Source organism: Burkholderia sp. SIMBA_062 (assembly GCF_046534765.1).
Lineage (GTDB): Bacteria > Pseudomonadota > Gammaproteobacteria > Burkholderiales > Burkholderiaceae > Burkholderia > Burkholderia ambifaria.
On sequence record NZ_JAWRYD010000016.1, the window covers coordinates 1 to 185,242 of the forward strand.

A 185,242-nucleotide genomic window follows, 5' to 3' on the forward strand; every position below is an offset into this window, starting at 1 on the left:
TAACGGAGCTTGTTTCGGAAGGACGACCAGGATGCGTCGTAGACGCTCTTCGCCATCCTGGTTCTGGCGAGCTTCGCGGCCGACACGTTGCCGACCGCGATGTAATCAAAACGCCGCACCAGATCGAGCGCGAGCTTGTGTTGGAAATCGGCACGGGCATTCGTGACCTTGGCGTGCAGCTTCGCGATATGCTGCTTGTGCTTTCGCGCCCGTTGCGCTTTCGCGAGCTTCTCGGCCGCGCATCGACCGAACCGATGGTTAGGCAGCTTTTCGCCGGTCGAAAGTGTGGCGAAGTCTTTCAGGCCGAGATCGATGCCGACACCGGATCGGACCGGGCGGGCCTGAACATCGGGCATCTCGATCACGATGTTGAGAAACCAGTTGCCGCGCGCATCCTGTGCAAAATTGGTCCCGTCCTTGATCTTGCCTTCAGGAAGCGGGCGGCTATTGAATACGCGAAAGGTATTGCCGGCGAAACGGAATGCGTCGCCGTCGCGCTTCAGATCACGACCTTTCAGCGGCACCCAGCCAAGAGATTTCCTGCCGCGATAGCGCAGGAAGGGCCGACGGCGTTGACTACGCGACTTCGCGTATTGCTCGCACGTCGCGTTGATCGTGCCGGAGTGGATGCCGAGTTCTTTGCTGCTACCGGTGGTCAGCACGTTCAGATCAAATCCCGTCGGCCATTTCTTGCTCCACTTGAGCGCGTGCTTCTGCGTGTCGTTGCAGAAGTTCCAGACGTAGTTCACCGCACGGCTCTGCTTGTTAAGCAGTCCGTTGAGCGACTTCACGCGGTAGCGGTAGACAAGAATCATGCAGGTGATCCTAACCCGCGGAAGAAGCTGCCTGTCAACAGCACTCATTTCCTTCCCGCCATCCGCCCCGAAGGAAGTCCCCTTGGGGGAAATAGCGGGGTTTCTCGGACCAAATTCTGATGACCGAATCCGTTACCGTCCGCCGCGTCGACGCGAGCGAAGCGCATGCCTGCATCGACGCGCTGGCCGACGTACTGATTGATTGCGTCGAAGGCGGCGCGTCCGTCAGCTTCATGCTGCCGATCGAGCGCTCGACGGCCGTCGCGTTCTGGACGCGCGTCGCCGAGGGCGTCGCGAACGGCGAGCGCATCCTGCTCGTCGCCGAGGACGCCGCCGGCCGGATCGTCGGCACCGTGCAGTTGGTGACCGCGCAGCCGGAGAACCAGCCGCATCGCGCTGACGTCGCGAAGATGCTGGTGTCCCGGCATGCACGCCGGCAGGGCGTCGCCGCGCGGTTGATGGCGGCCGCCGACGAAGCCGCGCGCGACGCCGGCAAGACCGTGCTGGTGCTCGACACCGTGACGGGCGGCGATGCCGAGCGCTTGTACGAGCGGGCCGGCTGGCATCGCGTCGGCGTCGTGCCGAACTATGCGCTGATGCCCGACGGTGGGTTGTGCGCGACGACGTATTTTTACAAGCAGCTCGTGTAACGGCGCGGGATGCGATCGCGGCGAGGTTCGCGATCGATGCGCGTGCGGCGGCGCGCGGCCGCGGGCCGGAAGCCGGGCGGAACGGAAAAGCCGGCCGGCGGCGTCGCGGCTCCGATATATTCGTGCCGGAAACACCCACCAGCACGCCCACGGAATCGTCGCCTCGATGAAACGCTCCCACGTCGCCTTCACCCTCACGGGCCTGCTCGTCGCGCTGCCGATCGCCGCGTACGCGCTCGTCAAGCCGCTGCGCGTCGTCGCGCCCGCGCTGCTTCCCGGCGTGTCATGTCCGCGCGCGGACATCTGCACGGACGATGCCGCGCAGCTCGGCGTCGCGCGGCAGCGCTATCGCGACGGCTACGCGCGCGCGGCGGCGGCCGTGGGCCCGTTTCGCGACGCACCGCGCGTCGTGTTCTGCTCGACGCGCGAGTGTGCGGACAAGTTCGGCCTCGGCGAACGCGCGGCACTCACTCTTGGAGATTTCGGCGTGGTCGTCGCGCCGCGCGGCTGGCAGACTTACTTTCTCGCGCACGAACTGATCCACCACCGTCAGGCCGAAGTGCTCGGCAACCTCGCGGTCGTGACCAAGCCGCGCTGGCTGATCGAAGGGATGGCGTATGCGCTCAGCGACGATCCGCGTCATCCGCTGCCGGAGCCGTTCGAGTCGTGGCGCACGCGCTTCGGCGCGTGGCATGCGGCGCTGGGCCGGCAGCCGCTGTGGGACGCCGCACGGGCGGTGGAATAGCGCTTCGCATGACTCGCGCCCGCCGTGCCGCCATGTCGTTACGCCGGCACGGCCGGATCGTCGGGCTGGCCGGCGAGCGTGCGCCGCCCCGCATCGAGGATTTCGTCGGCCAGCGCCGGATCGGTGCCGGAGACCGCACGCGACAGCACGAGCGCGCCGACCATCTGGCTGAACATCGCGATCGCGTCGCGGCGCGTGTCCGCCGCGGCCGGGCCTTCCGCTGCGACCATCCGTTCCAGCCGGTCGAGATACGCGGCGACGCCGTGCGCGTAGCACGCGCGTGCCGCGTCGGTCAGGCGTGGCGCGTCGCCCGCGAAGCCGGACAGCGGGCAGCCGGCTTCGACGTTGTCGCGATGCGCGGTCGACAGGTACGACGTCACCTGTTGCGCGACGCTGGCGGCGCTCGGCGAATCCGCGCGGTCCTGCATCGCCTTTTCCATCACCGCGGCGACCAGCGCGTCCTTCGATTTGAAGTGGTTGTAGAAACCGCCCTGCGTGAAACCGGCTTCCTTCATCAGTTCTGTCAAGCCGACCGCGTCGACACCGCGCGCCCGGAACAGCCGCTCGGCGGCCGCGACGATCGCGTTGCGGTTGTCGGCGGCCTGTTGTCTCGAGACGCCCATCGATCCCTCCCTCATTCCGGCAATTACATCGATTGAAAAACACAATGGTGACCACCATTGACGTGGTCAAGACGCGCTGACACAATGCATCGTAAAGACAAGGGTGATCGACATTGACATCCAGTGTAGCCGACTTCGCAAACGAAACGAAGCGACGCGCGGCGCACGGATGGAGGTCGGGCCGGGTCTGGGTGCAGCGGAGCGCGGGCAGCGGGACGAGCTTGCGATCCGGTACCGGCCGTGCAACGGCTCGGTACGCGATGGCGGCATGGTTTCATTCACACGAGGAAAGGAAGGGTCATGAAGATCGAAGGTGCAGTCGTTTTCGTCACGGGCGCGAACCGCGGGCTTGGGCTCGAATTCGCGAAGCAGGCGCTCGAACGCGGGGCGCGGAAGGTCTATGCGGGCGCGCGCGATCCGGCCAGCGTGACGCTGCCGGGCGTGGTGCCCGTGAAGCTCGACGTGACCGATCCGTCGGCGGTCGCCGCGGCCGCCGACGCCGCACGCGACGTCACGCTGCTGATCAACAACGCAGGCATCGCGCGGCTCGGCAGCCTGACCGACGACGGCGCGGTTGATGCGCTGCGCGATCACCTCGAAACCAACGTGTTCGGGATGCTGGCGATGTCGCGCGCATTCGCGGCAACGCTCGCCGGCCATGGCGGCGGCGCGATCCTGAACGTGCTGTCGGTCGCGAGCTGGGTGAACCGGCCGATCCTGTCGGGCTACGGCGTGTCGAAGTCGGCCGCATGGGCGCTGACCAACGGGCTGCGGCATTCGCTGCGCGAGCAGCGCACGCAGGTGGTCGGGCTGCATGCCGGCTTCATCGATACCGACCTGACGGCCGGCCTCGACGTGCCGAAAGCCACGCCGGCCGACGTCGTGCGCCAGGCGTACGACGCCATCGAGGCAGGGGCGGAGGAAGTGTCGACCGACGAATTCACGCGGCAGGTGAAGGCCACGCTGTCGTCGGGCGTCTATCTGGAAGAGCCGGCGCCGCGTTGACGCCGCCGGCAGGGCGAACCCGCCGCCCGCACCGTGAGCGCGGCGGCGGGTTGTGCCGTCAGACCGTGGTGTCGATGATGCCGGGGATCTTCACGTCCGGGTTCACGTCCGCGTCGTAGTCGACGCCGGCGATCTCGAAGCCGAACAGACGCAGGAATTCGGTCTTGTAGCCGGCGAAGTCGGTCATCTCGTACAGGTTCTCGTTCGTGACCTTGTCCCACATCGCGACGACCTTGCCCTGCACTTGCGGATCGAGCTCCTTGTAGTCGGCGCGCAGACGGCCTTCTTCGTCGACGTGCGGCGTCGCGCCGTACAGGCTGTCCTTCAGGAGCCCGTACACCTGCTCGATGCAGCCTTCGTGCGTGCCCTGTTCCTTCATCACCTTGAACAGCAGCGACAGGTAGAGCGGCATCATCGGAATCGCCGAACTCGCCTGCGTGACGACGGCCTTCAGCACCGACACGCGCGCATCGCCGCCGTGCGCGGCCAGCTTGTCGCGGATCGACAGCACCTTCTTGTCGAGATCCTTCTTCGCTTCGCCGATCGAGCCGTTCCAGTAGATGTCGTGCGTGATCTGTTCGCCGAGATACGTGAACGCCGTCGTCTTCGCGCCATCGGCCAGCACGCCGGCCTCATCGAGCGCGTCGATCCACATCTGCCAGTCCTCGCCGCCCATCACGGCGACGGTGCCGTCGATCTCTTCCTGCGTCGCCGGCTCGAGCGAGACTTCGCGAATCACTTCCTTGTCGGTGTCGAGGCCGCGGAACGTGACCGATTTGCCGACCGGCTTCAGCGTCGAGCTGATCGTTTCGCCCGTCTTCGGATGCGTGCGGCGCGGCGCCGCGAGGCTGTAGACGACCAGGTCGACCTTGCCGAGATCCTGCTTGATGGTGTCGATCGTGACCTGCTTCACCTTGTCGGAGAATGCGTCGCCGTTGATGCTGCGCGCGTAGAGCCCCTTTTCGGCGGCGAATTTCTCGAACGCGGCGCTGTTGTACCAGCCGGCGGTGCCCGGCTTCGTTTCGCTGCCGGCGCGCTCGAAGAACACGCCCAGCGTGTCCGCGCCCGAGCCGAATGCGGCCGAGATCCGGGCGGCGAGGCCGTAGCCGGTCGACGCGCCGATCACGAGCACCTTCTTCGGGCCGTTGGCGATCGGGCCATGCGAAGTCACGTAGTCGATCTGTTCCTTGACGTTGGCTTCGCAGCCGACCGGATGAGTCGTCACGCAGATGAAGCCGCGCACGCGCGGTTTGATGATCATGGGAACCTCTAGTCAGAAAGGCGCGAACGGCCTGAAATCGGAAAAATCCCGCGCATTGTAATGGAAGCGGGCCGGCACGGCGGGAAAGGCGGGCGGTGACGGGAGTCGCAATCGCCCGGGAGTCGAGCCACCGCCACGGCGGTTCTCGTCGCCGACAGTTATTTCTCTCTTGACAGAAATAACTCAAAAAAACTAAATTTCCCGACATGGAACTCACACCGATTGCCGAACGATTCATTCTCCACTGGGGCGAAATGGGCTCGCGATGGGGCGTCAACCGCACTGTCTCGCAGATTCACGCGCTGCTGTACCTGGCCGGGCGCCCGGTGGCCGCCGACGAGATCGCCGAGACGCTCAACGTCGCGCGCTCCAACGTCAGCACGAGCCTGAAGGAGCTACAGGCGTGGCGGCTCGCGAAGGTCGTGCACGTGCTGGGCGATCGCCGCGACCATTTCGAGACGTCGACCGACATCTGGGAACTGTTCAAGCTGATCGTCGAAGGGCGGCGGCAGCGCGAGATCGAACCGACGCTCACGGTGCTGCGCGATTGCCTGACGAGCCCCGAGATCGCCGACGAAAGCCGCGAGACCGAACAGCGCATCCGCGACACGCTGCAGTTCGTCGAGACGCTCACCACCTGGTCGGACGAAATGCTGCGGCTCAAGCCCGACACGCTGATGAAGGCGCTCGGGATCGGCGCGAAGATCAGCCAGACGGTCAGGCGCAAGTCGTCGAAGTAAGCAGGATCGGAAGTGCGGGCGCGCAGCCCGCTTTTTTCGAAGTCGTTGTTTCTGTCATTGCAGAAACAACAGTAAATAGAGGATGAAAAATGAACGAGGCCCTGCTGTCGATCCGCCGGCACGCCGCACCGCGGAGTGGGACATGAACATCCTCGTCTGCGGCGCGAACGGGTTCATCGGGCAGGCGTTGTGCGCGCGGCTGGAAGCCGGCGGCCATCGCGTGCTGCGCGGCGTGCGGCACGCGGTTGGCCCGCGCGATGTCGCGATCGATTTCGCGACGGATATCGATGCCGACGCGTGGCTGGCCCGGCTGGACGGCGTCGACGTCGTGATCAACGCGGTCGGGATCCTCACCGACCGGCGCGATGCGACGCTCGACACCGTGCATCGCGCGGCGCCCTGCGCGCTCTTCACGGCATGCAGCCGCGCCCGCGTGCGGCGCGTGATCCAGATCTCGGCATTGGGCGTCGAGCGCGGCGACACGCCGTATTTCGCCAGCAAGTACGCAGCCGACACCTTCCTGCAGACGCTGCCGCTCGATTACCGGATCGTGCGCCCCGCGCTCGTCTACGGCGCGGCCGGCACGTCGGCGCGGTTCTTCCGGATGCTCGCGAGCCTGCCCGTGCACGCATTGCCGGCGGGCGGCCATCAACGGCTGCGCCCCGTGCACGTCGACGATCTCGCCGAACTCGTCGCGCGGCTCGTCGTTTCGCCGGCGGCCGGCAATTCTGTGATCGACGCGGTCGGCGCTGATGAAGTCGAGTACCGCGAGATGCTGAGCGGCTATCGCGCCGCGCTGGGCTTCCCGCCGGCAGCCCGCATTGCGCTGCCGGGCCCGCTGGTCGGTGCGGCGGCCGCGCTGTTCGGCACGCTGCCGGGCGCGATGCTGACCCGTGACACGTGGACGATGCTGCGCGGCGGCAACACCGGCGATCCCGCGGCGTTGGCGGCCGTGCTCGGCCGGCCGCCGCGCGGCCTGCGCAGTTTCATCGGCGCCGACGCGCTCACGCTGCGCCGCGACGCGCTCGCGATGTGGCGGCGGCCGCTGCTGCTCGGCGCGCTTGCGATCGTCTGGATCTGGACGGCCATCGTGAGCGCGTTCGTTCACCCGCAGAGCGACAGCCTTGCGATGCTCGCCCGCGCGCACCTCACCGGGCTGCCCGCGCTGATCGCCCTCTACGCCGCCTCCGCGCTGGACTTCGCGTTCGGGGTGGCGACCGTCGCCGCGCCGTCGCGCCGTCTGTGGGCTGCGCAAGCCGCGTTGATCGTCGCGTATTCGGCCGTCATCGCGGTCACGATGCCCGGCCTGCTGGCCGAACCGTTCGGCCCCGTGATCAAGAACGTGCCGATTCTCGCGATCCTGTTGATCCTGTTTTCAGAAGAAGAACAGCCATGAATACCTATCTCGTCATCAAGGCGCTTCACATCCTGTCCTCCGTGCTGATGGTCGGCACGGGCTTCGGCACCGCGTTTTACCTGTTCTTCGCGAACCGCACGCGCTCGGTGCCCGCGATCGCCGCCGTATCGCGGCTCGTGGTGCGCGCGGACTGGTGGTTCACGACACCGGCCGTGATCTTCCAGCCGGCGTCCGGGCTGTGGCTCGCGCATACGGCCGGCTGGCCGTGGCATACGCCGTGGCTCGTCGCGTCGATCGTGCTGTATGCGATCGCGGGCGCGTGCTGGCTGCCGGTGGTGTGGCTGCAGATCGAGCTGGCCGCGTTGGCGAACCTCGCGCATGCGAACGGCGAGGCCACGCTGCCGGCGCGCTACTGGCGCTATGCGAAGCGCTGGGAGCTGCTCGGCTATCCGGCGTTCTTCGCGATGCTGACGGTCTATTTCCTGATGGTGCTCAAGCCGATGTAAGCGGGGCGGCGGGCCGCGAACGCCGATTTCGCGTGCAGCCCTGTCGATTTACGCGCGCTCGTGTATAAATTCGACGGGAGCGCGTTCGGGCCGTTTCGGGCATCCCGGACGCTTCGCATTCGACCTCACAAGGAGCCTGCATGCTGCACATCCTCGGCAAGATTCCGTCCATCAACGTGCGCAAGGTGCTGTGGCTGTGCACCGAACTCAATCTGCCGTTCGAGCAGGAAGACTGGGGCGCGGGCTTTCGCACGACCAACGACCCGACCTATCTCGCGCTGAATCCGAACGGCCTCGTGCCCGTCATCAAGGACGACGGCTTCGTGCTGTGGGAGTCGAACACGATCATCCGCTATCTCGCGAACCGCTACGGCGGCGACGCGCTCTATCCGGCCGAGCCGCAGGCGCGCGCGCGGGTCGATCAGTGGATCGACTGGCAAGGCTCGGACCTGAATCGTTCGTGGGTCGGCGCGTTCCTCGGCCTCGTGCGCAAGTCGCCCGATCACCAGGACCCGGCGACGATCGCGCAGTCGATCGCGGGCTGGACGAAGCATATGCAGGTGCTGAACGCGCAACTCGAAGCGACCGGCGCATTCGTGGCCGGCGACCACTTCACGCTCGCCGACATTCCGATCGGCCTGTCGGTGAACCGCTGGTTCGGCACGCCGTTCGAGCATCCGGACTTCCCGGCGGTGAAGCGCTACATCGAGCGTCTTGCGACGCGCGACGGCTTCAAACAGTACGCGGGCAGCGCGAACCCGTAACGCAGCGCAAGTCGCGCGCGGGGCGGGCGGGGTGGTGCGACTGCCGCCGCGCCACGGCATGTCACGTTACGTCACGGGCCGGATGCCGGTACGGCGTCGAGCACGCGCGCGAGAAAGGCCTCGTGGTTCCACGCGGATTCCGGCCGCGACAATCCGAGCCGCACGACCACCAGCTCGCGGCTCGGCACCACGCTCACGAACTGGCCTTCATGACCGACCGCATGAAACGCGTCGGCGGGCATCGCGCTCGCATGCGGATCGCGATCGTTGAACGGCTCCGGCACCTTCACCCACAAATGCGCGCCGAATTCCTGGTGCGTCGATTGCGGCGTCGCGCGCGTCAGGTAGCGCACCCAGCCTTCCGGCAGCAGCCGCTGCCCGTTCCACACCCCGTCCTGCAGCAGAAGCTGCCCGAAGCGCGCCCAGTCGTGCGCACTCGCATACAGGTACGACGAGCTGCCGAGCGTGCCGGCCGCATCGGGCTCGAACACGGCGCTGCGCATCCCGAGCGGCTCGAACAGCGCACGGCGCGGAAACGCGAGGTAGTCGGCCTCGGTGCCGCCCAGCGCTTCGCGCATCACGCGCGCGACGATCGCGCTCGTGCCGCTCGAGTAGTGCCACTGCGTGCCGGGCTGCGCGGCGAGCGGCTTGGCAGACGCGAAGCGCGCGGTGTCGGGCTGCGTGAACAGCATCACGGCGACGTCGGACAGCGGGTCGTCGTAGTCTTCGTTGAATTCCAGGCCGCTCGTCATCCGCAGCAGTTCGTCGAGCGTGATCGCCGCGCGTGCATCGCCGCTGGCGCGCCATTCGGGCAGCAGCGACGACGCATCCGGCGACAGCTTGTGCTGCGCGACCAGCACGCCGGCGAGCACGGCCGTCACGGTCTTTGTCATCGACCAGCCGGGCAGCGGCGTGTCGGCCGTGAAGCCGGGTGCATAGCGTTCGGCGATCACGTGGCCGCGCCACATCACGACGACCGCACGGGTGCGCCGCGGCCGCGCCGGATCGGGTTCGTCGAACGCGCGGTCGAGCGCGGCGTGCAGCTTGCGTAGGTCGATGCCGGCGGGCGGTGCGGCCGGCGCCGCATCGTTCGCTGGCGGTGGATCGGCGACGGGCGGCAGCGCGGCCGGCAGCATGCCGGGCGACGGCCCGAGCGCGAGCGTGCAGCCGAGCCCGGGTCGGAAATCCGCCTCGCGTCGCGCGAAACCGGCGAACGTCGCGACCGCGCGATGATGCTCGGGATCGAGCGACGGGTGCACCAGTTTCAGCAGCGGATGCACGCCGGCCATGATGTCGACGTCGATTACCGACGCGGCCGGACGGCCTGACACGAACACGCCGGAACACAACGCCTTCGCGGCATAGCCCGTCGCGATCGGGGCGAGCCGCGACAGCATGTAGCCGGTGTAGCCGAGCGCGGCGACGAGCGCGACTGCGACGCCGCGCAGGATCAGCGATTTGAAGGGGATCGTCATGCGCGAGCATCCTCGGTGGCGTGCCGGCCGGCAACGATCCGGCAGTGTCGCAGGTTCGGGCAAGCGGTGGCAATCGCGGGGGAGTGACGACGCCGGGCGGCGTCGCTCGGGCGACATGCTGCCCGGCGTGTGCGAATCGCATGTGTCGATCGTGCGGGTTCGTACCGACAAGTTGAAATCCGGCCGCCCGTCGGCCGATAATCGTCCGGCATCGTTCCCAGTCAAACCGCCCATCGGAAAAATCGGAAAACGCCATGTCCTACGACAACAACAACCCGTTCGCCCGGATCCTGCGCGGCGAACTGCCGTGCGTGAAGGTCGCCGAAGACGACGCAACCCTCGCGATCATGGATCTCATGCCGCAGGCCGACGGTCACGTGCTCGTGATCCCCAAGGAGCCGGCCGCGCAGATCTTCGAGCTGTCCGGCGATGCGGCCGCGGCCGGCATCCGCATGACGCAGCGCGTCGCGGCGGCCGTGCGCGCGGCGCTCGGGCCGGACGGCGTGTTCATCGGCCAGTTCAACGGCGCGGCGGCCGGCCAGACGGTCCCGCACGTGCATTTCCACGTGATCCCGCGCTGGGAAGGTGTCGAATTGCGGCTGCACGCGCGCGACATCGCCGACGCGGCCGCGCTCGAATCGGTCGCGCAGCGTATCCGTGAACGTTTCGTGTAACGCGTGCCCGGCTCGTCATGCGGGGCGGCGCCAGTGCCGGTGTGCTGTCGCGCCGCACGCACCTGTTTCAGCGGTCACGCGACGTAACACGTGTAACCGGTCACGAAACTCGTTGCGCCGGCCCCGGCGCTAGACTCCCGCGCATTACCGCATCGAGCGACAGGAAGGCCGGATCGCCCCGTCGTGCCGGCCGCCGCGAGATGCATTGTGTCCTCTTCGCCGGGAATCGAGCCATGTACAAAGTTCTCATCACGTTCGCGCTGATCGGCGGCCTGTCCGGGTGCTACGTCGCGCCGCCTTACGGCTACGCACCGGCGCCGGCCTATTACGGCTATGCGCCGGCGTATTACGCACCGCCCGTCAGTGTCGGGATCGGCGGCAACTTCCGCATTCGCTGACCAGCCGGCGGGCGCGGGCCTGCCCCGCGCGTCGATCGACCGTGTCGTTCGATGCCGCGCCGCCGCTTCCCGCAACAACGCTTCGCGCCGCTTGACGACGCGCGTGCGCATCGGCCGCCCGGGTTCCTATACTTCACAGGAAAACCCACTCCGGGCGAGGCACCCATGGCCGTTACGCGCAAGGTCGCAATCGTGTCGATCGTCTCCGCGCTCGTCTACCTCGGGCTCGCCGTGCTTGGCATCGGCGGGTTCGCCGCCTTCTTTTCGCATCCGCAACTGATCGTCATCGCCGTCGCGACGCTCGCGCTGGCCGCCGCCGCGTTGCTGACCGAAGCCAACCTGAGCGCCGGCGAACGCGAGGACCGCGACAACCGCTGGGTGCTTCCGGCCTTCGCGGCCAGTGGATTCCTGCTCGCCTATCTGCCCGCACTGACCGACCGGCTCGACGTGTGGACCTTCGGCGGCGACACGGTGCGCTGGCTCGGCGTCGTGCTGTATGTCGCCGGTGGCGTGCTGCGCATCTGGCCCGTGTTCGTGCTCGGCAAGCGCTTCAGCGGGCTCGTCGCGATCCAGCCGGGCCACACGCTGGTCACGGACGGCATCTATCGCAGGATCCGCAACCCGAGCTATCTCGGCCTGATCGTCAACGCGGCCGGCTGGGCATTCGCGTTCCGCTCGGGCGTCGGGCTGCTGCTCGTCGCGCTGACGATGGTGCCGCTCGTTGCGCGCATCCGTTCCGAGGAAGCGCTGCTGCGCGCGCAGTTCGGCGCTGAATACGACGCGTATTGCGCGCATACGTGGCGGCTACTTCCGGGCGTGTATTGACCCTCGTTCGCTGTCGGAGAGCCGGCCCGCGCCGCCCGGCGCGCGCCGATGTGTTGCCACCTGTGTCCGAACCTGCGACGCCGACGCTTCCCGCACCGGCCCCGCGGCCGGTCGATCCTTGGCGAAGCCTTTGCCGGCGGGCCTCGCCGGCGATTCCGGCAAGCCTTTCCGAGTCCTGTTTCGGTAAACAACTTGTTACCAGAATGTCGACTGCAACGGGGCACGAGCGGTGCTATTCTTCGCCGCAAGCTCATTGAAATGAATTGGTCCGGGATTCGGCACAATGCCGGTATCGACGTCGATCGATTCAGATCGGTCGTATCGAGCGGACCTTCAATAACCAGATTGCGAACAAGGAAGAATACGGGAATGTGGAAGAAAATTGCCCCCACTCTCGTCGTCGCCGTGCTGACCGGCGCGACCGCATTGCCGGCAATGGCCGGTGACCTGAACAATGCGCTTGGCGGCGCGCTCGGCGGGGTTGCCGGCGCAGCGGTCGGCGGCGCGGTCGGTGGCAGCACCGGCTCCGTCATCGGCGGCGCGATCGGCGGCGGCGCGGGCGGCGCGGTGACGTCGAACCGTCGCGAGCGCACCGGCGCAATCATCGGCGGCGCCCTCGGCGGCGGCGCGGGTACCGCGGCCGGCAACGCAATGGGCGGCCGCACGGGCGGCCTGCTGGGCGCGGCCGTCGGCGGCGGCGCGGGCGCGGCGCTGGGCGGCAACATGTCGCGCAGCTCGTACGAGCGCGATCACGGCGATCGCGGCTATCGTCACCGCAAGCATCGCCATCACCGCGACTGGGACTGATCGCCGCGGGCGCGGCACGGTGCGCGAATCGCGCACCGGCGTGCGCGACGCGTCGGCACCCGATCCGACAGCCGGCCCGGCGGCCTCAGCCGGGCCGCCGTCGCCGACAAGACCGGCGGCATTCATCCCCTTCCGCAGTTCATGCCCGGCCCCGCTCGACGGGTTGGCACATTCCCTCCCGCTGTACCTTTCCCGCTGATAGACGACATCGCCAATTGCATTGACATGCAACCGGCCAGGTGCGGCCAACGTCATTCGATATTGCTGATCGACGCGGCGCCGTCCGCCCTCAGGATTTCCCTGACGCACCGAACGTGCGCGACACGCAGGCACCGGCCATCCCGGGCGCTACCGGGTAGTGCGAAATCGAATGGATGTCATCGCAACATTTAATTGGTCGATCGGAATCGCCTTCGCTATCGTCAACGCTGCTCGCGTACGGAATCGAACCGTGCCGTCCCCCGTGCCTCGCCGCATGACCGCGAGTGTCCGCGGCCCGGCCGCCGGACCCACAAGCATGGGTCGTCCCGCCCGCTGAACCTGGCGGACCCGTCGCGAAGCCTGGCCGACCGAACGAAGGCGCTCGCGCTTTCAAGCCACCCCGGCAACGATGTCCCGCCGCTCATGCGTGCCCACGCGCGTGCCGCGCTTGGCCGTTGCGACCCGGGGCCGCACCAACCCATTGCCTGGATGCTTTATGTCTAAGACAACGTATTACGCGCCGCATGGCGGCCACCCGCCGCAGACCGATCTGCTGACCGATCGCGCGATGTTCACCGAGGCGTACGCGGTCATTCCGAAGGGAGTGATGCGCGACATCGTCACGAGCTGGCTGCCGTTCTGGACCAACACCCGCCTGTGGGTGATCGCGCGTCCGCTGTCGGGTTTCGCCGAAACCTTCTCGCAGTACATCGTCGAAGTGAACCCGGGCGGCGGCAGCGACAAGCCCGAGCAGGACAAGAACGCCGAGGCCGTGCTGTTCGTCGTCGAAGGCGAGGCCGAGCTGACGCTGCAGGGCAACAAGCACACGCTGAAGCCGGGCGGCTACGCGTTCATTCCGCCGGGCGCCGACTGGACGCTGCACAACGTCAGCGATGCCGCCGTGCGTTTCCACTGGGTGCGCAAGCACTACCAGGCCGTCGACGGCATTGCGCTGCCCGAAGCGTTCGTGACCAACGAGCAGGACGTCGAGCCGATCCCGATGCCGGGCACCAACGGCGCATGGGTGACGACGCGCTTCGTCGACATGAGCGACATGCGTCACGACATGCACGTGAACATCGTGACGTTCGAGCCGGGCGGCGTGATTCCGTTCGCCGAGACGCACGTGATGGAGCACGGGCTGTACGTGCTCGAAGGCAAGGCCGTCTATCGCCTGAACCAGGACTGGGTCGAGGTGGAAGCGGGCGACTTCATGTGGCTGCGCGCGTTCTGCCCGCAGGCGTGCTATTCGGGGGGGCCTGGGCGGTTCCGATATCTGCTGTACAAGGATGTGAACCGTCACATGAACCTGACGCTGAATCCGGGGCGCTGAGCGGTGCGGAAGTCGGATAGGAAAGCCCGCCGGTGGAAGCTGGCGGGTTTTTTTGTTTCAGGTATTTGTGGATTTTCGGGGAGGTTGCTTGTCGAGCCGTTGCCGACATCGGCAGTACTGGTTTGGGCGCCCGGAAGCGGACGCTCGTACAGTCGAGCAACAAAGGCGATGTCGCCGCAGGTCCGTGCTCTCGATGGAGGTTGGCTGCCCCTTAGAGATCCGACAGTTGCCCTGGTAACCACTGCATTGCAGGCGACCGCTGTCTACACCTAGGGCTTGGCTTCAACTCCGCCCTTGGCCAAAAGCGCCGGAACTTTGCTCTCTGCGAACAATGTTCGCAACAACCGTCCGAAACGGTTCTCTTTCTCGGCTCTGGCGATGCGCCGGCATGCTTCCAAGAAATTCATCCCAGCCTGGCCGAAGTGCTTCTCGTACATTTCGTTCTGCTCGAGAATGTCCAAACTTTTAAGTACGAAAAGCTTGAAGTCAAGACCTTTCAACGTCCGCATCGCAGTCTCGAAATCGTCGATCGTAGCGGCTCTCATCGCCGCTTCTTCCCGATGGCCCCAACCGCTGCTCTCAACAAGGTGCTTGATGGCGTCGACGACAGTCGCACTGTGAATTCGAGCATCGCGCGCATCGTCGATTGCTGCCTTAAGTTTTGGGTGTAGTGGCGGATGGAACGGTAATTCCCCGAATTCGGTCTTGTCTGCGATGGTCGCGAAGTGAGCCAACCAATCATCAATCAAAGCTTCTTCAAGTTTGGCACCGCCAGGTAGATCGGCCACCTGTTTCCCGAGCGCCGTGACAGTGTGGGCGTCAAGGTCGCCGACTCTTGCGATGAGCTTGACCGCATCAGCTACGAGATCGTTTTCGCAGTCTGTGACGTCCCAATTGAAACGTTCAAAGAATGCGTGCGCGAGATTTCTAGATTCGTTGCGATTCTCATTGTGTTGGTAGCCTTGGACGATGGCCTCAATCGCCTCTGCGTCGTGCCTTCCGTCACAAACGAAGGCGACAACCAGTTCCTCAAATTCGTCAGACGAATTGATCCCTAGCTTTGACAGCAGGACTTTCCATGCGGCTGGTGTTGGGTCCTCGGCTTTCTCCTGAAACGCATCGCCTTTCTGCTCGAGGTAGCGCCTCACAAAGTCGCTAGAACCTCGGTTGTAGCCTGCGACATACTCCAGAGTCGGCCCATCCTTGATGGCTTTGTTTGCAAGAGCAGAAATAAGCACAATCGAGGGAACAGTTCGTGCCTGTATCGCGAGAGACATGTCCCCAGTCGCGCCGAGGAGTCGTACCACAAGACGGTAAGCCTGACGGATGACCCGGATATTGGTGATCCCGCACGCGTCCACCGCAGTCTTGGTCGCCGCGCGGTAAGGGCTTTTCACGTCCGGAACCGCGATGTCAAACGCCTCCCCAGGTGTCGGCGTGAAACGAAGTTCTTCTTCGATCACCTTCTCCCGGAACGCCGCCCAGAGCGCGCTATCGGTCGGCGCGGAGAACTGGTCCGAGTTGAGAATCAAGAGGAATCGCGTACCAAAATTCTGAGAGTATTCGTCGACGAAGCCCAGGACCTCGTCAACTGACAACGAGGCGTGCTTGCGCTCGATGTCGTCGACGACTACGAATCGGTTGCGCAAGGCGACAGGAACCGCTACCAGCGCAAGCTCGTCGAGCGCCGAAAATCCCTCGTGGACCTTCTTCAAGGCGTCGACGCTGACTTTCCAAGTCTTCATCAGACCTTCTGTCAACGAACTGCTCTCACCGCCTACAGGGAGCGCGCTTTGGACCACCTTGAGCTTGAGCTGATTGATATCTTTCAAGCCGAAGAGGGACACGTAGCGCGCGCCTTCGACAATCGGGTCCTGCGAGTCTTTGCGAATCTCGTTCCAGAGGTGGGTTTTGCCGGTGCCCCATGCGCCTGTCAGCGCGATGACTTTTAGGTCGGCGTTGTCGATGAGCGAAATCAACTGCGTTTTAGATTGTTCGATCGTCATTTGCTTTATTCGGTGTTGAATCCAGCCGGCGCTCCCGCCCGTACGACGTTTGGGTTGCATCACTGGGGCACTCTACCAGCCAGCTCCTGCGAAGATTTTTCGAGATTCGAGGAAAACGCGTTGTCACATCTCAATTCTAAGCCAGCACCGGGCCACGGCGAGTTTATGGGCCGCTCCAAAGCTGCCGTTCTTGACCGGCGACAAATGGCCGAGCGCCGCCAGTCTTGGCCGCGTTCGCCAGAATTCACGATGACCCTGTTCCCATGGGCGATCCGTATTTCTATCCGTCGAGCACGCCCGCCGCCAGCCTCGCAACCTCCACCCGCGTATCCGCCGGCAGCGCATCTTCCATCATCCAGACTGCCGACAAGCCGGCCCATGCGAGGATCCATTCCAGCAGCCGGCGGCGGTCGAGCCGCGCCGCCTCGGCGACCAGCATGACGCGACGCGCGAAGCGCGCGGGATCCACCGCGATGTCGTGCGTGGGATTGCAGAACAGGTTCGCGTAGTCGAACGCGCGGTCGCCACGCAAACCCTTCGGGTCGATCGCGAGCCAGCCGCGATCGCCGAAGTGCAGCACGTTGCCGTGATGGATGTCGCCGTGCAGCACGACTTCGTCGGTGGATTGCACGGCCAGCAGCCGATGCGCCGTCGCGGCCGAATGGCGCAGCACGTCGTCGTCCGTGTCGTGCGACAGCAGCGCGTAGAACCAGTCGTGCAGCGGCACGACCGCGGGCGGCGCCGGGGCGCGATGCGCATGCAGCCGCGCGACGGCAGCGCACGCGATCCGGATCGCATCGTCGTCGTGGCCCGCGGCGGACAGGCCGGCGAGCGTCGGCGCCGGCTGCGCGCGCTCGAGCAGCACCGCGTCGCTGTCGTGCAGCCACACGCGTGCGGCGCCGTCCCCGTTCCACCAGGTCATCAGCGCATTGCCGCGGCGCTCTTCGTCGCAGGTGGCGACTTTCAGCATCGCTGGCCGCGCGCGCCAGACGACAGGCAGCACGCCGCCGCTCGCGGTCAGGATCGGGCCGCCGTCGGGAACGAGATCCCACAGGCGCAGGTACGTGTCGAACATGCGGACGATGGTACAGGCGAACCGGCTCATCCGCAGCGGGGTTCGACGGCCCCGCCGCCGGCCATGCGCATCCTTTCCTGAATAAAATTTAGCCAGCCAAACTTTGGCTAAAGAATGTTCCGGTATTCCGGCATCCCTTCGACAATGCGCGCCTTCCGTGACCGATGGGCGCCACTCGAGCGCCCGCGGTCGCCGCATCGAAGAAGGAGCCCGCATGACCGACCACACCGCCAACCCTCCGCCGCCACCGGCGCCGCCTCCCGCATCGCAGCGCCGCCGTGCATGGCGCATCCTCGCCGGCGCGTTGCTCGGCCTGACGCTCGCGTGCGCGGGCATCGGCGCATGGACGATCCACCGCATCTGGACGCAATTGCCGTCCGTCGAACATCTGGCCGCTTACCGTCCCGCGCTGCCGCTGCGGATTTTCTCGCGTGACGGCGAGCTGCTGGCCGAATACGGCGTCGAGCGCCGCGAGTTCGTGCCGCTCGAACGCATTCCGCCGCTGATGCGGCACGCGCTGCTCGCGGCCGAGGACGCGAAGTTCTATCAGCACGGCGCGATCGATGTCGGCGGCCTCGCGCGCGCGACGTTCGCGAACCTCGTGACGGGGCAGCCGGGGCAGGGCGGCAGCACGATCACGATGCAGGTCGCGCGCAACTTCTACCTGACGCGCGACAAGGTGCTGAGCCGCAAGCTCGCCGAGATCCTGATGGCAATCAAGCTCGAGCGCGAATACGGCAAGGACAAGCTGCTCGAGCTGTACATGAACCAGATCTATCTCGGCGAGCGCGCGTACGGTTTCGCGGCGGCCGCGAACGTCTATTTCGGCAAGCCGCTCGACGCGCTGAGCGCCGGCGAGGCGGCCGTGCTCGCCGGGCTGCCGAAGGCGCCGTCCGCGTTCAACCCGGTTGTCAATCCGGCACGCGCGACCGCGCGGCGCAACTACGTGCTCGGCCGCATGCACGCGCTCGGCGAGCTCGACGATGCGGCGTATCGCGCGGCCGTCGACGCGCCGATCGCGCTCGCGACCACGCCGCCGCCCGGCATCATCGCGGCGCCGTACGTCGCGGAGCGCGCGCGCCGGATGATGGTCGAGCGATTCCATGACGACGCCTACACGCTGGGCCTCGACGTGACGACGACGATTTCGATGCGCGATCAGCGCGCGGCCGAAGCTGCGCTCGATCGCACGCTGAGCCGGCAGTCACGCGCGAAGCGCGATGCGCGCAACGGGCTCGAAGGCGCGCTCGTATCGCTGGATGCGGCGACGGGCGACATGCTGGCCCTCGTCGGCGGCGCGGATTTCAACGGCAACGTGTTCGACCACGCATTGCAGGCGTATCGGCAGCCGGGGTCGAGCTTCAAGCCGTTCGTCTATTCGGCCGCGCTGGAGAAGGGCTATTTCCCGGGCGTGCTGGTCGACGATACGCAGCGCACGCTCACGCATGCGGAAACCGGCGCGCGGCCGTGGCGTCCGCGCAATTACGGCAACCGCTACGAGGGCTTCATCCCGGTGCGGCGCGGGCTCGTGCGCTCGAAGAACCTCGTCGCGGTCAGCCTGATGCAGGCCGCCGACGCACGCTACGTGCAGCAGCACGCGGTGGGCTTCGGTTTCGACGCGCAGCGCAATCCGGCGTCGCTGCCGCTCGCGCTTGGCGCGGGTGCCGTGACGCCGCTCGAACTCGCGAGCGCGTACGGCGTGTTCGCGAACGGCGGGAGGCGGATGGTGCCGCGGCTGATCCTGTCGGTGAAGCAGCGTCACGGCGGCGCGCTGTACGACGCGCCGGCGCCGGACGGCACGCGCGTCGTGTCGGCGCGCAATGCGTTCGTGATGGACAGCATGCTACGCGACGTCGTGCGGGCTGGCACCGCGCGCGGCGCGCTCGCGCTGCGCCGCGACGACGCGGCCGGCAAGACCGGCACGTCGAACGGCTCGAAGGACGTGTGGTTCGCGGGCTACTCGTCGGGCATCGTCGCGGTCGCGTGGCTCGGATACGACACGCCGCGATCGATGGGGCGCGCGACCGGCGCGACGCTCGCGCTGCCGGTCTGGCTCGACTACATGAAGACGGCGGTTGCGGGACGCACACCGGTCGACGCAACGCCGCCGCAGGACCTCGCGCTCGTCGACGGCGATTTCGTGTACGCCGAATACACGCGCGGCACCTGCACCGCCGACGTGCCGCCGTACATCCGTAGCCGCTTCGCGTGCGGCGGCGCGCCGGCATCCGATGCGCCGGACGCGCCGGACGCGCACGGCAAGCGCGGCGAGCCGATGCCCGCGGCCGTCGATGCGGCCGAGCGCGAACGCGTGCTTGACCTGTTCCGTACCGAGGACTGAGGCGCGCGATGCATACGCTTTATCTGATTGCGATCGTCGCGGAAGCGATGTCGGGCGCGCTGATGGGAATGCGGCGCGGGATGGACCGCTTCGGGCTCGCGCTCGTCGGCGCGGTGACCGCGCTCGGCGGCGGCACCGTGCGCGATGTGCTGCTCGGCCACTATCCGCTCGGCTGGATCGCGCGTCCCGAGTACCTGGTGATCACGCTCGCCGCGGCGACCGTCGCGTCGTGGGCCGCGCGGCACGTCGCGCGCATGAAGGCGCTGTTCGTCACCGTCGATGCGATCGGCCTCGCGGCGTTTACGATCATCGGTTGCGACATCGGCGCGTCGACGGGCACCTCGCCGATCATCGTCGTGCTGGCCGGCGTGATCACCGGCGTGTGCGGCGGGATGCTGCGAGATTTGCTGTGCAACGAGATGCCGCTGATTTTGCGCGAGGAGCTGTATGCGAGCGTCGCGTTGGTCACGGGTGCGCTGTATGTCGGGATGCAGTATCTCGACATCGATGCAGGGTTCGCGACGGTGGTTGCGCTGGCAACGGGTTTCACGATGCGGATGCTTGCCGTGCGGCTCGGATGGAAGATGCGGTCCTTCGGGGCGGCGGACGTCGGGCATTGAGTGATAGTGCGGCCAGCGATCGCCCGGCACGCAGCGGCTTCATGCCGGCACCATCACCGGTGGCGCACCGTCGCCGGTTTCCACCATCTTCACCGCGAATCCGTAGCACCGCGCGATATGGGCGGGTGTCATCACATCGCGCGGCGTGCCGTGCGCGACGATAGTGCCGTCCGCGAGCATCGCGATTGTATCCGCGTGCCGCGCGGCGAGATTCGGATCGTGGACGATCGCGAGCACGCCGAGCCGCCATTCGCGCGCAACGGCGCGCACGGTATCGAGCAGGCGGTGCTGATGCGCGAGATCGAGCGCGGCGGTCGGTTCATCAAGCAGCAGGTACCGCGGCCCGGCTTCCATCGCATCGTCGTCCGGCCACAGCTGCGCGAGCACGCGCGCGAACTGCACGCGGGCAAGTTCGCCTCCGGACAAGGTCGTCACGTCGCGACCAACGAGCGCATCGGCGCCCGCGCGTTCGAGCGCCTGCCACGCGATGTCGCGATCGCGGTGTGCGATCACATGCCGCGCGCCGCCGCGCCGCGCATGCGGATAGCGGCCGAGCAGCACGATTTCGTCGACGCTGAACGGAAACGCCGGCTGCGCGGCCTGCGGCAGCACCGCGCGCAGGCACGCGAGACGCCGCGCATCGATGCGCGCGAGCGGTTCGCCGTTCAGCGTGACGTCGCCCGTCACGCGCACGCCGTTCGGCGCGACACTGCCGGTCAGTTCGCCGGCGAAGGTCTTCAGCAGCGTGCTCTTGCCCGCGCCATTGCGGCCGAGCAGCGCGGTCACGCGGCCGGGTTCGATCGACAGCGACAGGTCGCGCAGAATGACGTTGTGTCGGCGGGCGACGTCGAGGTGGTGGGCAGTCAGCATGATCGTCGTGAAGAAAGGATTATCCGCCGAGCGCACCGCGGTTCTTCCACAGCAGCACGAGGAAGAACGGCGCGCCGAGCAGCGCGGTCAGCACGCCGAGCGGAATGTCGGCAGGCGCGGCAATCGTGCGCGCGGCAAGATCGGCGGCGACCGTCAGCAGCGCGCCGAGCAACGCGGCGCCGGGCAGCACGACGCGCTGGTCGGGGCCGCACGCGAGGCGCACGCAATGCGGCGCGACGAGCCCGATGAAGCCGATGATGCCCGCGCACGACACGAGCGCGCCGACCGCGAGCGCGACCGCAACGAGCACGCGCCGCTTCAGCCGTTGCACGGGCACGCCGAGATGCAACGCCTCGGTTTCGCCGAGCTGCAGCGCGTTCAGTGCATCGCGTTCGCGCGCGAGCAGCACGCAGCCGATCGCGACGCACGGCGCGACGGCCGCCAGCGCGGACCATTGCGCACCGCCGAGGCTGCCGAGGCTCCAGAAGGTCAGCGAACGCAGTTGTGCGTCGTCGGCGACGAACGTGAGCAGCCCGATCGCCGCGCCGACCAGCGCGTTGATCGCGATGCCGGCGAGCAGCAGCAGCGGCAGCGCAAGCCGGCCGCGCGACGCGGCGAGCCGGTAGACGAGCGCTGCGACGCCAAGCGCGCCGGCGAACGCGGCGACGGGCAGCACGGCGGTGCTCGCGTGCGCGGTAAACAGCGCGGGGCCGAGGACGATCATCGTCGTCGCGCCGAGCGCCGCGCCGCTCGACACGCCGACGAGGCCCGGATCGGCGAGCGGATTGCGGAACAGCGCCTGCATCGCGGCGCCGGCTGCACCGAAGCCGCCGCCGACCAGCAGCGCGAGCACGACACGCGGTGCGCGGATGTCGAACAGCACCGCGCGCGCCTGCTGCGCGGCCGCATCGCCGGTCAGCGCGGCCCATGCTTCCGCGAGCGGAATGCGATAGGCGCCGACGCACAGCGCGACGACGGACATCGCGCACACGAGACAAGCGAGCGCCGCCAGCACAAACGGGGCGAAGCGGCGCGACGTGCCGACGCGCGCGGCGCCGGAGCGCGAGGTGGGCGATGTGCGCGACGGTGCGGGGAAAGGCGAAGCATGAACGGGCATCGGGACGATCCGGAATCAGGCGAGCGCATCCGACAGGCGTCGGTGCAGGGTCGTGACGGCGAGCGGCAGGCGCGGGCCGAAGCCGAGCAGGAACAGCGCATCGAGCGACACGACGCGCTGCGCGCGGCCGGCCGGCGTCGCGCCGAAGCCGGGCGTGGCAAGCAGCGCGGCGCGGCCGCCGACGGCCGCGAGCCCTTCGTCGGAGATCAGCACGATGTCGGGTGCGGCGGCGGCGAGCGCTTCGCTCGTCAGCGGCTTGTAGTGATCGAAGCCCTGCATTGCATTGCGCGCGCCCGCGTAGCGGATCATCGCGTCGGCGGCCGTGCGCTGGCCGGCGGCGAGCGCCTGGTTGCCGGTGTGGTTGAGCACGAACAGCACGCGCGGCGGCTGCGCGCCGCCGGGCACGCGCGCGGCGACTGCATTGCGCGCGGCCTGCCAGTCGCGATCGAAGCGTTGCAGCAGCGCGCTGCCCGCATCGCGCACGTCGAGCGCCTGCGCGACGCCGGTGATCTTCGCGCGTACCGAGCCGACGTCGTGGCGTTCGTCGAACGTCGTCACCGCGACGCCCGCGCTTTTCACCTGCGCGATCGCGGTGGGCGGCCCGGCTTCCGCCGACGCGAGCACGAGATCGGGGCGCAGCGACAGTAGCCCCTCGGCCGACAGCGCGCGCTGGTAGCCGACCTTCGGCAGGCGCTTGGCGGCGTCCGGGTACGTGCAGGTCGTGTCGGCGCCGACGAGCCGGTAGCCGCGCGCGTCGCCGCCGCCGAGCGCGAAGGCGGTTTCCGCGAGCGCGCCGCCGATCACGACGACGCGCTTCTGCACAGCCTGCGGCAGCGCGCGGCCGGGCAGCGCGCCCGCGAGCGCGCCGGCAGCCGCGCTCGCGAGCACGACGCGACGTCGCGGCGAGAACGCTCGCGCGCTCACCGCGCGTCCCCGCGCGCCGCCGCCGGCAGCGTCGCGACCAGCGCGCGCCAGTCGTCGCGTTCGACCTTGCCCGGCTTGCGCTCGCCGAACAGCAGCGCGACGTGGTCGCCCTGCCGGTCGAACAGTTCGAGCGACGTGACGATGCCGTCGCTCGTCGGCTTCTTCACGACCCATGCGGCGGCGATCAGATCCTCGCGCACGTGCAGGTTGAAGCCCGGGTCGAGCACGTTGATCCACGCGCCGACCTCGCGCACGTTCGCGACGGAGCCCGTATGGATCTGGATCATTCCCGCATTGCCGACGAACACCATGATCGGCTGACCGCTCAGCGCGGCCCGTTCGAGCACATGACGCAGCGCGCGCGCCGTTTCGACCGGATACGCGTAGTGCGGATCGGCGAGACGCAGCGCCTGCATGCGGCTCACGCCGAAGCGCTGCGTGATGCCGAAGAACTGGTGCGTGTCGGTCATCGCGTCCCACGCCGCGCGAAAACCCGCGACGTCGATCTCGGTGTCGGCGCGCTCGGGCGTTTTCGGCGCGGCGGGCACGACGTCGAGCCCCGGCTGCTGCGTCGCCGCGCGCCAGCGTTCGACGAACGCGTCGTATGCAGCGTGATCGCTGTGCGCGCGCAGGTAGACCTTGTGGATCGCATGACCCTGCGCGTCGAAGAACTGCAGGCTCTTCAGCGGACCGTGCGCGGTCTGGTCGCGCACCGCGAACGCCGACGCCCACTGACGGTAGAAGATGCGCAGGTCGATGTCGCCGAGCGCGAGGCCGACCGGGCCGTCGTGGCTCATCTGCGCATATTCGCCGTCCTTCTCGTGGACGGCCGTGTCGTTGCGCGTGAGCGCCATCACGCGGCCGAGGCGCGGCATTTCCTCGAACATCGCCGGAAAACGCGCGTCGAGCCGCACGACGTGCTCGCCGACGAACGCGGCGAGCGCCTCGCCTTCGCTGACGCCGAGCGCCTGTGCGACGTCGCGGTTGCGCAACTGGCGCTCGGTCTTGAGCTTGACGAACGCGTCGCGCAATGCGGCGACCGCGCGGGCCGGCGTGGCCGGCTGACGGGGAAGGGCGGAATGCATCATGTCGGACTCCTTCAAGTAACGGTTGGGTAGGAACGCGCGGCGGCGCGCTTCAGAAATCCACCTTCATGCTGACGGCGACGGTACGTCCGGACGACGTGTACGCGTCGAGCACCTGCGAATCGGCCGCGATGCCGCGCACGTCCGACCAGTTCCAGTATTTGCGGTCGAACAGGTTGCGGATGCCGATCGTCGCGCTCACGTGCTTGTTGAAGCGGTAGCCGCCGCGCAGGTCGACGACGAACGACGACGGCGGCGCGAAGCACGCCTTGTTCGAGCAGTCGGACTTGTCGATGTCGTTGTCGCGTTTCGCGGCCTGGAACAGCAGGTCGGTCTGCACGAACCAGCGTTCGCCGGGCTCGTAGCGCACGCCGAACACCGCCGAGAACGGATTGATCGTGTTCAGCGGCTGGCTCGCCGCGCCGTCGTTCCGTGTCGAACCCCGGGTGAACGCCATCGCCGTCTTCAGCGTGATGCCGTTGGGCATCACCCATTCGGCGCGGCCTTCGAAGCCGTGGATGCGCGCGTCGGCGAAGTTCACGTACTGGAACACGAACGGGTCGACCGGCCGGCCGCTGCCCGCGATCGTCGTGCGCGAGATGAAGTCGCGGTAGCGGCCGGTGAACGCGGCCGCGCTGTAGCGCACGATGCCGTAGCCGGTGCCGGCCTTGCCGCGCAGGCCGGCTTCGAACGTGTCGCTGGTCTCCGGCTTCAGGTTCGGATTGCCGATCGACGTGTAGCCGTACACCGGGTTCGAGAAGCTGCTGTTCACCTGGTCGGGTGTCGGCGCGCGGAAGCCGTGCGCGTATTGCGCATACGGAATCAGCGCGGGCGTGATCTCGTAGAGCACCGCGACGCGCGGCGACACTTCGTTCGCGCTCGTCGACACCGCGGTGCCGGTGAACAGCGGATCGTTCTGCGACGGGCTCAGCCGGTACGTATCGAAGCGCAGCCCCGGCGTGACGAGCAGGCGGCCGTAGCCGATCTGGTCCTGCATGAACGCGCCGAACAACGTGTAGTCGGTATCGGGAAACGCCTTGTTCGGGAACGCCTCGCCGACGCCCGGCACCGTGCCGTCGCGCAGGTTCGTCACGCGCGACACGCTGCCGTCGACGCCGTAGAGCAGCTTGTGCGCGAGCGGGCCGGTCGAGAAGCCGCTTTCGGCGAACGCGGCGCCGCCGAACGTGCGCTCCTGGTACTGGTTATCGCGGGAGCGCGATTTCAGCGGCGCGCCGCGCGTCTCGAACGCGTATTGATCCTGCTTCGCGTCCTGGTAGTAGAACTGCACGTGTGCGGTCTGGAACCAGCGGAACGCATCGTCGCGGAAGTCATAGTCGACGCTGAAGCGGTTGCGCTCGAGCCGGTCGTGGGTCGAGAGGCCGAGCGTGGCCGGTGCATTGATCGCGGACAGCACGTCGGTGCTCACGCGGCGCTGCACGGTTTCGGCGGTGAACTTGATCGTGTCGCGCGCGGTGGGCGTCAGCACGAGCTTGCCGAGCAGCGATTCCGAATAGACGTCCTGCGGGTTCGACGTCGTGCGCAGCGTGCTCGCCGAATTGTTGCTGCCGCGCGTGTCGACTTCGTGGCCGCGCCGGCCGTCGGCGATGATCATTCCCTGCACGCGGTCGTTGCCGCCCGCGGCCGACACCGTCGCGCCGACGCTGCGATCGGCCGAGTCGTAGCTTGGCCGGAACGAGAAGTAGGTGGGCTTGCCGTAGATCGACAGCAGATCGCGCGGATCCTTCGTGATGAAGTTCACCGCGCCGGTCAGCCCGTCGCTGCCGTACAGCGCCGACGCCGGCCCGCGCAGGATCTCGATGCGCTTGAGCGTGTCGAGATCCGCGTAGTCGCCGCGCCCGGCTTCGAGCGGCCCGAACGAGAATGCATTCGGCAGGCGGATGCCGTCTTCCATCAGCAGCACGCGATTGCCTTCGAGGCCGCGGATGTTGATGCTCGAATCGCCGTCGCGGCCGCCGCCGAGCGCGGCGCTGCCGGGGCGATACGCGGTGCGGCGCACCGTGACGCCCGGCTCGTAGCGCAGCGCGTCCTTGATGTTGGTGGCCTGCTGTTCCTCGAGATCGTCGTCGGTGATTACCGACACGGACGCGGCCGTGCGGCTCGCGGCGGTGGCGGTACGAGTGGCCGTGACGGTGACGGGGTCGAGCGGCGCCGCATCGCCGCGCGTGGATGCGGCGACGAGGGCGGCAGGTGGCGGGTGGGCGCCTTTCGACGACGAATCGACGTAAGTGGCGGAATCGGCGGAATCGGCGTAAGCGGGGGCGGCGGACAGGCCGAACACGCCGAACAGCGCGGCACAGATCGGCCGCCGCGCCAGCGGATAGCAATGCACAGGTGGTCTCCCATTGACGATAACGAGCCCGAAGGCTGGCTGGGTGACGTGTTCACCTGGCTGGCCCGTTCCCGCGCGACAGGCGGCGAACGGCGAATTGAACGGAACGAATGATTCTGCCAGTGTAAATGAGAATCATTATCAATACAAGAACGGAAAACAGCAGGTGCGGACACGCGCCGTCGGCGCGGGTCGGGCGAGCCGCGCGGGGATAAATTCGGGAAAGACGGACGCTAGGCCAGCGCTTCGATGCGAATCAGCAGGTTGCGCGCATGCGCAATGAACGCATCGTGCGTCGCGCGATCGCCGTGACCTTCGAAGCCGGTTTGCTCGGCGAATGCGAGCTGTTCGGCGTAGAGGTCGACGAGTGCGCGGCGTGTGTCGGGCGGCAGCGTGCGAATCATCGAGACGAGCAGCAACTCCTGCGCGCGCAGCATGCCGGACAGCGATTGGGGGTTCATGCCCACCTCCTCGAACGATGCGGCGGCGTGCCGCTCAATTCATAGTAGGTGGTGGGCGCGCGCAGCGGAAATCAGCCGGCGGCCGTCGCGGCGCGTGCATCGCGCACGATCTGCGCGACGCGCTCGACGAATTCGGCGTCGACGCTCGACAGCGCTTCGCGCTTGCCGTCGGGCATCTCGACCATCAGCCGGTACGTGATGTCCTGCGTGGTCCATGCGAGATAGCCGACGACGGCGAGCATCACGCCGACCACCAGCGCGCCGCTCGATCCGCCGATGCCGCCGGCGATGGCGGCGGCCACGCCGATCAGCGAGATCAGCCACGGCACGAGGCGGTTCTTCGGGATCTTGACGACGTCGACGTTGCGGATGTCACGCAGCGGAAAGACTTGGCCCGCCGCCGACAGGCCATTGCGCGTGATCGTCACGCCGCGTTCGTTGAATGCGTTTTCCATCGTGTGTTGCGTGGACGAAAACGCGCAGCGTAGCAGACTTCGTTGCCGCGTCAAACGAGACCGAGTGCCGCACGATGCGTGCGGGCCGGTTGCGACGCGGGCAGCGACGCGCGGGGAGAGGGAATCAGAACTGCAGCCGGCCGTCGCCGTACAGGCGGCCCGGCACGTGCGACGCGACGACCTCGGCGATCTCTTCGTCGGTCGATTCGGCCGGCACGATCTGGCGCCGCGCGGGCGCGTCGAGATGCATCGTCCATTCGACGAGCCGGTACGGGCGGCCCCACGGGCGCTGCATTTCCACCGACACGCGGCAGCTCTGGACCGGTAGCGAATGCTGGCGCGTCAGAATCGCGTGCAGATGGCTGTAAACGGTATCTTCGATCATCTTGGCCTCCGATCCTGTCTTGTGGGCAGTTGATGGCGGTGCCGTAGCGGGTCTCAAAAAAAAAGCCGCCGATGCTCAGGCGGCCAACAGGGGGGGTGGAAGCATCCTCTCAGCCCAGAATTAAGCGAAACTTAAAAGCCCATAAAAAAGCGCCCCGCCGGAGCGGGGCGCTTCTTGCCGTCGTGATCCGCGAGTTAAGCGGATGCTTTAGAACTTGTGACGGATACCGACGCGAGCGGCCAGCTGGTTCGACGCGCCCGTGCCCGACGTGTTGAAGTAGCTCGTGCTCGAGCCGATCTGCGCTTGCACGTTGTTGCCCGACGCCTTCTGGTAGACGACCAGGCCGTACACGTCCGTACGCTTGCTGAGCGCGTAGTCCAGCGCCAGGTTGCCCTGGTTCCAGTGCGCCGAGCCGCCGTTTTGCGTGGCGTTCGTGTACGTATAGCCCGCTGCTGCCGACAGGGCCGGCGTGAACGCGTACTTCAGGCCGGCTTCGTATGCGTTGTAGAACGTGCCCGATGCGCCGGCCGCGACCGGGGTGAACTGCGTGCGCGTCCACAGCGCCCATGCCGTTGCCGGGCCGAAGATGTAGCGGCCACCGACGCCGTACGTGCGCAGGTCGCGGATGTTACCCGTGCTGATGTTCGCGATCGTCGTCGAGAATGCCGGCGACGACTGGCTCGGGAAGCGGATGTCCGTGTAGGCCGCGCCGAGTGCAAACGGGCCGTTCGCATAGTTCACGCCGAAGCTGTATGCACGCGACGAGCCGCCCGTGTTCGTGGTGCCCGTGCCCGATGTGCCGGCGAAGTCGGTCGAGTTCGAGAAGCCGTACAACGCGCCGAACGTGAAGCCGGCGTAGTTCGCGCTCTGGAACTTCACCGCGTTGTTGATGCGGCTCGACGTGAGCTGGTCGACGTCGTTCACGTGGTACGCGTAGTTGCCCGCGACCGTGTTGCCGCCCGTCGAGTAGTTCGAACCGAGGACGTCGGTCGAGAACGAGTACTGACGACCGAGCGTGACCGTGCCGAATTGCGACTGGCTCAGGCCGACGTAAGCCTGGCGGCCGAAGATCGCGCCACCCTGGCCGATCGTGCCGTTGCCGCTGTTGAAGCCGTTTTCGAGCACGAAGATCGCCTTCAGGCCGCCACCGAGGTCTTCGGTGCCGCGCAGGCCCCAACGGCTGCCCTGGGCCACGCCGTCGTCGTACTTGAACAACTTGCCGCTGCCGCCGTTGGCGGTCTTGCTGTGGTTCACGTAGCTGATACCGGCGTCGATCACGCCGTACAGGGTCACGCTGCTTTGCGCGTGTGCGGTGCCGGCCGTTGCTGCGAGGATGGCGATGGTCAACAGTTTCTTGTTCAAAGGATTCTCCGAGCGAATGAATGGCGTGTCCAGTTGCGGTTCCGGCGCTCTCTACGGGCGCTCTCACGGACCGGCGGCAACTTTATCGGCGGGCCACGTAATGAATATGACAGCGACTGTCATATGACCAATGTGTGGTGCCGATGCGACACTGGATTCTGCCCGGTTGTACAGCGGGGAGTTATACCGATTCCGCCTGAGATTCGATCAAGATCAGGAATATGCACATGAAATAAGCTTGGTTGGTGCTGTTCCGGCCCCGTGCCACGATGCGCGCTTCGACAACCCCACGGGACAAGAGGACACCATGCGACGTTCGATCCTGACCGGCCTCGGCGCGCTTGCCGCGGCGCTGGCCTTTGCCGCGCCCGGCGCGCACGCCGATCCGCAGACGCTGAAGATCGGCACGATGAGCGGCCCCGACGCGCAGATCTGGACCGAGGTGACGAAAGTCGCCGCACGCGAAGGCCTCGCGATCAAGGTCATCGAATTCAACGATTACGTGCAGCCGAACGCGGCGCTCGACGCGGGCGACCTCGATGCGAACGGCTTCCAGCACCAGCCGTTTCTCGACAGCCAGATCAAGCAACGCGGCTACAAGATCGTCAACGTCGGGCTGACCTACACCGCGCCGATGGGCTTCTATTCGAAGAAGCTCAAGTCGCTGAAGGATTTGCCGGCCGGCGCGAAGGTCGGGATCCAGAACGATCCGTCGAACGGCAACCGCGCGCTGTTGCTGCTGCAAAAGTACGGCGTGATCAAGCTGAAGGCGGGTGTCGGCACGAACGGCGTGAACGCGACACCGCTCGACGTCGCCGAGAATCCGAAGAAGATCAAGATCGTCGAGCTTGATTCCGCGCAACTGCCGCGCGCACTGCCGGACCTCGACGCCGCGTCGATCAACACCGACTACGCGGTGAAGGCCGGGCTCACGCCGGTGAAGGATGCGATCGCGATCGAGGATCTGCGCGGGCCGTACGCGAACCTGATCGCGGTGCGCGCGCAGGACAAGGACAAGCCGTGGGTGAAGAAGCTCGTCGCGGCCTATGAGTCGGACGACGTGCGCAAGTTCATCGACCGGCAGTTCGGCGGCGCGATCGTGCCGGCGTTCTGAGCGGCGACGCAAGCAAGCCGCCGCCCGGCTGCCGCGCCGGGCCTCCCGCGGGGCCTCCCGCTGGGCCGAAAAGCACATCGCCCGCGCAAGCGGGCGATGTCGTTGGCGCGCGCCGCGACGCGACGCGGCGCGCGGGCTCGCGGCCCAAGCCGCTGAGGCCGCTCAGGCCGACAGCAGCGACCCGGTGCGGATCGGCGTCGCGCCGGCGATGCGCGCGACTTCCATCCCGGCCGTCGCGAAGCGCACGATCTGGCGCGCGTACAGCACGCCCGACACGCTGCTCTTCAGCGTGATCACGCGATCGGTCAGCGGATCGACGATGTCGGCCACTTCCTGGCCGGCCTCGATCCACGCGCCCACCGGCGTGCGGAACACGATCACGCCCGACACCGGTGCCACGAGCGGATCGGTGCCCGCGAGCGGCGTGGCCGGATGCGAGAGCGGCGGCAGCGGCGCGGGCGTGCCGTCGATGACGCCGCGTTCCGTCAGGTATTCGACGATCGCCTGCGCGTCCTTCTCGGCAAACTCGTACGACACGTCGCGCTCGCTGCGCAGTTCGACCGTGACGGAAATCGCGCCGTTCGGGATCGGGAAACGATCGCCGAAGCGGTTGCGCAGATCCGACCAGCAGAAGCTGTGGATCTCGTCGAACGGATTGCCGACCGAATTCAGCGCGAGCAGCGACGCCTGCGCATCCAGGTAGCGCGCGAGCGGCTCGACGTCTTCCCACAGATCGGGGTTCGTGTAGAGGTGCAGCACCGCGTCGCTGTCGCAATGCAGGTCGAGCACGATGTCGGCGTCGAACGACAGCTTCTGCAGCGCGAGGCGCTGTGAGTCCAGCTCGGTGCGCGGCTTCTGCTCGTCGAGCGCCTCGCGCATCGCGGCGCGTACCGCGGCGAGGTTGCGCTGCGCGTCGTGCGTCAGGCGGCCTTCCATGCGCGGCAGCACGAGCGCCGCGAGATCGTAGAAATTGCGGTTGAAGTTCTGCATCGAGCCGAGCTCGAAGCGGCCGAGGTGATCGCCGAACACGTGCTGCGACAGGCCGATCGGGTTCGGCACCGGGACGATGACCACTTCGCCGCGCAGCTTGCCGGCCGTCTCGAGCGCGGCGATCTTGCGGCGCAGCAGCGCGGCGACCAGCATGCCGGGCAGTTCGTCCGCGTGCAGCGACGACTGGATGTAGACCTTCTTGCCGCCGCGCGGGCCGTAGTGGAAGCTTGTGATCTGGCGTTCGGTGCCGACGGCGGGGGAAATCAGCGGATGGGTCTGCGTTTGCATGATGAGGGGAGGGCGGCGCAGCCGCGAGTGATCCGTATGCGTGGAAGATCGATTGTACGTTGCCTTCCGCGAACCTATCAAACCACGCGCCGGGCCCATCGTTTCCCTTTGCGAATCATCGGGTTGGCGCGTAAAAAATAACGGCTCGGCAACCCAGCGCGCACGCGTTGTACGCACCGTTCGATCGCACGCGCGCAAAAAAACGGGCTCCTTGCGGAGCCCGTCTGCGCGGATGAGAAGCGCGCTTTTACGCGGTATTACTTGCCGTACACGTCGAAATCGAAGTACTTCTTCGCGATCTTCTGGTACGTGCCGTCCTTGCGCATGCCGGTGATCGCGCTGTCGATCTTCGCCTTCAGGTCGGTGTCTTCCTTGCGCAGGCCGATGCCCGCGCCGTTGCCGAGCGTCTTCGGATCGTCGATGTCCTTGCCGGCGAAATCGAAGTTGGCGCCGCGCGGCGTCTTCAGGAAGCCGATCTCGGCCTGCACCGCGTCCTGCAGCGCGCCGTCCAGACGGCCCGCGATCAGGTCGGCATAGACCTGGTCTTGGTTCTGGTAAGGCACGACCTTCACGCCCTTCGCGGCCCAGTACGTCTTCGCATAGGTTTCCTGGATCGTGCCCTGCTCGACACCGATCGACTTGCCCTTCAGCGATTCGGCGGTCGGCATCAGGCCCGAGCCCTTCTTCGCGACGAGGCGCGTCGGCGTGTTGAACAGCTTCTCGGAGAACGCGATCTGTTCCTGGCGCGCCGGCGTCATCGACATCGACGACAGGACGCCGTCGAACTTACGTGCCTTCAGTGCCGGGATCATTCCGTCGAAGTCGTTTTCGATCCACACGCACTTCGCGTTCATGCGGCGGCAGATCTCGTTGCCGAGATCGACGTCGAAGCCGACCACCTTGCCGTCAGCTCCTTTCGACTCGAAAGGCGGGTAGCTTGCGTCGACGCCGAAGCGCACGGTCGTCCAGTCCTTCGCGTATGCGGTGCCGGCCGAAACGGCGAGCACGGCCACGGTCACAGCCGCAAGAATCTTCTTCACTCGGTCACTCCTCGTTTTGTTCGATGGGTGCGCGGTTGTGCCGCGCCGTAAGCCTTCATCCGGCGCGGTTTCGCGTCGGACTGTCCGTTTCGCCTGCCCGATGCGGGCGCGCGACGTGCGCAAGATTATCAAGACAAAATACCGGGAGGGCGCCTAGGACAAGCCCCGATACCGGAACCGACGCCCGCGCATGCGCCGCGCGACCGTTTCAGACCAAGGAACGGTTCAACCGAGCGTTTCGTTGACCGCGCGCTGCAGGCAACTGACGAATTCCGATACGGCGGGCGTCGGAAGCAGGTCGCGGCGCGCGATGATCGACAGGTCGAAGCGCGGCATGCTTTCGTCGAGCTCGGCCGTGCGGATGCCGAGCGGCGCCACCATTGCGGCCAGCGGGCGCGTGAAACAGCCGATCACGTCGGAGCGCGCGACGAGCCCCAGCGTCACCGCGAACGACATCGGCGAGCGCAGCAGGCGCTTCGGCAGCGGCAGCCCGCGCGCGTCGAACATCGCGCTCATCACGCTGTGCGGGAACTGCTCGGCGCCGACCGTGACGATCCACTCGGCGTCGAGTAATTCCTCTAACCGGCGCGCGCGGGCAAGCGGGTGGCCTTCGCGCATCACGACGGTGAATTCGGTCGACAGTAGCGGCACCTGCGTGAAATCGCGATCGAGCGCGGGCACATGGTGCATCGCAGCGATGTCGAGCGTGCCGTTGCGCAGTTGCGCGAGCGCGTCGGGCACCGTCACTTCCTCGAGATGCAGGCTGACGTTCGGCATCGACCGGCGGAACGCGGTGACCGCGTGCGGCAGCGCGGTCAGCGCGATCGACGGCATCGTGCCGACCGCGACGCGCCCGGACATTTCCCCTTTCACCTGCTCGACGGCCTCGACGGTGCGGCGCATGTCGCCGAGCAGTTGCTCGGCACGCGGCAGCAGCGCATGGCCGCACGCGGTCAATTCGACGCCGCGCACGCTGCGCACGAGCAGTTCCGCGTTCAGCGCCGTTTCGAGTTCGCGGATCGTATGCGTGATCGCGGGCTGGGTGACGCCGAGCTCGCGCGCGGCGGCGCGCAGGCTCTTGTGATGCGCGGCGGAGACGAACGCCTGGAGCTGCGCGATGTTCAGGTGGTTTCGGATGCGGGTCATCGATCGGTCCGGTTGGCGCGAAAGGGGGCGGCGTCAGGTCGCGTTCCTGATGAACGTCACGCGCCGGCGCGCGCGCGGAACGCCTGGCGATAGCGCTGCGGCGACGTGCCGACGATGCGGGCGAAGCGCTCGCGAAACGCGGTGACCGAACCGAACCCGGCTTCCGTCGCCACGTGCTCGATCGACAGCTCCGTCATCTCCAGCAACTGCTGCGCATGCCTGACGCGTGCGGTCTGCAGCCATTGCCGCGGCGACGTGCCCGTGTGCGCCTGAAAGCGCCGCGTCAGCGTGCGCACGCTCGTCGATGCGTGGCGGGCCATCGCGTCGAGCGTCAGCGGCTTGCGCAGGTTCGCCTGCAGCCAGTCCATCAGGCCCTGCAGCCCGTCGCTGCCGGCCGGCCATTCGGGCGCGATGAACTGCGCCTGCCCGCCTTCGCGCACGCGCGGCGCCACCGCGCAGCGCGCGGCATCGACGGCGACCGCCGCGCCGTAGTCGGCCTGGATCATGTGCAGGCACAGATCGAGGCCGGCCGCGGCGCCTGCCGACGTCAGGATCTGCCCGTTGTCGACGAACAGCACGTTCGGGTCGACCTCGACGTTCGGGTAGCGGCGCGCGAGTTCGGCGGCCGCGAGCCAGTGCGTCGTCGCGCGCAGGCCGTCGAGCAGCCCGGCTTCCGCGAGCACGAACGCGCCGCTGCAGATCGACGCGATCCGGCAACCGCGCGCGGCGGCCGCGCGCAGTGCCGCGATCGCGCGGCGCGACGTGGGCGCGAGCGGCACGGACGTGCCGGGGACGACGATCGTGTCGGCATCGGCAAGTGCATCGAGACGAAACGGTGGGCGCAGTTCGAACAGCTCGCCCGCGACGCGCGGATGCTCGCTGCACACGCGCACGCGGTATGCCTGCGCGACGTCGGGCGAGCGCACGCGCGCGAACGTGTCGCACGCCACGCCCAGATCGAACGGGACGACATCGGGCAAAGCGAGCACGGCGAGCGTATGCATGGCGTTCGCGGCCCGTGGCCAGAATCCGTTGAAAGATGTCATTCTAGCCAATGGCTCGCACCCGCGCCACGCGCGACAATCGCGGCGGACCCACCTGGAGGCCTGTCGATGAAACAAGACGATCGCAACGCGTTGCGCCACCTGCAATACCTGTCGTTGCTGGAAGCGACCACGCTTGTCGTGCTGGTATGCGTGGCCGTGCCGCTCAAGCATCTGGCCGGGTATCCGGTCGCGGTATCGGTCATGGGCCCGGTTCACGGCATCGCGTTCGCGATGTACGTGTGGGCGGTCGTCGGCACCGCGTCGAGCGGGCTGTGGAGCAAGGGCGAGGTCGCGCGGCTCGTGCTGTCGGCCGTCGTGCCGTTCGCGGGGCTGGCGAGCGCCGGATGGATCGCGCGCAGGCGGCATGCGCAATGATCTACCTGGTGCTGAAGGCCGTGCATGTGGCCGCCGTCGTCACGTTCGTCGGCGGGCTGTTGATGCTGTCCGTCGGCGTTCGTATCGCCAACCTGGCCGTGCATCGTGCGGTGCGGGGCTGGGATCGTACGGTGACGGCGCCCGCGCTCGCGCTCGTCTGGATCACGGGGGTCGCGATCGCGCTGAACGGTCACTGGTTCGGCGCCGCGTGGCTGTCGGTGAAACTGGTCGTCGTCACCGCGCTGTCGGCGCTGCACGGGATGCTGGCCGGCTCGCTGCGGCGCATGGCGCGCGACGATCTCGTCGTCGTGCCCGCGCCGTGGCTCGGGCAGGCGGCGGGCGCGGTCGTGGTCGCCGCGGCGATCGTCGTCGGGCTGGTCGTGATCAAGCCGTTCTGACGCGGTGGGTCTACGCGAGCGCCGTCTCGACCGCTGCCAGCGTGCGCCGCCGGATCCAGCCGCTTCCCAGCCGGATCGCGAGCCAGTACGGCAGGAACAGCAGCCGCGTGCGCGCGCTCGGACAATGCACGAAGGTTTCGGTGCGCAGCAGGCGCGCGCCGGAGCGCAGTCCGATCACCTCGAAGCGCAGCACCAGCTTCGCGTCGTGCGGATCGTCGTGCCGCATGAAGGCCGCTGCGTCGGCGATCGTCCGCACGTCGGGCGTCGGGTGCCAGAAGCGCCCGACGAGGCCGAGCGACAGCGACGTGTCGTCGCGATGCAGCAGCGTGAAGGAGTCGAAGCCGAAGCGCTCGCGCGCGGCTTGGGGCGCACGATTGCGCAGCACGCGGGCGACGGCCGCCGGCGTTTCGCGCACGGCCAGCAGCGCGTCGATGACCGGATCGGCCCGCATGTCGAGCGTGGCGACGGCGTCGATGATGCGCGACGGCGGCGCGTCGATCGGCCGCGATTCATGAACCTCGACGAAGCCGAACGACGGGATGAACGGCGGCTTGTGCGCCGCGGTCCGCGTGTCTGATTCGGAGACGATGCCGAACGGATTCATCAGTTGCTCCGAGAAACCCCGCCATTTCCCCCAAGGGGACTTCCTTCGGGGCGGATGGCGGGAAGGAAAGGATTGCTGTTGACAGGCAGCTTCTTCCACGGGTTAGGATCACCGGCATGATTCTTGTCTACCGCTACCGCGTGAAGTCGCTCAACGGACTGCTCAACAAGCAGAGCCGTGCGGTGAACTACGTCTGGAACTTCTGCAATGACACGCAGAAGCACGCGCTCAAGTGGAGCAAGAAATGGCCGACGGGATTCGATCTGAACGTGCTGACGACGGGGAGTAGCAAGGAACTCGGCATCCACTCCGGCACGATCAACGCGACGTGCGAGCAATATGCGAAGTCGCGCAGTCAGCACCGTCGGCCCTACCTGCGCTATCGCGGCAGGAAATCTCTTGGCTGGGTGCCGCTGAAGGGGCGTGACCTGAAGCGCGAGGGTGACGCGTTCCGCTTCGCCGGCAATACTTTCCGTGTGTTCAATAGCCGACCGCTTCCCGAAGGCAAGATCAAGGACGGAACCAACTTTGCGCAGGATGCGCGGGGCAACTGGTTTCTCAACATCGCGATCGAGATGCCCGATGTTCAGGCCCGCCCGATCCGTTCGGGTGTCGGCATCGATCTCGGTCTGAAAGACTTCGCCACACTTTCGACCGGCGAGAAGCTGCCCAATGACCAATTCGGCCGCCGCGCGGCGGAGAAGCTGGCGAAAGCTCAACGGGCGCGCAAGCACAAACGCCATATCGCGAAGCTGCACGCCAAGGTGACGAATGCACGTGCTGATTTCCAGCACAAGCTCGCGCTCGATCTGGTGCGGCGGTTCGATTACATCGCGGTCGGCAACGTGTCTGCCGTCAAACTTGCCAGAACCAGGATGGCGAAGAGCGTCTACGACGCGTCCTGGTCGTCCTTCCGAAACAAGCTCCGTTACAAAGCGATCGCGCACGGGGCCACGTTCGAGGAAGTGGACGAAGGCGGTTCTACCCAGTCCTGTTCGTCGTGCGGATCGAAAGACAGCACGACGCGGCCGAAAGGTATCGCGGGGCTGCGAATGAGAGAGTGGGCCTGCAGTGAATGTGGTGTCGAGCATGATCGAGATACCAATGCTGCGCTGAACATTCTCCGATGCGGACGTGCATCGCCAGTAGTGGGAATCCGCCGCCTTTAGGCGGCGGAGGACGTCAAGACGGTTCCGGAGGACAAAGCGCGATCGTAGCACCGCGTGCGGATTCATGAAGGGACACGACGCACGCCGCTCCCTGCCGGCCGGCACGGCGCAACCCCGTGGCGCACCCGCAAAAAAAGCCTGGAAACTTGCGTTTCCAGGCCGGCAGACCATCAACGACGATGGTGGGAGGAGACCGTGTCGTCCCGCCGCGCGGCGCGCTTTGCGCAGGCAGCGTCGCGCATGAGCCGCGCTCAGATCGCCCAGCCGCCGAGGTAGAACGTGACGAGCACGGCCGCGATGAGCACGGTGCCGACGTTGAGCTTGCGGAATTCGCCGCTGGCGATGCGGCCGATCACGAGCGTCGAGAAGCCGAGCATGATGCCCGTCACGATGTTCGCGGTCAGCACGATGAACACCGCGCACACGAGGCCCGACATCGCGTCGACCATGTCGTCCATGTGCAGCTTGCTCACGCTGCCGAGCATCAGCAGGCCGACATACATCAGCGCGGGTGCGGTGGCGTACGACGGCACGAGGCCCGCGAGCGGCGAGAAGAACATCACGACCAGGAACAGCAGGCCGACCACCGCGGCCGCGAGGCCCGTCTTCGCGCCGGCGGCCACGCCGACGCTCGACTCGATGTAGGCCGCGGCCGGCGCACCGCCGAGGAAGCCCGAGAAGATCGAGCTGATCGAATCGGCGGTCAACGCGCGGCCGCCGTTGATGATGCGGCCGTTCTCGTCGAGCTGGCCCGCCTGGCCGGCGACCGCGCGGATCGTGCCGGTCGCGTCGAACACGGCGGTCATCACGAGCGCCAGCACGCTCGGCAGCACGGCCATCGACAGCGCGCCCTTGATGTCCATCGCGCCGATCAGCGATGCGTGGCCCGGCGCGCTCAGCGACGGCAGCGCGAAGACGCCGCGGTATTTCACGGCCGGGTCGAACAGGAGGCCGATCAGCGAGATCGCGACCACGACGAGCAGGATGCCGCCCGGCACGCGGCGCTTCTCGAGCCCGAAGATCGCGGCGAGGCCGACGACCGACATGATCACCGGGAACGCGGTGATCTGGCCGAGCGAGACCGGCAGGCCGGCGCCCGGGTTCCTGATCACGAGGCCGACGTCGTTCGACGCGATCAGCAGCAGGAACAGGCCGATGCCGATCCCGGTGCCGTGCGCGACGCCCGCGGGCAGGTTGCGCAGGATCCACGAACGCACGCCGGTGACCGAGATGCCCGTGAACACGACGCCCATCAGGAACACGGCGCCGAGCGCGACCGTGGGCGGCAGGCCCTTGCCGAGCACGAGACCGAACGCGGTGAACGCCGTCAGCGAAATCGCGCAGCCGATCGCGATCGGCAGCTTCGCCCACAGGCCCATCAGCAGCGAACCGAAGGCGGTGGTGAGACAGACCGCGACGAATACCGCGCTCGTATCGAAGCCGGCCTTGCCGAACATCCCGGGCACGACGAACACGGAATAGACCATCGCGAGGAAGGTGGTCACGCCCGCGACGATTTCGCGACGCTGCGTGCTGCCGCGCGACGAAATGTCGAAGTACCGGTCGATGGCTCCCTTGGTGCCGAAGTCGGGTTGTTCCGCACCGACGCCGACCGTCGGCTGCACCGGGGTATCACTCATGAGCTTGCTCCTTTATCAGCATGCTGAAACGGCCTGTAGCGGACCGTCGTCAGGGTGTCTCGTATCTGGTTGAAATTGTCGGCAACGTCGTGGGGACGCATGACGCGTGACGCATGACGTGTGCGCCGTGTCGTCGTACGCGCGTCGAAGCGGGCGCGAGTGTGTCGTGTCGTACGACGGTGGCGGGTCGACCCCGTCACGTGTGCTTTGCCGTAGCGAAGGTTAGGCGAACGGCCCATCACGTCCCATTGGGGGAAGAGCATGCAGCGCATGTCGCAGCGCTTATATCGGCGTGCAACGGGGCTTCGTCGTCGCGGAACGCGTGTATACGCCTAGTTCGAATCCGTTAAGGCGATTATTTGAATGCAGGGGCGGCGGGCAGGGCGGGGGCCGGGTGATGCATCGAGGCTTACGGATGTCTTTCGTCGAGGCCGGGCCGGCGCGTCAAAGCGGCCGCGCGCGACGCGCATCCGGATGCCGGTGCCGCGCGCATGCCGCGCTGGCGCTGGTCATGGCACGTTGTCCGTCAATCCTGCGCGAGATGCGCGAGGTACACACAGAACATGTCGGCCATCGCGTTCGAATAGGCGTCGATTTCCGCAGGCGTGCGCTCCGTTTCGGAGAACGCCTTGCCGCCCGTGGTGAGCGTCGTCATGATCAGCTGGCAGGCGAGCGCATGCGTGGCGTCGGGCACGTCGGGCAGCATTTCGCGCATGAACGTGCTGAAGACCCGGTTGCCCTCGGCCTTCATTTCCTGCGCCTCGGGGGCGTCGCGATAGAGCGGCGCGGCGTCGTCGAGTGCGATGCGCATGGACGCCTCGTCGCATTCCGAACGGATGAACGCGTGGACGGCAGTGCGCAGCCGCTCGGGCGGCGTCTTGCGCGTGTCCTGCATCATCCCGCACAGCATCTCGGACGTCTGCCGCCATTCGTCGTGCTGGAGCCGGAACAGCACGGCCGCCTTGTTCGGGAAGTACTGGTACAGCGAGCCGACACTCACGCCGGCGCGCTCGGCCACGCGCGCCATCGTGAAGCGCTGCGCGCCTTCGGTCGCCAAAACCTGAATAGCGGCCTGCAGCACGTCGTCGACGAGACGGGTCGAGCGGGCCTGCTTGGGCTGTTTGCGCGAGGCGATCGGGGCGTTGCGGCGGTCGGTCATGACGGGTCTGCCAATGCGAATAGTAAAACCTGAATGATTCGTCATATTCTAGTCGGGCGTACTGACGCACTCAACCTGATACCGGAGATTCGCATGACCACCCTGATTCACGACCCGTTGGCGTCGCTGCTCGCGCGCCTGTTCGACGAAGCCGAAGCATCGTCGCCCGCATCGAACCCGGACTTCGCCAACGTGTCGCACGACGAGCAAATGCGGCTGATGCGCAGCAAGACCGATTACGCCGATTTCTATGCACGCCTGAAGGACTATCCGCTCGCGGTGTCGCGCGAGACGGGCACGCTGCTGTACATGCTCGCGCGCGGCTGCGGTGCACGTGCGATCGTCGAGTTCGGCACGTCGTTCGGCATCTCGACGCTGCACCTCGCGGCCGCGCTGCGCGACAACGGCGGCGGCCGGGTGATCACGAGCGAGTTCGAAGCGTCGAAGGTCGCGCGGGCGCGCGCCAATCTGGCGGCGGCCGGGCTGGCCGATCTGGTGGAGATTCGGGAAGGCGATGCGTTGCGCACGCTGGCCAGCGATCTGCCGGATACGGTCGACCTGCTGCTGCTCGACGGCGCTAAGGCGTTGTATCCGGAGATTCTCGAACGGGTCGAGCCGCGGCTGCGGGCGGGCGCGTTCGTCGTCGCGGACAATGCCGAATACAGCCCCGACTATCTCGCCTACGTGCGTGCGCCGCGGAACGGCTATCTGTCGGTGCCGTTCGGCGGCGATGTCGAACTGTCGATGCGGATTCGCTGAGGCTGAGACATCGCGCGGCAGCCGGAGCGATACCGTGAAAATGCAGGATAACTGATCAAGTGGATGTGACGGCGGCGCCCTGGTTCGGGCAGCCGCCGTCGTGCGTTACTTCAGGAACACGTAGCGCGCGGAATACGGAAAGTGGCCGACCGCATGCTCGGTCGAACACGCGGGTTCCGGCGGTGTGTCGCCCGCGGTGTCGAGCCGCTGCATGGAAGCGCACGCCGGCGAGAGATCGCCACGGCCGCGCGCCGCAGCGGCCGCGTCCGCCGCTTCAATCCGCGCCGGCCGGCGTCGGTGCGTGCGCGGCGATCAGGCGTTCGGCTTTCAGCGCCGCCCACAGTGCCGCCGGGATTGGCGCGGCCGCGAGACGCAGGTTCTCGTCGATGCGCTCGGGCCGGCTCGCGCCCGGGATCGCGGCCGCGACGGCCGGATGGGCGAGCGAGAACTGCAAGGCCACCGCACGTACGTCGACACCGAACCGTTCGCAGAGCCCGCGGATCCGCGCGACGCGATCGAGCATCGCCTGCGTGGCCGGCTGGTACTCGAAATGCGTGCCGCCCGCCAATACGCCCGAGTTGTACGGGCCGCCGATGATGATCCCGAGCCCGCGCGCGGCGCTTTCCGGCATCAGCCGTTCGAGCGCGCCCGCGTGATCGAGCAGCGTATAGCGCCCGGCGAGCAGGAAGCCGTCCGGATCCGAACGTTCGAGTGCGAGTTCGCACGGCTCGACGCGGTTCACGCCGAGCCCCCAGCCCTTGATGACTTTCTCGTCGCGCAGCCGCGTGAGCGCCTTCGCCGCGCCCGACATCGCGACGTCGAACACGTCGCGCCATGCGTCGCCGTGAAAATCGACGGCCGGATCGTGAATCCACACGGTGTCGAGCCGGTCGGTGCGCAGCCGTGCGAGGCTGGCCTCGATCGAGCGCAGCGTGCCGTCCGCGGTGTAGTCGTAGACGATCCGGTTCGGCAGGCCGTGACGGAACAGCCCGCCTTTTTCGCCGAGATCGCGTTGCGACGCGTCCTCGTGTTCGTCGAGGACGAGCCGGCCGACCTTGGTGCCGAGCGCATATTCGTCGCGCGGACGCCCGGCAAGCGCTTCACCGAGACGCAGCTCGGCGAGGCCGGCGCCATACAGCGGCGCGGCGTCGAAGTAGCGGATGCCGCCATGCCACGCCGCATCGACGGTGGCCAGCGCTTCGTCGTGCGGGATGTCCCGGTACATGTTGCCCAGCGGCGCGGTGCCGAAACCCAGGCGGGAAGGAAGCGTGATTCTCATGAGCAGTCCCGGAGTCGTTGCGGCCGCGAGCTCAGGCCGCGGCCTGCGCGAGCGTCGGATAGTCGATCAGGCCTTTCGCCCCGCCGCCGAACAGCGTGTTGCGATCGTGCGGCGCGAGCGCGGCGCCGGTGCGCAGGCGCTCGGGCAGGTCGGGGTTCGCGACGAACGGGCGGCCGAATGCGATCAGGTCGGCCCAGCCGGCGGCGATCGCTTCGCGGGCGCGTTCGGCCGTGTACGCGCCGGCGTAGATCAGCACGCCCGGGAACGCGGCGCGCAGTTGCCGCTTGAATTCGACCGGCATCAGCGGCGCGTCGTCCCAGTCGGCTTCCGCGATGTGCAGGTAGCCGATGCCGAGTTCGCCGAGCAGCTTCGCGGCGGCGAGGTAGGTCGTTTCCGGATCGTCGTCGACGCAGCCGTTCAGCGTGGTCAGCGGGGCGAGGCGGACGCCGACGCGCGACGCGTCGCCGGCGCCTTCGATCAGCGCCTGCACGACTTCGCGCAGGAAGCGCAGCCGGTTTTCCAGGGAGCCGCCGTAGGCGTCGGTGCGCGTGTTCGCGTTCGAGTCGATGAACTGGTTCACGAGATAGCCGTTCGCGCCGTGCAGCTCGACGCCGTCGAAGCCGGCCTCGATCGCGTTGCGGGCGGCGGCGCGGTATTGATCGACGATTTCGCGGATCTCGTCGACGGACAGCGCGCGCGGCTCGGACGCCTGCACGAAGCCCGGCGTGCTGCCGTCCTCGCCGGCGATGAACACGTTCACGCCTTTCGCCTGGATCGGCGACGACGACACTGGTTGCTCGCCGCCGAGCAGGCTCGTATGGCTGAGCCGGCCGACGTGCCACAGCTGCGCGAAGATGCGGCCGTGCGCGGCGTGCACGGCGTCCGTCACCCGGCGCCAGCCGGCGACCTGCGACGGCGTGTGGATGCCGGGCGTCCACGCGTAGCCCTTGCCGAGCGGCGCGATATAGGTGCCTTCGCTGACGATCAGGCCGGCGCTCGCGCGCTGCGCGTAATACGCGGCCATCAGTTCGTTGGCTTCGTCGCCGGGCTGGCTGGCGCGCGAACGCGTCATCGGCGGCATCACGATACGGTTCGGCAGCGTCAGCGCGCCGAATCGCAGCGGTTGAAAAAGCGGGTCCTGGGTCATGGTGATGTCCTGTGGGGTGCCGCGGCCGGCTGGCCGCGGACGAATCGATTACGGGGGCGGTGCGTTCAGTCCCACTTCGGCGCGAGGCCGGCCGGGTCGACTTCGCGGCCGTTGCGCTCGAGCGCGGCGATCTGCGCCATGTCTTCGTCGGTCAGGCGCAGCGTCCGCGCGAGCAGGTTGCTGGCGAGGTTCTCGCGCTTCGTCGACGACGGAATCACCGAGTAGCCGAGCTGCAGCGCCCACGCGAGCGCGACTTGCGCCGGCGTCGCGTCGTGACGTTGCGCGATCGCGCCGATCACCGGGTCGCCGAGCACCTTGCCGTAGGCGAGCGTCATGTACGACGTCACGTGGATGCCTTCGCCGTTCAGGAACTCGACCAGCTTGCGGTTCTGCAGGTACGGGCTCAGTTCGATCTGGTTCGTCGCGATCGCATCCTTGCCGACGGCCGCGATCGCTTCCTTCGTCAGTTCGATGTTGAAGTTCGAGATGCCGATCTGGCGCGTGAGGCCCTTCGCCTTCGCGTCGGCGAGCGCGGTCATGAACGTCTGGATCGACACGCCGTTGCCCGGAGCCGGCCAGTGAATCAGCGTCAGGTCGACGGTGTCGGTGCGCAGCTTGCGCAGGCTTTCCTCGAGGCTGGCCGCCAGTTTTTCCGGCACATAGTTGTCGACCCAGATCTTGGTCGTGAGGAACAGGTCTTCGCGGCGCACGCCCGAGGCGGCGATCGCTTCGCCGACTTCGGCTTCGTTGCCGTAGATCTGCGCGGTGTCGATCGCGCGGTAGCCGAGCTCGAGGCCATTGCGGACCGAGTCGATGACGACCTGGCCTTGCAGGCGGAAGGTGCCGAGGCCGAATGCGGGAACGTTGCTCATCGTGGGCTCCTGGGAAAGTGGAACGGGTTCGGTATGGAAGTCATTCTGGCGTTCCGGACTGATGAGATAAACGCCTTCAGAGGTCAAAAATATTTGATTCAGATTCAAAGATCGGGCGCCGGCCGGGGCGCGCGGCGGGCCGTGGCCGGCCTCATGCGACGCACGTATGCGCGTCGGTATCCGTACGGAACGCCGGTAGCACGTCCGCGGCAATCTCGGCCATCGTCTCGTCGAGCGGCCGGCAATTGCGGCGCAAATGCAGGCCGATGTGCCGCACGCCCGCGTCGCGCATCGCCGCGAGTTCTTCCGTCAGCGCGATGCGCCCGGCGCGCGCGCCGAAGCGGTGCCGCTGAAGCGGTTCGTGCGGATCTTCCGCGAGGTCGAGGTGGATGAAGCTCACGTACGGCTTGTCGCCGGCCACCGCGCGCCAGTTCGCGGCGCGCTGCAGGTGATCGGCCGGCGTGCCCGGATAGGCGAGGCAGCCGTCCATGTGTTCGCCGATCCATGCGGGCGTCTGCTGCGCGAGGCCTGCGACGAGCAGCGGCACCGGCGAACGCGCCGCCGGCAGCACCTCCAGGCCCGGCGGCAGGTGCCCGCGCGCGCCGTCGCGCAGCAGCGCGATCTGGTCGCGGAAATTCGCGCCGCGGGACGCGAAGTCGCGGCCGAACAGCGGATATTCGACCGGCCGGTCGCCGCTCGCGACGCCGAGCAGCAGGCGTCCGTCGCTCAGCTCCTGGATCGTCGCGGCCGATTTCAGCGTCAGCAGCGGTTCGCGCAGCGGCAGCACGACGGCCGCAGTGCCGAGCAGGATGTCGCGCGTGATGCCGGCGAGGTAGCCGAGATACGAGAAGGTCTCGAATACTTGCGCGGCGTCGCCGAACGACGGGTCGTACACCGGCACGTCGCGCACCCAGAGTGCGCGGAAGCCGAGCGTGTCGGCCAGTCGAGCGAGCGTCGCATGAAGTTCCAGGTCGGGCACGCCGGGGCGACGGCCGTCGCGCTGGCGCTTCGCGGCGCCGGCCAGCGACCAGTCGTTGTCGAGCGGCAGTTCGATGCCGATGCTGAAGCCGCCGCTGGCGAGCTTGTCGAGTGAAGTGGGCATGGTCGGGTCGCTCCGTTCAGCGTGCGCGCAGGCTGCCTTCGAGCCGGTGGAAATCGAGCGAAGCCGCGGTGAAGAACGCGCGCGACGTGCCGGCGGTGAAATCGTCGAGGTGCACGACGGTTGCGCGGTCGGCTTCCTGCCACGAGATCGCGTAGGTCTCGCCGGCGACGTGCCGCCACGTGTACGCGACTTCGCCCTTCGCGCCGGCGTACGCACCTTCGGTGATCTCGTAGCGCATGTGGAGGCCGTCCTCGTCATACGCGTTGAGGGCGGCGAGGCCGTCGTAACGGACTTCGAAAGTCCTGCCGGCGAACGGCGGACGTTGGGTCGATACGTTCATGCTGATGCGCTCCTGCGGGAAAGTGACGTTCAATGGGCGAGTTCGACGGGTTCGGCCGTGCGTTCGGGCAAGCCCTGGCCGCGGTCGAGACGGCCGCTCAACGCGGTCAGCGCGAATGCGCCGAGCGTGACGGCGGCGGCGATCCACGGCGTATGGCCGAGGCCGACGTTCGCGACGATCAGGCCGCCGAGCGACGAGCCGCCCGCGACGCCGAGGTTGAACGCGGCGATGTTGAAGCCCGACGCGACGTCGGTGGCGTCCGGCGCGAAGTGGCGCGCCTGCTTGACGACGTACACCTGCAGGCCCGGCACGTTGCCGAATGCGACGGCGCCCCAAGCGAGCATCGTCAGCACCGCGAGCCACTTCACGTGCACCGTGAAGGTCAGCGCGAGCAGCACGATCGCGAGCAACAGGAAGATCCGCTTGAGCGCCTTCACGGGGCCCACGCGGTCGGCGAGCTTTCCGCCCCACACGTTGCCGAACGCGACCGACACGCCGTAGCCGACCAGCACGAGGCTGACCTGCGACGGCGTGAAGCCGGCGATCTGTTCGAGCAGCGGCGCCATGTAGGTGAACGCGATCAGCGAGCCGCCGTAGCCGACCGCCGTCATCGCATAGACGAGCAGCAGGCGCGGCTGGGCGAGCACGCGGAACTGGCGGGCGAGCGGCGCCGGCGGCGTCCGCGGGAGGCCGCGCGGCACGAACGCGACCGCGCCGACGAACGCGACGAGGCCGAACAGCGCGACGACCAGGAACGTCGCGCGCCAGCCGAAGTGCTGGCCGATGAAGGTGCCGAGCGGAATGCCGGCGACGAACGCCACCGTCATCCCGCTGAACATCGTGGCGATCGCGCTGGCGGCCTTGTCCTTCGGCACGAGCGTGGTTGCGATGATCGAGCCGACCGAGAAGAACACACCGTGGGCGAGGCCGGTGAGCACGCGCGCGACGATCAGCGATTCGTAGCCCGGCGCCTGCCAGGCCACGAGGTTGCCGACGGTGAACAGCGCCATCAGCGCGGCGAGCAGCGTCTTGCGCGGCACGCGGCCGGTGAGCGCGGTGAGAAGCGGCGCGCCGATCGCGACGCTCAGCGCATAGAGGCTGACGAGCAGGCCGGCCGACGGCAGGCTGACGCCGAGGTCGGCGCCGATCGTCGGGATCAGCCCGACGATCACGAATTCGGTGGTGCCGATGGCAAACGCGCTGATGGTCAGCGCAAGCAGGGCGAGTGGCATGACGGGGGGCTCCAGGGTCCGGTGACGATGGAGCGCAGTGTGCCGTCTTTACTTTTGCGGAAAAATGGGTCTATAAACCAAATTGTTTTGATTTTGGATCAACAATCCAGCAATGAAGATCACACTCGACGAACTCCAGGCCTTTGCCGCCGTGGTCGACTCCGGTTCGATCACCGCGGCCGCGCAGCAGCTCGACCTCACCGTGTCGGCCACGAGCCGCACGCTCGCGCGGCTCGAGGAGAAGCTGAAGACCACGCTGCTGCGCCGGACCACGCGCCGGCTCGAATTGACCGAGGAAGGACGTGCGTTCCTGCAGGATGCGCGGGCAATCATCGAATCGGTCGAGAACGCCGAGGAGCAGATGCTCGCGCGGCGCGAGATGCCGTCGGGGCGATTGCGCGTCGATGCCGCGACGCCGTTCATGCTGCACGTGATCGTGCCGCTCGTGCACGGCTACCGCGAACGGTTCCCGAAGGTCGAACTGGAGCTGAACAGCAACGAGGGGATCATCGACCTGCTGGAGCGGCGCACCGACGTCGCGATCCGCATCGGCCGGCTCAAGGATTCGACGCTGCACAGCCGGCGCATCGGCAACAGCCGGCTGCGCATCCTTGCGAGCCCGGCGTATATCGAAGCGCACGGCCAGCCGCGCAAGGTCGAGGATCTCGCCAAGCACACATTGCTCGGCTTCACGCAGCCCGAATCGCTGAATGTATGGCCGATCCTCGGCACGGACGGCGAGCCGTGCCGCATCGAGCCCGGCATCTGGTCGTCGAGCGGCGAGACGCTGCGGCAGCTCGCGTTGGAGGGAGCGGGCGTCGTCTGTCTGTCCGATTTCATGACCGCGCAGGATCGCGAGGCCGGCCGGCTCGTGCAGGTGCTCGCACGGCAGACGCTCGACGTCGAACAGCCGATCAACGCGGTGTATTACCGGAACACCGCGATTTCGTCGCGGATCGCGTCGTTCGTCGATTACATGATCGAGGTGCTGGGCGGTGGCAGCGGCGGAAGCGGGGCGCCGGCGCGGCGCAAGGCCGCGTGGATGGAGCCGCTGTAACAGTGGAGCGCTGGAAGGTGGCAGGCGGCCGGGGGCTGGGGGCGGGCGCCCGATCCGGCGCCCCGTGTGATCCGGCATGCCGCACGGCGCGTGCGCCGCGGGCCTGCCGTCATGCCGTGGTCAGGCTTCCTCGGACCACGACATGCTGTCCCGCGCCAGCAGCGCCGACGAGGCCGCCGGCCCGAACGTGCCGGCCGTGTAGAGGCGCGGACGGTCGCCGAGTTGCTTCCAGCCGTTGAGGATCGGCTCGACCCACGACCACGCGGCTTCGAGCTCGTCGCGGCGCATGAAGTGCGTGAGACGCCCGCGGATCACGTCGATCAGCAGCCGCTCGTAGGCTTCCGCGCGCCGTTCCGGAATTGCCTGCTGCAGGTCCAGGTTCAGGCTCACGGGCACCATCTTCATCCCGCTGCCCGGCTCCTTCGCGAGCATCTGCAGCTGGATCGATTCTTCCGGCTGCAACTGGATCACGAGGCGGTTGCTGTAGTGGCGCGGGCCGGTCGGGATGATCGAGAACGGCATGTCCGCGAACTCGATCACGATCTCCGACTGGCGGCGCTGCAGCCGCTTGCCGGTGCGCAGGAAGAACGGCACGTTCGCCCAGCGCCAGTTGTTGATGTGCGCGCGCAGCGCGACGAAGGTTTCCGCGTGGCTGTCCGCCGGTACGTTGTCTTCCTCGAGATAGCCCTTGACCGGCTGGCCGTCGACCGCGCCGGCCGTGTACTGGCCGCGCACCGTATCGCGCGCGACGTCCGACAGCGCCATCGGCCGCAGCGAGCGCAGCACCTTCAGCTTCTCGTCGCGCACCGCGTCCGGGTCGAGCGACACCGGCGGCTCCATCGCGACGATGCACAGCAGTTGCAGCAGGTGGTTCTGCACCATGTCGCGCAGCGCGCCGGTATGGTCGTAGAAGCCTGCGCGGCTGCCGACGCCGACCGTCTCCGCCACCGTGATCTGCACGCTGCGGATGCTCGGCGCCTGCCACAGCGGCCCGAAGATCGGGTTGCCGAAGCGCAGCACCATCAGGTTCTGCACGGTTTCCTTGCCGAGGTAATGATCGATCCGGTAGATCTGCGATTCCGCGAAATGCCGGCCGACCGCATCGTTGATCGCCTGCGCCGACGCGAGATCGTGGCCGAGCGGCTTTTCGAGCACGACGCGCGAGCGCGCATCGACGAGGTGCGCGGCCGACAGGTTGTCGCAGATCGTCGTGAACAGCTCCGGCGACGTCGACAGGTAGAACACGTGGATCGCGTCGGCGCGCGCCGCTTCGGCGAGCCGCGCGTAGTCTTCCGGCGCGTTCACGTCGATCAGCACGTACTTGAACAGGTCGAGGAAACGGGCCCACGCACCGGCGTCGAACGCCTTCTCGTCGATGAACGGGCGCGACTGCTCGTCCATGAACTTGCGGTAGCCGTCGATGCCCCAGTCGCGCCGGCCGACCGCGATGATGCGCGTCTGCGGCGGCAGATTGCAGTGCAGGTGCGCCATGTACAGCGCGGGCAACAGCTTGCGGGCGGCCAGGTCGCCGCCGCCGCCGAAGATGATCATGTCGACGGGCTGGTCGGCTTCGGTCTGGTTGGGCTGATTCGTCATGAGTGGTTCGCGGTCTGAAACGGGTGAGCGTGGAACGAACGTCGAAGCGCCGGCCGCCGGTGCGTTGGCGCGCCAGTACGTGAAAACGCTAATAGTGCACGCTTTTGACCAATTGCGGATGGGTTCCCCCGTATGTAACAGGGCTTGCCGTCCAGCCGTGGGTGCGATTATGATTGAGCGCTCACTCATTAAAGGAATCGAACGTGGCCCGACCGCGCAGTCCCGACAAGCACGACGCCATCCTCGCCGCGGCCGCCCGCGCGCTCGCGGAGGACGGCGCGAGTGCGACCACCGCGCGCATCGCGCGGCTCGCCGGCGTCGCGGAAGGCACGGTGTTCACCTATTTCGAGACCAAGGATGCGCTGCTGAACGCGCTGTACCTGAGCCTGAAGGCCGACCTGCGCGACGCGATGATCACCGGGTTTCCGGAGCATGCGCCGGCCGAGCAGGCCATGCGGCATGTGTGGAACAGCTATGTGTCGTGGGGCATCGCGGATCCGCACGGGCAGCGCGCGCTCCGGCAGCTCGACGTGAGCGGCCGCATCGACGACGCGCATCGCGCGGCCGGCACCGAAGGCTTCGGCGCGATCACCGCGCTGCTGCGCGCGCAGCGTGCCGCCGCGGGCGGGCTCGACGCCGACCACGCGCATGCGTTCTGCACGGCGCTGTTCACGTCGATCGCGGAAACGGCGATGGAGTCGATCGCACGCGATCCGGCGCGGGCCGATGCGTACCGGGAAGCCGGGTTTCGCGCGCTGTGGGCCGTGCTGCACGCGGTGTGATAGCGGCGAGTTGTAGAGAGATGAGGGGCGGCGCGTTCGGTTCGGGCGTCGCCGCGACGAATGGAAGGCGGTTTCAGGCAGGGCGCTGCACGGTGAAAACGACCGGTTCAGCGCCCATATTAATGAGTGAGTAATCATTCATTTTGGCGGTTTCAACTTTACGGAGAAATGGAAATGTCGAAAGTCTGGCTGGTGACAGGGGCCGCGCGCGGCCTGGGGCATGCGATCTCCGAAGCGGTGCTGGCGGCGGGCGACCGGCTGGTGGCCGGTGCGCGCGATCCGGCGCGGCTCGCCGATCTGGAAGCGCGGTACGGCGACCGGCTGCTGCCGATCGAGCTCGACGTGACCGACGCAGCGGCGGCCGCGCATGCCGTGGCCGCCGCCCGCGACGCGTTCGGACGCATTGACGTGCTGGTGAACAACGCGGGCTACGGTCATACGGCGCCGTTCGAGCAGATGGGCGCCGACGCCTTCCGCGACCAGATCGAAACGAACCTGTTCGGCGTGGTCAACCTGACGCGCGCGGTGCTGCCGACGATGCGCGCGCAACGCGCGGGCCACATCTTCCAGGTGTCGTCTGTCGGCGGGCGCACGGCGACGGTCGGCCTGTCCGCGTATCAGGCCGCGAAGTGGGCGGTCGGCGGGTTCAGCGACGTGCTGTCGAAGGAAGTCGCGCCGTTCGGCGTGCGCGTGTGCACGCTCGAGCCGGGCGGGATGCGCACCGAATGGGCCGCGCAGGCGAAGCGCCACGTCGACGGCCTGCTGCCCGACTATCAGCCATCGGTCGGGAAGATGCTCGAAGTGCTCGGTACGTACGGCGGCCACGAGGTCGGCGATCCCGCACGGATCGCGGCGCTGATCGTCGAGCTGTCGCGTCGCGACGACGTGCCGATGCGTCTGCTGCTCGGCAGCGATGCGCTGTTCGTGTGCGAGCAGGCGGAAACGCAGCGCGCGGAGGAGGCGGCACGGTGGCGGGACGCGACGCTGTCGACGATGTTCCCTGACGCGACGCTGCCGGACGGGTTGCAGACGTTGAAGGCGTGAAGCGAGCGCTGACCTGCTCCTGCTTGCCGTGAGCCGGCACGTCGGCACCGCGACATCCGTCTCGGCGTCGCGCCGTTCCAGCGTCCGGCTCGGCGAATCGTGCTGCGCCGACCGAGGCCGGCGCACGCGCTCAGCGCCCCAGCGCGTAGAACTCCGCGTTGGGCCGCATGTTCGTCACGTTCGCGAGGCGATTCGACATCCCGAAGAATGCCGAGATCGCCGCGATGTCCCAGACGTCCTCTTCGGTGAAGCCATGCGACTTCAGCGTGTCGAAGTCCGCTTCGCCCACCAGGTGCGCGGTCTGCGAAACCTTCATCGCGAAGTCGAGCATCGCCTTCTGCCGGACGGTGAGGTCGGCCTTGCGGTAGTTGGTCGCGACCTGGTCGGCGATCAGCGGATCCTTCGCGCGAATGCGCAGGATCGCGCCGTGCGCGATCACGCAGTACTGGCACTGGTTCACGGCGCTGGTGGCCACGACGATCATTTCCCGTTCGGCCTTGGTGAGGTTGCCCGGCTTGTCCATCAGCGCGTCGTGGTACGCCATGAACGCGCGAAACTCGTCCGGGCGATGCGCGAGCGTGAGGAACACGTTCGGGATGAAGCCCGACTTTTCCTGGACGGCGGCGATCCGTTCGCGAATGTCGTCGGGCAGGTCGTCGAGCGCCGGCACCGGAAAGCGGCTGACGGGCGCGTGGTTGGCAGCGGTCATGAGGTCTCCTGGATAAAGTGGCACGGGCGAATGCGACGCGCGAGCCGCCGGCCGGAAATGAAACGACGGGTTGCCTGTGCCGGCGTCATGCGTTGACGTCCACGACGATGCGGCCGCGTATCTTGCCGGCGGTCAGTTCCTCGGCAAGCGGTATGGCGTTGCCCAGTCCGACCTGATGACCGATCGCGCCCAGCTTCTCGACATCGAGATCGGACGCGAGCCGGCGCCATGCGTCCAGCCGCTCGGCGCGCGGGCACATCACGCTGTCGATGCCGACGAGCGTCACGCCGCGCAGGATGAACGGCGCGACGGTGGCGGGAAAGTCCATGCCGGCGGCGAGGCCGCAGGCCGTCACCACGCCACGATAGCGCGTGGTCGCGCACACGTTGGCGAGCACGTGACTGCCCGCGACGTCGACCGCGCCGGCCCAGCGTTCCTTGCCCAGCGGCTTGCCCGGTGCGCCGAATTGCGATCGGTCGAGGATGTCCGACGCGCCGAGCTGCCGCAGGTAGTCGGCATCGGCCGGGCGGCCGGTCACGGCGACGACGCGATAGCCGAGCCGCGCGAGAAGGGCGATGGCGACGCTGCCGACGCCACCTGCCGCGCCGGTCACCACGATCTCGCCATCGTCCGGGCGCACGCCGTGCCGTTCCAGCGCCATCACGCACAGCATCGCGGTGTAGCCCGCCGTGCCGATGGCCATCGCCTGCTGCGGCGAAAACGCGGACGGCAGCGGCACCAGCCAGTCGCCGTCGACGCGCGCCTTCTGGGCCAGGCCGCCCCAGTGCGTTTCGCCGACGCCCCAGCCGTTGAGCACGACGCGATCGCCCGCGCGGTAATCCGGATGCGTGCTGTGCTCGACCTCGCCGACCAGATCGATGCCCGGCACCATCGGGAACTTGCGGACCACCGGGCTCTTGCCGGTGATCGCCAGCCCGTCCTTGTAGTTCAACGTCGAATAGCCGACCCGGATCGTCACGTTGCCCGCAGGCAACTGCGCGTCGTCCAGCGTCTGCAGCCGCGCGTGCTGGCCGGTTTCGTCCTTGTCGATCACGATGCCCTGGAACATCCGTCCTCCTTTTTAGACCGATCGTCTAGTTAATGGCAAAAAAATTCAGCTGCGAGGCAATCCATTGAAGAAAAACTGCGCGAACAGCGCAAGCGGCACGTCGCTGCGTTCGAGCTTCGCGCGCAGCACGGCGCCTTCCCAGCCGATCCAGAAGCATGCGGCCAGCTCGGCGGGGTCTGCCGAATCGGCGAGTTCGCCGGCTTGCTGGGCGGCGGCCAGGCACGCGGCCAGCCGGCGTTGCCAGTCCTCGAACGTCGCGCGCAGACGCGCACGGAAACTGTCGGGCAGCGCGCCCATTTCCTGGCCGAGGTTGCCGATCAGGCAGCCGCGGCTGTATTCATGGCGCGCCATGCCGTCGCGCGCATCGTCGACGAATGCGCGCACGCGTGCCAGCGGCGATGGCTCGGGCTGGCTGAAATGACGGTCCAGCTTGCGGGCGAAGAAGTCCGCGTAGCGATCGATCAGTTCGAGGCCGAACGCCTCCTTGCTGTCGAAGTAGTGATAGAACGAGCCCTTGGGCACGCCGGCGCGCCCGAGGATCTCGTCGAGCCCCGTGGCCGAAAAGCCCTTCTCGGTGAGCACTTCCAGCCCGGTGCGCAACAGCATGTCGCGCGTCGCGACGAGGTCTTCGTGCTGCTTCGGTGGCCTGCCGCGGCGGCGAGGCGGATCAGTTCGAACGTCCATGGGCGAATAATAGACCGTTCGTCTCAAAAATCAATGGCTCGCTCTCCGACATGGCCGACGACGTGCCGGATCTTCGGTGAGATGTCACCCGGCCATCGGTCGACAATGCGGCCACGGTCCCCGTAGCTGAGCGCTTTCCCGAACGCGTGGCTGTCGGTCATCGTCGACCGGGAAGCGACCCGTCATCGGGAATGCGCTTCCCCGGCCTCGTCACGCTGAAACATCGGATTGCGAATCGATAGGAGAATCTTCAAGCCTTCACGAAAGCGAGGAGATCTGCATTGAGCACGTCGGCATTGACCGTCAGCATGCCGTGGCCGTAGCCCGGATAGGTCTTCAATGTGCCGTTCGCGAGCAGTTTGATGGCCTTCAGCGCGGCATTCTCATAGGGGACGATCTGGTCGTCTTCGCCATGCAGCACCAGCGTCGGCACGCTGATCGCCTTGAGATCACCGGTCTGGTCCGTCTCCGAGAACGCCTTGATGCCCTCGTAATGCGCGTTGGCGCTGCCCATCATGGCCTGGCGCCACCAGTTCTGGATGACGCCTTGATCGATCTTCGCGCCGGTTCGATTGAATCCGTAAAACGGGCCGCTCGGCACATCGAGAAAAAACTGAGCGCGATTGGCCGCCGTGCCGGCACGCAACCCGTCGAATACCTCGATCGGCACCCCGTCGGGGTTGGCCTGCGTCATCAGCATCAGCGGTGTCACCGCGCTGACCAGTATCACTTTGGCGACACGCCCGGCCGGCTCGCCGTGTCTCGCGACATAGCGGGCGACTTCGCCGCCGCCGGTGGAGTGACCGATATGCACTGCATGCCGGAGATCCAGCGCTTCGACCACGGCGAACGCATCGGCTGCGTAATGGTCCATGTCGTGACCTTCGGCGACTTGCGCCGAGCGCCCATGTCCGCGCCGGTCGTGGGCAATGACGCGATACCCGTTCGACAGGAAAAACAACATCTGGGCATCCCAGTCGTCCGACGAGAGCGGCCAGCCGTGATGGAAGACGATCGGCTGAGCATCCTTGGGGCCCCAGTCCTTGTAAAAAATCTGGACGCCGTCTTGCGTGGTAACGAATGACATGATGGTTTTCCTTTCGTACGGTTGCAGGGAGGTAACGGTTGCTGCGAATGTAGCCGTAGCGGCCGGGGCGGCGTCGAGCGGTCGATGCGTCGCGAATGCGGGATGCAGGCGAAAAGCCCCCCGCGTGATGGGCACGCTCGGCAGTTCGGCTTCGTGATTGGTGGCGTCAAAAGCAAATGCGACCAAGGCCACGGATTTCGCACGGTGATATCGACGATGTGAATGTCGACATGCGCGGCACGATTGCCGCGGATACCACCGCGAGCACCGCGAGGGTGAGAATCCGCGTCCGCGAGCGGCCATCAACGGACGCGACCGGATCGGCAAGTGCGTCGTTTCCGATGGCGCCGTTCGGCCTCGAACTCTGTCACGCAAGGTGTCGTCAAGCCGACGTCGCGCTCGGGTAATCGACGTAACCCTCCGCCCCTTGCGTGAACCACGTCGTCGGGTCGTTCGACGCAAGCGGAATCGCGTCGGCAAGACGGCGCGGGTAATCCGGATTCGAGATGAAAGGGCGCCCGAAAGCAACGGCATCGCCAATCCCGGCGTCGAGTTCCGCCTGGGCCCGGGCCGCGTCGAAATCCGAGTTGAGCACCAGCGGTCCTTTGAAAGCCGGGTGGATCCGCGCCGCGAGCGGGTCGAGATAGCCGACGCCGAAACTGCCGTTCAGTGGCGGCTCACGCAGTTCCAGGAACGCGATCCCTACCGTCGATAGCGCGTCGGCGGCCGCGATGAACAGCGGCAACGGATCGCTATCACGCACGCCCAGGGTTTCGCCGTTGGGAGACAGGCGAACGCTGGTGCGATCGGCTCCCACGACATCCGCGACAGCCTCGGTTACCTCGATGAGAAACCGGAGCCGATTGGAGATCGAGCCGCCATACGCGTCGTTGCGGAAGTTGGCGCTGTCTCGCAGGAATTGGTCGATCAGATAGCCGTTCGACGCATGCAACTGCACGCCGTCGAAGCCGGCCTGCAGTGCGTTACGTGCAGCGGCGGCGAATTGTTCGATCACGGCTGGAATTTCGTTCGTCGACAGTGCGCGCGCCGGCGTGTAGGACTGCTTTCCTTCGTAGGTATGAGCTTGGCCCGGTGCAGTCGTGGCGGACGACGACACAGGCTGCGCGCCATCGAGAAAGCTCGGATGCACCACGCGGCCCATATGCCAGAGCTGGGCAACGATGCGACCACCCGCCTCGTGCACGGCGTCGGTCACTTTTCGCCAGCCGGCAACCTGGGCAGGCGTCCACAGTCCGGTGGCGTAGGCCCAACCCAGCCCCTGCCGGGAAATGCCGATTGCCTCCGAGATGATGAGACCTGCGGATGCGCGCTGACGGTAGTAGTCCGCCATCATCGCGGTGGGCACGTGCTCGCGTGTTCCCCGCGCACGTGTCATGGGCGCCATCAGGATACGGTTGGGCGCTTCGATCGCGCCCAGTCGAATGGGATCAAACAGCGTAGGCACCAAACCTCCTTCTTGTTCCTTGTCAGCGTGGAAATACCGCGAGCCTTTCAGGCCACATCACACGAGACGAGAGCCGCCGTCGACGTGGATCGTCTCGCCGTTCATGAAACCGTTGCTCATCAGGAACACCACCGCGGCGCCCACTTCGTCGGCGGTACCCAGACGATGCAGCGGCAATTTTTCTTTCAATGCGTTCACGTACGCGTCGCGGCCGTCGCCGAGCGTGCGGGCCAGCAGCGGCGTGTCGGTGGTGCCGGGCGAGACGGTGTTGACGCGGCGCGGCGCCAGTTCAAGCACCAAACCCCGGGCCAGCGCTTCCATCGCGGCGGACGCCGACGCAAGAATGGCCGTGCCGTACGCATTGGGTCGGTCGGCCAGCACGCCCGAAATGAAGGTGATGGAGCCATCGGCGGCCAGGCGATCGCCGAGCGTGCGCAACGTGTGCACGGCTGCCCACACACGTTCGTCGAACGCCCGACGCAGATAATCGACATCCGCTTCCAGCACCTTGCCTGCCACGAAAGTGCCAGCGAGGAGGACGAGATGGTCGACGTGTGCGATGTCGGCCAGCGCCGCGGTGAGGGTCTCAGGCTTCGTCACGTCGGCGGCGCGCCAACCCGCAAAACCATTCTCGGCGGCGACGCGTTCGGCGCCCTCGGCGTTGAACCCGATCACGGTGACGTTCGCCCCCGCTGCCTTCGCTTGTTTGGCCGCGGAAAGGCCAATGCCGGAGGTTCCGCCGATGATGAGGACGGACTGGTTATCGAGTGAACGGGCGGCGAAATCGGTGGTCATGAAAGTAGGTCCTGTCGGCTGACGCAGCCCAATGCGGCGTCTTGGACAGCACTCTATACTTGCCGATTGATATTGATAACCAGCGCCAAACTCTCTTCAATCATTCCGCCATGGAACAAATCAGCCTGGACCGCCTGACGGGTCTCATTGCATTCAGCCGTGCGGCCTCGTTAGGGAGTTATTCGGCCGCCGCTCGGGCGCTCGGCGTCACACCGTCCGCGGTGAGCAAGAGCATCCAGCGTCTCGAGCAGCACTTCGAGCTCAAACTGTTCAACCGGACCACCCGATCATTGACGCTGACCCAGGAGGGGCGCGAACTGCATGAACGCACGTTGCGCCTGCTTGCGGAAATGGAGGCCATCGAGCAGGCCGCGGTCTCGGCGCGATCCGAGCCGGCCGGCATCCTGAAAGTGACCGCGCCGCTCCCGATCGGGATTCATCTGATCGCGCCTGCGCTACCTGCGTTTCGAAAGCGCTTTCCCAAGCTGTCCATCGACCTGCGCCTGGGCGACCATTTCGTCGATCTGGTCGGCGAAGGCGTCGATGTGGCCATTCGAGTAGGAGATCTAACCGGTTCTCGCTTGATCTCGCGCCAGCTTTCGCCTCACCATATCGGCGCCTACGCATCCCCCGACTATCTGGCCCGGCGCGGCGTCCCCAAACACCCCGACGACCTCGTGGATCACGATTGTGTGAATTTCCGCTTTCAAAGTTCAGGACAGGTCTATCGCTGGAATTTTGTCACCGGTGACGGATCGCTCGATCTGATACCTGACGCCGGCATCGTCGTCGATACCAGCGATGCCGTCGCCGCCGTGATGGTCGCCGGCGGAGGCGTTGGCATTACACCCGCCTATGTGGCCGCGTCCTACGTCAAGCGCGGGGAGCTTGTGCCGGTCCTCACCGAGTTCGTCGAACCGCGCTCCACGATCACGGCGCTGTGGCCGGAGAGCCGGCGCAGCAGCCCGAATGTCAAAGCATTCGTCGCACACCTGACGAAGGTGTTTGCTGCGTATGCGGCCGACAAGTGACGCCTGTCCGATGATGTTCAGATGGTGCGCCGCGGTAAGGCGGCGCGCCGGAAATCTGTGGAAGTCCCACGGCGTTCAGCCGCCCCGGATCACGAGCATTCGATCGCCACGGCGCTTTTCGACCGACTGAGCCTGATTTCTCCGAGGTACACGCTCTCGCCCAATCGGCACTCGCGCCAGGCGGTGCCGAGCGCATGCCGGATTTTGACTTTGTAGGCGCCGCTGCCCTTGGCGAGGCCATCGAAGCGGAAATCACCGAAACCGTCCGAGACCGTTTCCGCGATCTGCAGATTGCCGTAGTACAACGCGACGACCGCATCCGCGACACACTCGACCGCGTCTCCTGGCTGGACACTGATACTTCCGCCGACGAAGCACGTTTCCCAGCGCTCGAGGCCGCTGTACCACACGCGGGGCTTCGTGCTCAGGTCGGGTCGCAATACCTTGAGTCCCTCCCGTCGGGCCTTCTCGGCCATCGCCGTGTCATCGAGCTTGACCGTCTCGAAGACATCGGTGGGGCACGACTGCTGACAACGCGGGCGGGGCCAACCCTGGTCGAGCAAATGCGCATCGAAGATCCAGATCTGGGGCAGTTGCAACGCTTCGTTCCAGACGATTGCCTTGTAAGGGCAGGCCTTGACGATGTCCTTTCGGCCTCGTGCCTTGTCCGGGTCGATGATGACGATGCCGTCGGCACGCTTGCGAATGGCGCCGCCTCCGATCCGCATGCAGGGCGCGTCGTCGCAGTGGTTGCACATGACCGGCAAATAAGTGGTCCGGACCATATGCGCGGCGCCCTGTACGCGACGCAGGATGCGGATGGGGCTCTCGGCGTTGGCCGAGGCGGGCGCGGCGTAACCGGGAAAGTCGTTGCCGACGTGTTCGTCGCGCGTGGCGATCACGCAGTTCTGGCAGTTCTCGCAACGCCCGACCTTGATAATCAGGTTCCACTTGCTCATTTGACATTCCTCACGCTGCGCGACCGAGCATGAACGCTTCGGCACCGCGCCATTTCTCGACCTGCACCAGGCAGGAATTCGGGCTCATGCTGCTGGTGCCGGCGGTCTGCGGCCGGTCAGGGGTGAGCATGTTCATGCAGCCGCCAATCTCGACTTGCTCGCCGTCGATTTCGATCAACTGAAATTCGGCGCTCGCCTCGTAGGACTTCACCACGCCGGCGTTCACGAGCGGCGAGACATCGGCCGCACAGATCACGGCGCCGCGGTCGTTGTGCACCTTGACGAGGTCCCGATGGGCAATGCGTCGAACGGCGGCGTCGGCCGGATTGAGCCTCAGCAGCCAGAATCGGTGCCCCGCGATCAGCGCGCGATGATCGTCGATGCCGTTCACCGCGGAGTTCTTGCCGTCACAATGGGTATGAAAGCTGTAACGGCTGTGGGTGGCGATCAATTGCAGCGGATAGCGCCGAGCCAGATCCGAGCGCAGGCCCTCCCAGGAGGGGATATACCGGTTGAGCGGCGGCCGCTCGGGATTGTCCGCCGTGTGCCGCTTCAGCAACTCGGGCACGAACTCCAGCTTGCCGCTTGGCGTCTGCAGGCCCTTGCCGAATTTCTCCGAGAACTGTGACGGCAGCGGATGAGGTTCCGGCAGGTCCTTTCTCCGGTCTTCCGCATACCAACGCATGTCCACGGGATGGCGAAGCTCGGGTTTTTCGGGCGGCACGACGAAGTAGCCCTTGCGGCAGAATTCGCGCCACGAAATATGATCGGGCAGATCCGACGAGTCGAAGACGCGCTTGACCCAGTCGAGATCGCTGCAGCCTTCGGTGAAAATGCCACCCAGGCCCAACCGAATCAGGATGGCGGTGAAGATGTCGTAGTCGGAGCGGGACTCGCCCAAAGGCTCGATGCACTTGTGCTGCATTGTCAGCATGCGATGGTTGACCGTGCCATACCCGTGGTGGGCGTAGCCGCCCGAATTCGCCCATTCCCCGATGTCCCAACGCTCCAGCGACGTGCACGCGGGCAGGATGATGTCGGCGAACTGTGCCTCGCCTTCCATCCAGATCGACTGATTGACCACGAACTCGATGCTCGAGTGCCGATAGGCCTGCGTCCAGCGTCCGGAATTCGTCACGGTACTGAACGACGACCCGCCATAGCGATAGATCATGTGGATCGGTGAATAGCCGGGCATCGGGTAGGTGAACGGCGCGAACTGCGCTTCCTGGGACATGCCGTCCCACAGATAACCGGTGGCGTGACCGTTGATGATCGCATCGGGCATCTGCTGTCGCGGCACCATCTGCTTGACAGGATTCATGGTGAGGATGTGCGGCATGCGCTGGTAGTTGTCCACCGCATTGGCGGTCCACGCCAGGTCGCCTGAAATGCCGCCGTCCGCGTAGCCGGGGAAGTAGAACTGGAGATCGTGCGGGACGCCGATTTCGAGGCAGCCGAAATTCACCCCCGGTTTGCCCCAACCCTGCATGGCCATCATCATGATCATGCAGCGCGCCCATTGCGCCCCGGTCGCCCCGCGGCCCGCGCCACCGAATCCCGCGCCGGTCATCCCGACGGCGAGATGAACCTTTTTGTTTCCCCACAGGCGCGCAAGGGCGCGGACGTCCTTGGCGGGCACGCCGGTCTCGCTCTCCTGCCACTCTGGCGTCTTGGGCGTACCGTCGGCTTCGCCCAGCAGGTAGGCTTTCCAATCGTCGAAACCGGTCGTGCGCGTCGCGACGTAATCCTTGTCGTACAGGCCTTCCACGGCCCATACGTACATGATCGCGGTAGCCAGCGCGGCATCGGTTTGCGGCCGGACCGGGATCCAGCGGCCGCCCAGCAGCTGCGCGGTCGGATTGCAGTGCGGGTCGATATGAACGAACTCGATGCCGAGTTCCTTGGCCCACAGACGGCGTGGCGTTCCCTCGAATCCCGCGTAGGCCCCGTTGGTACTCTCGGGGTCGCAGGACCAGAAGACGATCATTTCGGTTTCCTTGAGAGCGTCCTCGAGGCCGCCATAGCCGGAGGGCACGCCGACGCGCATCGAGTTGCCGAAATGGTGCATGGCGCCCCAGTACCAGCCTTCCCAGCTGTCCGGATTCGCGGCGACTCGCGTGAAGCCGATCAGGTTGGCGAAGCGCGTCAGCGCGCTGAGGTAGTAGCCCACGTTGCCCCACTGATGATGAGACGACATTGGGAACGTGATGGAACCGGGGCCGTGAACGCGCTTCTGCCGGTTGATCTCGTTGGCGACGATGTCCATGGCCTCGTCCCAGCTGATACGCACATACCCGGACTTGCCGCGGTTCTGGGGATTGCGCTCGCCGTCGGGGTCGAAGTCGACCCGTTTCATCGGGTGAAGGATGCGCTTGTCGGAGTAGACCAGCGACTTGAGCGTCAGCGCGTGCGGCGCGACCAAGCCACGCCGTGGCGGGCTGAAGCGGCGTCCACGTGCCTCGATCACCCAGCTTGACGCATCCGTATCGTCCAGCTCGATCGGCGTCACGCGGACGATGCGGCCATCCTTGACGTAGACGAACAGCGGCCCGCCATTGGTGCAGGTGGTGTAGCGTCGGGTGCCGTCGCGCATGGGCGTGCCCATCGGCAGACCGACGGTACGCATCATGCTCAGGGTTTGCATGAGCCAGACCAGCAGTTCGTCCTCGCCCTCCGTGACGACCTTGAAGTTCTTGGCGGCATGGATGATTTCGCCTTGGTCCGGGCGGGGGGAAAGAAACTTCAGGGCGGTGGCGACATCCTTGAAGGCCATGCGCACGTCGGGCCGCGGGTGCTTGCCGGCGCGCGACCGAATGCGGCCATTCCTGAACTCGATGACGCGACCCATGCTTTGATCCATGAGCCCGATCCACGCGACGAGATTGTGCTCCTTGAGCCGTTCCCGGTAGGCGGGGAAGCGGCGCGCCGTCAGGTCCAGAACCTTCGGCAAGGCAAACAGAATGGTCTTGAGAACCTGTCGTTTCATCGTTCAATCCTCTGTGTTGCTTCGATGCGGGGGGCTGGCATCCGTGCGTGCTCGTCAGAACGTATAGGCGACGTTCAGGAAAACGCTGACGGGATTGAGCCGGAGCGTCGATTTGGAAACGATCTGCGTCCCCGTCGCGGTCTGTCCGTATAACGTGAGGTGGGTCTTCACCGGCATGTAGTTGACGGAGGTTCCGACAGACCAGTGTCTTGTCACCGCGTAATTCACCCCGATCTCGAACACGGGGTTCCAAGAAGCGCTGAGCGTCGCGCGCGCCGAGCCGCCCGGCCCGAAGCTGTCGGAGACGAACCGGCTATTGGTTGCTCGAACCTGGGTGAACCACGTATAGTTCGCGCCAATGCCCAGGTACGGCCGGAATTTCGATGTTGCAGAAAACAGGTGGTATCGAAGTTCGATCACGGGCGGCATCGGCCGTGTCGTGCCGAGCGTGCCGTACTTCTGCAACGTCCCGTCGCCAATCAGATTTACCTTCAGCGGCATTCCAAACAGCATCGCGACGCCGAAGTTGTCGGTGACGTAGTACTCGGTGGTAATGCCGAGCGTATCCGTCGAACTGGCATGTGCGCCGCTACCGGCCAGTTCCTGATTCACCGTTACGCCGCCGACGCTTTGCACGATCAGGGGCGTTGCGTTGCCCTGTGGGGCGATGTGTAGCCATCCTACCGATGTCGTGATGCTTCCGGCCGTCTGTGCCTGTGCATCGTCGGCAAGCAAAGCCGAGCAGATAAAAACCGCCACGCCTGCGACATTCGTCGTCCGCCTGAAATTCATCGTGTGTCTCCTCTGTCTCGAACCGTTTCATGAATGAAAACTAATTTGGATACCTTATTGAGCGCGGCGATCTGCTTGCGACGTTGGTGCGATCCAGGCTAGCCGCGCTCCTTCATCGCCGCAGATTTGTTGCTGTCGGTCAGGATGACCGTGTTGGCTGCGCGGCGATCGAGATCGAGAACGCAAACGGAAAACGCCCCAGCACCACGCGCGCCGCAGGCTCGAGCCCGGGCTCGCTCAGCTCGACCGACACGGACATTCCGCCCGATTGGTCGGTCGTGACGTCGATCGATGCACCGGGGGCGCCGCCCTGGGCCAATGCCGCGCGCAGCGCGTCACGCGCCTCGCGGCGCTTGAGTTCCGGTTTGAAGATCTTGCCGACCCCCGTGAGCGGGATAGCTTCCACGATTCGGACGTGCTTGGGCAGCGCGGCGCGTTCGGCGATCTCCTGTTGCATGAACGCCGTCAGATCGTGCTCGGTAGCGCTCATCCCCGGCTTGAGCTGAACATACGCGACCGGCAGCTCACCGGCATGCGCATCGGGACGCCCGATTGCCGCGGCGAGCTGGACCGCCGGATGTCGATGAAGCGGTTCCTCGATCGCCGCGGGGTCGATGTTGTGCCCGCCCCGAATGATCAGTTCCTTCTTGCGGCCGGTCAGCCAGAAGTAGCCGTCGACGTCGCAGCGGCCGAGGTCGCCGGTGTTGAGCCAGCGCTTGCCGTCGCCGAGATCGAGCCACAGCGCCCCGTTCTGATCGGCACGCAGGTAGCCGGTGAAAACGTTCGGCCCGGAGATGACGAGCAGCCCTTCTTCGTTCACCGCGCAATCGCGCTGATACCGTCCCGCGTCGTCCACGACGACAGCTTTCATCGCCTGGAACGGGATGCGAAGCCCGATCGATCCCAGCCGGCGCTCGCCGGTCGGCGGGTTGACGCTGCTCACGCAGGTTCCCTCGGTCAGACCGTAGCCTTCGAGAATCCGGATGCCCGTCTTTTCCTGGAAGGCCCTGAAGACGCCGACCGGCATCGGCGCCGCACCGCACAGGCCGTATTCGAGCGAGTCGATAACATGTCCGTCGGCAGGAATGTCGAGCAGCGACGCGTAAAGTGTCGGGACGCCGCTGAAGAAATTGACGTGATGATGTTCGACGATTTCCCAGAAACGTTTGACGACACCGTCACCTCGGTAACCTTGCGGTGTGCCGAGCACGACGTGGGCGCCCCGCGAAAAAGGCAGCAGGCCGGTCACCATCGCGGCATTGACGTGAAAGAGCGGCAATCCGCAGAAAGTCGTCTTGCCGGGGCCGATGCTGTCGCCGAAGACCCGGCCGGCGCTCCATGCATTCGCCACTTCGTTGCCGTGGCTGCGCATCGCGATTTTCGGCAACCCTGTGGTTCCCCCGGTACAGAAGAACGAGGACATGTCGCCAGGTTGGATACGGCGCGCGGTGTCGAGCGCCGTACCGGATTCCCGCGCCATTTCCGTACCGAAGTCGTGGATCTGGATATGCGCGGGCACCGCGCCGCGCAAACCGCCATCGCCGTGCAGCTTCCGGCACGCGTCGCGCTGGAGCATGCGGGCCGCTGCTTGCGCCGTGCCCTGCACACGATCGGCCGGATCGACCAGCACGAGATGCCGCAGCGACTCGACCTGGTGAAGGATAGCCGCGACTTTCTGCCAGAGATCGGTCCCGGGAAATGGCGCGAGCGTCACGAGTACGCTCGCGCCGGCCGATTTGAGCAGATTGCCGATCGCTTCGCCTTCGAGCAACGGATTGATCGCACATACGATGCCGGCCGCCTGCCCGCCCCAGATCACGAAATGGGTTTCGGGAAGATTGGGCAGGACATAAGCGATCACCGAACGCGCGCTCACGCCGAGGCGCGTGAACAGGTTGGCCGTGCGCGTGATGTCACGAACCAGCTCGCGATAGGTCCAGCACTCGGCGTCGCGGTGCGCGTCGGCGGTCAGAAAAAAGGACAGCGCGGGGGCGGACGGATCGATGGCCGCGCCGGCGCAAATCATCTCGTATGTGCTGGCAGGGAGATCCGGCGGAAGGCCCTTCGCTTCGATCGCCAGCACGTCGTACCGGGTCGCGATGCCGTTCATGCTGCTTCGTCCACGATCTTGTTACGCTGCACGCCCAGATCGATCGTTCCGTCGCGGCTCGCGATCCGGGCTTCGACGATGTCTCCGGCCTTCAGGTACTGCGCGCGTCCCGCCTGCACCTTCATGAACATCTTCCACTTGAAGGATTCGGGAAACAGCGCCACGGCCCGCTGCTTGAGCGGCGACGGGATGCTGAGTGCGCAGCCGGCCGGCGTGCCGGTCGCGAGCAGGTCGCCGGCGCGAAGGTCGTGCACGCCCGACAACTCGGTCAACGTTTCTGCCGGACCATAGACGAGGTTCGAGGTCGAGTCGCGCTGACGCACCGCGCCGTTCACGGTCAACGTCAGGTCGAGCGCCTTCAGCTTCGGGAAGTCACGCCGCTCGAGCAGGCACAGATAGGGGCCGACCGGGCCAAAGGTCCGGAAACTCTTGCCCTTGTAGAACTGCATCTGCGGGATCTGGACATCGCGCGCGGAATAGTCGTTGACGATCACAGTGCCGGCGACGTAGTCGTGCAGGTTCTCGTCCGTGATCTGCCGGTGGGACGTGATGTCGCGTTTGAGGACGAGTCCGAGCTCGATTTCGTAGTCGAGAAACCGGACGTGTCGCGGTTTCACGACCGGCGAGTTGGCGGCGACGATGCAACTCGTCGCCTTCGTGAAGATCATGTTGAACTTTTTCGCGTCCGGATCCATGCCCGATTCGATCATGTGCTGACGATAATTCGCGCCCTGGCAAACGAATTGCTGGTTGGCTGTCACCGGAGGCAGCCACTCCACATCTGTTTCGGGAATCGTCGATCCGTCGAGCGCGGCGAGTCGTTCAACCGGATTCGCCGCGAGGAAGCTCGCGGTGGTTTCGAAGTCGCCGGGAATCGGCGTGACGGCGCCGTTGGCGGCCACACCCCATTGCGCGCGGCCGTTATGCCGGAAGTGCAGGACAAGCAGTGACATGGTTGGATCTCTCGTGAGTCGAATAGGCGTTGGGAGTCAGGCGAACAGCTTCGCCAGGGTCAGCAGCTTGCTCAGCGTCAGATCGGGACTGCGGCGCAGGTTGCGAAACAGCGCCGCGAGGCTCGACGGCGTGAACCGGGGCTTCGTGAAGCTGCGCGGCATCGTCGGGCCCCACTGCGCCATCGCTTCGCGGCTCACCGGGTGCACGCCCGTCGGCTCGTCAGCCGTGAACAAGTCGCCGTCGCAATAGTGTTCATGCTTGTCGCCCCAAAGGTCCTGCCAGTAGTCGAAGATCTGGCTGCCGAGAATGTGTCGGCCGATGCCCCACGCGTGCGTCCACCCGCTGTCGCGGAGCAGGCGCTGGCCCATGCCGACGGCATCGGCGTCGACCAGTTCGTACGCGCTATGGCTATAAGTCGGCACGAACCCCTGGGCGAGCGCGAGCGTATGGTGATCGGCCGGCTTGTCGCCCAGATCGAGCCGCATGAATGCAACCGCCGGGGAGCCGTCCGGCAGCACCTGGACATCGCTGGGGATGAACCCGAAATGCTGCGTGTACCACGCGCAGGTTGCCTGGAAGTCGGCAAGCTCGAGCACGACGTGCCCGAGCCGAATGACTTCAGGGGTGCTCGCCGGCGGCCGCTGCGTCGCGTTGATTCGCACGGGCGTATCGACCGAGTTGAACGGGAGCGCCGTGCGATGCGGCAGCGTGTCGGCCCGTGCCTGGCCCGCAATCGCGTCCACCCGAAAACCTGACGGATCGGTGAGGCGCACCCGCTGGCCGCCACCGGGCCACTCCGATGCCTCGACCTTCGACGCGCCTGGGACGCGCGCGAGCGCCTCCAGATCGGCCCGACTGTCGACCCGCAATCCGAAGCCGACGAAGCGAGCCTTCGGCGCGTGGCGAACGACATAACAGAAGTGTGCGGCGCCCGTTCCGCGCAGCAGCAATTGCGTGTCGTCCCGCCGCACCGTTCGAAGACCGAAGTCGTTGAGAAAGTGCTCGGCCCCGTGGAGGTCCGGACGATCGAAGATCAGATAGGCGAGCGCCGATGCCTTCGTCGTGGGGTGGGGGTGTCGAGCCGGCTGTGTGGTGGTCAGTTTCATGGCGGATGGCAGTCAGGCAGGTCGAACGGCAGTCGCGAAGGCGGGCGCCGTCGCATCGAGGGGTTGTCCGCGCAACGGCAGGCAGGCAATCGCACCGTCGCACGAGACGTCTGGCCGGCGCATGAATGTCGCGAGGGCGATCGTCGATTTCGCGGGTGGGCGATGCGCGTCGTCGCGGTTACCGTGACTGGCCGGCACGTGGCCCGTTGCCGCGCCGACTGGCCCGAATTCTTCGATCAGTCCATCGTGCGTCGCCGGCAACCCGCCCACCGGCGAGGAGAGCGAATTGATGCGGATGGACGCGCTGGCGCCCGTGTGCAGATGTGTCTCCACCGTTTCTCCATTCGTTTGTCGATCGGTTCTCGGGGCCTCGTTCAGCCGCCTTTTGTGACATTAAAGTCATGAATGATAACTTTGTCAACGTAGACATTTGAATCTATACTTGGGCGCACGAACAAGGATCGGAAACGTCATGCCGAATACACCGAATCGCCGGACACCGAAGCGCTCCGCTCCGGAAGCAGCCAATCCCGCGGTCGCGGTCGCCGAAGAGCGCGAGCCCCGCGGCGCGCGCCGCAAGCGCGAGACCCGTGCCCGCCTGCTGGACGCCGCGCTCAGGCTGATGGCGCAAAAGGGCATGGAAGGCGTCGCCATCAACGAAATCACCGAGGCCGCCGACGTCGGCTTCGGCTCGTTCTACAACCACTTCGAATCGAAGGAAGCGATCTACGCGACCCTCGTGGAATCGGTATTCGAGGAGTTCGCGGATTCGCTCGATCGCGTGGCCAGCGGCTTGTCCGACCCGGCGGAAATCGTTTCCGTGTCGGTGCGGCATACGCTGATTCGCGCGCGGCGCGAGCCGGTGTGGGGACACTTCCTGATACGCGAGGGTTTTTCGGCGCGGGTCCTGACGCTCGGCCTGGGCCAGCGCCTGCTGCGGGACATCGAGCGCGGCATCGCCGAGAAACGCTTCGCGGTCGCCGACCCGTTCATCGGCTTCCTTTCGGTTGGCGGTACGGTGCTGACCGCAATTGCGGCCGAGCTCAACTTCGTCGCGCCGGGGGCGCCGGCGGCCGATGTGCTGAAGGAGCTCGGCTTCAGCGGAGAGCATTTCCCGGAGCGCACGGCGGCAACGCTGCTGCATACGCTGGGGCTCAAGCGCGCGGAAGCCGAGAAGATCGCAAGCCGGCCGCTGCCGGTCGTGGAAGCGGCCGAGACGGCGCAGTGACGCAGCGCCGTAGCCCGCCTGCCAGACCCGGGTGGGTCAGTTGCGGATGAACGGCAACACGGCAGCTTGGGCCGCGATGTGCCGGATGTGGGCGAATCCCGGCCGGGTGGCCCTTTCTTACGCTACGCTGGATCGTCGCGCCGGGCATCCCGCGCGCCGGCGCTGAGCAGCGCGATGCCGAGCGCGGCCGGCCAACCGGTCGCGGACGGCGTTCGACGCTCGGCGCCCGCCGCGCCGCTTGCCGTCTCCGGTAGCGCAGCCGGTTCGGTGTGCAGGCAGTCGACGATGTGCCGAAACGCGGCATCGCGCAGCGCGTACAGATGAACCTCGACCCACAGCGGGAAACATTCCCAGCCGGCGGCAATGTCCGCGTAGTCGGCCGCGCTGCAGGCGCCGCCGCTCTCCGGCGCCGCCTGCCGAACTTTCGTGATCAGTCGATCATGGTCGCGGTGAAGGATCTCGATCAACAGCTCGCGCTTGTGTTCGAAGTGCGCATAGAACGCGCCGCGCGTGTACCCGGCGCCCTCGGCGATATGTTCGATGCTCGTATCGGCAAAGCCTTTCGCGATGAATAGCGCGCGAGCGGTGGCAATGAGCCGTTCGCGGGTGTCGAGCCTGCGTTGCTCGCGCGTGAGTCGGGCGGGTTTCATCCTGGGTTGTCCAAGCAGGCGGAAATGATTGAAGCGGCGCAACACCGTGCCGCGCGAAACGCGGGATCGATGCGGGGGAACGGCGCAGCGCCGATACGCTTTTCGTCGGGATGATTTCGCCTGACGATGTCGCTAGATCGTGCAGGGCACGGCGCGATGCCGATCGCCCAACCCAACCCGACCGCGCGCGTTTTCGCGGCCCGATTCAATCGTCGAGCGGATCCGGCGCGCCGCGCTCGGCGGCGACTGGCGCGATCCGTCGGTCGAGTGTTCCCGCGCGGCATCCGGCGGGCGGCGGCGCGTGCGTGGCCGCCGCGCGAATGCCCGCGGCGATGCCGAGCGCGAGCGTGTCGAGCGCATGGCGATGCGCGTCGACGAGCGCGTCGTAGCCCGCCGACGCACCGGCCCGAACGATGCTGCGGCACGTCAGCGCCGGCTGTCCGGAGCCTGGGTCCACAGTCCATGTCGCATCGAGCAGCACGTGCGACGCCGGCCACGATTCGACACGCTGGACGTCCACGGCGACCCGATAGACCGGCGTGCCATCCGGATGGGCGACGCGGTGAACGTCGATCGTGTTCAGCCGGGACGTGACGCGCGTCGACAGTCCGCCGCGCATCTCGTCGCCGAGCGGCGACACCCAGCGCTCCTGTTCAAGAATGTCGACCCGTTCGGGGCCGCGCTGCACCGCGAGCCGGTTGCCGTCCGCTGGCGCTGCGACGTGCACGCTCTGCATGTCGATCAGCCATACGGGACGCGAGGCGCCGGTTTCGCCGCCCGCGCCATCCGCCATCCCGAGCGTATGGAATCGTACGGGCGGCGATGCACAGGCGCTGAGCACGGCCAGCGCGACGCACGTTGCGATGCGGATCGGCATCCGGATCGTGCGAAACGAATGCGGCGTCATTTCGGTTCTCCTTTCTTGCCGAAGAGCAGTGCTTCCGGATGCCGCTCGAGATAGTCGGCCAGCGTATTGAGCGACTGGAGCGTATGCGTGAGCGATTGCATCGCGTCATGGACGTCCGATTGCATCGGCGAATCCTGTCGCAGCGTCGCCTGCGCGGCGTCGAACGTGCGTTGCGCCGCCGCCAGCGTGTCGCGCGCCTGCGGCACGACCTGCTCGTCGAGGTGTCCGAACAGCTGATTCGCATGCTCGAGCGCTCCGTTCAGACTGTTGCCGATCTGGTCGAATGGAACCTTGTCGAGCTTCCGTGCGATGTCGGCGAGCTGAACCTGCAGTTCGTCGAGCGTGTTCGGAACGGTCGGAAGCTCGACAGGCGTGCGGCGCACGTCCACGCTCGCGCGCGGCGCCTTCGGGAACATGTCGAGCGCCACGTACAACTGGCCCGTGAGCAGGCTGCCGGTGCGCAGCTGCCCGCGCAGCCCCTGCAGCACCAGGTGCTCGAGGAGGTCGTGGCCGCCGGCGGTGTCGGGGGCCGGCAGCGCGGTGTCGCTGTGCCGGCTCAGTCTCGACGGATACAGCGCCATCGTGACCTTCATGCTGAACGTGCGCGAGTGCTCGTTGTACTCGATCCCGATGTTCGTGACCTGACCGAGCGCGATGCCGCGCAAATCGACCGGCGCGCCGACCGACAACCCGCGCAGCGACTGGTCGAAGCGCATGACGACCATCAGCGGCGTGCCGTCGGGGTCGCGCATCGCGTCGGCTTCGTCCGGCGCGAGCCGGAACGACGCGTTGTCGGCCGCCGGCGGTGCATCGGCTTGCTCGGGCGGCGACTGAAACGCGAGGCCGCCGACGACCACCGTCGCGAGCGACTGCGTGTTCAGCTTCAGGCCGTTCGAATCGAGCCGCAGATCCACGCCGCTTGCGTGCCACCAGCGCGTGTTGGTGCCGACGTATTTGTCGTACGGCGCCTTGACGAACGCTTGCACGTCGACGCCCGTGCCATCCTTGTCGAGCGAGAAGCCGACCACCTGGCCGACCTGCAGGTGCCGGTAGAACACCGGCGAGCCGATGTCGATCGAGCCGAGCGAATCGCCGTGCAGCAGGTAGCGGCGGCCCTGCTGGTCCGCGGTGACGGCGGGCGGCGTCTCGAGGCCGGCGAAGTCGGTCTGCTCATGCGGCGAGCGGCCCAGGTCCGCGCCGATGTATGCGCCGGAGAGCAGCGTGCCGAGCCCGGAGATTCCGGTGGCGCCGACACGCGGCCGAACGACCCAGAATCGCGTATCGCGGTTCGCGAACCGCGCGGCTTCCTTGGTGAGCTGGATGCGCACGACTACGCGCTTGAAGTCGGGCGTGAGCGTGATGGCCTGCACCGAGCCGATATCGACGTCCTTGTAACGGACCTTGGTCTTTCCGGCTTCGAGGCCTTCCGCGTTCGCGAACGTGACGGTGATCGTCGGGCCGGTCGCGGCGATGCTGCGGTACACGAGCGACAGCCCGATCAGCGCGCACACGAGCGGAACGATCCAGACGAGGGACGGGATCCAGCGGCTGCGCGGCCGGATCTCGGGTTCAGGCAAATCGAGGGAGAGCATCTTGTGAATAGTCGTAGAGTTGCGACGGGCTTGCGCTCGTTCAGGATCGAGGGCGGGCGGCGGAGCGCTGCGCGCCGTCCCAGATGAGTCGCGGATCGAACTGCATCGACGCGCACATGGTGAGTACGACCACGGCGCCGAACGCCAGCGCGCCGGGGCCGGGCGTGATCTCGGCGAACGACCCGAAGTGCACGAGCGCGATCGTCAGCGCGACGACGAACACGTCGAGCATCGACCAGCGGCCCACCCGCTCCACCAGTCGATGGAGCCGCGCGCGTTCCAACGGGCGCCATTGCGTGCCGCGATGCGCGGCAATGGCCTGCAACGCGAGAATCGCGAGCTTGAGCATCGGTACGAGCACGCTCGCGACGAACACGACGACGGCGAGCGGCCAGTCGCCGGACGTCCAGAAGTACGCGACGCCCGCGAGAATGGTGTCGTCCTCGGCGCGGCCGAGCGAGGTCGCGTGCATGATGGGCAGCAGGTTCGCCGGAATGTAAAGAAGCGCGGCCGCGATCACGAGCGCGCCCGTGCGTGCGGCGCTGCGCGGGCGGCGTTCGTGCAGCGTCGATCCGCAGCGCGTGCAGCGCTCGCCGGCGGCCTGCTGCACGCGTCCGCACGTATGACATGCGAGCAGCCCCGCGGCGCGCGCTGTGACGCTTGCCGGCCGGTGGCGCCCGGTCGCGCTGGTAACGTCCATTGCGTCCATTGCGTCCATTGCGTCCGCTGTGTCGGGCGCCACCGGTGCAGCGCATCGCGGCGCGTGCCGCCGGCGCGACACCGCGGCGGGCGCACCGCCGCCGCGCAGCGCGATGATTTCGTCGCGCGCTTCCCACAGGCCGCCCGGGTCGAACGACGCGAGAAAGCCGAGCATCACGGTGAGGGCGCCGAACGCAAACAGCGCGGGGCCCGGTATCACGTGTGCGACGCTCGTCATCTTGACGATCGTGACCAAGATGCCGAGCAGGAACACTTCGACCATGCTCCACGGCCGCAGCCGCTGCATGTTGCGCAGGACCGGCTCGAAGCAGGGCGGTACGCGGCCCGCGCGCAACGGCACGAGCACGTACAGCCACGCGGCGAGTTCCAGCAGCGGGAACAACATCGTCGTGCAGAACACGATCGCCGCCACGACCGGTTGCCCGTGCAAGCGCAACGCGGCCACCGCGTCGGCCAGCGTCGCGTGCGATGCGATGCCGGCTGCGTCGAGCGCGACGATGGGAAAGGCCTGCGCGATGAAGAGCGTGAACAGCGCGGCGAGCGCGAACGCGCACCGCCGGTCCAGCGCCGGCCGGCCGTGCGCGCTGCCGCCCACGCGGGCACGGCACCTCGGGCAGTGTGCAGCCAGCGCGCGCAGGCGCGGCGGCCGCCAAAACAGCAGGTCGCATTCATGGCAGGCGACCAGGTTTTCGGGTTTCATCGGGAATCGATCATGCGGGGTAAAGGAGTACCCGGCGCCGCGGTACTCGCGGTAGTCGCGGTGCGCCGGGCGTCGAGGTCCGGGTCGGCGCCGGCCGAACGGCGCGCGCGGCCAACCCGTCGACGCAAGCAGCCGTTATTGCCGGGCCGCGACTGCCGTGCGGGCGTCGGGCGGCAACTCGCCCATCGCCTGCAGGAGCGCCGCCGTATCCGTCATTCGCCGGCTCGCGGCACGGACCGCGTCGAGTTCCGCGGTCAGATATTGCCGCTCGCTCGCCTGCTGCGCGGACACCGGAACGGCGCCCAGTGTGCGGCGCTGCACCGTTTCGTCGAAGGCCGCGCCCGCCGCCCGGGCCGCGATTTCGTTCGCGGCCAGCGTCTGCGCGTCGTTGTCGAGCGCGGCGAGCGAATCCGCGACGTCACCGAACGCGGACAGCACCGCCGACTTGTACTGAAGCACCGCCGCGTCGTACGAATCGAGCGTCGCACGCCGGTGGGCCAGCAGCGCGCCGCCATGGAAGAGCGGCTGCGACAGGCCTGCGCCGACTGCCCACAGCCCGCCCGCTCCCGACAACAGCGCCGGCCAGCTGAAGCCGCCGCGCCCCAACGTCGCCGTGAGCGACAAACTCGGGAACAACTGCGCGGTCGCTTCGCCCGCATCCGCCGCGGCGGCTTTTACCGCGGCTTCGGCCGCGCGGATGTCGGGGCGCGCCTTCAGCAGGTCGGACGGCACGACGACGGGCACGTGCTCCGGCAGCGACAGGCTGCCGAATGCGGGGATCGGCGGCACGGCGTCGGGCGTGCGGCCGAGCAGGATCGCGAGCGCGTGAACGGTGGTCGCGCGCTGCTGGCGTAGCGCCGGCAGCGTCGCGGCGAGCGATGCCGCACTCTGCGTCGACGCCAGCGCCTGCGCGTGCGAGATCGCGCCGAGCGCGTAGCGCTGCGCATCGTCGTGCGCGGACGATGCCGCGATGGTGACGAGCCGCTCGGTCAGCAGGATCTGTCGGTCGAGCGTCGCAGCGGAGAGGGCGGTGCCGACGATGTTGGCTGCCAGCGCGCGCCGCGCCGCCTCGAGCTCGCAAGCGCGCACGTCGACGCGTGCGGCGCTCGCCGCGTTCGCGTAGCGCGTGGCGCCGAACAGATCGAACGTGTAATGCGCTTGCAACTGACCGACGAACACGTTGTAGCGCAGCGTCTGCGCGCCCGTGCCGGAGATGTCCGGCGTGCGGGTGCGGGCCACCTGCGCATTTGCGTCGAGCGACGGCAGCGTCGATGCGCCGACCTGCGCGCGCAGTTCCTGCTGCGCGGCGGCGAGCGTCTTTTCGGTCGCGGCAAGCGTCGGATTCGCGTTCAGTCCTTCGTCGACCAGCGCGTCGAGCGCGCCGGAGCGATAGAGCCGCCACCATTGCGGAACCGGCGCGGCGCCGACGTCGAATTGCTGCGCGACGCCCGCCGCTTCGGCGGTCCGCGGCGGCTGCGGCGTCTCGCCGTAGTGAGCCGGCGACGGCATCGCGGGCGGCGTGCTGCTGGGGGCCATCGCGCAGCCGGACAGGCCGAGCACCGCGGTCGCGGCGAGCGCCGCAGTCATACGGGTAAGTTTCATTGACATGTCTCCGGGGACGCGACGGTCGTGGCGGTCGACTCGCGTTCGTCGCCTCGCACCTTGAAGCACGTCGCATAAAGGGCGGGCAGGAAGAAGATGGTCAGTCCCGTCGCGACCGTGATGCCGCCCATCAGCGCCGTTGCCATCGGGCCGAAGAAGCCCGAGCGCAGCAGCGGGATCAGGGCGAGCACGGCGGCGGCGGCGGTCAGCATGATCGGCCGGAAGCGCCGCACCGTCGCGCTGACGATCGCCGTGAAGCGCGGCTGTCCGGCTGCGATGTCCCGGTCGATCTGATCGACCAGGATCACGGAGTTGCGCATGATGATCCCGAACATCGCGATCACGCCGAGCAGCGCGACGAAGCCGAACGGCTTGCCGAACAGCAGCAGTGCGGCGACCACGCCGATCAGGCCGAGCGGCGCGGTCAGCACGACGATGAAGGTGCGCGAGAAGCGCTTGAGCTGAATCATCAGCAGCGTCAGCACCGCGATGATCATCAGCGGCATCTGTGCGTTGATGGACGTCTGGCCCTTCATGCTTTCCTCCGCCGCGCCGCCGATGTCGATCCGGTAGCCGGCGGGGAGCGTCGCGCGCAGCGTCGCCAGCGCACCGTCGATGTCGCGCGTGACGCCGATGCTCGCTGCGTCGCCGCGCACGTCGGCCTGCACGGTGATCGTCGGCTGGCGGTCGCGTTCCCAGATCACGCCGTATTCGAGCGTGTCGCGCACGTGGCCGATCGCGCCGAGCGGCACCGGGCCGTGCGGCGTCGGAATCGCGATGCCGGCGAGTTTCGACGGGTCGACGCGCTCGCTCTTCGGCGCGCGCAGGTCGACGTTGATCAGCTTGTCGCGCTCGCGATATTGCGTGACCGTGTAGCCGGACAGCGTCATCGCGAGGAAGCTCGACACGTCTTCCGACGTCACGCCGAGCTGGCGCGCCTTGAGCTGCTCGATTTCGAACGACACCGAGCGCTCGGCCGGCTCGTCCCAGTCGAACTGCACGTTGCGCGTGCGCGGGTCGGCGCGCACCTTGTCCGCCACCTTCTCGGCGATGGCGCGCGCGGTTGCGATGTCGTCGCCGCTCACGCGGAACTTGATCGGGAAGCCGACCGGCGGCCCGTTTTCAAGCCGCGCCACACGCGTGCGCACGGTCGGGAAACGGGTGGCGAGCGTCGACTCGAGCCAGTGCGACAGCCGGTCGCGCGCGTCGACGTCCTTTGCCGTGATGACGAACTGTGCGAAGTTCGGCTGCTGAAGCTGTTGATCGAGCGGCAGATAGAAGCGCGGCGCACCGGTGCCGACGAAGTCGACGACATGATCGATTTCGGGGCGGCCGGCGAGCGTCTTCTCGAGCCGCGTGGCCTCGCGCAGCGTCGCGTCGAACGACGCGCCTTCCGGCAAGCGCAAGTCGACCAGCAGTTCGGGGCGCTCCGAGTTCGGGAAGAACTGCTGCGGCACGCGCGTGAAGGCGGCCATCGCGATCGCGAACAGCACCGCGGTCACGCCGAGCACGACCCAGCGGCGCTCGATGCATACCGTGATCCAGCCGGACAGACGCCGGTAGAAACCCGTGTCGTACACGTCCTGCCCGTGCGCATGCCCGTCGTGATGCTTGTGCTCGGGCAGCATGTGGTAGCCGAGCAGCGGCACCAGCACGACGGCTGCGAACCACGACACGATCAGTGAAATGGCTGACACCTCGAAGATCGAGCGCGTGTATTCGCCGGTGCTCGACTTCGCGAGCGCGATCGGCAGGAAGCCCGATACCGTCACGAGCGTACCCGTGAGCATGGGGAACGCCGTGCTCGTGTAGGCGAACGCCGCCGCACGCGTTCGCGTCCAGCCTTGCTCGAGCTTCACCGCCATCATTTCGACGGCGATGATCGCGTCGTCCACCAGCAGCCCGAGCGCGAGCACCAGCGTGCCCAACGACACCTTGTCGAGCCCGATGCCGAACAGGTGCATGCACAGCGCGGTGACGGCCAGCACGATCGGAATCGTGATGACGACCACCATCCCGGTGCGCAAGCCCAGCGACACGAGGCTGACCACGAGCACGATGGCGACGGCTTCGCCCACCGCCTCGACGAAGTCGTCCACCGAGTGCTTGACCGCGTGCGGCATGCTCGACACCGCGCTCAGCTTCACGCCGGCCGGCAGGCCTGCCTGGAGTTCGGCGGTCCTGGCGTCGAGCGCCTTGCCGAGATCGATCACATCGCCGCCCTTTTGCATCGTCACGCCGATCCCGAGCACGGCGTGGCCGTTCGTCCGCATCTGCGTGACGGGCGGATCGTCGTAGCCGCGCGTGATCTTTGCGACGTCGCCGAGCCGGAACGTGCGGCCGTTCACGGTGATCGGCATGTCCGCGAGCGCCTGCATGTCCTTGAACGCGCCGGTGGGACGCACGAACACGCGATCGTTCGTCGTCGTGATCGTGCCGACCGGCGCGACGGCATTCTGCGCGTCGATCGCCTGCGCGAGTTGTTGCGGCGTGATCGCGAGCCGGGTCAGCTGCGCGTTCGAGATCTCGACGAACACGTGCTGATCGGGGTCGCCGAAGTAGTCGACCTTTGCGACGCCGGGCACGCGCAGCAGCACCGCGCGCAGCTTGTCCGCGTAATCGTGCAGTTGCGCCGGCGAGTAGCCGTCGCCTTCGAGCGCGTAAATATTCGTATAGACGTCGCCGAATTCGTCGTTGAAGAACGGGCCGACCGTGCCCTTCGGCAACGTCGCGCGGATGTCGCCGACCTTCTTGCGCACCTGATACCAGGTTTCCGGCACCTGATTGACGGGCGCCGAATCCTTCATCGCGAAGAAGATCATCGACTCGCCGGGGCGAGAGTAGCTCTTGATGTTGTCGACGTTGGGCGCAGCCTGAAGCTGGCGGCCGATCCGGTCGGTGACCTGCTCCTGGACTTCGCGGGCGGTGGCGCCAGGCCAGTAGGTCTGGATCACCATCGTGCGGAACGTGAAGGGCGGATCCTCGGACTGCGCGAGGCGCGTATAGCCGATCACGCCGAAGATCGTCGCAAGGCCGATCAGGAAGATCACCAGTTGCTGATGCTTGAGCGCCCATGAGGACAGATTGAAGCGACGGTCGTCGGCCGGGCCGGAGTCGGTTCGCGCGTCGTCCGGCAGATGCTGATGTTCGGGCGCGTTCATGACGGGAAGTCCTCCGGATGCAGCGGCGGCACGACGCGCACGCGTTCGCCGGCGGTGACGGTATGAACCCCTTGCATCACGACGCGCTCGTCGCTCGCGAGCCCCGACGTGATGGACACCGTACGTTCGTCGTAGCGTCCGATCGACACCGGGCGCAGTTCCAGCGTGTCGCTGCCCTTGCGGACGACCCAGACCGCCGGCGTTTCGCCGCGGTGAAAGAGTGCGGTGGCCGGCAGCGTGATCGTATGGTCCGCGGCGGCGTCGGCGCTGCCGTCGAACGCGACGCTGGCCGTCATCCCGGAGCGCACGTCCGCGCTCGGCGCGATCAGCGTCAGTTTTACCCGCCACGTGCGGCTTTGCGGATCCGCGGCGGCCGCGACCTCGCGCACGCGCGCATCGAACACTTTGCCCGGCAGCGCCGTCAGGCTGACGCGCGCGCCGCGGCCGATCGCGAGATCGCGCAGGTCGCGCTCCGAGGCGTCGCATACGATGTCGAGCTCGCCGCTCCAGTCCAGATGAAACACCGCCTGCCCGGCCTCGACGTTCTGCCCGGTATCGGCATCCTCGGACGTCACGACGCCGTCGTGATCCGCGACGAGCGTCGCGTAGCGCAGGTGATCACCGGCGAGCGCCATCTGCGCGAGCGCGGCATCGCGCTGCGCGACCGCCGACGTATACGCATCCTGCGTTGTCTCGAGCTGCGCGGGGGCGATCAGCGCGGCCTGTGCCTGCGCGCGGTCGCGCTCCAGTTGCTGCTTTGCGTAGACGACCCGATGCTCGGCGGCGTCGAGCTGCGCGCGGGCATTGAGCAGCGTGTTGTGCAGATCGGCGGGATCCAGGGCCGCGAGCGTCTGTCCGGCCTTGACGGTGTCGCCGATGCGCACGCGCCGCTCGACGATCTTGCCGCCGACCCGGAACGACAGCGCCGTCGAATAGCGCGCCTGGACCTGCGCCGGCAGCACGCGCTGCGATGCGCCGCTGTCTGCGTGAGCCGGCAGCGCGACCACCGACCGCGGTTCGGGCGCGGGGGCCTCATGCGAATGACAAGCCGTCAGAAGAATTGCACAGCATGCGAGCGCGATCGGCGCCCGCTGAACCGGCGGCGCGATGCGTGTCAGGAGCCGGCGCATCGAAGTGCGCGCATCAAGACTTGGTGATTTCACGATGTTTCCAAGACGAGTGAGGGGCCAACTAAAAAATCCGGCGACCTCGGTGGGCCGGCCGACTGGGGCGGGGCGCGATCCGGCTTCGCTGCCGACGGCGCATCCACTGTTAAATCAGTACTCCGATATTTGCGTGGCAGCGTCCGATGCCGGCACGCCAGGTCACGCTGCCTGCGCCCGCAGCACGCAGCGGCGGGCTGGCTACCGCACGGGCATCCAATGCCCGTGCTGGCGGTTACCGCACGCCGAGGACCCTTCCGGCAGACACGCTCGGCGCAGCGATTTCCGAGATTAGACTCATAACTGATAATGTTGTCAAGTATGAGCCAATAATCTAAGATTGCGGAATGCAGAAATTTTCCAAAGGGGGAGACGCTGTCATGGATCCAACGTCCGAGCCGCCGCGGCCGATCGGGGCCGCCGTCGCGACCGAGCACCGGGTTCCGCGAGGCGCGCGGCGCAAGCAGGCGACGCGCATGCGTCTGCTGCGGGCGGCGTTCATGCTGATGGCGGAAAAGGGGATGGACAACGTGGCGATCAGCGAGATCACCGAGGCGGCCGATGTCGGGTTCGGCTCGTTCTACAACCACTTCGCATCGAAAGACGAACTCTTTGCCGCGTTGATCGAGTGGGTGTTCGACGATTTCGCGGATCGGCTCGAGCGCCTGACCGACGGCTTGTCAGATCCGGCGGAGGTCGTATCGGTCTGCGTGCGCCATACGCTGATGCAAGCGCATCGGGAGTGGACGTGGGGTCGGTTCCTGATGCGCGAGGGATTTTCGGTGCGCGCGCTCGACCGCGGGCTTGGGCAGCGCTTGCGGCGGGACAGCGCGCGCGGGATCGCGGCGCGCCGCTTCGTCGTCCGCGATCCGTTCGTCAGCGTTCTGGCGTTGACGGGGACGATTCTCGCGGCAATCGCCGCGCAGCTTCACATCGCCAGGACGGTCGAGGGTGGGGCGCGGCGACGGGTGGCCGGCGTCGGCGCTTTCCCGGAACGGACCGCCGCGATCGTGCTGCAGACGCTTGGCATTGCGCCCGCCGAGGCGCACGCCATCGCGAATCGCCCGCTACCGCCGGGCGATTTCTCTGTAACGGGTGGCGATTGAGGGGGCGGCGATCGTCGTCGACCACCTTCCAGGCGGCCATCGCCCCCGGTGTCACTTGGACTTGGCGGCGCTGTCGTGACCATGATTGCGACCCGGTTCGCGCGCTGTCGCCGACGGGCTCAGTGTCGCGAGAATCTTGTCGCGGCATACCGTCAGAATTTCGTCGGCCAGTGGAGAATCATCCGGGCATGCGCGCGACAACACAATCGCGCCGACCGCATGCGCCATGATGTCGAGGCAGTCGGCTCGGGCCTCCGCCGAGTCTGCGCCGTCTGACGAATCTCGCTCCTGGACTAACGCCGCCAGCAGTCTTTCGATGCCGTCCGCGAAGGTGGCGCGGACCGCTTCGGGTTGACGCGCGGCATCCCCGCCCAGCGCAGCCATCGTGCAGCCGGTTGCGCGCGAGTCGCGGTGCTCGCGCGCCAGATACAGTCGCACGAATTCCGATGCGTCCACCCCAGCCGACAGCGCAACCGTCTGCGCCATGCCGCAGGCCGCCGATTCCGCGATCAGATCGGCCTTTGAGCGGAAGTGCTTGTAGAAGCCGCCGTGGGTGAACCCCGCTGCACCCATCAGATCCGCCACTCCGACCCCATCAAAACCGCGCTCCCTGAACAGCGCCGACGCTGTTTCAACAACGTGGGCCCGGTTGGCCTGGGCCTGTGCCTTGGTGACTTTCACTTTTCCTCTCCGTGGGCGCGTTCCTGTCTGATGGCCCGACTATACATTGATATTGGTCGTCATCAAAGTATTGACAGGTTAGATTATGATCGTCATCATTGAGCCATTCCCACCACCCGACGCTGGAACGACATGTCAGAGAAAACGCTTTTCGAGCCGTACGCCCTCGGTGCACTGACGCTCACCAATCGCATCGTCATGGCACCGCTGACCCGCAACCGTGCCGGCGCCGGGCTGGTGCCCAGCGAGCTTGCCGCGACCTACTACGCCCAGCGCGCGTCGGCCGGCCTGATCATCACCGAGGCCACTCAGGTTTCGGCCCAGGCGCAGGGCTATCAGGACACGCCCGGCCTGTACACGCCCGAGCAGATCGCTGGCTGGCGTAAGGTCACGGACGCCGTACATGCGAAGGGCGGACGCATCTTCGTGCAGCTCTGGCATGTGGGCCGCGTGTCGCACACTGACCTGCAACCTGGCGGTACGGCGCCGGTCGCGCCTTCCGCCATCCGCGCCGAGACGAAAACCTTCGTCAACAATGGATTCGCCGACGTGTCCGAGCCGCGCGCGCTGGAACTCGCCGAGCTGCCGGGCATCGTGAACGACTTTCGGCAGGCTGCGGCCAACGCTATTGCCGCCGGTTTCGACGGCGTGGAAATTCACGGCGCGAACGGATATCTGCTCGAGCAGTTCATCAAGGACGGCGCCAACCAGCGGACCGACGACTACGGCGGCTCGATCGAGAACCGTGCGCGGCTGCTGCTGGAAGTGGTCGCCGCGGTGGTCAAGGAAATCGGCGCAGAGCGCACCGGCGTGCGCATCTCGCCCGTTTCGCCGGCCAACGGCATTTCGTGCAGCGCTCCGCAACCGCAGTACGACTACATCGCCGAACAGCTCAGCGCGCAGGGCATCGTCTATCTGCACGTGGTCGAAGGCGCGACTGGCGGCCCACGCGATGTGGCGGCATTCGACTACGACGCGCTGCGCCGCCGTTTCAAGCAGACCTATCTGGCCAACAACGGCTACGACGTGGAATTCGCCACCACTCAACTCGTTGAGGGCAGGGCCGACTTGTTCGCGTTCGGCCGTCCGTTTATCAGCAACCCGGACCTGGTCGAACGCCTGAAGCACGGCGCACCCTTGACGCAACTCAACCCGGCGACGCTCTATGGTGGCGGCGCGGTGGGCTACATCGATTACCCGACGATTTCCGGCTAAGGCTCGTGCCCTCGATCGAGCCTCCGCCAGAAGAACCCTTGCAAAGGAAAGTACCCATGACCACGCTTCCGACAGTCCTCATCACCGGCGCCTCGAGCGGCATCGGCGCCACCTACGCCGAGCGCTTCGCTCGGCGTGGCCATGACCTCGTGCTGGTGGCGCGCGACAACGCGCGCCTCGATACGCTGGCCGCGCGCCTGCGCGAAGCAAGCGGCGTGGCCGTCGACGTGCTGCCGGCCGACCTGACCCGGCCGGCGGAGCTTGCCGCAGTCGAAGCGCGTCTGCGCGATGACGATCGAATAGGAATTCTGATCAACAATGCCGGCGTGGCTCAGTCGGGCGGCTTCCTGCAGCAAACCCCCGAAGGCATCGAACGCCTGATCACGCTCAACACGACGGCGCTGACGAGGCTTGCAGCCGCGGTCGCGCCACGCTTTGTGCAGTCCGGTAACGGCTCGATCGTCAACATTGGCTCGGTGGTGGGTTTCGCGCCCGAGTTCGGCATGTCGATCTACGGCGCGACCAAGGCATTCGTGCTGTTCCTGTCGCAGGGCCTGAATCTTGAGTTGTCGCCCAAGGGCGTTTACGTGCAAGCCGTCCTGCCGGCCGCGACGCGCACGGAGATCTGGGAGCGCGCCGGGGTCGACGTGAACACGCTGCCCGAGGTGATGGAAGTGGGCGAGTTGGTCGATGCGGCACTGATCGGGTTCGACCGTCGCGAACTGGTCACGATCCCGCCGCTGCACGTAGCCGGGCGATGGGATGCCCTGGAGGGCGCTCGCCAGGGACTGATGTCGGACATTCGACAAGCACACGCGGCCGAGCGCTATCAGCTTCGCGCCTGACTATTCAATTGCAGCAAACGGCGGAACGACGGATACCACGATGACCGACAACCATGTCACTACGCTACGCGCTTCGTGGATGTCAACGGTACTCGATTCGCCTGGAGAACCGCGTCCCGACGAGGGCGGGCTTGCAACATTCTGAAAGTCTGCCTTCAGCGGCGGCTGGGGAACGTTTCGCACGCGGCGTCTGCGGGCGCGCAGGTGAGCACCAAGCGCTTGCGATCAGAAACCGATCGCGGATGAACGTCACATGAAACGACCCACCGCCCGATCCACGGAAGCCGCGCACGAGCGCATCGTCGACGCTGGCGTGCGCAGTCGACGAAGAGCCGTTGTCCGAATCGACGCTTGAGGCCACACTCGAGCATCTGGCTTGCGGTGCGGATTGAAGCTCTGCCTTTTTCCCCGTCAGCATGATGCTCGACATATGAAAGCAGCACCCGAGGAGTCACCGATGCAGAGCATCAACCCGGACACCCAATCGACGACGTCGCATGCACAGGCACCGAACAAGTTCGTCAACGCGGCCGGAACCCGCTTCGCCTACCGCGAACTGGGTCCGCACGGCGGCATTCCTTTGGTTTTGCTGAACCATTGGGGCGCCGTGCTGGACAACTTCGACCCGCGCATCGTCGATGGCTTGGCTCACAAACACCGGGTTATCGCCATCGACTATCGAGGAATTGGCTTATCCGGGGGCATCGCGCCCGTGACCGTGGACGAGATGGCGCGCGACACCATCGCACTGATCCGTGCAATGGGTTTCGATCGAGTCGACATGCTCGGCTTCTCGCTTGGCGGCTTCGTCGCGCAGGACGTGGCGCTCAAGGCGCCAGGCCTGGTCCGCAAGCTCATCCTCACTGGCACGGGCCCCGCCGGCGGTCACGGTATCGATCGGGTCGGTGCCGTGTCATGGCCGCTCATGCTCAAAGGGCTGCTCACGCTGCGCGATCCGAAGGCGTATCTGTTCTTCACCTCCACAACCAACGGCCAGCGCGCGGCAAGCGCCTTCTTGAAGCGGTTGAAGGAACGTAAGGCTGGCCGCGACAAGGGGCCGGCACCTCGCGCCTTCCTTCGTCAACTCAAGGCGATCAAGGCGTGGGGCCGGCAAGCGCCACAGGACCTCGCCAGTCTGTCCATGCCTGTCCTGATCGCCAATGGGGATAACGACATTATGGTGCCCACCGCTCTCAGTCACGATATGGCCCGCCGCATCTCCCAGGCGCAGCTCGTCATTTATCAGGACGCTGGCCACGGTGGAATCTTCCAGCATTACGCCAACTTCGTACCCACGGCACTGGAGTTTCTATCGCAATGAATACTTTGTGGATCAGTGGAGTATGAAGTTTCTCGCGAATACAACGCACCGTCGGAGCAAGCGCAACATGAAAGCACTCACATTCAAACGCTATGGCAAATCACCCGAGATCGGGTTTGCCGAAGTTCCGCGCCCCATGCTAAAGCCCGACGAACTGCTGGTTGAGGTTCACGCCGCGGGGGTGAACCCGATCGACAACATGATTCCAACGGGCATGTTCAAACCCGTCTTGAAGTTCCAGTTGCCCGCAACCATGGGCAGCGATCTGGCCGGCATCGTGATCGATGTCGGCAGGCGCGTCACTCGCTTCAAGAAAGGCGACGCCATTTTTGCAAGTCTGTTCGACCTTGGAAGCGGATCCATCGCCGAATTTGCCGTGGTACCGGAGAGCGCTGCAGCCCCGAAACCGGTCAATCTGGACTTCGTGCAGGCCGCCTCGGTTCCCATGGTCGGGCTCACTTCATGGCAAGCACTGAAGGAGCGTGCCAATCTTCAGCCGGGTCAGAAGGTGTTCATTCCCGCAGGGTCCGGCGGCATTGGAACATTCGCGATCCAGCTGGCCAAATATTTCGGCGCCAAGGTGGGGACCAATACCAGCACGGGCAATATCCCGTTGGTGAAAAGCCTCGGCGCGGACGAAGCAATCGACTACAAGAAGCAAGCGTTCGAGAAAGTGCTGCGCGACTACGATGTGGTGCTTGGCACGATCAGGGGCGACGCGGTTGAAAAGTCGGTAGGAATCCTGAAGCAGGGCGGGAAGATCGTCTCTCTTATCGGGCCGCTGGACGCAGCGTTCGCCCGTGCTCGCGGTCTGAACTTCGTCCTGCAGTTCGTGTTCAGCCTGATGAGCCGCAAGATCATGCGTCTTGCGAAAAAGCGTGACGTTACCTACTCGTTTCTCTTCGTACGCCCCGACGGTGCTCAACTCGCCGAGATCGGCAAACTGCTCGAATCCGAACGTATCCATCCTGTCATTGACAAGGTATTTCCGTTTGAACAAGCAAAGGATGCACTGGAATACCTGGCCCAAGGACGCGCCAAGGGCAAGGTCGTCGTCAGGATCAAGTGAAGGATTGCGAAGAACGCCGCCCAGGGCTTCAAACAGCGCATGTCTCGGCGTTCATCGGTGGTGATGCGTGGGCAGCGTCAACGACTGACTCACATATCGCCGCTCACTCGCGGCGGCGCGGTCGAGTGGCTGGCTCCGCGACACGGTCGACCCACCCCCGGTAGAACGCGCGGTACTTGAGCACGAGCTTGTCGTACTTGCTGTACGCGCCGCCGCCGTCCGGCTTCATCCCGTTCCAAATCTTGACGTCGTACCCCGCGGCCTGCTTGGTCTGCAGCCCGAACAGCACGAAGTCGGTCGCGCGGCGCAGGATGCCGCCCACCTTCTTGATCGAGATGAGCATGTGCATGATGTTCTTGCCGTCGCTCACCGGCGTCACGCACTGGAGCAGCTTGTATTTGACGTCGCCGTCCAGGGCGACGGTCATGACGCATCCGCCGGGGTAGCCATCGAAGTGCAGGTTCATCTGCGACATGTCCATGCCGAGCGCGCGCGACAGCATGCCGAGGGGCCCGAAGTACCGGTTCACGGTGAAGTCGATCCCGGCGCCGAACCACGCGCCCGCCCGGGCCAGCGATTCGACCTCCGGCCACGGGCGCCAATCGTCGAAGAGCTTGAGCTCGAAGGCCGAGATCGGGAGCGCGTGCACGGGGGTCGCGTGCTGCGCGTCGTAGAAGTTTTCCACGATCCGCAAGACCGCCGTCGTCGTCTCGAACGCGAAGTGCACGTGCATGAAGTCGCTGTTGTCGACGTCGGCCGCGGCGATTTCGGGCAGCGGGTGCAGCGGCTGCGTGGAGCCGTACCAGACCCACACGTAGCCGTATCGCTCGGCGGTAACCAACGTCGGCTGGCGCGCCCCGCGCGGGACGGGCTCCAGCCGGCTCACCGCCTGGCTGTGGCCGGGGATGTGAACGCACTGGCCCTGCTCGTCATACCGCCAGTGGTGAAACGGGCACTGGATGCATCCGTCCTTGATCTGCCCGTCGGCCAGGTTCGCGCCGAGGTGCGCGCAGTGGCGGTCCATCACCACGGCGCGCCCCGTCGTGCCGCGCCACGCCACGCACGGACGGCCGAAGAGCGTCAACTCCGTCGGCTTGTCCTTGAGGTCGTCCGAGCGCATCGCGACGTACCAGCTCGCGGCCACGCGCGTGGTCGCGTCGTACGCGGCCTGGGGAGGCTCCTTGACGCTCGGTTGATCGAATTGAATGTCGTCCATCGTTTTTTGTGTCGTCGTTGGTCGATTACTTCAGCGCCAGGCCGATGCGGGTCGTGATGTACGCCTTGAGCAGCGCGAACATCGGGTTGTAGTCGAAGTACTTTTTCACCTCCGCCGGCGCGCTGGTTTGCGTCCAGTACATCAGCTTCATCGCCGGCAGCAGGCTGTACTTCGAGTTGTTGAGCTGCGGCTTGTCCCCCGTGATGCAGTACCCGAAGCCGAACATCGGCTTGGCAAATTCTCGTTCGTCGATGAGGGCGTGAATCCGCGCCGCGGCTTCCTCGGCCGGCTTGCGCCCGGCGCTCACGGCCTCGACCTCGGCCTTGGCGTCGTTGAACAACTGGTAGTACTCCTCCATGTCGGCGCACAGGTACCCGAGGTACGGCGGGTCGTTGTCGAGGTGATCGAGGTCGCCCTCGTCGCGCGACGCGCGGAAGCGCGCGTGGGCTTGCACGAGCCGGAACTGCCCGAGGATCGTGCCGACCGCCCACAGCCTGTGGAACGCGTCCCACAGCCGGAAGTCCTTGAACGCCGTGTAGCAGCAGCTGACGAAGTCGTCGTTGTGGTCCAGCAGCTTCTGCTGCAGGCGCTCGATGTACTCGAAGCGCTCGGGGGAGAAGTCGTCGTCGCGCAGCGCCTTGATGAGGCGCGCCGCGAGCGCGTGGATGGTCACCGCGGTGTTCTCGAGCCCCCGGGAGAACAGCGGATCGATGAACCCGTTCGCATGCAGCATCAGGCAGTAGCGGTCGCCGACGCAGGCGCTCGACGAGAATTGCAGGCGGTCGGTCTTGACCCAGTCGCGCACCGGCACGGCGTCCCGGAACTGCGCGCCGATGCTCGGGAACCGCGCGAGGAACGCGTCGAATTCCTGCTGCGCGGAGATGTCCGTTTTCGGGTAGACACGCGGGTCGAGCTGCAGGCCGACGCTCACCAGGTTGTTGGTCGACCGCGGGTGGTTGTTGAACGGAATCACCCAGAGCCAGCCGCCGTCGAACATGTGGTGCAAGGTTCCCTCGTGCCAGCGCCAGCGCTGCCCCTTGACCTTGAAGATGTCGTCGAACGGCTTGACGCCGAGCATGTGCGTGTAGAGGCTGCGCGAGTGCGTCTTGAAGCGACACGGCTCTTCGCGGAGCCCGAACTTGGTCGCGAGCGGCGCGCGGGGCCCGCCGCAGTCGATCATGTACCGGCCGGTGAACCGATCGCCCTGGGCGGTGCTCACCGCGACGCCGTCCTTGTCCGCGTGATATTCGGTCACGCTCGTCTTCTGGCGGACCGTACAGCCGTATTTGATGGCGGCTTGCAACAGGTAGGCGTCGACGTCCTGCCGGTAATAATGGCTCTCCGGACCCCACGGCAGCTCGGGAATCACGCACTGCGTGAACTCCTTCGGGTCGTGCTCCTGGCCGGGCTTGTGGAACACGAAGCCGAAGTTGCGCTTGATGCCCGTGCTCGACGCGACGTAACGCTGCGTCGAGTAGAACGACGTGATGTGGTCGAGCTCCGGGATGCCGTAGCGATCGGCGATGATGCGGTTCATGAGAGACGTCTCGGGGATCGACGATTCGCCGATCGTGAACCGCGGGTGCGACGACTCCTCGATGATCAGCACTCGAAACTGTTGTTTGGCCAGGATCGCGCCCATCTGGGTGCCGGACATGCCCGAGCCGAGGATGATCACGTCGAAGTGGTTGCTGTCGCGCCCGTTCGCGGGGCTCATCTGAGTCATGGGGGCAAACTCTCCTTGTGAGATGGAACACATGGCCGCGTGCGTCAGGATGCGTCGAGCGCGGCGCGGATGCGGGACCGCGCGGCACGCGTGAGCGTGAGTAGATCGCCGAGCATGCTGGGCGCGTACCCCCCGCTGCCGATGCTTGGGCCGCTTCGCCCGACTTCGTACGCGCGCTCCGCCAATTTGACGTGAGGCGCCCGAAAGCGCAGCAGGACCTCGAACACCCGGTCGAGGGCCGCCAGCCCAGCCCGGACGGGCTCGCCCCGCGTGCCGACCGCGTGCGCCTCGCCGAGCGCGCGGTCGACGAGCGCAGGCTCCCCGGCGAACCGGGCGTAGACCGCACGGAATGCGGGAAGCACGTAGGGCAGGTACGTCTCCTTGAATTCTCGATAAGCCTGGTGGTCCGATTGCGAGCCCCACAGCACGTGCTCCAGCACGAAGAGGGGCATCTCAACGGCACCGGGGCCGAGGTAGCTCTGGCCTCCGATTCGAATCGGTTCGTAGAAAGGGCGCAGCTCGTCGTAGAAGACCTGCAGCGAGATGAAGCGGTAGGCGTACACGATCGATTCGACCATTTTCTGCAGATAGGCTGCCAGCTCGTCGCAGCCTTGCGCGAATGCGGGCGACCGCAGGGACACGTCGGACAGCTCGACGGTCACCGCGATGGCCGCCTCGAGCGCCGCCATCGAGATGCGCACGCTCTCGAGCAGGTGCGCTTCGTCGGGGAGGCCGGTGTAGCTGCGCTGCGCGTCGGCTGCCGCGGGGTTCCAGACCGTCACATGCAGGAGCGTCTCGCGCGGCGGCAGGTCGGTCGCGCGCGCCAGGTCGAGCAGCACCGGCTCGAGCCCGGGCACCGCGTCCGCGGGCTCGTGCCCGTGCCGCTTGAGCGACCCGAGGAAGAACCCGATGTCCCGCATCGCGGCGGCGGCTTCGACGAAGCCCCAGCCAGAGAGCACGCCGCGCGCCGGGAGGAACTCGCGCAACAGGCCGACGATGCCGGGCACGTCCTTTTTATGGTTCAGGCCCGGCAGCTGCAGAACGAGCGCGCGCGCCTGCAGCGGATCGCAGGCCGCCACTGCAGCGTGCGTGGCCGCGAATGCGTGTACCCGGTCCAAGGTGCGCTCCACTACAGGATTTCCTGCGCCGCGAGCGTCGGCCCGCGCTGGCTGCGAGACAGCCCCGCGTCGCCGTCACGCAGCGACCGCAGGTAGTCGTAGTTCGTCGGCAGACTCGTGCGCAGACGCTCGGCCTCGCGCCGGATGCTGGCGAACATCGCCTCGGCCTTCTCGATCGACTCCGGCCGGTGCTGCAAGAGCGGCAGTGACCGGTCGGGCAGCAGCCCCAAGCCGGCAAAGATGCAGTAGTAGTTGCCGTTCAACCAGAAGTTCTTGAATTCGTAGTCGAAGGTTTCGTAGTACGTCGAATCGTCGAACGACGTGGTGGTCAGCGGCAGCCCAGCCTTGTAGCGCTGAACCTTTTCCTTGATCGCGTCCGAGAGCCGCAGGTCGTGCCGGTTCGCGAGCCAGAACGGCGTGTCGTCGCGCGACGTGGTGAAGTAGTGCGCCTGGACGAAATCCCGGCAGTCGTCGAACATGTAGACGATCTCGGCGTTGAAGGCGTCGCTCAGCCGCGGGTCGAACGACGTGTCGGGGAAGTGCTTGACGAGCTGGTAAAGCGCCGCGTAGATGAAGTAGATGCCCGTCGATTCCAGCGGCTCCAGAAAGCACGACGACAGCCCGATCGACACGCAGTTGTTGACCCACGCCCGCCTGTTGCGCCCGACCCGGAACTTGATCTGATTGAGCGGCTGATTGTCCGAGAGGCGCCAGAGTTTGAGGAAGTCGGCGGTAGCCTGGTCGCGCGACGTGAACTTGCTCGAGAACACGTAGCCGCTGCCGAACCGGCCGAGCATCGGAATCTTCCAGGTCCACCCCGAGTTCATCGCGATCGCCGAGGTGTACGGCTCGATCCCGTCGCGCGTGTCGTCGTTGGGCACGGCGCTGGCCACCGCGCTGTCGCACAGCAGGTGGTCGGACATGTCGATGAAGGGTTCCTTCAGGGCCTGATTGATCAGGAGCCCTCGCATGCCGGAGCAGTCGATGAACAGGTCCGCCTCCAGCGTGCGCCCCTCCTTGGTGGACAGGCTGGAGATGTAGCCGCGCTCGTTCAGGTGAACGTCCACGACTTCGTCGACCACACGCTTCACCCCGCGTTCGACGGCCCAGCGCTTCAGGAAGTCGGCCACCAGATGCGCGTCGAAGTGCCATGCGTGGGACATCTGGCGGGTGCCGTCGGCCAGGCAGGGCGCCAGCTTGCCGTCGAGCGCCCCAGGCTGCGGGTAGCACGCGTACTCCATCGGCTGCTGGAAGCCCTGCTCGCGCTTGCGCAGCCAGTAGTGGGTCAGCGGCACGCCGTCGCAGTTCGGCACGTTGCCGAACAAATGGTAGAAATGATCGTCGCGCGAGGGGGCGGGAGACTTCCTCCAGTTCACGAACTTGATGGCGGCCTTGAACGCGCCGTTCACCTGGGGCATCCACTCCCGCTCCGGTATCCCGAGGAAGTCGAAGAACACCTTCTGCAAACTCGGGATGGTCGCCTCGCCCACGCCGATCCGCGGGATCGCCGCGGACTCGATGAGCGTAATGTTCGCCTGCTGCTGGAGCGCCCGGACGAGGTACGAGGCGGTCATCCACCCCGCGGTGCCGCCGCCCACGATAACGATATTCTTGATCGGATTGCTCATGCCACCTTTCCCATAGGATTTAAAACCTCAATGGATAGTGACGCCTTGTCGAGTCGAACGCGCAACTCGTCCGGTAACGCGTCATAACGTGTCTGATTCATCGCGATAAATGACACCGGGAAGGCGTGGTGAAATCGCGGCAAGGGACGCCCCCTCCGCGCGAAATCCGGACATCATTGGCCGCAGTCCAAGATCTCGTCTGAGGCTGTTCCGCTATCAATGAAAATAGAGAAGCACAATCGAATAATGCAAAGCGCCCATTGCAGCGGCGGCACACCGCTCAAGGGCTTGTCGAGGCTCGCCCGACCATGCGCGTCACCGCACCGACGCACCATAGCAGTGTTCGCGATGGCACGTCTCGAAAAATTTCATATCAATCTTGGTTAATCCAGAGGGATACTCAATATCGGCGGAGTCTCCGATAACAAACGATGTAATTTTTTAAAAACGAGAAATTTACTTTTCCGTTGATGGCGTGCGCGGACGGATTTATTGTCTAAAAGCTCGGAATGAGTGACTTAATTGACGGGATAGAAATAGCGACGTCGCCATTTCCGAAACAAAGGTGTGAATTGGCCCTGGACCAGGAAATAGTCCGATTCTAAAGGTAGAAAAATTCGGAGGTCGCAGAAATGCCAACGCGTGGGCGCGCACCTGAGCGATTCAGTCATCGTCCGACCGTCACGCTGATCAATGTGGAGGCGTCACATGCTGGAGAGATGCTCCCGCAGGAAGTCGATGAACCGCTGGGTCTTCGCCGGCAGCAGTCGGGTTTCGGTCAATGCATAGACGGGTACCGGGGTGGCCTCCCACTGTGGCAACACACGACGTAACCGCCCCTGGGCTACGTCATCGGTAACGATGCCCTCCGCCAATATGGCAATCCCCATGTCCAGGGCTGCCAGGCGTTGGATCATGCCTACGCTGTTGAGCAGAAACCGTCCTCCAACTGCGACGTCCACCGTTTCATCTCTGTTTTGCACGGTCCAGGTATCGGACTTTAATCCGCGCAGCCGCAAACATTCATGCTGGACAAGCTCGTCGGGATGCTGAGGTTCGCCCAACATATCGAGATAGCGAGGTGAGGCGTAGAGATGTCGCGGCAATCGCGCAAGCTGGCGAGCGATCAGGTTGGAGTTGGCGGGCTCGCCCATGCGAATAGCGACGTCAACCGGGTCGCTCACCAGATCTGCCAAGCGAGGTGATAAATCAAACTCGAAGCGTATGCCGGGATAGCGCCGGGCAAACTCGGCCACCAACGGAGCCAGGAAGATGTTGGCGAAGCCTTCGGGGAACGAGGCGCGCAACAGCCCGCTGGGCTGGGCAAGCATTTCTCCGAGCTGCTCATGAACGAGCCTGGCCTCCTCGACGATGCGCTTGCTGCGTTCGTAGTACAGCAGCCCGGCTTCCGTCGGTTCAACCTTGCGTGTCGTGCGATGCAGCAGCCTTAGTCCGATCGCCTTTTCCAGGGCACCTATACGGCGGGACAAGGTTGAATTGGGCATGCCCAACGCATCGGCCGCGCCCCGAAACCCTTTGGCCTTCACGACCTCCACGAACAGCGCCATGTCATCGAGATGGGTCATACCATTGCTCCAATATTGGAGCAATGAATTCTACTGGAGCTGGTTTATCCCGTAAACGACCCGGTTCATGATCGGGCTTGTGATTCAGCGGACCTGACCATGAGCCAATCAATTAGCCCCGATGCAACCCGACCCCCGGCCGATGGCCGGCGCGGCGACTTGTTCGACGAACGCAGTGTGACGGCGTCGGCGCAAGCAAAACCAGTTGTCGTCTCTCCGGTGATATCCCGCCTACGACCGATGAATCTGAGCAGCCACTTCCGCGCCTATTCGCTGCGCGGGGAGGGCGACTACGGCGGGCCGATCGACCCGATTCTGGGCGTGGACCACGCGTGGATCAGCGCTCCTCAGTTTCCTGCCCATCCGCATGCCGGCTTTTCCGCGGTGTCCTACCTGTTCCTCGATTCGGAAACCGGCATCGACAATCGTGATTCACTCGGCAATCACAATGTGATCCAGCCTGGGGGGCTGCACTGGACAGCCGCCGGCCGGGGCGTGGTGCACGAAGAGTTCCCCGTCGAGACAGGCAAGACCGTCCATACCCTGCAGATCTTCGTGAACCTTCCCGAGGCGCGGCAGAACGGCGCGCCGTTCGCGTTGAGCCTGGCGCCTTCCGACGTGCCGGTGGTCCATGCGTCTGGCGCCAAGGTGCGGGTGCCTCTGGGAACCTTCAGTAGTGCAAAGTCGCCATTGGAAACCCCGACCGAGCTGACCTTGCTCGATATCGCCCTGCACGATGGCGCTGAACTCTGCGTGCCTGTTCCCGCGGGACATGCTGCATTCGTGATGCCGATCCACGGAGACCTGGCGATCAACGGGCAGCTTTTCGAGCGCGAGCAATTCGCCGTGCCGGCGTTTCCTGCGCAGAAGACAGGACACGAACTCGTCCTTTCTGCGACACGAGGTAACGCAAAAGCCGTGCTCTTCAGCGGACCGCCATTACGCCAGCCGGTGCATTGGCAAGGCCCGATGGCCATGGCTTCAAGTGCAGCGCTGGCATCCGCGATAGCCGCCTACCAGCGCGGTGAATTCGGCACGTTGGATTCCCCCATCGTGCCTGCAAACCACCTTTAATCCGCACGACATCACGTGCCTCTCGTCAATTTCTCCAGGAGAACATCTTGACTTTCCAACGACTCACCGGTGCGAGCGCAGCGTTGCTCCTCATCGACCACCAAGTCGGTACCATGGGCTGGGTGACTTCCACATCCTTCGATGAAATGAAGAGGAATGCCATCATTCTCGCCAAGGCTGCCAAGATCCTCAACATCCCGACGGTGCTGACTTCCAGCATGGAAGAGGCGGCCCAAGGCCCGCTGCTGAGCGAGCTCGAAGCCATCCTTCCGAACGAATTCGCTGCTCGCATCAAGCGCGAGGGCATCGTCAATGCGATGGACGACGAAGCGTTCGCTGCTGCCGTCAAGGCGACCGGCCGTACGAAGTTCATCCTGGCAGGCGTCACCAACGACGTCTGTACGGTGTATCCGGCGCTGACCCTGGTTGGACAAGGCCACGACGTGCAGGTGGTCGCCGACGCAGGTGGATCGCCCAGCAAGATTGCCGACGACATTGCGTTGCGCCGCATGGAGCGCGCAGGCGTCACCTTGACGAGCACCAACCAGCTCATCGCCGAACTGGCCGGCAGTTGGAGCACGCCTGAAGGCGGCCAGCTGGTTCAGGCATTGAATATCGGCTGAAGCATTCGCTCCGGCATCCGGAGTGCTCGATTCGGAACATACAGAGGAACGAAAAATGACACATATCTGGCAGCCTGTTGAACTAGGCGCAATCGAACTATCCAACCGCTTCGCGATGGCGCCCATGACGCGCAGTCGCGCCAAGCCGGACGGCACGCCCGGCGACTTGGCGGCTGAGTACTATGCCCAGCGCGCCAGCGTCGGTCTGTTGATCAGCGAAGGTACACAGCCGTCGGATGATGGTCAGGGTTATCTGGCCACCCCCGGCATCTACACCGATGCGCATGTAGCGGGCTGGCGCGGCGTTGCTTCTGCCGTGCACGCCAAAGGTAGCCGTCTGTTCATTCAGTTGATGCACGTCGGGCGTGTTTCGCACCCTGACAACACGCCCCATCATCGCCAGCCGGTCGCGCCGTCGCGAATTGCCCCAGGCTCCCAGATGTTCACGCTGAATGGCATGGTCGACATCCCGGAGCCACGTGCATTGAGCCTTGACGAGATCGCCGCGACCGTCAACGACTTCCGCATCGCCGCACGCCGCGCCGTCGAGGCTGGGGCCGATGGCGTCGAGATCCATGGTGCCAATGGCTATCTGATCCACCAGTTCATCGCGCCGAACGCGAACACCCGGACAGATGCCTACGGTGGATCGATCGAGAACCGTGCCCGATTCGCCATCGAAGTCGCCAAGGCCATCGCCGAGGAAATCGGGCCGGGTCGCACCGGCATCCGCCTGTCGCCGGGCGTTCCCATGAATGGCATTGACGAGGGCGCCGAAGGTCCTGACCTGTACCGCTATCTGGTGGGCGAGCTGGACAAACTGGGGTTGGCCTATCTCCACCTTCTGCACGTGGGAAACGAGCCGCTCCTGGCCGATATCCGGGCGCTGTGGAAGACGGTGCTGATCGTCAACCGTCCCAGCCGGCCGCGCGAACAGATCGGCTCGGACGTCAAGGCGGGTCTGGCGGACATCGAGGCCTATGGTCAGGCCATTCTGGCTAATCCGGACTTCCTGGCGCGCCTCAAGACGAACGCGCCGCTGAACACGGGTGACCGTAATACCTTCTACGCGGGCGGCGCCGAAGGCTACATCGATTACCCGTCGATGCAAGGCACGCAGATGTGATAGCCGCGCAGGCGGATTGCCGAATTGCTGGCCCATCCAGTTCTACCAGCGTCCTGCTGGCAGAACTGGATACTTCCAAGGGTGGGTCAGCTCAGGGCTCTTGACGGCATCGCGATACACCTTCGCCACGAACGTCCCGGTTCTTTCGACGGCTCGCGCGGCCGCCGCTTCCTCAAAGCAATGGAGGACATCAAGCGGGCTCTCACCGCGGGCTCGCCGCGCGCATGAACGACGCTATTCTCTGCCGCATGCCGGAGACGCCTTATGTCACGGGTGTTCCAGCGATGCGGCAGGCGTCCGTATCCACATCTGATCGACGTTCACACGTAGCGCCCACCCCCGTACTAACCCTGATTAAAAAAACTTATCGCGGTGAAAAATTCCGCATCTTATTGAGCCGATATCGGCTCGCTATAGTGGCTCGCTTTCCCATCAGCAGGAGCCGCTCGATGACCACCGACGTCCGATTCACCGAAATCGAGGATCTGATGCCCGCCGCCGGCGGGCTGCGCGAGATCCGCCATCACATTCACCATCACCCGGAACTCGCGTACGAGGAGCACGAGACGGCCGCGCTCGTCGCGGACAAGCTCGAACAATGGGGCTGGCAGGTGACGCGTGGAGTCGGGCAGACGGGTGTGGTCGGCACGCTGCGAGTCGGCGACGGCACGCGCAGCATCGGTATCCGCGCGGACATGGATGCGCTGCCGATCCTCGAGGCGACGGGCCTGCCGTATGCGAGCGGCACGCACGGCAAGATGCACGCGTGCGGCCACGACGGCCACACGACGATGCTGCTCGGCGCCGCGCAGCATCTCGCGAAGACGCGCAACTTCTCCGGCACCGTGCACCTGTATTTCCAGCCGGCCGAAGAGCACGGCGTCGACAGCGGCGCGAAGAAGATGATCGACGACGGCCTGTTCGAGCGCTTTCCGTGCGATGCGGTGTTCGGCATGCACAACCATCCGGGCGCGGCGCCCGGCGTGTTCCTCACGCGACGCGGCCCGTTCATGTCGGCCGGCGACAAGGCGATCATCTCGATCGAAGGTGTCGGCGGCCACGCGGCGCGGCCGCACCTGACGGTCGACCCGGTGGTCGTCGCGGCGAGCATCGTGATGGCGCTGCAGACGATCGTCGCGCGCAACGTCGACCCGTCGCAGCCGGCGGTCGTCACGGTCGGCTCGATGCACGCGGGCACCGCGAACAACGTGATCCCGAACGGCGCACGCCTCGAACTCAGCGTTCGTTCGTTCAGCCCCGACATGCGCGCGCTGCTGAAGCGGCGGATCGTCGAGCTCGCCGAATCGCAGGCCGCGAGCTACGGCGCGATCGCGCACGTCGAGTACATCGAAGGCTATCCGGTCGTCGTCAATACGGACGCCGAAACGGATTTCGCCGCGCAGGTCGCGCGCGAGCTGGTCGGCGACGCACACGTCGTCGAGCAGGCCGACCTGCTGATGGGCAGCGAGGATTTCGCGTTCATGCTGCAGCAGCGGCCCGGCTCGTTCGTGCGGCTCGGCAACGGCGAAGGAGAAGACGGCTGCATGGTGCACAACCCGAAGTACGACTTCAACGATCGCAATCTGCCGATCGGCGCGGCGTTCTGGACGCGCCTCGTGGAGCGTTACCTCGGGCAGTAATCCCGGCGGCGGCGCGTGGCCGGCGCTTCCGGCCGCATTGAGAGGAGAGACGAACGATGCAGAAAGACCATCTCGCGCTGCACCCCGCGTCGCCGGGCGCCGCCGAAACCGATACGCGCGGCGCACCGGCCGTCACGAAGCGCGGCGCGATCGCGGCGGCCGTGATCGGCAACTGGCTGGAGTTCTTCGATTTCACCGTGTATGGTTTTTTCGCAGTACTGATCGGCAAGCTGTTCTTCCCGTCGAGCGACCCGACCACGTCGCTGCTGCTGTCGGTCGCGACGTTTGCCGCCGGCTTCTTCACGCGGCCGCTCGGCAGCGTCGTGCTCGGCGTCTATGCGGACCGCCGCGGCCGCAAGGCCGCGCTGAACCTGACGATCATGCTGATGGCGCTCGGCACCGGCCTGATCGCGATCGCGCCGACCTACGCCCAGGCCGGCGTGGCCGCGCCGCTGCTGGTCGTCTGCGCGCGGCTGATGCAGGGCTTCTCGCAGGGCGGCGAGTTCGGCGCGGCGACGTCCACGCTGATCGAGCAGGGCGGCACGTCGCACCGTGCGTTCCGCGCGAGCTGGCAGCTCGCGACGCAAGGCGGCGCCGCGCTGATGGGTTCGGGTTTCGCGGCGCTGCTGTCGAACACGCTGACGAAGGATGCGCTCGAGGGCTGGGGCTGGCGCCTGCCGTTCTTCGTGGGCGTGCTGATCGCACCGGTCGGCATGGTTCTGCGCCGGCGGCTCGCGGACGATGCGCCCGGCGACAGCCATCACGGAATCGAACGCGGCGTGCTGCGCGAGCTGTTCTCGCGGCACACGCGCACGGTGCTGCTGCTGATGCTGACGGTGATGGGCGGCACGGTGTCGACCTACATCCTGACCTTCTACATGCCGACTTACGCGATCCATACGCTCGGGCTGCCGATGAAGCTGTCGATGTTCGTCGGCGTCGCGTCGGGCTGCGTGATGCTGGTGACGTGTCCGCTGTTCGGCTGGCTGTCGGACCGTCTCGGCAGCCGGCGCATGCCGATCTTCGTCGGGCGCGGCGTGCTCGTCCTGCTGCTGTTCCCGGCGTTCTGGCTGATGAACCATCATCCGACGCTGTCCGTCATCCTGCCGCTGACCGCGCTGATGCTGCTGTTCTATTCGCTCGGGTCGGCATCCGAAATGGCGCTGATGTGCGAATCGCTGCCGCGCCATGTGCGCGCGACGGGAATCTCGATCGCGTATGCGCTCGCGGTGACGATTTTCGGCGGCACCGCGCAGCTGATCGCGACCTGGCTCGTGAAGACGACCGGCAGCAAGCTCGCGCCGGCCGGCTATGTGGCCGCATGCGTGGTGCTGTCGCTGATCGCGGTCGCGATGCTGCGCGAGACCGCGCGCGAGTCGATGGACTGACGTGCCGCGCTGCGGGCCGTGGTCCGCGCCAGCCGGCGGGCGAGGGTTTCGCGTTCGCCGGGGCGGTGCCGGTTCGCAAGGGGATGTTGCCTGGCGCGCGAGTGGCCGGGCCGCACGGTGACCGAAAGGCGCCGTGCAATTTCGTTCTAGTCAAATTGACCGGGCTTTGCCGCGTCACTAAATTGGCGGTGCGGAGTTCGCTCCGCACTCCGTGAGAAGGAAGTTGCAATAGAGTCAGAGAGTTGAGCGGGCGGCGCATGCCGCCCGTCTTTTTATGCGCGAATTGTCGTATCGCGACACGACAATCGACGCAGCACACCGCGGCGCCCCGGCTGCGGGGAGAAACGTCCCGCATGCGCCTGCCGGTTTGCCAGCCCCACTCACCCGCGCCGTGCCACCAGCTCCGATACCGTCTGCGCGGCCTGCTGCAGCGGCCCGAGAAACTCCTTCACCATCTGCTTCGCGGTATGCCGCTGCGCGTTGCCGCTGATGTTCATCGCGGCGATCACCTGCCCGCGCCGGTTGCGGATCGGCGCGGAAATCGACATCAGGCCCACTTCCAGTTCCTGGTCCACCACGGCCCAGCCTTGCTGGCGCACCTGCGCGATCGTCGCCTTCAGCTCGCCGATGTCGGTGATCGTGCGGGGCGTGTGCGCGCGGATGCTGCTCTGCGCAAGCGTTTCGTCGAGCGCCGCGTCGTCGAGCGCGGACAGCAGCACGCGGCCCATCGACGTGCAGTATGCGGGCAGGCGGCTGCCGATCGACAGGTTGATCGTCATGATCTTGCGGGTCGGCACGCGCAGCACGTAGACGATCTCGGTGCGGTCGAGCACGGCGGCCGAGCAGCTTTCGTGGATTTGCGCGGACAATTGTTCCATCACCGGATCGGCGAGATTCCAGAACGGCATCGACGTGAGATACGCGAAGCCGAGCTCGAGGATCTTCGGCGTGAGCCGGAACAGCCGGCCGTCGGCCTCGACGTAGCCGAGCGTCTGCAGCGTCAGCAGGATCCGGCGCGCGCCCGCGCGGGTCAGCCCGGTGGCCGAGGCGACCTCGGTGAGCGTCTGCTCCGGGCGCTGGGCGTCGAACGCGCGGATCACCGCGAGGCCGCGCGCGAACGACTGCACATAGGAGTCGCCGGGTTTCGTCTGGATGTCTTCGGTTGTCATGAACGGTCGGATTGTCGTGCAGCCGAGAAGATAGCGCATGGGGCCGGACACGCCAACCGCCCCGCCGACCGGGCGCTTGACAGGTCGTCCCCGCCCTCCCTATGATGCGTTGAACGTTCGATACACGATCGTATGTTCGTATATAGAACATTTAAGCGCATCCCGGCGGGCAATGCAAGGGGCGCGTTTCCTTCACTTCCCAGCCTTGCATGAGACCGGAGACACTGATGACCGAAGCTTTTCTGTGTGATGCGATTCGTACCCCGATCGGCCGTTACGGCGGTGCGCTGTCCGGCGTGCGCGCCGACGACCTCGGCGCGGTGCCGCTCAAGGCGCTCGTCGAGCGCAACCGCGACGTCGACTGGACGGCGATCGACGACGTGATCTACGGCTGCGCGAACCAGGCCGGCGAGGACAACCGCAATGTCGCGCGCATGTCCGCGCTGCTCGCGGGCATGCCGGAGAGCGTGCCGGGTTCGACGATCAACCGCCTGTGCGGTTCCGGGATGGACGCGGTGGGCGTGGCCGCGCGTGCGATCAAGTCGGGCGAGGCCGCGCTGATGGTGGCCGGCGGCGTCGAAAGCATGACGCGCGCGCCGTTCGTGATGGGCAAGGCCGCCAGCGCGTTCGCGCGCCAGGCCGACATCTACGACACGACGATCGGCTGGCGTTTCATCAATCCGCTGATGAAACAGCTGCATGGCGTGGATTCGATGCCGGAGACGGCCGAGAACGTCGCGGTCGACTACAACGTCAGCCGCGCCGATCAGGATCTGTTCGCGCTGCGCAGCCAGCAGAAAGCTGCGCGTGCGCAGCAGGACGGCACCCTCGCCGAGGAAATCGTGTCGGTCACGATTCCGCAGAAGAAGGGCGATCCCGTTGTGTTTTCGCGTGACGAGCATCCGCGCGAAACGTCGCTCGAGACGCTCGCGAAGCTGAAGGGCGTCGTGCGTCCGGACGGCTCGGTGACGGCCGGCAACGCGTCGGGCGTCAACGACGGCGCCGCTGCGCTGCTGCTCGCCAACGAGGCTGCCGCGAAGCGCTTCGGCCTGACGCCGCGCGCCCGCGTGCTCGGCATCGCGACGGCCGGCGTCGCGCCGCGCGTGATGGGCATCGGCCCCGCGCCGGCCACGCAGAAGCTGCTCGCGCGGCTCGGGATGACGATCGACCAGTTCGACGTGATCGAGCTGAACGAAGCGTTCGCGTCGCAGGGTCTCGCGGTGCTGCGCATGCTCGGCGTCGCCGATGACGATCCCCGCGTGAACCCGAACGGCGGCGCGATCGCGCTCGGCCACCCGCTCGGCGCGTCGGGCGCGCGTCTGGTCACGACCGCGATGTACCAGCTGCATCGCACCAACGGCCGCTTCGCGCTGTGCACGATGTGCATCGGCGTCGGCCAGGGCATCGCGATCGCGATCGAACGCGTGTGATTGGCGCGATGCGGTGAAGCGGCCGGATACACGCCGCCTTACCGCCGCGCTGTTTCCGCCACGATGGGGGCACGAGGTTTCTCGTGCCGCCCATCGTCGTTAACCGGCCTGCGACAGTTGCCTGACGCGCGCGGCGAGCGCGTCGATCTCGGTGTCCGCGAATACCTCGATGCCATGCTCGCGCAGCAGCGCCGCCGTCACGCCGGCGCCGGCATGCCGCCGGCCCGCAAAACTCCCGTCGTAAATGAAACTGCTTCCGCACGACGGACTCCCGTCCGCCAGGATCGCGAAGTGGCAATCGTGCGCGCGTGCCAGCGCGAGTGCGGTCTGCGCACCGTCGACGAACTGGGTTGAATGAACCCGATCAGGCTGAATCGTTTTGCCGCGTGCAACGGTCGCCTGGATTGGTGCGTCGCCTGACGTTATCCCATAACGCAATCGGACTGCATCCCCAGGCGCCGGACGCGATTATCGCGGGATTATTTGATCGAAATCATCCTGAAGATCGAATTCGATATTTTACGCGCATCCGGATTAAGGTTTTTCCGGAAATTGCCGACAGTAAGGACGAGACCGTCGTAAAGCGATCAACCGTTTTTCGGCTACTGAGCGCGATTTTCGCGCGGCGCGGATCCGATGTCCGGATCTGCCTTTCGGAGCCTTGCATGCGCAACAACCAGCCTGTCACCCAACAAGAATTCGAATTCCCCGACGACGTCACGCTGATGTCGACCACCGATGCCGACAGCATCATCACATATGCGAACACGACGTTCGCGCACGTGAGCGGCTTCTCGACCGACGAACTCGTCGGCCAGCCGCACAATGTCGTGCGGCACCCGGACATGCCGAAGGAGGCATTCGCCGACATGTGGGCCACGCTGAAGAACGGTGAACCGTGGACCGCACTCGTGAAGAACCGCCGCAAGAACGGCGATCACTACTGGGTGCGTGCGAACGCGATTCCGGTCATGCGCAACGGCGCGCCGCATGGCTATATGTCGGTGCGCACCCGCGCGCCGCGCGACGAGATCGCGGCCGTCGACGCGCTGTATCGCGCGTTCAGCGACGGCAAGGCGGGCCAGCGCCGCTTCCACAAGGGCTTGGTCGTCCGTACCGGGCTGCTGCGCATCGCGTCGCTGCCGCAGACGATGTCGGTGCGCGCGCGCGTTCATTCGGCGCTGTGCGTTCTGGCGCCGGCCGTCGTCGGTGCGGGCTGGGCCTGCGGGCTGACCGGTGGCGGGCTCGCGGCGTTTGCGGCCGCGACGGCTGGCGCGTCGGTGGCGGCCGGGCTGTGGCTCGATACGCAGATCGTGCGTCCGCTGAAGCAGCTGCACGACCAGGCGCTGAACGTCGCGACCGGCGAGAGCCGGCGCGGCGTGCGGATGAACCGCGTCGACGAGATCGGCATGACGCTGCGCACGATCAACCAGCTCGGGCTGATGTTCCGCTGGCTCGTCGACGACGTCAGCGAGCAGGTGCACAACGTGCAGCGCGCGAGCAACGAGATCGCGCAAGGCAACAACGACCTGAGCGCGCGCACCGAACAGGCCGCGTCGAGCGTGCAGCAGACCGCCGCCTCGATGGCCGAGATGACGGCCACCGTCGACAGCAATGCGGAGACCGCGCTGCAGGCGAACCGCTTTGCGGTGTCCGCGAGCGATGCGGCCGGGCGCGGCGGGCAGGCGGTGAGCGAGGTCGTCACGACGATGCGCGACATCACCGAGAGCTCGCGCAAGATCGCCGACATCATCGGCGTGATCGACGGGATCGCGTTCCAGACCAACATCCTGGCGCTGAACGCGGCGGTCGAAGCGGCGCGCGCGGGCGAACAGGGGCGCGGATTCGCGGTGGTTGCCGGCGAGGTGCGGGCGCTCGCGCAGCGCAGCGCGAACGCGGCGAAGGAAATCAAGACGCTGATCGGCGCGAGCGTCGAGCGGGTCGAGTCGGGTGCCCGGCGGGTCGACGATGCGGGCAGGACGATGGAGGACATCGTCACGCAGGTGAAGCGCGTGTCGGATCTGATCGCGGAGATCAGTTCGTCGACGGCCGAGCAAAGCACCGGCGTCGCGCAGGTCGATCAAGCGGTCGTGCATCTGGACAACATCACGCAGCAGAACGCGGCGCTGGTCGAGCAAAGCGCGGCGGCGTCGGAAAGCCTCAAGCAGCAGGCGACGCGGCTCGTCGATGCGGTGAACGTGTTTCGGTAATCGTCGGCGGCGAATTTCCGGGTTTCCGATTTGACGAGATTCGAATGGGTATCGGATAAAAATGGATTTTTTGATTCACGTATAAACAAAGTGTTCGGCTGAGTCGAGATGATGCAAAACTAATGCATATTTACCCGTGCCGGGCATAATGTTTTCGTCAGATTTGCCGAAAGCGCAGGAGTGTGATCGTACGCATGCGGGCCGGCCGCGCTGCGTACGGTCTCGATCCCATCCACAAGCGGACGCAAGATCCGCAACCCGGAACTCCACACCATGCGCAATAACCAGCCAGTCACGCAACGCGAATTCGAATTTCCCGACGACGCGACGCTGATGTCGACCACCGACGCCGACAGTTACATCAAGTACGCGAACGCCGCGTTCATCCAGGTCAGCGGATTTTCTCCCGAGGAGATCGAAGGCCAGCCGCACAACGTCGTGCGGCACCCGGACATGCCGAAGGAGGCATTCGCCGACATGTGGGCGACGCTGAAGAACGGCGAACCGTGGACCGCACTCGTGAAGAACCGCCGCAAGAACGGCGATCACTACTGGGTGCGCTCGAATACGGTGCCGGTGATGCGCAACGGGCAGCCGACGGGCTACATGTCGGTGCGCACGAAGGCGTCGCGCGACGAGATCGCGGCGGCCGACGCGCTGTATCGCGCGTTCCGCGAAGGCAAGGCGGGCCAGCGCCGCTTCCACAAGGGCTTGATCGTCCGGACCGGGCTGATGCGCGTCGCGTCGCTGTTCCAGACGATGTCGGTACGGGCGCGGCTGCATTCGACGCTGTGCATGCTCGCGCCGGCCGTCGTCGGCGCAGGCTGGGCCTGCGGGCTGACGGGCGGCGGGCTGGCCGTGTTTGCGGCCGCGACGGCCGGCGTGTCGGTTGCCGCCGGGCTGTGGCTCGACGCACAGATCGCGCGACCGCTGATGCAGTTGCGCGATCAGGCGTTGCGCGTCGCGACCGGCGAGAGCCGCACCGGCGTCGCGATGAACCGGGTCGACGAGATCGGCATGACGTTGCGCACGATCAACCAGCTCGGGCTGATGTTCCGCTGGCTCGTCGACGACGTCAGCGAGCAGGTGCACAACGTGCAGCGCGCGAGCAACGAGATCGCACAAGGCAACAACGACCTGAGCGCGCGTACCGAACAGGCGTCGACCAGCGTGCAGCAGACGGCCGCGTCGATGGCCGAGATGACGGCCACGGTGTCGAGCAATGCGGAGACGGCGCTGCAGGCGAACCAGTTGTCGGTGTCCGCGAGCGACGCGGCCGAGCGCGGCGGGCAGGCGGTGAGCGAAGTCGTCGCGACGATGAACGACATCACGGCGAGTTCGCGCAAGATTTCCGACATCATCGGCGTGATCGACGGGATCGCATTCCAGACCAACATTCTGGCGCTGAACGCGGCGGTCGAGGCCGCGCGCGCGGGCGATCAGGGCCGCGGTTTCGCGGTGGTCGCGGGCGAGGTGCGGGCGCTCGCGCAGCGCAGCGCGAACGCGGCGAAGGAAATCAAGACGCTGATCGGCGCGAGCGTCGAGCGCGTCGAATCCGGCGCACGCATCGTTGACGGCGCCGGCAAGACGATGGAGGACATCGTCACGCAGGTGAAGCGCGTGTCGGATCTGATCGCGGAAATCAGCTCGTCGACGGCCGAGCAGAGTACCGGCGTCGCGCAGGTCGATCAGGCGGTCGTGCATCTGGACAACATCACGCAGCAGAACGCGGCGCTGGTCGAGCAAAGCGCGGCGGCGTCGGAAAGCCTCAAGCAGCAGGCGACGCGGCTGGTGGATGCGGTGAACGTGTTTCGGTGATCGCGGCAGATCACGGCTTGCCCCGTTTGGCCTCCACGTATTCCGATCGAGCTCATACGTGAGTACGCCGTTCAGTTGGGAACTGAACGGCGTGATCGGCCAAGCTGGAGATTTTCCCGCCGTTCGGATTAGCCGATGCTCACCCCGTGGGCTTCCGCCAGGGGCTTCAGCCCGCCGGCGAAACCTTGTCCGATCGCCTTGAACTTGAACTCGTCGTTCTGACGATACAGTTCACCGAAGACCATGGCGGTTTCGGTGGAGGCGTCTTCGGAGAGGTCGTAGCGGGCGATTTCCTTGCCGTCGGCCTTGTTCAAGACGCGGATATAGGCGTTGCTCACCTGGCCGAATGACTGCTTGCGGGCCTCGGCATCGTGAATCGTGACCGCGAAGACCAGCTTCTTCACGTCGGCCGCCAGACCAGTGAGTTTGACGTTGACCTGCTCGTCGTCGCCATCGCCCTGGCCGGAACGGTTGTCGCCCAGGTGCTCGACGGAACCGTCGGCGGACTTCTTGTTGTTGTAGAAGATGAAGCCGGCGTCGTTCAGGACTTTGCCGCTTTCGCCGGTGACAAAGATCGAGGCATCGAGGTCGAACTCGACGCCGTCGGTGACGCGCGGGTCCCAGCCCAGGCCGACGACGACTTCGCTCAGGCCGGGGGCCTCTTTCGACAGGGACACGTTACCGCCTTTGGACAGACTGACAGCCATGGTGTGATTCCTTGTTCAGGTGAGGAGACCGTTCAGAAGTTCATGCCGTAGCCGTTGGCCAACGCACGCAGGCCGCCCGCGTAGCCTTGGCCCACCGCGCGGAATTTCCACTCGCCGCCGCTGCGGTACAGCTCGGCGAAGATCATCGCGGTTTCGGTGGAGGCGTCTTCCGCGAGGTCGTAGCGGACCACCTCGGCGCCGGAGATCTCATTCACGACACGGATGAACGAATTGCTCACCTGACCGAAGTTCTGCTTGCGCGCTTCGGCATCGTGGATGGTGACGGTGAAGGCGATCTTGTCGATGTCGGCCGGAACGCGGCTCAGGTCGACCTTGAGGACTTCGTCATCGCCATCACCGGCGCCGGTACGGTTGTCGCCGGTATGCTCGACGGAACCATCCTGGCTGCGCAACTGGTTGTAGAAGATGAAGTCGGCTTCACCGCGGACTTTGCCGTTGGCCCCAAGCAGGAAGGCGCTGGCGTCCAGGTCGAATTCGGTGCCATCGGTCGCGCGCGGATCCCAGCCCAGGCCAACCAGGATCTTGGCCAGGCCCGGGTCGGTTTTGGTCAGGGAGAGGTTGCCGCCTTTTTGAAGAGTCAGTGCCATGAAAACAGCTCCTTGTAGTTGTTACGGGTTACTGATTTTCGGCCTGCGCCCCTTCCTTTTTCGGGAAGATCACGCTGGCCAGGATTCCGATTGCCAGGACTGTGAGTACGATGAGCAGGCTGGTGTTCGGATCGATGCTGATGCCGTGGTGGAACAGATGGTCGGACGCGTTCAAGCCCAACTTGGCTGCGATGAAGAACAGCAGTACGACCACTGCCTTCTCGAGGTGCACCACGTAGCGCTTCAGCGCTTCCAGGACGAAATACAGGGTACGCAGGCCCAGGATGGCGAACAGCATCGCAGAGTAAACGATCAGGGGTTCGCGGCTGACCGCGATGACCGCGGGGACCGAGTCGAACGCGAACAGGATGTCGGACACTTCGATTACCACCAGGCAGAGGAACAGCGGCGTAGCGAAGAGGCCGCCTTTGGCCGCGAGGCTCATGTCAGTCTCGGCCGTCCGTGCTTCCGCCTCGAGCTTCTTGCGGCTAACGAAGAAGTGGTGGCCGTGCAGCTTGGGCCATACCGGGAAGAGTTTTTTCGCGAAGCGGCAGGCAAGATGCTGCGAGTAATCTTGCGCCTCGTCATCGTCGCCGCCGCCCTTGAGCATCATGACGGCAGTCCACGCGACGATCAGCGCGAAGACGATCTCGACCCAGGGTCCGAATGCCAGCAGGCCGGTGCCGATGACGACAAAGACACCGCGGAATACGATGGCCCCGATGATGCCCCAGTGCAGGATGCGGTGACGCAGACCGTCCGGGACCTTGAACCAGGCGAAGATCGCCATGAACACGAACAGGTTGTCGACGGAGAGAACCTTCTCCAGTGCATAGCCGGTGACGAACAGGCTGGCCACTTCCGGGCCATGCTGCACATACAGGAAGCCGGCGAATGCAAGGGAGATGGCCACCCAGAATATCGACCAGATCGACGCCCGGGCGAGGCTGATCGGCTTGTCGTCGCGGTGGGTAACCATGTCGAGCAGCAGGGCGGCCAGCGCCAGGCCGACGAATACCGCCATGGTCAGTGGCGGGAAGCCAATGTGTGTCGTTTCCACGTTTCGGTTTTCCTACAGTTCGAAGTCGGCCGGGTTCAGGCCCAGTTCCAGGCAAATCAGGCGGCAAGCCGCTTTTTCCTTGTCGTCGAAGTGGCCATCGGATGCGCCGATGGCACAGGTGACGCGCACCAGCAGGCGTGCTTCTCCGTCCTTGCCCTTGACCTTGCCGATGGCCTTCAGGGCCTCGGCCTGACCGATCTGAAAATCGAATTCGAACTTGCCGCAGGCGTCGCTGAATACCTTGATCACGTCGTTCAGGTTGAAGACCTTCAACTCCGGGGAGTTGTTGATGAAACCGACCATCTTGAGCTTCTCTTCGGATTTGATCTCGCCATCCGCGGCGGAAATCAGCGCGCAAGCATTGGCGGTTGCCTCCATGAAGGTTCGGTTCTTGAATTTGGCGACTTCAGTCGTCAAGGTTTCGCGGGCTTTGGCCGCGTTGGTTTTCAGCCATTCGAGCATGTGTTCCCTCTCAGTGAGCGGGGCTGCGCGGCCCCGCGGATCAGTTGTTATTTGGAGCCCGCTTTCCAGCGCATGCCCCAGCCGTAGGCACGATCCATTTCCTCGTGCCCCGGGTGAAAGTCGACTCGACGAGAAACCCTGACAGCTCCATTCACGTTTTCAAGAAGGGCAATCGCGCACATGCCGTGGCGGCCTCCCTCTTCATTCATGCGAACTTCGATTTCGGGCTGCCCGGGCACGAAAATGGTCACGACACCGTCGGTTGCCTTCCAGTTCGGAGCGCCGTCGTAGATGAACGCGAAAACCAGGATGCGTTCGATCTTGCTCCACTGCTGCCCGTTGATGCGAAGCCACTCGCCATCGGCGACCGAGCCGGTACGGTCATCCCCCATGAGCTGGATGTAAGGCTCCTCCCGCAGATCGCCGAAACGCTTGCCGAGCGCCTGCACGGCTCCCTTGAGGCCGTCCTGCATCTCAAACAGGCAACCCAGGTCAAGGTCGATGGCATTGCGTTTTCCGAGGAGGCCGCCGAGCCGGCCGCTTGTGCCCTGGTTCCAGTTCAGGTTCACCTTGATTTCGCCGAAGCCGGCAGCGGTCTTCTCCAGACTGATGCTGGGGCGCGATTTATCGAGCGTGACTTTGCTGAGGCTGATCGTGGACTTCGGCGCAGCAGGCGGCACCGGATTGGGAGCCGATGCCGGTACGGGTGCCGGTGGCGGTGCCGACGCGGGAGGGTGCTGCGCCGGGCTACCGGAAGGCGCGGCAATATCGACGCCGAAGTGCTTTGCGAGCGGCTCCAGCCCACCGGCGAAGCCTTGTGCGACACTGCGGAACTTCCACGCGTCCTGACGACGGTAAAACTCCCCGAGAATCAGCGCGGTCTCGTTCATCCCGGCGGTCGGGATGGGGGCTTCGATTCCGCCCGTAACGGCCACTGCCAGCATCGAAACGCGATCGAAGGTCGCCTTGTTTTCATGGATGGTCGCGGTGAGTGCAACTTTCTCGACGGCGGGGTCGATCCGGCCGAGATCCACGGTGAACTCCGCACGGCCGGCCGTCGTGGCGGTCAACCGAACCGCGCCGCCCAGGACACTGGTCTGGCCGTAGAAGCACATGTCGCCATCGCCCCGGACTTTCCCGGCCGAGGTCAGCGCAAATGCGGAGATGTCGATCTCGGCGCCTGGAATCGGAGTGCAGCTGATGTCCACGCGCAATTGGCCGGCGGCAACCGGCGCATTTCCGCCAGGTACCAGTGTGGTCATGCTCGCACCGCCTGAATCGCCAGGTTGACGAGATCGTCCGCGGTGCGGCCGTTGGTGGACTGGCCGATCGCCTTGAATTCCCAGCCGCCGCCACCACGGCTGAGGCTAGCCATGACAACTCCGGTGTGGCGACCTTTCTCCGCCAGGTTGAAGCGCGCCAGCTCCTGGTTTCTCGACTCGTCGAGAATGCGGCAGTAGGCGTTCTCGACCTGGTCGAAAGTCTGGCCGCGGAAGCTGTTCACGGTGAATACCAGATGCTGGACGGTGCCCGGCAGGCGCAGCAGGTCGACGTGGATGGTTTCATCGTCGCCATCGCCTTCGCCCGTCAGGTTATCGCCGGAGTGCTCGATGGAACCGTCCTTGGATTCCAGCTGACGGAACCAGACCAGATCGACGGATTTCATGTCGCCGTCCAGCAGGATGCAGGAAGCATCGAGGTCGATCTCGTTGCTACCGCCGCCGAGCATCTTGGAGAAAAAGCCGCCGGACTTCACCGGGTCCCAACCCAGGCCCAGGCTAATCGAGGTCAAGCCACCGCCGGCGGTTTTTTCCAGCGAGATGCTCTGGTTCTTGCTCAGGGTGAGTGCCATCTTTACGCTCCTTGTTGATCTTCGGTGTTCGTGTAAGGGACCGGGCGGAGTCACACTCCCCAGCCCCCGGCTTTGGTAAATCGCGAGCGGGATCGCCGCCACACGGGGGAAAAGTCGCCATTGCTTGTCTTGCGCGGCAGTGGGCACGCATTGTCCAGGCGCGTGTCGTCGCGGCCGCTCGGCCCACATCGAGTGGGCGGGCCGTCGGACGCGTTTGTGTCGGGGCGGCTCATGCGATTCGACGGTCATCGGCCGGCCTCCGCCAGTCGGACGCCGTGCTCGCCGCTACTCGGGTCAGCCGGCCTTAACCCGTGCCACTTGGCGCGTTCGAGGATATTGACCGCCCACTTGTAATGGGTTGCCGGTTCGCACATCGCATCGTTGTGCTTGAAAACGGCTGGGGCCGCATCGTTGACGATCAATTTGGCGCAGTTGAAGTCTTCGAGGCTTACGCGGAGCGCCTCCTGAATGATGCGGATCTGGCCAGGATGAATGGCCGTCTTTCCTACCAGACCATGAGCGATGTCCAGCGCTAGTTCCTCCTTCAGGAGATCGGGCGTGGCGAGTTGCTCGAAGACGGGAGCGGTCAGCGCGAATCCCTGAGCCCCCATGATCCCTGCGAGCATCGGGATCACGTAGCCGAGGGGCGTGCTGTAGAGCGTGGTGGCCGGATTGCGCCGCAGCCCAAGACACCCCATGAGGTCGTTGCCGCCGATTCGCAGCGCGACGATGCGTCGGTCCAGGTTGGCCTTCAGCGCCAGCCCAAGTTCCACCATTGCGCCTGGGTCGTATACGTCGGCTGTTTCCAGTGTGGGCATGAGGTACAGGTTCGGGTGACTGACCGCGTTTTCCCACAGCGGGAGGGATTGCAGGGTCAGCTTGGGTACGACGAACCCATCGACGTGCTTCATCAGCGGCCAGTCATTCAGCACCGCCGCCATCGCCGCATCACGTGGCCGAACGAACAGCAGGGGACCGGATTCGGAGCGTCCTCCCCTGGCCTCGATATCCATGAGAAGCGCCCGCAGGTTCGCCAGCGCGCTTTCGACGTCGATCGCCGCCACCGCGTCTTCCAGACAGACCACCAACGAGCGCAGCTCGGGAATCCTGGTGCCGAAAACCATCTCGAGAATGTCGCCCCGGGTCGCCGGCATGTACAGAGTTGCCCCGAGGGCGAACGGAGAAATGGCTTTCATCAGTTCGTGTTCCGAATGATCGTAGCCGCGCGATAAGGACCGAGATTCGCGCCTGTTTCCTCTACTGCCACGCCCGCGCGCTCGGTGAGGTGCAACAGCAGTTGCACGGCGCTGTCATGGCGGTTGTGTACCAGTACGCGATCCGGCACACGGCGCAGGACTGCGCGGGTTGCCTCGGCGATACCCGGTTTCACGCGGTTCAGGTTGCCGATGCCAAAGCGGGTCGCCAGCGCGGATACCACGCCGTTGGCGCACGCTTGGAGCGTCCGTCGTTGATCGTTGCTCCATGGAGCGGCGGGAAGCGTTTCTCCCAGCGACCGTCGCTCGGCGTCGATCTTGTCGATGAACTCACGAGTTACATCGTGCTGGCGCAGGTGTTCATATACAACGCAACCATGCAGGCCCCCTTGAGCCGGCCAGATGGAGCGGGATACCAGACCGGACACGGTTGCGCCGAGAATGCCGGACGGAATGGCCCAGTCCTCTGCGGAGGCAGCCAGCCATGCGTGGCCGCACGGGTCCGCCAGAACGACGAGGCGCGGAACTTCGGGAAAGCGGATGTCGTCCGCCAGAGTCCGTTCGAGTTCACCGGAGATTGCGCCCTTGCCGGTCCAGCCATCCACGAAGACGATATTGTCGGCCCCATGCAGGCGGATGACGGCTTCCAGGGCAACCGTGTCGATTCCGCGATCGCGAATGATGCTGATCCCATAGTGATGAGCGTCGCGCCCCATCTCCACGAGTGCCCGGCGCAGCAGCACGCCAAGCGGCAGGCCGGCGCGAACGAAGGAGACCAGCGCGATGCGCGGCCCGGTATAAGCGGCGCTCAACGCCATCGCCAGGGACTGCACATCGGCAGCCATACGGGCGCTGTTCTGCGCCAGGGCGCGGGCGTAAAGGCCCTTGTGCACGTCAGTCGGCGCGTGCTCGAGGCTGATCATTTCCGAGTAGTGCTTCCGATTCGTCTGAATCAGACGCTCCTTCTCTTCGACGTCGGTGACATTCATCCGCACGTGTCGCAGAAGGAATTGCACGTCTTCCGGTGCGTAGCTGCCGCTGCCGACGGTGTCCAGGGTAGCGACGAGATCACGCATTGATCAGCCCCGCGACCCGTTTCGCCAACTGGCTGCGCGCCGGCGTCGCCCACATGTGGCAGAGGTCCAGGTATCCAAGATCGGTGATGCTGTCGCCGAAGCCCAGGACCGGCCGCTCGCCGTGGATTTCACGATCGCGCCGCAACCATTCCTGAACGGCTACGCGTTTGGACAGCCCCACTGGCAGGAACGCGAGGTTGTTGCCGTTGGTATGGACGTGCATGCCTTCCAACATGCGCCGGGACTGAACTTCGATCAGCACTTCGGCGAGCACGGAATCATCGGTGTCGTTGTGCTTAACGACCACGTAATGGCGCAGCCCTTCTTGTTCGACCACCCAGCCGCGGAGCGAGTAGCCGAGTTCCTTGCCGATCCGTAGCGTGGCCTCGCTCAGTGCCGGCAGCCGGTCCTGAAAAGCCCGGAGGGACTCGGCCATCCGTCCGTGCCAGGTCGGATCGGATGATCCGTCGCGGCGGAGCATGACGCCTCCATGCGAGCAGATTGCACCTTCGGCGAAGGGAAGCATGACGCGGCCGTAGGCTTCCACGCTGCGCGCGGTGACTGGAACGACGTCGGCGGTGGCCAGCAGCCAATTGATGAACGCGTGCTGGACCGGGTCCATAAAGCCGTTGGGCTGACCCTGCGCGTCCAGCGTCGCGGGCGTTCGCGGGCCGCCTTCCGTCATCTTGCGGACAGTCTGGAACAGGGTGTCGTCGAGGTCGACGAACGCCAGAGGGCGATTACCGCTCATCGACAATCACCTCGGCATTCAGTGTCTCGACCAGTTCCGCGGGAAGTGCCTGTGCGGGCGTTTCCGCGCAGATCAGGACCCGATCGAACTGGCCGGGCTTCACGTTGTAGAGGAAGTTCGGGATGCCGAGGCCGTAGTTGTCGGAGAACGACAGCGCGTGCTCGATGGCGTGGCCCAGCGCGATGGGGGACCGGGTGGTCGAACCGAAGCGGACATCCGCGCCCGATCGCTCCAGGCGTTCCGCCAGCAGGAAAGGACGCCAGACGAACTCGCCGGTGCCTACCACGATGACTTTCTCGCCGGGCTGGATCCGGATGCCCGGCGCGAGCGTGTCGTCCACATGGCGAACGCCCAGGCGTCCCCAGTCATTTCGGGGTGAGAGCGGCCATTCCCCCATGGAAACGGCGCCGACGTTCGGCATATCCGGCAGCGGCGCGGCCTGATCCTCGTGAAACCGGTAGGAGCCTGTCAACAGCGATACGGCTGTGGCCGGCTCCCCGATCGCTTGACGAACGGCGCCGGCAGACCAGTCGGTCAGGACGCAAGTCACCACTCGCCGGACCTTGCTCAGGCCCGCTTCGACCAGTGCGCGATGCAGATTCAGAAAGGTCTTGCCGGTGGAGGCCTCATCGTCCACCAGGACCAGGGACCGGGCCTGCAGCATCAGATCACGAACCTCGGGCTCGACCGGCAGATGGATCAGGTGCGCGCTGGCGTGGCTGTGCTCTTCCTCGAATCGTGCGAAGACGTCGGTACCGAGCGGGTGGCGGGTCGTGGTGAGGTACACGCTATCAGAGCGGCCCGCACTGTAGGCGCGGTGCACGCCGGCACCGAGGCCTACTGCTGTTTCCGCCATGCCGATCACCAGGACCGGCCCGGGGAGATCCGCTGGAATTTCGGCGGTGAGGCGCTCGAAGCTGGCCGCCATGATCGAAGGGCGAACCGGGATATGACGGCCCAGGACTTTGGATACGAAGAGGAATGCCCGCTTGGGATTGCGGCGCTCCGCGAAACCGAACAGGTTCGCCGGGGGCAGCGCGGCGGCGTCGACTTCGATCTCGAGCAGCCCCCGCTTCAGTTGGGCGCGCAGGGACGTGGGTACCACGTTGCTTTCCATGAACTGCTTCCTCGTTTGGCGCGACTCGAAGATCCGCGACGACCGTCTCCGCTTCGTGCGCAGCCGTCAAAACCGTGTTCGCGCCAGGCGCCAGCACCCTATTCCTGCTTCGCTGCTCGAACCCGAAACCTTTCAAATTGAAATGGCATCGTATCAAATTTGAAAGGTTTGTGGGCGTCAGCTTATGCCGGCGCCGCAATGGTCATTGCGCGGGGTGGTCGTTCAACCACGCAGATGCGGCGAACGGGTTCCGCTGAAGGCGGTGAAGTGAAGTGAGGTGAGGCAGAAGGGAGGCGGGGGAGGGAGGCGGGGCGGGACGAGGTAGTGCGGGCACCACGCAGCGAGGCGCCGGCCCGCGTCGGGCCGCCCGGTTCGGCCGGGCGGCCCGGGCCTGTCGCCGCAGCGGCAGACCGCTGGCCGTCAGACGGCCAGGCAGAGGTACTTGATCACGACGTAGTCGTCGATGCCGTAGTGCGAGCCTTCGCGGCCGAGGCCCGACTGCTTGACGCCGCCGAACGGCGCCACTTCGTTCGAGATCAGGCCCGTGTTCACGCCGACCATCCCGTATTCGAGCGCTTCGGCGACCTTCCACACGCGGCCGATGTCGCGACTGAAGAAGTAGGCGGCCAGGCCAAACTCGGTGTCGTTCGCGAGGCGGATCACCTCGTCGTCGCTGCCGAACTTGAACAGCGGCGCGAGCGGCCCGAACGTCTCTTCCTTCGCGACCTTCATCGCCGGCGTGACGCCCGTCAGCACGGTCGGCTCGAAGAAGCCGTGGCCGAGCGCATGGCGCTTGCCGCCCGTCACGACGGTCGCGCCCTTGGCGAGCGCGTCCTCGATGTGCGCCTCGACCTTCAGCACGGCCGCTTCGTTGATCAGCGGACCCTGGGTGACGCCCGGCTCCGTGCCGCGACCGACCTTCAGCTGGCCCACCGCCGCCGCGAGCTTCTGCGCGAACTGGTCGTACACGGCTTCATGCACGTAGAAGCGGTTCGTGCACACGCACGTCTGGCCGCTGTTGCGGTACTTCGACGCGATCGCGCCCTGCACGGCCGCATCGAGATCGGCATCGTCGAACACGATGAACGGCGCGTTGCCGCCCAGCTCCAGCGACACCTTCTTGACCGTCGCCGCGCATTGCGCCATCAGCAGGCGGCCGACCGGCGTCGAGCCGGTGAACGACAGCTTGCGCACGATCGGGTTCGACGTCAGCTCGCCGCCGATCGCCTTCGGATCGCCCGTGACGACGCTGAACACGCCGGCCGGCACGCCCGCGCGCTCGGCCAGCACGGCCATCGCGAGCGCGGAGAACGGCGTCGCCTCGGCCGGCTTCACGACGATCGGGCAGCCTGCCGCGAGCGCCGGGCCGACCTTGCGGGTGATCATCGCCGCCGGGAAGTTCCACGGCGTGATCGCCGCGCACACGCCGATCGCTTCCTTCGTCACGACGATGCGCTTGTCGCTCGCCGGCGTCGGGATCGTGTCGCCGTACACGCGCTTGCCTTCTTCCGCGAACCACTCGAGGAACGATGCCGCGTAGCCGATCTCGCCCTTCGCCTCGGCCAGCGACTTGCCCTGCTCGGTGGTCAGGATCAGCGCGAGGTCGTCGGCGTTTTCCATCATCAGGTCGTGCCACTTGCGCAGGATCGTCGCGCGCTCCTTCGCGGTCTTCTTGCGCCACGCCGGCCATGCGGCGTTCGCGGCTTCGATCGCGTGACGCGTCTCGGCCGTGCCCATTGCCGGCACGGTGCCGAGCAGGCCGCCGGTCGCCGGGTTGCGGACTTCGAACGACTCGCCGTTCGCCGCGCCTTGCCATTCGCCGTTGACGTACGCCTGCTGGCGGAACAGCGACGGGTCTTTCAGTGCCAGGGTTTCCTGAACCGTGCTCATATGAATAGCCTGCTTTGAAAAAGGACGGATGAAACGGCCGCCGCCGTCGTGAAGACGGCGGCGGCGCAATCGGTTGAAGCCGGCGGGAACTCAGGCCGGCACGCCGACCGTCTCCTTCAGCACTTCCTCGAGGATCACGAGCGCTTCGTCGAACACGGCCTGGGGAATCGTCAGCGGGAACAGGAAGCGCACGACGTTCGAGTACACGCCGCACACGAGCAGCAGCAGCCCGCGCTCGAGCGCACGCGCCTGCACGCGCTTCGTGAAGTCGGCGTCCGGCTCGCCCGAACCCGGCTTCAGGAACTCGACCGCGATCATCGCGCCCGGGCCGCGCACGTCGGCGATCTGCGGCACGTCGGCCTGCAGCGAATTCAGCTTCGCCTTCAGCACGTCGCCGAGTTGCGTCGCACGTTCGCACAGCTGCTCTTCGTCGATGATCTCGAGCACCGCGTGCGCCGATGCGACCGCCAGCGGGTTGCCCGCGTAGGTGCCGCCGAGGCCGCCGGGAGCCGCCGCGTCCATCACGTCGGCACGGCCGACGACGCCCGACAGCGGCATGCCGCCCGCGAGGCTCTTCGCCATCGTGATCAGGTCGGCCAGCACGTCGTAGTGCTGCATCGCGAACAGCTTGCCGGTGCGGGCGAAGCCCGTTTGCACTTCGTCGGCGATCAGCAGGATGCCGTGTTCGTTACAGATCTTGCGCAGCGCGCGCACGAACTCGGTCGGTGCCGGGTTGAAGCCGCCTTCGCCCTGGACTGGTTCGAAGATGATCGCGGCGACGCGCTTCGGATCGATGTCGGCCTTGAACAGCATCTCGATCGCCTTGATCGAGTCGGCCGTCGTCACGCCGTGCAGCGCGTTCGGGTACGGGGCGTGGAACACGTCGCCCGGGAACGGGCCGAAGTTCAGCTTGTACGGGGCGACCTTGCCGGTCAGCGCCATGCCCATCATCGTGCGGCCGTGGAAGCCGCCCGAGAATGCGATGACACCCGGACGGCCGGTCGCGGCGCGTGCAATCTTGATCGCGTTTTCGACGGCTTCGGCGCCGGTCGTGAAGAAGGCGGTCTTTTTCGGGAAGTCGCCCGGCGCGCGTTCGTTGATCTTCTCGGCCAGCTCGACGTACGACGCGTACGGGACGATCTGGTAAGCGGTGTGCGTGAAGCTGTTCAGTTGCTCCGCGATCGCCTTGACGATCTTCGGGTGGCGATGGCCCGTGTTCAGCACCGCGATGCCGGCGGCGAAATCGATGAAGCGGCGGCCTTCGACATCCCACAGCTCCGCATTCTCGGCGCGGGCTGCGTAGAAATCACACATCACGCCGACGCCGCGCGGGGTGGCGGCGTTCTTGCGGGCCTGCAGGTCGGCATTCTTCACGGTCATCTCCTTGATGTTCTGTCCGGTGGGATAAAAATCGGCCGCGTTGGCAGCCCATGGAGCCGACTATAATCACATTTGGCTCTGACAATCAGAGCCATTTCAATAAATAATCAGGAGCCAATCATGCGCGCAAGCGTGTTGTCGGACTGGCTGGCGCAGCGCCTCGTGCGCGGCGGCGAACAGCCGATCTACCGACAGCTGCATCGGCTGCTGCAGCAGGCGATCCTGTCGCGCGAACTGCCGGCCGGCACGCGCGTGCCGTCGTCGCGGCTGCTCGCGGCCGAGCTCGGGATCGCCCGCAACACGGTCACGCAGGTTTACGAACAGCTTGCGCTCGAAGGCTATGTGAACTCGGCGACGGGCCGCGGCACGTTCGTCGCCGACAGCGCGCCGGACGAGATCGTCGGCGCACCGCCCGACGCGGCCGCCGGCCCGGCGGTGGCGCCATCGTCCGCGCGGCGGCTGTCCGTGCGCGGCACGCGGCTCGTCGAAGGCGCGGGCGTGTCGAAGCGCCAGGGCGGCGCGTTCATGCCGGGCGTGCCCGATGTGTCGCGCTTTCCGGCGCGCGTGTGGACGCGGCTGCACAACAAGTACTGGCGGCGCCTGCGCCCGGACCTGCTGACCTACGCGCCGGGCGGCGGGCTCGCGCTGTTGCGCGAGGCGCTGGCCGACTACCTGCGCACGTCGCGCTCGGTGCGCTGCACGCCCGAACAGATCGTGATCACGACCGGCATCCACCAGTCGATCGATCTCGCGGTGCGGCTCCTGACCGATCCGGGCGACGTCATCTGGACCGAGGATCCGTGCTACTGGGGCGTGCGCAGCGTGCTGAACGTGTCGGGGCTGACCACGCGGCCGATTCCGGTCGACGATGAGGGCATCGCGCCGTCGGCCGCCGATCTGGCCGAGCCGCCGAAGCTGATGCTCGTCACGCCGTCGCACCAGTATCCGCTCGGGATGGTGATGAGCCTCGCGCGGCGGCGAATGCTGCTCGAATACGCGCGCCAGCACGGCTGCTGGATCATCGAGGACGACTACGACAGCGAATTCCGCTACGGCAGCCGCCCGCTCGCGTCGCTGCAGGGGCTCGATACGGCCGGGCAGGTGATCTACGTCGGCAGTTTCGGCAAGACGCTGTTCCCGGGGCTGCGGGTCGGCTATCTGGTCGCGCCGGAGCCGCTCGCGGAAAGCTTCGCGACCGCGAGCGCCGAGCTGTACCGCGAGGGTCAGCTGCTGCAGCAGGCAGTGCTCGCCGAGTTCATCGCGGAAGGGCACTTCGTGTCGCATATCCGCAAGATGCGTACGTTGTACGGGCAGCGCCGCGAGGTGCTGCTCGATGCGGTCGCGCGCCGCTACGGCGATACGCTGCACGCACTCGGCAGCGACGCCGGGCTGCATCTCGTCACCCAATTGCCCGAACGCGTCGACGATCGCGCGGTCGCGCAGGCCGCGCTCGAACGCAATATCGTCGTGCGGCCGCTGTCCGGTTACTACGCGGATCGCGCGCGCGCCGCATCGGGGTTGCTGCTCGGCTATGCGTGCGTGCCGGAGGACGAGATCGCGACGGCGTTCGCGACGCTCGCGGAGGCGATCGACGAGCGGGCGTTCGGGAAGTCGGCGGTGGCCGCTTGAAGGGCGTGTCACCCGAATCATCGCATCGCGATGGCGCCGATGATCGATCCGATGCGAGGCAAGCCACTGCCTTCTTCATGCCTGCAGGAAGGCTTAAGGTCGCTTCTCGCGGGGCGTAGCGCAAACGTCGAAGGCATACTTGACAGCGTGTCGCAGCGCGGCGCACAGCACGAGGCGGATGAAGAGGTGATCCATGAACGAAGACAGGGGGCGGGAGCGGCGGGCGTCGTGAATTATGTGGGTATCGGGCGCGCTCGCGCGGAATTGTCGATAATGGAACGTTGTTATTCACCGGATGCCGACGATGACCGAAGCCACCCTTACCCCGCCCGCCGTTCCGCGCCTCACGAGCCTGTCGCACGGCGGCGGCTGCGGCTGCAAGATCGCGCCGGGCGTGCTGTCCGAGCTGCTGAAGCGGGCGACGCCGCCGGCGCTGTTTCCGGATCTGCTGGTCGGCACAGAGACCTCCGACGACGCGGCCGTCTACCGGCTGAACGACGAGCAGGCGATCGTCGCGACGACCGACTTCTTCATGCCGATCGTCGACGATCCGTTCGACTTCGGCCGCATCGCGGCGACCAACGCGCTGTCGGACGTCTACGCGATGGGCGGCAAGCCGATTCTCGCGCTCGCGCTGGTCGGGATGCCGATCAACGTGCTGCCGCACGAGACGATCGCGGCGATCCTGCGCGGTGGTGAATCGGTGTGCGCGGAGGCCGGCATTCCGGTCGCGGGCGGCCATTCGATCGATTCGGTCGAGCCGATCTACGGGCTCGCGGCGATCGGCGTCGTGCATCCGTCGCGCGTGAAGCGCAACGCGGCCGCGCGCGCGGGCGACGTGCTCGTGCTCGGCAAGCCGCTCGGCGTCGGCGTGCTGTCGGCCGCGCTGAAGAAGAACCAGCTCGATGCCGCGGGCTACGCGCAGATGGTCGCGACGACCACCAAGCTGAACCGGCCGGGCGCCGAGCTCGCCGCGCTGCCGGGCGTGCATGCGCTGACCGACGTCACGGGCTTCGGGCTGCTCGGCCACACGCTCGAGCTCGCCCGGGGCGCGAACCTCACCGCACGTGTGCATTACGCGTCACTGCCGTGGCTCGCGGGCGTCGAGGCGTTCGTCGCCGACGGCGTGTTCACCGGTGCGTCGGGCCGCAACTGGGCCGCGTACGGCACCGATGTGCGGCTCGCCGACGGGCTGCCGCCCGTCGCGCAGGCGCTGCTGACCGATCCGCAGACGTCGGGCGGGCTGCTGGTCGCGTGTGCGCCGGAAGCGGTCGACGACGTGCTCGCATGCTTGCGCGCCGACGGTTTCGACCGCGCGGCCGTGATCGGCGAGATGGTGGACGGGCCTTCGCGCGTCGACGTTGCCTGACGCCGCATTCACACAGCGGATCATTTTGACGCGGTTAGAATCGATGCCTTCCGTCGAAGGCATCGAGGACCAGTGAATGATTTCCTGTTCGGGCTGACGATCGCGTTGTCGGTCGGGCCCGTTGCGCTGCTTGGCGTGGCGGTTGTGCGAGCACGGCCGGCGTGTCGATAGACCGCATAGTATTCCTGATCTTCTTTCGTGCAGCGGACACTGATTGCTGCGCAATTGCGCGCGAATTCCGGCGATGCCGTCATGCGTTGCATGCGCATCGAACGGACACCGCAACACCGCCCGCCGTTTCGTAGTCGGGTTCCGCATCGCGCAGGCGCGTTCTATACTCCCTCGCGCAGTCTCCGACAGCCGTTCTCACCCAACATCCCCGAAACAAGGAACGCCGATGCTGACTCGCTCCATCCTTTCCGCCGCCGCATTCTCGCTCGCGGCCTGTGCGACCGCGCCGTCAATCGCGCAGGACAACCAGGGCAACCACGCGGACAACGCTGCATTCGCCGAGACCGGTGCACAGGGCCGCCCGGTCAAGGTCATGATCATCACCATGTTCGGTCCGGAGGGCCAGGCGTGGCTCGACCGTATCGGCCCGTGGCGCGACATCGCCGTGCCGGGCCTGTCGCCCGACTATCCGAACGTCCACTGCAACAAGCAGGACGTGTGCGTGGTCACGACCGGCATGGGCTATGCGAACGCGTCGGCGACGATCATGGCGCTCACGTTCTCGCAACGCTTCGACCTGCGCCGCACGTATTTCCTGATCTCGGGCATCGCGGGCGTCGACCCCGCGCAAGGCACGGTCGGCTCCGCCGCATGGTCGAAATACCTGGTGGATTTCAGCCTGCAGTGGGAGCTCGATGCGCGCGAGATTCCGGCCGGCTGGAACACGGGCTTTCTCGGCATCAACACGAAGAGTCCCAACGACAAGCCGCCGCTCGACTACCGCACCGAAGTGTTCCAGCTCAACCCGCAGCTGACCGATGCCGCGTATGCGCTGTCGCGCAACGTCGTGCTCGCCGACAGCGCGCAGGCTCAGGCCGCGCGCGCGAAGTTCACGTATGCGCCGGCGAACCGGCCGCCGACGGTGATCCAGTGCGACACGTCATCGGGCAACACGTGGTTCTCGGGCACGCTGATCGGCGAGCGCGCGCGCCAGTGGACGAAGATCCTGACCGACGGCAAGGGCACCTACTGCATGACCGCACAGGAAGACAACGCCACGTATGAAGCGCTCAAGCGCGCGGCGAGCGTGAAGCGGGTCGACCTGTCGCGCGTCGCGGTGCTGCGCACGGGTTCCGACTTCGACCGGCCGTATGCGGGGCAGACGAGCGCGGACAACCTGCTGAACTACGCGGACCAGGGCGGCTTCGCCCCGGCAACCGAGAACCTGTATCGCGCGGGCAATCCGCTCGTCCAGGATGTCGTCACGCACTGGGGCGAGTGGCGTGACGGCGTGCCGCGCCGTTGACGGCAGTACGACGGCACCAGCGAGACGTCGACGTGGCGGTCAGTGCGACGACTGCGGCGCCGAACGGAACGGCGTCCAGACCGGCGTGGTGTCGTCCCAATGATCGAGCGGCGAAGGAAGTTGATCGTTCATTACAGGCTCCTGCAACTAACTAACTAACTGACTGACTCATCGCATGTTCGACAGCGATGTCACGACGCCGCGCACCGGATCATCCGCTGCGCGGCGTTGCACGTTTACCGGCCCCCGCCTGCGAGCTGGTTGCTTTCCGGCATCGAGCGATACGGGCCTTGCGCGAGTTCGAGCCCTTGCGGATACGAATTCGCCTTGCGCAGCCAGGCCAGCGTGCCGTCGCGGCGCGCCTGCACGACCTCCGCGCTGACTTCGGCGCGGGTGCGCGGACCATTGTCGTGTTGCGTGTACGACGACGCGTTGCCGTAGTCGCCGGCGTGCGGGGTGTTCGTATCGGCGAAGGCCGGTGCGGACACGGCGAGTGCGAGGGCGACGGCGGAGAGAAGGTGGCGGCGGTTCATGACGTAACTCCTGTGTTGGTCGGAGTTGGCGCGCGAGCGCTTGCTCCGGTCCCGTCAAACGGGGCTGTTCGATGCGCAACGAGGTGCGCGACAGGGTTTACTCTAGGTGTCTGCCCGGCTGCGATAAATGGCACTGCCGCGAATTGAATTGTCGCCAGCGCGGAACAATCGCATTCCACACGACCGTCAGGGCCGCGAACCGCGCCGCACCCCCGTGCCGCAAGGGCGACGGCGGCGCGACGCGTATCCCGCGTTGGCTGATGCGATTGTCGTCGCCGGCGCAACGGTCTCTTCTGCGCCGTGGATCGAATGGCTCGCGCGTCAGACCGCTTCGATCCGGTAGCCGAGCGTGTAGACCGCACTGAGACGCACGCCGTTCGACGGCTGAAGCGCGAGTTTCGTGCGCAATCGGTAGATGTGCGTGTCGAGGCTGCGGGACGCGCCGGCCATGTCGCGTCCCCATAGCGAACGGATCAGCGCTTCGCGCGGCATGATGCGGCCGAAATGGCGAAACAGCAGGACGGCGAGGTCGAATTCGCGCGGCGTCAGCTTGATCGGAATGCCGTTCACCCGTATCTCACGCGCGTTTGTATCGATCCGGTAGACGCCGATGTCCAGCACGTCCTGCTGGATATCGCCGCCCTGATAAGCCCGGCGCAGCAATGCGTTGATGCGCGCCAGCAATTCGAAATAATTGATCGGCTTGATCATGTAGTCGTCGGCGCCCGCATTGATTGCGGAAAAAAGCTCGTTTTCGTGCGCGCGGATCGTCAGAAACAGGATCGGCAGCGTGCCGCCGATCCGTTCGCGTGCCCATTTGAGCACTTCGAAGCCGGACAGCCCCGGTACCTCCCAGTCCAGGATCAGCAGATCGACGACCGCGCGTTCGAGATGGCGGATCGCCTGATGGCCGTTGCGGACGGAATGCACTCGGTGTCCCGCCGCTCCCAGTATCGAATTGATGAGTTCGACGTAAGTCGTGTCGTCCTCGAGATATAGAACGTGCATGGTGGGCGCACCTATTTGTCGCGTGTGGTGGGATCGAGCCGAACGCAACGCGGATAAGCGGAATTCGCGCCCGGCGTGGGGCCGGATGTCGGCCGGCGATCCGCGGCGCATGTTCGCATGGCTCGTATTCGTGAAATTGTCAACGATTCTGAACGCAACAGGAATGAGTCTGGAAGCTTCGGATTGAGTGTCGTAGCATTTTAGTAATGCAGATCAACAAGATTTTTTGGTAAGCGATTCGGGGAGGAAGGTGATGCTGGTATACAAGTCGTTCATGGAAAAGAAGGCGCTGCTCGAGGAGCAACTGGTTCGGGAGCGGCTCGCGATTTCGGCCATGGTGTTGCTCGAAATCCGACACTGCATCGAGGAATTCGGATTTGCCGTCAAGGACGTGTTTCCGGCCCAGGCCGGTGCTTCGGGGAAGAGGCGACGGGTGAAATACTTCAACCCGGAAACGGGGCAGGCATGGTCGGGAGTGGGCCGGGAACCGGCATGGTTGCGCGGTCAGGATCGAGACCGGTTTCTGATCGATCCGGAATCGCATGAACAACCTGAAGATGAGGAATCCTGATCATGAAGTCGATGAAAAATCGTCGAATTGCCAACGAGGGGGCCCACGCCGCCGCGTGCCGTTTCGAGGCGGCGGCGGGTCGGTGGCGATTGGACGCCCGGGGGCGGGGACTGGCCACCCGGCCGGGACAACCCGGGCGAAAATGGAATCGGTTCCTATCGAGATTACACTTTAATTGTGTCAGTTCTTGTGGCGGGGCCCCGAACTGCCGCTTGCGGCGTACAGGCGGGGCGCTTACATGAGCGGGGACGTGAATCGGCCGGACGGCGTGGGCGGCGTGCCCGAGCGCATTTGCGTCGGCGTGGGCGTGACGCCCGAGATCATCGAAGTCTGCGCTTCGTCGCTGCAGCTCGTCTTCGGCTACCGGAACGAGACGTTCGGCATCGAATCGTTGGCCGACGCGATTGCCGAGTGGTCGCCGGCGCTCGTGGTGGTGGAATCGGCCGGTGGCTACGAGTGCGAAGCGGCGTGCGCGCTGCAGGCAGCACGCTTGCCCGTGGCGGTCGTTCACCTGCATCAGGCCCGCGCGTTCACCGCACGATCGCTCGACTTGCCGCTCGACGGGAAAGGGGCGCATGCGCGAGTGATGACGGAACTGGCGTGCATGCTCGACGACGCGTCGTCGAGCGTCCGGTTTGCCGAGCCGCTTGCCGACCCGCAACTCCAGCACGTCCAGGCGCTGGTGCAGCGCCGGCGGCAACTCGCGCGCACGCTGATGGCGGAATACCAGCTTCTGGCTCAATCCCACTCGAGCGTACGCGGCGGGATCGAGCAGACGATTGCGTTCCTGAGCAACCAGATCGGCGTGGTCGAACGTCACTGTGGACGGCAGGTGCGCGAGCAACGCGTCGGCGCGGCGCGGGCGCTCGCGCGGGCGGTGAGGCGCTCCGGCCGCGCCGCGCGCTCGTCAGGCCGGTGAGCGCGCGGATGAAGCGTCACGGGGCGCGCGCAGCGCTTGCCTGTTACGCGACCCACTCGTTGATGACCGGCGTATCGAGCACCGGCGCGCGCTCGGCCTCCTCGAACGTGCGCTTGCTGCACGTCGCGTCGAGGCTGCCCTTGCCGCTCAGCAGCGGGCAGCGGTCGAACACTTCGGCGATCCAGTCGACGAACACGCGCACCTTCGGCGACAGGTGCCGGCTGTGCGGATACACGACCGAGATCGGCATCGGCAGCGGCTTCAGGCCGGGCAGCACTTCCTTGAGCCGGCCGTCGCGCAGGTGCGGCAGCACCATGAACAGCGGCGGCTGGATCAGCCCGAAGCCTTCGAGCCCGCATGTCACGTACGCGTCGGCGTCGTTGACCGACACGATCGCGTTCATCTTGACCTCGACTTCCTTGCCGTCGGTCAGGAACGTCCAGTCGATCGTGCGGCCCGTGCGGCTCGAGAAGTAATTGACGGCCTTGTGATCGCTCAGGTCCTCGATCGTCTGCGGTTCGCCGTACTTCTCCAGATACGCGGGCGCCGCGACCGAAACGCATTCGAACAGGCCGACGCGACGCGCGACGAGCGACGAGTCCTGCAGCGCACCGACGCGGATCACGCAGTCGACGCCTTCCTGCAGCAAGTCGACCGGCCGGTCGGACAGGCCCAGTTGCAGGTCGATGTCCGGATAGCGCGTATGGAATTCGCACAGTGACGGGATCACGAGCAGCCGCCCAATCGAGCCCGGCATGTCGATACGCAACTTTCCGTGCGGTTTTCGGTTGTTGGCCTGGAAGCTCGCTTCGGTTTCCTCGACGTCGGCGAGGATCCGCACGCACCTTTCGTAGTACGCGGCGCCGTCCGGCGTGAGCGAAAGCCGGCGCGTGGTCCGGTGCATCAGGCGCACGCCGAGGAAAGCTTCCAGATTCTGGATGATCGTCGTGACGGACGCCCGCGGCAAGCCGAGCGTTTCTGCTGCCTTGGTGAAGCTGCTTGTATCGACGACGCGAGTAAACACCTGCATGGCCTGAAGCCGGTCCATCACAACCTCCGCAATCTAATTTGCCGCCGGAACAACAAGGCTGCGCTACCTCACGGGTAAACGCAGCCTAGGATTGTTCGGGGGTGTTGAATTGTGTTGCCGGATTATAGGCATTTATCCCAATGTCTGCCGGACCCAGAATTCGTTCCATCTCGAAATGGATCCTGCATCGTCATGGACGCTTCTGAATTCAGCAAATTCCTGAAAGCCGCATTGCCCGCCGAAGCCAGAGCTGGCGCGGCGCTGACGGTCGCGGAGGTGGAAATTCCCGGCTACGCGCAGGACATCGCGCTGCGCCTCTATCGGCGCGCGGACAAGACCGGACTGCCGGTAGTGCTTTACTTCCACGGCGGCGGTTTCGTGCGCGGCTCGCTCGACGATGCCGACTTCGCCGCGCGCTTTTTAGCAGAACGCTTACCGGCTCTCGTAGTGTCGGTCGATTATTCGCTCGCGCCGGCCTTTCCCTTTCCGGCCGCGCCGGAAGATGCGTATCGCGCCGCCGTGTGGGCCGCGACGCGCGCCCGCGCGTTCGGCGGCAATCCGAAGAAGATCGGCGTCGCGGGCCACGACGCGGGCGGCCAGCTCGCGAACTGTCTCGCGTTCATCGCGCGCGATCGCGGCGAAGTGTCGATCGCCGCGCAGGCGCTGTTCGGGCCGATGCTCGACCCGAGCATGACGCGCATCGGCGACGCCGAACGCCTGTCGTCCGACATCACCGCGCGCGAATGCGCGGCCTGTTATCGCGCTTATCTGCCGCAGGCGGCGCAGCGCATGCACCCGTATGCGGCGCCGATCGAATCGGTGCGCCTCGCGGGCCTGCCGCCGACGCTCGTCGTCACCGCGCAAAACGACGTGCTGCACGTCGAAGCGGAGAAATATGCGGGCTGCCTGATTTCATCGGGCGTGCTCACGCAGGTGATCCGCTACCCGGACGTCACGCACGCGGCGCTCGCGACGCACGAAGCCGCGCTCGAGGAAGCCGTGCGCTTCTTCCAGTGCCGCTTCCAGGCGCGCCAGCCGAACCGTTCCGAATAACCAGACCAATCCACGCTTACTGGAGATCCACATGGCCATCCTACGCACCTCCCGTTCCCGAATCGCCACCGCGGCGATCGTGACGCTCGCCGTCGTCGGCCTCGGCACGTTCGGCGCGATGCGCGTGAGCGCGAACGCGCCCGAAAAGGCGGCGGCGCCGCTGCCCGAAGTCGACGTCGCGACCGTCGTGCCGCAGACCGTCACCGACTGGCAGAGCTATTCGGGCCGCCTCGAGGCGGTCGAGAAAGTCGACGTGCGCCCGCAGGTGTCGGGCACGATCGTCGCGGTGAACTTCAAGGACGGCGCGCTCGTGAAGAAAGGCGACGTGCTGTTCGTGATCGATCCGCGTCCGTACCAGGCCGAAGTCGACCGTGCCGCGGCACAGCTCGCCGGCGCGCAGGCACGCAACGGCTACGCGCAGAGCGACTGGCAGCGCGCGCAGCGGCTGATCGGCGACAACGCGATCGCCAAGCGCGACTACGACGAGAAGCAGAACGCCGCGCGCGAGGCGAGCGCGAACCTGAAGGCTGCCGAAGCCGCGCTGGAAACGGCGCGCATCAACCTCGGCTATACGCGGATCACGGCGCCGGTCGCGGGCCGCGTGTCGCGCGCGGAAATCACGCTCGGCAACGTCGTGTCGGCCGGCGCAGCGGCCGCCCCGCTGACGACGCTGGTGTCGGTGTCGCCGATCTACGCATCGTTCGACGCGGACGAGCAGACCTACCTGCAATACATCAACGGCGCGCGCAGCGGCCGCAAGGTGCCGGTCGAGCTCGGTCTCGCGAACGAAACCGGCTACTCGCGCAGCGGCGAGATCGATTCGGTCGACAACCGGCTCGACACGTCGTCCGGGACGATCCGCGTGCGCGCACGCTTCGACAATGCGGACGGCGCACTCGTGCCGGGCCTTTACGCGCGCGTGAAGGTGGGCGGCAGCGCGCCGCATCAGGCGCTGCTCGTCGACGACGCGGCGATCAACACGGACCAGGACAAGAAGTTCGTGTTCGTCGTCGACCAGCAGGGCCGCGTGTCGTATCGCGAAGTGCAGCAGGGGATGCAGCACGGCAATCGTCGCGTCATCGTGAGCGGACTTTCCGCCGGCGACCGCGTGGTCGTGAACGGCACGCAGCGTGTACGACCCGGCGAGCAGGTGAAGGCGCACATGGTCCCGATGACGGGCGGCGATGCGCCGTCCGCGCCGCTCGCGAGCACCGCGAAGCCGGCCGCACCGGCGAAGGCGGATTCGTAAGCGGCCCGCCGCTTCGCTTCCGCGTTCAACCAGACAGAGCAACCCATGAATATTTCCAAATTCTTTATCGACCGGCCGATCTTTGCAGGAGTCCTATCGGTGATCATCCTGCTCGGCGGGGTGATCGCGATGTTCCTGCTGCCGATTTCGGAATATCCGGAAGTCGTGCCGCCTTCCGTGATCGTGAAGGCGCAATACCCGGGCGCGAACCCGAAAGTGATCGCCGAGACGGTCGCGTCGCCGCTGGAAGAACAGATCAACGGCGTCGAGGACATGCTCTACATGCAGTCGCAGGCGAACAGCGACGGCAACATGACGATCACCGTCACGTTCAAGCTCGGCACCGATCCGGACAAGGCCACGCAGCTCGTGCAGAACCGCGTGAACCAGGCGCTGCCGCGCCTGCCGGAAGACGTGCAGCGGCTCGGCATCACCACGGTGAAGAGCTCGCCGACGCTGACGATGGTGGTCCACCTGATCTCGCCGGACAACCGCTATGACATGACCTACCTGCGCAACTACGCGCTGATCAACGTGAAGGATCGCCTGTCGCGGATCCAGGGCGTCGGCCAGGTGCAGCTGTGGGGTTCGGGCGACTACGCGATGCGCGTGTGGCTCGATCCGCAGAAGGTCGCGCAGCGCGGGTTGTCCGCCGAGGACGTCGTGCAGTCGATCCGCGAGCAGAACGTGCAGGTCGCGGCCGGCGTGATCGGCGCGTCGCCGTCGTTGCCGGGCACGCCGCTGCAGCTGTCGGTGAACGCGCGCGGCCGTCTGCAGACGGAAGACGAGTTCGGCGACATCGTCGTGAAGACGACGCCTGACGGCGGCGTCACGCACCTGCGCGACATCGCGCGAATCGAGCTCGACGCGTCCGAGTACGGGCTGCGCGCGCTGCTCGACAACAAGCCGGCCGTCGCGATGGCGATCAACCAGTCGCCGGGCGCGAACTCGCTGCAGATTTCCGACGAAGTGCGCAAGACGATGGCCGAGCTGAAGCAGGACATGCCGGCCGGCATCGACTACAAGATCGTCTATGACCCGACGCAGTTCGTGCGTTCGTCGATCAAGGCCGTCGTGCATACGCTGCTCGAAGCGATCGCGCTGGTCGTGATCGTCGTGATCGTGTTCCTGCAGACCTGGCGCGCGTCGCTGATTCCGCTGATCGCGGTGCCGGTGTCGATCATCGGCACGTTCTCGCTGCTGCTGGCGTTCGGGTATTCGATCAACGCGTTGTCGTTGTTCGGGATGGTGCTCGCGATCGGGATCGTGGTCGACGACGCGATCGTGGTGGTCGAGAACGTCGAGCGCAACATCGAAAGCGGGATGAACGCGCGGCAGGCGACCTACAAGGCGATGCAGGAAGTGAGCGGGCCGATCATCGCGATCGCGCTGACGCTGGTCGCCGTGTTCGTGCCGCTCGCGTTCATGTCGGGCCTGACCGGCCAGTTCTACAAGCAGTTCGCGATGACGATCGCGATCTCGACGGTGATCTCGGCGTTCAACTCGCTGACGCTGTCGCCGGCGCTGTCCGCGATCCTGCTGAAGGGGCATGGCGACAAGGAAGACTGGCTCACGCGCGTGATGAACCGCGTGCTCGGCGGCTTCTTCCGCGGCTTCAACAAGGTGTTCCATCGTGGCGCGGAGAACTACGGCCGCGGCGTGCGCGGCGTGCTGTCGCGCAAGACGCTGATGCTCGGCGTGTACCTCGTGCTCGTGGGCGCGACGGTGCTGGTGTCGAAGGTCGTGCCGGGCGGTTTCGTGCCCGCGCAGGACAAGGAATACCTGATCGCGTTCGCGCAACTGCCGAACGGCGCGTCGCTCGACCGCACCGAGAAGGTGATCCGCGACATGGGCTCGATCGCGCTGAAGCAGCCGGGCGTCGAGAGCGCGGTCGCGTTCCCGGGGTTGTCGGTGAACGGCTTCACGAACAGCTCGAGCGCGGGCATCGTGTTCGTCACGCTGAAGCCGTTTTCGGAACGGCACGGCAAGGCGCTGTCCGCCGGTGCGATCGCCGGTGCGCTGAACCAGCAGTACGGCGCGATCAAGGACTCGTTCGTCGCGGTGTTCCCGCCGCCGCCGGTGCTCGGCCTCGGCACGCTCGGCGGGTTCAAGATGCAGATCGAGGATCGTGGCGCGGTCGGCTACGCGAAGCTGTCGGACGCAACCAACGACTTCATCAAGCGCGCGCAGCAGGCACCGGAACTGGGCCCGTTGTTTACGAGCTACCAGATCAACGTGCCGCAGCTCAACGTCGATCTCGACCGCGTGAAGGCGAAGCAGCTCGGCGTGCCGGTCACCGACGTGTTCAACACGATGCAGGTGTATCTCGGCTCGCTGTACGTGAACGACTTCAACCGCTTCGGACGCGTGTACCAGGTGCGCGTGCAGGCCGATGCCCCGTTCCGCCAGCGCGCGGACGACATCCTGCAGCTGAAGACGCGCAACGACAAGGGCGAGATGGTTCCGCTGTCGTCGCTCGTCACGGTGACGCCGACGTTCGGCCCGGAAATGGTCGTGCGCTACAACGGCTACACGGCGGCCGACATCAACGGCGGCCCGGCGCCGGGCTTCTCGTCGGGTCAGGCGCAGGCCGCGGTGGAGCGCATCGCGCATGAAACGCTGCCGCGCGGCGTGCGGTTCGAATGGACCGACCTCACGTACCAGCAGATTCTTGCAGGCGATTCGGCGATGTATGTGTTCCCGATCAGCGTGCTGCTCGTGTTCCTCGTGCTCGCCGCGCTGTATGAAAGCCTGACGCTGCCGCTCGCGGTGATCCTGATCGTGCCGATGAGCATTCTGTCGGCGCTGACGGGCGTGTGGCTCACGCAGGGCGACAACAACATCTTCACGCAGATCGGCTTGATGGTGCTGGTGGGGCTGTCGGCGAAGAACGCGATCCTGATCGTCGAATTCGCACGCGAACTGGAGCATGACGGCAGGACGCCGCTCGAGGCCGCGATCGAGGCGAGCCGGCTGCGGCTGCGCCCGATCCTGATGACGTCGATCGCCTTCATCATGGGCGTGGTGCCGCTCGTCACATCGACGGGCGCGGGCTCGGAGATGCGGCATGCGATGGGTGTCGCGGTGTTCTTCGGGATGCTCGGCGTGACGCTGTTCGGGCTGATGCTGACGCCGGTGTTCTACGTGGTGCTGCGCACGCTCGCGGGCGGCAAGATCCACGTCGCCGGCAAGGACTCGGCCGGCTATGGCGTGTCGCCGTCGGGCGTACCGGCTTCGGATGCTTGAGGACAACAAGATGGACAACATGTACAACTCGAATGGCCTGATGCGCTTCGCGAAGGTGGCGGCCGCGAGCACCCTGCTCGCGACGCTGCTCGCCGCGTGCGCGGTGGGCCCGGACTACAAGCGCCCGGACGTGTCGACGCCCGCGGCGTTCAAGGAAGCGCCGACGCTCGCGGCCGGCGAACAGGCCGGCACATGGAAGACCGCCGAACCGGCGGACGGCGAGCATCGCGGCGAATGGTGGAAGGTGTTCGGCGATCCGGTGCTCGACTCGCTCGAGTCGCAGGCGCTCGCCGCGAACCAGAACCTGAAGGCCGCGGCGGCGCGCGTCGAGGAAGCGCGTGCGGCGACCCGCACCGCGCGCTCGCAGTGGTTCCCGCAGGTCGGCGCCGGGTTCGGGCCGACGCGCGAGGGGCTGTCGTCGGCGTCGCAGCTTCAGCCGCAGGGCACGGGCCCGACCAACGCGACGCTGTGGCGCGCACAGGGCACGGTGTCCTACGAGGCCGACCTGTTCGGTCGCGTGAGCCGCAACGTCGAGGCGTCGCGCGCCGACCAGGCGCAGAGCGAAGCGCTGTTCCGCTCGGTGCAGCTCGCGCTGCAGGCGGACGTCGCGCAGAACTACTTCGAACTGCGCCAGCTCGACTCGGACCAGGACCTGTACCGCCGCACGGTCGAGCTGCGCGACCAGGCGCTGAAGCTCGTGCAACGTCGCTTCAACGAAGGCGACATCAGCGAGCTCGACGTGTCGCGCGCGAAGAACGAACTGGCGACCGCGCAGGCCGATGCGGTCGGCGTCGCGCGGCGGCGCGCGGCGTCCGAGCATGCGCTCGCGATCCTGCTCGGCAAGGCGCCCGCGGACTTCGCATTCAAGGAAACGCCGATCGTGCCGGTCGCGGTGAAGGTGCCGGCGGGGCTGCCGTCCGCGCTGCTCGAACGGCGGCCGGACGTGTCGGCGGCCGAGCGCGCGATGGCGGCGGCGAACGCGCGGATCGGCTTGGCGAAGTCGGCGTATTTCCCGAAGCTCGATATCACGGGCGCGTTCGGGTATGAGGCGTCGACGCTCGGCAATCTGTTCCTGTGGTCGAGCCGCACGTTCCTGCTCGGACCGTTCGCCGGTACCGCGCTGACGCTGCCGCTGTTCGACGGCGGGCGGCGTGCGGCCGGCGTGCAGCAGGCGCGCGCGCAATACGACGAGCAGGTCGCGAACTATCGGCAGCAGGTGCTCGTCGCGTTCCGCGAAGTCGAGGACAACCTCGCCGATCTGCGTCTGCTCGACGACCAGATTCGCGCGCAGGATGCGGCCGTGAACGCGTCGCGCCGTGCGGCGACGCTGTCGCGTACGCAGTATCAGGAAGGCGAAGTCGCCTATCTCGACGTGATCGACAGCGAGCGGTCGGTGCTGCAGTCGCAATTGCAGTCGAACCAGCTGACCGGTGCGCAGGCCGTGTCGACCGTCAATCTCATTCGTGCGCTGGGTGGCGGGTGGGGTGGGGCGCCCGCGGCGGTCGGCGATGCGGGGTCTGTCAAGGCGGAGGTGGCCGTGCGTTGAGCGCGAACGGCGGGCGTTCGTCGCTCGCCAGCCATGAAGTGAAAACCCCCGGCATGCAGGCTCAGGTCTGCATGCCGGGGGTTTTTTATGGTTCGTCGCGAATTTCGGGGGGAGCGTCGGCGATCGGCCAATTAGAGTCGTTCGAGAGTTTCCTGTAAATGGCGGAAACCGACGGTATAACGGCCATCCACTTCAACGCGACGCGTTAGAGGATTGAGTAGAGCTACTGCACCGTGACTGATGCATTGAAGGCGGCAGGGATGTCACGGGCAAAGCAGATGCCGAGTAGATCTGCTTTCTGCTTCGGCGTGTCACTGTGGACGGCACTTTCACCAGTCCGCCAGTTCAACTCTCAGACCGTTTCAGCCTCATGGACACAGAAAATCGTTCTGCCGGGTGAATGCTGATCGAGATTTCGAACGCCACGCCTGTCGAATCGAGATAACGCCGCACGATTTCCAGCGCGGCCGTTCCCGCCGGGATCTGTAGTCGCGCAGCCATTTCCGGCGAGACGTTTACCGCCTGCACATTCTGCTGGATCTCTGCAACGCATCGTCCGTAACGTGCCTCAATCAATGAACTGATCAACGTATCCGGCTCGCTGCGAGCCGTCTCCGCGATCTCCAGATAGCCCGGATCGATATAGACGTCTGTCCAGCCGATTGGCGGACGCGTCGCGTCGCGTTCCACGCGCAGGCTCGAAATGCGCAGCCAGCGTGCGCCTTCTTCGCACTTCAGAACCTTCGCGAGCTTGCCCTTCGCCGCAAGCTCCTCGATCGACTGCACCACGCGCAGGTTCTCCGAACCGAACTGGACGAGATCTTCGATCGAAGCGATCGACGGCCGGAAGTCGTTTTTCGGTTGAGCAGATTCGACACGCGTTCCCGCGTTCTTGCGCCGCGACACGAAGCCAAGTTGCTGCAGCTCGTGCAGCGCCGCGCGCACCGTGTGCCGGCTCGTCTTGTATAGATCGCGCAATTCAAGCTCGGTCGGCAAGTACGAGCCGACCGGAAAGCGGCCGGACGCGATGCCTTCAGTCAGGTCGCGCGCGATCTCGGCGAAGTGGGGTCTGTTCATTTTCTCTGCGTATCGGTCATCGCCGACAGTTTAAGGGTAAACATCGCTGGAACGATATGTCCGGACATAATATCCTTCTATATGTCCGGACATATCGAGACGCTCGATTTCGAAGGTCCGATGTCTTTCCCCGTTTCCGTTTCCAGAGGTCGCCATGCCAAGCCGCACCATCCCTGTCTCCAGCACCGTCGTTGATTCGATTCTGTTTCGAGATGCCTTCGGCACCGCGAAGATGCGCGCGTTGTTCTCTGATTACGCGCTCGTGCAGCGCTACATCGACGTCGAAGTCGCGCTCGCGAAGGCCGAGGCGCGTGTCGGTGTGATTCCAGCCGAAGCGGCCGACGTGATTGCACAGGAAGCGAGCATCGAGCGCATCGATTTCGATCACATGCGCGAGGAGACGGACATCGTCGGCTATCCCATCCTGCCGCTCGTGCACCAGCTCGTCGCGATGTGTGGGGACGCAGGCCGCTACGTGCATTGGGGGGCAACGACGCAGGACATCATGGATACCGCCGTGTCGCTGCAAGTGAGCGATGCGCTCGATTCGATCGACGGCGACATCCGCGAGTTGCGCGGCATCCTTGCCGATCTCGCGAGCAAGCATCGCGATACCGCGATGGCGGGTCGCACGCATCTGCAGCAGGCACTGCCGGTCACGTTCGGATACAAGGCCGCAATCTGGCTCGCGATGTTCGACCGGCATCAGCAGCGGCTCGCGGAGCTGCGCTCGCGCGTCGCGGTCGTCGAGTTCGCGGGCGCGGCCGGCACGCTGGCGTCGCTCGGCGACAAGGGTTTCGAAGTCCAGAAGGCGCTTGCGGAAGAGCTGAAGCTCGGTGTGCCCGCGACGACGTGGCACGTCGCACGCGACGGCTTCGCCGAGGCAGTGAACCTGCTTGCGCTGGTCACGGGCTCGCTCGGCAAGATCGCGCTCGACATCATGATCATGGCGTCGAACGAGTTCGCGGAAGTGTACGAACCGTTCGTCAAGGGGCGCGGCGCAAGCAGCACGATGCCGCAGAAGCGCAATCCGATCTCGAGCGAGCTGATGCTGGCGGCGGCGAAAGCGGTGCGGCAGCACGCGGGCCTGATGGTCGACGCGATGATTCAGGATTTCGAGCGCGCGACAGGTCCATGGCATGCTGAATGGATCGCGATTCCCGAGAGCTTCATCCTGACATCGGGGGCACTGCATCAGGCCAAGTTCGCGCTCGGCGGGCTGATCGTCGATGCGCAACGGATGAAGCAGAACCTCGGCATCAGCAAGGGGCTGATCGTCGCCGAAGCCGCGATGATGCAGATGGCGCCGTTTACCGGGCGCCAGCGGGCGCACGACATCGTGTATGACGCGTGCCGCAGGGTCAACGAGAAGGGCGGCACGCTCGCCGAAGCGCTGGCCGCACTGCCCGACGTGACCCGGCACTTCGATCGAGACGCGATCGAACGCATGACGGATCCAGTCAACTACCTGGGCCTCGCACCGCAGATGGTCGATCGGGCGATCGCACTGTCCCGCGAAATCTGAACGGACGTCGTGGAGGAGACACCATCATGAATCACGCACAGACCTCGCGCGACGAACCGGTCGCCCCGGCGCCGAAGCGCCCGTGGTATCGCAAGCTCGGCATGCAGGTGCTCGCGTCGCTGGTGCTTGGCATCGTCGCCGGGCTGCTGTTTCCGAAATTCGGCACGCAGATGAAGATTCTCGGCGACGTTTTTCTCGCGCTGATCAAGGCCGGCGTCGCGCCGCTCGTGTTCCTGACGATCGTGCACGGCATTGCTTCCGCCGGCGACGTGAAGAGCGCGGGGCGGGTCGGCTGGCGTGCGATCGTCTACTTTGAAGTCGTGTCGACGATCGCGCTGGCGTTCGGCCTGTTCGCCGGCAATCTGCTGCAGACCGGCCAGGGCATGACGTCCGTGGCGTTCGGCAAGGTGTCGGTCACCGCGGCAAAGGCGGCGCCGCAAGGGTTCACCGAATTCGTGATGCATCTCGTGCCAGACAACTTCATCGGCGCGTTCGCGAAAGGCGAACTGCTGCAGGTGGTCGTGCTCGCGGTGATGGTCGGCATCGGCATTCTTGCGATTCCCGAAGGGCGGCGCGCGCGAATCAACGACGGGCTCGAGCAGATATCGGAGGTCATGTTCTCGTTCATCAATCTCGTGATGAAGCTTGCCCCGCTCGGCACCTTCGGCGCGATCGCGTTCGCGGTAGGCAGCAACGGGACCGCCGTGCTGGTCGCGCTCGCGCAACTCGTGCTCAGCTTCTACGCGATCGTGGTGCTGTTCATCGTGGTCGTGATGGGCATCGTCGCGAAGCTGGCCGGCTTCAGCATGTGGCGCTTCATGCGCTACATCAAGGACGAGATCCTGATCGTGCTCGGCACCGCGTCGTCGGAAAGCGCGTTGCCGCGTCTGCTGATCAAGCTCGAGCGATTCGGCTGCGCGAAGCAGACGGTCGGTCTCGTGCTGCCGACCGGCTATGCGTTCAATCTCGACGGGACGTCGATCTTCATGGCGACGGGCGTGATGTTCATCGCGCACGCGTACAACGTGCCGCTCACGTTCGAGCACCAGATCGGGATCCTGCTGCTGATGCTGTTGACATCGAAAGGCGCCGCGACGGTATCGGGCGGATCGTTCGTCGTGTTCGCGGCGACGGTGACATCGACGGGGCTGCTGCCGGTGGAAGGGCTCGCGCTGATCTTTGGCGTCTACCGCTTCATGTCGATGGCGATTGCAACGTGCAATACGATCGGCAACAGCCTGGCCACGGTCGTCGTTGCGAAATGGTCTGGTACGTTCGATGAGACGGTCGCTCGACGCCACCTTTACCCGGAACGTTATCCCGCAACAGCGCGTGCCGATGCGAAGTTCGACGATGGCAAGCTTCTTCCCGAAGACTCTGACGACGTGAATCCGCATTCGCCGGGGATCCCGCTCAAGCGCGGCGGTCTGTAGCATTGGTTTGGGCCGAAAGGTCGATTCCATCCAGCGCACGGCGGCGGTCTAGTGACCGCAACTAACGGTCGAGCCGTCATGCGTTGACGGACGGTGCGGCGATGCCATCGCCGCACCGCTCAATGCTGACCGTCTTCAGCGCGCAGCGCCCGCACGAGTTCTCCGGTGGCCTTGCCGAGCCCCGTATGTTTCGGCCGCCGCAAATACACAGGCAACGGCAGCCCGTTGCGGATGTTCGCGAACACGAGCGGCGCGAGTTCGCCGTCGGCCACATACCGGCCGATGATCGACTCCGGCAAATTCGCCCAGCCATGACCGGCCTTCACGAGCGCGATCGTGGTCGCCATGTCGGTCACCTTCCACGTGCGGTTGCCGATCAGCGGCCGCACGTCGGTGAGCGGTCGCTCCGGATCGGCGATCACGATCTGCCGAAACCCCGACAATCGCTCGATCGCCTCCGGATGCGCGGCTTCCGCGATCGACGGATGATCAGGCGCGGCGACGGCAATCAACGTCTCGGTCCACAGCGCGTGAATCTGTTCCTGCGGATGAAGATCGAGCCCGCCGTACGCAACGCAAAGATCGACGGCGCCGCGATGCAGCGCGTCGACGATCGCATCCTGCGGCGCGGTGACGACGCTGAAAAAATTGAAAGGACCTGACTCTTGCGGTCGCAGTGCCCGCTGTAGTCTCGCCACCTTGTTCGATATGAAGGTGGTCGGTCATGCAAGGATGGAAGAGACGCATAGTCTACGTCGTGATGTTCGAGGTGCTCGGCATCCTCGTCGCGTCGTCGGTGCTCGGCATGCTGAGCGGCGCGAGTGCGGCGACGAGCGGCCTGCTCGGCGTGATGATCTCGACGACGGGTGTCACCGTCAATTTTCTGTACAACCTCGGGTTCGAGGCGTGGGAGCGGCGGCGCACCGAAACGACGCGCACCGTCGGGCGACGTGTCGTGCATGCGATCGGGTTTCAGGTCGCGCTCGTGACGTTCCTGATCCCGCTGATCGCGTGGTGGCTCGACGTGTCGTTATGGCAGGCGTTCCTGTACGACGCGGTGCTGATCGTGTTCTTCCCGATCTTCACGTTCGCGTACAACTGGGCGTTCGACAGCGTGTTTGGATTGCCGGATGCGGTGACGCGCAAGGCGGCATCGGCTGCGTGATGCAGAGGGATGCGAAACGATGCCGACAGCTCCGCGCCGTTTCGCTTCTGCAAGAGAGAGAGGAAGACGGGCGGCGCGCATGCCGCCCGAGCGCGTTACGCGGTGACGAACTCGTGCACGAAACGGTTGAACACCGCGGGGCTCGCCGCGTTCATCCCGTGCGACGCACCGGCGACGGTCTGCCGTTGCGCATCGCCGATCCACTGCGACAGGGTGTCGACGTTGTTGCGGAACATCTTCGGGCTGCGCTGGCCGTCGATCAGCAGCGTACGGCACGCGATATCCGTCGCCGCATGCTGCGAATACGCGGGCAGCGGATCGCGCAGTTGCTTCGGCAGCGTGCTCGCGTTGTCGATCGCCATCGTGCGAAAGCGCGACGTGCTCTTCTTCCACGCGCCAGGCAGGCTCACCGAGTCGACGAACATCTCGAGGCCGGCTTCCACTTCACCTTGATCGATCAGGTTCACGGCCTTCGTGCGCAGTGCGATCGCGGTGGCAGGCAGTGCGGCTTCGCGCACGCCCGGCTGTTGCAGCGGGCCGCCCGGATCGGCGAGCGTGAGCGACTCGACGAGGTGCGGATGCTGGCGTGCGACGTTGAACGCGACGCTGCCGCCCCGCGAATGGCCGACGAGATGCACGGGCCCGAGATCGAGTGCGTCGATGAATTCGGCAAGCTCGTCGACGTGGTTCTGCCAGCTGAACTCGTCCTGGATGCCCGCTTCGACGGCCGGCCAGTAGTGGCTCAGGCTCGGCGCGATGCAGCGGTAGTGTGCCGACAGCGATGCGAGTTGCGGATCCCAGTAGCGGTAGTCGCACAACGATCCGTGCACGAACACCATCGGCGCGCCGCTGCCCCGCTCGACATACGGCAGGCTGATGCCCGACGAAAGCGTCGCAAATTGCAGGTCGGGGTTCGCGAGCACCGACGGCTCGATTCGCATGTTCATGGCTGAAAGACTCAAAGGTGCGTCAACACGACGCAACTATGCATCACGGCGACCTGCAAGGAAAACGCATAATATTCATCGCGACGATCAATTTTATTGATGGCTCGGCTGAAAATCCTTGTCGGGCCGAGGGTAGCTGACGAGCCACATACGACTCGGCTGCATCCGTGTTGGCGCCAACATAGAGGTCCGGCGGCCCCGTTGGCCGAGCATCAGCAATGAGGGTGAGAAAGGGATGTCGGATCGAGCGGCGCTTGCGGCACGCTCGAGATGGTCATAACATGGCCATGTCATTTAACACGTCCAAGTTATTTCACTTGGCCAAGTGAGTTTGATATGAGATCGCTGCCGAACCCTATGCCGGCGCGCATTGCGCTTGACGCTTTCCGGACGTTGTTCGACAAAGCAGACGGGTGGCGCGTGGTCGAGGAGATTGCGGTACCGGATCATGTCGGGGACCTCATCCTGAGCAATGACATGGGCCAAACGTATGTCGCGAACCTCAAGACGTTCAACGAGGGGCGTGCCGATCGCGTTATCGCGCTCTTTGCTCAGGCGGTCCTCGAGGCGCGTGCATACGCGAAACGGCAGAAGATGCGGCCTGCGATTCTGATTTGGGTCGGCAGTGCCCCGCCGTCGCTGATACAGCGATTGGCCGATTTTCACGCCAGGTTCGCAGACCGTGAGCCCTTCGCCGTGCTCTCGGCCGACGGAACGCGATATGTCCGATTTCCGGGGCTGGATATTTCGGAGCGTCCGGGTCAGTCGACTCGCTCCTACAGCCGCAGTCGCAGTGTCCAGCCGGGGCTGGCATTCTCGGATCTGAACCAGTGGATGCTCAAGCTCCTGCTCGCGATCGATATCGAGAGAGAGGACCTCATCGGTGCGGAGGGCCGGCAATACACCACGGCGACCGACCTCGCGCGTGCAGCCGGTGTTTCGGTCATGACGGCGACGCGGCTGATCCATGCGCTCAAACAGGAGGGTTTCATCGAGACGAAGCCGTTCCTGAAGGTCGTGCAACGGCGCAAACTCGCACAACGCTGGAAGGCTGAATACCAGAGGCCGGCAGTGGCAGTGCCGATGAAGTTTCTTTTGCCGGCCGCGCCGGACGTCCAGTTGCGCAAGATGCTCAAGAATGAAGGCGGCACGCTCGGCCTTTTTGCCGCGGCCGATGCACTCGGCGTCGGCCATGTCAGTGGGGTCCCGCCAACCGTCTGGGTCCCTAGCCTGATGGAAGCCGAAAACTGGCGACCGCTGCGTCGGGCCAAAGAGGGCGAACGCCCCGATCTCGTCTTGCAACAGCCTGGCTTTCCCCAATCATTGGGGCGGGCCGTCGTCTACCGAGATGGTTTGCCGGTCACGGACATCATCCAGACCTGGCTCGACGTTTCTGCTCACCCGGCGCGCGGTGCAGAGCAGGCCGCTGAACTGGAGCATGGCGTCCTCGCGAACGTGACTGGAGAAGGTGCGTGAGCGAATTGGCCGATTTCAGCAATCTCGCGATGACGTTGGCGCCGTGGCGAGCCAGGATCGTTTTCATCGGAGGCTGGGCGTTTCGGCTCTATTCGTATGAGCCGCGTGCCTGGAAGTCTGACCACACGCCAATCTTCACGCAGGATGCCGACGTCGCGTATGCACAACACGAGGTGCTCGAAGGAGATATCAAGAAGGCACTCGAAAGCGCGGGTTTCAAGGAGGAACCGAATTTCGCCGGCGGGTTCAAGCCGCCGGCGATGCGTTACACCCTCGGCGAGCAAGCCAACGGGTTTTACGCGGAATTTCTCACGCCGCTGACAGGTAGCCCCTTGCGGCGCAACAAGGTCACGAGGCGGATGGAGCAGGACGCAACGGAGGCGAATGCCGGCGTCGTTGCACAGAAGCTGCGCCATCTCGAGATACTGCTGCACGAACCTTGGCTCGTGACGATTCCCGCCGAGGACTCAGGGCGTGGCGATGCACTGGTCGACCTGCGTATCCCCAATCCGGTGAGCTTCATGGTCCAGAAGCTGTTGATTCGTGACGACAGGATTCCGGAAAAGCGCGCCCAGGATGTGCTTTACATCCACGATGCGATGCTCCTTTTTGGCGGCGCAATCGAGGACGAGCTTGTCCCGATCTGGAGGCGCCTCGAACCCACGTTATCGGATGCGCAGCGCAGGTCCATCGGTGCGGGCGTCGGCGCATTTTTCACTGAAGTGAACGACACTATTCGTGGGGCGGCGAACATCCCGCGGCCCGACCGACAGATCGAGCCCGAGGATTTACTCAGGCTGTGCAAGAACGGTTTCGAAGCGCTCTTCGGCGAAGTGCCCTAGAGCGCCGCCCGCCGCCCGCGCGTCACCCCACCGCCAGCGCGGGCGCGGTCTGAAGCTCGACGGGCAGATCGTTGTCGGCGGCGAACTGCATCGCGAAATCGAACGCATCCGCACATACGGTGCGCAGTTCGTCCGACACGAACAGGCATTTGACGCCGCCGTCGACGACCGGCATCGCGAGCCGTGACAACGCGCACGGATAGCCGGGCCGCCGCTCGCCGACGAACAGCGTGATGACGCCCGCGAGCCGCTCGGGCCAGTCGCTCGGGCGGAAGGTTTTCTGCGCGCGGGTGACGCCGCGAATCAGGTGGCCATCGATGCGGCCCTGTTCGGTGACTTCGATGCGATCCATGCTGTGCGTATCCTCGTGCGCGTCATTCGCCGCCATCGGCCGCCGCGTCGCCGCGCGCGGGAATCCGCAGGTTGCGCAGCTTGTGATAGAGCGTTTTCTTCGGCATGCCGAGCGCCTCGCTCGCGTCCGCGACGTTGCCGTTGTGACGCCGCAGCATGTCCTCGATCAGCATCCGCTCGAAATACGCGAGCTGCTCCGCGAGCGTGCCGCCCGCCGTGGGCGCGCTGCCGGACGACAGCAGGCTGTCGCCGGTCAGGCCGAGCACGAAGCGGTCGGCCACGTTCTGCAGTTCGCGCACGTTGCCGGGCCACGCATGCGTCATCAGTTCGGATACCTGCGCAGCCGTGACGACGGGCGCCGGCTGCCCGAAGCGACGCGCGGCCGCGAGCACGAAATGCTCGAACAGCAGCGGCACGTCCTCGCGCCGTTCGCGCAGCGGCGGCAGCTCGATCTGCGCGACGTTGAGCCGATACAGCAAGTCCGCGCGGAAGCGTCCGTCGGCCGCGAGCTCGGCGAGATCGGCCTTCGACGCGGCCACCACGCGGCAGTCGACCGGAATCAGCTCGTTCGCGCCGAGCCGTTCGACCACACGCTCCTGCAGCACGCGCAGCATCTTGATCTGCAGCGGAATCGGCATCGTCTCGATCTCGTCGAGGAACAGCGTGCCGCCGTGCGCCCATTCGATCTTGCCGATGCGCTTCTTGATCGCGCCGGTGAATGCGCCGGCCTCATGGCCGAACAGCTCGCTCTCGAAGATCTGCTCGGGCAGGCCGCCGCAGTTCAGCGCGACGAAATGCGCGTCGCGCCGGCTGCCGAAGTCGTGCAGGCTGCGCGCGATCAGTTCCTTGCCGGTGCCCGTCTCGCCGGTGATGAGCACCGACACCGACGTATCGGCGAGGCGCAGGATCTTCTTGCGCACGTCGGCCATCGCGGGCGACTTGCCGAGCACGAACGCCTCGATGCCCTGCCAGTTGTCGAGCGCCGCGCGCAGCCCCTGCACCTCCAGCGTGAGCCGGCGTTTCTCGACCGCGCGCGCGACGCGGCCGGCGATCACGTCCGACGAGAACGGCTTCTCGATGAAGTCGTACGCGCCGTCGTGCATCGCGCCGACGGCCGTCGAGATGTCGGCGTGGCCGCTGATCAACACGACCGGGATCTGCGCATCGACGGCCATCACGCGTTCGAGCAATTGCAGCCCGTCGATGCCGGGCATCCGCACGTCCGACACGATCACGATGGGTGCGCCGGGCGCGACGTGCGCGAGTGCGTCGGCGGCCGACGCGAACGCGTCGACCGGGAACCCGGCGAGCGCGACGGCCTGCTCGACGCCGATCCGGACGTTTTCATCGTCCTCGACGACCAGCACGCGAATCTCATCTTCCATGCTCTGTCCTTTGTTGCGGCGTCGCCGCCGCGAATTCGATGGTGAACTGCGCGCCGCCCGCGTCGCGGTTCGTCGCGGCGATCTTCGCGCCGAACGCCTCGACGATGCGCGACGTGATCGCGAGCCCGAGCCCGAGGCCCTGGCCGCGCGGCTTCGTGGTGACGAACGGCTCGAACAGGTGCGGCAGCACGTCGGCCGCGATGCCGGCACCGCTGTCGGTGACGGTGAAGCGCACGCGGCCGCCTTCGTCCGCATCGTCCGCGTCGTCCATTTTGGCGGCTTCGATGACGATCCGCCGCACGGGCGCTTCGTGCACCGCATCGAGCGCGTTGCCGAGCAGGTTCACGATCACCTGCTGCAACTGGCTCGATTCCGCCGATACCGTCGTGCCGGGCGCGATGTTCACGTCGAGCTGCACGCCTTCGTCGCGGAGCCGCGCATCGTAGATGAGCCGCGCATGCGCGACGGCCTCGGTCAGCGACACGGCGACGCGCTCGACGTCGGGCTTGCGCGCGAAGGTCTTCAGCTCGCCCGTGAGCACCGCCATGCTGTCGACCAGCTTGCCGATCCGTTCGAGATTGGCGTATGCCGGCGCCGGCTGGCCGCGCTCGAAGAACGTGCGCGCGTTGTCGCACAGCGTGCGGATCGCGACGAGCGGCTGGTTCAGCTCGTGTGTGAGGCCGGCGGCCATCTGCCCGAGCACCGCGAGCTTGCCCGCGTGCACGACTTCCTGCTGCGAATCGCGCAGCCGCTGCTCGGTGCGCTCGCGTTCGACGATCTCGCGCTGCATCCGCTCGTTCGCGGCCGTCAGCGCGGCCGTGCGCTGCGCGACGGTCAGCTCGAGCCGGTCGTTCGCGCGGCGCAGCGCGTCCTGCGCGTTCAGCCGCGCGACGATCGCCCGGCGGCGCTGGATCGCGTAGCCGACCAGCAGCGCGGCGATCAGGAACGCACCGGTGACGAACACGAACGCGGTCTGCTGCTGGCGCCGCGCGCTGGCGATGTCGAGCAGCACCATCAGCGAATCGCCGGCCTGCGGGGCGGGGCGCGACATCACGAGATAGCGCGTGGTGCGGCCGGCGTGACGCGGATCGGGAAACGTGCCGAACCACGCGGCGGCGCTGCGGTCGCCGCTGTGGCGGTACGGCAGCACGTCGACCGTGCGGCCCGCGTATTGCCGCGACGCCTGGATGTCGCGCTGCTGCTGCGCGGTGATCGGGCGCAGCGCGGTGAATTTCCACGCCGGCTCGGTCGAGATCACGACCACGCCGTTGCCGTCGACCACCATCGCCGCGACGCCCGGCGCGCGCCACGCGGATTCGAGCGGGTCGACGCTGATCTTCACGGCCGCCGCGCCGATCGGCACGCCGTCGTCGCGTACCGCGCTCGCGAAGTAGACGCCCGGCACGCCGGTATTGGTGCCGATCCCGAAGAAGCGGCCGCTGCCGTGCGCGAGGGCGTCCTTGAAGTACGGCCGGTACGACACGTTCGTGCCGACGAAGCTGATCGTCTCGTTCCAGTTGCTGGCGGCGATCACTTCGCCGCGCAGGTCGATCACGTCGACGGCGCCGCTGCCCGCGTCGCGGTTCACGGCTTCGAGGTACGTGTTCACCGTATGGGCGAGCGCGGGCCGGTCTTGCGGCGCGGCCTTCAGCAGCGCGCGCACGCCGTCCTGGCGGGCGACCAGGCCGGGCAGGATCTCGAAGCGGCCGAGTTCGCTTTTCAGGCTCGACGCATACAGGTCGAGCCGGTGCGCGCCGGTTTCCTCCAGCGCATCGATCGCGCGTTCCCACGCGAAATCGACGGCCGCGCCCGCCACGCCGACATACAGCACGGCGGCCGACGCCCAACCCCACCACGGGATTCCCTTGAAGCTCTTCTGCACGTTCGCCCTCATCGAAGCCTGCAACCGGTCACACGCGACCAGCCGTCCGCTACCGGCCCTCCGCAACCGGCCGTCCGCTACCGGCCCTCCGCAACGACGCGCGCCGCGCGCCGGCACGGCCGGCGGCGGCGCGTGCGAAGCAGCCTGCGCGACGGTGCGCGCGGCCGTGCATTATCCGAAGTGCGCGACCAGGATCAGCGTCACCGTGACGACGATTGCGCCGCCGATGCGCGTCGCGATCTGCGCGAACGGCATCAGCTGCATCCGGTTCGCGGCGGTCAGGATCGCGACGTCGCCGGTGCCGCCTTGTCCGCTGTGGCAGGCGTTCACGATTGCGGTGTCGATAGGGTACATCTTCAGCAGGCGGCCGACCACGAAACCGGTGCCCATCAGCGTCGCGACGGTCGACACGATCGTGACGACGTTGACGATCGTGAAGGCGGCGGTCAGCTTGTCCCACGGCGTCATCGCGACGCCGATCGCGAACAGCAGCGGATACGTGACGGCGGTCGAGAAGAACTTGTAGACGACGAACGCGCCTTCCTGCAGCGGCGGCGACACCGCGCGCGCCAGCTTCACCAGCACCGCGAGGAACAGCATCGCGACCGGCGCGGGCAGGCCGAACAGCTTGTGCGCCATCAGGCCCACGAGATACAGCGTGATCGCCGTGATGCCGGCGCCCGCGATGTGCGTGACGTCGACGTGGCCGCGGATCTCTTCGTTTTCCGGCGCCATGTCGCCGCTTTCGCCCACCTGCAGACGACCGTTGCCGGTCAGGTGCGGCAGGCGCTTGCCGAGCATGTCGAGCGCGCCCGACAGGATGATCGCCGTCAGGCTGCCGAGCATCACCGGCGGCAGCACCATCGCGAACATCTCGCCCTGCGGCAGATGCATCAGTTCCGAGTAGCCGATCGACAGCGGAATCGCGCCTTCGCCGACACCGCCCGCCATGATCGGCACGACGATGTACAGCAGCGTGTGGCGTGCGCCGAGGCCGAGCGCGGTGCCGACCGCCGTGCCGACGATCGCGGCCGCGACCGAACCGGCGGCGAGCGGGATGAAGATCTTCACGAAGCCCTGGATCAGCACGCGCCGGTCCATGCTCAGGATGCTGCCGACGATGATCGACGCGATGAACAGGTACAGGAAGTTGGTCGACTTCGTGAACTCGACCGTCAGGTTCAGCACCGGCTTCGGCAGCACGTGATAGTAGGTGAGCGCCGACGGCACGAAGGTCGCGAAGATCGCGGCCGCGCCGATGTTGCGCAAGAGCGGCAGGCGCTTGCCGAGTTCCGCGCACGTGAAGCCGAAGAACGCGAGCACGGCGATCGCCATCGAGATCTCGCCCGGCACCTTGCCCGTGACCGCGAAACCGACGATCAGTGCGAACAGGATCACGTACACCGGCAGCGGGATGATGCCGATGCGGATTTCCATCAGCTTCCACCAGCCTTCCGGCCAGAAGCGTGCGCGCGTGGCGGCGCCGGCTTCGGCAATCGGTTCCGTGTGGGACGGGGTATGGATAGAGGTCTGCAAGACGTGTCTCCTGATTGTTGGATGCCTGCATCGCTTCGCGGCATCGTGTGCCGTCTATTACGCAACCGCCGTGCCAGAAATCCTGCCTGCCCAAATATTTTTAATGCATTGATTCACAAGGGATTTGTTTCGTCTGCGGAAAGGGTCGCCGCCTGCGCAGGCCGAGATTTCGGAATTCGTCCGGCGGGGGAGGCCGAGATTTCGGCCAGCCGGCCGGTCCGCCGGCCGCGCACCGGGCCGACCCTGATCGCGCGCCATATCGCCGCGCGCGATTTTCTTCGCACAATCGCTTCGTAGACCACCTTCCTGCCGCTCTCTATCATCGGCTGATCTTTTTCCGATGCGACGACGACCGTCCGGAGAACGCCCGCGCGTTCGCCGCGGCTTCGCTCATCCGTCGATACCGTCTTTGGACAGGAGAGTGGTTCCCATGCTGCATGCCGTGTTTTCCGCCCGCTTTTCCGCCGGCCGCCTGGCCCGCCTGCTGACGGCCGCGCTGCTCGGCGTCGTGCTGCTGAACGGCGCGCGCGCCGATACCGCGCCGCTGAAGGTCGGCATCTCGACCAGCCCGCAGATCGAGGCGCTGAAGATCGCCGCGAAGGAGGCGAAGGAGCAGGGCCTCGACGTGAAGATCGTCGAATTCACCGACTGGAATACGCCGAACGCGGCGCTCGCGAACAAGGACATCGACGTCAACTACTTCCAGCACATCCCGTTTCTCGAGAACGCGAAGAAGCAGGGCGGTTACAACTTCATCTCGATCGCCCCCGGCACGATCATGAAGATCGGCCTCTATTCGAAGAAGGTGAAAAGCTTTGCAGAGCTGAATGACGGCGCGCGCGTCGCGATCGCGAACGATCCGGTCAACGGCGGGCGCGGGCTGTTGCTGCTGCAGCGTGCGGGCCTCATCACGCTGAAGCCGGGCGCCGACTACCGCGCGACGACGCACGACATCGTCGCCAATCCGAAGCACCTGAAGATCATCCCGCTCGAAGCGTCGCAGCTCGCGCGCTCGCTCGACGACGTCGACCTCGCGCAGGGCTACCCGAGCTTCATCAAGCTCGCCGGCACGACCGATCCGAACAGCGCGCTGCTGTTCGACGGCACCGAGAACAAGAACTTCGCGATCCAGTGGGTCGTGCGGCCCGAGAGCGCGAACGACGCGCGTATCCGCAAGTTCATCGCGATCTACCAGCATTCGCCGGCGGTGCGCCGTGCGCTCGACAACGCGTTCGGCTCGCTTTACGCAATCGCGTGGTGACGGAGGGAACATGACGACGCCGAACCGCAAGAAGATCCTGCTCAACGCGTTCAACATGAACTGCGTCGGGCACATCAATCACGGGCTGTGGACGCATCCGCGCGACCGCTCCGCGCACTACACCGATCTCGACTACTGGGCCGATCTCGCGAGGACGCTCGAACGCGGCAAGTTCGACGGGATCTTTCTCGCGGACATCGTCGGCGTGTACGACGTGTTCGGCGGCGGCCCGGACGCCGCGCTGCGCGAATCGGTGCAGGTGCCCGTCAACGATCCGCTGCTGCTCGTGCCCGCGATGGCGCAGGTCACGCGGCATCTCGGCTTCGGCGTGACCGCGAACCTGACCTACGAGCCGCCGTATCTGTTCGCGCGCCGGATGTCGACGCTCGACCATCTGACGAAGGGGCGTATCGGCTGGAACATCGTGACCGGCTATCTCGACAGCGCCGCGCGCGGAATGGGCCTCGCGCAGCAGATCGGTCACGACGACCGCTACGAACGCGCGGACGACTACATGGACGTCGTCTACAAGCTGTGGGAACAAAGCTGGGACGACGATGCGGTGATCCGCGACGCGCGGGCGCGCGTGTTCGCGCAGCCGGGCAAGGTGCGGCGCGTCAGGCACGACGGGCCGTTCTATTCGGTCGACGCGATCCACCTGAGCGAGCCGTCGCTGCAGCGCACGCCGGTGCTGTACCAGGCCGGTTCGTCCGCGCGCGGCGTCGAGTTCGCGGGGCGGCACGCGGAATGCGTGTTCGTGAACGGGCAGAGCAAGGCCGCCGCGCGCGCGGCGACGCTCGATATCCGCGCGGCCGCCGCGCGGCAGGGCCGCGACCCGGCGTCGATCAGGATTTTCGCCGGCGTGAGCGTCGTGACCGCCGAGACCGAACTTCTCGCACGCGAGAAGTTCGACGAATACCGGCGTTACGCGAGCCCCGAAGCCGGCCTCGCGCACTTCGCGAGTTCGACCGGCATCGACTTCGCGAAGTACGGGCTCGACGAGCCGATCTCGTACGTGAAGACCGATTCGATCCAGTCGGCCGTCGACGCGATCTCGCGCAAGAGCACGACCGGCACGTGGACCGTGCGCCGGATGCTCGAACAGATGTCGCTCGGCGGCCGTTACGCGCCGATCGTCGGTTCGCCGTCGCAGGTCGCGGACGAACTGCAGTCGTGGATCGACGAGACGGGCATCGACGGTTTCAACCTGACGCGCACCGTGATGCCCGAGTCGTTCGAGGATTTCGTCGACTGGGTCGTGCCTGAGCTGCAGAACCGCGGCATCTACAAGGAAGACTACGATCCCGCGCCGACGCTGCGCGAGAAGCTGTTCGGCGCCGGCGCGCGGCTGCCGGCCTGGCATACGGGCGCGCTGCACCGGCCGGCCGCCGCGCCGGCATCGGAACCCGCGCACCCCGCGCATGCATGAACGTGACGGAGCGAAGCGATGACGCAACTGTTCGATACGCTGGGCTTCATCGACGCATCCACCGTGCGGGCCGGCGCGGCGGCACGCGACGCGCATGGCGCGCATCGGGAACCGGCCATGCGGGCTGAGGTCGCCGCCGTGTCGTTCGCGCACGTCGGCAAGGTGTTCGCGACGCCGCGCGGCCACGCCGCCGCGCTGCGCGACGTGACGCTCGACGTGCGGCGCGGCGAAGTGTTCGGGATCATCGGCCGCAGCGGCGCCGGCAAGTCGACGCTGCTGCGGCTCGTGAACGGCCTCGAGCGTCCGAGTTCGGGCAGCGTGCGCGTGCAGGGCGTCGACGTCGGCGCGCTCGACGAGGACGGGCTCGTCGCGCTGCGCCGCCGCACCGGGATGGTGTTCCAGCATTTCAACCTGCTGTCGGCGAAGACGGTGTTCGAGAACGTCGCGCTGCCGCTGAAGATCGCCGGCGTGCCGAAGGCCGAGCGCACGCGCAAGGTCGATGCGTTGCTCGATCTCGTCGGGCTCGCCGCGAAGCGCGACGCGTATCCGGCGAGCCTGTCGGGCGGCCAGAAGCAGCGCGTCGGCATCGCGCGGGCGCTGGTGCACGATCCGGAGGTGCTGCTGTGCGACGAGGCGACGTCGGCGCTCGATCCCGAGACGACGCAGTCGATCCTCGCGCTGCTCGCCGACATCAATCGCCGCCTCGGGCTGACGATCGTGCTGATCACGCACGAGATGGAAGTGATCCGCGCGGTGTGCGACACGGTCGCGGTGATCGAGCAAGGCGAGGTCGTCGAAACGGGCCCGGTATGGCGCGTGTTCGGCGATCCGCGCCACGGCGCGACGCGCGCGCTGCTCAGCACGCTCGTGCACGACCTGCCGGCCGAACTGGCCGCGCGCGTGCAGCCGCTGCCCGACCAGGCTGCACTGCCGGACGGCGCGCAGGTCGTGCTCGACGTCCGCTATACGGGCGAAAGCGGCGGCGAGCCGGACGTGGGCGCGCTCGCGGCGGCGCTCGGCGGCTCGGTGCGTTTCCTGCATGGCGGGATCGAGCGGATCCAGGGGCATGCGCAGGGGCGTCTCGTGATCGCCGCGTCGCCCGGGCAGTCGCTGGCAACCGGCGGCGCGGTCGCCGCGTTGCTGGAGCGCGCGCGCCGCCATGCGAACCACGCGGAGGTGCTCGGCTATGTTTGAACTCTGGTGGCCCGAACTGCTCGACGCGATCCGTGACACGCTGTCGATGGTTGCCGCGTCGGCCGCCGTCGCCGCGCTGATCGGCATCCCGCTCGCGGTGATCCTCGTGACGACCGCGCCCGGCGGCATCTACGAGCGGCGCGGCGTGAACGCCGTGCTCGGTGCGCTCGTCAACGTGTTCCGCTCGACGCCGTTCATCATCCTGCTCGTCGCGCTGCTGCCGTTCACGCGCGTGCTGATCGGCACGACGATAGGCGTGTGGGCGGCCGTCGTGCCCTTGTCGATCGCCGCGATTCCGTTCTTCGCGCGAATTGCCGAAGTGAGCCTGCGCGAAGTCGATCGCGGGCTGATCGAGGCCGCGCTCGCGATGGGCGCGAAACGCCGCCACATCGTGTGGCACGTGCTGCTGCCCGAGGCGCTGCCCGGCATGCTCGGCGGCTTCACCATCACCGTCGTCGCGCTGATCGGCTCGACCGCGATGGCGGGCGCCGTCGGCGCGGGCGGGCTCGGCGATCTCGCCATCCGCTACGGCTATCAACGTTTCGACACTACCGTCATGGCGACCGTGATCGTGATCCTGATCGCGCTCGTCTCCGCCGTGCAAATCACGGGCGACCGCCTGGTCCGACGCGTGACCCGGCGTACCTGAGCGACGCCACAAGCGTCCGCTCGTTTCATTCCTGATCCTGAGAGAAAAAACCCATGACCTTGCCCATCGGCGCGCCGCGCGAATGGAACGGACAATTCGAGGAAGCGCTGTTCCTGGACGTCGCGCGACGCCATCGTCCCGGCTTTCCGACCAAGCTCGCGACGCCGCCGCGCGAGCCGCGCAACGAAGACGAGCTGGCCGCCGTCGCCGACTACTACACGAAGATGGCGTCGCACGACCTGTTCATCGTGCAGGTCGTCGCGAAGGCGATCGACACGCTGTTTCGCGACAACCCGCATTTCCAGTTGATTCTGTCGCGCCAGCTCGGCGACGACGGTGCGCATGCGGTGATCGGCCGCGAGCGCGTGACCGAGCTGACGGGCCGCGATCCGCTGCCTGAAGTCGAGCGGCTCGTCGCCGCGCACTGGGCGCGCATCGGCGATATCGCGGTGCGTGACGTCGCGGGCTTCCTTGCGTTCGAATGGCATTACGAGCTGCACATCCTCGCGAAGCTGTGGATCCAGCGCAAGACCGGCCGCATCGCGGATGGCGCGATGCGCGAGCACGGCGAAAACCGGATTCGCCCGGACGAGGAGTGGCATCGCGTGCAGATCGTCCAGTGGTGGTTCGACACGCTGAAGGCGCTGCCGGCCGCCGAGCGCGATGCGCTGATCGACCGCGTGATCGCGGCCGACGAGGAGACGCAGGCGCGGCTCGACGGGTATCTGCATGACGAGTACGCGCATACCGCGCAGGTGTTCGGTGCGGATATCGCCGAGTACCGCGCGATCTACGACGACTGGCGGCGCGAGATCCTGTCGCGGCTGACCGGCCGCCCGCTCGGCGCGCTGGTGCCGCTGTCCGGCGAAGTCGTGGCGCACGAACCCGTTGCACGGGAAGCCGTCGCATGAACGATCTCCGCAGCCCGGCGACGTTTGCGCCGGATCCCGATGCACGCGTGATCGACGCCGATGCGCTGGCGCGCGCGATCGATTCGCTGCGTGCGACGGCGGCCGCGCGCGACCGCGCGGGCGGTCATGCGGCCGACGAGAAGCAGTGGCTCGCCGACGCCGGCCTGCTGACGCTCGCGGTGCCGCGCGCATTCGGTGGACAGGAAGCCGCTTGGCCGGCGATCTACGACACGATCCGGCAGATCGCGCGCGTCGACAGCGCGCTCGCGCATCTGGTCGGGTTCCAGATCCTGCAGATCGTGAGCGTCGACGTGTGGGGCAGTGCGGCACAGCGGGAACGCTATCTGCGCGGCACGGTCGAGCATCGCTGGTGGTGGGGCAATGCGGTCAACCCGCTCGACACGCGGCTGGTGGCGACCGCGACGCCGGACGGCGGCTACCGCCTCGACGGCGTGAAGGGCTTCTGCTCGGGCACGCGCGGCTCGCAGCGGATGACGGTGTCCGCGCACGATCCGGAAACGGGGCGCACCGTGTTCGGCGTGGTGCCGACCGATCGTGACGGGATCACGGTCGACGACGACTGGGATCCGATCGGCCAGCGTCAGACCGACAGCGGCAGCGTGCGCTTCGACGGCGTGACGCTCGCGCCGGACGACGTGCTGCACCGGTCCGAAACGCCGCCGACGCCGCGCGCGACGCTGCGCACGCTGGTGTCGCAGCTGGTGCTGACGAACCTGTTCGTCGGGCTTGCCGAGGGCGCGCTCGCCGAGGCGCGCGACTATGTGCTCAAGCATGGCCGGCCGTGGATACATTCGGGCGTCGCGCAGGCGAGCGACGATCCTTATACGCTGCAGCGCTTCGGCGACATGCGCGTGCGGGCGGTCGCGGCGGCATCGCTCGCCGACCGTGCGGCGCTCGAGTTGCAGCGCGCATGGGCGCGGCGCGACGCGCTGACGGCCGACGAGCGTGCCGAAGCGGCGCTCGCCGTGTCGGAGGCGAAGATCGTCGCGCAGCGCGCGGCGCTCGACAACGGCGAGGCGCTGTTCGATGCGTGCGGCGCACGCGCGACGGCCGCGTCGCTCGGCCTCGACCGCTTCTGGCGCAACGCGCGCACGCATACGCTGCACGATCCGCTCGACTATCGGCTGCGCGACGTCGGCCGGTTTGCGCTGACGGGAGAATTGCCGCAGGCGTCGCTCTATACGTAACGGCGGCCAGCCATCCGCGCCGTGGCGCCGATGGCTGACCGCCCGGCGTCAGGAACAGCGTCCTGACGCGTTGCTGCCGCGTGCCGATTACCAGCGGTAGCCGACGCCCGCGCCGGCGCCGAACGAGCCGTGACCCGACACCGCCGTCGTGACGGAGCCTTTGACGAGCCATTTCGTCGTCGCGACGGACAGGCCGACCGCCATCGCGCTTTGACCGCCGTACGTGCCGCCGCCGAGCGCGACGACCTTTTCGCCAGGCAGCACGGCTTGCGGCAGGTTCGCCATGGCGATCGCGCTCGCCGTGCCCGCATTCGCGTCCTTGCGGTACTTCGACATTTCCTCGCGCACGGAGTTGATCGCACCGTTCAACTGGCGCACGTTCACGCCATCCGTCGGCGCGGTGCCGTCCGCCACGTTGGTCAACTGACGCTCGGCACCGGGCGAACCGATCGACACCGTGTTGTCCCGATCGGCAACCGAATTCGCGCCCAGCGCCACCGCGTTGTTCGCGGTGGCCCGGCTGTTCGTGCCGATGGCGGTCGAGTCCGTGCCGGACACATTCGAGCCCGTGCCGATCGCCGTTCCGTTTGCCGCCGTGACTTTCGAATTCGTGCCGATGGCCGTTCCGTTCGTGGCGGTGACGGTGGAATTGACGCCGACAGCCGTACCGTTGTCGCCCGAGACGTTCGAGCCGTTGCCGACCGCGGTGCCGTTCGTCGCGGTGACCGACGTATTCGTGCCGATCGCGGTGTCCGTCGGGTTCGTCACCGTGCCGCTCGGGACGCTGGACGAGATCTTGCCGACGGTCGTCGTGAGATTGGCCAGGTCCGACGTCAGCGTCGACACCTGATTGGCGATCGAGAAGAGCTGCGAGCCGTTCACCGCATCCGTGCTGGTCGCGCTGATTGCGCCGGCCGCGACGTTGACGATCTGGCGCTCGGCGCCCGCGCTGCCGACGCTGACCACACCCACCGGCGTGCCCGCGAAGCCGCTGTAGGTCACACCGTTGAGCGCCACGCTGTTGACGGTCGTATAGGCGCGCGTGGTCGCGTTCGAGCCCAGTGCGACGGAATTCGCGTCGGCGGCGTTCGCCCCTTCGCCGAGGGCGACCGCATTCACAGCGGAGGCCGTCGCACGGGCAATGGCGACGCTGCCCGTCGCGGATGCCGTGCTGTCGATACCGAGCGCGACCGCATCGCCCGCGCCGGCATTGGCCTGGAAGCCGAGGGCCGTACCGCCCGCTGCAATGCTGCCCTTGCCGACGGCCGTCGAGAACGTCACGGAGGCGCTCGCGCCTTGCCCGACCGCTGTCGACTGGTCGACGGCGAAAGCGCCCTGACCGAAGGCGGACGCCGTGGTGCCGTTCGCGATCGCGCCGTTACCGACCGCCGTGGCCAGGGTGCCGACTGCGCCCGAAGCCGTCCCGATCGCCGTCGCCTGGTCGCCGGTTGCCACGGCGTTTCCGCCGACGGCCGTCGCGAACGTACCGGTCGCGGCAGCCATGCGGCCGATCGCGACGGTCTCGCTATAGGCGCCGGTCGACGAGCCCGAATTCGCGACGGCCGCCGTGCCGATCGCGACGTTGTCGCAGCCGGTTGCCGCGGCCGGATACGTGCTGCTGCCCGAAATGGCGATGTTGCCGACGCAGCCCGCCGACGTGTCGGTCGACGTGCCGTTCTGCACGTAGTCGGCTCGCGCGGGCGCGGAAGCGGCGAATGCCGCCATGGCTGCGCTGACCGTGATCGCAAGCGCGACCTTCGACTGGCGCGGTGCGCGTTGTACGGAATTTCCCAACCCTCGTTGATGCTTGTTCATTTGTTTTCCTAAGCTCGATGTAAAAATCATGTTGTGGCTTGCATGGTCCCGCTCGCGATATCCCGGTCGCATCGATTCGTTCGTGTCTCTTTCGTGACAGACATCGATCTTTCGATCCGTAAAATGAAAGGCGTACTAACGAAATTGAAAATTCGCCGGGCTGGAGGCGATGGGAACCGGACACGGATTGCGGCTACTTGCTTGCTTCCGTCACGGCTACGTCAAAACTTCGCGAATCCGAAGCTCGGGTCGCGACGACGCATTTTGATGGGTTTGAGTCGCGCACATGTTTGCCGCGGCGGCTGAACGCTATGTTTCGGCAGACATTCGTCGGGTGGTGTGCGGGATGAAACGGCGAGCGATCACCCGCGCCGGGCATTACCCGACAGGTAAGCATTCCCGACCGGCGTGCGCCGCCGATTCCGCCGGCTGCCGCCCGGGACGCTCTTCCGCCCCCGCATTTCGTTCCCTGGCGCGCCGCGACGCTGCGTTACCATAGCCTCCGTGCCACTGAGAGGCGGCGCCGGACCCGCGACCACAACGCTCGGGCCGGACGCCGTGCACATTCACAACAAGGCAGTCCAGGGGAATCCAACAATGAAAAAACTCGCCGTCCGCGTCGCCTGCGTGGCGATGCTCGCGTTCGCCGCCACCAGCGGCCACGCGCAAACCGAAGCCGCGCAGGTCGAAATGAGGGCCGCCGCCGCGGCCGCCAACAAGGCCGTCGTCAGCGGCCCGGCCGATATCGACGTCAAGCACGAAGCCGTGCTGAAGCTGAAGGCGGGCGAATCGTTCGTGCCGGCTGCCGAAGCCGGCCGCTACCTGCGCTCGATGGGCAATTCGGTCGACGAATCGAAGCTGGTCGGGCTCGTGCTGCCCGAGGGTGCGGACGCCGACTGGCTTTCTGTCGTGTCGTTCGAGCCGAGCGGCTACATCCGCGACGACGACGCGAAGGACTGGAAACCCGACGAATTGCTGAAGAGCCTGCAGGCCGGCACCGAGAAAGGCAACCCGGCGCGCAAGGAGCGCGGGTTGCCCGAAAACGAGGTGGTCGGCTGGGCGAAGGCGCCGGCATACGACGCGGCCACGCACCGCCTCGTGTGGTCCGCGATCATCCGCCACAAGGGCGCGAACGCGGAGAACGAAGGCGTGAACTACCGGACGCTCGTGCTCGGCCGCGACGGCTACCTGTCGCTGACGATGGTGTCGAGGCTCGCCGATCTGCCGACGTACAAGGCCTCGGCCGACGACCTGCTCGCGAACATCCGCTTCAACGACGGCAAGCGCTACGCCGATTTCAACAAGTCGACCGACCACGTCGCCGAGTACGGTCTCGCGGCGCTGATCGTCGGCGTCGGCGCGAAGAAGCTCGGCCTGCTCGCGCTGATCGGCGCGTTCGCGGTGAAGTTCTTCAAGATCGGCGCGATTGCGCTGCTGGCGGGCGGGGCGGCGCTGAAGCGCTTCTTCGGCCGCAAGCCGAAGGCAGCCGCGGTACCGGTCATCGCCGATGCGTCCGGCGCGCCGCAGACGGAGCGCAAGGAATGACGAAACTGCTGCTGCTGATCTTTGGCGGCCTGAAGCTCGGCAAGGTGCTCATGTCGGCGGGCACCATGCTCGCGTCGATCGCGGTCTACGCGCTGTTCTACGGCTGGCGCTTCGCGGCCGGCTTCGTCGTGCTGCTGTTCGTGCACGAAGCCGGCCACTACCTGGCCGCGCAGCGGCGCGGGCTCGACGTCGGGCTGCCGACGTTCATCCCGTTCGTCGGCGCGTGGATCCAGTTGAAGGAGATGCCGCACGATGCCGAAACCGAGGCGTACGTCGGGCTGGCCGGGCCGTTCGTCGGCACGCTTGGCGCGCTGGCCTGCTACGCGGCCGCGCGCCACTACGACAGCAACCTGCTGCTCGCGCTGTCGTACACGGGCTTCTTCCTGAACCTGTTCAACATGATTCCGCTGTCGCCGTTCGACGGCGGGCGCATCACCGCGGTGTTGTCGCCGCGCATCTGGTTCGCGGGCGTGCCCGTGCTGATCGCGCTGTTCGTGTACCGGCCGAGCCCGCTCCTGATCGTGATGGCGATCCTCGCGCTGCCGCAGTTGAGGCGCGCGTGGCGCTACGATCCCGCCGCGCCGGAGAACCGCGCGTACTACGCGACGTCGATCGAGACGAAGATGACCTACGCGCTCTGCTACATCGGCCTGGTCGCGTTTCTCGCGCTGATGACGTCCGGCGTGCACGACATGCTGCGCGTCGTGCATTCGGCGGCCTGACGCAAAAAACGGCGGCAGCGTTGCACGCGGCCGCCGTCACCTTCCTTCCATTCCCGCCGCAGCTCACGCGTCGCGATGACGCAGCTCGACCCGCTTGATGTCCTTCACGATCACCAGATAGCTGAACACCGTGACGAGCGCGTTCAACCCGACGAACACGAGTGCGCCGTTGAACGAGCCGCTCGCGCCGACCAGGTAGCCGATCGCGATCGGCGCGACGATGCCGGCCGTGTTGCCGAACATGTTGAACAGGCTGCCCGACAGCCCGATCGCTTCCTTCGGCGCGGTATCCGCGACGACGGCCCAACCCAGCGAGCCGATTCCCTTGCCGAAGAACGACACGGCCATCAGCACGATCACGAGCACTTCGCTGTCGACGTAGTTGCAGCCGATGATGACCATCGACAGCAGCATTCCGCTGACGATCGGGATCTTGCGCGCGAGCGTCAGCGACACGCCGCGACGGATCAGCAGGTCCGACAGCATCCCGCCGAGCACACCGCCGAGGAACCCGCAGATCGCCGGCAGCGACGTCATGAAGCCGGCTTTCAGCAGCGACATCCCGCGCGCCTGCACGAGGTAGATCGGGAACCACGTGAGGAAGAAGTACGTGAGCACGTTCACGCAGTATTGGCCGAGATAGACGCCGAGCAGCATCCGGTTCGACAGCAGCTGGCGCACGTAGTACCAGCCCGCGACACGGCTGCCTTCGGACGCCATGCCGCTACCGCGCGCCGCGCTGGGCCGCGCCGTCGAGCGCACAAGGCCGCCGCCCTGCTCGATATGCTCGAGTTCCGCGCGGTTCACCGCCGGATGGTCGACCGGGTCCTTCATCACGCGCAGCCACAGGAACGCGAGCGCGATACCGGCGAGGCCCAGCCACACGTACACGTGGTGCCAGCCGTACGCATGCGTGAGCCACGCCATCAGCGGCGAGAACACCACCGCCGCGAAATACTGCGCGGCGTTGAAGATGGCCGACGCCGTGCCGCGCTCGGCGGTCGGGAACCAGCTCGCGACGACCTTCGCGTTCGCGGGAAACGCGGGCGCCTCGGCGATGCCGACCGCGAAGCGCATCACGAACAGCGCGGTCACTGCGAACGCGGCGCTGCCGCCGAGGCCGATCGTGCTTTGCAGCAGCGTGAACGCGGACCACAGGAAGATGCTCGTCGCATACACGCGGCGCGCGCCGAAGCGGTCGAGCAGCCAACCGCTCGGCAACTGCGCGAGCACGTACGCCCAGCTGAACGCCGAGAAGATGTAGCCCATCGTCACCGGATCGATGCCGAAGGCCTTGCGGATCGGCGTGCCGGTGATCGACAGCGTCGCGCGGTCCGCGTAATTGAGCGTCGTGACGACGAACAGCATCGCCAGGATCCAGTAGCGCACGGCGGTCCGGCGCGCGCTGCCGGCGAATTCGATCGGAAGATCGCGAGAGGTGGTCTGATTGTTGGGCACGTTAATGTACGTCGTCGTATGACATGACCGGGAGTTTATGAGCAACGCTGTCGCGCAGAAACCTCGGGTTTTCCCTTTGCCGGTTGACGCGAAAGAGGTCAGAAAATCGTGCTTAAGCTGAGTGGATAAGGATTTGACGCACGCGGCGCCACTGCCGATACTCGATGTAAATATCGAAATGCCGTCGGCAGACATCATATCTGTTGAGCTACAATGAGCGAATCATTCCCGAACCACGGAGCACACCCCATGCAATTGACTGGAGAGATGCTGATCGGCGCCGAAGCGGTGGCCGGCTCGGCCGGTACCTTGCACGCGTTCGACCCGTCGAAGGGCGCGCCGATCGACGCGCCGGCATTCGGCGTCGCGACGCAGGCCGACGTCGAGCGCGCGTGCGAGCTCGCGCGCGACGCCTTCGACGCGTACCGCGCACAGCCGCTTGCAGCCCGCGCGGCGTTTCTCGAAACGATCGCCGACGAAATCGTCGCGCTCGGCGACGCGCTGATCGAACGCGCGCACGCCGAAACGGGGCTGCCCGTCGCACGGCTGCAGGGCGAGCGCGGCCGCACCGTCGGGCAGCTCCGCTTGTTCGCGCGCGTCGTGCGCGACGGGCGCTTCCTCGCCGCGTCGATCGATCCCGCGCAGCCCGAGCGCACGCCGCTGCCGCGTTCGGATCTGCGGCTGCAGAAGGTCGGGCTTGGGCCCGTCGTCGTGTTCGGCGCGAGCAACTTCCCGCTCGCGTTCTCCGTGGCCGGCGGCGATACCGCGTCGGCACTGGCGGCCGGCTGCCCGGTGATCGTGAAGGCCCATGAGGCGCACCTCGGCACGTCCGAGCTGGTCGGTCGCGCGATCCGCGCGGCGGTGGCGAAATGCGGGATGCCGGCCGGCGTGTTCTCGCTGCTGATCGGCCCGGGCCGCGTGACCGGCGCGGCGCTCGTCAGTCATCCGGCGATCCAGGCCGTCGGCTTCACCGGGTCGCGGCAGGGCGGCATGGCGCTCGTGCAGCTCGCGAACGCGCGTCCGCAGCCGATTCCCGTCTATGCGGAAATGAGCAGCATCAACCCGGTCGTGCTGTTCCCGGCCGCGCTGGCCGCGCGCGGCGACGCGATCGCGACCGGCTTCGTCGATTCGCTGACGCTCGGGGTCGGCCAGTTCTGTACGAACCCAGGCCTCGTGCTGGCGGTCGACGGCCCCGATCTCGACCGCTTCGAGTCGGTCGCCGCGCAGGCGCTCGCGAAGAAGCCGGCCGGCGTGATGCTCACGCGCGGCATCGCGGACGCGTATCGCAACGGTCGCGGCAAGCTGGCCGAACTGCCGGGCGTGCGTGAAATCGGCGCGGGCGAGACGGCGCAGACCGAATGCCAGGCAGGCGGCGCGCTGTACGAAGTCGCCGCGCAGGCGTTCCTCGCGGAGCCGGCATTCAGCCATGAGGTGTTCGGGCCGGCATCGCTGATCGTGCGCTGCCGCGATCTCGACGAAGTCGCGCACGTGCTCGACGCGCTGGAGGGCCAACTGACGGCCACGCTGCAGATGGACGCCGACGACAAGCCGCTCGCGCGCCGGCTGCTGCCGATCCTTGAACGCAAGGCCGGGCGTCTGCTCGTCAACGGCTATCCGACCGGCGTCGAGGTGTGCGACGCGATGGTGCACGGCGGGCCGTTCCCGGCGACGTCGAATCCGGCCGTCACGTCGGTCGGCGCGACCGCGATCGAGCGTTTCCTGCGGCCCGTGTGCTACCAGGACTTCCCGGACGATCTGCTGCCCGAAGGGCTGCGGGAAAGCAATCCGCTCGCGATTCCGCGGCTGCGGGACGGGAAGGCGGAGTGAGGGTGCTGAACGACTGAAGGCCGCGTCCCGGGAGGGGCGCGTTCCGGCACGTTGAAAGATGGCGGCGGACGGTGCCCACGGGCGCGTCCGCCGTTTTCATTTGTGGCGGGCATTTATGGCGGGGTTTCGTGCCGCCGGTCGCGCGATCAATGACCGGGGCGGGCGACGAGTTGCAGGCGCTCGGCTGCGGCCAGCAGGCGCCGGTCGCGCGTCTACAGCTTGCTGCCGCCGGTCAGTCTGACCGAGGCAAGCAGATGAGCGTCGACGTAACCGATGCCGAGCCCGTGAAGCGGTACGACGTCGATCATGCGCTGGACTTCGTCGTCGGTCGCGGGGGTAGCGGCGGGAAGGTCGCGCAGCGCCTCTAGTACCGATCTGGCGATCGCGCATGCTGCAGAGCGCAAGCTCGCCGATGATGAACGGATGAATCAACACGCGTTCCGCTTCCAGCAAGGTGGTGAGCGTTGCGTCACCGGCCCGCAGATGGTCGATCCACACTGAAGTGTCGACAAGAATCATGCGGGCTCCGACGGGCGGCGTGGAACGGATTCAAGATCGGGCTCGGTGCCGCCGAGGCGGGCCAGTCGTCGGGCGCTTTCGCGCGCGATCAAAGCGCGCAGCGCTTCTCTCACCAGCGCCGACTTCTCGGTGACGCCGGTTAATTGTTGCGCTTTGGCGAGCAGTGCGTCGTCGAGGGACAAGGTGGTGCGCATGAACGGCTCCCGAGTAAGTCGATGCATCGATCATCGCATCAAATGATGCTCGCGATGATGTGTCGCCCTGACGAGCTGGACACCACCTTCCGCGTCGCCCGAATTTCTCCTACAGTAGCGAGGCCTCGGGCCGCCCGGCCCGCTGGCGAGCCTGAGAGACCGACACAAGACCAACAAGGAACCATCCGATGAACATCAGCAAGCGCGGCGACCACCTGTTCGCCGCCGGACTGTGGAAGGCGATCGGCGACGTCGCGCATTCCGTGCGCAGCCGCATCGGCCAGTACAGCGAAGGGCGCGTGCTCGCGAACGCGCTGCTGGAATTCCAGCGCGACCTGGGCGGCAGCGAATTCGACGTGACCCTCAACCAGGGGCGGCCCGTGACCGGCTCCGATGCGCATTCGCTCATGTTCGGCCTCGCCGTGCGCCGTTTCAGGCAGGACATGGAAGCGCTGGTGTTCGCGCTCGAGCAGCGCCGCGGCATCGACGAACGCGACCCGAACCTGCGTACCGACGCGCTGATGCAGGCCAACAGCGCGCTCCTCACCGCGAAGCAGTCGGCGACGATCACGGTCGGCCGGTTCTTCGATGCGGTCGTCGACCGCGACGTGCTGGGGCAGATTCTCGGCGGCGAGTCGAACGCACGCGTGCGTTCGGGCGCGCAGGAACAGATCGAGACAACCCGGATCAAGCTCGGCAACGTGCGGCACCGGATCATCGGCGTCATCGCGCAGATGTGACGGCACGCATTCGCGCCGCGCTGCAGCGCATTGCTGCCGCTGCAAACGACCGCGGCCGGCAAGAGCCGGCCGCGACGCAAAACTGACGACAAGCCGGCCGCGGTGCCGCTGAGCGCACCGCGCCGGCCGTCCCCGCTTACTGCGGGCCCATCTTCTTGATCAGCACGTCCAGTTCGGCGACTTCGGCGTCGTTGAGGTCGACGAGCGGCGCGCGCACCGGGCCCGCGTCGTGGCCGACGAGCTTCGCGCCCGCCTTCACGATGCTGACCGCATAGCCCGCGCGACGGTTGCGGATCTGCAGGTACGGCAGGAAGAACTCGTCGATCAGGCGGCCGACCGTTGCGTGGTCGTCCTTCGCGATCGCTTCGTAGAATTCCATCGCCGTCTTCGGGATGAAGTTGAACACGGCCGACGAGTACACCGGCACGCCGAGCGCCTTGTACGCGGCTGCGTAGACTTCGGCCGTCGGCAGGCCGCCGAGGTACGCGAAGCGGTCGCCGAGGCGGCGGCGGATCGTCACCATGCTCTCGATTTCGCCGACGCCGTCCTTGAAGCCGATCAGGTTCGGGCAACGATCGGCGAGGCGCTCGAGCATGTCGGCGTTCAGCTTCGAATTCGCGCGGTTGTACACCACGACGCCGACCTTCAGCGCGCGGCACACCTGCTCGACGTGTTCGGCGATGCCTTCCTGGCTGGCTTCGGTCAGGTAGTGCGGCATCAGCAGCACGCCGCTCGCGCCGAGGCGCTCGGCTTCCTGCGCATATTCGATCGCGACGCGCGTCGCGCCGCCGGCGCCGGCGAGAATCGGCACCTTGCCCTTGCAGGTTTCCGTCGCGACGCGAATCACGTCCGAATACTCGCGCTGCGTGAGCGAGAAGAATTCACCGGTGCCGCCGGCCGCGAACAGCGCGGTCGCGCCGTACGGCGCCAGCCATTCCAGGCGCTCCGCATAGGTGGTCGCGCGGAAGCTGCCGTCTGCGTCGAAGTCCGTCAGCGGAAACGACAGCAGGCCGTGGGAGATGATCTGTTTGAGTTCTTGCGGTGAAGTCATGGTTGGGTCGTCCGTCTAGCGCGAGTGCGGGTTTGTCGGGCACGGCATCCGAGCCGTATTGGCGATGTCGTTGTATGTCATCGTACAACGCGGGAAGAGGTGACGCAAGCGGTTTGCTGGCGGGCGGGGGTTAGGGTCTTTCCGGATAAGGGTTTACTCAGCATCCTGGTTGGTGTTGAATGTCGTATGATGACTAACGATTTGACCGGTAGCCTCCAGGAATTCCGATGACTGCTTCCCCTCTCTACATCCGCGTGCACCCGGACGACAACGTCGCGATCGTCGTCAACGACGGCGGCCTGCCCGAGGGCGCGACGTTCGCCGACGGCCTGACGCTGCGCGAAGGCGTGCCGCAAGGGCACAAGGTCGCGCTGGCCGACCTCGCGGCCGGCGACCCGATCGTCCGCTACAACGTCGTGATCGGCTACGCGCTCACGGAGTTGCGCCGCGGCAGCTGGGTCAACGAGCGCACGATGCGCATGCCCGAGCCGCCGGGGCTCGACGACCTGCCGCTCGCCACGCGTGCCGCGCCGCCACTGGCGCCGCTCGACGGCTATACGTTCGAGGGCTTCCGCAATGCCGACGGCTCGGTCGGCACGCGCAACATCCTGGCGATCACGACGACCGTGCAGTGCGTGTCCGGCGTCGTCGAGCATGCGGTGAAGCGGATCAAGGAAGAACTGCTGCCGCGCTACCCGAACGTCGACGACGTGGTCGGGCTCGAGCACACGTACGGCTGCGGCGTCGCGATCGACGCGCCCGACGCCGACATTCCGATCCGCACGCTGCGCAACATCAGCCTGAACCCCAACTTCGGCGGCGAGGTGATGACGGTGAGCCTCGGCTGCGAGAAGCTGCAGCCCGAGCGGCTGCTGCCGCCCGGCGCGATTCCGGTGACGGCCGACGGCGCAGCCGGCAACGGCGGCGTCGTGTGCCTGCAGGACGCCGCGCACGTCGGCTTCAACTCGATGATCGACTCGATCATGAAGATGGCCGAATCGCACCTGGAACGGCTGAACCGCCGTCGCCGCGAAACCTGCCCGGCGTCGGATCTCGTCGTCGGCGTGCAGTGCGGCGGCAGCGACGCGTTCTCGGGGCTGACCGCGAACCCGGCGGTCGGTTTCGCGGCCGACCTGCTGGTGCGTGCCGGCGCGACGATCATGTTCTCGGAAGTGACCGAAGTGCGCGACGGCGTCGCGCAACTCACGTCGCGCGCCGCGAACGAGGACGTCGCCCGCGAGATCATCCGCGAGATGGACTGGTACGACCGCTACCTGCAGCGCGGCCGCGTCGACCGCAGCGCGAACACGACACCCGGCAACAAGAAGGGCGGCCTGTCGAACATCGTCGAGAAGGCGATGGGCTCGATCGTGAAGTCGGGCAGCGCGCCGATCGCCGGCGTCGTGCGTCCCGGCGATCGTGCCCGGCAAAAGGGGCTGCTGTACGCGGCGACGCCCGCGAGCGACTTCATCTGCGGCACGCTGCAGCTCGCGGCGGGGATGAACCTGCACATTTTCACGACCGGCCGCGGCACGCCGTACGGCCTCGCGCAGGTGCCGGTGATCAAGGTCGCGACGCGCAGCGATCTCGCGCGCCGCTGGCACGACCTGATGGATCTCGACGCGGGGCAGATCGCGACCGGCGCGGCGTCGATCGAGGACGTGGGCTGGGAGCTGTTCCGGCTGATGCTCGACGTCGCGAGCGGCAAGCGCCGCACGTGGGCCGAGCAATGGAAGCTCGCGAATGCGCTGACGCTGTTCAATCCGGCGCCGGTGACCTGAAGCGCGGTTGCGACGGCTGACGATGCGGGCGCCTTCGGGCGCCCGTTTTCGTGGCGGCGACGGGTGCGCTACGCGTCGTCGTTCGGCAGGTCGAACAACGCATGCGCGTACTCGACGCGGCCGAAATGATGTTTCCACAGCCGCACGCCGAGCTCGCCGCTGCGATCGAGCGACGATCCGGTCGTGAGATCCGCGAGCAGCGTCGGGTGCAGGCCCGCATCGAACAGCGCGAAGCCGGCCGCGAGCACGCACGTGTCGGTCTGGATGCCGCAGACGAGCACGCGTTCCGGCGCGAGCGCGCGCAAGTGCTCGACGGCTTCGACGGGCAGCCCGTAGCCGTGCTTGACGAACACGCGATCGGCGGCGATCAGGCTGTCGTCGTCGCGGGACGGGCGCCAGCCGAGCTGCCGCTCGAACGGCACGCGCGCTTCGTCGTGACGCTCGACCGTCGCGACGCTCGGCAGGCGCCCGACGAGCGCGCGCACGCGGGTGACGAGCCATTCGGGCGGCGCGAACGTCGGCTGGATGTCGACGATCAGGAGGGCTTGCTGCATGGCGGATGACGTCCGGAGTACCAGGCAGGCCGATTCTAGCGCGTGCGTCGGCGGCGCGATTTCCTTGCCTCGAACGTAATCGACCGCCCGCGCATGCCCGGCGGCGTCCCGGATCGGGTAACGTTATGCGGTTCGTTCCTGATCCCGGAGACTTGCCGACATGCTGAAGAATCTCGATCCGCTGCTGCACGCCGACATCCTGCACGCGCTGCGCGCGATGGGCCACGGAGATGAAGTGGCGATCTGCGATGCGAATTTCCCGGCGGAATCCGTCGCCGAGCACACCGTGGTCGGCCGCGCGCTGCGCATCGACGGCGCCGATTCGGCGCGCGTCGCGCGCGCGGTGCTGTCCGTGCTGCCGCTCGACACGTTCGTCGACACCCCGGCGTGGCGGATGGAAGTCGTCGGCGATCCGGCCGCGGTGCCGCCCGTGCAGCGCGAGGTGCAGGCCGAGATCGATCGCGCGGAAGGGCGCGCGGTGCCGCTCGCGGGCATCGACCGTTTCGCGTTCTACGAGCGCGCGCAGCAGGCCTATGCGGTGATCGTCACTGGCGAGCTGCGCGGCTACGGCTGCTTTCTGTTCAAGAAAGGCGTGCTGCTGAGCGACGCTGCTTAGGGCCGGTTCGCTTTATTTGGGGCAACGCCGGACGCCGTTTTTCGTCGCGCCGCCGGGACTGCGCCGCCGCCGCGGTGTAAAGATTTGCTACAACCTTTTTCTTGGACGCCGCGGAAAGACCCTCTATGCTGGCCCATTTGCCGCGGGCCCCGCAGGCCACGGGCCACGCGGCCCCGAACCGCATGGGTGTGCCCCGTGCGGACGGCCGAATTGCATACGAGGAGAGAGGCATGACGCGTTCCGTCGATTCCGGCGTCATTTTTTTCGCGCGCCTGGCGCTGGCGGCGTTGTTCTTGTGGGGCGGCGTGATGAAGCTGCTCGGCTACAGCGAGTTCATCGGCTATCTGCACGCGCTGAACGTGCCCTATCCGCAGGTGATGGGCCCGGTCGTCGTCACGATCGAAGCGCTCGGCGGCCTGCTGCTGATCGTGGGCTACAAGGTGCGGCCGCTCGCGTTGCTGCTGGCGTTCTATACGATCGCGACCGCGATGGTCGGGCACAATTTCTGGGACGCGACCGACGCAGCGGTCCAGCACGACATGGTGATCCACTTCTGGAAGAACGTCGCGATCGCCGGGGGGTTCCTGCTGCTGTTCGTGACCGGCGCCGGCGGCGCGAGCATCGACGCGCTGCGCCGGCCGAGTTCGTCGTACGGCGCGTTGCGCTGAGTCGAGCTGAACCGGGCAACGGCACGCACGTCGTCGCACTGAAGCAAAACAGAAGGGCCGAATCCCGCACGCCGCGGGATTCGGCCCTTCGTTCATGCAGCCGGCGCGTGCGCGCCGAGGTTCAGCGTACGCCCTTCGGCTCCGGCGCATCCTTCGCGAACTGCACGGCGATTGCGCCGAGCACGCAGATCGCCGCGACGTATACGACCGGCGCGAGCGGATTCGACTTCATCATCAGCGACACGATCACCGGCGTGAGGCCGCCGAAGATCGCATACGCGACGTTGTACGAGAACGAGATGCCCGAGAAGCGCACGACAGCCGGGAAGCTCTTGACCATCACGAACGGCACCGCGCCGATCGTGCCGACCGCGAAGCCGGCGATCCCGTAGTACAGCGGCAGCGTCGACGCGTCGGCCGCGACCTGCACGAACAGCAGGTAGTAGCACGCGGCCAGCACCAAGCCGCCGATGCCGAGCACGCGCTTCGCACCGATCCAGCCCGCGAGCGAGCCGGCGGTGACGCAGCCGGCCGTCAGGCACAGCGTCGCGACGCTGTTCGCGAACAGCGTGGTCGCGGGCGTCAGGTGGAACTGCTTCTGCAGCAGCGCGGGCGTCATCAGGATCACGACGACGATCGCCGCCGACAGCATCCACGTGAGCAGCATCGACACGATCACCGCGCGGCCGTGGTCGCGCAGCACGGCCTTCAGCGGAATCTCGGCCGCGAGCGCCTTCTTCGCCTTCATCTCGGCGAACACCGGCGTCTCGTGCAGCCAGCGACGCAGATACACGGAGAACAGGCCGAACACGCCGCCGAGCAGGAACGGAATGCGCCACGCGAACGCGGTGACTTCGGCGCCCGAGTAACGGCTGTTGATGCCGGCGGCGACCAGCGAGCCGAGCAGGATGCCGGCCGTGAGGCCCGCGGTCAGCGTGCCGCACGCATAGCCGATGTGGCGCGACGGCACGTGCTCCGACACGAACACCCATGCGCCCGGCACTTCGCCGCCGACCGCCGCGCCTTGCAGCACGCGGAACAGCAGCAGCAGCACCGGCGCGAGGATGCCGACCGAGTCGAAGGTCGGCAGCAGGCCCATCAGCAGCGTCGGCACCGACATCATCAGCACGCTCAGCGTAAACATCCGCTTGCGGCCGAACAGGTCGCCGAAGTGCGCCATGATGACGCCGCCGAGCGGGCGCGCGAGATAGCCGGCCGCGAAGATGCCGAACGTCTGCAACTGGCGCAGCCAGTCGGGAATGTCGTGCGGGAAGAACAGCTGCCCGATCGCCGGCGCGAAGAACACGAAGATGATGAAGTCGTAGAACTCGAGGGCGCCGCCGAGTGCGGCAAGGCCAAGGGTTTTGTAGTCGCTGCGCGTGAGCGCGCGTTCGGCGGCGCGAGGCACGCCGCTCAATTCGGAAGCTTGCATGGTCAGGACGATCGGGTTTCGAATGTTGTTGTCGGTGCTGCGTCTCCAGGGCCCGCTTTTCGGCATGGACTGACAAGGCGCGGCTTGCATCGTCGAAGCGTGCCGGGTGCCGGATGGGGCACGAAACACGCGCCGTCGCACCGGGATGAGGCGCGACGCGGACGAAGCGTCAAAGCGGGTGGGGGGATTCTACAGGAGCGCGAAATGCGCGGGCGCGGCGGCGCGCAGAGGAATGTTTCGGACTTCGTCGAGCCGAAATGCATGCGGCGCGGCAGGCGGGGCGAACCGCTTGCCGCGCCGCGCGGGGCAGGCCCCGCGATCAGTTGCCGGCGATCGTGTCGACCGGCTTGAACGCGCCGTGCTCGACCTTGTAGATCGTCACTGGCGCATCCTTCAGGTCGCCCTTCGCGTCGTACGCGATGCTCGGCGCCGACACGCCCTTGACCGACACCTTGCCGAGATACGGCGTATAGACCTTCGGGTCGGTCGAGTTCGCGTCCTTCATCGCGGTGAGCAGCGCGATCGTGCCGTCGTACGCGTAGGGCGAGTAGGTGATCACGTCTTCGTTGAAGCGTGCCTTGTAGCGCGATGCATAGCCGGCGAAGCCCGGCATCTTTTCCTTCGGCAGCCCGCCCATGTAGACGATCGCGCCTTCGGCCGCTTCGCCGCCGACCTTCAGGAACGTCGGCGAGCGCGACATCTCGCCGGTCACGAACGCCGACTTCATGCCGAGCTGGCGCATCTTGCGGATCATCGGCGAAGACTGCGCATCGCCGCCGCCGTAGAAGATCGCGTCGGGGTTGACGCCCTTCAGATTGGTCAGGATCGCGGAGAAGTCGAGCGCCTTGTCGTTCGTGAAGTCGCGTTTGACGATCGTGCCGCCCGCGGCCTGCACGGCCTTCGCGAATTCGTCGGCGATGCCCTGGCCGTAGGCCGTGCGGTCGTCGATGATCGCGATGCGCTTGAAGTGCAGCGACTTCACCGCATAGGTGCCGACGATGCGGCCGGCCTGCGCGTCGCTCGTCAGCAGCCGGTAGGTCGTCTTGTAGCCGCGCGCCGTGTATTGCGGCGACGTCGCCATCGAGATCTGCGGCAGCCCCGCGCGATCGTACAGGTCGGACGCCGGAATGCTCGTGCCCGAGTTGAAGTGGCCGATCACCCCGCGGACATTGTCGTCGATCAGCCGCTGCGCGACGGTCGTACCGGTGCGCGGGTCGGCCTGGTCGTCCTGCGAGTCGAGCTGGAACGTGACGGGCTTGCCGCCGATCGTCGGATGCGTTGCGTTGAAATCTGCGATCGCGAGTTGCACGCCCTTCTGCATGTCCGCGCCGTAGTTCGACTGCGGCCCCGTCAGCGGTGCGGCGAAACCGATCTTGACGACGTCGGCGGCGATGGCGTGTGCGCCCGACAGTGCGCAGGCAGCAGCCAGCGCGACGTGCGATACCTTCAGCTTCACTTTCACTTCCCCTTGATGGCGTGGTTGGGCCGCCGCCGGCCAGCGGGCCGGTGCGGTAAACCGGGCGAGACGTATCGGCTTGCACGCCGATGCGACGGCGGTGCGGCTCGCCGTGCGCCGCGCGGTTGTGCCGGAATCGGCGTGCGCGGTGGCGGCGGGATGTCGCCTCGTAACCGTTGAGCGAAGTCTAGGTAGCGAAAATGTGCGCGTCTTGCGCGTTCGGTGCGCGGCCGGCGACGATTTCGGCATATCGTCGATAACCCTGAGATATGCCGAAATCGTCACGCGGAGTGCGCAAACGCGCCAAGACGCGACGCGGCGGCATTTCTAGGATGGCGGGTTCGGGCGTGCGGGGTCGCGGCGCCGGCGGAGTGCGCTGCATGTCGCCGCCCGCGCCGACCGGCGCGAAAGCGTCGCCGCCGGATACGCGAGCGGCGCGGTGGTTGTGCGCACAACCGCACCGTGCACGATGCGCCGGCGTACGCGATCGCCGAATCACCGCCGACCGGCGGCGCATTGCGCGTCCCACCGTTCGCCGGGCCGCCCCGCTCGCCTGCCCGCGATCGCCATGACGCGTTCGAGAGGGCACTCCTATAATCGACGCCATCAGCCACTCCCTTCGCAGATGCCGGGATGACGACCTTGCTTGCCGCACCGCCCATGAGCCTGTCCGATACGTTGCGCTACCAGCCCGACAACGCCGATCTCGGCGCGATGCTCGCGCACTTCCGCCTGCTCGAGCCGGTGTTCGACGCGCTGCCCGACGTCGCGTTCTTCGTGAAGGACGCGAACGGCCGCTACGCGCTCGTCAACCGCACGCTGGCCATGCGCTGCGGCTACAAGGACAAGCGCGACCTGCTCGGCAAGACGACCGACGAAGTGTTTCCGCGCCGCTTCGGCCGCACCTTTTTCGAGCAGGACATGGCGACGATCAACGCCGGTCAGCAACTGATGGACCAGCTCGAGCTGCATCTGTATCCGGGCCGTCAGCCGGGCTGGTGCCTGACCTGCAAGGAGCCGCTGCGCGATGCGGCCGGCAAGGTGGTCGGCCTCGCCGGCATCTCGCGCGACCTGAAGGCGCAAGAGGGCTCGCATCCGGCCTACAGCAAGCTCGCCGACGTGGTCCAGCACATCCAGGATCACTACGTGCAGCCGCTGAACCTCAAGCAGCTCGCGCAGATGGCCGGGATGTCGGTCGCGCAGCTCGAACGGTACTTCCACAAGGTGTTTCACCTGACGCCGCGGCAGGTGCTGCTGAAGACGCGGCTCGACGCGGCCACGGCGCTGCTGGTCACGCACGACAAGGTGACCGACGTGGCGGCGCTATGCGGTTATACGGATCACAGCGCGTTCACGCGCCAGTTCAAGGCGACGGTCGGCGTGACGCCGACGGAATACCGGCTGATGCTGCAGGATCGGGCAGGGTGAAGCGACGCGCCGGCGGGGCCGGCGGTTCGCGATGATCGGGGTGAGGCGGAGAACGGGAAGCGGGAAAGCGTCGGCTCAGCGGTAGCCGAGCCCTTTCAGGACGGCCGTGCCGTCTTCGGTCAGCCGGAAGCGCGGTGACGTGTCGGCGTCGAGCTTGATCATCTCGACCAGACCAGCTTCCTGCAGCGCGGGCAATTCGGGTTTGGCATTCGCGCCGATCGGCGCATGCAGCAGCACGAGCAGCGTCGCGATTTCGTGATGGCTGAGCAAACGGCGCAGCATCGTCTTTTTCGCAGGGGGGGCGGCCGGGCGGCCCGCGGGTGGATCTACGGCGCTCATCGCTGTCCTCCTTTTTCGGGATATCCATCGGTACTGGTTGCGGATGGTGCCGAGAAAGACTTAAGCGATTCTTAAAATCGGGGTGCCCGCGCCGATGTTGCGGCGCGCAAGCATTACCGGATGTAACCCGCGCCGGCCGGCCGTGTCGGATGCGCAAGCGTCGACCGTGCCGGGCGGGGCGCCGCCGTGACATTCGCCACGATGGTGCGTCCACGCGGCTGGCGCCGCGGGAGCGCGTGGTTTTTCCCCTGCGCGCCGACCTGGAGCGGACTTCCCGTTGCTTCCTTATTTCCTGCGCTGGGCCTGCGCGGCGAGCCGCACGGCCGCGTTTGCCGCGCCGTAGCCGTCGTAGCCGCCGCGCCGCTCGACGATCTCGAGCGAGAAGCGGTTGTCGACCAGTTCCGTATACGCATGCAGGAATTCGCCGCCGTTTTCGTCGCGGTCGTACAGCAGATGGTGGGCGCTCAACGTGTCGATCAGGTCGTCCGGCAGCGCGTAGCGCGCGGCGAGATCGTCGTAGTAGTTCGGCGGGATCCGCAGGAACGGCACGCCGTCGGCTGCAAACGCGGCGACCGTCTTCACGATGTCGTCGGTCCGGAACGCGACGTGGTTCAGCCCCGTGCCGTGATAGCGGTCCAGCGATTCGGCGACGGCCGTATGGCGGTCGACCGACGCATTCAGCGCGATCCGCACCGAGCCGTCCGCGCTGCGCACCGCACGGCTGCGCATCAGGCCGTACGGATCGGGCACGAGCCAGCTGCGCTCGGCCTCGAAGCCGAATGCGGTCTTGAAGAACAGGATCCACGTATCGAGCGCGTCGGCCGGCAGCGCGAGGCAGACATGGTCGATGCCCGTCAGCGGGCCGACCTCGCTGGGCCCGTCGATGTCGGTCAGCACGAAATCCGATTCATACAGCGTCGGCGCGTTCGGCGTCTCGTCGACGAAGTATTCGAGGCTGCCGTCCGGCGCCTGCACGCTCGGCAGCACGCGCTCGTTCGGGCCGACACGCCCGGAAAACGGCGCGTAGCCGAAGCCGGCCGCGCGTTCGAACGCCACCTTCGCATCGTCGACGCGGAACGCCGACGCACAGAGCGACAACCCGTGCTGCTGGAAGAACGCATCGGCGAACGAGTCGCGCTCGGCGTTCAGCACGATCGATGCGGCGCCGTGCTGGAACAGCGTCACGTCCTTCGACCGATGGCGGCCCGCGAGCCGGAACCGCATCCGGCCGAGCCATGCGCCGACGGTGGCCGCCGCCTGCGCATCGACCGCGAATTCGATGAACTGGAACCCGACGTGCGCGGGCGGCGCCGGCGGCGCGAACAGCGGCTGGTCGGCGGCCGGCGCGCGGCCGTCCTGCGCGAGCCGCGCGCGCGTCAGTTCTTCCAGATAGAGCAGCGAGCGGTGGCCGTCGGCGGCCGTGATCGCGGTCGGCGCGGCGCGGAAGCCGTCGTTGAAGATCTCGAGCGACAGCGGCCCCGTATAGCCGGACTCGATCACGCGAGCCGTGAAGCGCGCGAGGTCGAAGTCGCCCTGGCCGGGGAACGAGCGGAAGTGGCGGCTCCATTCGAGCACGTCCATCGCGAGCTTCGGCGCATCGGCGATCTGCACGAACGCGATCCGGTCGCCGGGAATGTCGGCGATCGCGTCCGGCGAATCGTCGAGCGACAGCGTATGGAAGCTGTCGAGCGCGAGGCCGAGGTGCGGGCTGTTCACCGCGTTCACGAGCTGCCACGCATGGCTGTACCGGTTCACGACGCGGCCCCACGCGAGCGCCTCGTACGCGGCGACCACGCCGGCCTGCCGCGCGGCTTCGGCGAGCGCGCCGAGCTGGTCGACCAGCAGCGCGTCGTCCGCGATCGTGTCGGGCGACACGTTGCTGCACACCAGGATGCGGTCGGTGCCAAGCGCGTGCATCACGTCGAACTTGCGCCGGATGCGGTCGAGATTGCGGGCGAGCTGGGCCGGGCTTACGCCCTCGAAGTCGCGAAACGGCTGGAACAGCACGATGTCGAGCCCGAGCTCGGCGGCCATGCGCCGCACGTCGGCGGGCGATCCGTCGAAGTAGACGAGGTCGTTCTCGAAGATTTCGACACCGTCGAAGCCGGCAGCCCGGATGGCGGCGAGCTTCTCGGCAAGGGTGCCGGACAGTGACACGGTGGCGATCGAGCGCTGCATGGGCGAATCCTGCGGATGAGCGGGGTGAGGCGCCGGCCGATCGGACCCGAATGAACCAGTCGTTGAATTCACGGCGAACGCCATATCCCGAATTTACTAGGGAAATGAGATGAATTATACAAACTAACTAGTTGGTACAAATAAGCGAAAACCCGAAAAGACAGCGCGTGCATGCCGGCGCACACTAGCGCCAACTTCCTGATACCCGGGCGCATCCGGCAGGTTCCGCCCCCTTTTTTAGAGCAGAAATCGTCATGAGCAAGCACAAGGTGCTGGTACTGAACGGCCCGAACCTGAATCTGCTGGGCACTCGCGAGCCCCACATCTACGGCGCGGAAACCCTCGCCGACCTCGAGCAGCGTTGCCGCACGGCGGCCGAGGGGCTCGGGCTGGAGATCGACTTCCGCCAGTCCAACGCCGAGCACCAGCTGATCGACTGGCTGCATGCCGCGCGTCACGACACGCACGGCATCGTGATCAACCCGGCTGCCTATACGCACACGTCGGTCGCGCTGGCCGATGCGCTTTCCGCGATCGCGAAACCGGTGATCGAGGTGCATATCTCCAACGTGCATCGCCGCGAGGCGTTCCGTCACCACTCGTATGTGTCGGCGGTGGCCGAGGCCGTGATCTGCGGCTGCGGCACCGAAGGCTACGTATTCGCGCTGCAGCGCCTGTCGACCCTTTTTGCCCAGGGAGCCGCACGATGAGCCGCCCGTCTTTTCTGATCGGCCTGATCGGCCAGGGCATCGGTGGTTCGCTGTCGCCCGCGATGCATGAGGAAGAAGGATTCCGCCAGGGATTCGGCTACGTGTACCGGCGCATCGATCTCGACGCGCTCGGCCTGACCGTCGACGCGCTGCCGCAACTGCTCGAGGCCGCGCAGCGGATGGGCTACAACGGGCTGAACATCACGCACCCGTGCAAGCAGCGCGTGATCGAGCACCTCGACGCACTGTCGGACGACGCGCGCGCGCTCGGCGCGGTGAATACCGTGCTGTTCAAGGACGGCAAGCGGATCGGCCACAACACCGACTGGTCGGGTTTCGCGAAGTCGTTCCGCCGCGGGCTTCCCGACGCGTCGCTCGAGCGCGTCGTCCAGCTCGGTGCGGGCGGGGCAGGCGCGGCCGTCGCGCATGCGGCGCTGCAGATGGGCGCCGCCGAATTGACGATTTTCGACGTCGACGGCACGCGTGCCGACACGCTCGCGGGCGAACTGCAGCAGCGCTTCCCGGCCGCCCGCGTCACGCCGGGCAGCGATCTCGCGGCCGCGATGCGCGCCGCGACGGGCCTGATCCATGCAACGCCGACCGGCATGGCCAAGCATCCGGGCCTGCCGCTGCCGGCCGAGCTGCTCCACGCGGGAATGTGGGTGGCCGACATCGTGTATTTCCCGCTTGAAACCGAACTGATCCGCGCCGCGCGCGCGGCCGGCTGCGCGACGCTGCCGGGCGGCGGGATGGCCGTGTACCAGGCCGTCGATGCGTTCGAGCTCTTCACCGGACGTACGCCGGACGACGAGCGGATGTTCGAGCACTTTCAGTCGCTCGTCGCGCGCTGACCCTTCGATTCAAAATAGAAACCAGGAGACAACCATGCAGCACACCACCCACACGAACGCCGCGCCAGCGCAGGCGGCCGGCACGGTCCGGCGCACGTCGGCGCGCTACAAGATTCTCGCGCTGCTCGCGATCGGCACGATGATCAACTATCTCGACCGCACCGTGCTGGGGGTGGCTGCGCCGCAGCTCACCAAGGAGCTCGGCATCAACGCGGCGGTGATGGGCATCATGTTCTCCGCATTTTCGTGGACGTACGTCGCGATGCAGGTGCCCGGCGGCCTGTTCCTCGACCGCTTCGGTAGCAAGGTCACCTATTACTGGTCGATGACGCTGTGGTCGCTGTGCACGTTCCTGCAAGGCTTCGCGCCGGGCATCGCGACGCTGCTCGCATGCCGGCTCGGCCTCGGCGTGACGGAGGCGCCGTGCTTCCCGACCAACAGCCGCGTCGTCGCGACCTGGTTCCCGCAGAACGAGCGCGCGATGGCGACCGGTACCTATACCGTCGGCGAATACATCGGCCTCGCGTTCTTCAGCCCGGTGCTGTTCGCGCTGATGGGCGCGTTCGGCTGGCGCTCGCTGTTCTGGGTCGTCGGCGCGGTCGGCATTGCGTTCGGCCTGGTCTGGTGGAAGTTCTATCACGAGCCGCGTGATCATCCGGCCGCGAACTCGGAGGAACTCGCCTACATCGAGGCGGGCGGCGGCCTCGTGCACGGTGCGCGCAAGAACGGCGACAAGCCGGCGCAGGCCAAGTTCAGCTGGTCGATGGCCGGCCAGCTGTTGAAGAAGCGCCAGCTCGCAGGCATCTGCCTCGGCCAGTTCGCCGGCAACTCGACGCTCGTGTTCTTCCTGACCTGGTTCCCGACCTATCTCGCGACCGAGCGCCACATGGGCTGGCTGAAGATCGGCTTCTTCGCGGTGATGCCGTTCATTGCCGCGTCGGTCGGCGTGATGTTCGGCGGGATCTTCTCCGACTGGCTGCTGCGCCGCGGCAAGTCCGCGAACCTCGCACGCAAGCTGCCGATTATCGCGGGCCTGCTGCTCGCGTCGACGATCATTCTCGCGAACTACGTGCAGAGCAACGAAGCCGTGATCGCGATCATGTCGATCGCCTTCTTCGCGCAGGGGATGGCCGCGCTCGGCTGGACGCTCGTGTCCGACATCGCGCCGGACGGCCTGCTCGGCGTGACGGGCGGCATCTTCAACTTCGCGGCGAACCTCGCGGGGATCATCACGCCGCTCGTCGTCGGCTTCATCGTCGCGTCGACCGGATCGTTCGTCGGCGCGCTGGTGTTCATCGGCGTGATCGCGCTGATCGGTGCACTGTCGTACATCTTCGTCGTCGGCGACATCAAGCGGATCGAATTGTAAGTACCGGCTCCACGCACTCTCGGTGCATTCGCCCGGCGACCTTGGGTCGCCGGGCTTTTTTGTTTCCGCCGCCGGATTGCGGGCCGGTTCACGGATCCGCGCTCACGCGCGCTGCATGGCGATCCCGAGCGATTCGAGCGCCTGCGCGATCGCCGCGACCGCGCGCCGGATGTCGCCGGCATCGATCGCGCCGATGCAGCCGACACGGAACGTCTCCCGTTGCGTCAACTTGCCCGGATACAGGATGAAGCCCGCGTCGCGCACCGCGTCGTAAAAGCGGCGGAAATCGTAGGCCGGATGGTCGGGCGCATGGAACGTGACGATCACGGGCGCCTGCACGCTGGCGTCGAGGAACGGCGCGAAGCCGAGCGCGCGCATCGATTCGACCAGCGTCCGGCAGTTCTCCGCATAGCGCGCGCCACGCGCGGGCTGGCCGCCTTCGGCGAGATACTGGTCGAGCGCGGCGCGCAGCGCGGCGATCACGTGGGTCGGCGGCGTGAAGCGCCACTGGCCCGTCTTGCGCAGGTACGCGTGCTGATCCTGGAGGTCGAGCGCGAGCGACGGCGAGTTGCCTTCGCCTGCATCGAGCGTGTCGCGCCGCACGATCGCGAACCCCATCCCCGGCACGCCTTCCAGGCATTTGCCGCTCGCCGACACCAGTGCGTCGATCCCGCTGTCAGCCAGCGCGATCGGCAGCGCGCCGAACGAACTCATCGCGTCGACGATCAGCCGCTTGTCGTGCCGTCGGCACACCGCCGCGATCGCGTCGAGCGGATTCAGGATGCCGGCGCTCGTTTCCAGATGCACCAGCGCGACATGCGTGATGCGCGGCTCGCGCGCGAACGCCGCTTCCACCACCGCCGGGTCGACCGCTGCGTCCTCGCCGAACGGCAACGCGATCGCTTCGATGCCGAGCCGGCCGAGGATCTTCAGGATACGCGCGCAATACGCGCCGTTGTCGGGCACCAGCACGACGCCGCCGCGCGGCACCAGCGTGCCGAGCGCAGCCTCGACCGAAAAGGTGCCGCTGCCTTGCATCGGCACGCACACGTACTCGTCGTCGCCGCGCGCGATCGCGACGAGGTCCGCGCAGACGCTGGCCGTCAACTGATTGAAGGCGGCGTCCCACGAGCCCCAGTCATGTTGCATTGCGTGGCGTGTTGTGGCGGACGTGGTGAGCGGGCCGGGCGTGAGCAGAATCGGATCGGGCATGGTTTTCTCCAGCAAAGGTCGGACGAAACACGGGGGCGATATTCCTGAGCGACTTGCATGATATTGGCAAAATGTGTCATTTTGTGGAAATTGTGGCGCGCGTCACGGCTTTGTCATCGAACGCTGTGATCCTTCGGTTGCCGCGCGACACCACCTTCAGCGCGGCAGCGAGGCCGGCCGGTTGTCGGTCTGCCCGACTGAAACGAGCCGGATCGTGCCCCGGCCGCCTGGTGTTCCGCCTACGGAGAAGTGAGATGACACTGCAGAATTCCTCGCGCGCCGCTGTCGGCGCGTTCCGCAAGCTCGCGCTGGCTGCCGGCGTCGCCGGCCTGATGGGCGTCGCATTGCCCGCGCATGCGGCGAACGCGGTCGTGCTGTATACGGCGGACGGCCTCGAGAACCTCTATCGCGATGTGCTGCCGGCCTTCGAGAAGAAGGAAGGCGTCAAGGTCAACATCGTGACGGCGGGCAGCGGCGAGGTGGTCAACCGCGCGAACATCGAGAAGAACTCGCCGAAGGCGGACGTGATCGTCACGCTGCCGCCGTTCATCCAGCAAGCCGGCCAGATGGGCCTGCTGCAGCCGTACCAGAGCGTGAACTACAAGAACGTGCCGGCAATCGCGAAGGCGGAAGACGGTACGTGGGCGACGTTCGTGAACAACTATTTCTCGTTCGCGATCAACCCGGACGTCGTGAAGAACCAGCCGAAGACGTTCGCCGACCTGCTGTCGCCGAGCTATGCCGGCAAGGTTGCGTACTCGAACCCGGCGACCGCCGGCGACGGGATGGCCGTGCTGATCCTGACCACCTCGCTGATGGGCGAGGACAAGGCGTTCGACTACCTCGCGAAGCTGTCGCAGAGCGTGAAGTTCCACACGAAGGGCACCGGCTACCTGAACGTGCTGCTGTCGCGCAACGAGATCAGCGTCGCGAACGGCGACCTGCAGATGGACCTCGACGACGCCGAACACGGCGCGCTGTCCGTCAAGCCGATCTTCCTGGCCGCGAAGGACGGCGACCAGCCGACCACGTTCCAGCTGCCGTACGGCATCGGTCTGATCAAGAGCGGCCCGAACCAGGACGTCGGCAAGAAGCTGATCGACTACCTGATGTCGACGGAAGTGCAGTCGAAGGTGCCGGACATGTACGGCATCCCGGGTCGCACCGACGTTCCGCTGGCCGGCAAGAACGGCGACGCGGTCAAGAAGGCGATCGCGGGCGTGAAGCTGATTCCGGTCGACTGGAGCCAGGTGATGGCGAAGAAGCCGGTGTGGATCGAGCGCTGGAAGAAGGACGTGATCGGCAGCTCGGGCAAGCAGCTCGACGTCGTCAAGCCGAAGTGATCGGCATACGCCGCCTGTATTAGCGAGCAAGAGGATGAACCCGGTGGAAACCACCCTGACCCATCCCGGCGCATTCGGTGCCGCCGAACCGCAGGCGACGCTGCGGTCCGGCGCGCCCGGCGGCGTGCGGATCGAGCACCTGAGCGTGCGCTACGGCGCACGCACGGTGCTGGAAGATCTGTCGCTGTCGATCGGCGCCGGTGAATTTCTGACCGTGCTCGGCAAGAGCGGTTGCGGCAAGACCACGCTGCTGCGCTTCATCGCCGGGTTCGTGAGGGCCGACGGCCTGACCGGCACGCTGACCGTGGCCGGACGCGACCTGACCTATGCGCCGCCGCACAAGCGCAATCTCGGTCTGCTGTTTCAGAATTACGCGCTGTTTCCGCACCTGTCGGTGTTCGAGAACGTCGCGTTCGGGCTGCGCGCCCGCGGGATGGCCTCGTCGGAAGTGACGCGCCGCGTCGCCGACGCGCTGAAGCTCGTGCAGCTCGGCGATGCGGGCCATCATCTGCCCGCGCAATTGTCGGGCGGGATGCAGCAGCGCGTCGCACTGGCGCGTGCGCTCGTGATCGAACCGGACGTGCTGCTGCTCGACGAGCCGCTGTCGGCGCTCGACGCCAACCTGCGCGCATCGGTGCGCAGCGAACTGAAGGCGCTGCACGAGCGCCTGCCGAACCTGACCGTCGTCTGCGTGACGCACGACCGCGACGACGCACTGGTGCTGTCCGACCGCGCGCTGCTGATGCGCGACGGCCACATCGCGCAGCTCGGCACGCCGCAGCAGCTGTACGACACGCCGAAGGACGGCTACGTCGCGCGCTATCTCGGCCCCGCCAACCTGCTGCCCCCGCACGTGATCTTCCCGCTCGGCGATCCGCGCCACGACGTGCGCGACAAGGTCGCCTGCGTGCGCCCCGAGCGCCTGACCGTGATGCCGCTCGCGGCGGGCGGCCTGCACGGCACGGTGTCGTCCGTCGAATGGCAGGGCGCCGACCTGTCGGTCGCGGTCGTGATCGACGCGGCGCCCGACGAGCCCGTGCGCGTCACGATGCAACGCGGCCGTGGCGCGGCTCCCGAGCGCGGTGCGCGCGTTTCCCTGCATTGCGAGGCAGACGATGTCGTCCTTATCGAGCCCTGAAGCCGGCCTGCCGCCGCAGGCGCTCGCGTCGGCCGCCGCGCATGCCGCCGCCGCGCGGCGCCGCAAGCGCATGGGCGACCTGCATCTCGCCGCGCTCGCGATCGTCGTGCTCGGCCCGCTCGTCATCTATCCGCTGGTGCGGCTCGTGCTGTTGAGCGTGTCCGGCGATCACGGGCTGAGCTTCGCCGCGTACCGGACCTTCTTCGGCAACCCCGACACGCGCGGCGTGCTGCTGACGAGCGTCGGCGTGCTGTTCGCGAGCGCCGGCACCGCGTCGGTGCTCGGCGTGCTGCTGGCCGCGCTGCTGTTCTTCAGGCCGTTCCCGGGCGCATCGCTCGTCACGCGCTTCCTGGAACTGTACGTCGCGTTCCCGTCGTTCCTCGTCGCGTTCACGCTGATCTTCCTGTACGGCTCGCAAGGCTCGATCAGCATCGCGCTGCAGCAGCTGTTCCATCTCGAGAACCCGCCGCTCGACTTCCTGTTCGGCATCGGCGGCGTGATTCTCGCGCAGACCGTGTTCTATACGCCGTTCGTCGTGCGGCCGACGCTCGCGTCGTTCGCGACGCTCGACCTGCGCCTGATCGAAGCGGCGCGCAGTCTCGGCGCGTCCGGCTGGATGCTCGCGCGCCGCGTCGTGCTGCCGATCGCGTGGCCGGGCATCGCCGCAGGCACCGTGCTGTGTTTCCTGCTGACGCTGAACGAGTTCGGGATTCTGCTCGTGCTCGGCAGCGCGCGGCTCGTGACGCTGCCGGTCGCCATCTACAGCAGCGCGACCGTCGACCTCGACCTGCCGACCGCATCGGCCGGCGCGGTCGTGATGCTCGCGCTGTCGCTGGCGCTCTATGCGGTTTATCGCCGGGTGAACCGGCGTGCGACGGGAGGAAACGATGTCCGCTGAATTCCGTATCGGGCCAGCCGTGCCGCGCCAGCAAATCGGCTGGGGCGACACGCTGCTCAAGCATGCGTCGCGCGCCGCGCTCGCGCTGGCCGCGTTCGCCTGCTTCTGGCTGTTCGTGCTGCCGGTCGTCGTCGTCGCGCTGTCGAGCGTGTCGACGCGGTGGTCGGGCACGATTCTGCCGGCCGGCTATAGCCTGCGCTGGTTCGAGCGGCTCGGATCGCCGGAATACGACGCGCTGCTGACGAGCCTCGAAATCGGCTTCGGCGTGTCGGCGCTCGGCACGATCGTCGGGCTGTGGCTCGCGCTCGCGCTCGAAGGGCGCGACCGGCGCGGCCTCGGCGCGCTCGTCGACGCGCTCGTGATGGTGCCGAACGGCGTGCCGAGCGTCGTGCTCGGGCTCGCGGTGCTGATCGCGTATCACCAGAAGCCGCTCGACCTGTCGAGCTCCGCGGCGATCGTCGTGCTCGTGCAGCTCGCGCTGATTCTGCCGTTCTGCTATCGCTGCGCAGCCGCCGCGCTGCGGCCGGAACTGACCGTGCTGCGCGAAGCGGCGGCGAGCCTCGGTGCGCCGCCCGCGATGGTGCTGCGTCGCGTGCTGCTGCCGCAGCTCGTGCCGGCGCTGCGTGCGAGTCTCGCGCTCGGCTTCGCGCTGTCGCTCGGCGAACTCGGTGCGACGCTGACCGTCTACCCGCCGGGTTTCGCGACCGTGCCGATCGTCGTGATCGGCCAGGTGGAGCGCGGTTACTACCTTCCGGCATCGGCGCTGTCGCTGTTGATGCTCGGGGCGTCGCTCGCGGCGCTGCTGCTGATCGCCGCGCGCGTGCCGCGCGGCACGCGGGCAGCATCATGAACGCCGCGTTCGCGTTGCGGCTGCCCGGCGAGCAAGCGGCCGCGGGCAAGGTATCGACGGATCTCGCCGGACGTTCCGTCGACGTGAACGGTCGGCGCTATCGGCTGCCGGTCGAACCGACCGTCGTGGTCTGCGTCGACGGCTGCGAGTACGACTATCTCGAGCGTGCGGTGGAGGCGGGCGTCGCGCCGTTCATCGGCCGAATGATCGCGGCCGGCACCGCGTGGCGCGCCGACTGCGTCGTGCCGACCTTCACCAACCCGAACAACCTGTCGATCGTGTGCGGTGTGCCGCCGTCGGTCCACGGGATCTGCGGCAACTACTTCTGGGATCCGGCCGCCGACGGCGGTCGCGGCGCGGAAGTGATGATGAACGACCCGGCCTATCTGCGGGCCGGCACGTTGCTCGCGGCTGCGTCCGACGCCGGCGCGCGGGTGGCCGTCGTCACGGCGAAGGACAAGCTGCGCCGGCTGCTCGGCTGGCAGATGAACGGCATCTGTTTTTCCGCGGAGAAGGCCGCGCAGGCGAATCTCGCGGAAAACGGCATCGTCGACGTGCTCGACTGGGTCGGCCTGCCATCGCCCGACGTATATAGCGCGGCGCCGTCCGAATTCGTGTTCGCGGCCGGCGTGCGGCTCGCGCAGACGCGCCAGGTCGACCTGATGTACCTGTCGACCACCGACTACGTGCAGCACAAGTGCGAGCCGGGCAGCGCCGGCGCGAACGCGTTCTACGCAATGATGGACGGCTATCTCGCGCAGCTCGACGCGCTCGGCTGGGCGATCGGGCTCACGGCCGACCACGGGATGAACGCGAAGCACGATCCGGCGACCGGCCGCCCGAACGTGATCTATCTGCAGGACGCGTTCGACGGCTGGTTCGGTGCGCAGGCCGCGCGCGTGATCCTGCCGATTACCGATCCGTACGTCGTTCACCACGGCGCGCTCGGCTCGTTCGCGACCGTGTACCTGGCGCTGGGTGTCGACCGCACCGATGCGATGTGGCGCGTCGGCGGGCTCGACGGCGTCGAGCTCGTGCTCGACAACGCGGAAGCCGCCGCGCGCTTCGAGCTGCCGGCCGACCGGATCGGCGATCTCGTGGTGATCGCGCGGCGCGACATGACGCTCGGCACGCGCGAGCGCGAACACGACCTGTCTGGCCTGACCGTGCCGCTGCGTTCGCACGGCGGCGTGTCAGAGCAGGAGGTGCCGTTGCTGTTCAACCGTCGGATCGAGCGGGACGACCCGGCACGCCGGCCGCGCAACTTCGACGTTTTCGATTTCGTGCTGAACCGGGTCGCGTCATGATGGCTCATCCCCGACAGGATCACCCCGCGTTTCGCGCAGAGGCGCTGCGCTGGTGCGGCACGCGGGCGACCCGCGACCGTGTGTTCGACGTCACCGATCCATACACCGGCACGCGCGTCGGTACGGCGCCGCTCGCGAGCGTCGACGACGTGCGTGCCGCGTTCGACTACGCGATGGCGTACCGGCCCGCGCTCACGCGTTACGAGCGTTCGCAGATCCTCGAACGTGCGGCCGCGCTGCTGCGCGAGCGTACCGAGGGGGCATCCGACCTGATCACGCTCGAATCGGGATTGTCGAAACAGGATTCCCGCTACGAGATCGGCCGCGTCGCCGACGTGCTGAAGTTCGCGGCGGTCGAGGCGCTGCGCGACGATGCGCAGAGCTTCTCTTGTGACCTGACACCCCACGGCAAGGCGCGACGCGTGTTCTCGCAGCGGCAGCCGCTCGACGGCGTGATCGTCGCGATCACGCCGTTCAATCACCCGATGAACCAGGTCGCGCACAAGATCGCGCCGGCGATCGCGACCAACAACCGCGTGATCGTGAAGCCGTCGGAGAAGGTGCCGCTGTCGGCGTTCTATCTGGCGGACCTGCTCTACGAGGCCGGCTTGCCCGAGCCGATGCTGCAGGTGCTGACGGGCGACCCGCGCGAGATCGCGGACGAACTCGTCACGCATCCGCGGGCTTCGCTGATTACCTTCACGGGCGGCGTGTCGATCGGCAAGGCGATCGCCGCGCGGGCCGGCTACCGGCGCATCGTGCTGGAGCTCGGCGGCAACGATCCGCTGATCGTGCTCGCCGACGCCGATCTGGACCGTGCGGCATCGCTGGCCGTGCTCGGTTCGTACCGGAATTCGGGGCAGCGCTGCACGGCCGTGAAGCGGATCCTGGTGCAGCGCTCGATCGCGCCGGCGTTCACCGAGCTGCTGGTCGAGAAGACGCGCGCATGGAATTACGGGGATCCGTTCGATCCCGCGAACGAAATGGGCACGGTGATCGACGACGCGGCGGCGCGGCTGTTCGAGGCGCGGGTCGGCGACGCGCTCGCGCAGGGTGCGCGCCTGCTGACCGGCAACGTGCGGCGCGGTGCGCTGTATTCGCCGACCGTGCTCGACAACGTCGATCCGTCGATGACGCTCGTGCGCGAGGAGACTTTCGGCCCCGTATCGCCCGTCATGACGTTCGACACGATCGACGATGCGATCCGGATCAGCAACGGCACGCCATTCGGGTTGTCGTCGGGGGTCTGCACGGACAGCACGGCCGCGGTCGTGCGGTTCGTGAACGAGCTGAACGTCGGGACGGTGAATGTCTGGGAAGTGCCGGGATACCGGATCGAGCTGTCGCCGTTCGGCGGCGTCAAGGATTCGGGGCTCGGCTATAAGGAAGGCGTTCAGGAAGCGATGAAGAGCTTCACGAATCTGAAGACGTTTTCGCTGCCCTGGGAGTAAGCGGATGGCATTGACGGTGGAAGAGATTCACGGGCTGTATCGCGAGCGCGGCCATGTCGCCTATAGCGGCGAACCGGTCACGCAGTTGGAGCATGCGTTGCAAAGCGGCTTGCTGGCGGAGGAGGCGGGCGCCGACGAGGCGCTGGTCGCGGCGACATTCCTGCACGACCTCGGGCATCTGCTGAATCGCCAGGGCGAGACGCCGAGCGCACGCGGAATCGACGACCTTCATCAGTATTACGTGCTGCCGTTCCTGCGGCCGCTGTTCGACGACGCGGTGCTGGAGCCGATCCGGCTGCACGTCGACGCGAAGCGTTGCCTGTGCCGGACGGACGCCGGCTACCTCGAGGGCCTGTCGCCGGATTCGGTGCGCAGTCTCGCGCTGCAGGGCGGCGTCTTCAGTGACGAGGAGACGGCGGCGTTCCTGCAACGCCCGTTCGCGGAGGATGCGCTGCGTCTGCGCCGTTGGGACGATACGGCGAAGGAAGGGAGCAAGGTCACGCCGAACCTCGGTCACTATATGGAGATAGTGGCGCGTCAGGTGCGTGCGGGGCCTCATATTTTTTTCGAGAAACCCCTTGCGCTGTTCGAGGAGGCTGCCTACAATCACGCCTCTTTCGCGCTAACGGAAACACGGCGCGGGAGGAAGGGAAGCGGTGCTGTCGAGGGTGGGTTGTAGAAGCCCCGGTGCACACGAAGTTGAACCCCGCAGTCGCAACGATGCAGTGTAAAAAGTTGTTGACGAGCGAAGAAAGACGGTTCATAATTCCGCTTCTCTGCTGCTGAAAACGCAGCGCTGCTGAGAAATAGAAGGTTTCTCGCAGAATGCTCTTTAAAAATTAACAGCCGATAAGTGTGGGCGCTTGATGGAAGCGAGCTGATCCTCGGATCAGATAGCGAA

The 185,242-nt window shown here is 66.4% G+C and carries 164 protein-coding genes and 4 pseudogenes; 77 read left to right on the forward strand and 91 right to left on the reverse strand.

All coding sequences use genetic code 11. From position 1 onward, the window contains the following. Positions 1-815: RNA-guided endonuclease InsQ/TnpB family protein (locus SB786_RS18675; RefSeq protein ID WP_410728877.1), on the reverse strand; the 815-nt coding region annotated here is incomplete at its 3' end. 119 nt (positions 816-934) lie between these two features. Between SB786_RS18675 and SB786_RS18680 the strand changes: the two genes are divergently transcribed. Together SB786_RS18680 and SB786_RS18685 are read left to right on the forward strand one after the other, a co-directional pair. After that, entirely contained in the window at positions 935-1,465 is a 531-nt protein-coding gene (locus SB786_RS18680; protein ID WP_410728739.1) for a GNAT family N-acetyltransferase, read from the forward strand. 166 nt (positions 1,466-1,631) lie between these two features. Continuing rightward, positions 1,632-2,210, forward strand: coding sequence for a hypothetical protein (locus SB786_RS18685; RefSeq protein ID WP_410728740.1), 579 nt, complete (start codon positions 1,632-1,634; stop codon positions 2,208-2,210). 38 nt (positions 2,211-2,248) lie between these two features. Here the strand turns inward: SB786_RS18685 and SB786_RS18690 are convergent, their stop codons facing one another. Next, on the reverse strand, positions 2,249-2,833 hold the full coding sequence (locus tag SB786_RS18690; protein WP_410728741.1) for a TetR/AcrR family transcriptional regulator: 585 nt from the start codon (positions 2,831-2,833) through the stop codon (positions 2,249-2,251). A 300-nt stretch (positions 2,834-3,133) separates the two neighbouring features. On the opposite strand from SB786_RS18690, the gene SB786_RS18695 reads away from it, so the two are divergent. Continuing rightward, on the forward strand, positions 3,134-3,838 hold the full coding sequence (locus tag SB786_RS18695; protein WP_410728742.1) for an SDR family oxidoreductase: 705 nt from the start codon (positions 3,134-3,136) through the stop codon (positions 3,836-3,838). Positions 3,839-3,896: 58 nt separating this feature from the next. On the opposite strand, the gene fabV is transcribed toward SB786_RS18695, so the two are convergent. Then, positions 3,897-5,099 carry an enoyl-ACP reductase FabV gene (fabV, locus tag SB786_RS18700; protein WP_410728743.1) on the reverse strand — a complete coding sequence of 401 codons (1,203 nt, stop codon included), beginning with the start codon at positions 5,097-5,099 and terminating at the stop codon, positions 3,897-3,899. Positions 5,100-5,305: 206 nt separating this feature from the next. Between fabV and SB786_RS18705 the strand changes: the two genes are divergently transcribed. The 4 genes from SB786_RS18705 (at position 5,306) to SB786_RS18720 (ending at position 8,466) form a co-directional block, all read left to right on the forward strand. Continuing rightward, positions 5,306-5,839 carry a GbsR/MarR family transcriptional regulator gene (locus tag SB786_RS18705; RefSeq protein ID WP_006760784.1) on the forward strand — a complete coding sequence of 178 codons (534 nt, stop codon included), beginning with the start codon at positions 5,306-5,308 and terminating at the stop codon, positions 5,837-5,839. A 142-nt stretch (positions 5,840-5,981) separates the two neighbouring features. Next, a complete protein-coding gene (locus SB786_RS18710) occupies positions 5,982-7,235 on the forward strand; it encodes an SDR family oxidoreductase (protein ID WP_410728744.1) in 1,254 nt (417 codons plus the stop codon). Continuing rightward, positions 7,232-7,702, forward strand: coding sequence for a DUF2269 family protein (locus tag SB786_RS18715; protein ID WP_006750625.1), 471 nt, complete (start codon positions 7,232-7,234; stop codon positions 7,700-7,702). The genes SB786_RS18710 and SB786_RS18715 overlap by 4 nt, the downstream gene beginning before the upstream one ends. Positions 7,703-7,842: 140 nt before the next feature. Further along, positions 7,843-8,466: a glutathione S-transferase family protein gene (locus tag SB786_RS18720; protein WP_410728745.1), complete on the forward strand. Its 624-nt coding sequence runs from the start codon at positions 7,843-7,845 to the stop codon at positions 8,464-8,466. Between the two features lie 71 nt (positions 8,467-8,537). On the opposite strand, the gene SB786_RS18725 is transcribed toward SB786_RS18720, so the two are convergent. Then, entirely contained in the window at positions 8,538-9,941 is a 1,404-nt protein-coding gene (locus SB786_RS18725) for a serine hydrolase domain-containing protein (protein WP_410728746.1), read from the reverse strand. 254 nt (positions 9,942-10,195) lie between these two features. Between SB786_RS18725 and SB786_RS18730 the strand changes: the two genes are divergently transcribed. From SB786_RS18730 to SB786_RS18750, 5 genes are all read left to right on the forward strand, one after another. Further along, positions 10,196-10,615, forward strand: coding sequence for an HIT family protein (locus SB786_RS18730; RefSeq protein ID WP_006760790.1), 420 nt, complete (start codon positions 10,196-10,198; stop codon positions 10,613-10,615). A 233-nt stretch (positions 10,616-10,848) separates the two neighbouring features. Then, on the forward strand, positions 10,849-11,013 hold the full coding sequence (locus SB786_RS18735) for a hypothetical protein (RefSeq protein ID WP_006760791.1): 165 nt from the start codon (positions 10,849-10,851) through the stop codon (positions 11,011-11,013). A 165-nt stretch (positions 11,014-11,178) separates the two neighbouring features. After that, a complete protein-coding gene (locus SB786_RS18740) occupies positions 11,179-11,838 on the forward strand; it encodes a methyltransferase family protein (RefSeq protein WP_410728747.1) in 660 nt (219 codons plus the stop codon). 369 nt (positions 11,839-12,207) lie between these two features. Then, positions 12,208-12,645, forward strand: coding sequence for a hypothetical protein (locus SB786_RS18745; RefSeq protein WP_011659738.1), 438 nt, complete (start codon positions 12,208-12,210; stop codon positions 12,643-12,645). Between the two features lie 697 nt (positions 12,646-13,342). Beyond that, entirely contained in the window at positions 13,343-14,179 is an 837-nt protein-coding gene (locus SB786_RS18750) for a bifunctional allantoicase/(S)-ureidoglycine aminohydrolase (RefSeq protein WP_011659737.1), read from the forward strand. Positions 14,180-14,448: 269 nt separating this feature from the next. Here SB786_RS18750 and SB786_RS18755 read toward each other — a convergent pair whose 3' ends face one another. After that, entirely contained in the window at positions 14,449-16,185 is a 1,737-nt protein-coding gene (locus SB786_RS18755) for a P-loop NTPase fold protein (protein WP_410728748.1), read from the reverse strand. A 280-nt stretch (positions 16,186-16,465) separates the two neighbouring features. Next, positions 16,466-17,260 (reverse strand): aminoglycoside phosphotransferase family protein, encoded by a 795-nt coding sequence (locus SB786_RS18760; RefSeq protein ID WP_410728749.1) that lies wholly within the window; start codon positions 17,258-17,260, stop codon positions 16,466-16,468. Between the two features lie 214 nt (positions 17,261-17,474). Between SB786_RS18760 and SB786_RS18765 the strand changes: the two genes are divergently transcribed. Together SB786_RS18765 and SB786_RS18770 are read left to right on the forward strand one after the other, a co-directional pair. Next, entirely contained in the window at positions 17,475-19,601 is a 2,127-nt protein-coding gene (locus SB786_RS18765) for a penicillin-binding protein 1A (RefSeq protein WP_410728750.1), read from the forward strand. Positions 19,602-19,609: 8 nt separating this feature from the next. Continuing rightward, positions 19,610-20,221, forward strand: coding sequence for a trimeric intracellular cation channel family protein (locus SB786_RS18770; protein ID WP_410728751.1), 612 nt, complete (start codon positions 19,610-19,612; stop codon positions 20,219-20,221). 39 nt (positions 20,222-20,260) lie between these two features. Here the strand turns inward: SB786_RS18770 and SB786_RS18775 are convergent, their stop codons facing one another. From SB786_RS18775 to SB786_RS18815, 9 genes are all read right to left on the reverse strand, one after another. Continuing rightward, complete coding sequence (locus SB786_RS18775) at positions 20,261-21,091, reverse strand: heme ABC transporter ATP-binding protein (protein WP_410728752.1); 831 nt, start codon at positions 21,089-21,091, stop codon at positions 20,261-20,263. Positions 21,092-21,110: 19 nt separating this feature from the next. Further along, positions 21,111-22,208, reverse strand: coding sequence for a FecCD family ABC transporter permease (locus SB786_RS18780; protein ID WP_410728753.1), 1,098 nt, complete (start codon positions 22,206-22,208; stop codon positions 21,111-21,113). Between the two features lie 15 nt (positions 22,209-22,223). Continuing rightward, a complete protein-coding gene (locus SB786_RS18785; RefSeq protein WP_410728754.1) occupies positions 22,224-23,132 on the reverse strand; it encodes a hemin ABC transporter substrate-binding protein in 909 nt (302 codons plus the stop codon). Continuing rightward, complete coding sequence (locus SB786_RS18790) at positions 23,129-24,220, reverse strand: hemin-degrading factor (protein ID WP_410728755.1); 1,092 nt, start codon at positions 24,218-24,220, stop codon at positions 23,129-23,131. The genes SB786_RS18785 and SB786_RS18790 overlap by 4 nt, the downstream gene beginning before the upstream one ends. 49 nt (positions 24,221-24,269) lie before the next feature. Beyond that, positions 24,270-26,567: a TonB-dependent hemoglobin/transferrin/lactoferrin family receptor gene (locus SB786_RS18795; protein WP_410728756.1), complete on the reverse strand. Its 2,298-nt coding sequence runs from the start codon at positions 26,565-26,567 to the stop codon at positions 24,270-24,272. Between the two features lie 233 nt (positions 26,568-26,800). After that, entirely contained in the window at positions 26,801-27,028 is a 228-nt protein-coding gene (locus SB786_RS18800; protein WP_006754285.1) for a hypothetical protein, read from the reverse strand. 71 nt (positions 27,029-27,099) lie between these two features. Further along, positions 27,100-27,483, reverse strand: coding sequence for a DUF6232 family protein (locus tag SB786_RS18805; RefSeq protein ID WP_166721320.1), 384 nt, complete (start codon positions 27,481-27,483; stop codon positions 27,100-27,102). A gap of 124 nt (positions 27,484-27,607) precedes the next feature. Then, positions 27,608-27,868, reverse strand: a complete 261-nt coding sequence (locus tag SB786_RS18810; protein WP_006757196.1) for a DUF2866 domain-containing protein — start codon at positions 27,866-27,868, stop codon at positions 27,608-27,610. A gap of 207 nt (positions 27,869-28,075) precedes the next feature. Further along, positions 28,076-29,230, reverse strand: coding sequence for a porin (locus tag SB786_RS18815; RefSeq protein ID WP_006757197.1), 1,155 nt, complete (start codon positions 29,228-29,230; stop codon positions 28,076-28,078). A gap of 307 nt (positions 29,231-29,537) precedes the next feature. Here SB786_RS18815 and SB786_RS18820 point away from each other — a divergent pair, with 307 nt between their 5' ends. Next, positions 29,538-30,344: a MetQ/NlpA family ABC transporter substrate-binding protein gene (locus tag SB786_RS18820; RefSeq protein ID WP_410728757.1), complete on the forward strand. Its 807-nt coding sequence runs from the start codon at positions 29,538-29,540 to the stop codon at positions 30,342-30,344. 162 nt (positions 30,345-30,506) lie between these two features. Here the strand turns inward: SB786_RS18820 and SB786_RS18825 are convergent, their stop codons facing one another. The 4 genes from SB786_RS18825 to SB786_RS18840 form a co-directional block, all read right to left on the reverse strand. Beyond that, on the reverse strand, positions 30,507-31,622 hold the full coding sequence (locus SB786_RS18825; protein WP_410728758.1) for a succinylglutamate desuccinylase/aspartoacylase family protein: 1,116 nt from the start codon (positions 31,620-31,622) through the stop codon (positions 30,507-30,509). Positions 31,623-31,879: 257 nt separating this feature from the next. Continuing rightward, complete coding sequence (locus SB786_RS18830; protein WP_006757200.1) at positions 31,880-32,662, reverse strand: ABC transporter substrate-binding protein; 783 nt, start codon at positions 32,660-32,662, stop codon at positions 31,880-31,882. Positions 32,663-32,887: 225 nt separating this feature from the next. Beyond that, a complete protein-coding gene (locus SB786_RS18835) occupies positions 32,888-33,808 on the reverse strand; it encodes a LysR family transcriptional regulator (RefSeq protein ID WP_410728759.1) in 921 nt (306 codons plus the stop codon). Between the two features lie 56 nt (positions 33,809-33,864). Further along, positions 33,865-34,812 (reverse strand): GlxA family transcriptional regulator, encoded by a 948-nt coding sequence (locus SB786_RS18840; RefSeq protein ID WP_410728760.1) that lies wholly within the window; start codon positions 34,810-34,812, stop codon positions 33,865-33,867. A gap of 108 nt (positions 34,813-34,920) precedes the next feature. Here SB786_RS18840 and SB786_RS18845 point away from each other — a divergent pair, with 108 nt between their 5' ends. Together SB786_RS18845 and SB786_RS18850 are read left to right on the forward strand one after the other, a co-directional pair. Continuing rightward, positions 34,921-35,229 (forward strand): DUF3817 domain-containing protein, encoded by a 309-nt coding sequence (locus tag SB786_RS18845; protein WP_410728761.1) that lies wholly within the window; start codon positions 34,921-34,923, stop codon positions 35,227-35,229. After that, on the forward strand, positions 35,226-35,627 hold the full coding sequence (locus SB786_RS18850; protein ID WP_410728762.1) for a CopD family protein: 402 nt from the start codon (positions 35,226-35,228) through the stop codon (positions 35,625-35,627). Before SB786_RS18845 ends, SB786_RS18850 begins: the two co-directional genes overlap by 4 nt. A 10-nt stretch (positions 35,628-35,637) precedes the next feature. Here the strand turns inward: SB786_RS18850 and SB786_RS18855 are convergent, their stop codons facing one another. Continuing rightward, positions 35,638-36,231: a hypothetical protein gene (locus SB786_RS18855; RefSeq protein ID WP_410728763.1), complete on the reverse strand. Its 594-nt coding sequence runs from the start codon at positions 36,229-36,231 to the stop codon at positions 35,638-35,640. Positions 36,232-36,347: 116 nt separating this feature from the next. Between SB786_RS18855 and SB786_RS18860 the strand changes: the two genes are divergently transcribed. Beyond that, positions 36,348-37,400, forward strand: coding sequence for an RNA-guided endonuclease InsQ/TnpB family protein (locus SB786_RS18860; protein WP_410728764.1), 1,053 nt, complete (start codon positions 36,348-36,350; stop codon positions 37,398-37,400). A 251-nt stretch (positions 37,401-37,651) separates the two neighbouring features. Here the strand turns inward: SB786_RS18860 and SB786_RS18865 are convergent, their stop codons facing one another. Further along, positions 37,652-39,040, reverse strand: coding sequence for an NCS2 family permease (locus SB786_RS18865; protein ID WP_410728765.1), 1,389 nt, complete (start codon positions 39,038-39,040; stop codon positions 37,652-37,654). A 526-nt stretch (positions 39,041-39,566) separates the two neighbouring features. Next, positions 39,567-40,199: a TetR family transcriptional regulator gene (locus tag SB786_RS18870; protein ID WP_410728766.1), complete on the reverse strand. Its 633-nt coding sequence runs from the start codon at positions 40,197-40,199 to the stop codon at positions 39,567-39,569. A gap of 93 nt (positions 40,200-40,292) precedes the next feature. On the opposite strand from SB786_RS18870, the gene SB786_RS18875 reads away from it, so the two are divergent. Further along, on the forward strand, positions 40,293-40,958 hold the full coding sequence (locus tag SB786_RS18875) for an O-methyltransferase (protein ID WP_006757208.1): 666 nt from the start codon (positions 40,293-40,295) through the stop codon (positions 40,956-40,958). Positions 40,959-41,063: 105 nt separating this feature from the next. Here SB786_RS18875 and SB786_RS18880 read toward each other — a convergent pair whose 3' ends face one another. The 7 genes from SB786_RS18880 to SB786_RS18910 all read right to left on the reverse strand — a co-directional run bounded on the left by SB786_RS18880 (position 41,064) and on the right by SB786_RS18910 (position 46,930). Then, a complete protein-coding gene (locus tag SB786_RS18880; protein ID WP_410728767.1) occupies positions 41,064-41,171 on the reverse strand; it encodes a DUF3455 domain-containing protein in 108 nt (35 codons plus the stop codon). 61 nt (positions 41,172-41,232) lie between these two features. Next, a complete protein-coding gene (locus SB786_RS18885) occupies positions 41,233-42,237 on the reverse strand; it encodes an aldo/keto reductase (RefSeq protein ID WP_410728768.1) in 1,005 nt (334 codons plus the stop codon). 31 nt (positions 42,238-42,268) lie between these two features. After that, complete coding sequence (locus tag SB786_RS18890) at positions 42,269-43,384, reverse strand: alkene reductase (protein WP_410728769.1); 1,116 nt, start codon at positions 43,382-43,384, stop codon at positions 42,269-42,271. Between the two features lie 65 nt (positions 43,385-43,449). Next, positions 43,450-44,256, reverse strand: coding sequence for a 2,5-didehydrogluconate reductase DkgB (gene dkgB / locus SB786_RS18895; protein ID WP_410728770.1), 807 nt, complete (start codon positions 44,254-44,256; stop codon positions 43,450-43,452). 151 nt (positions 44,257-44,407) lie between these two features. Next, positions 44,408-45,358 (reverse strand): LLM class oxidoreductase, encoded by a 951-nt coding sequence (locus tag SB786_RS18900; protein ID WP_410728771.1) that lies wholly within the window; start codon positions 45,356-45,358, stop codon positions 44,408-44,410. A gap of 16 nt (positions 45,359-45,374) precedes the next feature. Beyond that, the gene (locus tag SB786_RS18905; RefSeq protein WP_410728772.1) at positions 45,375-45,698 is read right to left on the reverse strand and encodes a MoaF-related domain-containing protein; all 324 of its coding nucleotides are present in this window, start codon (positions 45,696-45,698) and stop codon (positions 45,375-45,377) included. A gap of 29 nt (positions 45,699-45,727) precedes the next feature. After that, positions 45,728-46,930 (reverse strand): MFS transporter, encoded by a 1,203-nt coding sequence (locus SB786_RS18910; protein WP_410728773.1) that lies wholly within the window; start codon positions 46,928-46,930, stop codon positions 45,728-45,730. A gap of 112 nt (positions 46,931-47,042) precedes the next feature. Between SB786_RS18910 and SB786_RS18915 the strand changes: the two genes are divergently transcribed. Further along, entirely contained in the window at positions 47,043-47,987 is a 945-nt protein-coding gene (locus tag SB786_RS18915) for a LysR substrate-binding domain-containing protein (protein ID WP_410728774.1), read from the forward strand. Positions 47,988-48,107: 120 nt separating this feature from the next. On the opposite strand, the gene zwf is transcribed toward SB786_RS18915, so the two are convergent. Then, complete coding sequence (gene zwf, locus SB786_RS18920) at positions 48,108-49,583, reverse strand: glucose-6-phosphate dehydrogenase (protein WP_410728775.1); 1,476 nt, start codon at positions 49,581-49,583, stop codon at positions 48,108-48,110. 203 nt (positions 49,584-49,786) lie between these two features. Here zwf and SB786_RS18925 point away from each other — a divergent pair, with 203 nt between their 5' ends. Together SB786_RS18925 and SB786_RS18930 are read left to right on the forward strand one after the other, a co-directional pair. After that, positions 49,787-50,365 carry a TetR/AcrR family transcriptional regulator gene (locus SB786_RS18925; RefSeq protein ID WP_410728776.1) on the forward strand — a complete coding sequence of 193 codons (579 nt, stop codon included), beginning with the start codon at positions 49,787-49,789 and terminating at the stop codon, positions 50,363-50,365. A 174-nt stretch (positions 50,366-50,539) separates the two neighbouring features. Next, the gene (locus SB786_RS18930; RefSeq protein WP_410728777.1) at positions 50,540-51,409 is read left to right on the forward strand and encodes an SDR family NAD(P)-dependent oxidoreductase; all 870 of its coding nucleotides are present in this window, start codon (positions 50,540-50,542) and stop codon (positions 51,407-51,409) included. 130 nt (positions 51,410-51,539) lie between these two features. On the opposite strand, the gene SB786_RS18935 is transcribed toward SB786_RS18930, so the two are convergent. From SB786_RS18935 to SB786_RS18960, 6 genes are all read right to left on the reverse strand, one after another. Further along, the gene (locus tag SB786_RS18935) at positions 51,540-52,118 is read right to left on the reverse strand and encodes a peroxidase-related enzyme (protein ID WP_410728778.1); all 579 of its coding nucleotides are present in this window, start codon (positions 52,116-52,118) and stop codon (positions 51,540-51,542) included. An 85-nt stretch (positions 52,119-52,203) separates the two neighbouring features. Then, the gene (locus tag SB786_RS18940; RefSeq protein WP_410728779.1) at positions 52,204-53,187 is read right to left on the reverse strand and encodes an MDR family oxidoreductase; all 984 of its coding nucleotides are present in this window, start codon (positions 53,185-53,187) and stop codon (positions 52,204-52,206) included. A gap of 45 nt (positions 53,188-53,232) precedes the next feature. Continuing rightward, a complete protein-coding gene (locus SB786_RS18945; RefSeq protein WP_410728780.1) occupies positions 53,233-53,871 on the reverse strand; it encodes a TetR family transcriptional regulator C-terminal domain-containing protein in 639 nt (212 codons plus the stop codon). 250 nt (positions 53,872-54,121) lie between these two features. Beyond that, entirely contained in the window at positions 54,122-54,958 is an 837-nt protein-coding gene (locus SB786_RS18950; RefSeq protein ID WP_410728781.1) for an alpha/beta fold hydrolase, read from the reverse strand. 382 nt (positions 54,959-55,340) lie between these two features. Continuing rightward, positions 55,341-56,423: an alkene reductase gene (locus tag SB786_RS18955; protein WP_410728782.1), complete on the reverse strand. Its 1,083-nt coding sequence runs from the start codon at positions 56,421-56,423 to the stop codon at positions 55,341-55,343. Positions 56,424-56,480: 57 nt separating this feature from the next. After that, positions 56,481-57,218 (reverse strand): SDR family oxidoreductase, encoded by a 738-nt coding sequence (locus tag SB786_RS18960; protein ID WP_410728783.1) that lies wholly within the window; start codon positions 57,216-57,218, stop codon positions 56,481-56,483. A gap of 110 nt (positions 57,219-57,328) precedes the next feature. Between SB786_RS18960 and SB786_RS18965 the strand changes: the two genes are divergently transcribed. Then, positions 57,329-58,249, forward strand: coding sequence for a LysR family transcriptional regulator (locus SB786_RS18965; RefSeq protein ID WP_410728878.1), 921 nt, complete (start codon positions 57,329-57,331; stop codon positions 58,247-58,249). Between the two features lie 89 nt (positions 58,250-58,338). Here the strand turns inward: SB786_RS18965 and SB786_RS18970 are convergent, their stop codons facing one another. From SB786_RS18970 to SB786_RS19000, 7 genes are all read right to left on the reverse strand, one after another. Beyond that, a complete protein-coding gene (locus SB786_RS18970; protein WP_410728784.1) occupies positions 58,339-59,208 on the reverse strand; it encodes a 4Fe-4S dicluster domain-containing protein in 870 nt (289 codons plus the stop codon). A gap of 10 nt (positions 59,209-59,218) precedes the next feature. After that, positions 59,219-62,197, reverse strand: a complete 2,979-nt coding sequence (locus tag SB786_RS18975; protein ID WP_410728785.1) for a molybdopterin-dependent oxidoreductase — start codon at positions 62,195-62,197, stop codon at positions 59,219-59,221. Positions 62,198-62,251: 54 nt separating this feature from the next. Continuing rightward, the gene (locus tag SB786_RS18980) at positions 62,252-62,989 is read right to left on the reverse strand and encodes an OmpW/AlkL family protein (protein ID WP_410728786.1); all 738 of its coding nucleotides are present in this window, start codon (positions 62,987-62,989) and stop codon (positions 62,252-62,254) included. Between the two features lie 139 nt (positions 62,990-63,128). After that, positions 63,129-65,099 (reverse strand): acyl-CoA synthetase, encoded by a 1,971-nt coding sequence (locus tag SB786_RS18985; protein WP_410728787.1) that lies wholly within the window; start codon positions 65,097-65,099, stop codon positions 63,129-63,131. Next, positions 65,096-66,052 carry a fumarylacetoacetate hydrolase family protein gene (locus tag SB786_RS18990; RefSeq protein ID WP_410728788.1) on the reverse strand — a complete coding sequence of 319 codons (957 nt, stop codon included), beginning with the start codon at positions 66,050-66,052 and terminating at the stop codon, positions 65,096-65,098. Before SB786_RS18990 ends, SB786_RS18985 begins: the two co-directional genes overlap by 4 nt. A 36-nt stretch (positions 66,053-66,088) precedes the next feature. Beyond that, on the reverse strand, positions 66,089-67,159 hold the full coding sequence (locus tag SB786_RS18995; RefSeq protein WP_410728789.1) for a VOC family protein: 1,071 nt from the start codon (positions 67,157-67,159) through the stop codon (positions 66,089-66,091). A 12-nt stretch (positions 67,160-67,171) separates the two neighbouring features. Then, positions 67,172-67,492 (reverse strand): hypothetical protein, encoded by a 321-nt coding sequence (locus tag SB786_RS19000; RefSeq protein ID WP_410728790.1) that lies wholly within the window; start codon positions 67,490-67,492, stop codon positions 67,172-67,174. A gap of 139 nt (positions 67,493-67,631) precedes the next feature. Here SB786_RS19000 and SB786_RS19005 point away from each other — a divergent pair, with 139 nt between their 5' ends. Continuing rightward, positions 67,632-68,387: a TetR/AcrR family transcriptional regulator gene (locus SB786_RS19005; protein WP_410728791.1), complete on the forward strand. Its 756-nt coding sequence runs from the start codon at positions 67,632-67,634 to the stop codon at positions 68,385-68,387. A gap of 122 nt (positions 68,388-68,509) precedes the next feature. Here SB786_RS19005 and SB786_RS19010 read toward each other — a convergent pair whose 3' ends face one another. From SB786_RS19010 to SB786_RS19040, 7 genes are all read right to left on the reverse strand, one after another. Then, complete coding sequence (locus SB786_RS19010; protein WP_410728792.1) at positions 68,510-69,037, reverse strand: TetR/AcrR family transcriptional regulator; 528 nt, start codon at positions 69,035-69,037, stop codon at positions 68,510-68,512. A 205-nt stretch (positions 69,038-69,242) separates the two neighbouring features. After that, positions 69,243-69,944, reverse strand: a complete 702-nt coding sequence (locus SB786_RS19015; protein WP_410728793.1) for a membrane integrity-associated transporter subunit PqiC — start codon at positions 69,942-69,944, stop codon at positions 69,243-69,245. Beyond that, a complete protein-coding gene (locus tag SB786_RS19020; protein WP_410728794.1) occupies positions 69,941-71,536 on the reverse strand; it encodes an intermembrane transport protein PqiB in 1,596 nt (531 codons plus the stop codon). Before SB786_RS19020 ends, SB786_RS19015 begins: the two co-directional genes overlap by 4 nt. A gap of 40 nt (positions 71,537-71,576) precedes the next feature. Beyond that, complete coding sequence (locus SB786_RS19025; protein ID WP_410728795.1) at positions 71,577-72,956, reverse strand: paraquat-inducible protein A; 1,380 nt, start codon at positions 72,954-72,956, stop codon at positions 71,577-71,579. A gap of 135 nt (positions 72,957-73,091) precedes the next feature. Next, positions 73,092-74,558, reverse strand: a complete 1,467-nt coding sequence (locus tag SB786_RS19030; protein WP_410728796.1) for an efflux transporter outer membrane subunit — start codon at positions 74,556-74,558, stop codon at positions 73,092-73,094. After that, positions 74,555-77,719, reverse strand: a complete 3,165-nt coding sequence (locus SB786_RS19035; RefSeq protein WP_410728797.1) for an efflux RND transporter permease subunit — start codon at positions 77,717-77,719, stop codon at positions 74,555-74,557. Before SB786_RS19035 ends, SB786_RS19030 begins: the two co-directional genes overlap by 4 nt. After that, entirely contained in the window at positions 77,716-78,849 is a 1,134-nt protein-coding gene (locus SB786_RS19040) for an efflux RND transporter periplasmic adaptor subunit (protein WP_410728879.1), read from the reverse strand. The genes SB786_RS19035 and SB786_RS19040 overlap by 4 nt, the downstream gene beginning before the upstream one ends. Before the next feature lie 413 nt (positions 78,850-79,262). Here SB786_RS19040 and SB786_RS19045 point away from each other — a divergent pair, with 413 nt between their 5' ends. Further along, positions 79,263-79,988, forward strand: a complete 726-nt coding sequence (locus tag SB786_RS19045; RefSeq protein ID WP_410728798.1) for a TetR/AcrR family transcriptional regulator — start codon at positions 79,263-79,265, stop codon at positions 79,986-79,988. Between the two features lie 51 nt (positions 79,989-80,039). Here the strand turns inward: SB786_RS19045 and SB786_RS19050 are convergent, their stop codons facing one another. After that, the gene (locus SB786_RS19050; protein WP_410728799.1) at positions 80,040-80,669 is read right to left on the reverse strand and encodes a TetR/AcrR family transcriptional regulator; all 630 of its coding nucleotides are present in this window, start codon (positions 80,667-80,669) and stop codon (positions 80,040-80,042) included. A gap of 132 nt (positions 80,670-80,801) precedes the next feature. Between SB786_RS19050 and SB786_RS19055 the strand changes: the two genes are divergently transcribed. The 4 genes from SB786_RS19055 to SB786_RS19070 all read left to right on the forward strand — a co-directional run bounded on the left by SB786_RS19055 (position 80,802) and on the right by SB786_RS19070 (position 85,119). After that, positions 80,802-81,884, forward strand: a complete 1,083-nt coding sequence (locus SB786_RS19055) for an alkene reductase (RefSeq protein WP_410728800.1) — start codon at positions 80,802-80,804, stop codon at positions 81,882-81,884. Positions 81,885-81,940: 56 nt separating this feature from the next. After that, positions 81,941-82,729 carry an SDR family NAD(P)-dependent oxidoreductase gene (locus tag SB786_RS19060; RefSeq protein WP_410728801.1) on the forward strand — a complete coding sequence of 263 codons (789 nt, stop codon included), beginning with the start codon at positions 81,941-81,943 and terminating at the stop codon, positions 82,727-82,729. A gap of 457 nt (positions 82,730-83,186) precedes the next feature. Beyond that, entirely contained in the window at positions 83,187-84,050 is an 864-nt protein-coding gene (locus SB786_RS19065) for an alpha/beta fold hydrolase (RefSeq protein WP_410728802.1), read from the forward strand. Positions 84,051-84,117: 67 nt separating this feature from the next. After that, positions 84,118-85,119, forward strand: coding sequence for an NADP-dependent oxidoreductase (locus SB786_RS19070; protein ID WP_410728803.1), 1,002 nt, complete (start codon positions 84,118-84,120; stop codon positions 85,117-85,119). Between the two features lie 103 nt (positions 85,120-85,222). Here the strand turns inward: SB786_RS19070 and SB786_RS19075 are convergent, their stop codons facing one another. From SB786_RS19075 to SB786_RS19095, 5 genes are all read right to left on the reverse strand, one after another. Next, entirely contained in the window at positions 85,223-86,335 is a 1,113-nt protein-coding gene (locus SB786_RS19075; RefSeq protein WP_410728804.1) for a Rieske 2Fe-2S domain-containing protein, read from the reverse strand. Between the two features lie 25 nt (positions 86,336-86,360). Further along, positions 86,361-88,061 (reverse strand): NAD(P)/FAD-dependent oxidoreductase, encoded by a 1,701-nt coding sequence (locus SB786_RS19080; protein ID WP_410728805.1) that lies wholly within the window; start codon positions 88,059-88,061, stop codon positions 86,361-86,363. 44 nt (positions 88,062-88,105) lie between these two features. After that, positions 88,106-89,191, reverse strand: a complete 1,086-nt coding sequence (locus SB786_RS19085) for a monodechloroaminopyrrolnitrin synthase PrnB family protein (protein WP_410728806.1) — start codon at positions 89,189-89,191, stop codon at positions 88,106-88,108. Continuing rightward, positions 89,191-90,807 (reverse strand): tryptophan halogenase family protein, encoded by a 1,617-nt coding sequence (locus SB786_RS19090; RefSeq protein ID WP_410728807.1) that lies wholly within the window; start codon positions 90,805-90,807, stop codon positions 89,191-89,193. The genes SB786_RS19085 and SB786_RS19090 overlap by 1 nt, the downstream gene beginning before the upstream one ends. Positions 90,808-91,511: 704 nt before the next feature. Continuing rightward, a complete protein-coding gene (locus SB786_RS19095; RefSeq protein WP_410728808.1) occupies positions 91,512-92,393 on the reverse strand; it encodes a LysR family transcriptional regulator in 882 nt (293 codons plus the stop codon). A gap of 240 nt (positions 92,394-92,633) precedes the next feature. Between SB786_RS19095 and SB786_RS19100 the strand changes: the two genes are divergently transcribed. The 5 genes from SB786_RS19100 to SB786_RS19120 all read left to right on the forward strand — a co-directional run bounded on the left by SB786_RS19100 (position 92,634) and on the right by SB786_RS19120 (position 98,244). After that, complete coding sequence (locus SB786_RS19100; protein ID WP_410728880.1) at positions 92,634-93,467, forward strand: pirin family protein; 834 nt, start codon at positions 92,634-92,636, stop codon at positions 93,465-93,467. 47 nt (positions 93,468-93,514) lie between these two features. Continuing rightward, a complete protein-coding gene (locus SB786_RS19105; RefSeq protein WP_410728809.1) occupies positions 93,515-94,090 on the forward strand; it encodes an isochorismatase family protein in 576 nt (191 codons plus the stop codon). Between the two features lie 55 nt (positions 94,091-94,145). Next, positions 94,146-95,216: an alkene reductase gene (locus SB786_RS19110; RefSeq protein WP_410728810.1), complete on the forward strand. Its 1,071-nt coding sequence runs from the start codon at positions 94,146-94,148 to the stop codon at positions 95,214-95,216. A 449-nt stretch (positions 95,217-95,665) separates the two neighbouring features. Beyond that, a complete protein-coding gene (locus SB786_RS19115; RefSeq protein ID WP_410728811.1) occupies positions 95,666-96,856 on the forward strand; it encodes a M20 aminoacylase family protein in 1,191 nt (396 codons plus the stop codon). Positions 96,857-96,912: 56 nt separating this feature from the next. Next, positions 96,913-98,244: an MFS transporter gene (locus tag SB786_RS19120; RefSeq protein ID WP_410728812.1), complete on the forward strand. Its 1,332-nt coding sequence runs from the start codon at positions 96,913-96,915 to the stop codon at positions 98,242-98,244. A gap of 380 nt (positions 98,245-98,624) precedes the next feature. Here SB786_RS19120 and SB786_RS19125 read toward each other — a convergent pair whose 3' ends face one another. Further along, positions 98,625-99,413: an IclR family transcriptional regulator gene (locus SB786_RS19125; RefSeq protein WP_012366925.1), complete on the reverse strand. Its 789-nt coding sequence runs from the start codon at positions 99,411-99,413 to the stop codon at positions 98,625-98,627. Between the two features lie 227 nt (positions 99,414-99,640). On the opposite strand from SB786_RS19125, the gene pcaF reads away from it, so the two are divergent. After that, positions 99,641-100,843, forward strand: coding sequence for a 3-oxoadipyl-CoA thiolase (pcaF, locus tag SB786_RS19130; RefSeq protein ID WP_410728813.1), 1,203 nt, complete (start codon positions 99,641-99,643; stop codon positions 100,841-100,843). A 99-nt stretch (positions 100,844-100,942) separates the two neighbouring features. Here the strand turns inward: pcaF and SB786_RS19135 are convergent. Then, positions 100,943-101,194 (reverse strand): annotated as a pseudogene (locus SB786_RS19135) (DUF523 domain-containing protein); the annotation flags it as partial. A gap of 314 nt (positions 101,195-101,508) precedes the next feature. Here SB786_RS19135 and SB786_RS19140 point away from each other — a divergent pair. Beyond that, the gene (locus tag SB786_RS19140; RefSeq protein WP_410728814.1) at positions 101,509-103,053 is read left to right on the forward strand and encodes a methyl-accepting chemotaxis protein; all 1,545 of its coding nucleotides are present in this window, start codon (positions 101,509-101,511) and stop codon (positions 103,051-103,053) included. Between the two features lie 273 nt (positions 103,054-103,326). After that, positions 103,327-104,871 (forward strand): methyl-accepting chemotaxis protein, encoded by a 1,545-nt coding sequence (locus SB786_RS19145; RefSeq protein WP_410728815.1) that lies wholly within the window; start codon positions 103,327-103,329, stop codon positions 104,869-104,871. A gap of 128 nt (positions 104,872-104,999) precedes the next feature. Here SB786_RS19145 and SB786_RS19150 read toward each other — a convergent pair whose 3' ends face one another. The 10 genes from SB786_RS19150 to SB786_RS19195 all read right to left on the reverse strand — a co-directional run bounded on the left by SB786_RS19150 (position 105,000) and on the right by SB786_RS19195 (position 113,718). Beyond that, positions 105,000-105,578, reverse strand: coding sequence for a TerD family protein (locus tag SB786_RS19150; RefSeq protein WP_410728816.1), 579 nt, complete (start codon positions 105,576-105,578; stop codon positions 105,000-105,002). Positions 105,579-105,610: 32 nt separating this feature from the next. Next, positions 105,611-106,186: a TerD family protein gene (locus tag SB786_RS19155; RefSeq protein WP_410728817.1), complete on the reverse strand. Its 576-nt coding sequence runs from the start codon at positions 106,184-106,186 to the stop codon at positions 105,611-105,613. Between the two features lie 28 nt (positions 106,187-106,214). Beyond that, positions 106,215-107,246, reverse strand: coding sequence for a TerC/Alx family metal homeostasis membrane protein (locus SB786_RS19160; protein ID WP_410728818.1), 1,032 nt, complete (start codon positions 107,244-107,246; stop codon positions 106,215-106,217). A 12-nt stretch (positions 107,247-107,258) separates the two neighbouring features. Next, a complete protein-coding gene (locus SB786_RS19165) occupies positions 107,259-107,708 on the reverse strand; it encodes a tellurite resistance TerB family protein (RefSeq protein WP_410728819.1) in 450 nt (149 codons plus the stop codon). A gap of 47 nt (positions 107,709-107,755) precedes the next feature. After that, complete coding sequence (locus SB786_RS19170; RefSeq protein ID WP_410728820.1) at positions 107,756-108,970, reverse strand: TerD family protein; 1,215 nt, start codon at positions 108,968-108,970, stop codon at positions 107,756-107,758. After that, on the reverse strand, positions 108,967-109,560 hold the full coding sequence (locus SB786_RS19175) for a TerD family protein (RefSeq protein WP_410728821.1): 594 nt from the start codon (positions 109,558-109,560) through the stop codon (positions 108,967-108,969). The genes SB786_RS19170 and SB786_RS19175 overlap by 4 nt, the downstream gene beginning before the upstream one ends. Before the next feature lie 245 nt (positions 109,561-109,805). Then, positions 109,806-110,756 (reverse strand): HpcH/HpaI aldolase/citrate lyase family protein, encoded by a 951-nt coding sequence (locus SB786_RS19180; RefSeq protein WP_410728822.1) that lies wholly within the window; start codon positions 110,754-110,756, stop codon positions 109,806-109,808. After that, positions 110,756-111,850 carry a cysteine protease StiP domain-containing protein gene (locus SB786_RS19185; protein ID WP_410728823.1) on the reverse strand — a complete coding sequence of 365 codons (1,095 nt, stop codon included), beginning with the start codon at positions 111,848-111,850 and terminating at the stop codon, positions 110,756-110,758. The genes SB786_RS19180 and SB786_RS19185 overlap by 1 nt, the downstream gene beginning before the upstream one ends. Then, the gene (locus SB786_RS19190) at positions 111,843-112,601 is read right to left on the reverse strand and encodes a trehalose phosphatase (protein WP_410728824.1); all 759 of its coding nucleotides are present in this window, start codon (positions 112,599-112,601) and stop codon (positions 111,843-111,845) included. Before SB786_RS19190 ends, SB786_RS19185 begins: the two co-directional genes overlap by 8 nt. Further along, positions 112,591-113,718 carry a phosphoribosyltransferase domain-containing protein gene (locus tag SB786_RS19195; RefSeq protein ID WP_410728825.1) on the reverse strand — a complete coding sequence of 376 codons (1,128 nt, stop codon included), beginning with the start codon at positions 113,716-113,718 and terminating at the stop codon, positions 112,591-112,593. The genes SB786_RS19190 and SB786_RS19195 overlap by 11 nt, the downstream gene beginning before the upstream one ends. Between SB786_RS19195 and SB786_RS19200 the strand changes: the two genes are divergently transcribed. Next, positions 113,717-113,881: a hypothetical protein gene (locus tag SB786_RS19200; protein ID WP_410728826.1), complete on the forward strand. Its 165-nt coding sequence runs from the start codon at positions 113,717-113,719 to the stop codon at positions 113,879-113,881. The two genes, SB786_RS19195 and SB786_RS19200, sit on opposite strands and share 2 nt — an antisense overlap. A gap of 257 nt (positions 113,882-114,138) precedes the next feature. Here SB786_RS19200 and gabD read toward each other — a convergent pair whose 3' ends face one another. Together gabD and SB786_RS19210 are read right to left on the reverse strand one after the other, a co-directional pair. Further along, positions 114,139-115,608 carry an NADP-dependent succinate-semialdehyde dehydrogenase gene (gene gabD / locus SB786_RS19205; protein ID WP_410728827.1) on the reverse strand — a complete coding sequence of 490 codons (1,470 nt, stop codon included), beginning with the start codon at positions 115,606-115,608 and terminating at the stop codon, positions 114,139-114,141. 90 nt (positions 115,609-115,698) lie between these two features. Next, entirely contained in the window at positions 115,699-116,988 is a 1,290-nt protein-coding gene (locus tag SB786_RS19210; RefSeq protein WP_410728828.1) for a 4-aminobutyrate--2-oxoglutarate transaminase, read from the reverse strand. A gap of 120 nt (positions 116,989-117,108) precedes the next feature. Here SB786_RS19210 and SB786_RS19215 point away from each other — a divergent pair, with 120 nt between their 5' ends. The 3 genes from SB786_RS19215 (at position 117,109) to SB786_RS19225 (ending at position 121,463) form a co-directional block, all read left to right on the forward strand. Next, positions 117,109-118,617, forward strand: a complete 1,509-nt coding sequence (locus SB786_RS19215; protein ID WP_410728829.1) for a PLP-dependent aminotransferase family protein — start codon at positions 117,109-117,111, stop codon at positions 118,615-118,617. A 304-nt stretch (positions 118,618-118,921) separates the two neighbouring features. Beyond that, entirely contained in the window at positions 118,922-119,986 is a 1,065-nt protein-coding gene (gene selD / locus SB786_RS19220; RefSeq protein ID WP_410728830.1) for a selenide, water dikinase SelD, read from the forward strand. A gap of 397 nt (positions 119,987-120,383) precedes the next feature. Continuing rightward, the gene (locus SB786_RS19225) at positions 120,384-121,463 is read left to right on the forward strand and encodes a purine-nucleoside phosphorylase (RefSeq protein WP_410728831.1); all 1,080 of its coding nucleotides are present in this window, start codon (positions 120,384-120,386) and stop codon (positions 121,461-121,463) included. A gap of 236 nt (positions 121,464-121,699) precedes the next feature. Here SB786_RS19225 and SB786_RS19230 read toward each other — a convergent pair whose 3' ends face one another. Both SB786_RS19230 and SB786_RS19235 read right to left on the reverse strand, forming a co-directional pair. Beyond that, on the reverse strand, positions 121,700-121,996 hold the full coding sequence (locus tag SB786_RS19230; protein WP_410728832.1) for a DUF4148 domain-containing protein: 297 nt from the start codon (positions 121,994-121,996) through the stop codon (positions 121,700-121,702). 321 nt (positions 121,997-122,317) lie between these two features. Next, the gene (locus SB786_RS19235) at positions 122,318-123,004 is read right to left on the reverse strand and encodes a response regulator transcription factor (protein WP_410728833.1); all 687 of its coding nucleotides are present in this window, start codon (positions 123,002-123,004) and stop codon (positions 122,318-122,320) included. Between the two features lie 253 nt (positions 123,005-123,257). On the opposite strand from SB786_RS19235, the gene SB786_RS19240 reads away from it, so the two are divergent. Together SB786_RS19240 and SB786_RS19245 are read left to right on the forward strand one after the other, a co-directional pair. Continuing rightward, complete coding sequence (locus SB786_RS19240) at positions 123,258-123,575, forward strand: H-NS family nucleoid-associated regulatory protein (protein ID WP_410728834.1); 318 nt, start codon at positions 123,258-123,260, stop codon at positions 123,573-123,575. Between the two features lie 268 nt (positions 123,576-123,843). Then, the gene (locus SB786_RS19245; protein ID WP_410728835.1) at positions 123,844-124,494 is read left to right on the forward strand and encodes a hypothetical protein; all 651 of its coding nucleotides are present in this window, start codon (positions 123,844-123,846) and stop codon (positions 124,492-124,494) included. 43 nt (positions 124,495-124,537) lie between these two features. Here the strand turns inward: SB786_RS19245 and ceoR are convergent, their stop codons facing one another. Further along, entirely contained in the window at positions 124,538-125,542 is a 1,005-nt protein-coding gene (gene ceoR, locus SB786_RS19250) for a putative multidrug efflux transcriptional regulator CeoR (protein WP_006750356.1), read from the reverse strand. Positions 125,543-125,716: 174 nt separating this feature from the next. On the opposite strand from ceoR, the gene SB786_RS19255 reads away from it, so the two are divergent. The 4 genes from SB786_RS19255 to opcM are packed head-to-tail and all read left to right on the forward strand — an operon-like array spanning position 125,717 to position 132,618. Beyond that, positions 125,717-126,577: an alpha/beta hydrolase gene (locus SB786_RS19255; RefSeq protein ID WP_006756393.1), complete on the forward strand. Its 861-nt coding sequence runs from the start codon at positions 125,717-125,719 to the stop codon at positions 126,575-126,577. A gap of 31 nt (positions 126,578-126,608) precedes the next feature. Further along, positions 126,609-127,826, forward strand: coding sequence for a multidrug efflux RND transporter periplasmic adaptor subunit CeoA (ceoA, locus tag SB786_RS19260; protein WP_410728836.1), 1,218 nt, complete (start codon positions 126,609-126,611; stop codon positions 127,824-127,826). A gap of 45 nt (positions 127,827-127,871) precedes the next feature. Continuing rightward, positions 127,872-131,072 carry a multidrug efflux RND transporter permease subunit CeoB gene (gene ceoB, locus SB786_RS19265; RefSeq protein WP_034176191.1) on the forward strand — a complete coding sequence of 1,067 codons (3,201 nt, stop codon included), beginning with the start codon at positions 127,872-127,874 and terminating at the stop codon, positions 131,070-131,072. A gap of 10 nt (positions 131,073-131,082) precedes the next feature. Further along, positions 131,083-132,618, forward strand: a complete 1,536-nt coding sequence (opcM, locus tag SB786_RS19270; protein WP_410728837.1) for a multidrug efflux transporter outer membrane subunit OpcM — start codon at positions 131,083-131,085, stop codon at positions 132,616-132,618. A 345-nt stretch (positions 132,619-132,963) separates the two neighbouring features. Here the strand turns inward: opcM and SB786_RS19275 are convergent, their stop codons facing one another. After that, positions 132,964-133,695: a GntR family transcriptional regulator gene (locus SB786_RS19275; protein ID WP_410728838.1), complete on the reverse strand. Its 732-nt coding sequence runs from the start codon at positions 133,693-133,695 to the stop codon at positions 132,964-132,966. A 154-nt stretch (positions 133,696-133,849) separates the two neighbouring features. Here SB786_RS19275 and SB786_RS19280 point away from each other — a divergent pair, with 154 nt between their 5' ends. Together SB786_RS19280 and SB786_RS19285 are read left to right on the forward strand one after the other, a co-directional pair. Next, positions 133,850-135,220, forward strand: coding sequence for an adenylosuccinate lyase family protein (locus tag SB786_RS19280; protein ID WP_410728839.1), 1,371 nt, complete (start codon positions 133,850-133,852; stop codon positions 135,218-135,220). A gap of 26 nt (positions 135,221-135,246) precedes the next feature. Next, positions 135,247-136,653, forward strand: a complete 1,407-nt coding sequence (locus SB786_RS19285; RefSeq protein WP_410728840.1) for a cation:dicarboxylate symporter family transporter — start codon at positions 135,247-135,249, stop codon at positions 136,651-136,653. Positions 136,654-136,772: 119 nt separating this feature from the next. Here the strand turns inward: SB786_RS19285 and SB786_RS19290 are convergent. Beyond that, a pseudogene (locus tag SB786_RS19290) lies at positions 136,773-137,294 on the reverse strand (substrate-binding domain-containing protein); the annotation flags it as partial. Positions 137,295-137,377: 83 nt separating this feature from the next. Between SB786_RS19290 and SB786_RS19295 the strand changes: the two are divergent. Next, on the forward strand, positions 137,378-137,818 hold the full coding sequence (locus SB786_RS19295) for a PACE efflux transporter (RefSeq protein WP_410728841.1): 441 nt from the start codon (positions 137,378-137,380) through the stop codon (positions 137,816-137,818). A gap of 95 nt (positions 137,819-137,913) precedes the next feature. Here SB786_RS19295 and SB786_RS19300 read toward each other — a convergent pair whose 3' ends face one another. Then, positions 137,914-138,765 carry an alpha/beta fold hydrolase gene (locus SB786_RS19300; RefSeq protein ID WP_410728842.1) on the reverse strand — a complete coding sequence of 284 codons (852 nt, stop codon included), beginning with the start codon at positions 138,763-138,765 and terminating at the stop codon, positions 137,914-137,916. A 336-nt stretch (positions 138,766-139,101) separates the two neighbouring features. Here SB786_RS19300 and SB786_RS19305 point away from each other — a divergent pair, with 336 nt between their 5' ends. Both SB786_RS19305 and SB786_RS19310 read left to right on the forward strand, forming a co-directional pair. Next, on the forward strand, positions 139,102-140,241 hold the full coding sequence (locus SB786_RS19305; RefSeq protein WP_410728843.1) for an RpiR family transcriptional regulator: 1,140 nt from the start codon (positions 139,102-139,104) through the stop codon (positions 140,239-140,241). Continuing rightward, positions 140,238-141,083, forward strand: coding sequence for a GSU2403 family nucleotidyltransferase fold protein (locus SB786_RS19310; protein WP_410728844.1), 846 nt, complete (start codon positions 140,238-140,240; stop codon positions 141,081-141,083). The genes SB786_RS19305 and SB786_RS19310 overlap by 4 nt, the downstream gene beginning before the upstream one ends. Positions 141,084-141,105: 22 nt before the next feature. Here SB786_RS19310 and SB786_RS19315 read toward each other — a convergent pair whose 3' ends face one another. The 4 genes from SB786_RS19315 to SB786_RS19330 all read right to left on the reverse strand — a co-directional run bounded on the left by SB786_RS19315 (position 141,106) and on the right by SB786_RS19330 (position 146,237). After that, entirely contained in the window at positions 141,106-141,435 is a 330-nt protein-coding gene (locus SB786_RS19315; RefSeq protein WP_410728845.1) for a DUF3579 domain-containing protein, read from the reverse strand. A gap of 22 nt (positions 141,436-141,457) precedes the next feature. Next, positions 141,458-142,819 (reverse strand): sigma-54-dependent transcriptional regulator, encoded by a 1,362-nt coding sequence (locus SB786_RS19320; RefSeq protein WP_410728846.1) that lies wholly within the window; start codon positions 142,817-142,819, stop codon positions 141,458-141,460. Beyond that, a complete protein-coding gene (locus tag SB786_RS19325) occupies positions 142,809-144,713 on the reverse strand; it encodes an ATP-binding protein (protein ID WP_410728847.1) in 1,905 nt (634 codons plus the stop codon). The genes SB786_RS19320 and SB786_RS19325 overlap by 11 nt, the downstream gene beginning before the upstream one ends. A gap of 159 nt (positions 144,714-144,872) precedes the next feature. Then, on the reverse strand, positions 144,873-146,237 hold the full coding sequence (locus tag SB786_RS19330; protein ID WP_410728848.1) for a 2-hydroxycarboxylate transporter family protein: 1,365 nt from the start codon (positions 146,235-146,237) through the stop codon (positions 144,873-144,875). Positions 146,238-146,258: 21 nt separating this feature from the next. Between SB786_RS19330 and SB786_RS19335 the strand changes: the two genes are divergently transcribed. The 7 genes from SB786_RS19335 (at position 146,259) to SB786_RS19365 (ending at position 152,889) form a co-directional block, all read left to right on the forward strand. Beyond that, complete coding sequence (locus SB786_RS19335) at positions 146,259-146,534, forward strand: hypothetical protein (RefSeq protein WP_410728849.1); 276 nt, start codon at positions 146,259-146,261, stop codon at positions 146,532-146,534. A gap of 133 nt (positions 146,535-146,667) precedes the next feature. Then, positions 146,668-147,498 (forward strand): MetQ/NlpA family ABC transporter substrate-binding protein, encoded by an 831-nt coding sequence (locus SB786_RS19340; protein ID WP_410728850.1) that lies wholly within the window; start codon positions 146,668-146,670, stop codon positions 147,496-147,498. 10 nt (positions 147,499-147,508) lie between these two features. Further along, positions 147,509-148,927, forward strand: a complete 1,419-nt coding sequence (locus SB786_RS19345; protein WP_410728851.1) for an LLM class flavin-dependent oxidoreductase — start codon at positions 147,509-147,511, stop codon at positions 148,925-148,927. 18 nt (positions 148,928-148,945) lie between these two features. Beyond that, entirely contained in the window at positions 148,946-150,121 is a 1,176-nt protein-coding gene (locus SB786_RS19350; RefSeq protein ID WP_410728852.1) for a methionine ABC transporter ATP-binding protein, read from the forward strand. Further along, the gene (locus SB786_RS19355) at positions 150,114-150,770 is read left to right on the forward strand and encodes a methionine ABC transporter permease (RefSeq protein ID WP_006756372.1); all 657 of its coding nucleotides are present in this window, start codon (positions 150,114-150,116) and stop codon (positions 150,768-150,770) included. The genes SB786_RS19350 and SB786_RS19355 overlap by 8 nt, the downstream gene beginning before the upstream one ends. Before the next feature lie 53 nt (positions 150,771-150,823). Further along, positions 150,824-151,681 (forward strand): hypothetical protein, encoded by an 858-nt coding sequence (locus tag SB786_RS19360; RefSeq protein WP_410728853.1) that lies wholly within the window; start codon positions 150,824-150,826, stop codon positions 151,679-151,681. Continuing rightward, a complete protein-coding gene (locus SB786_RS19365; protein WP_410728854.1) occupies positions 151,678-152,889 on the forward strand; it encodes an acyl-CoA dehydrogenase family protein in 1,212 nt (403 codons plus the stop codon). Before SB786_RS19360 ends, SB786_RS19365 begins: the two co-directional genes overlap by 4 nt. 87 nt (positions 152,890-152,976) lie before the next feature. Here the strand turns inward: SB786_RS19365 and SB786_RS19370 are convergent, their stop codons facing one another. Further along, positions 152,977-154,704: a YadA family autotransporter adhesin gene (locus SB786_RS19370; RefSeq protein ID WP_410728855.1), complete on the reverse strand. Its 1,728-nt coding sequence runs from the start codon at positions 154,702-154,704 to the stop codon at positions 152,977-152,979. Between the two features lie 597 nt (positions 154,705-155,301). Between SB786_RS19370 and SB786_RS19375 the strand changes: the two genes are divergently transcribed. Together SB786_RS19375 and SB786_RS19380 are read left to right on the forward strand one after the other, a co-directional pair. Then, positions 155,302-156,249 (forward strand): DUF2167 domain-containing protein, encoded by a 948-nt coding sequence (locus tag SB786_RS19375; RefSeq protein WP_410728856.1) that lies wholly within the window; start codon positions 155,302-155,304, stop codon positions 156,247-156,249. Further along, positions 156,246-156,971 (forward strand): site-2 protease family protein, encoded by a 726-nt coding sequence (locus SB786_RS19380; protein ID WP_410728857.1) that lies wholly within the window; start codon positions 156,246-156,248, stop codon positions 156,969-156,971. The genes SB786_RS19375 and SB786_RS19380 overlap by 4 nt, the downstream gene beginning before the upstream one ends. Before the next feature lie 63 nt (positions 156,972-157,034). On the opposite strand, the gene SB786_RS19385 is transcribed toward SB786_RS19380, so the two are convergent. Beyond that, positions 157,035-158,429, reverse strand: coding sequence for an MFS transporter (locus SB786_RS19385; protein ID WP_410728858.1), 1,395 nt, complete (start codon positions 158,427-158,429; stop codon positions 157,035-157,037). 249 nt (positions 158,430-158,678) lie between these two features. Between SB786_RS19385 and SB786_RS19390 the strand changes: the two genes are divergently transcribed. Then, positions 158,679-160,256 carry an aldehyde dehydrogenase (NADP(+)) gene (locus SB786_RS19390; protein WP_410728859.1) on the forward strand — a complete coding sequence of 526 codons (1,578 nt, stop codon included), beginning with the start codon at positions 158,679-158,681 and terminating at the stop codon, positions 160,254-160,256. Between the two features lie 146 nt (positions 160,257-160,402). Here the strand turns inward: SB786_RS19390 and SB786_RS19395 are convergent. Next, positions 160,403-160,775: pseudogene (locus SB786_RS19395) on the reverse strand (type II toxin-antitoxin system VapC family toxin). Beyond that, a complete protein-coding gene (locus SB786_RS19400; RefSeq protein WP_006752328.1) occupies positions 160,772-160,969 on the reverse strand; it encodes a type II toxin-antitoxin system VapB family antitoxin in 198 nt (65 codons plus the stop codon). Before SB786_RS19400 ends, SB786_RS19395 begins: the two are co-directional and overlap by 4 nt. A 188-nt stretch (positions 160,970-161,157) precedes the next feature. On the opposite strand from SB786_RS19400, the gene SB786_RS19405 reads away from it, so the two are divergent. Then, positions 161,158-161,709: a hypothetical protein gene (locus SB786_RS19405; RefSeq protein WP_410728860.1), complete on the forward strand. Its 552-nt coding sequence runs from the start codon at positions 161,158-161,160 to the stop codon at positions 161,707-161,709. A 136-nt stretch (positions 161,710-161,845) separates the two neighbouring features. On the opposite strand, the gene kdgD is transcribed toward SB786_RS19405, so the two are convergent. Next, on the reverse strand, positions 161,846-162,760 hold the full coding sequence (gene kdgD / locus SB786_RS19410; protein WP_410728861.1) for a 5-dehydro-4-deoxyglucarate dehydratase: 915 nt from the start codon (positions 162,758-162,760) through the stop codon (positions 161,846-161,848). Positions 162,761-162,987: 227 nt separating this feature from the next. Here kdgD and garD point away from each other — a divergent pair, with 227 nt between their 5' ends. Beyond that, entirely contained in the window at positions 162,988-164,541 is a 1,554-nt protein-coding gene (gene garD / locus SB786_RS19415; RefSeq protein WP_410728862.1) for a galactarate dehydratase, read from the forward strand. A 68-nt stretch (positions 164,542-164,609) separates the two neighbouring features. Here garD and SB786_RS19420 read toward each other — a convergent pair whose 3' ends face one another. Then, positions 164,610-165,095, reverse strand: coding sequence for a cysteine hydrolase family protein (locus tag SB786_RS19420; RefSeq protein WP_410728863.1), 486 nt, complete (start codon positions 165,093-165,095; stop codon positions 164,610-164,612). A 160-nt stretch (positions 165,096-165,255) separates the two neighbouring features. Between SB786_RS19420 and SB786_RS19425 the strand changes: the two genes are divergently transcribed. Together SB786_RS19425 and SB786_RS19430 are read left to right on the forward strand one after the other, a co-directional pair. Next, positions 165,256-165,711 (forward strand): RbsD/FucU family protein, encoded by a 456-nt coding sequence (locus SB786_RS19425; RefSeq protein ID WP_006752322.1) that lies wholly within the window; start codon positions 165,256-165,258, stop codon positions 165,709-165,711. 230 nt (positions 165,712-165,941) lie between these two features. Next, on the forward strand, positions 165,942-166,379 hold the full coding sequence (locus SB786_RS19430) for a DoxX family protein (protein WP_410728864.1): 438 nt from the start codon (positions 165,942-165,944) through the stop codon (positions 166,377-166,379). Positions 166,380-166,500: 121 nt separating this feature from the next. On the opposite strand, the gene SB786_RS19435 is transcribed toward SB786_RS19430, so the two are convergent. Both SB786_RS19435 and SB786_RS19440 read right to left on the reverse strand, forming a co-directional pair. Beyond that, the gene (locus SB786_RS19435; RefSeq protein ID WP_410728865.1) at positions 166,501-167,811 is read right to left on the reverse strand and encodes an MFS transporter; all 1,311 of its coding nucleotides are present in this window, start codon (positions 167,809-167,811) and stop codon (positions 166,501-166,503) included. Positions 167,812-168,130: 319 nt separating this feature from the next. Continuing rightward, the gene (locus tag SB786_RS19440; RefSeq protein WP_011659627.1) at positions 168,131-169,267 is read right to left on the reverse strand and encodes a branched-chain amino acid ABC transporter substrate-binding protein; all 1,137 of its coding nucleotides are present in this window, start codon (positions 169,265-169,267) and stop codon (positions 168,131-168,133) included. A 633-nt stretch (positions 169,268-169,900) separates the two neighbouring features. Here SB786_RS19440 and SB786_RS19445 point away from each other — a divergent pair. Further along, positions 169,901-170,695: a helix-turn-helix domain-containing protein gene (locus SB786_RS19445; protein ID WP_410728866.1), complete on the forward strand. Its 795-nt coding sequence runs from the start codon at positions 169,901-169,903 to the stop codon at positions 170,693-170,695. A 75-nt stretch (positions 170,696-170,770) separates the two neighbouring features. Here SB786_RS19445 and SB786_RS19450 read toward each other — a convergent pair whose 3' ends face one another. Then, positions 170,771-171,034, reverse strand: a complete 264-nt coding sequence (locus SB786_RS19450; protein ID WP_006756354.1) for a hypothetical protein — start codon at positions 171,032-171,034, stop codon at positions 170,771-170,773. Between the two features lie 285 nt (positions 171,035-171,319). After that, positions 171,320-173,212 (reverse strand): bifunctional sugar phosphate isomerase/epimerase/4-hydroxyphenylpyruvate dioxygenase family protein, encoded by a 1,893-nt coding sequence (locus SB786_RS19455; RefSeq protein WP_410728867.1) that lies wholly within the window; start codon positions 173,210-173,212, stop codon positions 171,320-171,322. Positions 173,213-173,466: 254 nt separating this feature from the next. Between SB786_RS19455 and aroQ the strand changes: the two genes are divergently transcribed. The 3 genes from aroQ to SB786_RS19470 are packed head-to-tail and all read left to right on the forward strand — an operon-like array spanning position 173,467 to position 176,142. Further along, complete coding sequence (gene aroQ / locus SB786_RS19460) at positions 173,467-173,922, forward strand: type II 3-dehydroquinate dehydratase (protein WP_138849552.1); 456 nt, start codon at positions 173,467-173,469, stop codon at positions 173,920-173,922. Then, a complete protein-coding gene (locus SB786_RS19465; protein ID WP_410728868.1) occupies positions 173,919-174,773 on the forward strand; it encodes a shikimate dehydrogenase in 855 nt (284 codons plus the stop codon). The genes aroQ and SB786_RS19465 overlap by 4 nt, the downstream gene beginning before the upstream one ends. A gap of 34 nt (positions 174,774-174,807) precedes the next feature. After that, positions 174,808-176,142, forward strand: a complete 1,335-nt coding sequence (locus tag SB786_RS19470) for an MFS transporter (RefSeq protein ID WP_410728869.1) — start codon at positions 174,808-174,810, stop codon at positions 176,140-176,142. 102 nt (positions 176,143-176,244) lie between these two features. Here SB786_RS19470 and SB786_RS19475 read toward each other — a convergent pair whose 3' ends face one another. Beyond that, entirely contained in the window at positions 176,245-177,354 is a 1,110-nt protein-coding gene (locus SB786_RS19475) for a 2-aminoethylphosphonate--pyruvate transaminase (RefSeq protein WP_410728870.1), read from the reverse strand. A 254-nt stretch (positions 177,355-177,608) separates the two neighbouring features. Between SB786_RS19475 and phnS the strand changes: the two genes are divergently transcribed. The 7 genes and pseudogenes from phnS to SB786_RS19510 all read left to right on the forward strand — a co-directional run. Then, positions 177,609-178,697 carry a 2-aminoethylphosphonate ABC transporter substrate-binding protein gene (phnS, locus tag SB786_RS19480; protein ID WP_410728871.1) on the forward strand — a complete coding sequence of 363 codons (1,089 nt, stop codon included), beginning with the start codon at positions 177,609-177,611 and terminating at the stop codon, positions 178,695-178,697. A gap of 34 nt (positions 178,698-178,731) precedes the next feature. Next, positions 178,732-179,835, forward strand: coding sequence for a 2-aminoethylphosphonate ABC transport system ATP-binding subunit PhnT (gene phnT, locus SB786_RS19485; protein ID WP_410728872.1), 1,104 nt, complete (start codon positions 178,732-178,734; stop codon positions 179,833-179,835). Beyond that, a complete protein-coding gene (gene phnU / locus SB786_RS19490; protein ID WP_410728873.1) occupies positions 179,813-180,733 on the forward strand; it encodes a 2-aminoethylphosphonate ABC transporter permease subunit in 921 nt (306 codons plus the stop codon). Before phnT ends, phnU begins: the two co-directional genes overlap by 23 nt. Then, positions 180,723-181,583 carry a 2-aminoethylphosphonate ABC transport system, membrane component PhnV gene (gene phnV, locus SB786_RS19495; protein WP_410728874.1) on the forward strand — a complete coding sequence of 287 codons (861 nt, stop codon included), beginning with the start codon at positions 180,723-180,725 and terminating at the stop codon, positions 181,581-181,583. Before phnU ends, phnV begins: the two co-directional genes overlap by 11 nt. Continuing rightward, on the forward strand, positions 181,580-182,890 hold the full coding sequence (gene phnA, locus SB786_RS19500; RefSeq protein WP_410728875.1) for a phosphonoacetate hydrolase: 1,311 nt from the start codon (positions 181,580-181,582) through the stop codon (positions 182,888-182,890). Before phnV ends, phnA begins: the two co-directional genes overlap by 4 nt. Next, positions 182,887-184,341: a phosphonoacetaldehyde dehydrogenase gene (gene phnY / locus SB786_RS19505; protein ID WP_410728876.1), complete on the forward strand. Its 1,455-nt coding sequence runs from the start codon at positions 182,887-182,889 to the stop codon at positions 184,339-184,341. The genes phnA and phnY overlap by 4 nt, the downstream gene beginning before the upstream one ends. 4 nt (positions 184,342-184,345) lie before the next feature. Continuing rightward, positions 184,346-184,891 (forward strand): annotated as a pseudogene (locus SB786_RS19510) (phosphonate degradation HD-domain oxygenase); the annotation flags it as partial. Positions 184,892-185,242 lie beyond the last annotated feature (351 nt).

Coding starts and splice junctions, on each gene's coding strand:
- SB786_RS18680 (WP_410728739.1), top strand. CDS start 935: ATGACCGAATCCGTTACCGTCCGCCGCGTCGACGCGAGCGAAGCGCAT.
- SB786_RS18685 (WP_410728740.1), top strand. CDS start 1,632: ATGAAACGCTCCCACGTCGCCTTCACCCTCACGGGCCTGCTCGTCGCG.
- SB786_RS18690 (WP_410728741.1), bottom strand. CDS start 2,833: ATGGGCGTCTCGAGACAACAGGCCGCCGACAACCGCAACGCGATCGTC.
- SB786_RS18695 (WP_410728742.1), top strand. CDS start 3,134: ATGAAGATCGAAGGTGCAGTCGTTTTCGTCACGGGCGCGAACCGCGGG.
- fabV (WP_410728743.1), bottom strand. CDS start 5,099: ATGATCATCAAACCGCGCGTGCGCGGCTTCATCTGCGTGACGACTCAT.
- SB786_RS18705 (WP_006760784.1), top strand. CDS start 5,306: ATGGAACTCACACCGATTGCCGAACGATTCATTCTCCACTGGGGCGAA.
- SB786_RS18710 (WP_410728744.1), top strand. CDS start 5,982: ATGAACATCCTCGTCTGCGGCGCGAACGGGTTCATCGGGCAGGCGTTG.
- SB786_RS18715 (WP_006750625.1), top strand. CDS start 7,232: ATGAATACCTATCTCGTCATCAAGGCGCTTCACATCCTGTCCTCCGTG.
- SB786_RS18720 (WP_410728745.1), top strand. CDS start 7,843: ATGCTGCACATCCTCGGCAAGATTCCGTCCATCAACGTGCGCAAGGTG.
- SB786_RS18725 (WP_410728746.1), bottom strand. CDS start 9,941: ATGACGATCCCCTTCAAATCGCTGATCCTGCGCGGCGTCGCAGTCGCG.
- SB786_RS18730 (WP_006760790.1), top strand. CDS start 10,196: ATGTCCTACGACAACAACAACCCGTTCGCCCGGATCCTGCGCGGCGAA.
- SB786_RS18735 (WP_006760791.1), top strand. CDS start 10,849: ATGTACAAAGTTCTCATCACGTTCGCGCTGATCGGCGGCCTGTCCGGG.
- SB786_RS18740 (WP_410728747.1), top strand. CDS start 11,179: ATGGCCGTTACGCGCAAGGTCGCAATCGTGTCGATCGTCTCCGCGCTC.
- SB786_RS18745 (WP_011659738.1), top strand. CDS start 12,208: ATGTGGAAGAAAATTGCCCCCACTCTCGTCGTCGCCGTGCTGACCGGC.
- SB786_RS18750 (WP_011659737.1), top strand. CDS start 13,343: ATGTCTAAGACAACGTATTACGCGCCGCATGGCGGCCACCCGCCGCAG.
- SB786_RS18755 (WP_410728748.1), bottom strand. CDS start 16,185: ATGACGATCGAACAATCTAAAACGCAGTTGATTTCGCTCATCGACAAC.
- SB786_RS18760 (WP_410728749.1), bottom strand. CDS start 17,260: ATGTTCGACACGTACCTGCGCCTGTGGGATCTCGTTCCCGACGGCGGC.
- SB786_RS18765 (WP_410728750.1), top strand. CDS start 17,475: ATGACCGACCACACCGCCAACCCTCCGCCGCCACCGGCGCCGCCTCCC.
- SB786_RS18770 (WP_410728751.1), top strand. CDS start 19,610: ATGCATACGCTTTATCTGATTGCGATCGTCGCGGAAGCGATGTCGGGC.
- SB786_RS18775 (WP_410728752.1), bottom strand. CDS start 21,091: ATGCTGACTGCCCACCACCTCGACGTCGCCCGCCGACACAACGTCATT.
- SB786_RS18780 (WP_410728753.1), bottom strand. CDS start 22,208: ATGCCCGTTCATGCTTCGCCTTTCCCCGCACCGTCGCGCACATCGCCC.
- SB786_RS18790 (WP_410728755.1), bottom strand. CDS start 24,220: ATGATGCATTCCGCCCTTCCCCGTCAGCCGGCCACGCCGGCCCGCGCG.
- SB786_RS18800 (WP_006754285.1), bottom strand. CDS start 27,028: ATGAACCCCCAATCGCTGTCCGGCATGCTGCGCGCGCAGGAGTTGCTG.
- SB786_RS18805 (WP_166721320.1), bottom strand. CDS start 27,483: ATGGAAAACGCATTCAACGAACGCGGCGTGACGATCACGCGCAATGGC.
- SB786_RS18810 (WP_006757196.1), bottom strand. CDS start 27,868: ATGATCGAAGATACCGTTTACAGCCATCTGCACGCGATTCTGACGCGC.
- SB786_RS18820 (WP_410728757.1), top strand. CDS start 29,538: ATGCGACGTTCGATCCTGACCGGCCTCGGCGCGCTTGCCGCGGCGCTG.
- SB786_RS18825 (WP_410728758.1), bottom strand. CDS start 31,622: ATGCAAACGCAGACCCATCCGCTGATTTCCCCCGCCGTCGGCACCGAA.
- SB786_RS18835 (WP_410728759.1), bottom strand. CDS start 33,808: ATGACCCGCATCCGAAACCACCTGAACATCGCGCAGCTCCAGGCGTTC.
- SB786_RS18840 (WP_410728760.1), bottom strand. CDS start 34,812: ATGCATACGCTCGCCGTGCTCGCTTTGCCCGATGTCGTCCCGTTCGAT.
- SB786_RS18845 (WP_410728761.1), top strand. CDS start 34,921: ATGAAACAAGACGATCGCAACGCGTTGCGCCACCTGCAATACCTGTCG.
- SB786_RS18850 (WP_410728762.1), top strand. CDS start 35,226: ATGATCTACCTGGTGCTGAAGGCCGTGCATGTGGCCGCCGTCGTCACG.
- SB786_RS18855 (WP_410728763.1), bottom strand. CDS start 36,231: ATGAATCCGTTCGGCATCGTCTCCGAATCAGACACGCGGACCGCGGCG.
- SB786_RS18860 (WP_410728764.1), top strand. CDS start 36,348: ATGATTCTTGTCTACCGCTACCGCGTGAAGTCGCTCAACGGACTGCTC.
- SB786_RS18865 (WP_410728765.1), bottom strand. CDS start 39,040: ATGAGTGATACCCCGGTGCAGCCGACGGTCGGCGTCGGTGCGGAACAA.
- SB786_RS18870 (WP_410728766.1), bottom strand. CDS start 40,199: ATGACCGACCGCCGCAACGCCCCGATCGCCTCGCGCAAACAGCCCAAG.
- SB786_RS18875 (WP_006757208.1), top strand. CDS start 40,293: ATGACCACCCTGATTCACGACCCGTTGGCGTCGCTGCTCGCGCGCCTG.
- SB786_RS18880 (WP_410728767.1), bottom strand. CDS start 41,171: ATGCAGCGGCTCGACACCGCGGGCGACACACCGCCGGAACCCGCGTGT.
- SB786_RS18885 (WP_410728768.1), bottom strand. CDS start 42,237: ATGAGAATCACGCTTCCTTCCCGCCTGGGTTTCGGCACCGCGCCGCTG.
- SB786_RS18890 (WP_410728769.1), bottom strand. CDS start 43,384: ATGACCCAGGACCCGCTTTTTCAACCGCTGCGATTCGGCGCGCTGACG.
- dkgB (WP_410728770.1), bottom strand. CDS start 44,256: ATGAGCAACGTTCCCGCATTCGGCCTCGGCACCTTCCGCCTGCAAGGC.
- SB786_RS18900 (WP_410728771.1), bottom strand. CDS start 45,358: ATGCCCACTTCACTCGACAAGCTCGCCAGCGGCGGCTTCAGCATCGGC.
- SB786_RS18905 (WP_410728772.1), bottom strand. CDS start 45,698: ATGAACGTATCGACCCAACGTCCGCCGTTCGCCGGCAGGACTTTCGAA.
- SB786_RS18910 (WP_410728773.1), bottom strand. CDS start 46,930: ATGCCACTCGCCCTGCTTGCGCTGACCATCAGCGCGTTTGCCATCGGC.
- SB786_RS18915 (WP_410728774.1), top strand. CDS start 47,043: ATGAAGATCACACTCGACGAACTCCAGGCCTTTGCCGCCGTGGTCGAC.
- zwf (WP_410728775.1), bottom strand. CDS start 49,583: ATGACGAATCAGCCCAACCAGACCGAAGCCGACCAGCCCGTCGACATG.
- SB786_RS18930 (WP_410728777.1), top strand. CDS start 50,540: ATGTCGAAAGTCTGGCTGGTGACAGGGGCCGCGCGCGGCCTGGGGCAT.
- SB786_RS18935 (WP_410728778.1), bottom strand. CDS start 52,118: ATGACCGCTGCCAACCACGCGCCCGTCAGCCGCTTTCCGGTGCCGGCG.
- SB786_RS18940 (WP_410728779.1), bottom strand. CDS start 53,187: ATGTTCCAGGGCATCGTGATCGACAAGGACGAAACCGGCCAGCACGCG.
- SB786_RS18945 (WP_410728780.1), bottom strand. CDS start 53,871: ATGGACGTTCGAACTGATCCGCCTCGCCGCCGCGGCAGGCCACCGAAG.
- SB786_RS18950 (WP_410728781.1), bottom strand. CDS start 54,958: ATGTCATTCGTTACCACGCAAGACGGCGTCCAGATTTTTTACAAGGAC.
- SB786_RS18960 (WP_410728783.1), bottom strand. CDS start 57,218: ATGACCACCGATTTCGCCGCCCGTTCACTCGATAACCAGTCCGTCCTC.
- SB786_RS18965 (WP_410728878.1), top strand. CDS start 57,329: ATGGAACAAATCAGCCTGGACCGCCTGACGGGTCTCATTGCATTCAGC.
- SB786_RS18970 (WP_410728784.1), bottom strand. CDS start 59,208: ATGAGCAAGTGGAACCTGATTATCAAGGTCGGGCGTTGCGAGAACTGC.
- SB786_RS18975 (WP_410728785.1), bottom strand. CDS start 62,197: ATGAAACGACAGGTTCTCAAGACCATTCTGTTTGCCTTGCCGAAGGTT.
- SB786_RS18980 (WP_410728786.1), bottom strand. CDS start 62,989: ATGAATTTCAGGCGGACGACGAATGTCGCAGGCGTGGCGGTTTTTATC.
- SB786_RS18985 (WP_410728787.1), bottom strand. CDS start 65,099: ATGAACGGCATCGCGACCCGGTACGACGTGCTGGCGATCGAAGCGAAG.
- SB786_RS18990 (WP_410728788.1), bottom strand. CDS start 66,052: ATGTCACTGCTTGTCCTGCACTTCCGGCATAACGGCCGCGCGCAATGG.
- SB786_RS18995 (WP_410728789.1), bottom strand. CDS start 67,159: ATGAAACTGACCACCACACAGCCGGCTCGACACCCCCACCCCACGACG.
- SB786_RS19005 (WP_410728791.1), top strand. CDS start 67,632: ATGCCGAATACACCGAATCGCCGGACACCGAAGCGCTCCGCTCCGGAA.
- SB786_RS19010 (WP_410728792.1), bottom strand. CDS start 69,037: ATGAAACCCGCCCGACTCACGCGCGAGCAACGCAGGCTCGACACCCGC.
- SB786_RS19015 (WP_410728793.1), bottom strand. CDS start 69,944: ATGACGCCGCATTCGTTTCGCACGATCCGGATGCCGATCCGCATCGCA.
- SB786_RS19020 (WP_410728794.1), bottom strand. CDS start 71,536: ATGCTCTCCCTCGATTTGCCTGAACCCGAGATCCGGCCGCGCAGCCGC.
- SB786_RS19025 (WP_410728795.1), bottom strand. CDS start 72,956: ATGAAACCCGAAAACCTGGTCGCCTGCCATGAATGCGACCTGCTGTTT.
- SB786_RS19030 (WP_410728796.1), bottom strand. CDS start 74,558: ATGAAACTTACCCGTATGACTGCGGCGCTCGCCGCGACCGCGGTGCTC.
- SB786_RS19035 (WP_410728797.1), bottom strand. CDS start 77,719: ATGAACGCGCCCGAACATCAGCATCTGCCGGACGACGCGCGAACCGAC.
- SB786_RS19040 (WP_410728879.1), bottom strand. CDS start 78,849: ATGCGCCGGCTCCTGACACGCATCGCGCCGCCGGTTCAGCGGGCGCCG.
- SB786_RS19045 (WP_410728798.1), top strand. CDS start 79,263: ATGGATCCAACGTCCGAGCCGCCGCGGCCGATCGGGGCCGCCGTCGCG.
- SB786_RS19055 (WP_410728800.1), top strand. CDS start 80,802: ATGTCAGAGAAAACGCTTTTCGAGCCGTACGCCCTCGGTGCACTGACG.
- SB786_RS19060 (WP_410728801.1), top strand. CDS start 81,941: ATGACCACGCTTCCGACAGTCCTCATCACCGGCGCCTCGAGCGGCATC.
- SB786_RS19065 (WP_410728802.1), top strand. CDS start 83,187: ATGCAGAGCATCAACCCGGACACCCAATCGACGACGTCGCATGCACAG.
- SB786_RS19070 (WP_410728803.1), top strand. CDS start 84,118: ATGAAAGCACTCACATTCAAACGCTATGGCAAATCACCCGAGATCGGG.
- SB786_RS19075 (WP_410728804.1), bottom strand. CDS start 86,335: ATGGACGACATTCAATTCGATCAACCGAGCGTCAAGGAGCCTCCCCAG.
- SB786_RS19080 (WP_410728805.1), bottom strand. CDS start 88,061: ATGACTCAGATGAGCCCCGCGAACGGGCGCGACAGCAACCACTTCGAC.
- SB786_RS19090 (WP_410728807.1), bottom strand. CDS start 90,807: ATGAGCAATCCGATCAAGAATATCGTTATCGTGGGCGGCGGCACCGCG.
- SB786_RS19095 (WP_410728808.1), bottom strand. CDS start 92,393: ATGACCCATCTCGATGACATGGCGCTGTTCGTGGAGGTCGTGAAGGCC.
- SB786_RS19100 (WP_410728880.1), top strand. CDS start 92,634: ATGAATCTGAGCAGCCACTTCCGCGCCTATTCGCTGCGCGGGGAGGGC.
- SB786_RS19110 (WP_410728810.1), top strand. CDS start 94,146: ATGACACATATCTGGCAGCCTGTTGAACTAGGCGCAATCGAACTATCC.
- SB786_RS19115 (WP_410728811.1), top strand. CDS start 95,666: ATGACCACCGACGTCCGATTCACCGAAATCGAGGATCTGATGCCCGCC.
- SB786_RS19120 (WP_410728812.1), top strand. CDS start 96,913: ATGCAGAAAGACCATCTCGCGCTGCACCCCGCGTCGCCGGGCGCCGCC.
- SB786_RS19125 (WP_012366925.1), bottom strand. CDS start 99,413: ATGACAACCGAAGACATCCAGACGAAACCCGGCGACTCCTATGTGCAG.
- pcaF (WP_410728813.1), top strand. CDS start 99,641: ATGACCGAAGCTTTTCTGTGTGATGCGATTCGTACCCCGATCGGCCGT.
- SB786_RS19140 (WP_410728814.1), top strand. CDS start 101,509: ATGCGCAACAACCAGCCTGTCACCCAACAAGAATTCGAATTCCCCGAC.
- SB786_RS19145 (WP_410728815.1), top strand. CDS start 103,327: ATGCGCAATAACCAGCCAGTCACGCAACGCGAATTCGAATTTCCCGAC.
- SB786_RS19150 (WP_410728816.1), bottom strand. CDS start 105,578: ATGGCTGTCAGTCTGTCCAAAGGCGGTAACGTGTCCCTGTCGAAAGAG.
- SB786_RS19155 (WP_410728817.1), bottom strand. CDS start 106,186: ATGGCACTGACTCTTCAAAAAGGCGGCAACCTCTCCCTGACCAAAACC.
- SB786_RS19165 (WP_410728819.1), bottom strand. CDS start 107,708: ATGCTCGAATGGCTGAAAACCAACGCGGCCAAAGCCCGCGAAACCTTG.
- SB786_RS19170 (WP_410728820.1), bottom strand. CDS start 108,970: ATGACCACACTGGTACCTGGCGGAAATGCGCCGGTTGCCGCCGGCCAA.
- SB786_RS19175 (WP_410728821.1), bottom strand. CDS start 109,560: ATGGCACTCACCCTGAGCAAGAACCAGAGCATCTCGCTGGAAAAAACC.
- SB786_RS19180 (WP_410728822.1), bottom strand. CDS start 110,756: ATGAAAGCCATTTCTCCGTTCGCCCTCGGGGCAACTCTGTACATGCCG.
- SB786_RS19185 (WP_410728823.1), bottom strand. CDS start 111,850: ATGCGTGATCTCGTCGCTACCCTGGACACCGTCGGCAGCGGCAGCTAC.
- SB786_RS19190 (WP_410728824.1), bottom strand. CDS start 112,601: ATGAGCGGTAATCGCCCTCTGGCGTTCGTCGACCTCGACGACACCCTG.
- SB786_RS19200 (WP_410728826.1), top strand. CDS start 113,717: ATGAACTGCTTCCTCGTTTGGCGCGACTCGAAGATCCGCGACGACCGT.
- SB786_RS19195 (WP_410728825.1), bottom strand. CDS start 113,718: ATGGAAAGCAACGTGGTACCCACGTCCCTGCGCGCCCAACTGAAGCGG.
- gabD (WP_410728827.1), bottom strand. CDS start 115,608: ATGAGCACGGTTCAGGAAACCCTGGCACTGAAAGACCCGTCGCTGTTC.
- SB786_RS19210 (WP_410728828.1), bottom strand. CDS start 116,988: ATGACCGTGAAGAATGCCGACCTGCAGGCCCGCAAGAACGCCGCCACC.
- SB786_RS19215 (WP_410728829.1), top strand. CDS start 117,109: ATGCGCGCAAGCGTGTTGTCGGACTGGCTGGCGCAGCGCCTCGTGCGC.
- selD (WP_410728830.1), top strand. CDS start 118,922: ATGACCGAAGCCACCCTTACCCCGCCCGCCGTTCCGCGCCTCACGAGC.
- SB786_RS19225 (WP_410728831.1), top strand. CDS start 120,384: ATGCTGACTCGCTCCATCCTTTCCGCCGCCGCATTCTCGCTCGCGGCC.
- SB786_RS19230 (WP_410728832.1), bottom strand. CDS start 121,996: ATGAACCGCCGCCACCTTCTCTCCGCCGTCGCCCTCGCACTCGCCGTG.
- SB786_RS19235 (WP_410728833.1), bottom strand. CDS start 123,004: ATGCACGTTCTATATCTCGAGGACGACACGACTTACGTCGAACTCATC.
- SB786_RS19240 (WP_410728834.1), top strand. CDS start 123,258: ATGCTGGTATACAAGTCGTTCATGGAAAAGAAGGCGCTGCTCGAGGAG.
- ceoR (WP_006750356.1), bottom strand. CDS start 125,542: ATGGACCGGCTTCAGGCCATGCAGGTGTTTACTCGCGTCGTCGATACA.
- SB786_RS19255 (WP_006756393.1), top strand. CDS start 125,717: ATGGACGCTTCTGAATTCAGCAAATTCCTGAAAGCCGCATTGCCCGCC.
- ceoA (WP_410728836.1), top strand. CDS start 126,609: ATGGCCATCCTACGCACCTCCCGTTCCCGAATCGCCACCGCGGCGATC.
- ceoB (WP_034176191.1), top strand. CDS start 127,872: ATGAATATTTCCAAATTCTTTATCGACCGGCCGATCTTTGCAGGAGTC.
- opcM (WP_410728837.1), top strand. CDS start 131,083: ATGGACAACATGTACAACTCGAATGGCCTGATGCGCTTCGCGAAGGTG.
- SB786_RS19275 (WP_410728838.1), bottom strand. CDS start 133,695: ATGAACAGACCCCACTTCGCCGAGATCGCGCGCGACCTGACTGAAGGC.
- SB786_RS19280 (WP_410728839.1), top strand. CDS start 133,850: ATGCCAAGCCGCACCATCCCTGTCTCCAGCACCGTCGTTGATTCGATT.
- SB786_RS19285 (WP_410728840.1), top strand. CDS start 135,247: ATGAATCACGCACAGACCTCGCGCGACGAACCGGTCGCCCCGGCGCCG.
- SB786_RS19295 (WP_410728841.1), top strand. CDS start 137,378: ATGCAAGGATGGAAGAGACGCATAGTCTACGTCGTGATGTTCGAGGTG.
- SB786_RS19300 (WP_410728842.1), bottom strand. CDS start 138,765: ATGAACATGCGAATCGAGCCGTCGGTGCTCGCGAACCCCGACCTGCAA.
- SB786_RS19305 (WP_410728843.1), top strand. CDS start 139,102: ATGAGATCGCTGCCGAACCCTATGCCGGCGCGCATTGCGCTTGACGCT.
- SB786_RS19315 (WP_410728845.1), bottom strand. CDS start 141,435: ATGGATCGCATCGAAGTCACCGAACAGGGCCGCATCGATGGCCACCTG.
- SB786_RS19320 (WP_410728846.1), bottom strand. CDS start 142,819: ATGGAAGATGAGATTCGCGTGCTGGTCGTCGAGGACGATGAAAACGTC.
- SB786_RS19325 (WP_410728847.1), bottom strand. CDS start 144,713: ATGAGGGCGAACGTGCAGAAGAGCTTCAAGGGAATCCCGTGGTGGGGT.
- SB786_RS19335 (WP_410728849.1), top strand. CDS start 146,259: ATGCCTGCATCGCTTCGCGGCATCGTGTGCCGTCTATTACGCAACCGC.
- SB786_RS19340 (WP_410728850.1), top strand. CDS start 146,668: ATGCTGCATGCCGTGTTTTCCGCCCGCTTTTCCGCCGGCCGCCTGGCC.
- SB786_RS19345 (WP_410728851.1), top strand. CDS start 147,509: ATGACGACGCCGAACCGCAAGAAGATCCTGCTCAACGCGTTCAACATG.
- SB786_RS19350 (WP_410728852.1), top strand. CDS start 148,946: ATGACGCAACTGTTCGATACGCTGGGCTTCATCGACGCATCCACCGTG.
- SB786_RS19355 (WP_006756372.1), top strand. CDS start 150,114: ATGTTTGAACTCTGGTGGCCCGAACTGCTCGACGCGATCCGTGACACG.
- SB786_RS19360 (WP_410728853.1), top strand. CDS start 150,824: ATGACCTTGCCCATCGGCGCGCCGCGCGAATGGAACGGACAATTCGAG.
- SB786_RS19365 (WP_410728854.1), top strand. CDS start 151,678: ATGAACGATCTCCGCAGCCCGGCGACGTTTGCGCCGGATCCCGATGCA.
- SB786_RS19370 (WP_410728855.1), bottom strand. CDS start 154,704: ATGAACAAGCATCAACGAGGGTTGGGAAATTCCGTACAACGCGCACCG.
- SB786_RS19375 (WP_410728856.1), top strand. CDS start 155,302: ATGAAAAAACTCGCCGTCCGCGTCGCCTGCGTGGCGATGCTCGCGTTC.
- SB786_RS19380 (WP_410728857.1), top strand. CDS start 156,246: ATGACGAAACTGCTGCTGCTGATCTTTGGCGGCCTGAAGCTCGGCAAG.
- SB786_RS19390 (WP_410728859.1), top strand. CDS start 158,679: ATGCAATTGACTGGAGAGATGCTGATCGGCGCCGAAGCGGTGGCCGGC.
- SB786_RS19400 (WP_006752328.1), bottom strand. CDS start 160,969: ATGCGCACCACCTTGTCCCTCGACGACGCACTGCTCGCCAAAGCGCAA.
- SB786_RS19405 (WP_410728860.1), top strand. CDS start 161,158: ATGAACATCAGCAAGCGCGGCGACCACCTGTTCGCCGCCGGACTGTGG.
- kdgD (WP_410728861.1), bottom strand. CDS start 162,760: ATGACTTCACCGCAAGAACTCAAACAGATCATCTCCCACGGCCTGCTG.
- garD (WP_410728862.1), top strand. CDS start 162,988: ATGACTGCTTCCCCTCTCTACATCCGCGTGCACCCGGACGACAACGTC.
- SB786_RS19420 (WP_410728863.1), bottom strand. CDS start 165,095: ATGCAGCAAGCCCTCCTGATCGTCGACATCCAGCCGACGTTCGCGCCG.
- SB786_RS19425 (WP_006752322.1), top strand. CDS start 165,256: ATGCTGAAGAATCTCGATCCGCTGCTGCACGCCGACATCCTGCACGCG.
- SB786_RS19430 (WP_410728864.1), top strand. CDS start 165,942: ATGACGCGTTCCGTCGATTCCGGCGTCATTTTTTTCGCGCGCCTGGCG.
- SB786_RS19435 (WP_410728865.1), bottom strand. CDS start 167,811: ATGCAAGCTTCCGAATTGAGCGGCGTGCCTCGCGCCGCCGAACGCGCG.
- SB786_RS19445 (WP_410728866.1), top strand. CDS start 169,901: ATGACGACCTTGCTTGCCGCACCGCCCATGAGCCTGTCCGATACGTTG.
- SB786_RS19450 (WP_006756354.1), bottom strand. CDS start 171,034: ATGAGCGCCGTAGATCCACCCGCGGGCCGCCCGGCCGCCCCCCCTGCG.
- SB786_RS19455 (WP_410728867.1), bottom strand. CDS start 173,212: ATGCAGCGCTCGATCGCCACCGTGTCACTGTCCGGCACCCTTGCCGAG.
- aroQ (WP_138849552.1), top strand. CDS start 173,467: ATGAGCAAGCACAAGGTGCTGGTACTGAACGGCCCGAACCTGAATCTG.
- SB786_RS19465 (WP_410728868.1), top strand. CDS start 173,919: ATGAGCCGCCCGTCTTTTCTGATCGGCCTGATCGGCCAGGGCATCGGT.
- SB786_RS19470 (WP_410728869.1), top strand. CDS start 174,808: ATGCAGCACACCACCCACACGAACGCCGCGCCAGCGCAGGCGGCCGGC.
- SB786_RS19475 (WP_410728870.1), bottom strand. CDS start 177,354: ATGCCCGATCCGATTCTGCTCACGCCCGGCCCGCTCACCACGTCCGCC.
- phnS (WP_410728871.1), top strand. CDS start 177,609: ATGACACTGCAGAATTCCTCGCGCGCCGCTGTCGGCGCGTTCCGCAAG.
- phnT (WP_410728872.1), top strand. CDS start 178,732: ATGAACCCGGTGGAAACCACCCTGACCCATCCCGGCGCATTCGGTGCC.
- phnU (WP_410728873.1), top strand. CDS start 179,813: ATGTCGTCCTTATCGAGCCCTGAAGCCGGCCTGCCGCCGCAGGCGCTC.
- phnV (WP_410728874.1), top strand. CDS start 180,723: ATGTCCGCTGAATTCCGTATCGGGCCAGCCGTGCCGCGCCAGCAAATC.
- phnA (WP_410728875.1), top strand. CDS start 181,580: ATGAACGCCGCGTTCGCGTTGCGGCTGCCCGGCGAGCAAGCGGCCGCG.
- phnY (WP_410728876.1), top strand. CDS start 182,887: ATGATGGCTCATCCCCGACAGGATCACCCCGCGTTTCGCGCAGAGGCG.